The organism is Rhodoferax sp. GW821-FHT02C08, from assembly GCF_059421805.1.
The window spans coordinates 55,793-233,635 of sequence record NZ_JBWKVR010000007.1 but is presented as its reverse complement, the minus strand read 5'-3'; the positions used below and the strand labels follow the sequence as shown (position 1 = coordinate 233,635).

Annotated in this window: 166 protein-coding genes, 7 tRNA genes and 2 pseudogenes (1 of these 175 running past the window's edge); 93 read left to right on the top strand and 82 right to left on the bottom strand. The window is 61.9% G+C overall.

The window, feature by feature from the left end; all coding sequences use genetic code 11:
- Positions 1-373: 373 nt before the first annotated feature.
- The 4 genes from AC07VY_RS11635 (at position 374) to AC07VY_RS11620 (ending at position 5,423) form a co-directional block, all read left to right on the top strand.
- Positions 374-883 carry a cytochrome b gene (locus AC07VY_RS11635; protein ID WP_495097382.1) on the top strand — a complete coding sequence of 170 codons (510 nt, stop codon included), beginning with the start codon at positions 374-376 and terminating at the stop codon, positions 881-883.
- A 122-nt stretch (positions 884-1,005) separates the two neighbouring features.
- A complete protein-coding gene (locus AC07VY_RS11630; protein ID WP_495097383.1) occupies positions 1,006-2,355 on the top strand; it encodes a hypothetical protein in 1,350 nt (449 codons plus the stop codon).
- A 17-nt stretch (positions 2,356-2,372) separates the two neighbouring features.
- The gene (locus AC07VY_RS11625) at positions 2,373-2,774 is read left to right on the top strand and encodes a c-type cytochrome (protein WP_495075238.1); all 402 of its coding nucleotides are present in this window, start codon (positions 2,373-2,375) and stop codon (positions 2,772-2,774) included.
- A gap of 903 nt (positions 2,775-3,677) precedes the next feature.
- The gene (locus AC07VY_RS11620) at positions 3,678-5,423 is read left to right on the top strand and encodes a methyl-accepting chemotaxis protein (RefSeq protein ID WP_495075239.1); all 1,746 of its coding nucleotides are present in this window, start codon (positions 3,678-3,680) and stop codon (positions 5,421-5,423) included.
- A 191-nt stretch (positions 5,424-5,614) separates the two neighbouring features.
- Here AC07VY_RS11620 and AC07VY_RS11615 read toward each other — a convergent pair whose 3' ends face one another.
- Positions 5,615-6,619 (bottom strand): TorF family putative porin, encoded by a 1,005-nt coding sequence (locus tag AC07VY_RS11615; RefSeq protein WP_495075240.1) that lies wholly within the window; start codon positions 6,617-6,619, stop codon positions 5,615-5,617.
- Positions 6,620-6,801: 182 nt separating this feature from the next.
- Here AC07VY_RS11615 and AC07VY_RS11610 point away from each other — a divergent pair, with 182 nt between their 5' ends.
- From AC07VY_RS11610 to AC07VY_RS11590, 5 genes are all read left to right on the top strand, one after another.
- On the top strand, positions 6,802-7,488 hold the full coding sequence (locus AC07VY_RS11610; RefSeq protein WP_495097384.1) for an SOS response-associated peptidase: 687 nt from the start codon (positions 6,802-6,804) through the stop codon (positions 7,486-7,488).
- A gap of 1 nt (position 7,489) precedes the next feature.
- On the top strand, positions 7,490-7,915 hold the full coding sequence (locus AC07VY_RS11605; RefSeq protein WP_495075242.1) for a TIGR02594 family protein: 426 nt from the start codon (positions 7,490-7,492) through the stop codon (positions 7,913-7,915).
- An 18-nt stretch (positions 7,916-7,933) separates the two neighbouring features.
- A complete protein-coding gene (locus AC07VY_RS11600; RefSeq protein WP_495097385.1) occupies positions 7,934-8,854 on the top strand; it encodes a lactate/malate family dehydrogenase in 921 nt (306 codons plus the stop codon).
- 94 nt (positions 8,855-8,948) lie between these two features.
- Positions 8,949-9,476, top strand: a complete 528-nt coding sequence (locus tag AC07VY_RS11595) for an Mpo1 family 2-hydroxy fatty acid dioxygenase (protein WP_495097386.1) — start codon at positions 8,949-8,951, stop codon at positions 9,474-9,476.
- Entirely contained in the window at positions 9,473-10,459 is a 987-nt protein-coding gene (locus AC07VY_RS11590; RefSeq protein ID WP_495097387.1) for an ABC transporter substrate-binding protein, read from the top strand. The genes AC07VY_RS11595 and AC07VY_RS11590 overlap by 4 nt, the downstream gene beginning before the upstream one ends.
- An 80-nt stretch (positions 10,460-10,539) precedes the next feature.
- On the opposite strand, the gene AC07VY_RS11585 is transcribed toward AC07VY_RS11590, so the two are convergent.
- Both AC07VY_RS11585 and AC07VY_RS11580 read right to left on the bottom strand, forming a co-directional pair.
- Complete coding sequence (locus AC07VY_RS11585; RefSeq protein WP_495097388.1) at positions 10,540-11,442, bottom strand: NADP-dependent oxidoreductase; 903 nt, start codon at positions 11,440-11,442, stop codon at positions 10,540-10,542.
- A 51-nt stretch (positions 11,443-11,493) separates the two neighbouring features.
- Entirely contained in the window at positions 11,494-12,342 is an 849-nt protein-coding gene (locus AC07VY_RS11580) for a DODA-type extradiol aromatic ring-opening family dioxygenase (protein ID WP_495075247.1), read from the bottom strand.
- Positions 12,343-12,467: 125 nt separating this feature from the next.
- Between AC07VY_RS11580 and AC07VY_RS11575 the strand changes: the two genes are divergently transcribed.
- Entirely contained in the window at positions 12,468-13,382 is a 915-nt protein-coding gene (locus AC07VY_RS11575) for a LysR family transcriptional regulator (protein ID WP_495097389.1), read from the top strand.
- A 19-nt stretch (positions 13,383-13,401) separates the two neighbouring features.
- Here the strand turns inward: AC07VY_RS11575 and AC07VY_RS11570 are convergent, their stop codons facing one another.
- The 3 genes from AC07VY_RS11570 to AC07VY_RS11560 are packed head-to-tail and all read right to left on the bottom strand — an operon-like array spanning position 13,402 to position 15,254.
- Positions 13,402-13,659: a hypothetical protein gene (locus AC07VY_RS11570; protein WP_495075249.1), complete on the bottom strand. Its 258-nt coding sequence runs from the start codon at positions 13,657-13,659 to the stop codon at positions 13,402-13,404.
- A 54-nt stretch (positions 13,660-13,713) separates the two neighbouring features.
- Positions 13,714-14,331 (bottom strand): 2-dehydro-3-deoxy-6-phosphogalactonate aldolase, encoded by a 618-nt coding sequence (locus tag AC07VY_RS11565; RefSeq protein ID WP_495097390.1) that lies wholly within the window; start codon positions 14,329-14,331, stop codon positions 13,714-13,716.
- Positions 14,332-14,333: 2 nt separating this feature from the next.
- Positions 14,334-15,254 (bottom strand): 2-dehydro-3-deoxygalactonokinase, encoded by a 921-nt coding sequence (locus tag AC07VY_RS11560; RefSeq protein WP_495097391.1) that lies wholly within the window; start codon positions 15,252-15,254, stop codon positions 14,334-14,336.
- Positions 15,255-15,411: 157 nt separating this feature from the next.
- Here AC07VY_RS11560 and AC07VY_RS11555 point away from each other — a divergent pair, with 157 nt between their 5' ends.
- The 5 genes from AC07VY_RS11555 to AC07VY_RS11535 all read left to right on the top strand — a co-directional run bounded on the left by AC07VY_RS11555 (position 15,412) and on the right by AC07VY_RS11535 (position 21,775).
- Positions 15,412-16,095: a FadR/GntR family transcriptional regulator gene (locus tag AC07VY_RS11555; protein WP_495097392.1), complete on the top strand. Its 684-nt coding sequence runs from the start codon at positions 15,412-15,414 to the stop codon at positions 16,093-16,095.
- Between the two features lie 79 nt (positions 16,096-16,174).
- Positions 16,175-17,905, top strand: a complete 1,731-nt coding sequence (locus AC07VY_RS11550; protein WP_495097393.1) for an IlvD/Edd family dehydratase — start codon at positions 16,175-16,177, stop codon at positions 17,903-17,905.
- Between the two features lie 12 nt (positions 17,906-17,917).
- Positions 17,918-20,074: an alpha-galactosidase gene (locus AC07VY_RS11545; RefSeq protein WP_495097394.1), complete on the top strand. Its 2,157-nt coding sequence runs from the start codon at positions 17,918-17,920 to the stop codon at positions 20,072-20,074.
- Positions 20,075-20,114: 40 nt separating this feature from the next.
- A complete protein-coding gene (locus AC07VY_RS11540) occupies positions 20,115-20,876 on the top strand; it encodes an SDR family NAD(P)-dependent oxidoreductase (RefSeq protein WP_495097395.1) in 762 nt (253 codons plus the stop codon).
- Complete coding sequence (locus AC07VY_RS11535) at positions 20,873-21,775, top strand: SMP-30/gluconolactonase/LRE family protein (RefSeq protein WP_495097396.1); 903 nt, start codon at positions 20,873-20,875, stop codon at positions 21,773-21,775. The genes AC07VY_RS11540 and AC07VY_RS11535 overlap by 4 nt, the downstream gene beginning before the upstream one ends.
- Positions 21,776-21,846: 71 nt before the next feature.
- Here AC07VY_RS11535 and AC07VY_RS11530 read toward each other — a convergent pair whose 3' ends face one another.
- The 6 genes from AC07VY_RS11530 to AC07VY_RS11505 all read right to left on the bottom strand — a co-directional run bounded on the left by AC07VY_RS11530 (position 21,847) and on the right by AC07VY_RS11505 (position 29,298).
- Positions 21,847-24,417, bottom strand: coding sequence for a PAS domain-containing protein (locus AC07VY_RS11530; RefSeq protein ID WP_495097397.1), 2,571 nt, complete (start codon positions 24,415-24,417; stop codon positions 21,847-21,849).
- 495 nt (positions 24,418-24,912) lie between these two features.
- Positions 24,913-25,413 carry a TPM domain-containing protein gene (locus tag AC07VY_RS11525; RefSeq protein ID WP_495097398.1) on the bottom strand — a complete coding sequence of 167 codons (501 nt, stop codon included), beginning with the start codon at positions 25,411-25,413 and terminating at the stop codon, positions 24,913-24,915.
- 2 nt (positions 25,414-25,415) lie between these two features.
- Positions 25,416-26,279, bottom strand: a complete 864-nt coding sequence (locus tag AC07VY_RS11520; protein WP_495097399.1) for a TPM domain-containing protein — start codon at positions 26,277-26,279, stop codon at positions 25,416-25,418.
- Complete coding sequence (locus AC07VY_RS11515) at positions 26,276-26,908, bottom strand: LemA family protein (protein ID WP_495097400.1); 633 nt, start codon at positions 26,906-26,908, stop codon at positions 26,276-26,278. The genes AC07VY_RS11520 and AC07VY_RS11515 overlap by 4 nt, the downstream gene beginning before the upstream one ends.
- A gap of 489 nt (positions 26,909-27,397) precedes the next feature.
- Positions 27,398-28,489 carry a branched-chain amino acid ABC transporter permease gene (locus AC07VY_RS11510; RefSeq protein ID WP_495097541.1) on the bottom strand — a complete coding sequence of 364 codons (1,092 nt, stop codon included), beginning with the start codon at positions 28,487-28,489 and terminating at the stop codon, positions 27,398-27,400.
- Positions 28,490-28,608: 119 nt separating this feature from the next.
- Entirely contained in the window at positions 28,609-29,298 is a 690-nt protein-coding gene (locus AC07VY_RS11505) for a GNAT family N-acetyltransferase (RefSeq protein WP_495097401.1), read from the bottom strand.
- On the opposite strand from AC07VY_RS11505, the gene AC07VY_RS11500 reads away from it, so the two are divergent.
- Complete coding sequence (locus AC07VY_RS11500) at positions 29,291-30,184, top strand: LysR family transcriptional regulator (protein ID WP_495075263.1); 894 nt, start codon at positions 29,291-29,293, stop codon at positions 30,182-30,184. The genes AC07VY_RS11505 and AC07VY_RS11500 overlap by 8 nt on opposite strands.
- 11 nt (positions 30,185-30,195) lie before the next feature.
- Here AC07VY_RS11500 and AC07VY_RS11495 read toward each other — a convergent pair whose 3' ends face one another.
- Both AC07VY_RS11495 and AC07VY_RS11490 read right to left on the bottom strand, forming a co-directional pair.
- Positions 30,196-30,948, bottom strand: a complete 753-nt coding sequence (locus tag AC07VY_RS11495; RefSeq protein WP_495097402.1) for a nitroreductase family protein — start codon at positions 30,946-30,948, stop codon at positions 30,196-30,198.
- A complete protein-coding gene (locus tag AC07VY_RS11490; RefSeq protein WP_495097403.1) occupies positions 30,941-32,455 on the bottom strand; it encodes an FAD-dependent oxidoreductase in 1,515 nt (504 codons plus the stop codon). Before AC07VY_RS11490 ends, AC07VY_RS11495 begins: the two co-directional genes overlap by 8 nt.
- Positions 32,456-32,518: 63 nt before the next feature.
- On the opposite strand from AC07VY_RS11490, the gene AC07VY_RS11485 reads away from it, so the two are divergent.
- Entirely contained in the window at positions 32,519-32,989 is a 471-nt protein-coding gene (locus AC07VY_RS11485; RefSeq protein WP_495097404.1) for a MarR family winged helix-turn-helix transcriptional regulator, read from the top strand.
- A gap of 36 nt (positions 32,990-33,025) precedes the next feature.
- On the opposite strand, the gene AC07VY_RS11480 is transcribed toward AC07VY_RS11485, so the two are convergent.
- Positions 33,026-34,537 carry an aminotransferase-like domain-containing protein gene (locus AC07VY_RS11480; RefSeq protein WP_495097405.1) on the bottom strand — a complete coding sequence of 504 codons (1,512 nt, stop codon included), beginning with the start codon at positions 34,535-34,537 and terminating at the stop codon, positions 33,026-33,028.
- 173 nt (positions 34,538-34,710) lie between these two features.
- Here AC07VY_RS11480 and AC07VY_RS11475 point away from each other — a divergent pair, with 173 nt between their 5' ends.
- Positions 34,711-35,031, top strand: a complete 321-nt coding sequence (locus AC07VY_RS11475; protein ID WP_495097406.1) for a hypothetical protein — start codon at positions 34,711-34,713, stop codon at positions 35,029-35,031.
- A gap of 72 nt (positions 35,032-35,103) precedes the next feature.
- Here AC07VY_RS11475 and AC07VY_RS11470 read toward each other — a convergent pair whose 3' ends face one another.
- Entirely contained in the window at positions 35,104-36,117 is a 1,014-nt protein-coding gene (locus AC07VY_RS11470) for a hypothetical protein (RefSeq protein WP_495097407.1), read from the bottom strand.
- Between the two features lie 206 nt (positions 36,118-36,323).
- Between AC07VY_RS11470 and AC07VY_RS11465 the strand changes: the two genes are divergently transcribed.
- The gene (locus AC07VY_RS11465) at positions 36,324-38,381 is read left to right on the top strand and encodes a beta strand repeat-containing protein (RefSeq protein WP_495097408.1); all 2,058 of its coding nucleotides are present in this window, start codon (positions 36,324-36,326) and stop codon (positions 38,379-38,381) included.
- A 5-nt stretch (positions 38,382-38,386) separates the two neighbouring features.
- On the opposite strand, the gene AC07VY_RS11460 is transcribed toward AC07VY_RS11465, so the two are convergent.
- The 6 genes from AC07VY_RS11460 to AC07VY_RS11435 all read right to left on the bottom strand — a co-directional run bounded on the left by AC07VY_RS11460 (position 38,387) and on the right by AC07VY_RS11435 (position 44,945).
- A complete protein-coding gene (locus AC07VY_RS11460) occupies positions 38,387-39,649 on the bottom strand; it encodes a sugar ABC transporter permease (protein WP_495097409.1) in 1,263 nt (420 codons plus the stop codon).
- Positions 39,646-40,470 (bottom strand): ATP-binding cassette domain-containing protein, encoded by an 825-nt coding sequence (locus tag AC07VY_RS11455; RefSeq protein ID WP_495097410.1) that lies wholly within the window; start codon positions 40,468-40,470, stop codon positions 39,646-39,648. The genes AC07VY_RS11460 and AC07VY_RS11455 overlap by 4 nt, the downstream gene beginning before the upstream one ends.
- A gap of 6 nt (positions 40,471-40,476) precedes the next feature.
- On the bottom strand, positions 40,477-41,541 hold the full coding sequence (locus tag AC07VY_RS11450) for an ABC transporter substrate-binding protein (protein WP_495097411.1): 1,065 nt from the start codon (positions 41,539-41,541) through the stop codon (positions 40,477-40,479).
- A gap of 97 nt (positions 41,542-41,638) precedes the next feature.
- A complete protein-coding gene (locus AC07VY_RS11445) occupies positions 41,639-43,183 on the bottom strand; it encodes an FGGY-family carbohydrate kinase (RefSeq protein ID WP_495097412.1) in 1,545 nt (514 codons plus the stop codon).
- Between the two features lie 2 nt (positions 43,184-43,185).
- The gene (locus AC07VY_RS11440; RefSeq protein WP_495097413.1) at positions 43,186-43,914 is read right to left on the bottom strand and encodes an SDR family oxidoreductase; all 729 of its coding nucleotides are present in this window, start codon (positions 43,912-43,914) and stop codon (positions 43,186-43,188) included.
- Positions 43,915-44,063: 149 nt separating this feature from the next.
- A complete protein-coding gene (locus AC07VY_RS11435) occupies positions 44,064-44,945 on the bottom strand; it encodes a helix-turn-helix domain-containing protein (RefSeq protein ID WP_495097414.1) in 882 nt (293 codons plus the stop codon).
- Between the two features lie 574 nt (positions 44,946-45,519).
- Between AC07VY_RS11435 and AC07VY_RS11430 the strand changes: the two genes are divergently transcribed.
- The 15 genes from AC07VY_RS11430 to AC07VY_RS11360 all read left to right on the top strand — a co-directional run bounded on the left by AC07VY_RS11430 (position 45,520) and on the right by AC07VY_RS11360 (position 64,655).
- Entirely contained in the window at positions 45,520-46,776 is a 1,257-nt protein-coding gene (locus AC07VY_RS11430) for a lipoprotein-releasing ABC transporter permease subunit (RefSeq protein WP_495075271.1), read from the top strand.
- Complete coding sequence (gene lolD, locus AC07VY_RS11425; protein WP_495097415.1) at positions 46,769-47,476, top strand: lipoprotein-releasing ABC transporter ATP-binding protein LolD; 708 nt, start codon at positions 46,769-46,771, stop codon at positions 47,474-47,476. Before AC07VY_RS11430 ends, lolD begins: the two co-directional genes overlap by 8 nt.
- A 144-nt stretch (positions 47,477-47,620) precedes the next feature.
- A complete protein-coding gene (locus AC07VY_RS11420; RefSeq protein WP_495097416.1) occupies positions 47,621-49,402 on the top strand; it encodes a patatin-like phospholipase family protein in 1,782 nt (593 codons plus the stop codon).
- Entirely contained in the window at positions 49,390-53,238 is a 3,849-nt protein-coding gene (locus tag AC07VY_RS11415) for a non-ribosomal peptide synthetase (protein ID WP_495097417.1), read from the top strand. The genes AC07VY_RS11420 and AC07VY_RS11415 overlap by 13 nt, the downstream gene beginning before the upstream one ends.
- Positions 53,235-53,945, top strand: coding sequence for a TVP38/TMEM64 family protein (locus AC07VY_RS11410; RefSeq protein ID WP_495097418.1), 711 nt, complete (start codon positions 53,235-53,237; stop codon positions 53,943-53,945). Before AC07VY_RS11415 ends, AC07VY_RS11410 begins: the two co-directional genes overlap by 4 nt.
- A gap of 17 nt (positions 53,946-53,962) precedes the next feature.
- Positions 53,963-55,360, top strand: a complete 1,398-nt coding sequence (locus AC07VY_RS11405) for a GNAT family N-acetyltransferase (protein WP_495097419.1) — start codon at positions 53,963-53,965, stop codon at positions 55,358-55,360.
- 29 nt (positions 55,361-55,389) lie between these two features.
- On the top strand, positions 55,390-56,247 hold the full coding sequence (locus AC07VY_RS11400) for a TatD family hydrolase (protein ID WP_495097420.1): 858 nt from the start codon (positions 55,390-55,392) through the stop codon (positions 56,245-56,247).
- Positions 56,244-56,750: a DNA-deoxyinosine glycosylase gene (locus tag AC07VY_RS11395; RefSeq protein WP_495097421.1), complete on the top strand. Its 507-nt coding sequence runs from the start codon at positions 56,244-56,246 to the stop codon at positions 56,748-56,750. The genes AC07VY_RS11400 and AC07VY_RS11395 overlap by 4 nt, the downstream gene beginning before the upstream one ends.
- Complete coding sequence (locus tag AC07VY_RS11390) at positions 56,750-57,520, top strand: class I SAM-dependent methyltransferase (protein ID WP_495075279.1); 771 nt, start codon at positions 56,750-56,752, stop codon at positions 57,518-57,520. The genes AC07VY_RS11395 and AC07VY_RS11390 overlap by 1 nt, the downstream gene beginning before the upstream one ends.
- 13 nt (positions 57,521-57,533) lie before the next feature.
- Positions 57,534-59,318, top strand: a complete 1,785-nt coding sequence (gene tfpB / locus AC07VY_RS11385) for a type IV pilus assembly ATPase TfpB (RefSeq protein ID WP_495075280.1) — start codon at positions 57,534-57,536, stop codon at positions 59,316-59,318.
- A gap of 103 nt (positions 59,319-59,421) precedes the next feature.
- Positions 59,422-59,910: a tripartite tricarboxylate transporter TctB family protein gene (locus tag AC07VY_RS11380; protein ID WP_495097422.1), complete on the top strand. Its 489-nt coding sequence runs from the start codon at positions 59,422-59,424 to the stop codon at positions 59,908-59,910.
- 27 nt (positions 59,911-59,937) lie between these two features.
- Positions 59,938-61,467, top strand: coding sequence for a tripartite tricarboxylate transporter permease (locus tag AC07VY_RS11375; RefSeq protein ID WP_495097423.1), 1,530 nt, complete (start codon positions 59,938-59,940; stop codon positions 61,465-61,467).
- Positions 61,468-61,524: 57 nt separating this feature from the next.
- Entirely contained in the window at positions 61,525-62,874 is a 1,350-nt protein-coding gene (locus tag AC07VY_RS11370; protein ID WP_495097424.1) for a DUF3422 family protein, read from the top strand.
- 54 nt (positions 62,875-62,928) lie between these two features.
- Entirely contained in the window at positions 62,929-63,831 is a 903-nt protein-coding gene (locus AC07VY_RS11365; protein ID WP_495097542.1) for a DMT family transporter, read from the top strand.
- Positions 63,832-63,860: 29 nt separating this feature from the next.
- Complete coding sequence (locus tag AC07VY_RS11360) at positions 63,861-64,655, top strand: SDR family oxidoreductase (RefSeq protein ID WP_495097425.1); 795 nt, start codon at positions 63,861-63,863, stop codon at positions 64,653-64,655.
- Between the two features lies 1 nt (position 64,656).
- On the opposite strand, the gene AC07VY_RS11355 is transcribed toward AC07VY_RS11360, so the two are convergent.
- The 15 genes from AC07VY_RS11355 to AC07VY_RS11285 form a co-directional block, all read right to left on the bottom strand.
- A complete protein-coding gene (locus AC07VY_RS11355; RefSeq protein ID WP_495097426.1) occupies positions 64,657-65,940 on the bottom strand; it encodes a tryptophan--tRNA ligase in 1,284 nt (427 codons plus the stop codon).
- 15 nt (positions 65,941-65,955) lie between these two features.
- Positions 65,956-66,618: a site-2 protease family protein gene (locus AC07VY_RS11350; RefSeq protein WP_495097427.1), complete on the bottom strand. Its 663-nt coding sequence runs from the start codon at positions 66,616-66,618 to the stop codon at positions 65,956-65,958.
- 26 nt (positions 66,619-66,644) lie between these two features.
- Complete coding sequence (locus tag AC07VY_RS11345; RefSeq protein WP_495075287.1) at positions 66,645-67,280, bottom strand: L-threonylcarbamoyladenylate synthase; 636 nt, start codon at positions 67,278-67,280, stop codon at positions 66,645-66,647.
- A gap of 10 nt (positions 67,281-67,290) precedes the next feature.
- Positions 67,291-68,181, bottom strand: coding sequence for a DMT family transporter (locus AC07VY_RS11340; protein ID WP_495097428.1), 891 nt, complete (start codon positions 68,179-68,181; stop codon positions 67,291-67,293).
- On the bottom strand, positions 68,178-69,032 hold the full coding sequence (locus AC07VY_RS11335; RefSeq protein WP_495097429.1) for a 3',5'-nucleoside bisphosphate phosphatase: 855 nt from the start codon (positions 69,030-69,032) through the stop codon (positions 68,178-68,180). The genes AC07VY_RS11340 and AC07VY_RS11335 overlap by 4 nt, the downstream gene beginning before the upstream one ends.
- 122 nt (positions 69,033-69,154) lie before the next feature.
- Positions 69,155-69,325, bottom strand: coding sequence for a 50S ribosomal protein L33 (gene rpmG, locus AC07VY_RS11330; RefSeq protein ID WP_495075290.1), 171 nt, complete (start codon positions 69,323-69,325; stop codon positions 69,155-69,157).
- A gap of 11 nt (positions 69,326-69,336) precedes the next feature.
- A complete protein-coding gene (rpmB, locus tag AC07VY_RS11325; RefSeq protein ID WP_272548698.1) occupies positions 69,337-69,570 on the bottom strand; it encodes a 50S ribosomal protein L28 in 234 nt (77 codons plus the stop codon).
- A 269-nt stretch (positions 69,571-69,839) separates the two neighbouring features.
- Positions 69,840-69,977 carry a hypothetical protein gene (locus AC07VY_RS11320; RefSeq protein WP_495097430.1) on the bottom strand — a complete coding sequence of 46 codons (138 nt, stop codon included), beginning with the start codon at positions 69,975-69,977 and terminating at the stop codon, positions 69,840-69,842.
- A gap of 87 nt (positions 69,978-70,064) precedes the next feature.
- Positions 70,065-70,140 (bottom strand) — tRNA-Thr (locus tag AC07VY_RS11315).
- A 14-nt stretch (positions 70,141-70,154) separates the two neighbouring features.
- On the bottom strand, positions 70,155-71,162 hold the full coding sequence (locus AC07VY_RS11310; RefSeq protein ID WP_495075292.1) for a class 1 fructose-bisphosphatase: 1,008 nt from the start codon (positions 71,160-71,162) through the stop codon (positions 70,155-70,157).
- A gap of 12 nt (positions 71,163-71,174) precedes the next feature.
- Entirely contained in the window at positions 71,175-73,868 is a 2,694-nt protein-coding gene (pepN, locus tag AC07VY_RS11305) for an aminopeptidase N (RefSeq protein ID WP_495097431.1), read from the bottom strand.
- On the bottom strand, positions 73,858-74,547 hold the full coding sequence (locus AC07VY_RS11300) for an HAD family hydrolase (RefSeq protein ID WP_495097432.1): 690 nt from the start codon (positions 74,545-74,547) through the stop codon (positions 73,858-73,860). The genes pepN and AC07VY_RS11300 overlap by 11 nt, the downstream gene beginning before the upstream one ends.
- Positions 74,547-75,651, bottom strand: a protein-coding gene (gene prfB, locus AC07VY_RS11295; protein ID WP_495097433.1) for a peptide chain release factor 2 whose coding sequence is annotated in 2 segments (ribosomal slippage) — positions 74,547-75,569 and positions 75,571-75,651 — 1,104 coding nt in all. Because the reading frame shifts where the segments join, the coding sequence is not laid out codon by codon here. The genes AC07VY_RS11300 and prfB overlap by 1 nt, the downstream gene beginning before the upstream one ends.
- A gap of 125 nt (positions 75,652-75,776) precedes the next feature.
- Complete coding sequence (locus AC07VY_RS11290) at positions 75,777-77,339, bottom strand: methyl-accepting chemotaxis protein (RefSeq protein WP_495097434.1); 1,563 nt, start codon at positions 77,337-77,339, stop codon at positions 75,777-75,779.
- Between the two features lie 148 nt (positions 77,340-77,487).
- The gene (locus AC07VY_RS11285; protein WP_495097435.1) at positions 77,488-78,402 is read right to left on the bottom strand and encodes an alpha/beta fold hydrolase; all 915 of its coding nucleotides are present in this window, start codon (positions 78,400-78,402) and stop codon (positions 77,488-77,490) included.
- Between the two features lie 121 nt (positions 78,403-78,523).
- Here AC07VY_RS11285 and AC07VY_RS11280 point away from each other — a divergent pair, with 121 nt between their 5' ends.
- The 3 genes from AC07VY_RS11280 (at position 78,524) to plsY (ending at position 81,131) form a co-directional block, all read left to right on the top strand.
- Positions 78,524-79,585, top strand: a complete 1,062-nt coding sequence (locus AC07VY_RS11280; protein WP_495097436.1) for an aldo/keto reductase — start codon at positions 78,524-78,526, stop codon at positions 79,583-79,585.
- 213 nt (positions 79,586-79,798) lie between these two features.
- Positions 79,799-80,290 (top strand): aminoacyl-tRNA deacylase, encoded by a 492-nt coding sequence (locus AC07VY_RS11275; RefSeq protein WP_495097437.1) that lies wholly within the window; start codon positions 79,799-79,801, stop codon positions 80,288-80,290.
- A 193-nt stretch (positions 80,291-80,483) separates the two neighbouring features.
- Complete coding sequence (gene plsY / locus AC07VY_RS11270) at positions 80,484-81,131, top strand: glycerol-3-phosphate 1-O-acyltransferase PlsY (protein ID WP_495097438.1); 648 nt, start codon at positions 80,484-80,486, stop codon at positions 81,129-81,131.
- On the opposite strand, the gene AC07VY_RS11265 is transcribed toward plsY, so the two are convergent.
- The 3 genes from AC07VY_RS11265 to AC07VY_RS11255 are packed head-to-tail and all read right to left on the bottom strand — an operon-like array spanning position 81,128 to position 83,300.
- A complete protein-coding gene (locus tag AC07VY_RS11265) occupies positions 81,128-82,120 on the bottom strand; it encodes an HD-GYP domain-containing protein (protein WP_495097439.1) in 993 nt (330 codons plus the stop codon). The genes plsY and AC07VY_RS11265 overlap by 4 nt on opposite strands.
- Before the next feature lie 44 nt (positions 82,121-82,164).
- On the bottom strand, positions 82,165-82,815 hold the full coding sequence (locus AC07VY_RS11260) for a retropepsin-like aspartic protease family protein (protein ID WP_495097440.1): 651 nt from the start codon (positions 82,813-82,815) through the stop codon (positions 82,165-82,167).
- A complete protein-coding gene (locus tag AC07VY_RS11255; protein WP_495075301.1) occupies positions 82,815-83,300 on the bottom strand; it encodes a YajQ family cyclic di-GMP-binding protein in 486 nt (161 codons plus the stop codon). The genes AC07VY_RS11260 and AC07VY_RS11255 overlap by 1 nt, the downstream gene beginning before the upstream one ends.
- A 63-nt stretch (positions 83,301-83,363) precedes the next feature.
- On the opposite strand from AC07VY_RS11255, the gene murB reads away from it, so the two are divergent.
- Positions 83,364-84,404 (top strand): UDP-N-acetylmuramate dehydrogenase, encoded by a 1,041-nt coding sequence (murB, locus tag AC07VY_RS11250; RefSeq protein ID WP_495097441.1) that lies wholly within the window; start codon positions 83,364-83,366, stop codon positions 84,402-84,404.
- 127 nt (positions 84,405-84,531) lie between these two features.
- Here murB and ppnP read toward each other — a convergent pair whose 3' ends face one another.
- Positions 84,532-84,849 (bottom strand): pyrimidine/purine nucleoside phosphorylase, encoded by a 318-nt coding sequence (gene ppnP / locus AC07VY_RS11245; protein ID WP_490592364.1) that lies wholly within the window; start codon positions 84,847-84,849, stop codon positions 84,532-84,534.
- Between the two features lie 126 nt (positions 84,850-84,975).
- On the bottom strand, positions 84,976-85,323 hold the full coding sequence (locus tag AC07VY_RS11240) for an arsenate reductase (protein ID WP_495097442.1): 348 nt from the start codon (positions 85,321-85,323) through the stop codon (positions 84,976-84,978).
- 222 nt (positions 85,324-85,545) lie between these two features.
- On the opposite strand from AC07VY_RS11240, the gene folC reads away from it, so the two are divergent.
- The 9 genes from folC to rlmD all read left to right on the top strand — a co-directional run bounded on the left by folC (position 85,546) and on the right by rlmD (position 93,015).
- On the top strand, positions 85,546-86,835 hold the full coding sequence (gene folC, locus AC07VY_RS11235; RefSeq protein ID WP_495097443.1) for a bifunctional tetrahydrofolate synthase/dihydrofolate synthase: 1,290 nt from the start codon (positions 85,546-85,548) through the stop codon (positions 86,833-86,835).
- Between the two features lie 11 nt (positions 86,836-86,846).
- Positions 86,847-87,650, top strand: coding sequence for an SPOR domain-containing protein (locus AC07VY_RS11230; RefSeq protein ID WP_495097543.1), 804 nt, complete (start codon positions 86,847-86,849; stop codon positions 87,648-87,650).
- A 12-nt stretch (positions 87,651-87,662) separates the two neighbouring features.
- A complete protein-coding gene (locus tag AC07VY_RS11225; protein WP_495097444.1) occupies positions 87,663-88,148 on the top strand; it encodes a CvpA family protein in 486 nt (161 codons plus the stop codon).
- A gap of 28 nt (positions 88,149-88,176) precedes the next feature.
- Positions 88,177-89,703: an amidophosphoribosyltransferase gene (gene purF, locus AC07VY_RS11220; RefSeq protein ID WP_495097445.1), complete on the top strand. Its 1,527-nt coding sequence runs from the start codon at positions 88,177-88,179 to the stop codon at positions 89,701-89,703.
- A gap of 12 nt (positions 89,704-89,715) precedes the next feature.
- Complete coding sequence (gltX, locus tag AC07VY_RS11215) at positions 89,716-91,104, top strand: glutamate--tRNA ligase (protein ID WP_495097446.1); 1,389 nt, start codon at positions 89,716-89,718, stop codon at positions 91,102-91,104.
- Positions 91,105-91,181: 77 nt separating this feature from the next.
- Positions 91,182-91,257: transfer RNA gene (locus tag AC07VY_RS11210), tRNA-Ala, on the top strand.
- A 62-nt stretch (positions 91,258-91,319) separates the two neighbouring features.
- A tRNA-Glu gene (locus AC07VY_RS11205) sits at positions 91,320-91,395 on the top strand.
- Between the two features lie 57 nt (positions 91,396-91,452).
- Positions 91,453-91,529, top strand: a tRNA-Asp gene (locus AC07VY_RS11200).
- An 82-nt stretch (positions 91,530-91,611) separates the two neighbouring features.
- Positions 91,612-93,015, top strand: coding sequence for a 23S rRNA (uracil(1939)-C(5))-methyltransferase RlmD (gene rlmD, locus AC07VY_RS11195; RefSeq protein ID WP_495097447.1), 1,404 nt, complete (start codon positions 91,612-91,614; stop codon positions 93,013-93,015).
- 13 nt (positions 93,016-93,028) lie between these two features.
- Here rlmD and AC07VY_RS11190 read toward each other — a convergent pair whose 3' ends face one another.
- Both AC07VY_RS11190 and AC07VY_RS11185 read right to left on the bottom strand, forming a co-directional pair.
- Entirely contained in the window at positions 93,029-93,406 is a 378-nt protein-coding gene (locus tag AC07VY_RS11190) for a hypothetical protein (RefSeq protein WP_495075310.1), read from the bottom strand.
- A 125-nt stretch (positions 93,407-93,531) separates the two neighbouring features.
- Positions 93,532-94,236, bottom strand: a complete 705-nt coding sequence (locus AC07VY_RS11185) for a Bax inhibitor-1/YccA family protein (protein ID WP_495075311.1) — start codon at positions 94,234-94,236, stop codon at positions 93,532-93,534.
- A 182-nt stretch (positions 94,237-94,418) separates the two neighbouring features.
- Here AC07VY_RS11185 and AC07VY_RS11180 point away from each other — a divergent pair, with 182 nt between their 5' ends.
- Positions 94,419-94,826, top strand: coding sequence for a GlcG/HbpS family heme-binding protein (locus AC07VY_RS11180; protein WP_495075312.1), 408 nt, complete (start codon positions 94,419-94,421; stop codon positions 94,824-94,826).
- A 56-nt stretch (positions 94,827-94,882) separates the two neighbouring features.
- Here AC07VY_RS11180 and AC07VY_RS11175 read toward each other — a convergent pair whose 3' ends face one another.
- Positions 94,883-95,815 (bottom strand): choline sulfate utilization transcriptional regulator, encoded by a 933-nt coding sequence (locus AC07VY_RS11175; protein WP_495097448.1) that lies wholly within the window; start codon positions 95,813-95,815, stop codon positions 94,883-94,885.
- A 104-nt stretch (positions 95,816-95,919) separates the two neighbouring features.
- Between AC07VY_RS11175 and betC the strand changes: the two genes are divergently transcribed.
- Positions 95,920-97,506 (top strand): choline-sulfatase, encoded by a 1,587-nt coding sequence (betC, locus tag AC07VY_RS11170; protein ID WP_495097449.1) that lies wholly within the window; start codon positions 95,920-95,922, stop codon positions 97,504-97,506.
- 48 nt (positions 97,507-97,554) lie between these two features.
- The gene (gene choX / locus AC07VY_RS11165) at positions 97,555-98,472 is read left to right on the top strand and encodes a choline ABC transporter substrate-binding protein (protein WP_495097544.1); all 918 of its coding nucleotides are present in this window, start codon (positions 97,555-97,557) and stop codon (positions 98,470-98,472) included.
- Positions 98,473-98,657: 185 nt separating this feature from the next.
- On the opposite strand, the gene hemP is transcribed toward choX, so the two are convergent.
- The 5 genes from hemP to AC07VY_RS11140 form a co-directional block, all read right to left on the bottom strand.
- Positions 98,658-98,882, bottom strand: a complete 225-nt coding sequence (hemP, locus tag AC07VY_RS11160; RefSeq protein WP_495097450.1) for a hemin uptake protein HemP — start codon at positions 98,880-98,882, stop codon at positions 98,658-98,660.
- A 91-nt stretch (positions 98,883-98,973) separates the two neighbouring features.
- Positions 98,974-99,387, bottom strand: coding sequence for an ExbD/TolR family protein (locus AC07VY_RS11155; protein ID WP_495097451.1), 414 nt, complete (start codon positions 99,385-99,387; stop codon positions 98,974-98,976).
- A 2-nt stretch (positions 99,388-99,389) separates the two neighbouring features.
- A complete protein-coding gene (locus AC07VY_RS11150; RefSeq protein WP_495075317.1) occupies positions 99,390-100,106 on the bottom strand; it encodes a MotA/TolQ/ExbB proton channel family protein in 717 nt (238 codons plus the stop codon).
- A 24-nt stretch (positions 100,107-100,130) separates the two neighbouring features.
- Positions 100,131-100,823, bottom strand: coding sequence for an energy transducer TonB (locus AC07VY_RS11145; RefSeq protein WP_495097452.1), 693 nt, complete (start codon positions 100,821-100,823; stop codon positions 100,131-100,133).
- A gap of 116 nt (positions 100,824-100,939) precedes the next feature.
- On the bottom strand, positions 100,940-101,185 hold the full coding sequence (locus AC07VY_RS11140) for a (2Fe-2S)-binding protein (RefSeq protein WP_495075319.1): 246 nt from the start codon (positions 101,183-101,185) through the stop codon (positions 100,940-100,942).
- Between the two features lie 296 nt (positions 101,186-101,481).
- Between AC07VY_RS11140 and AC07VY_RS11135 the strand changes: the two genes are divergently transcribed.
- The 5 genes from AC07VY_RS11135 to AC07VY_RS11115 all read left to right on the top strand — a co-directional run bounded on the left by AC07VY_RS11135 (position 101,482) and on the right by AC07VY_RS11115 (position 105,434).
- Positions 101,482-101,907, top strand: a complete 426-nt coding sequence (locus AC07VY_RS11135; protein WP_495097453.1) for a nuclear transport factor 2-like protein — start codon at positions 101,482-101,484, stop codon at positions 101,905-101,907.
- A gap of 16 nt (positions 101,908-101,923) precedes the next feature.
- Positions 101,924-102,826 carry a polysaccharide deacetylase family protein gene (locus AC07VY_RS11130; RefSeq protein ID WP_495097454.1) on the top strand — a complete coding sequence of 301 codons (903 nt, stop codon included), beginning with the start codon at positions 101,924-101,926 and terminating at the stop codon, positions 102,824-102,826.
- Complete coding sequence (gene ggt, locus AC07VY_RS11125) at positions 102,823-104,418, top strand: gamma-glutamyltransferase (RefSeq protein ID WP_495097455.1); 1,596 nt, start codon at positions 102,823-102,825, stop codon at positions 104,416-104,418. The genes AC07VY_RS11130 and ggt overlap by 4 nt, the downstream gene beginning before the upstream one ends.
- 132 nt (positions 104,419-104,550) lie before the next feature.
- Positions 104,551-104,832 carry an antibiotic biosynthesis monooxygenase gene (locus AC07VY_RS11120; RefSeq protein ID WP_490592385.1) on the top strand — a complete coding sequence of 94 codons (282 nt, stop codon included), beginning with the start codon at positions 104,551-104,553 and terminating at the stop codon, positions 104,830-104,832.
- Between the two features lie 131 nt (positions 104,833-104,963).
- Positions 104,964-105,434, top strand: coding sequence for a hypothetical protein (locus AC07VY_RS11115; protein WP_495097456.1), 471 nt, complete (start codon positions 104,964-104,966; stop codon positions 105,432-105,434).
- Positions 105,435-105,451: 17 nt separating this feature from the next.
- On the opposite strand, the gene AC07VY_RS11110 is transcribed toward AC07VY_RS11115, so the two are convergent.
- Both AC07VY_RS11110 and AC07VY_RS11105 read right to left on the bottom strand, forming a co-directional pair.
- Positions 105,452-106,699 (bottom strand): M20/M25/M40 family metallo-hydrolase, encoded by a 1,248-nt coding sequence (locus AC07VY_RS11110; RefSeq protein ID WP_495097457.1) that lies wholly within the window; start codon positions 106,697-106,699, stop codon positions 105,452-105,454.
- Between the two features lie 13 nt (positions 106,700-106,712).
- Positions 106,713-109,658: an FAD-dependent oxidoreductase gene (locus tag AC07VY_RS11105; RefSeq protein WP_495097458.1), complete on the bottom strand. Its 2,946-nt coding sequence runs from the start codon at positions 109,656-109,658 to the stop codon at positions 106,713-106,715.
- Between the two features lie 100 nt (positions 109,659-109,758).
- Between AC07VY_RS11105 and AC07VY_RS11100 the strand changes: the two genes are divergently transcribed.
- The 7 genes from AC07VY_RS11100 to AC07VY_RS11070 all read left to right on the top strand — a co-directional run bounded on the left by AC07VY_RS11100 (position 109,759) and on the right by AC07VY_RS11070 (position 116,120).
- A complete protein-coding gene (locus tag AC07VY_RS11100; protein WP_495075327.1) occupies positions 109,759-110,655 on the top strand; it encodes a dihydrodipicolinate synthase family protein in 897 nt (298 codons plus the stop codon).
- A 63-nt stretch (positions 110,656-110,718) separates the two neighbouring features.
- Positions 110,719-111,552: an ABC transporter substrate-binding protein gene (locus AC07VY_RS11095; protein WP_495097459.1), complete on the top strand. Its 834-nt coding sequence runs from the start codon at positions 110,719-110,721 to the stop codon at positions 111,550-111,552.
- A 27-nt stretch (positions 111,553-111,579) separates the two neighbouring features.
- Positions 111,580-112,299 carry an amino acid ABC transporter permease gene (locus AC07VY_RS11090; protein WP_495097460.1) on the top strand — a complete coding sequence of 240 codons (720 nt, stop codon included), beginning with the start codon at positions 111,580-111,582 and terminating at the stop codon, positions 112,297-112,299.
- A gap of 12 nt (positions 112,300-112,311) precedes the next feature.
- Positions 112,312-113,769: a dihydropyrimidinase gene (gene hydA, locus AC07VY_RS11085; RefSeq protein ID WP_495097461.1), complete on the top strand. Its 1,458-nt coding sequence runs from the start codon at positions 112,312-112,314 to the stop codon at positions 113,767-113,769.
- Between the two features lie 70 nt (positions 113,770-113,839).
- The gene (locus AC07VY_RS11080; RefSeq protein WP_495097462.1) at positions 113,840-114,526 is read left to right on the top strand and encodes a GntR family transcriptional regulator; all 687 of its coding nucleotides are present in this window, start codon (positions 113,840-113,842) and stop codon (positions 114,524-114,526) included.
- Positions 114,527-114,749: 223 nt separating this feature from the next.
- A complete protein-coding gene (locus AC07VY_RS11075; RefSeq protein ID WP_495097463.1) occupies positions 114,750-115,328 on the top strand; it encodes a GNAT family N-acetyltransferase in 579 nt (192 codons plus the stop codon).
- A gap of 201 nt (positions 115,329-115,529) precedes the next feature.
- Positions 115,530-116,120 (top strand): hypothetical protein, encoded by a 591-nt coding sequence (locus AC07VY_RS11070; RefSeq protein WP_495097464.1) that lies wholly within the window; start codon positions 115,530-115,532, stop codon positions 116,118-116,120.
- Positions 116,121-116,343: 223 nt separating this feature from the next.
- On the opposite strand, the gene AC07VY_RS11065 is transcribed toward AC07VY_RS11070, so the two are convergent.
- Both AC07VY_RS11065 and AC07VY_RS11060 read right to left on the bottom strand, forming a co-directional pair.
- A complete protein-coding gene (locus tag AC07VY_RS11065) occupies positions 116,344-116,769 on the bottom strand; it encodes a hypothetical protein (protein ID WP_495097465.1) in 426 nt (141 codons plus the stop codon).
- 243 nt (positions 116,770-117,012) lie between these two features.
- Positions 117,013-117,138: pseudogene (locus AC07VY_RS11060) on the bottom strand (TonB-dependent receptor plug domain-containing protein); the annotation flags it as partial.
- A gap of 800 nt (positions 117,139-117,938) precedes the next feature.
- Here AC07VY_RS11060 and AC07VY_RS11055 point away from each other — a divergent pair.
- Together AC07VY_RS11055 and AC07VY_RS11050 are read left to right on the top strand one after the other, a co-directional pair.
- On the top strand, positions 117,939-118,553 hold the full coding sequence (locus AC07VY_RS11055; RefSeq protein ID WP_495097466.1) for a hypothetical protein: 615 nt from the start codon (positions 117,939-117,941) through the stop codon (positions 118,551-118,553).
- A 49-nt stretch (positions 118,554-118,602) separates the two neighbouring features.
- The gene (locus AC07VY_RS11050; RefSeq protein ID WP_495097467.1) at positions 118,603-121,536 is read left to right on the top strand and encodes an MGH1-like glycoside hydrolase domain-containing protein; all 2,934 of its coding nucleotides are present in this window, start codon (positions 118,603-118,605) and stop codon (positions 121,534-121,536) included.
- Between the two features lie 372 nt (positions 121,537-121,908).
- Here the strand turns inward: AC07VY_RS11050 and AC07VY_RS11045 are convergent, their stop codons facing one another.
- The 9 genes and pseudogenes from AC07VY_RS11045 to AC07VY_RS11005 all read right to left on the bottom strand — a co-directional run bounded on the left by AC07VY_RS11045 (position 121,909) and on the right by AC07VY_RS11005 (position 133,516).
- Entirely contained in the window at positions 121,909-123,000 is a 1,092-nt protein-coding gene (locus AC07VY_RS11045; protein ID WP_495097468.1) for an alpha-hydroxy acid oxidase, read from the bottom strand.
- Positions 122,997-123,680, bottom strand: a complete 684-nt coding sequence (locus AC07VY_RS11040) for a Fe2+-dependent dioxygenase (RefSeq protein ID WP_495097469.1) — start codon at positions 123,678-123,680, stop codon at positions 122,997-122,999. Before AC07VY_RS11040 ends, AC07VY_RS11045 begins: the two co-directional genes overlap by 4 nt.
- Before the next feature lie 75 nt (positions 123,681-123,755).
- The gene (locus AC07VY_RS11035; protein ID WP_495097470.1) at positions 123,756-126,056 is read right to left on the bottom strand and encodes a TonB-dependent receptor; all 2,301 of its coding nucleotides are present in this window, start codon (positions 126,054-126,056) and stop codon (positions 123,756-123,758) included.
- A 339-nt stretch (positions 126,057-126,395) separates the two neighbouring features.
- Positions 126,396-127,538 (bottom strand): DUF1513 domain-containing protein, encoded by a 1,143-nt coding sequence (locus AC07VY_RS11030; protein WP_495097471.1) that lies wholly within the window; start codon positions 127,536-127,538, stop codon positions 126,396-126,398.
- A 124-nt stretch (positions 127,539-127,662) separates the two neighbouring features.
- Positions 127,663-128,385, bottom strand: a pseudogene (locus tag AC07VY_RS11025) (imelysin family protein); the annotation flags it as partial.
- A 188-nt stretch (positions 128,386-128,573) separates the two neighbouring features.
- Positions 128,574-130,001: a di-heme oxidoreductase family protein gene (locus tag AC07VY_RS11020; RefSeq protein WP_495097472.1), complete on the bottom strand. Its 1,428-nt coding sequence runs from the start codon at positions 129,999-130,001 to the stop codon at positions 128,574-128,576.
- A gap of 4 nt (positions 130,002-130,005) precedes the next feature.
- Complete coding sequence (locus tag AC07VY_RS11015) at positions 130,006-131,181, bottom strand: imelysin family protein (RefSeq protein WP_495097473.1); 1,176 nt, start codon at positions 131,179-131,181, stop codon at positions 130,006-130,008.
- A gap of 172 nt (positions 131,182-131,353) precedes the next feature.
- A complete protein-coding gene (locus tag AC07VY_RS11010; protein ID WP_495075345.1) occupies positions 131,354-132,286 on the bottom strand; it encodes an exopolyphosphatase in 933 nt (310 codons plus the stop codon).
- Positions 132,287-132,367: 81 nt separating this feature from the next.
- Entirely contained in the window at positions 132,368-133,516 is a 1,149-nt protein-coding gene (locus tag AC07VY_RS11005; RefSeq protein ID WP_495097474.1) for an alpha-hydroxy acid oxidase, read from the bottom strand.
- A 131-nt stretch (positions 133,517-133,647) separates the two neighbouring features.
- Here AC07VY_RS11005 and AC07VY_RS11000 point away from each other — a divergent pair.
- The 3 genes from AC07VY_RS11000 to greB all read left to right on the top strand — a co-directional run bounded on the left by AC07VY_RS11000 (position 133,648) and on the right by greB (position 134,539).
- Positions 133,648-133,724, top strand: a tRNA-Arg gene (locus AC07VY_RS11000).
- A 101-nt stretch (positions 133,725-133,825) separates the two neighbouring features.
- A tRNA-Arg gene (locus AC07VY_RS10995) sits at positions 133,826-133,902 on the top strand.
- Between the two features lie 67 nt (positions 133,903-133,969).
- On the top strand, positions 133,970-134,539 hold the full coding sequence (gene greB / locus AC07VY_RS10990) for a transcription elongation factor GreB (RefSeq protein ID WP_495097475.1): 570 nt from the start codon (positions 133,970-133,972) through the stop codon (positions 134,537-134,539).
- A gap of 13 nt (positions 134,540-134,552) precedes the next feature.
- Here greB and AC07VY_RS10985 read toward each other — a convergent pair whose 3' ends face one another.
- The 3 genes from AC07VY_RS10985 to gmk form a co-directional block, all read right to left on the bottom strand.
- Complete coding sequence (locus AC07VY_RS10985; RefSeq protein WP_495097476.1) at positions 134,553-136,826, bottom strand: RelA/SpoT family protein; 2,274 nt, start codon at positions 136,824-136,826, stop codon at positions 134,553-134,555.
- A 94-nt stretch (positions 136,827-136,920) separates the two neighbouring features.
- Positions 136,921-137,124 carry a DNA-directed RNA polymerase subunit omega gene (rpoZ, locus tag AC07VY_RS10980; protein WP_495075349.1) on the bottom strand — a complete coding sequence of 68 codons (204 nt, stop codon included), beginning with the start codon at positions 137,122-137,124 and terminating at the stop codon, positions 136,921-136,923.
- Between the two features lie 16 nt (positions 137,125-137,140).
- Positions 137,141-137,761, bottom strand: a complete 621-nt coding sequence (gene gmk, locus AC07VY_RS10975) for a guanylate kinase (protein ID WP_495075350.1) — start codon at positions 137,759-137,761, stop codon at positions 137,141-137,143.
- Positions 137,762-137,876: 115 nt separating this feature from the next.
- Between gmk and hisI the strand changes: the two genes are divergently transcribed.
- From hisI to tatC, 7 genes are all read left to right on the top strand, one after another.
- Positions 137,877-138,290 (top strand): phosphoribosyl-AMP cyclohydrolase, encoded by a 414-nt coding sequence (gene hisI / locus AC07VY_RS10970; protein WP_495097545.1) that lies wholly within the window; start codon positions 137,877-137,879, stop codon positions 138,288-138,290.
- A 5-nt stretch (positions 138,291-138,295) separates the two neighbouring features.
- Positions 138,296-138,691 (top strand): phosphoribosyl-ATP diphosphatase, encoded by a 396-nt coding sequence (locus AC07VY_RS10965; RefSeq protein WP_495097477.1) that lies wholly within the window; start codon positions 138,296-138,298, stop codon positions 138,689-138,691.
- Positions 138,684-139,079: a DUF4870 family protein gene (locus tag AC07VY_RS10960; protein WP_490592414.1), complete on the top strand. Its 396-nt coding sequence runs from the start codon at positions 138,684-138,686 to the stop codon at positions 139,077-139,079. The genes AC07VY_RS10965 and AC07VY_RS10960 overlap by 8 nt, the downstream gene beginning before the upstream one ends.
- The gene (locus tag AC07VY_RS10955) at positions 139,076-139,444 is read left to right on the top strand and encodes a histidine triad nucleotide-binding protein (RefSeq protein ID WP_495075353.1); all 369 of its coding nucleotides are present in this window, start codon (positions 139,076-139,078) and stop codon (positions 139,442-139,444) included. Before AC07VY_RS10960 ends, AC07VY_RS10955 begins: the two co-directional genes overlap by 4 nt.
- 74 nt (positions 139,445-139,518) lie before the next feature.
- On the top strand, positions 139,519-139,752 hold the full coding sequence (tatA, locus tag AC07VY_RS10950) for a Sec-independent protein translocase subunit TatA (RefSeq protein ID WP_495075354.1): 234 nt from the start codon (positions 139,519-139,521) through the stop codon (positions 139,750-139,752).
- Between the two features lie 22 nt (positions 139,753-139,774).
- Complete coding sequence (gene tatB, locus AC07VY_RS10945) at positions 139,775-140,236, top strand: Sec-independent protein translocase protein TatB (RefSeq protein ID WP_495097478.1); 462 nt, start codon at positions 139,775-139,777, stop codon at positions 140,234-140,236.
- Positions 140,237-140,290: 54 nt separating this feature from the next.
- Positions 140,291-141,085 (top strand): twin-arginine translocase subunit TatC, encoded by a 795-nt coding sequence (gene tatC / locus AC07VY_RS10940; RefSeq protein ID WP_495097479.1) that lies wholly within the window; start codon positions 140,291-140,293, stop codon positions 141,083-141,085.
- A gap of 59 nt (positions 141,086-141,144) precedes the next feature.
- On the opposite strand, the gene AC07VY_RS10935 is transcribed toward tatC, so the two are convergent.
- Positions 141,145-142,287: a S1C family serine protease gene (locus AC07VY_RS10935; RefSeq protein ID WP_495075357.1), complete on the bottom strand. Its 1,143-nt coding sequence runs from the start codon at positions 142,285-142,287 to the stop codon at positions 141,145-141,147.
- Between the two features lie 175 nt (positions 142,288-142,462).
- Here AC07VY_RS10935 and AC07VY_RS10930 point away from each other — a divergent pair, with 175 nt between their 5' ends.
- Positions 142,463-143,224: a Nif3-like dinuclear metal center hexameric protein gene (locus AC07VY_RS10930; protein ID WP_495097480.1), complete on the top strand. Its 762-nt coding sequence runs from the start codon at positions 142,463-142,465 to the stop codon at positions 143,222-143,224.
- Positions 143,224-144,270: a 4-hydroxythreonine-4-phosphate dehydrogenase PdxA gene (gene pdxA / locus AC07VY_RS10925; RefSeq protein ID WP_495097481.1), complete on the top strand. Its 1,047-nt coding sequence runs from the start codon at positions 143,224-143,226 to the stop codon at positions 144,268-144,270. The genes AC07VY_RS10930 and pdxA overlap by 1 nt, the downstream gene beginning before the upstream one ends.
- A gap of 84 nt (positions 144,271-144,354) precedes the next feature.
- Here pdxA and mscL read toward each other — a convergent pair whose 3' ends face one another.
- Positions 144,355-144,783 (bottom strand): large conductance mechanosensitive channel protein MscL, encoded by a 429-nt coding sequence (gene mscL / locus AC07VY_RS10920; RefSeq protein WP_495097546.1) that lies wholly within the window; start codon positions 144,781-144,783, stop codon positions 144,355-144,357.
- Positions 144,784-144,933: 150 nt separating this feature from the next.
- On the opposite strand from mscL, the gene petA reads away from it, so the two are divergent.
- The 6 genes from petA (at position 144,934) to AC07VY_RS10890 (ending at position 149,080) form a co-directional block, all read left to right on the top strand.
- Positions 144,934-145,533 carry a ubiquinol-cytochrome c reductase iron-sulfur subunit gene (gene petA, locus AC07VY_RS10915; RefSeq protein ID WP_495097482.1) on the top strand — a complete coding sequence of 200 codons (600 nt, stop codon included), beginning with the start codon at positions 144,934-144,936 and terminating at the stop codon, positions 145,531-145,533.
- A gap of 11 nt (positions 145,534-145,544) precedes the next feature.
- A complete protein-coding gene (locus tag AC07VY_RS10910; protein WP_495097483.1) occupies positions 145,545-146,954 on the top strand; it encodes a cytochrome b in 1,410 nt (469 codons plus the stop codon).
- 16 nt (positions 146,955-146,970) lie between these two features.
- Positions 146,971-147,729, top strand: coding sequence for a cytochrome c1 (locus AC07VY_RS10905; RefSeq protein ID WP_495097484.1), 759 nt, complete (start codon positions 146,971-146,973; stop codon positions 147,727-147,729).
- Between the two features lie 101 nt (positions 147,730-147,830).
- A complete protein-coding gene (locus AC07VY_RS10900) occupies positions 147,831-148,442 on the top strand; it encodes a glutathione S-transferase N-terminal domain-containing protein (RefSeq protein WP_490592425.1) in 612 nt (203 codons plus the stop codon).
- Positions 148,443-148,464: 22 nt separating this feature from the next.
- Positions 148,465-148,953, top strand: a complete 489-nt coding sequence (locus AC07VY_RS10895; RefSeq protein WP_495097547.1) for a ClpXP protease specificity-enhancing factor — start codon at positions 148,465-148,467, stop codon at positions 148,951-148,953.
- 51 nt (positions 148,954-149,004) lie between these two features.
- A tRNA-Thr gene (locus AC07VY_RS10890) sits at positions 149,005-149,080 on the top strand.
- A 4-nt stretch (positions 149,081-149,084) separates the two neighbouring features.
- Here AC07VY_RS10890 and AC07VY_RS10885 read toward each other — a convergent pair.
- The gene (locus AC07VY_RS10885) at positions 149,085-149,396 is read right to left on the bottom strand and encodes a hypothetical protein (RefSeq protein WP_495075363.1); all 312 of its coding nucleotides are present in this window, start codon (positions 149,394-149,396) and stop codon (positions 149,085-149,087) included.
- A gap of 215 nt (positions 149,397-149,611) precedes the next feature.
- Between AC07VY_RS10885 and secA the strand changes: the two genes are divergently transcribed.
- The 4 genes from secA (at position 149,612) to AC07VY_RS10865 (ending at position 155,018) form a co-directional block, all read left to right on the top strand.
- The gene (gene secA / locus AC07VY_RS10880) at positions 149,612-152,359 is read left to right on the top strand and encodes a preprotein translocase subunit SecA (protein WP_495097485.1); all 2,748 of its coding nucleotides are present in this window, start codon (positions 149,612-149,614) and stop codon (positions 152,357-152,359) included.
- An 81-nt stretch (positions 152,360-152,440) separates the two neighbouring features.
- The gene (gene argJ, locus AC07VY_RS10875; RefSeq protein ID WP_495097486.1) at positions 152,441-153,670 is read left to right on the top strand and encodes a bifunctional glutamate N-acetyltransferase/amino-acid acetyltransferase ArgJ; all 1,230 of its coding nucleotides are present in this window, start codon (positions 152,441-152,443) and stop codon (positions 153,668-153,670) included.
- Complete coding sequence (locus AC07VY_RS10870) at positions 153,667-154,545, top strand: ATP-binding protein (RefSeq protein ID WP_495097487.1); 879 nt, start codon at positions 153,667-153,669, stop codon at positions 154,543-154,545. The genes argJ and AC07VY_RS10870 overlap by 4 nt, the downstream gene beginning before the upstream one ends.
- Positions 154,542-155,018, top strand: coding sequence for an NUDIX domain-containing protein (locus AC07VY_RS10865; RefSeq protein WP_495097488.1), 477 nt, complete (start codon positions 154,542-154,544; stop codon positions 155,016-155,018). Before AC07VY_RS10870 ends, AC07VY_RS10865 begins: the two co-directional genes overlap by 4 nt.
- A gap of 41 nt (positions 155,019-155,059) precedes the next feature.
- Here the strand turns inward: AC07VY_RS10865 and AC07VY_RS10860 are convergent, their stop codons facing one another.
- From AC07VY_RS10860 to AC07VY_RS10830, 7 genes are all read right to left on the bottom strand, one after another.
- Positions 155,060-155,272: a DNA gyrase inhibitor YacG gene (locus tag AC07VY_RS10860; RefSeq protein ID WP_495097489.1), complete on the bottom strand. Its 213-nt coding sequence runs from the start codon at positions 155,270-155,272 to the stop codon at positions 155,060-155,062.
- Positions 155,273-155,274: 2 nt separating this feature from the next.
- Positions 155,275-156,030 carry a cell division protein ZapD gene (gene zapD / locus AC07VY_RS10855; RefSeq protein WP_495075369.1) on the bottom strand — a complete coding sequence of 252 codons (756 nt, stop codon included), beginning with the start codon at positions 156,028-156,030 and terminating at the stop codon, positions 155,275-155,277.
- A gap of 21 nt (positions 156,031-156,051) precedes the next feature.
- Positions 156,052-156,660: a dephospho-CoA kinase gene (gene coaE / locus AC07VY_RS10850; protein WP_495097490.1), complete on the bottom strand. Its 609-nt coding sequence runs from the start codon at positions 156,658-156,660 to the stop codon at positions 156,052-156,054.
- 4 nt (positions 156,661-156,664) lie between these two features.
- On the bottom strand, positions 156,665-157,489 hold the full coding sequence (locus tag AC07VY_RS10845) for a prepilin peptidase (RefSeq protein WP_495097491.1): 825 nt from the start codon (positions 157,487-157,489) through the stop codon (positions 156,665-156,667).
- Positions 157,490-157,506: 17 nt separating this feature from the next.
- On the bottom strand, positions 157,507-158,724 hold the full coding sequence (locus AC07VY_RS10840; protein ID WP_495097492.1) for a type II secretion system F family protein: 1,218 nt from the start codon (positions 158,722-158,724) through the stop codon (positions 157,507-157,509).
- 35 nt (positions 158,725-158,759) lie between these two features.
- Positions 158,760-160,493, bottom strand: coding sequence for a type IV-A pilus assembly ATPase PilB (pilB, locus tag AC07VY_RS10835; protein WP_495097493.1), 1,734 nt, complete (start codon positions 160,491-160,493; stop codon positions 158,760-158,762).
- Positions 160,494-160,575: 82 nt separating this feature from the next.
- The gene (locus tag AC07VY_RS10830) at positions 160,576-161,571 is read right to left on the bottom strand and encodes an RluA family pseudouridine synthase (protein WP_495097548.1); all 996 of its coding nucleotides are present in this window, start codon (positions 161,569-161,571) and stop codon (positions 160,576-160,578) included.
- Between the two features lie 557 nt (positions 161,572-162,128).
- Between AC07VY_RS10830 and AC07VY_RS10825 the strand changes: the two genes are divergently transcribed.
- The gene (locus AC07VY_RS10825; protein WP_495097494.1) at positions 162,129-165,173 is read left to right on the top strand and encodes an Rne/Rng family ribonuclease; all 3,045 of its coding nucleotides are present in this window, start codon (positions 162,129-162,131) and stop codon (positions 165,171-165,173) included.
- 184 nt (positions 165,174-165,357) lie between these two features.
- Here AC07VY_RS10825 and AC07VY_RS10820 read toward each other — a convergent pair whose 3' ends face one another.
- Genes AC07VY_RS10820 through hemC form a run of 4 tightly spaced genes read right to left on the bottom strand, consistent with a single transcriptional unit; the run spans position 165,358 to position 169,401 of the window.
- Positions 165,358-166,632 (bottom strand): heme biosynthesis HemY N-terminal domain-containing protein, encoded by a 1,275-nt coding sequence (locus AC07VY_RS10820; RefSeq protein WP_495097495.1) that lies wholly within the window; start codon positions 166,630-166,632, stop codon positions 165,358-165,360.
- A 2-nt stretch (positions 166,633-166,634) separates the two neighbouring features.
- Positions 166,635-167,678, bottom strand: a complete 1,044-nt coding sequence (locus AC07VY_RS10815; RefSeq protein WP_495097496.1) for a uroporphyrinogen-III C-methyltransferase — start codon at positions 167,676-167,678, stop codon at positions 166,635-166,637.
- Entirely contained in the window at positions 167,675-168,481 is an 807-nt protein-coding gene (locus tag AC07VY_RS10810) for a uroporphyrinogen-III synthase (protein WP_495097497.1), read from the bottom strand. Before AC07VY_RS10810 ends, AC07VY_RS10815 begins: the two co-directional genes overlap by 4 nt.
- Positions 168,478-169,401 carry a hydroxymethylbilane synthase gene (gene hemC, locus AC07VY_RS10805; protein WP_495097498.1) on the bottom strand — a complete coding sequence of 308 codons (924 nt, stop codon included), beginning with the start codon at positions 169,399-169,401 and terminating at the stop codon, positions 168,478-168,480. Before hemC ends, AC07VY_RS10810 begins: the two co-directional genes overlap by 4 nt.
- Before the next feature lie 123 nt (positions 169,402-169,524).
- On the opposite strand from hemC, the gene ppc reads away from it, so the two are divergent.
- The 5 genes from ppc to AC07VY_RS10780 all read left to right on the top strand — a co-directional run bounded on the left by ppc (position 169,525) and on the right by AC07VY_RS10780 (position 175,942).
- Positions 169,525-172,389, top strand: a complete 2,865-nt coding sequence (gene ppc / locus AC07VY_RS10800; protein ID WP_495097499.1) for a phosphoenolpyruvate carboxylase — start codon at positions 169,525-169,527, stop codon at positions 172,387-172,389.
- A 90-nt stretch (positions 172,390-172,479) separates the two neighbouring features.
- Positions 172,480-173,916 carry a mannose-1-phosphate guanylyltransferase/mannose-6-phosphate isomerase gene (locus tag AC07VY_RS10795; RefSeq protein WP_495097500.1) on the top strand — a complete coding sequence of 479 codons (1,437 nt, stop codon included), beginning with the start codon at positions 172,480-172,482 and terminating at the stop codon, positions 173,914-173,916.
- The gene (locus AC07VY_RS10790) at positions 173,906-174,565 is read left to right on the top strand and encodes an HAD family hydrolase (protein WP_495075381.1); all 660 of its coding nucleotides are present in this window, start codon (positions 173,906-173,908) and stop codon (positions 174,563-174,565) included. The genes AC07VY_RS10795 and AC07VY_RS10790 overlap by 11 nt, the downstream gene beginning before the upstream one ends.
- 19 nt (positions 174,566-174,584) lie before the next feature.
- Entirely contained in the window at positions 174,585-174,947 is a 363-nt protein-coding gene (locus tag AC07VY_RS10785; RefSeq protein WP_495097501.1) for a Rieske (2Fe-2S) protein, read from the top strand.
- Positions 174,948-174,949: 2 nt separating this feature from the next.
- The gene (locus AC07VY_RS10780; RefSeq protein ID WP_495097502.1) at positions 174,950-175,942 is read left to right on the top strand and encodes a S49 family peptidase; all 993 of its coding nucleotides are present in this window, start codon (positions 174,950-174,952) and stop codon (positions 175,940-175,942) included.
- 6 nt (positions 175,943-175,948) lie between these two features.
- Here the strand turns inward: AC07VY_RS10780 and AC07VY_RS10775 are convergent, their stop codons facing one another.
- Both AC07VY_RS10775 and AC07VY_RS10770 read right to left on the bottom strand, forming a co-directional pair.
- Positions 175,949-176,710, bottom strand: coding sequence for an SAM-dependent methyltransferase (locus AC07VY_RS10775; RefSeq protein ID WP_495075384.1), 762 nt, complete (start codon positions 176,708-176,710; stop codon positions 175,949-175,951).
- Positions 176,707-177,312, bottom strand: coding sequence for a Maf family nucleotide pyrophosphatase (locus tag AC07VY_RS10770; RefSeq protein ID WP_495075385.1), 606 nt, complete (start codon positions 177,310-177,312; stop codon positions 176,707-176,709). Before AC07VY_RS10770 ends, AC07VY_RS10775 begins: the two co-directional genes overlap by 4 nt.
- A 26-nt stretch (positions 177,313-177,338) precedes the next feature.
- Between AC07VY_RS10770 and AC07VY_RS10765 the strand changes: the two genes are divergently transcribed.
- Positions 177,339-177,843 carry the 5' portion of a YceD family protein gene (locus tag AC07VY_RS10765; RefSeq protein WP_495097503.1) on the top strand. The gene runs 44 nt beyond the window's last position, so the window shows 505 of its 549 coding nt (coding positions 1-505); the start codon lies at positions 177,339-177,341; its stop codon lies beyond the right edge, outside the window.

Below are 177,843 nucleotides of genomic sequence, written 5' to 3'. Positions count from 1 at the left end.
TCCCTACCTCCTCAAGAATGAGGAACGCAAACATGCAAATCACGCGCCAGCTCGGGACTTATTCAGCGTTGCCTTAAGCATGTGTAAATTTTCTTTGCGTCTGCTGTAACTTTTTTGTGCCATGTCTGCACTCACGCGAAAGCGTGCCTGGTCAGGCCTTCAATCCCAGAGTGGATAGCTGCACTTCAGAGCATGGTTCTATTTCGGTCATTGGCAGTTCATTGAGATGGGGTGTGAATGAAGATGATGTGCAAGGGATTTTGGGATGTCACCGTTGCATGACCTGCAGCACTGTAGGTACAGCAAGCAACGTTCATTTGTTTTTAGTATGAAAAACCACACTCCGACATCCGTCACAACACGGCCATGGCCCATGGTGATGCTGCACTGGGCCACTCTATTGGCTTTATGCGCAGGTGTCTCAATTATCTGGATACGTGACGTGGCCGATGGGCGCGCGGCGCGTTTCTGGCTCATGGAAGCACATACCCATATTGGGTTGCTCGTACTGGGCTTGTGGGTGGCTCGCATAGTAGTGCGCATCAGGTTTCCGCGGCTACCCGTTATTGGTTCCCAGTCCCTTGTTGTTCGCGTTGCAGCGGGGTTCACCCATGTCTGTTTGTATGCATGGTTGTTGGCATTGCCTATCTTGGGATGGGCCTCGATCAATGCGCACGGCAAAACGGTTGACCTGTTTGGTTTGCCTTTGCCGTTACTCGTGGGTTCTGACGATGACCTGGGCGATGACTTGCTGACTTGGCACGTAAATACAGCGTGGATGCTGCTTGCCTTTGGCATCGTGCATGCGTCGGCCGCCCTGTGGCACCACTTTGTGATGCGCGATGCCTTGCTGCGGGCGATGTTGCCACGGCGACGGCGATAGAGGTCCTGCGTTCGGGGCTGTAGCTGACCCCGGCATAAAGGTCTGCGCAGAACGCCACGCATTACCAATTACTACTGACCCCTGATCTTTTAACGTAATTTCCCAAGAACAAGGATTTGCCCATGCTGATATTTCTGCGTCGACACCTGAAGCGTCTGTTCATGACCTTTACTATTTCCAGTGGAGTTGGTGTCGTGCTGCTGCTTGTCAGCAATACGGCACATGCCTTACCCAGCTTTAGCCAACAAACGGGTTCAGAATGCGCTGCCTGCCACATGGGTTCATATGGCCTGAACCTTACGCCTTTTGGTGCCCGTTTCAAGGCTGGTGGGTTTGTTGATTCCGATGGGAATGGGACCAAAGTCCCATTGTCCGTGCAGCTCCTGGCAGAGCAAGTGAACCCCGCAAGAGGGCCCACACAAACCCGCTTGTCAGAAGCGGATCTCTATTTTGCGGGCCGGTTGTCTGACCATGTTGGAGGTATTGCCCGCCTGAGCCGGCGTGATGACGGAACCACCGTCAAGACGACACTTGAGAATGTGGACCTACGGTATTCGCATGACGTCAAATGGGGCGAAAAAGAAGCTGTTGTGGGGCTGAGCCTGAACAATAGTCCCACTGTGCAGGACCCCGTTTCCGTATTGCCTGGCCGTGGATTTTCTGCTCCCAGTACCGATGGAACTTTGCTCAATCCGGCTAGCACCCACCATCTGGCTAACCGGGTGCTGGGCTTAACCGCTTATGGACTCTATGACCAGACCTGGTATGGCGAACTTGGCAGTTATCGCTCCATGTCGGTGTCTACCCAGGATCGTCTTGGTTTTGATCCGGCCGGCGACCCAGGCAAACTCAGCGGTACCAGTTATTGGCGACTGGCTTACATGAAAGATCTGAAGACGCAATTCTTTTCGATGGGCTTGGTGGGGTTTAACGCCACGCGCCAACTCGATCGCAGCGGACCATCGGACGGCATCAAGGACATAGGCATCGACCTGAACTACCAGTACCTGGGAACCCGTGACCACATGGTGCAGGTACGCTATGCCAACATTCTGGAGAAGCGCAACTACGGCAGCACACCGGCCAGCCCATTCATACCTGGTTTGCTTGCCAGTTCCACCGGGCGCAGCCGGGATCAAACACTGGTCCTTACCTATGTGTACAAGCAAACCTATGGGCTCACGGTGGCTCGCCTCATGGGCACGGCCCAGGAAGACGCCGTTCGTTTCTTGCCCTATGGCAAGCCAGACACGCACAGCACGTTGGTGGAGGCCTCCTGGATTCCATTCGGAAAAGAGGATTCCTGGGGCGCGCCTTGGGCGAACTTGCGACTGTCTGCCGGGTGGTTCAGATTCAGTAAGTTCAATGGCAGCAGCACCGATATTTTTGGTACTAATTTCGGGTCCGGGGCACCGTTGACGAATGCCAAGGATTTGAATCAGTTTTCGCTGACTGCACGAGTCGCGTTTTAGACCAGGAGACTTCAGCAATGAACTATGCATTGACCGTCTTGGCCCTTGGCGTGAGAGGCATTGTTTTCGGATCGGTGCTGGTTGCGTCGACACAGCCTGTGCTTGCTGCAGGCGACGCCGTACTCGGCGCCAAAGTCTTTTCGGCTGAATGCGCTGAATGCCACAGCGTGAAAGAAGGTAAAAATAAGAAGGGGCCAACTTTATTCGCCACGCTGGGGCGCAAAGCAGCGACCCAGCCTGGTTTCGAGTATTCGGACGAGTTGCGCCGCACGGGATGGACCTGGAGTCAAGAAGCGCTGCGTAGTTATCTATCGCAACCAACGAAAAAAGCGAACCCCGGAAGCAAGATGAAGTATGAAGGCTTGTCCGACTCGAAAGAACTTGAGGATGTCATTTCCTATCTCGGTACATGCAAGTGACGAACGCGGGCTGTTCTTGCTGCGTCACAAGACATCGTAGGCGGTGTTCATCTTTACCTTTGAGGAAATGAGATGGGCATCGCCAAAGAGTTCGATGACTGCATGATTAAAAAGGTAGGAGCTTTGGCCAAAAAACTGATAGCCGAAGTTGTCGAGCGGTGAGCGATGAAGCAGAGGGGCGGTTTAATCAAGTTGCGGCTTGAGCGAGTCCAGCCTCGTAGTGGGCTTGTCTCTTGGGGGCTTCACAGCCAGGCGGCTGTTCACTGCGGAGGCACAGACCGTCAGTCACATTTCACAATTTTTTCCCATTCAAAACTAATGGAACATGAACCCGTTCGAGGTACGTCTAGTGCCGATCTATTGGGGCTGTCTCGGGAGTTGGCCAACGTCAGGGACTTGCTTGTAGAGCTTTCTCTCTCCCTGCAAGATGCGCGATTTAAGTTGGGCTGCGAATTGCGCGACAAAACAAATCGGCAATCGTTGGATTTAATTGATCAAATTCGTAGGCTTCAGTCCAGACCTTCAAATGGCTGAGAAAACGATGATTCGGTATTTCCGGCGACCCTGGGCGGTCGCGATCCTAGATGGTTTTGTCGTTCTGTTGCTGACGGTGGCACCAGAGCCCGTCATGGCCCTCGATGTCTTCGCAGTCAAATTGATCTTGGATATCTAACGCACTGTGCCGGAAGCCAACCGAGGTCTCTTGTTTTTGGGAAAAGGGGTGCTTCTGGCGGCGACGGCTTGAGCTATCCCTAAAGCATGGTGCTGGTTTTTCTAATCTCGCTTTGGCTCGCCAAACGAAGCAGGGGTGATTGGCTACGACGGTGGCTGTTCGTGGTCTGCATTATTGCTGCTGATGGTTGAAGCTCGACATCTCTCCTATACCCACACGAAATGTAAAAAATGAATCTATCCAACTTTAAGATCAGCACCAAGATTGGAATGGGCTTTGGCATCATCGTGGCCTTGGTTTTTGCGCTGGGCACGATGGCGTTGATCCAACTCGCAAACGTGGCACAAACTGCAGAGCAGCTTGCAACCAATGACTTGCCCAGTGTCCAGGTGTCGGGGCAAATAGGAAATTTGGTCGGCCAGCTCCGCCGCCTTGAAGCACGCCATGTCCTCTCTCTCGATACCAAAGCAAAAGACGAAAGAGAAGCGGATATAACTGGCATTCGCAAAAAGCTGGTGGAGTTGGAGCCCCTAGCGGTGACACTATTCAATTCCGACTTCGAAACCAAGGCATGGGCTAGCTACAAAGAGCACCGTGATGCATGGTATGCGCAGTGGGACAAGTTGCGCCCTATTTCCCGCAAAGGCCCTGAAGCAGCAGAGGACGCCATAAAGATATTCGAGGGCGATTCGCTAAATGCCGTAAATGCCACGCTCAAAGATATCCAAGACTTGAGTGACTACAACAAAAAAGAAAGCGACTCCTCGTGGGAAGAGGCGAAGGCCACCTACGGTAACGCCCGCCTGATGGTGCTTGCCAGTATCGCTGTCGCTGTGGTCATGGCTGTTGTCTTGGCCATTTTGATTGCACGCGCGATTGCGCGTCCGATTGGAGATGCCGTCCAGGCTGCCAACAATATTGCCCAAGGTGATATGACGATGGCATTGCATGCCCATGGGACGGATGAAACCGCTCAGTTGCTGCAAGCGCTGGAAGCGATGCGCTCTAGTTTGATGCTTGTGGTGGCCAATGTGCGCCAAGGGTCAGATAGCGTGGCGACAGCCAGCGCTGAAATCGCACAGGGGAACCACGACCTATCGGCCCGTACCGAGCAGCAGGCCAGTGCCCTGGAAGAAACCGCGGCCTCGATGGAGCAACTCAGTTCCACCGTCAAACACAACGCGGACAATGCACGGCAGGCCAATCAACTGGCGCTGAAGGCCAGCACGGTGGCTGTCAAAGGTGGTGATGCTGTCGCCCAGGTGGTGCACACCATGAAAGAGATCAACGACTCTTCGCGCAAGATCTCTGACATCATCAGTGTGATCGACGGTATTGCCTTCCAGACCAATATCCTGGCGCTGAATGCTGCGGTGGAAGCGGCCCGTGCGGGCGAGCAGGGACGGGGCTTCGCGGTGGTGGCATCGGAAGTGCGCAGCTTGGCAGGTCGCTCCGCCCAAGCGGCCAAAGAAATCAAGGAACTCATAGGCGCCAGTGTGGCGCGTGTTGAGCAGGGCACGGTGCTGGTGGACCAGGCGGGTGTCACCATGGCCGAGGTGGTGGGATCTATCAAACAAGTCACGGACCTCATGGGTGAAATCAGCGCAGCCAGTTCTGAGCAGAGTACCGGTGTGTCACAGGTTGGCGAAGCGGTGGTTCAGATGGACCAGGCCACGCAGCAGAATGCGGCGCTGGTGGAGCAAATGGCGGCGGCGGCTGGCAGCCTGAAGACCCAGGCCGAGGAGTTGGTCAGCACGGTAGCGGTGTTCAAGCTACCCGCTGGCACCAACGGTGGTGTACCCCGTCCTCGCTCGGTTGAACCTGTTGCCGGGACAGCCCATATGGCATCTCTTAACCGAGGTCTGAATGGCTCTGCGCAACACACCGTCGCCAGCAGCCGCCAGCTAACAGTGAAGTCCAAGGTATTACCAAGAACTGCATCATTACAAAGTGAAGGTGAGTGGGATAGCTTCTGATGTGCTAGCCCCATTTCGATGTCTTGCAGTGCACATCGGGTACCCTCGTTTTAATTGCATCACATTCAGTGTCAGATGATTTCCACTTTGCTGCGTGCGGGCGGGTTGATATTGGCCAGTGGTAAGAAAATCGTGGTTTGACACTGGCGGTATTTATTGCCGGTGTTTGGTGGTATCCCGGCGGAGCTTGGTTAAAAGTGCCAGGTGATCTGGCTTACCCAGCGGCTGTTCAGCGCGCCTTTCAGGCGTTCCTTGGCGGGGCTGGTGGCAACCATATACATAACGTCGAACTGCACCTCACCAAGCTGGTATGACAGCCCAACATTTCCGTAAGTGCGAGAGTCGTCTGCGAATGCTTGCAGATCGTAGTAGCCAATGCCTGCGCTGGCAGTGAATCCATGTGCTAGTGGCAGTCGGCCAACAAGGTCGTACGCCAGTGTGCGCGTGGATTGAAGCGTCCCCAGGGTTGCGTGCGGCGACATGGCAATCGAAGCGTATAGGCTATCCCGCCAACCCGCCGTCAATGCAAACTCCTGGTAGTCCATACGCTGGGTGATTGGGCTACCCAAAGACTGGTAGTGCGACACCATAACCCGCGCACTCCAGTTTGGCTCGATGCGCCAGCCGTATCCCGCATCGGCAACGAACTGTGCGCCTGCCGGACTACCTTCTCCAAACCCAGCAAACCTGGACAGCGCCACATCGGCAAATGCGCCTGAACCCGCATTCCAACTGGCTGCGGCTTCTGTGTATGGATGCCCATCGCTCAACTCCAGGCCACGCAGTACCTTGTCACTTGCTGCACTGAGCTTAAAGTGCCAATTTTCGGCACCGGCACAGGCGTAGCTGGGGAGTAGCAAGGCCAAGATCGGGAGCAATCCCCGGCATATAGCGCTGTTCTTATGGCTTCGCAAAGCAGAAAACCAAGAATGTATCCACGGCCTGCTGCATAGCGAGATTGTTCCCCGGCCGGTGAACTGCGCAATGGAGCCGCCGACGCGGAACCAATCCAGTGGTCCGTTGGTCAGGCCGAGAAATTTCCATGTTGCAAGCTTGGGATTTTTCGCATTGAACAGTTTGTATTTGACGAAGGCCGCCAGGTGGTTCGCCCGGGCGTTCATTGCTGGCATCTCGTCATTCTCGACGAGGTTTTGCCACTTGCAGCTGCCATTTCTTTGACCTTGCCCTTGTTTCATGTCGTGCTCAGGCGTTCGATTACGCGGCCTTCTTATTTTGTGCCTCGTGCTAGAGCAACGCGAATTGCATCGCGCTGAGACATCCCGCATTGGATGCAATGCTTCGCAGATTGTAGAAAGTTAGCCAGTAAAGAGCCGTGGCTTCGATGCTGTGGCCAGGGCGCCCTTGCTACCATCCCGGCATGAGCACCCATTACGAGTCCCTGCAGCAAGCTTCCGCCTACGGCGATGCCTTCAATGTCGAAGCACCCACCAACCTGGGGGAGCGCCATATGTGGCCGCGCAAGCCGGGTTTTTGCATCCGTGCCGTGCCTACCGAGGCCGGTGCACCGCCCCAGCGCGAGCTGTTGCCCGCCCAATGGGGCATGGTGCCGCACTGGGTAAAGTCGGCGTCGGACGGCAAGCTGCGTGCGCCCAAGCTGGTGGTGGCGCGGTCTGAGACGGCGTCCACCTCGCAAAACTTCCGCGATGCCTGGTTGAACGGGCAGCGCTGCATCGTGCCCATGCAGGCCTTTTTTGAGGACGACTGGCGCAGCGGCAAGGCCGTGGCGACGCGCGTCGCGCGGGTCGATGGGCTGCCCATGGGTGTGGCAGGCTTATGGGCCCAATGGACTGGCCCGGACGGCACCGTCCTGCTCAGCTATGCCCTGTTGACGGTGAATGCCAACAGCCACGCGCTGCTGCGCCGCTACCAGCAACCGGGTGCCGACAAGCATATGCCGGTGATCCTGAACGAGGGCGCGTATGACGCCTGGCTGGGTGCGCGCGTGGACAAGTCCAAGGAGTTCATGCGCCAATACGCGGCGAATTGGCTGGCGGCCAACCCGGTGGAAACCAAGGCCGACAAAGTACCCAAGGGCCTGTTCTGATATGCAGCCCGAAGCTATCTGGATGCCGGTGGCCTGGGCCGAGATGGGGGTGCAGACCTACCCGCCGGGCCAGAGCAACCCGCGTGTCACCGAATACCACGGCCACACCAATATTGCAGGCTATGACGACAAGGCCTCGTGGTGCTCGTCGTTTGTGAACTGGAGCCTGGCCCAGGTAGGTATTGCCGGCACAGGTTCGGCGCTGGCGCGTTCCTGGCTGGACTGGGGTGTGCCGCTGCAGGTACCGGTGCCGGGTTGCATTGCCGTGCTGTCGCGCGAGGACCCGGCGGGCTGGAAGGGCCATGTGGGTTTCTTCCTGCGCGCCGATGCCGAGCATGTGTACTTGCTGGGCGGCAATCAGCTGGACGCGGTGCGTGAACATTTTTACCCCGTGGACACGGTGCTGGGTTACCGTTGGCCTGCGTAATCACTCTGGGGGCAAACCATGGCTGAGCGTTCTTCCATCGGCATCATCGGCACTGGCTGGGTGGGCACCAGCGTGGCCATGTCGGTGTTGCACAGCGGTGCGGCCCAGGAGTTGCTGCTGCATGACGCACGGCCCGGCCTGGCCGAGGGCGAGGCCATGGATCTGGCCCAGGGCTCGGCCTTTTACCCTTCTGCCGCTGTGCGGGCGGCGGCGATCGAGGACATGCACGGCACCCGCGCCATCGTCATCGCGGCTGGCAAGAGCGGCAGCCCCACCCAGACCCGGCTGGACCTGTTGAAGGAGAACCTGGCCATTCTGCGGGGCATCGCCGTGCAACTGCGCGGCTACCAGGGCGTGGTGGTGGTCGTCACCAATCCGGTAGATGTGCTGGTGTGCGACTTTGCCGAGGTGTCGGGGCTGCCACCCGAGCGCGTCATCAGTACCGGCACCATGCTGGATACGACCCGGCTGCGCCAGATGCTGGGGCAGCAGCTGGCGCTGGATGCGCATTCCATCCACGCCCAGGTGGTGGGCGAACACGGCGACTCGGAGGTGGTGCTGTGGTCTGGCGCGGACATCGGCGGTGTGCCGCTGCGCCAATGGAGCGGCTGGCAGACCGAGCACGAGTCTCGCATGGCCCACGCCGTGCGCACGGCTGCCTACGAAGTGATTCGGCGCAAGGGTTCGACCAACCATGCCATTGGCCTGGTGACAGCCTCTCTGCTGGCGGGCATGCTGCGCGACGAGCGGCGCGTGCTCACCGTGTCGCGGGTGCAGAACGGGGCCTTTGGCGTGCACGGCGTGGCCTTGTCCTTGCCGTGCATCGTGGGCGCAGGCGGCGCGCTGCAGGTGCTGGAGCCGGCCCTGGATGCGGTGGAGCGTGCGGCGCTGGCGCATTCGGCCGAGGTGCTGCGGGCTGCCCGGGCCTCCGTGGCGTAGCCCGTGCCGCAGTGTTCATCTATCATCTTTTGCACCTGCAGCGCAGATTCTGCAAGCGCAGGGTGCTATTGATTTTGAAGTGCAGGAGCGAGCGATGCGAAATCTGGTAGAGCAGCTGTCCACCTATGCCGCATACCACCGGCATCCGCGCAATGTCCTGATCCATTGCGTGGGCATTCCGCTGATTGTTGTGGCGACTGCGGTACTGTTGTCACGCCCTTCGATCTTCGCCATGGGCTGGGCGTTCACACCCGCGCTGGCTGTGGCAGTGTGTGCAGCGGCCTACTACCTCTGGCTGGACCTGGGTTTGGGCTTGCTGATGGCGCTGCTGCTGGGATTGGCCGTGTGGTTCGGGGCTTGGAGCGCGGCCCTGCCCACGCCGACCTGGCTGGCCATAGGCCTGGGTGGATTCGTTGTGGGCTGGGTGCTGCAAGGGGTGGGCCACCTGATTGAGGGCCGTAAGCCCGCGTTTGTGGACGATTTGATGGGGCTGGCCATAGGGCCGCTCTTTGTGGTGGCCGAGGTACTGTTTTGGCTGGGATTTCGCCCCGGTCTGCGCAGCGCGCTGGCGGCTGCGGCGGGCGCGGATGCATTGCTTATCGAGGACAAGGACGCAAGTTGACCAAGATCAAATTCTGGATGCGGACATGGGTGCTGGCGCTGGCGCTGGCCGCCTGCTGCTGCCTGGTGGCTGGCGCAGCTGCGCAGACTCTGAGCCTGGGGGTATCCGACGGCCCGGTGTCCCTGCCGATTTATGTGGCGCAGGCGAATGGCTACTTTGAACGCGAAGGCCTGGGCCTGTCCACCCGCAGCTGCAGCAGCGGCCGCGATTGCTACAAGCTGATGGCCGAGGGGACTGTGCAGCTGGCTACCGCCGCCGAGTTGATCGCCACGTTGAACAGCTTCACCCGCCAGGACCTGGCATTCATCGCCTCCATCAGTGCGTCGTCGTCGCAGATCAAGATCGTGGCCCGGCGTAGCGCGGGTATTACGGCGCCGTCACAGGTCGCCGGCAAGCGCGTGGGCACGGTGCAGGGAAGCTCGGCCGCGTATTTTCTGGGCCGCTGGCTGGCTCTCGATAACCCCCGCGGGCGAGACAGCACCATCGTTTCCATGGAGCCGGGCCGTATCGCCGCCGCATTGCAGCGCGGCGAGATTGATGCGGCTGCGATCTGGGAGCCGGTGGCCAGCAATGCGGCCGCCGCCTTGGGCTCGGATGGTGTGCTGTTTGAAAACCCGGGGCTGTACAGCCAGCAGTTTGGCTTGATCACCAGCCGCGCGCTTATCAAGACCCGGGAGGCGGATCTGCTGAAACTATTGCGCGCCTTGCAGCAGGCCGAGCGCTTCATTGCCGAGCAGCCCCTGAAGGCGCAGCAGGTGCTGGTAGCCCGCCTGGGCGTGACCTCGGCCCAGGCTGCAGCTCAGATGCGTGAGCATGACTTCCGCCTCGGGCTGGATTTCTCGCTGATAGACACCATGGACAGCCAGGCCCGCTGGGCCATCCGCGAGATGCGGGTGCAGCCCCGGCCGGACACCCTGCTCAACGTGGTCGATCCGGCCCTGCTGCGCAAGGTGGCGCCTGACGCCGTGCAGCTGGGGCGCTAGGTGGGGCAATGCTGATCTGGGCTGCCCATGGCAGAGATCGAACGCGATAGATGCGGTCTTCTAGGACTTTGAACACGTTCTTAGTGCTTCAGCACGATTTTCCCCTGTACCCCGCTGGCGATGGCGTTTTGGGCTGCGCCAATGTCACTCAGTGACAAGGTCTTGGCAATTGGGATGCTCAACCTGCCCTCGGACGCGGCTTTGAGCACGGCATCCAGCGTATGTGCATCGCTGCGGTGATAGATCTCGTGGATAGTGACGCGATTGTGGGAATTGGCACCTTCGGGGATGGGAACAATGCTGGCAACCTGGCCGCCATTTCGTACATGGCCAATCAGATTTCCGGCAGCTGCAGGTGCGGTGCTGATGGCAAATTCGAACATTGCCGCGGTGGGTGTTTGGGTGATATCGATAGCCTCGCCGGTCAGCGCACGTGCATCGGAAAGCCTTTCGGGCCGCACCCCTGCCACTGGTTTTGCGCCGATCTCCTGTAGATACTGGATTGCTGCGCGGCCAACCATGCCGAGTGCACCAGAAACCAGGACGCGGTCACCCGGTTTGACGCCCAGAGCATCCACTGTTTGCCGGCCGGTGAGTCCCGCTTTGACCAAGGATGCGCCCTGCTCGAAAGTCAGGTTGGCCGGGAGCTTCGCAACGGACGAGACCGGCAGTACACCGTATTCCGCATGGGCGCCCTCGCCATTGGCCGGAAAATCGGCTACCACCCTGTCACCCACGGCCAGTCCGGTCACGCCTGAACCCAGTGCTGCAATGGTTCCTGCAGCGTCTCCGCCCAAGACAGCGGGAAATTGCAGGGGAATGAGGTGGGCCATGTAACCCTGGCGGAGGATGAGATCAAATGGGTTTATCGCAGAGGCTTCGATCTTGATGAGGACTTCGCCGGCTTGCGGTTTGGGCGTCGGTATTTCATCGATCACGAACTGGTCGATATCGCCATAGGCATTGAGAAGGGCAGCTTTCATGTGTTAATTCCTTGAGGTTGTGCCGATTGGGTCGGTGTTGGACGGAGGGGATTACTGCATTTCGCCAGTAGACGGACTGGCTCCTGGTGCAAGACCGAAGCGAAAACTTGACGCGGTTATTGCGCCAAAAAGGTCGTCCTGGTGGTATGTCACGGCCCCTGGTTCGCTCTCGGCGGCTCCCACGACCACCATCAGTGGAATGAGATGGTCCTCACGTGGATGTGCCGCCTGTGCAGAAGGGGCCTTTTGCCACTCCTGCAGTTGTTCTACGCGTGCTTCCGGGGATGCGTGAACCAGTGTTTGCTGTAGCCAGCTGTCGAATTTCCGCGATGCTTCGCGTCCGCTGGTGCCGCGAATTTCTTGCAGGTTGTGATAGCTGAGTCCGCTGCCGATGATCAGCACTCCTTCATCCCGCAATGGTGCAAGAGCCCGGCCGACTGCGATGTGTAGCATGGGGTCGAGCCCTGCATCCAGTGACAGTTGAACCACTGGAATGTCTTCACCCGGATAGAGTGGCTTCATGATGCTGAAGGTGCCGTGGTCGAGGCCGCGTGTGGGGTCCAGTTGTGACCGGATGTCATTTGAACGCAAGAGTTCATGTATCCGTTTGGCCAGCGCTGGCGAGCCGGGTGCGCCATATTGGATGTGGTACAGGTATTCGGGAAAGCCGTAATAGTCGTAGACCATGCCCGGTTTCGCGCCAGACGAAATAGAGATGCCTTCGCTCTCCCAGTGGCCCGATATAACCAGGATGGCCTTGGGCAACTCCTGAAGCTCGCTTCTCATTTCCTTCAGCGAATTTTCAAGTTTGTCGAAGTTGCGACGGAATTCACCCGTCAGATACGGCCAGGGGCCTCCGCCGTGGCTGATGAAATAGGTTGGGAGACGAGGGGTGCTCATGGGTATTTCTGTGTCGATGGGAGGGGAGATATCGGATGCATTTCTTGATCGTTTAGCTTAGCGTTTCGTAATAATTGATCTATAGGCTTTATATTGAAGAACTATTTCCTGTGGGTTGATGATCAATGGACACGTTAACGAGCTTGCGGGTTTTTTGCGCGGTGGCGGAGCTCAAAAGCTTTACGGGTGCAGCAGAGCGCCTGGGCCTTTCGCCAGCGATGGCTAGCAAACATGTCATGCACCTGGAGAGCCGGCTGGGCACCCGGCTGCTCAATCGAACCAGCCGCCACGTCAGCGTGACGGAAAGTGGCGTGCTTTATTTCGACCAGGCCCGGCAAATGCTGGATGGACTGGATGAGGTGGAAGCCGCCGTCAGCAACGTCACGGTGACGCCGCGGGGGACGCTCAAGTTGAGTGCGCCGGTGTGGCTTGCGAACACCTTGGTTGCGCGCTTGGTTGCCCAATACCACCAACGCTGTCCCGAGGTGTGTCTCGACATGGATTTCAGTGGCCGGATCGTAAACCTCGTGGACGAGGGTTTCGACCTCGCCCTGCGCGTAACGGCACCGGAGAGGCTGGATCCTGGTCTTATCGCTCGTCCACTAACAAAGGTTGTTTTTCATATCGTTGGCGCGCCGGCTTATTTGGCACGCACTGGTCGGCCGGAGAAACTGGCCGATCTCAATGGCCATTCGCTGTTGCAGTACAGCGGCATCAACCCCAATGGTATCTGGACCGTCGGCGGCCCGGATGGCGCGGAAATACTGAAGTTTCGCCCCGTGATGAGAAGCGAGAATGAGGCCATGCTGCATATGGCTGCGCTGGAAGGCATGGGCCTGGTCTTTCTGCCTGCCGTGATGATCCAGGCCGATATCGCCGCAGGAAGGCTGGAGCTGGTGCTACCGGACAAAGTGAGTTTCAGTGCAACGCTTTACGCCGTCTACCCCAGCCGAAAATACCTTTCTGCCAAGGTGCGTACTTTCATCGATTTTCTTTCTGCTCAGCCTGATCTTTGCCCGGAAGTGCAAAGCGCGCCTTGACCCGCTCTGCGAGCTGCGCTCAGCTGTCCTGCAGCGTCTCGATGAGGCGTGCTGCATTGCCCATCATGGCGTGGTAGCTGTCCAGGCTGCCTTCTTCCAGGTTTTCAGCGCCCCAGTGCGTGATGGTGCCCAGGCCTTCGCTCAGTGCGTCCAGCAGCTCGGGCGATGCCCGGCCCAGGGTGGTGATCAGCACGTCGTTGATGACCTGCATGGCCCGGATTTGCCCGGCCTGGGCTTGGATGAGTGCGTGCAGGGCACGCGCGATGTCGTCGTTCATATGCGTCTTGCGGATGTCTAGGAGCGCCGATCGTAAACCCAGCGTCTCATGGGCTCATCCAGGCTGGCAGGCCTTCCATGCCGCCACAAAGCCGGCGGCCCGTGTACGCACCTGCTCGGCCGGCGTGCCTGGCGCATACAGCTGGCCGCCAATGCCGAAGCCCGTGGCACCGACCTTGACCCAGGCCGCCATGCTCTCGGGCGTGATGCCGCCCACGGGCCAGATCGGTGTGCCGCTGGGCAGCACTGACAACAGGGCCTTCAGGCCGGCCGTGCCGACCTGCTCGGCGGGAAATATCTTCAGTGCATGCGCACCGGCTTCCAGCGCGGCAAAGGCTTCGCTGGGGGTGGCGATGCCCGGGGCACTGTACAGGCCAGAAGCCACGCTGTGGCTGATCACCGTGGGGTTGCAGTTGGGCGAGACGATGAGCTTGCCGCCGGCAGCCCTGACCGCATCCACGTCGGCGGTGCGCAGCACTGTGCCGGCGCCGACCAGCGCGTCGCTGGGTGCGATGGCCGACAGGAGGCGTATGCATTCCAGCGCGCCCGGGCGGTTCAGCGGCACTTCCAGAATGCGGAAGCCTGCATCGAACAAGGCCTGGCCAATGTCTTCGGCCGAGGCGGTATCCAGGCCGCGCAGGATGGCGACCAGGGGTGGGTGGGGTGCGTGCATGGTCAAGCTCCGTGGGTTTGGATGTGGTGGAAGCCGCTTAGGATCACCTCGCGCGGCGACAGCACCCGCAGGCTGCAGCCCAGCTGGGTGGCAGCGACCTGGTAGGCCTGGGCCAGGGCGAACGAACCTATCAAGTGGAATTCTGAGCTGCTATGGCTGCCCAGGTCGCGCAGCACGTCTTGCAGTTCGCTGCCTATCAGCAGGCCGCTCAAATAGGCCTGGGCCTGGCTGGCCGGCATGGTGCCGGTAACCACGCGGGCGCGGCAGGCAAACAGCTGGTGCGCCAGCGCGCCCGGCCCGCCTGCGGCCACGCCATCGGCAAAGGCGGCCTGGCTCCAAAGAGGTTCGGTGCCTGCAGGCTGGGCGGCTGCGGCCAGCGTACCGTGCTGCGACAGCAGGGCGAACAGCTCGCCCGTCATATAGGTGCGCAGTTGCTCAATGCGGCCATCCCGCAGCAGCACCCACTTGCTGTGTGTGCCGGGCAGCACAAACCAGCCGTCGCGCAGGCCCATGGCCACAGCGCCCAGCAGCTGGGTTTCTTCGCCGCGCATCACATCGGGCTGGCCCTGGGCGTTACGCATGCAGTAGCCGGGCACGATGTAACGCTCTGTTTGGCCGGCCACCGCAACCAGGTGCCGGGGCAGTTCTTCGAGTGCGACTTCCGGGCCCAGATAGGGGGCTTCCTGCCAGCCAAATGCGCTGCCCACCATGCCGGACATGACGACGCGGGCGTCGGCATCGGGTTGCGCAAGCAAAGGGGGCAGCAGGGCAGCCAGTGCTTCGGGATAGCGGCCACGCGCGGCCAGCGCGCCCTGGTCGTCGTCGGCTTCGGCGACGCACCTGCCTTCGGGGTTGATTGCGTAGCCGCGGCGATGGGTAGTGCCCCAGTCCACGCCTATCCAAGTGAGGTTGGTAATTGCCATAAGATGTGTCTCTGTTTTAGATTGTATGATTTATTATGCTGCGGATCGGGTTGGTAGGGAACAGGTGCAGCACCATTTAGCGGGGGTTTATGCGATGACGGCAACTGCCACACACACTTTTGCGGCCACGTATGCGGGGCGCCATCGGCATGGGCAGGTGGTTAAAACTTTGGGTCATGCGGTCGTGGGCGGCACCTATGCGGTGGGCGCTTTGCTGCCCAATGAGGAGCTGCTGTGCCGTAGCCTCGATGTGAGCCGCACAGCGCTGCGCGAGGCCATCAAGGTGCTGGCCGCCAAGGGCTTGCTGGAGTCGCGGCCCCGTGTGGGTACCTGGGTGCGGCCCCGTGTGGGCTGGAATATGTTGGACCCGGACGTGCTGGCCTGGCGTTGCGCCACCGGGCCGGACGCGCAGTTCTACCGCCACCTGCTGGAGCTGCGCGAAATCATCGAGCCGGCTGCGGCGGCCTTGGCGGCGCGTAGCCGTAGCCCCGAACAGCTGGCCGACATGGAGCAGGCCTTCAAGGCCATGGAAGACGCGCGCAACGTGGGCGAATGGGTGACGGCCGACCTGTCTTTCCATAACGCGGTGTTGCAGGCCACCAACAACCCTCTGCTGGTGCCGCTGGTAGCCATTACCAGTAGCGCGCTGGAGTCGCTGCTCAGCATCACTGCGCGCCAGGCCGGCGGTTTCAACGATGCTTTGCCCGACCACCGCAAGGTGCTGGACGCCATCCGCGACAGTGACCCGCAGCGCGCCTTGCACCGCATGGCGGTGATGCTGTCCGACACCCGCGAGCTGATGCAGCAGGCCAATATGCTGGACGACGTGGCCCCGGTTTAAGGGTATCCACTAGGTTTTAGTTTCGGCTTTATTTGTATGATTTATTTGAACAACCCGATTTGCTCCGTTTAAGGCCGCCATGACCACCGAATCCCCCAAAAAACGCCGTTCCCAGCATTGGTTTGGCGGCACCAGCAAGGACAACTTCATCCACCGCAGCTGGATGAAAAGCGAAGGCCTGCCGGACGACAGCTTTGATGGCCGTCCGGTCATCGGCATCTGCAATACCTGGAGCGAGCTCACCCCCTGCAACCAGCATTTCCGCCAGATCGCCGAGCGCGTGAAGCATGGCGTGCTGCAGGCCGGCGGTATTGCCGTCGAATTCCCCGTGTCCTCGCTGGGCGAGACTCTGATGCGGCCCACCGCCATGCTGTACCGGAATCTGGCCAGCATGGACGTGGAAGAAGCCATCCGCGCCCATCCGCTGGACGGCGTGGTGCTGCTGGCCGGCTGCGACAAGACCACGCCCGCCACCCTGATGGGCGCGGCCAGTGTCGACTTGCCAACCCTGGTGGTGTCCGGCGGCGCCATGTTGAACGGCAACTACCGCGGCGAAGCGATTGGTTCTGGCACCCATGTGTGGAAGTTCTCCGAGGCGGTGAACGCCGGCAAGATGACCTTGCCGCAGTTCATGCAGGCCGAAAGCTGCATGTCGCGCTCCGCCGGCGTCTGCATGACCATGGGCACGGCATCGACCATGGCCAGCATGGTCGAGGCGCTGGGTGTGTCGCTGCCGACCAATGCCGCGATCCCCGCCGTCGATTCGCGCCGCCTGGAGCTGGCGCAGCGCTCCGGCCGGATGATCGTCGACATGGTCGAGCGCGATATGCGCTTGTCGCAGGTGCTGACCCGCGAAGCCTTTGAGAACGCTATCCGCGTCTGTGGCGCCATCGGCGGCTCGACCAATGCGGTGATCCACCTGATCGCCATCGCCGGCCGCATGGGTGTGCCGCTGTCGCTGGACGACTGGGACCGTCTGGGCAAGGACATCCCGACCATCGTGAATCTGATGCCGTCGGGCGAATACCTGATGGAAGACTTCTACTACGCCGGCGGCCTGCCGGTGGTGATGAAGCGCCTGCTGGAAGCCGGCCTGCTGCACGGCGATGCGATCACCGTCAACAACCGCACCCAGGCGCAGAACGTCGAGCACGCCGAGTGCTTCAACGACAAGGTGATCCGTCCGCTGGCTCAGCCCCTGGTGGAGCAGGGCGGCCTGGCGATCCTGCGCGGCAACCTGGCGCCGCAGGGCGCGGTGATCAAGCCCTCGGCCGCGACCGCCAAGCTGCTGCAGCACCGGGGCCGGGCCGTGGTGTTCGAGAACATCGAGCACTACAAGGAACGCATCATGGAGCCGGACCTGGATATCGACGAGAACTGCGTGATGGTGCTGAAGAACTGCGGCCCCAAGGGCTACCCCGGCATGGCCGAGGTCGGCAATATGGGCCTGCCGCCCAAGCTGCTACAAAAAGGCATTACCGACATGGTCCGCATCTCCGATGCCCGCATGAGCGGCACGGCCTACGGCACGGTGGTGCTGCATGTGGCGCCTGAAGCCGCCGCCGGCGGCACGCTGGCCCTGGTGCAGGACGGTGACGAGATCGAGTTGGACGTGGCCGGTCGTGGCCTGCACCTGCATGTGAGCGACGAAGAATTGGCGCGCCGCCGTGCCGCCTGGGTGCCGCCACCCGAGCCTGCGTCGGGTTATGTGCGCCTGTACCACCGCCATGTGCTGCAGGCCGACCAAGGTGCCGACATGGATTTCCTGGTGGGTACCCGTGGCTCCGCCGTGCCGCGCGATTCACATTAGGTCCTGCTTGCGATGAGCCCGTTATTGCGCATGCAGGCCGCCGGCGTGGCGGTGGTGCTGGAGTTCGCCGTGGGCCAGATGCCCGTATGGCGCTACTGGGGTGCGGCCCTGGGCCAGACGCCATTGCTGGATGCCTGGCCCGCCACCGCTTTGCTGCGCATGGCCCCCGGTACGCTGGACCGCCTGGCCGGTGTGCCGCTGCTGCCCTGCTGGGGTAATGGCGAGCCCGGCGCCCCCGTGCTGCGCGCGCACCGCGCCGGCCTGGACGCCGTGCAGGACCTGCGCGCCACCGGCTTTCAACAACCCGATGCCCACACGCTGGTGTTGCAGCTGGCAGACGACGTGGCCGCCTTGGTGGTGGACGTGACCCTGCAGCTGTGCACACACAGTGGCGTGCTCAGTATCCACAGCCTCTTGCGCAATACCGGCACCGCCGATCTCACGGTGGACCACCTAGCCTGCGCCAGCGTGGCCTTGCCGCCCGTGCTGCAAGAGGTGGGCAGCTTCCACGGCCAGTGGTCGCATGAATTCCAATGGACCCGCCAGGCCGTGCCCATGGCCGGCTGGCAGCGCGACAACCGAACCGGCCGCAGTGGGCACGAGGCCCCGCCAGCGGTGTTCGTGCTGGCGCACGACGCCGGTGACCACCAGGGCGAGGCCGTGGCCGCACAGTTGGCCTGGAGCGGCAACCACCGCTTTGCACTGGACCGCGCCGAAGACGGCCGCCTGTGCCTGCAGGCCGGCGAATGGCTGGCGCCGGGCGAGGTGGTCCTGGCCCCGGGCGCCACATTGCAAACGCCCACCCTGCACCTGGGCTGGTCCGATGCTGGCATGAACGGCGCCAGCGCCCGCCTACAGAAATTCACCCGCAGCCACGTGCTGCAATGGGCCGGCGGCAGCATGCGCCCGCGCCCGGTGCACCTGAATACCTGGGAGGCCGTGTACTTCAACCACCAGGCCGATGTGCTGTTCGACCTGGCCCGCGCCGCTGCGGCGGTAGGCGTAGAGCGCTTTGTGCTGGACGACGGCTGGTCCCCCGCCCGCAAGGACGACCGCGCCGGCCTGGGTGACTGGTGGCCCGATCCGGCGAAATACCCCGAAGGCCTGGGCCCGCTCATCGCCCACGTGCACAGCCTGGGCATGGAGTTCGGCCTGTGGGTCGAGCCCGAAATGGTCAACCCTGACAGCGAGCTCTTCCGCGCCCACCCCGACTGGGCACTGCAGGTGGCCGGCCGCGCCCTGGTGCTGGGCCGCAACCAGCTGGTGCTGGATGTCGCCCGGCCCGAGGTGGGCCAGTACCTGTTTGACAAGCTGGATGCCTTGCTGCGCATGTACCCTATTGCCTACCTGAAGTGGGACATGAACCGCACCTTCGCCCAGGCCGTGGGCCTGGACGGCCGGGTCGCCATGCGCAGCCAGATCAGCGCCTGGTACGCGCTGCTGCAGCGCCTGCGCAGTGCCCACCCGCAGCTGGAGATTGAAACCTGCGCCTCGGGTGGCGGCCGTGCCGACCTGGGTGCGCTGCGTTATACCCAGCGCCTGTGGACCAGTGACAACAACGATGCCGTGGCCCGCATCACCATCCAGAGCGGCGCGGCACGCCTGTTCCCGTTGGAGCTGATGGGCAGCCATGTGGGCCCGGCCCCGGCACATGCCACCGGCCGCAGCCAGAGCATGGACTTCCGATGCGCAGTGGCCTGTTTCGGCCACATGGGTGTAGAGGCCGATGTGCGCCAGCTGCCGGATGCCGACCGCGCCGCGCTGGGCCGCTGGATAGACCTCTACAAATCGCTGCGCGGGGTCTTGCACACCGGCCAGTTTCACCAGGGCCGCACCGAGGACGGCCTGGTCTGGTGGCTGGTGCAAGCCGCCGACCGTGCTGTGCTGGGCGTGTTTACTTTGCAGCCGCCCAACTACACCTGCCAGCCGCCGCTGCGCCTGCCGTCCCTGGTGGGCACTGGTGTGTGGCAGCTGCAGTTGCTGGCCAGCGCCGGCCAGGCGCGTGCACGCGGCGACGCGCTGGACCCCTGGGGCGATGCGTTGCGCCAGGCGGATGGTGTGTGCGTGGCCGGCAGCGAGTTGGCCTGCATGGGCCTGCCGGTGCCGGTGATGCAGTCCGAATCGGCATTGCTTTATTCTTTCTCCCACGTGCCAGGATCAGAGGGCTGACGGGCCGTTTTTTACATTCTTCCTTACCTGGAGACATCGATTGAAATACGCAAACTACCCTAGCCTGGAGGGCCGCAGTGTGTTCGTCACCGGCGGTAGCTCAGGCATTGGCGGCGACATCGTGGAGGCCTTTGCGCGCCAGGGTGCCAAAGTGGCTTTTACCGGGCGCAACGCCGAGTCGGCAGCCAAAGTGGTGGCGGCTGCCAGTGCGGTCGGCCCCACGCCGCTGTTCTTGCAAAGTGAGGCCAGCGATGTGGCAGCCTTGCAGGCGGCACTGGCCCAGGCCGTGGCAGCGCATGGCGACATCCATGTGCTGATCAACAACGTGGCCAACGACCAGCGCCACGACCTGATGGACGTGACGGTGGAAGACTTCGACTGGCGCGTGGCCGTCAACCTGCGTCCGCACGTATTTGCGGCCCAGGCCGTGGTGCCCGGCATGCGGCGCATCGGCGGCGGGGCCATTGTGAATCTGGGCTCCATCAGCTGGATGATGAAGGGCAAGGGCTACCCGCTGTACGCCACCTGCAAGGCCGCCACCGTGGGCCTGACGCGCAGCCTGGCGCGCGACCTGGGGCCGGACAATATCCGCGTCAACACCCTGACCCCTGGCTGGATCATGACCGAGAAGCAACTCACCCAGTGGGTCGATGAGGAAGGCGAACGCGCGCTGGATGCCAACCAGTGTCTGCCCGGCCGCATCAAAGGTGCCGACGTGGCGAACATGGCCCTGTTCCTGTCGGCCGACGACAGCAGCATGGTCACGGCCCAGGACTTCGTGGTGGACGCGGGGTGGACATGAGCACGACAGACGCCCCTCCAACGATCACACCCGTCTGGACGCCCACCCTGCAGCTGGGCGAGGGCACGCTGTGGCACGCGGCCAGCGGGCGCTTCTTCTTCGTGGACATCATGGGCCGGGCGGTGCATGCCTGGTCTCCCAGCACCGACCAGCGCTACAGCTGGCCCATGCCCGAGCATGTGGGCTGGATCATTCCCTGCGCCGATGGCCAGGGTTTCGTGGCCGGCTTCCGCTCCGGCTTTGTGCGCCTGACGCTGGAGCCCGAGCTGCGTATCGAGCGCCTGGGCACGCCGCACCCCGACCAGCCCGGCGTGCGCCTGAACGACGCCAAGGCCGACGCGGCCGGCCGCATCTGGGCCGGCTCGATGTTCTCGGACGATCCGCAAGAAGCGCGCGGCCAGCTGGCCTGTCTGCACCAGGACGGCCGCATTGAGGTGGTAGAGCGCAACATCCACATTGCCAACGGCCCAGCCATCTCGGCCGATGGCACGGTGATGCTGCACACGGACAGCCTGCTGCGCAGCATCTACCGCTACACCCTGGGTGCCGATGGTCAGCTGCAGAACAAGACGCTGTGGAAGCGCTTTGCGATGGAAGAGGGCGAGCCCGACGGCATGACCTTCGACGCCGAAGGCCATGTGTGGGTGGCCATGTGGGGCGGCGGCTGCCTGCGCCGTTTCAATCTGGCCGGTGAGGAGCTGCTGCGCATCGACCTGCCCGCCAGCCAGATCACCAATGTGGCGTTTGGTGGTGCGGAGTTGGATCTGATGCTGGTCACCAGTGCCCGCGTGGACCTGACGCCGGAGCAACTGGCGCAGCAGCCCCTGGCCGGCTCGGCCTTTGCGCTGCGCACCGGTGTGCGGGGGCTGCAGGCCCACGCTTGGGGTGCGGTGGTTTGATAAGAAAATAGCCGCTAGCGCAGGTTTTATCTGCGCTGGTAGCTATTTATTTGATAGTGATGTGGGCGTGTCTACGGTGTGCCGACATCCACTGCAAAGGTGTTCCGGCCGGCGGCTTTTGCGCGGTACAGTGCTCGGTCCGCACGCGCCAGCAACTCGCTGGCACCCAGTGCATCCGCCGGGCCTTCCGGCTGGAAAAAAGCAATGCCTATGCTGGTGGTGACCAGAATTTCCCTGCCTTCGGTCTGCATCGGAAGCCGTACGGCTTCAATCAATTTGGCCACCACGGCCTCCGTCTCGGGTAGCGTTTTTACATCTTCCAGGATGACCACGAATTCGTCACCGGCCAGCCGGGCAGCCGCGTCGGTGATGCGGATGCCCGCGCGTATGCGCTTGGCGAATTCGCACAGCACCACGTCGCCCGCAGCATGTCCCAGCGAGTCGTTGATGGATTTGAAGTGGTCCACGTCCAGGAACATCAGCGCCATGGGGCTGCCGGTGCGGCGGCTACGCGACAGGGCCTGTTCCAGATTCTCACCAAACTGGCGCCGGTTGGGCAGGCCGGTGAGGGTGTCGGTGCGCGAGAGGTCGCGCAGCTCCTGCTCCACGCGCTTGAGCTCCGTGACGTCGGAGGCCAGTACGAAGGCACCCAGTATTTCTCCGTCCGCCAACACGTCCGGTACATAGATGGTCTGCAGATCACGCGCGGAGCCATCCAACACGGAAAAGACTTCGAACGCCGCACGTTCGCCCTGTAGTGCGCGTCGCAGCGGTTCCCGGCGCTGCGCGTAGAGCTCGGGGCCAAGCACCTCCTGAACCGGCCGGCCCAGGATGGCGTCCTGCTCTAAACCCAGCCACTCGCGGTAGGTCTTGTTGATGAAGCGGTAGCGCTCCTGCGTGTCCACATAGGCGACGAAGGCCGGCAGGTTGTCTGTCACGGCCCTCAACTGGCGTTCGCTGGCTTCTATGCGTGTCTGTGCCTGGTGCTGTTCCGAGCGGTCGAGCACCAAGCCAAAAACGCCTATGACTTTGCCGTTTTCATCCCGGTCAGGCACGTAGTGCGCAAACATGTGGGAGGGCGCGTGAGGGAGTGTGTTCCTGAGCTCAAACGAAACATCCTTGCCCGCCAGAGCCTCGGCGATACGGGGCTGTATGTATTTGAAAACCTCGTCGCCAAATACCTCGGCTATGGTTTTGCCCGCCGTTTCCCCGGGCAGCGAAAACCACTTTTGGTAGTTGTCGTTGGTAAAGGTATAGCGGTAGTCGGTGTCTATGTGCGAGATCAGCACCGGCAGATTGTTCGCAATCAGCCGCAGGCGCTGCTCGTTGGCTCGCAAGGCCCGGGAGATGGCGTTTTTTTCCGTCACGTCCTGGATCACGGCCAGTGAATGCGCAGGCTGGCCCTGCGCGTCGCGCTGCAGCACGGCCGACAGCAGCACGTCGATGGTGCGACCGTCTTTGCACACCATCTGGTAGGGGATGTCGTGACACCGGCCGTATTGCATGAACTCTGGAAGTACTACCGTACGCGCATAGTCCCGCGATGCGGCAGAGAGGAACTCCACCGACGCGCGGCCCACCACTTCCTGGCGTGTATAGCCCAGTTTGGTCAGCCAGGTGTCGCTGACGAACAGGATGCGCCCCTGTGCATCTATCGAGTGCAGCATGGCCGGCGTTGCCTCGTACAGGGTGCGAAAGCTGTCCTGGCTGGCCTTCAGCGCGAGCTCTGCGCGCTTTCTTTCGGTGATGTCGCGGCCCACCGAATGCAGTGCGATCACCTGGCCTTGGTCGTTGCCGATGGCGCGGTTGGACCAGGCGAACCAGCATTCCTTGCCCGAGGCCGAACGCATCTGATTCTCGCCCTGCGCAGTGCCTGGTTTGCTGCACACGGCACGCAAGTGGGCTGTGACCGATTCCTTGTCTTTTTCGGCAACGTACTCCAGCAGGTTGTGTCCCGTCATGGATGCGGGTGTCTCACCAAAATGCTTGGCATATGCCGAGTTGACGAAAGTCAGCTCGCCCGAGGGCAGCGCCAGCGAGATCAGATCCGTCTGGTCTTCCACGATAGCGTGGTACAGCGCGCCTTTGGCGCTGATCTCTTGTGCCTGTTGTATGGTGAGTGCGTTCAGCTGGTCCAGGTCCAGGGCATTTTTGCGCATCAGCAGAGAATGGGCGGCCACCTGTGCCAGATCGGTCAGCGCAGCACGTTGTGCGTTGGTCAGTATGCGTGCCTGCCGGTCTATCACGCACAGAGTGCCAATGTTTTCTCCATCGGGCATGACGATGGGAGCGCCAGCGTAAAAACGGATATGCGGCTGTCCAGTAACCAGAGGGTTGGCCATGAATCGCGGGTCCCGCATTGCGTCGGAGATCTCCATCAACTCGGCGTGCAGGATGGCGTGGGCGCAGAAGGCCGAGTCACGCGGTGTTTGCGTAACCCCTTCCATGCCGATATTGGATTTGAACCACTGCCGGTCCGAGTCCACCAGGCTCATCAGTGCAATGGGTACACCGCACACCGAGGAGGCTACGCGCGCCAGGGCATCAAAGATCGGCTCAGGTCCGGTGTCCAGGACCTGGAGTGAACGCAATCGGCTCAGCCTTTTGTCTTCATCCCGTGGCAGGGGTGCGGCGGAAGTCATGTGTTTTTTCTACCTAGCTCTGAAAGCTTTACCGGATGGACTGAATCTTAGGGCACTCGGCGCCGGGAGGTGGCAATACCCCACTCGGGGTAAACGTGAAAGCCGCAAGCGAAGCGTACGCTCTTGCGAAAGTTGCCGCGCAGATGGCAGTGTTTTGGTGGGCGTTTATGCAAAAAATGGCTATGACGCAGATTTTATAAGCGCTGGGCGCTACTTTTTTTGTAGTGATGCAAGTGTGGTGGCCAGCGTTGTCAGCCCGTGCAACAGGCGCAGTCGAACGGTTGGGCGACCGGGTCGCTATCTTTGAGGCCGCCAGTCAGGGTGAGTGGAAGCGGATGCAACCGCCTGCGTTCAGCTCCACCGTCGCCCTGTAGACCGCCAGGAACGGTGCCTTGGTGGTCTTCTTGTCGGCTGTATTGGGTACTTGAACCGTGTACAGCACCAACGATACAGAATGATCAGAGTCGGCTAGGCATGGCTCGCGTGCAATAGCTGTCAGCCCAGTATCACGGGGGCATTGGGAAGCTCGTTGATACGTGTACCACCGGATGGAAAGTGGGTACCAATAACGCCTGCGACGGCGGCGATTCCATGCAATGCGCCTTCTTGGAACGCAGATTTTGAGAAGTTCATTTCCATGCCATGGCAGATAGCGTTCCAGCTTGCATTGCCGGCTTTGGCATGGATGCCCCTGTCGGCCACGATTTCAACCGCGTGGTCTGCGAGTAATACATAAATCAGAACGCCGTTGTTGCGCTCGGTGTCCCACACCCGTAGTTGGGAAAACACTTCAAGGGCACGTTCGCGGGAAGATTGGCCTTTTAGCAGACGCATGCCGTCCAGCCCGCCCTCCACGGCAAACCGAATCTCCCCGCCATGCAGTTGTTCGCTGCGCTGGATCGCTTGCTCTATAGCGCGTAGGTCTTCGGACGTGAAGGCTTGGTGCAGCTGCCAATCGGTAAACAGCAGGTGGCGCATGAAACGTTGTATCTGCATGGCTACCACCTCCCCGATGCGCCGCCACCACCGAATCCGCCACCGCCGCCCCGAAATCCACCGCCACCGAATCCGCCCTGACCGCCGCCAGAGTAGCCGCCAACGCCACGCAGCGCTGCCCCTGCACCAATCAATGTGACAAACATGGACGCAAGCCCGGCGAGGATGGCGTATAGCAAAGTTCCAATGACCAGCCAGGCAAGCCCGGTCACCAGCACCCCAGTGACCACGGAACCACCGACCTTCCCGAGGACCTTGCGCAGCACGCCGCCGACACCCAATGCCACAATGAACAGAAACGGTACGAACTGCCTAAGGCTTTGGTCGGCCCCTCTGGGGCTGCTGCCCTGGACTGCGGGTAAGGACTCACCGTCCACCACCTGCATGATCCGCGTTGTGCCGGCCTGCACGCCACCGTAGAAATCTCCTTGCTTGAAACGCGGCAGTATGGTCTCGCTGATGATGCGCTTGCTCACGATGTCCGACAGTGCGCCTTCCAGGCCATAACCTACTTCAATGCGTACCGTGCGGTCGTCTTTTGCCACCAACAGAATGACACCGTCATCCACCTTCTGGCGTCCCAGCTTCCATTGTTCGGCAACGCGTAAGGCGTATTGCTCAACGGCTTCGGGCAGTGTCGTGGGAACCAGTAGAACGGCAAGCTGGGTGCCTTTTCGTGCTTCAAAGGCAGCCAAAGATTGTTCGAGTGCGGACTTTTGTTCCTGCGTGAGTGTCCCGGTTAGATCGGTGACATGCCCTGCCAACGGTGGTACCGCGATCTGTGCATGTCCGATGCATGGAGCGAGCGACGCAAGTGTTAAGCAGACGGCTATGCACCAGCGGTGTATCGCTCCATGGAAAGTCATTTGGCAACTCCGGATGCCGCGCCCAGTGGCGCAGGCGGTGTCTTGTCAAAACTGACGGCCGGAGGTTTGGCGATTTCCTTTTCGTTCTCCACTGTGAAGTTGGCTTTTTCCTTGTAACCAAACACCATGGCCGTGATGTTCGACGGGAAGGAGCGCACCGTTACGTTGTAGTCCTGCACCGCTTTGATATACCGGTTGCGTGCGACTGTGATGCGGTTTTCGGTTCCTTCCAACTGCGCCTGCAAATCTCTGAAGGCCTGATTGGCTTTGAGATTGGGGTAGTTTTCCGACACCACCAGCAAGCGCGACAAGGCGCCTGTCAATTCGCCTTGTGCCTGCTGGAATTTCTGGAATGCAGCGGGGTCGTTGACCAGCTCAGGAGACGCCTGGATGGAGGTGGCTTTCGCGCGTGCGTCAACCACTTTGACCAGTGTGTCTTGTTCAAACGTGGCTTCGCCCTTGACGGTGCTGACCAAATTGGGGATCAGATCTGCCCGACGCTGGTATTGGTTCAGTACCTCAGCCCAACTGGCCTTGATTTGCTCGTCCGTGCTCTGGAAGGTGTTGTAGCCACAGCCCGATAGCCCAAGGGCCACGACGGACAGTATGAAGATGAGAAGTTTGCGCATTATCTGCCTTTGAAATGAATGAGAAATGCCAGGGTTATCCGCAGCGCCTTTGGTCATCACCAGCAATCCCACGGTGTATTGGGTAATGCAAAGAATGGGCGGTCGGTATCGTGTTTCATGGGCCGTGGCCCGGCCTCTTGTTGCATGGATTCTTCGGAAGAGCAATCCATCATCGTTTGCGTCCGCTTTCCCCTCGTCTGGCGTTGCTTCAGTCTGATGCCAAGGGAGTACGCACCGTCTCGTTAGCGGTTCAGCGTGTTGCATGCCTGCGGAAGAATGACTTCACGATGACTGCCTTGTCGAATTTTTCTCCAAGGCGATTCGAGTCTAGAACTGTATGGCGCTCGCACACTGATCTATGTCAATGCAAGTAAGTTGCGCCTCACACCGTTACAAGTAAGCCAGTTTCGCGTCACGCTTTGTGCCCGGGCTGGTCGTTCAGCTGGCTAGAACGCTCCTTCGTTGGATGCATAGAACGCGGCCATGCGCTCACTGCAGCGATTTGCCATGTTCGGGCGAGGGCCATAGGCCGCGCGGACGCAACAGCATTGTGATGATCATGGTCAGCGCGATGAACAAGGGGCGAAGAATGCCCGCGTCGAGCCGCCCACCGGTCATGGTTTGAAGGGGGCCGGTGACGTAGCGAAGCACTTCTGGCAAAGCAGTCAGGAGCACGGCCCCCAAGATCACACCGGGGATGTGGCCGATGCCGCCGAACACCACCATGGCAACGATCATGACCGACTCCTGCAGACTGAAGGCTTCGGGTGATATGAAGCCCAGGAATGTGCCAAACATGGCCCCAGCGACGCCGCCAAAACCAGCCCCAATGCCGAAAGCAAGCAGTTTCATGTTGCGGGTGTTGATGCCCATAGCCTCGGCGGCAACTTCGTCGTCGCGAATGGCCTTCCAGGCTCGGCCAATACGTGAATCCTGCACGCGATAGCATAGGGCCGCAGTCAGCACTGCCAGCGCCAGGAAGAGATAGTAGTGCAGGGTTACCGAGGCGATTTGGTAGCTGAAGACGAACAAGGGCTTGCCCATATCCAGGCTAAAGATGTGGATCGAATCAATAGGGCCTACACCTTTGGCGCCGTTGGTGATGTTGGTTGGATGGACCATGTTGACAATCAAGAGTCGCACGATCTCCCCGAAACCCAGCGTAACGATCGCCAGGTAGTCACCACGCAGCTTCAGTGTGGGTGCACCTAGCAAGACACCTAAGCAAGCGGTCAGTACCACACTCAACGGGACGGTCACCCACCAGGGCATATGCAGACCGGCGGGGAACATGGTGGCGATCCAGGCAAAGTTTTCGGTCAGATGCGGTGAAGCCAGAAGGGCGAATGTGTAGGCTCCCAGGGCATAAAAGGCCACGTAGCCGAGATCTAGCAGGCCGGCAAAACCCACCACGATGTTCATGCCCAGAGCCAGCATCATGTACAAAAGACAGGTGTCGGCAATGCGAACCCAGTGGTTGCCAAAGGATTGCAATACCAGGGGGAGCAGCAAGAGTGTCGTGGTGTATAGCCATTTCACATGTTTGCCATACCGAGATCCTTGCGCCCGCCGTGTTTGCATTTCGCTGGGCCGTGCGCTCCTTGGTACTCTGGCTTCGCCGTCTGGAACCCGTGCTTTTTCGCCCGCGTCGAAACCGATATGGATGGCCGTGGGGCTCATCTGGAGTGGCTGGTAAGGTTTCATGGCCGGCAGCCTGCATGCGTGTTCGCGATGGGGCGGTACATGAAGCGCCAACCGGCGCGAAACTCCAGCGGGACCTCGGTACCTTCGTATGCAGGGCAGTCGGCAAAGCCATGGGCTTCGTATAGGCGGTGCGCTGTTTTCATGAACGGAGCGGTGTCGAGACAGATTCCGCCATACCCCAGCCTGCTTGCGTCAGCAAGGATGCGTCGCAGCGCCTGTTGCCCCAAGTGCATGCCCCGGTATTGCGGGCGTACGTACATACGCTTGACCTCAGCTACGCCACTGCGCGCGAAACGCAAGCCACACATCCCGGCAACTCTGTCGTCCACCATGATCAGATAGAACACGCCTTTCTGGGCTTGCTCTGCGCAAATCTGGTGAATCACGTAGGCGCCATGGTCGGGGGCCGTCGTGCCAGCATTGTCATGCGCAGCGACTCCGAACCATCGCTCCATTTCGCTGTGGACCCAGGACATGTATTCACTATTGAGGCCCATGAAGGCGTCGTAGTGCGCGACAGGATCTACAAGAATGAATAGTGGCTCTGGCATGCGCTTGCGGTGGTTCTGAAAGTCGAAAAATGGCCTGCAAATGTTAAAGTGGATCGAATCAATCAAAAAGAAGCATTTCTTCCGTTCATAACGGAAGAAATGGCTGTAATAAACCCAAGCTACGATGATGGACAAACTCAATGGTCTGCTGGTCTTTGTGAAGACGGCTGATCTCGGCAGCTTCGTCGCTGCGGGGCGCGCGCTTGAAATATCGGCGTCAGCAGTCGGCAAAGGTGTTGCCCGACTCGAGAAGCAGTTAGGCGTGCGACTGATGCAGCGCAGCACGCGGCGGATCCAGCTAACCGACGAGGGGCGACTGTTTCACGAGCGCTGCCGCCGCATCCTCGACGATCTCGACGATGCGCAAGCGATGCTCTCGCATGTGAGGGAAGCTCCACGCGGCAGGCTGCGCGTGAGCGCACCAATCGTCGGGTACCACTTCCTGTTGCCAGTGATACCGGACTTTCTGGCCCGCTACCCGGAGGTGGAACTCGATATCAATTTCAGCGACCGTACCGTAGACCTGATCGATGAGGGCGTCGATGTGGCTATCCGCAGCGGCGATCTGCCCGACTCCCGCCTGGTGTCTCGGCCACTCAGTGCATTTCGGCTGCTGTTGTGTGCGTCGCGTGCCTATCTGGAGCGCCATGGCACGCCGCTGGTTGCACGTGACCTGGAGCGGCATGCCGCGATTCGCTTCCGCCACCCGGATTCGGGGAAGTTGCTGGAGTGGCCTATGTTGCAGGCCACGGCCTTCTCCGAGACCCGCTTGCGTACAGTGCTGGCCTGCAACAACATGGAGGCGATTTTTGGCGCCACCGTGCGCGGCCTGGGTATCGCGTGCATGCCGGATTTTCTTGTCCGCGAGGCTCTCGCCGATGGCCGGCTTCAGAGCGTGCTCGACGAACAGATCAGTGGCGGCGGCCAGTTCAAGGCGCTGTGGCCGTCGAGCCGGCATTTGTCTCCCAAGGTGCGCGTATTCGTCGATCACTTGGACGAGCAGCTATCGGCGCCAAGATAAAGGGCCGGCCTTCAGTGTGAAACCACCGTGTCGCTGATCGGCCGGCGCCAGCGCTCTTCCACTCTGGCGTCGTCGGCGCGGTGACCGAGGGCGATGACGATGGGGATCACGGCGCCTCGGGGTAAGCCCAGGATTTTGGCGATCTTCGGTGCGGAAAAACCTTCCATCGGGCACGAGTCGATCCCTTTGGCCGCGGCGCCCAGAATCAGGGTCTGCACGGCGTAAATGGCATTGCGCGCGGCCCAATGGCGGCTGCCTATGTGGCCTATGGGCAGCAAGGACAGGCTGGGGCGTAGCAGTGCCACCAGCTGCATCAGTGGCGACCACAGGGCGAGGGAGCCGATGCCGAGAATCTTCTGGAACTTGCCGATTTGCTTGCGTTGGTAGGTTTTTGAGTTGGGTTCCAGCGTTGCCGTGGTTTCAATGTAGGCGAGCTGGGCCAGGGCGGTGCGCTGCCCTAGCGCGGGGCTGGCGACCACGACGATCAGCTCGGCCGCCGTGGCAGCTGCTTTTTGTCCATTGCAGGCCGAGGCGACGCTGGCTTTCAGGGCTGGATCGCGTACCCAGTGCAATTCGTAGGGTTGCAGGTTCCCGCTGGAAGGCGCGAAGGCGGCCTCTGCCAGCACAGCCTGAACGTCTGCCTCCGGGATGGGTGTTGCGTCAAATTTGCGGATCGCGCGGCGAAAGCGGTTCGCCTTCTGAAAGGCGAGCCAGGCTGGCGCTGCTGCACTGGTGGTCGGGTGCGGGGTGTTCTGCTCAGCCATGGGATGCCTCCTCCAGGCCCAGGCCTGCTTGCACAAGATAGGCTTCCAGCGCGTCCAGATGCTGTGTCGCAACGATCGCGCCAATGTAGCCATCCGGGCGCACCAGCACCCAATCGCCGTCCGAGGGGGTGTAGCTGTCACGAAAGTGGCCTGCGTGGTCAACGACGTCACCGCCGAGGCCAAAGGTATGGACATGCAAGCCCGGGCGTGGTGGAACCGCTGTGCGCTCGACTCCATAGCCCAGCAGCGTCCAGTGCGCGCCGCGGAACAGGTCGAACAGCCGCAACGCCTGGCCCGCGGCGCCGCGCAGGGGCGCATCCGGGGCGCGGTCGCCGGCGCAGGGGCCGTCCACGCGGCTGGCTTGTTCCAGCGCGAGCGAGGATGCGGGGTAGCCTATGTCGAGCTGGTGCACCTCGCGGCCACGGCGCATCTCGCCACGCTTTTGTGCGTCCAGCAGCCTGGTTGCCAGACCGAGCATCGCCGCCGCGACGGGCCTGCGCTCCTCCTCGTAGCTGTCGAGCAGGGTGGTGGTCGGCTTACGGGTGGCCGCGGCCAGCTTCCAGCCCAGGTTGTAGGCGTCTTGCACGCTGGTGTTGAGGCCCTGGCCGCCGGTGGGCGGATGGGTGTGGGCCGCGTCCCCGATGAGGAACACCCGGCCCACGCGGTAGCGGTCGGCCAGCCGCGCATTCATGTTGTACGCCGAAGACCAGGACACCGACTGGATGTGGATATCTGTGCGGCCGGTGCGCTCGGCCGCCAGGGTCTGCAGGCCTGTGGCGGACAAGTCGATGTCGCCGTCTAGCGGTATGGGGCCCTGTATCTGGAACATATCGGTCCCCGCCAGCGGGCAAAACGCGATCTGCCGCGCCATGTCACCTTCGTTGAAGACATGCCAGGCATCACGTGTGAGGCCTGTGAGCAGCACATCCGCGACGATGGCGCGTATGCCTAGCGTCTTGCCTGGGAATCCGATATCCAGCGCTTGGCGCACAAAACTGCGGCCGCCATCCGCGCCCACCAGCCAGCGCACGCGTAGCGTCTCGTTGCCCGTCTGGCTGGCCAGCTGCGCGGTCACGCCGTTGGAGTCCTGCGCAAAACCGGTCAGCTCGCAGCCGAAATGGGGTGCATGGCCCAGCTCCGCCAGACGCTCGCGCATCACGGCCTCGGTTCGGAATTGCGCAACCATCAGCGGCAGCTGGTAGGGCTCGGCGGGCGTGGGCTCATGCAGTTCGATGACCTGGGCGTCGGTGTGGCTGCCATCGCTGCGGTATTTCCGCTCGGGCGGATAGGCCCCGCCGGCTGCGACGATGCGGTCCAGGATGCCCAGATCTTCAAAGATTTCCTGGGTACGGGGCTGGATGCCCTTGCCGCGCGAGCCGTGGAACGGGCCCTCCATTTTCTCGATCAGACGGAAGGAAATCCCCCGCCGTGCCAGGTCGATCGCCAATGTTAGACCCGCGGCACCGGCGCCGCAAATCAGGACATCGGCTGTACATTGCTGATTCATCAAAACCTCACTATGTGTAATATGCACCTATTACACGACAAGGGCACGTGCGTGTCAAGAAATATGCAAAATACACACATTAACGCGAAACTGCGGGAACTCCACGGGGCTTTGCTGGAGATCGTCAGCGTCATGAACCGACCCCAGCGCGACGAGGCCATGGTGCGTGCGGCCGGAATATCTCTGGACCGCGCGTTGTTTCCGCTGCTGGTTTTGGTGGAGCGGCTGGGGCCGATTGGCGTGGTCGAATTGGCCGACCGCGTGGGGCGCGACTACACCACGGTCAGTCGGCAGGTGGCCAAGCTGGAAACATTGGGCTTGGTGGATAGGCAGGCGAGCGAGGCGGACCGCCGGGTGCGCGAGGCGGTGGTCACCGAGAAGGGCAAGGCGCTCACCGACCGCATAGACGAGGCCCGCGCCAAGATGGGTATGGCCATATTTGCCTCATGGGACAAGCAGGATGTCGAGGACCTGGTACGGCTCATGGTCAAGTTTTCCGACGCCATCAAATGCGATGCGGCGGCGATGGAATAAAACCGGCTGCAGCGCAGGTAATATCTGCACCAGCAGCTATTTTTTCAATAGCAATTTGCTTGCAACCAGCGGCGCAGCCAAGGTGTTCACCAGTTGCCCCAGGCGGGCAAACGCATGCTCTAGTTCGGACGTGAAAGGCCAGCCGCAGTTGATGCGCAGATTGCTCTCAAACCGCTGCGAGTTGGTAAAGATGGTGCCGGGTGCGATGACCATGTTTTCGGCCAGCGCGGCGTGGAACAGGGCGGTGGCCGACAGCCCGTCGGGCAGCTCCACCCACAGCGACAGGCCGCCGCGCGGCACGGTCAGCTTGGTACCGGGCGGGAAGTAGCGGGCCACGGCCTGCGCAGTTTGTGTGCGCTGCGTGGCCAGGGTGCTGCGCAGGCGGCGCAGGTAGCGGTCATAAGCGGCAGAGCCTATGAAGCTGGCTGCGGCCATCTGGGCCAGGCGCTCGTTGCTGCGCGAGGCGGCGAACTTCAGCATCTCCACCCGCGCCTGCCAGCGCCCGGCGCTGACCCAACCCAGGCGCAGGCCGGGTGCCAGGCATTTGTGCAGCGACGCGCAGTACACCACGTGGCCGCTGTCGTCCCAGGACTTGATGGCGCGCAGCGGTTCTTCGCGCAACACGTCTTCAATCACCAGCGCGCTGTAGGTGTCGTCTTCCACCAGAGCCACATCGTGCTGCTGGCACAGGCGCAGCAGCGCCTGTTTGTGGCTGCTGGGCATGATGCTGCCGGTGGGGTTTTGCAGGTAGGGAATCACCACCACGGCCTTGATGTTGGCAGTGTTGCGTAGCGCCAGCTCCACCGCATCGACCGAGATGCCGGTGCGCGGGCTGGTGGGTATTTCCAGTGCCTTCAGGCCCAGGCTTTCCAGGGTTTGCAGCAGGCCGTAGAAGGTGGGCGACTCCACCGCAATCGTGTCGCCGGGGTTGGCCACGGCGCGCAGGGCCAGGTTCAGTGCCTCGGTGCAACCATTGGTGATCTGGATGTCGTTGGCCGACAGGCGCATGCCAGCGGCCAGCCCGCGCTGGGCCAGCACCTCGCGGAACTCCAGGCAGCCCTGCGGCGGTGCTGCGCGCACCAGTTGGTCCGGGTGCTGGCGCAGGCTGCGCAGGGCAGCTTGTTGTAGGGCCTGGGCCGGGTACAGCTCGGGCGCGCAGCGGGCGGTGGACAGATTGGTCTTGAAGCGCTGCATGCGGCCCAGCGCCAGAAACTCCGACACCTTGGTATGGATGCCCACGTACTGCGCCGGGTCGGGTGCGCGCTGCATCGGCGGGTCGTTCACCGGCGCCAGGTGGGCCGATGCACGTGGCCGCACGAAGTAGCCCGAGCGTGGCCGCGCCTCCAGCCAGCCTTCGCTCTCCAGCAGGCGGCAGATCTGCATGGTGGTGGACAGGCTGACCGCGTGCTGGCGCATCAGCTCGCGCAGCGAGGGCATGCGCTGGCCGGGCAGCAGGCTGCCGGCCTGGATGGCGCTGCGGTAGTGCTCGGCCAGGCTTTGGTATTTGGGCGTGGCGGCTGTGGACGGTGCGGTAGTGGGCATGCTCATGGCCCCTGCATGATGCGGGGCCTGGGGCGGGCTGAACAGGTACAGACAGGCATGCCGAAGACCATAACAGATGCGCAATTTCTGCGCTGCTGCGTAACAGATTGGCCAGGTCTGTGGCTGTTGCGCGGGGGCCAGGTTTTTTACGCTACAGGCATCCCAACAAGGAGTGCCGCATGTCCTCTGCCACCGTATCCTCTGTGCAATTGCAAGCCCACCAGCGGGCCTGGGAGCGCGTACCGTCGGGCGCTGAAATCCGGGTGGAGCAGGGCAGCATATGCCTGCACCAGCGCCTGTACCTGGCGCACGACTGGGCGTATATGCCGATATACCTGGGCGCTGGCGAGTGCTACCGGGTGTCGGCCGGTGGCTGGCTGGAGATCGAGGCCTTGTCTTCAGCCTGCCTGTCTATGCGGCCACGGCGCGGCTTGCTGAGCTTGCTGGCAGCCTACTGGATACGCACACCCGCAGCGCCAGCCGTTGCGAGCAGGATATAAGCTATTTGTACCTCTAGCGCAGATAAAACCTGCGCAAGTAGCTATATTTTTAATAGCAATTGCCAGAGGCCATCAAGGCTGGCGCACGATCACCGGGTGGATGGTGAAGACGTTGTCCGAGGCCGTGTCCACCGTCACGCGTACCCAGTGCAGCGAGGGGCTGCCGAAAGTTTGCAGGCGGGTCAGGTTGGGCAGCAGCTTGGTCGGGCTGTACAAAGGTTTGTCCACCTTGAAGAAGTGGGTGTCGCCGTGCACGAACAGCACCTGGCCGGAGAACTGCTCGGTCTGCTTCACCACGGCCGCCATGAAGTTGCGGTAGCCCGCATAGCCGGGGGCGGTGCTTTCGTCCACGTCTTCGGTTTCGGGCAGGTCAAAGCCGGGGTCGGCCTGCAGCACCAGCACAATGCCTTTCGCCTTCTGTGCCTTGGCCTGGGCGAAGGAGGTTTGCAGCCAGGCGATGTTGGCCGTGTCGCGCTCCAGGTATTCGGCGTTGGACGCGTCGCACTGCTCGGCCTTGCGCGCACTCTTGGTCGTGCATTCCTTGGCATTCAGGACCAGGTTGTTGTTGCTGCCAGGCACGTTCAAGCCCACAAACACCACGCCACCGTGGCTGAAGCGGGTGTTCTCCACATACTTCTCACCCAGCTTGCCCTGGTGCTCCAGCGGCATCTGGGTCTGGCCCAGGCTGGCGGTGGTGGGGAACATCACGCGGCGCAGGTAGGCCAGGCGCTCCAGCCCGTCGTAGCCGCCGTTGTTCAGGCGGTGGCAGTCGGTCCATTCGTTGTCGCCGGGCACGTACACCACGGGTTTGAGCAGGGTGTTGAACATCTTCAGCGCATCCGCATAGATGTCGTCCGTGCATTTGGAGCTGCCGTCCTTGATGTCGCCGTCGTACAGCGAGAACGCGATGTCAGACTGGTTGATGCTCTGCAGCACGGCCGGCAGCTTGGGGTCGTCGCCCGCCTTCTTGTAGGGCATGTCACCCCACAGCCCAAAGGAGAAACCCGCAGGTGCAGATGCCCCGGTGGTGGCACAGGCAACCAGACTCAGCGCAGCGATGGCGGTGGCCAGACTTTTGACAAACATGGAGAGGCATCCAGCAGGGTAAAGCCTCGGAATGTAGGCAGGCTGTATGGCAGTTTGATGAAAAAATGCTGTGCTTGGAGCGGACGGGGGTTGCCCGGAATTTGCTTTGCTCTGAGCAGCTTGCCAAATGTGACATATATGCTTGTCGCACGCGGCCCGCGTCAGGTCCGCCCCGCTGTGGGAATACAAGCCAAAGGAAATTCATTTTGACTGCATCACATTCATTCGCCAGCCGCCGTTATTTTCTGGTGGCGGGTTGCGCCTCACTCGTGTCTGCCTGCGGCGGTGGAGGGTCTGGTAGCACGTCCGCGACGGGTACGTCTTCCGAGGCCGGCAGTCTGGCGGGCCGCACCGACATCACATCGGCCATTTTGGCGAACCAAAATGTCACATTGGGCGGTGATGCTTTCATCACCTTGCCGGTAGGCACCACCACCTATACAGGCGCCATATCTGGCCAGGGCACGCTGGTCCTGGTGGCTGCGGGTGGCACCAGCAGCCCCAGCACCCTGGTCATTACCCAGGCCAGCACCTTCACCCTGCCCAATGCGCAGCAGGTGCAGGTGGTCACCAAGACCGTGGCCACCAGCGGCTACCGGTTGAACATTGCCGGCAGCAACCCGCCGGTGCTGACCATCGATCCCGGTGTCACTTTGCAAATTGGCACCAACACCAGTGCCGACAACAACCCCAACTTCATTGCCACGTCCGACAGCCTGAACTCGGCCAGCGTGGTCAATGGCGAGGTGAACCTGAACAACATCCTCAACAATGGGACCATCGTGCTCAGCAGCGCGCAGTTCATTCTGCTGGGCCAGGTCAGCGGCAGCGGCCCGGTGCTGCAGGCGGCGAACGTGTGGGGCGGCAACTCGTTTCGCGGTGTCAGCGCCTTCGAGGGCGTGCTGTCTTTGGCGGCAGGGCAGGACTTCGGCAGCAACCACGTGGCGGCTTCGCTGTCGAACGCCAAGGCGGTGCTGAACGAAGGCTCGTGGCTGGTCTGGAGCCCGCCGGGCAGTGTGGTGACCGTCAAGCAAAACATCTTTGAGGCGGCTTATGGCGGCGACATCAACTTCCACCCCATCGGCAGTTCGACCATTGTGATGTCCGGTGTCTACAGCCATACCGACAACAGTCCGCACAATAGCCCGAACCTGGTCAACCCCGGTTTGAGCGACCCCACGCTGAACTTCGCCAAGGTGATCTACCGGGGCGGCGCCAATAACGTCAATGGCAACGACGGCAGTTACCGGGGCATCAATATCGAAGGAGGCGGCAGCGCCGGCTCCGGCACGGTGCAGTGGGGCGACGGCACGCACAGCAACTTCTTTCTGCCCTCGGCGCCATCACCGGCCCAGGTCAGCCCCGCCTTGGGCGCCAAGAACGCCTACATCAATCTGCGCAGCGGCAGCACGCTGGCCTTCAACTACAACGGCGCGGTGACCTTGAACATCGGCATCACTGGCGGTGGTGGCGGTCCCCACCGAGACGGTGCCATCGGCGTTGGCAACGTGACCATCGTGTCCACGGCAGGCAACGACGTGACGTTCGCCCAGCCGCAAAACTACAACGGCACGACCACCATCGGCGCCAATGCCGTTCTGCGGCTGGGCGCGGGCACTTCCGTGCCTCTGTACTACGACACCGTGCGGCCCACGGGCACCACCCGGGTGTTGCAGGCGACCTATAGCGGCGATGCCAGCCTGTTGACCGCTGAGTCCACAGGGGGCTTGTCGACGAATGCCATCGTCAACGCGGGCCAGCTCATTGTGCAGAACACCACGACTGCCACCACGCTGTCGCACATCAGTGGCACCGGCAGCTTTGTCCACATGGGCGCGGCCACCACCACGCTGCTGAACAACAGCTACAGCGGCGCCACGACCCTGTCCGCCGGCACGGTGCTGGCCGGAAGTGCCGATGCATTAGGTACGGGTGCGGTGACCAATAACGCAGCCCTGGCTCTGGCGAGCGGCCAACGCCAGTTGACATTGGGCAGCAGCTACCAGCAGGGCACCAACGGCATATTGACGCTGGCCATCGACGGCACGGTGGCCGGCACCAGCCACGACCATCTGACGGTGGCCGGGGCGGTGGCGCTAGGCGGCACCCTGGTGCTGAACATCACCGGCAGCTATGCCAGCGGGCAAAAGTTCGTGCTGATCAATGCCGCTAGCGTCAGCGGCACATTCGCCACCGTGACCAGCAATGGCGCCAGCGTGGTGCAGGGCACAGACGGCACCAGCCTGTTCGTGATCGTGCAGTAGTGGCCTCAAGCCCGGCCGTGCGACACACGCGACTGGCGGGCCATCGAGTCCACGATGACCGCCACTGCCAGCACGGCGCCGGTGATCATGTAGCGCAGCGAGGACGACAGGTCCAGCAAAGTCAGGCCGCTGGAGATGGACTGGATCACGATGATGCCCAGCAGCGCCGAGTAGGCGTTGCCACGGCCGCCAAACAGGCTGGTGCCGCCGATCACCGCCGCCGCAATCGCGTTCAGGTTCACATCGCCGGTGCCAGCTTGCTGGCTGGCGGATGCCAGGCGGGCCGATGCCAGCACGCCGCCCAGGGCCGCCAGCGAGGCGCACAGGATGAACACGCTGGTGTAGATCTTGCGCACATCGATGCCGGAGCGGCGCGCCGCCTCGCGGTTGCCACCCACGGCATTCACCATGCGGCCCCACTGGGTGCGGGTAAAGGCATAGTCCAGCGCCACCACCAGGCCCACAAAGATGCCAAACAGCCAGGGGATGCCCCGGTCCTGGTTGAAGTAGAAGGCGATGGTTTCCAGCACCATGGTGAACACCCCGGCGCGCAGCAGCAAGCGGCTGTGCGATTCAGCCGACAGGCCGGCCGCCTGGCGCCGCGCGGCGGTGCGCTGGCCACTCAGGTAGATGGCGAGGCCGGAAATGGCCACCACGACATAGGACACATACACGGGAATGAACAGCGACTGGCCCAGGTTCACCAGTGGCGATTCGTAGGGCAGGTTGATTGAGCCGGTGCCGCCCAGCACATAGAGTTGCGCGCCCAGGATGGCCAGCAAGCCGGCCAGCGTGGACACAAAACTTGGCATGCCAAAGCGGTTGAACAACTGGGCGTAGACGATGCCGACCACGGCGCCGGCGGCCACTGCCGCCGCGATGGCCAGGCCCACCGGCCAGCCGTGGTTGACCCACAGCACGCCAACCATGGCCGAGGCAAAGCCGCTGACCGAGCCGACCGACAGATCGATCTCGCCGACCATCAAAATGCAGACGATGCCCAGCGAGATCACACCGATGGTCGATGCGTCGAACAGCATATTGATCAGGTTGTTGCTGGACAGAAAGATCGGGTTCATGCTCTGGAAGATGGTCCAGATTACGGCCAGGCCGACGATGACCGGTAGCGAGCCCAGATCGCCGGCGCGCACGCGGTCGATGAAGCTGCGGATGGCTCCGCTGACGCCGGTTTCGACCTTGTAGCGTTCGTCGCTGCGGTCCAGTAGTGGTGTGGCGGCTGGTGGGATGGTGTGGGTTTCGCGGGTCATGCTGTGCTTTGTTCGGTGGGGGTGCTGGCGGGGGCATGCCGGCCTGTTCGGCGCGAGACGGAGTTGTCGGATGCGCCGGTTATGGCGCTGACGAGTTCCTGGTTCGACGAGTCGGGGGTGAACACGCCGTTGTTGCGCCCCAGGCGCAGTACCACGATGCGGTCGGCCACGGCGCGCACGTCTTCCATGTTGTGGCTGATCATGACCACGCCAAGGCCTTTGTCTCGCACCCGTTCGATCAGGTTCAGCACCTCGGCCGTCTGGGCCACGCCCAGGGCGGCAGTCGGTTCGTCCAGCAGGATCAGCTTGGGCTCCAGCAGCAGCGAGCGGGCGATGGCCACCGTCTGGCGCTGGCCGCCAGACAGCGAGGCCACCGGAATGCGCACGCTGGGGATGCGCGCGCTGAGCTCGTTCAGCAGCTGCCAGGCTTTGACCTCCATGCTGACTTCGTCCAGTTGCCAGGGCTGCAGCTCGTTGCCGAGAAAAATATTGGCTACCACGTCCAGGTTCTCGCACAGGGCGAGGTCCTGGAACACGGTGGCGATGCCCAGCGCCAAGGAGGCGCTGGGGCCGTCCAGCGATACCTGCTGCCCACGGAAGTGCATCGTGCCCGAGGTGGGCTGGTGCACCCCGGCCAGAATTTTCACCAGGGTGGACTTGCCGGCACCGTTGTCCCCAACCAAGGCAACCACCTCTCCTGGATGCACGTCGAGATCGATATCGGTGAGGGCCGCCACCGCGCCGAAGCGCTTGTTGATGCCGCGAAGACGCAGTACCGGTTCGCGTGCGGAGGCAGCTTGTTGCATTGATTGTGCTGTCATGGTGGTTTACTTGATGCCGAGCTTCTTGCAACCTTCGGCGTAGCGGTCTACGCACAGCACGGCAGCGGTCTGGATGGGCTTGCCGCTGACCATCTTGTCGATGATTTCAGCCTTCAGGTTTTCGGTCGTCACCACGGCAGGTACGAACAACTGCGATGGCGTGCCGTACAGCGTGGTCTCGGCTTTCGGGGTTTCACCGGCCAGCAGTTTCACCACCACCTGCGCAGCGGCTGCGGCCACGGTTTCGCTGGGCTTGGAGATGGTGTTGTACTGGTCGCCGGCAATGATCAGCTGCAGCGCCGCGATGGTGGCGTCGTTGCCGGACACGGGCGGAACCGGGTTCACGCCGGCCGCCTTGAAGGCTGCAATCGCGCCGCCACCGGTGCCATCATTGGCGGCCACTACGCCGACAATCTTTTTACCGAAACGCGAGATCTGGCCGCTGGCCCACTGCTGGGCTTTGGCGGGCACCCATTCCGGGGTGTCGTATTCGGCCAGAATCTTGTAGCCGCTGGCGTCCAGGCTGGAGTGGATGCCCTTCTTGATCAGGCCGGCAGCGGCATCGGTGGGCGAGCCGTTGATCTGCAGCAAGCCCACATCGGCCGGTGATACGCCCTTGGCCTTCAGGTGTGCAACCAGCGAATCGGCAATCGCCTTGCCGATGCCTTCGTTGTTGAAGGACACGTAGTAGTCGGCCTTGGCATCAGGGATGGGCCGGTCATAGGCAATGACCTTGATGCCCTTGGCTTGGGCGGCTTTGACCAGGGAGGCGGCGGCGGTGGAGTCCACCGGGTCGATCACGATGGCCTTTGCACCCTGCGAGATCACCGAGTTGAATTGCTGCTGCTGGCGCGAGGCGTCGCCATCGGCATTTTGGTACAGCACTTCGCAGGCGGCGCAGAGCTTCTTCATCTCGGCGACGAAGCCCGGCTTGTCGTGTTCTTCGTAGCGGGTGGATGCCTGGTCGGGCATCAGGAAGGCGACCTTGGCTGGTGTGATGGTCTGTGCATACACGGCGGTGCTGCCCAGGACCAGGGTGGCGAGTGCGGCGATGTGGGTGAGTTTTGGCATGTCTATCTCCTATGGATGTAATTCTTAAATTGGCAATTCAACAAAAGCAAGGTGTGCAAAGCGGTGGTTAAGTCGTCGGTGTGTCTCCTTGGGGCGGTTAGCGCAAGCGGTGCATGGTGGATTTGAGTGCGGGGTACAGCGCCACGTACTGCTGGAAGAAATGGTTGTAGGCGGCGTGTGCGGCCGGCTGGGGCGTGGTGCGCGGCAGCGGTGTGATCCAGCCCTGGCGTACCGCGTCGGCACCGATCAAGCCGGCGCCAAAGGCGGCCAGCATGGCCGCGCCCAGCGAGGCCTCCACGTCGTCGGCCAAGGTGTAGACCGGGCGACCGGTGACGTCGGCAATGATCTGCATCCACATGTCCGAATGGCTGGCGCCGCCTACCACCACCAGGCGTTCGTCCAGCTGGGTGATGCCATCCAAGCCTTTCACTCCGGCTTCGATGTTGTGGCGCAGCGCGTAGGTCACGCCTTCCAGTACCGCGCGGTACAGGTGCGGCCGGCCATGGTGCAGGCCCAGGCCGACAAAGCTGCCGCTGGCCTGCGCATCCCACACCGGGCTGCGCTCGCCCATGAGGTAGGGCAGGAACAGCAGGCCGTCGCTGCCGGGAGGCAGCAGCACCGCGTCTTTTTCCAGCAGGCTGTGTGGGTCCACGCCCTGGACTTTTCCAGCGGCGATCTCGGCCTGGCAAAAGGTTTCGCGGAACCAGGTGACCGATGCGCCGGCGGTGATGGCGCCGCCGAATACATACAAGTCCTGCGCGCCATTGAACACATGCGGCATGCTGATCAGGCCGTGGCGCGCATCCACGCTGGGGCGTATCGTGCCCCAGCACATGCTGGTGCCAATCATGGCCACATGGTTGCCGGGCTGCGCGGCACCTGCGGCCAGCGTAGCTACCGCTGCGTCCACACCACCTGCGACCACCGGTATGCCGGCTGGCAGGCCCAGGCGCTCGGCCCATTCGGGCAGCAGCGGTCCCACGACGCCGCTGGATTCGACCAGGCGGTCCGGCATCATTCGGCGCGGAATACCCAGCATCTGCAGCGCTTCATCCGACCAGGCGCGGGCCTTCACGTCGTACACACCGCCGATATTGCCTGCCGAGCTGTGGTCCACCGCCAACTGGCCGGTGAGGCGCGCATTCACATAGCTGTTGGGCGGCAGGAATTGCTGGGTGCGGGCCCAGACGGCGGGTTCCTTTTCGCGCAGCCACAGCATTTTGGTGTAGCCGTAGTAGCTGTCCACGCCGTTGCCGGTGACGTCGTACAGGCGCTCCAGGTCCACGTGGTCGCGCACCCAACGCACCTCGTCTTGCGCACGCCGGTCCATCCAGATCAGGCAGGGGTAGAGCGCCTTGCCGCTCGCATCCACCGGGATGCCGCTGCCGCCATACAGGCTGCTGACACATATGGATTTGATAGCAGCTACCGCAATGCCTGCCTGCGCAAGAACGCCTTTTATGCAGTATTCCACGGCGTCCAGCCAGACGTCCGGCCACTGCTGGGCCCACAGTGGTTTCGGCGTTTCGACCTGGTAAGCCTGGGCGCACTGGGCCACGATTTCGCCCTGCGCGCTGACCATCACCGCCTTGGTGCTTTGGGTGCCGATATCGACACCGATGACATACGCTGTGTGTGGCATGGTCAGAGGTCCACGCTCAGGGGCAGGATCACCAGGTCGCGCACCACCACATTGCGCGGGCGGGTCAGCATGAACATCACGCAGTCGGCCACTTCCGTAGGTTGCATCAGGCTGCCGTTGGCCAGGGCTTCGTCCATCTTGGCCTTGGGCCAGTCGTCCAGCAGCGCGGTGACGACGGGGCCGGGGGCCACCGCACCGATGCGCAGGCCGTGCGGAGCGATCTGGCGGCGCACGGTGTGCACGAAGGCTTGCACCGCGAACTTGGAGGCGGTGTAGATCGGCTCCCACACCACGGGCACGATGCCGGCGATGGAGCTGGTGACGATGATGTCGCCGGTCTTGCGCTCTTTCATGTGCGGCAGCACCGCCTGGATGGAGCGGAAGCAGGCGTTGATGTTCAGGTTCAGCATGCGGTCCCAGTCGTCTGGGTTGCCCGTGGCCACTTCGCCGCCGATGTAGGCGCCGGCATTGGCGTGGAAGATGTCCAGCTGGCCCGCACGCTGCAGGATGGCGGGCAGCATGCCGGCCACGCTGGCGGCATCCAGCAGGTCGACCGTCAGCGGAATGGCGCGCTCACCCAGCTCGGTGTACAGGCTTGCCAGCCGGTCAGCGGCGCGGTCTACCAGAAACACCGTGGCGCCCGCAGCGAGCATGGCGCGCGCGCATTCCAGTCCTATGCCGGACGCGGCGCCCGTGACGGCTGCAACTTTTCCGTGGAGTGAGTGGTTCATGCCTGTGCTCTCCGGTTACGGGAGGGGGTGAGTGAAGCGCTGGATGTCTGCATAGTCGTTCTAGGTTGAGAAAATTTTGGATAAAGCTCTCCCCCAACCGCCATCGGCGGCCTATCCGGGAAAAAGGGGGGCGCGGGTGGGCGGTGGCGCTAGGCTGCCGCCTCGCAATCCGCATTCAGCCGGTAGTAGCGCCGGAATTGCGAGGGCGGCACGGACTTCTGTGCCAGGAACTGGCGGTTGAAGTTCGACAGGTTGTTGAAGCCGCAGGCGTAGCAGATGTCGGTCACCGGCAGCTCGGACGAGATCAGCAGTTCGCAGGCCCGGTTCACGCGCAGCCGGTTCAGGTACTGGATGAACGGCAGGCTGGTGTGGCGGCGGAAGAAGCGCGAGAAGGCGCTGGCTTCCATACCGGCGTACTGCGCCAGGTCGGATTCGTTGAGGCGTTCTTGCAGATGCTCGGCCAGATAGGCCAGCACCTGGTTGATGGTGGACGACTGGTAGCCCTGCGTGTCAGGTCGGAAGGTGGGGCTGGCCAGCAGGGCGTGGCCCTGGTCCTGCGACAGGATTTCCAGCAACGCCAGGAATTTGTAGACCCGCTGAAAGCCTTTGGCGTCCAGCAACGCGGTCAGCAGCGGCACGGCCTTGGCGGTGGTTTCGGTAGAGAAAAGAATGCCGCGCTGCGCATCGGTCAGCAGCGTCTCCAGTTGACCCAGCTCGGGAAAAGCCTCGATGCCGCCCTGGATGCTTTTGCTGGAGAACTGCAGGACAGTGCAGCGCTCGGGCACTGATACCCCGGCCGGCACTTCGCTGATCCAGTTGTGTGGCAGGTTGGGGCCGATCAGCATCAGCTGGCCGGGCTCGAAGGTGCCGGTGCGGTCGCCCACATAAAAGCGACCTGAGGTGTGGCTGATGTAGTTGAGCTCGTACTCCGGGTGGAAGTGCCAGCGCACCGTTTCATAGGGGTAGCCATGCGCCCATACCTTGAATGATTCCTGCTGCTGTATGCCTACCAGTTCGAGGTACGGTGACATCAACCATCTCCTTGTGTTGTAGGGGGTGCACTTGGCAGGGCCCATGCACCCTGCGATGGCCTTAGTTTAGAAAGCCATCTACGGCCTTACTACTGCGCAAGCTCCGCATTACTGATACTTTTTTTGCTTTTAGGGTAAGTACTTAGTTTGTATCAGTAGGCGGAGAATTGGCTTGGATGGGTGCCTAAAGACATGTATTTGCAGACAATCGTTTTATGTGTGTTTTGGGGCTTTAGCGCATATATTGCGAGCGTAAGTAGCTATATTTTTGATAGTGAATGCGCGGCTTAGATTACAAATGCAACATTGCCCGCACGATTTCGACACATAGCCAGGCGGCGCGCTTGGGAGGATTGCGTCCTCGTTGTCTTCCCTATGGGTTGGCTTCGAGGACTCTTCCTGTAGTCCCGACACCGCCGACGCCTCCGGGCACCGGCGGCCCGTATTGGGTTTCAGCCTCTGGCGCATAGGTTCTATGTGGCAGAGGCTTTTTTCATGGGGGCTTCCAGCGCGTGGCACTGGCCCCGCGTGGACGGGATGCCACAATCGCCGCTGTTTTGCTTTCAACTGCTCCATGCAAATCCCTTATGAACTCCTGGTGGGCTGGCGCTACACCCGGGCTGGCCGTGCGACGCGCCGCAACGGCTTTATTTCCTTCATCTCCGGTGTCTCCATGCTGGGCATTGCTCTGGGGGTGGCGGCGCTGATCATCGTGCTCAGTGTGATGAACGGCTTTCAGAAAGAGGTGCGTGATCGCATGCTGTCGGTGGTGGCGCACATTGAAATCTTTGCCCCGAATGGCGAGGCCTTGCCCAATGTGGCCAAGACCCTGGCCGAGGTCAAACAGAACCCCAATGTGGTGGGTGCTGCACCTTTCATAGCAAGCCAGGCACTGCTGGCGCGCGGTGAGGATATGAAGGGCACTGTAGTGCGCGGCATAGACCCGGCCGTTGAAGGCGAGGTGACTGATCTGGCCGTGGCCCTGCCCAAGGCCACGCTGGACAAGTTGGTGCCGGGCCAGTTCGGCGTGGTGCTGGGCATAGACCTGGCGCGCAGCCTGGGCGTGCGCGAGGGCGACCCGGTAACGCTGATCGCCCCCAGCGGCCAGGTGACGCCGGCTGGCGTGGTGCCGCGGCTGAAGCAGATGACGGTGGTGGGCACTTTCGAGTCCGGCCACTATGAATACGATTCGGCCCTGCTGATGATGCACATGGAGGATGCCGAGCGCGTCTTCCGCCTTGAAGGCCCGACCGGCATCCGCGTCAAGTTGCAGGATCTGCACCAGGCGCGCCAGGTAGCGCAGCAACTGGCCGGTAGCCTTAGCGGCAACCTGCTGATACGCGACTGGACGCAGCAGAACAAAACCTGGTTTGCCGCCGTGGAGGTGGAAAAACGCATGATGTTCATCATCCTGACCCTGATCGTCGCCGTGGCCGCGTTCAACCTGGTCAGCACCCTGGTGATGACGGTGACCGACAAGCGCGCCGACATCGCCATCCTGCGCACCCTGGGTGCCAGCCCCAAGAGCATCATGGGCATCTTCATGGTGCAGGGCGCCATGGTGGGGGTGATGGGCACCCTGGTCGGGTTGCTGCTGGGCCTGGGCGTGGCTTTCAATATCGACGTCATTGTGCCGGCGCTGGAGCATTTGTTCCACGCCAGCTTTTTGCCCAAAGAGGTGTATTTCATCAGCCGCATGCCCAGCGAGCCGCAGCAGGCCGACATCGTGCCGATTGCGGTGATCTCGCTGATCCTGGCTTTTGTGGCCACTATTTATCCGAGCTGGCATGCCAGCCGCGTCAATCCTGCGGAAGCACTGCGCTATGAGTAAGTTAGTACTGGAAGCCAAAGGCCTGACCAAGCGGTTTTCCGAGGGTCGCCTGGACGTGACCGTGTTGAAGGGCGTGGACCTGCAGGTGTTTGCCGGCGAAACCCTGGCCATCGTCGGAGCCTCCGGTTCCGGCAAGAGCACGCTGCTGCATTTGCTGGGTGGACTGGATGCGCCCACCAGTGGCTCGGTGCAGCTGCATGGCCAGGACCTGGCGCGGCTGGGCCCGGCAGAACAGGGCCAGCTGCGCAACCAGCACCTGGGTTTTGTCTACCAGTTCCACCACCTGCTACCCGAGTTCAGTGCGCTGGACAACGTCGCCATGCCACTGTGGATTCGGCGTATGTCGCGCGCGGACGCTGCGCAGCAGGCTACCAAAATGCTAGCAAACGTGGGTTTGAGCGAGCGCATCCACCACCGGCCGGCCGAGCTGTCCGGCGGCGAGCGCCAGCGCGTGGCCATTGCCCGCGCCCTGGTGGCCCAGCCGGCCTGCGTGTTGGCCGACGAGCCCACCGGCAACCTTGACCGCAGCACCGCCGATGGCGTGTTTGCGCTGATGCTGCAGCTGGCCCGTGACCAGGGCACGGCCTTTGTGTTGGTGACGCATGACGAGTCCCTGGCCTCCCGCTGCGGCCGTACCCTGCGTTTGAACCTGGGGCAGTTCTCTGCGGCCTCTCCGCTGCCGTCCACAAACTTGTCGTAAACACGTTCCTCGCCGCCCGCCAAACCGTCATACAGCCGACGTACACTTGTAACAATGTGCTAATTTGTATACAGAACTGGGGCGACGTGGGGTACAACGCGTCAGGGGTCAAGACGAGGATGTGAATCAATGCTAGAGCGGGAGATGTTCCACGCGCGGGTCATCCAGGTGCTACGCGACAGCCGGGTGTTCGGCTCGCTGCGCGAAGCCACGCTCAACGCGTTGGCCGCCGGGCTGCAGCAGCAGGATGTGCGCGGCGGCAATCTGGTGCTGGAAGAGGGCGCACCTGCGGACAGCATGCTCTTCGTGGTGACCGGGCGGCTGCGGGTGTCACGCCGCAATGTGGATGGCAGCGTGTTGCTCTACAACGAAATCCGTTCCGGCGAGAGCGTGGGCGAAGTCGGCTTGATCCTGGGCCAGCCACGGACGGGAGACGTGACAGCGGTGCGCGACTCCACCCTGGCGGTGCTCAGCCGGGCCCATTTTGAAGCGCTGCTGGTCCAGTATCCGCTGGAGTTGAACCGCGTCTTTACCCAGGTGATTTTTGACCATCTGCGGCACACCGCGCAGCACGCCAAGCGGCACCAGGCCCAGGCGTTCGTGGTGGTTCCGCTGTCCGGCGGCGCGGCCGCCACCGAAGTGGCTCGGGCGCTGATGGCGGCGCTGGCCCACATGGGCACGGTCCAGTACATAGGTCCGCATGCTGTGCATCCATTGCCTGGCGCCGAGACGGATGTGCACAAACACCATTTCGATGTGCTGGAGGACCAGTTCGACTTTCTGGTGTACGAGGCCGACACCAGCCCATCGGCCTGGACGCGGCAGGCTTTTCGGCAGGCCGACCAGATGATTTTTGTGGCCTCGGCGGGTAGCCCGCTGGAGCTGAACGCGCTGGAGCAAAGCCTGGCCGCGGAACCCGGCTTTGCCATGAAGCGCCAGCATTTGGTGCTGCTGCATTCGGCCCAGGCCGTGTGGCCCGAGGCCCGTCGCCCCTGGCGCGCCGGCCGGTCGCTGGAGCGCGTCTACCCGGTGCGCAGCGGCCATGCCGCTGACTATGCGCGCCTGGCTCGTTTTCTGACAGGGCGCGCGGTAGGTGTGGTGCTGGGCGGCGGCGGAGCCCGTGGCTTTGCCCATTTAGGGGTGCTGCGTGCTTTGCACGAGGCGCAGATTCCAGTGGACGTGGTGGGGGGCAACAGCATGGGCGCGCTGATTGGCGCCCAGTACGCCTGCGGTTTGCCGCTGGAGCAGATCCGCGAGCAGACCCGCAAGTTTGCCGAAGGCGGCGAGCGGCTGACCTTGCCGGTGATCTCGCTGGTGTCGGGCCAGCGCGTGGCCCGCGACCTGCGTCTGATGTTTGGCGACACCCAGATCGACGCGTTGTGGACACCGTATTTCGCTGCCGCCTGCAACCTCACCACGGCCCGCACCACGGTGCAGGAAAGCGGGCCGCTGTGGCGCGCCGTGCTGGCCAGCAACTCGCCCGCCGGCCTGTTCCCACCCGTGGTGCACCAGGGCGAGCTGTTGGTAGATGGTGCCATCCTGGAGAACGTGCCTGTGGAGGCCATGCGCATGCGCCTGGGCACGCCGCTGGAGCGCCGCAACGGTAACGGCACCATCATCGCCATCGACGTGGATGTGCGGCAGGACATGGGCGTGGACGTTGCGCTCAATCGCTTGTCCGTGCGGCAGACCGTCAAGGGTTATTTCTCGCGCGGTGCACGGGCTACGCCAGGTATTGCCGACATCCTTTATCGCGCCGGGCACATCGGGGGGCTGAACCAGCGCAGCGCCACCGTAGCCCAAGCCGACCATTACCTGGAGCCGCCGGTGGCCGATTTCCCCATGATGGCCTACCGCCGAGCCGATGAGATTGCCGAGCTGGGTTACCGCTACGCTGTGGAGCAGATCGCGCAATGGACACCGTGAGCGCTGCGGGTTTGCATGAAGACCTGGACCTCTCCCTGAGCCAGCGCGAGGTCTGGCTGGACCAGGCCACCTGGGCTGGCAGCGCGCATCTGAACATCGGCGGTTGCTGCTACCTGGTGGGGCCGCTGGACCTGCATCGTTTCCAAGCCGCGTTGGCCCTGCTGGTGCAGGAAAACGAGGCCCTGCGCCTGGCGCCCATGGCCGACGGCAGCCAGAAGCTGCTGAGCACCGTGGCCGTGAACCTGGATCTGGTGAACCTGTCCACAGAGGCCGATCCCAAGGACGCCATGCGTACCTGGTGGCAGCAGCGCATGGCCGTGCCCTTTGTGCTGGATGGCACGCCGCCCTGGCGCTTTGTGCTGCTGCGCGGCAGCGACGTGCTGCACGGCTTGTTGATCCAGTTCCACCACCTGGTAATGGACGGCTGGGGCACCACCCAGGTTGGCAAACGCTGGAGCGAGATCTACAACGCGTTGGAAGCCGGCGAAGTGCCCAGCCCGAAGCTGGTGCCGGGCTACACCCAATTTATCGAAGAATCGCATGCCTACCGCCAGTCGCCGGCCTTCGAGCGCGATGCTGCGTATTGGCAGTCGCAGATACCGGTGCTGCCCCAGCCCTTGATAGAACGGCGCTATGCCAGCAACCGCCAGCAGGAGCTGCCGCGCGCCCATATCGGCCTGCAGCGCCTGGCCCGCGCGGACTACGAGCAACTTTGCCAGGTGGCCGCAGAGCGCGGCTCCAGCGCTTTCAATTATTTCCTGGCAGCGCTGGTGTTGTACTTTGCGCGCATCGCCAACCGCCAGGAAGTGGTGGTGGGCGTGCCCAGCCTGAACCGGGGCGGACGGCGCTTCAGCGACACCCTGGGCATGTTTGTCGGCGTGATGCCGGTGGTTGTCAGTCTGACACCCGATATGACGCTGGAAGGACTGTTGGCTGCCGCGGGCAGTGCCATGCGTTCCGCGCTGCGCCATCCGCGCTATCCCCTGAGCGAGCTGGGCCGTACCCTGGAGATGGCGCGCCATCGGCGCGATGGCCTGTTCGACCTGCTGCTGTCTTTCGAGCGGCAGGACTATGCCGTGTCGTTTGGCCAGGCCAAGGTGGTGGAGTCGCGCCAGCTGTTCTCGGGCGTGGCGCGTTTCCCCCTGGGCGTGACGGTGTGCGAGTTTGACCCTGACCAGGATGTGGAGCTGGCGCTGGAAGCCAGCGACGCCTGCTTTGCCGCTGGCGAGGTGGAGCTGCTGGGGCGCCGCATCTTGAACCTGGTGCAGGCCGCTATCGACACGCCCCAGGCTTCGGTGTACAGCGTGCCTTTGCTGCCGCCGCAAGAGCGCTGGGCGCTGATTGATGGCCTGCACAAGGACGTGGCCTCCATGGCCGTGGTCGAGCCCTTTATTGCCCAGTTTGTCCAGCACGCGGGCCTGCGGCCCGACGCCAATGCCCTGGTCTGGGATGGCGGCGAGATGGACTACGCCACGCTGGACCAGGTCTCCACCCATCTGGCCTGGCGCCTGTTGGCCTGCGGTGCAGGCAAGGACCAGATCGTGGCCATGGCCATGGAGCGTTCCGCTGACATGGTGGTGGCCTTGCTGGCCGTGGCCAAGGCCGGCGCTGCCTTTTTGCCGCTGGACCCGGATGCCCCGTTGGCCCGTCTGGCTGGCATTTTGGAGGAGAGTACCGCCATCGCCTTGCTGATACAGCCCGCGCTGGCCCAACGTCTGGGCGGCCTGCATGGGTGCACGCTGCAGGTCGATTGGCAGCAGGCGCAGGCCGCATTGGCCCAGCAGCCGGTGCCGCGCCTCACGGTCAGGCCGGCTGCGGATGATCTGGCCTATGTGTTGTTCACCTCGGGCTCCACGGGGCGGCCCAAGGGCGTGATGATCGAGCACAGCACGCTGGCGCGCCGCTTGGGCTGGCTGTCGCGGGCCTACGCGGTGGAGTGGCATGACCGTTCGGCCCAGGCCACGCAGGTCACCTTCGACCCTTCGCTGATCGAGCTATTGCTGCCTCTGGTGCACGGTGCCAGCATTGCGCTGCCGCCGCCCGGGCGCCTGCTGCCAGAGACCCTGGCCGACTTTGCGGTCAAGCATGGCGTCACCATCATGGCCTTTGTGCCCAGCACGCTCAGCCGGTTTCTGGACTCTGCGGGCCACCGCAAGGGCCTGAAGCTGCGTGTTGCCTGCTGTGGTGGCGAGGTGCTGTCGCCCGAGCTGGCCCAGCGCTTCCTGAAGGAGACCGGGGGCCGGCTGTACAACGTTTACGGGCCCACCGAAACCGCGATTTTTGCCACCGCCTGGGAGTGCGAAAACCACCGCCTGGACACGGCCCTGCCCATAGGCCGGCCCATAGATGACACCCGCATCTATGTGCTGGACCACGACTTGCTGCCCGCGCCCATGGGCGTGCCCGGTGAAGTCTTCATTGGCGGCAACGCGATTGCGCGCGGCTACCTGAACCGCCCGGACCTGGACGCCCAGGTCTTTCTGCCCGACCCCTTTGTGCCCGGCCAGCGCATGTACCGCACCGGCGACCGGGGCTGGCTGGGCGGTGACGGCAATCTGCATTTCCTGGGGCGCATGGACCGGCAGATCAAGCTGCGCGGCTACCGCATCGAACTGGGCGAAATCGAATCAGCCTTGTCTGCCGTTGAAGGCGTTCTGCAGGCTGCGGCCAAGCTGGTAGAGCGCAAGGGCCGGCCGCAGATCCATGCCTGGGTGGCGATGGTGGCCGGTGGTGCCCACGCCACACCCGACAGCCTGCAGGCCGCGTTGCGCGTGCGCTTGCCCGACTACATGATCCCTAGCGGCATCACGCTGCTGCCCGGCTTGCCCGCCAGTACCGTGGGCAAGATCGACTACGACGCGCTGCCCGAACCCTGGTTCCACAACGGTGGTGGTGCAGCCCGTGCGCCCAGCCGCAAATACGAGCCCGAGTTGCTGGCCCTGTGGGAAGAGCTGCTGGATGTGCACCCCTTGGGTGTGCATGACAACTTCTTCGATCTGGGTGGCGACTCTCTGGCCGCGGTGAGCATGCTGACCGGTATCGAAAAGCTGCTGGGCCGCAAGATACCCATGTACCTCATCACCGAACATCCCACCGTGGAAAGCCTGGCCGCAGCCTTGTTGCAGCAGGCGGGCGATCCGCACGTGATGCGCAACCTGGGCGCCGACACCGGGCGCGTCCCGCTGTATCTGGCCGTCTCCGGCCACGGCGACCTAATGCGTTTCCAGAGCCTGGCGCGGGCTCTGGGCAATGCCTGCGACGTACACATGCTGCAGCCACCGCTGGACAAACCCATTGCCGAGATCCACGAGCTGGCCGAGCTGTATGCCGACTGCGTGCAGGCCCATGGCAAGCGACCCGGCTTTGTGGCCGGCTTTTCGGTGGGTGGCATCGCGGCGCTGGAAACCGCACGCCTGCTGCGCCAACGCGAAGTGCCCTTGCGCGGGCTGTTCCTGATCGACACCGCCTACCCGGCCTCGCGCCTGGGCGGCACCGCGTTCTGGCGTTTGTGCAGCTGGCTGGTGCGGCGCCTGCATGTGCAGGAGCTGAGCCTGAACGGGCGCCGCATGGGCGCCATGTTCAACGACCCCGGCCTGGTCAGCCAGGTGATGGCGCTCAAGGGCTACCGGCCCTCGGGTTTTGACGGACCCACGTTGCTGCTCAAGTCCTCCGGCCTGTCCAGCTGGGGGCGCTGGCTGTTCGCGCCCTGGCGCCGGCTCATGCCCAAGCATTTGTACGAGCAGCAGATTCCGGGCTTGCACGGTTCCATCTTTGAGCACGGCAACATCAGCGACCTGGCCCAGGCCATTACCGAACGCATGGACGTGATACCTTGAGCTCTTCCTTGCGTTGGCGTGTGTTGGGCCTGGTGTTGGCACTGCTGGCCCTGGTCGGCCTGGCCGTGGCCTGGAGCGCCTCGCCCCTGCGCGCCTGGCTGGACGCCGACCGCATCGTGGCGGCGCTGCGCCAGTTGGGCCAGTCCTTTGGCCCGGCGGCGGCGGTGGGTGGCTTTGCACTGGCCAGTACGCTGGCGGTGCCGGTCACATTCCTGATGCTGGTGACCATGGTCGCCTTCGGGCCCTGGGCCGGCATGGGCTGCACCCTGGCTGGGGCCTTGCTGGGGGCTGCTGCCAGCTACAGCCTGGGCTGGTTTCTGGGCCGCGAGGTGCTGCAGCGCCTGGGCGGTGAGCGCGTCAACGCCGTCAGCCGCAGCCTGGCCGAACGCGGCTTGCTGGCCGTGGTGCTGGTGCGCATCGTGCCGGTGGCGCCATTTGCCATCGTCAACATGGTGGCCGGTGCTTCGCATATCCGGCTGCGTGACATGCTGCTGGGCACTGGCCTGGGCATATTGCCCAGCACGGTGGTCATGGCCTTCTTCGTGGACCGCATTGTGGCCGCGCTGCGTGCGCCGGGCCCGCTGACGGTCGCGCTGGGTCTGCTGACGGTGGTGCTGATGGCGGCGGGCGCTTGGGCACTGCGCCGTTGGCTGCGCAAGGCCGCATCGACTGCCGTGGCTCCAAATAAGCCGCACACCCGTTCTTAATCACCTATTCTTGTTCCATGTCTGCCCGTAGCTTTCGTTCGTCCGGTAACCGCAAACGCGTGCGCCAGGCCTTGCGCAAGGCATTCGCTCTGTTTCCCCGGGCGATCCGGTTTTCGGTTTACCGCTCATTCGTGGATTGCGACCCAAACCCCGACGCCCGGCTGGTGTTGAAGATCGCCGAAACCCAGGACGAGCTGGAGGCCTGCTTCCGCCTGCTGCACGACGCCTATGTGGACAGTGGCTTCATGCAGCCCCAGCCCTCGGGCCTGCGCGCCACCATCTACCACGCCCTGCCCACGACCACCACGCTGTGCGCACTGTTCGATGGCGAGGTGGTGGGCACCATCTCGCTGATCCGCCAGAGCAGCTTTGGCTTTCCGATGCAGTCGGTGTTCGATCTGGCGCATATCCATGCTGAGCGCGGCCGTATCGCCGAAATCTCGGCCCTGGCGGTGCACCCGAAGTTCCGCAAGACTGGGGGCTCCATCCTGTTCCCGCTGATGAAGTTCATGTACCAGTACTGCACCAGCTACTTCGACACCACCCACGTGGTGATCGCAGTGAACCCGAACCGGATCGAGATGTACGAGTCGCTGCTGTTCTTCCAGCGGCTCAAGAGCCATGTGGTGCAGCACTACGACTTTGCCAACGGCGCACCGGCCATAGGCGCCTATCTGAACCTGCGTTCCGCGCTGCAGACCTTCAAGAAAGTCTACGCGGGCAAGCCGCGCCGCAAAGACCTGTACTCTTACTTTGTGAAGAGCCGGCTGCCCAACATCGTCTGGCCCACGCGCCGCTACTTCACCACCAACGACCCGGTCATGACGCCGGCCATGCTGGATTACTTCTTCAACCAGCGCACCCAGGTGTTCCGCGACCTCAGCGGACGTGAAAAAGCCCAGTTGGCCGCCATCTACAACCTGCCTCAGTACCAGCCCGTGCTGCCCACCGTGCCCTGGCCCGAAGCCATGGTGATCGAGGTCGGACCGCACCAGCGCTATTCCGTCAAATGCCATGGCCAGCTGGCCGTGGCGCTGGACGGCACGCCCCAAACCGTGGACCTGCAGCTGGTGGAGCTGTACGAAGAAGGCTTCCAGGCCTATGCCAAGACCCGGGTGCCGCTGCAGGTCTGGGCCGAGGTTTACATCCAGCTGGGCAGCAGCGAGACCTCGGCCCTGCGCGTCATGGCCACGCGCCGCGAGGCGCAGGGTGATCTGTTCGCCTACAGTTTTACCCTGGCCGAGCCCGACCTGGCCTGGCGCAAATTCGCCGCTGTGCTGCAAGCTGGCGCAGTGGGCAAAGACCTGGACAACGCCAGCGTTTTTCTGCTCGACCAATACAGCGCCGACCGCGTCCCCACCATCCCCCACGGCCTGAGCGCGCTGGACGACCCGGACAGTGACATCTCAGGCTAGTACGTCACGCCAGGCGTTAAAGTCCCCGCATGATGTGGATCGATACGCACTGCCATCTGGATGCCCCGGAATTTGGACCAAACCATGCGCTGGCGCTGGATTTACGTGCGCAGGCAGCTATTGAAAATGTAGCGCTATGTGTGTTGCAAGGCGTCATGGCCAGCAACTTCGACACGGTGCGGCTGCTGGCCCAGCAGACCGGTGACGCCTATGCGCTGGGCATCCACCCGCTGTTCGTGCCGCGCGCGCAGGATGGCGACCTGGACCTGCTGGAGCAGGCGCTGGCCGCGCACCGCGATGACCCGCGCCTGGTGGCGGTGGGCGAGATCGGGCTGGACCTGTTCGTGCCCGCGCTGCTGGAGCCGGCCATGCTGGCGCGCCAGCAGCACTTCTACCGTGCCCAGCTCAAGCTGGCTAGGAAGTTCGACCTGCCGGTGATCCTGCACGTGCGGCGCAGCGCCGACCTGGTGCTCAAGCATTTGCGTTCAGTGGCCGGCCTCGGTGGGCGCTGGCAGGGCATCGCCCACGCCTTCAACGGCAGTGCGCAGCAGGCGCAGGTGTTCATCGATATGGGCTTCAAGCTGGGTTTTGGCGGCGCCATGACCTTTGAGGCGGCGAACCAGCTGCGTCGCCTGGCGACGAGCTTGCCGATGGAGGCCCTGGTGCTGGAGACGGACGCGCCCGACATTCCGCCGCAGTGGCTGTACACCACCGCCGCCCAGCGCGCGGCAGGCCAGGCGCAGGGCATCAACTCTCCGCTGGAGCTGCCGCGCATCGGTGCGGTACTGGCCGATTTGCGCGGCCTGCCACTGCACGCTGTAGCAGATGCGACGACCCGCAACGCGCTGGACGCCTTGCCCCGGCTGCGCGCGCTGGTGCCCGCATGACCAGGCTGGTGGGCCTGCCGCCGCTGGTGGCGGACAACACGCGCTTGCTGATCCTGGGCAGCTTTCCCGGCGCGGCCTCGCTGGCGGCGCAGCAGTACTACGGCCATCCGCAAAATAAGTTCTGGCGCATACTTGCAGCCATTTATGGCGTTAGCGCAGAAGATATCTACGCGAGTAGCTATGAAAAGCGTAGCGCCTGGATGTTGTCCAAGGGCGTGGGCCTGTGGGATGTTTACGCCAGCTGTGAACGCGTGGGTAGCCTCGATGCAAAGATTCGCAATGCCGAGGTAAATGACTTCGCCGGCCTGCGACTGCGCTGTCCGGCGCTGCAGGCTGTCGCGCACAATGGCGCTGAGAGTTTTCGCCACGCCGCGCAGATCCAGGCCCTGGGCCTGCCGGTGCTGAAACTGCCGTCCACCAGCCCGGCGAATGCCAGCTGGAGCTTTGAGCGCAAGCTGGCGGCCTGGCGTGAAGTATTTGAACAATTTGGAATGGATATTTGATGGCCCGTAAATCTGCCGCGGCAAGTGCCGCCGCACTGCCCGAAGTCAACTTTAGCGACTACGGCGACGTGCGCACCCTGCACCTGGGCACCGAGTGGGTCCAGGGCTCGATGCTGCTGGACGCCCCCTTTGATATCGAGCTGGAATACGTGCGCCGCATGATGGCCTGGCTGCTGTTCGTGCCCGCCAGCAGCGTGGCCAAGCGCCGCGCCATGCAGCTGGGCCTGGGGGCCGGCACGCTGACCAAGTTCTGCCGCAAGAAGCTGCGCATGGACACCACCGCGGTGGAGCTGAACCCGCAGGTGCTATCGGCCTGCCGCTTCTGGTTCAAGCTGCCGCCAGACGATGAGCGCCTGCGTGTGGTGCTGGGCGACGCGGCGCTGAAGATCCAGAACAGCGACTGGGCCGGCACCATAGACGCGCTGCAGGTCGACCTGTACGACCAGGACGCCGCCGCTCCGGTGCTGGACAGCGCCGACTTCTACGCCGACTGCCGCAAGCTGCTGACCGAAGAGGGCTGCATGACGGTCAACCTGTTTGGCGAAGACTCCAGCTACCCGCAGAGCGTGGCCAAGATCACCGAAGCCTTTGGCGCCGACGCGGTGTGGGCCTTCAAGCCCACCAAGGACGGCAACACCATCGTGCTGGCCCAGCGCACGCCCAGCCGCCCCAGCCAGGCCGAGCTGCTGGAACGCGCCGAAGCCATCCAGACCCGCTGGGGTCTGGCAGCCGCCAAGTGGCTGAAGATATTCAAGCCTGTACAAGCCTGAGGTAAGCACCGCCATGAAAGCTGCCGCACCCACTCTCGCTAAAACCCCGTACGCAGGCCCGGTGCACTGGCGCTTGCTGGTGCAGTGGCTGGCCGAGGACGGGGTGATTTCGCCCACCGAGCAACAGCGCACCATTGCCCGCTGCTCGCAGGCCGAAAGCGCCCAGCCCGCCTTGGTACGCCTGGCCAGCGTGGCCATGCAGCGCGCCAGCGACGGCAAGCCGCTGGACATCGAATCCCTGACGCAGTGGTTGGCTGGCCGTGCTGGTCTGCAGTACCTGCGCATCGACCCCCTGAAGGTCGAGGTGGGCAAGGTGGCCGACACCATGAGCGCCGTGTATGCCGAGCGCCACAAAGTACTGCCGGTGCAGGTCACTACGTCTGAAGTGGTGGTGGCCACCAGCGAGCCCTTCCTGACCGACTGGGTCAGCGAGGTAGAGCGCCAGTCGCGCCGCAGTGTGCGCCGCGTGGTGGCCAGCCCGCTGGAGATACACCGCTACACGGCCGAGTTCTTCGCGCTGGCCAAGTCCGTCAAGGCGGTGCAAAAGGCCGGCGGCAATATCGGCGCCGGCAGCTTCGAGCAGCTGGTGGAGCTGGGCAAAACCAATAAGCAGCTGGACGCCAACGACCAGAGCGTGGTGCAGGTGGTGGACTGGCTGTGGCAGTACGCCTTCAACCAGCGCGCCAGCGACATCCACCTGGAGCCGCGCCGCGAGCAGGGCGTGATCCGCTTCCGCATCGATGGCGTGCTGCACCCGGTCTACCAAATGCCGATGACGGTGATGAACGCCATGGTGGCCCGCATCAAGCTGCTGGGCCGCATGGACGTGGTGGAAAAGCGGCGCCCGCTGGACGGCCGCATCAAGACCCGCAACCCGCGCGGCGACGAGGTGGAAATGCGCTTGTCTACCCTGCCCACCGCTTTCGGCGAGAAGATGGTGATGCGGATTTTTGACCCCGACACCGCGGTGAAAGACCTGGACGCCCTGGGCTTCACCCCGCACGATGCGCAGCGCTGGGAGGCGCTGGTGAAGCGCCCGCACGGCATCATCCTGGTGACCGGCCCCACCGGTTCGGGCAAGACCACCACGCTGTACTCCACCCTGAAGCGCGTGGCTACCGAGGAGGTGAACGTCAGCACGGTGGAAGACCCGATCGAAATGATCGAGCCCAGCTTCAACCAGACCCAGGTGCAGCCGCAGCTCGACTTCGGCTTCACCGAAGGCCTGCGCGCGCTGATGCGGCAGGACCCGGACATCATCATGGTCGGCGAAATCCGCGATCTGGCCACGGCCGAAATGGCGGTGCAGGCGGCGCTGACCGGCCACTTGGTGTTCTCCACCCTGCACACCAACGACGCACCCTCCGCCATCACCCGCATGATGGAACTGGGCGTGCCTGCTTATCTGCTGAACGCCACCGTGCTGGGGGTGCTGGCCCAGCGCCTGGTGCGTACCCTGTGCAAACAGTGCCGGGCCCCCGACGAGGTGCTGGCCCGCGAGACCCTGGGCGCGGCCATCAAGCCCTGGAAGATCAATACCGAATACACGCCCTACAAGCCCGTGGGTTGCGTGGACTGCCGCATGACCGGCTTCATGGGCCGCATGGGCGTGTACGAGCTGCTCACCGTGTCCGAGGCTTTCAAGGCCCAGGTCAACCAGGGCCCCAGCATCGACGCGCTGCGCCGCCAGGGCGTGGCCGACGGTATGCGCCCGCTGCGCCTGGCCGGCGCGCTGCGTGTGGCCGAGGGCCTGACCACGCTGGACGAGGTGCTGTCCGCCACACCGCCGCTGGACTGATGGCTGCGGGGTTTCGGCCTAGGGAGAACCCGCTCGATGAGGCTGGGGGCGTGCCAACATAATCGCGCCACCGTTGTTTTCGTGGCGCCTGGGAGGGCGGGGCATGCAAATAAAAAGCCAGAAAGACTTCTTCTCGGGCCTGATGTTCATGGGCCTGGGCGGCGCCTTTGCCTGGGGTGCCACCACGTACACAGTGGGCACGGCGGCGAGCATGGGGCCGGGCTACTTCCCGCTGCTGCTGGGCTTGTTGATGCTGTTGCTGGGCCTGCTGATCACCTTCAAGTCCCTGGTCACCGAGACCGAAGATGGCGGCCGGATGGGCCGCTGGGCCTGGCGCCCTCTGTTGTGCGTCCTGGTGGCCAACGCAGCGTTTGGCATGTTGCTGGCGGGCTTGCCGGCCATAGGTTTGCCACCCATGGGCTTGGTGGTGGCGGTGTTTGTGCTGGTCTTCGTGGCCTCGCTGGCGGCCAAGGGCTGTGCGTTACGCGCTGCGCTGGCACTGGCCGCTGCCCTGGCACTGGGCAGCTACCTTGTCTGTATTCCCTTGCTGAAGCTGCAGATACAGGTCTGGCCGGCATTTATGGCCGGCTAAGGCCAAAGCTAAGGTTAAAGGGCGGGCATGGATGTGTTGCATAACCTGGCGCTGGGCTTGGGCGTGGCGTTTGCGCCGGCCAATCTGTTGTATGCGCTGGCAGGCTGCACCTTGGGGATGTTGATCGGGCTTGTGCCCGGCATCGGCCCGGTGGCTGCCATCGCCATGCTGCTGCCAGCTACCTACGGCTTGCCACCCTTGTCTGCGTTGACCATGCTGGTCTGCATCTACTGCGGCACCCGGTATGGAGGCGCCACTTTCGCCATTCTGGCGCGTCTGCCGGCTGAAGCCGTGCCCGTGGTGACGGCTCTCGACGGCTACCAGATGGCCCGCCAGGGCCGCGCCGGGCCGGCACTGGTGGCCTCGGTGCTGGGGGCATTGTTCGCGGGCTCGGTGGGTGCCGTGGTACTGGCTGCATTGGCTGCGCCGTTGGCCGCGCTGGCTCTGCAGTGGGGCCCGGTGGAGTTTTTTTCGTTGATGGTGCTGGGTCTGGTCGGTGCGGTGGTGCTGGCCTCGGGTTCGCTGTTGAAGGCCATGGCTATGGCCGTCCTGGGCCTGTTGCTGGGCTTGGTGGGGAAGGATGGAGTTTCGGGCGTGCCGCGTTTCAGTTTCAATATCCCGGAACTGGCGGAAGGTATCGATTGCGTGGCTATCGCCATGGGGGTGTTTGTCTACGCGGAAGCTATCGCCCAACTGGCCCGGCCCGATGGTGACCGCCAGGTGCTGAGCCCCAAGCTCGGTGGCCTGCTGCCCACCCGGCAGGACATGAAAGACATGGCCGCCGCCATATGGCGCGGTAGCTTCCTGGGTTTGGTGGTTGGCATGCTGCCGGGGGGCGGCGCGCTGCGGGCCGCGTTCACCAGCTACGCCATGGAAAAGCGCAGGCACATGCAGACCGGCGACATCGCAATGGAAATCGCACTCGGCAAGGGCAATATCCGTGGTGTGGCCGGCCCCGAGGCGGCCTACCACGCGGGTGCGCAGACCGCGTTCCTTCCGCTGCTGGCCCTGGGTATTCCGTCCAATGCCGTGTTGGCACTGCTGGTGGGCGCCATGGCCCGCTACCACGTCCAACCCGGCCCGCAGGCGATGGTGGCTCAGCCCGAGCTGTTATGGGGCTTGGTGGCCTCGCTGTGGCTTGCCCACGGGATACTGGTGGCGCTGAACCTGCCACTGGTAGGCATAGGCATCTGGAGCCGGCTGCTGAAGCTGCCTTACCCTTGGGTGTTCCCGGGCATCGTGTTGCTGTGCGCGCTCGGGGTCTACACCACCAGCCACCAGGTGTTTGGTGTTTGGCTGGTGGCGGGCCTGGGTGCCGTCGGCTATCTGTTCCACAAGCTGGGCTGCGAGCCCGCGCCGCTGCTGCTGGGCGTGGTGCTGGGGCCGGGCATGGAGGCCCATTTGCGCAACGCGCTGCAGCAGTCGGGCGGTGACTGGAGCATCTTCGTCACCCGGGGCCTGTCGGCTGGGCTGCTGACCGTGGCGGCACTGATGGTGCTCATCGTGCTGGTGCAGGCGGTGCGCCGCAAGCGTGAAGATGCGTTTGTCGAGGACTAAGCCAAGCTGTATTTCTGCCGGAGGTGACACGTGTCTGCGTCACAATCAGTTCCAACCATGGCATCTTCTACCCACCCTTCGCAACATCCGCAACGCACGGCGCTGCACAACGAAATCCACGCCCGGCCGCCCGAGGCCATGGCGGCGCCGCTGGCCATCTCCCATGTGGTGATGGTCTGTGACGCCGTGGGGCGGGAGGCCAGCCGCGCCCATGTGGCGGCCTTGCTGCGCGACCACCACCTGGCCCAGCCCGACGTCCAGTCCACGCATATCCGTATGGACGTGGGGCCCTTCCGGCTGCGCTGGGAAATGCATACTGAGTTCGTTACCTACACCTTTATGCGCGCCCTGGAGCCCGACACGGCCGGCACACAGGTGTTTGGCCGCGACCCCGTGACCGCCGCGCAGGCTGTGCCGCAGGACTGGTTTGCCGCCTTGCCTGGCCAGTGCCTGGTGAGCCTGCATCTGTGGGCCTTGCCTGCGCCCATGGTGCAGGGCGGCGATGCGCTGGTGCGGCAGGTGTTGTTCGAGGACTCGCTGGTGGCCTCCAGTGTGGCCGGCGGGCATGCCAAGGTGTACACCGACTTCGCCATCCATGCCGACGGCTTTTCGCGCATCGTGCTGCTGGCCGGTGGTGCGGCGCAGGCCGAGGCGGCGGGCGTCGAGTCCCTGTCGCCGCGCCGCTTGGGCCGGCTGGTGCAGCGCCTGCTGGAGATCGAAACCTACCGCATGGCCGCGCTGCTGGGCCTGCCCGCTGCCCGCGAGGCCGCCGACGTGCTGGCTTTTGCCGAGCGCGAGCTGGCATCACTGGCCGAAGCCATACGCAGCGCCAACCGCGACGATGAGCCCCAGCTGCTGGACCGCCTGACCCGGCTGGCCGGCCAGGTGGAGAGCCAGTACGCCGCCACGCATTCGCGCTTTTCGGCCAGCGCGGCGTATTTCGAGCTGGTGGATAAACGCATCACCGACATCAACGAGTCGCGGCTGGCCGGCATGCAGACCATCCGCGAATTCATGGACCGCCGCCTGACGCCTGCGCGCAGCACCTGCGAATGGGCCACGCGGCGGCAGGACGCGCTGTCGCAGCGCGTGTCGCGCATGAGCAATCTGCTGCGCACGCGGGTGGAGATCGAGCAGCAGCAAAGCAGCCAGGCGCTGCTGACCACCATGAACACGCGCCAGGGCCTGCAGCTGCAGATGCAGGCCACGGTGGAGGGCCTGTCGGTGGCGGCCATCACCTACTACATCGTCGGCCTGGTCAGCTACATGGCCAAGGGTGCGCACGCCATAGGCTGGCCCTGGAGCCCCGAGAGCACGGCCGCCGTGGCGATTCCGCTGGTGGCGGGCGGTGTATGGTGGTCGCTGCGGCGGCTGCACCACCGCATGTTTGGCAAGCAGCACGCTTAATCCCGTGCCCAGTGCGGGCTATGTGCTTGCAAATAAAATAAGCCTCCAGCGCTTATATCTTCTGCACCAGTGGCTACAAAAAACATAGCAACCGGCCTGTTGCTCGCACTTGTCGGCTCGATTGCCTTCAGCGGCAAGGCCATCATCGTCAAGCTGGCCTACCGCTACGGCGTGGACGCCATCACCCTCATCATGTACCGCATGCTGTTTGCGCTGCCCATCTTCGCCGTCATGGCCTGGTGGTCCAGCCGGGGCAAGCCGCGCTTAAGCGCGCGCGACTGGTGGGGTGTGCTGGGCCTGGGTGTGACCGGCTACTACCTGGCCAGCTACCTGGACTTTGCCGGCCTGGGCTATATCAGCGCCTCACTGGAGCGGCTGATCCTGTACACCAACCCCACGTTGGTGGTGCTGCTGGGCTGGCTGCTGTACCGCAAGCCCATCACCCGGCTGCAGGTGCTGGGCATGGCCGTGTGCTACGGCGGCGTGGTGCTGGTGTTTGGCCACGAGATCAATCTGCAAGGGGCGAACGCCGGCCTGGGTGCCTTGCTGGTGTTTGGCAGCGCCATCAGCTATGCCGTCTACCTGGTCTACAGCGGCCAGATGGTGCAGCGCGTGGGCTCGCTGCGCCTGGTCGGGCTGGCGACCACGGTGGCCTGCCTGTGCTGCCTGCTGCAGTTTGTGCTGTTGCGGCCCATGTCCGCCGCGCTGGTGGCACCCGAGGTGCTGTGGCTGTCGGTGCTGAACGCCACCGCCTGCACCGCCGCCCCGGTGCTGATGGTGATGATGGCCATCGAGCGCCTGGGCGCTGGTCTCGCCGCCCAGGTGGGCATGGTGGGGCCTATGTCCACTATTCTCATGGGCGTGTTCATTCTGGGCGAGCCCTTCACCGGCTTTGTGGCAGCCGGCACGGTGCTGGTGATGGTGGGGATTTATGTGTTTACCCGCAAGGCGGCCTGACCGGGCTTGCAACGCAAAAAGGAGCGAATATGGACTTGGGAATCGCCGGCCGTTGGGCCTTGGTATGCGGGGCCAGCAAAGGCCTGGGTCTGGGCTGTGCGCAGGCCTTGGCGCGCGAGGGGGTGAACGTGCTGATGGTGGCCCGCGGTGCACCGGTGCTGCAGGCGGCTGCTGCAGATTTGATAGCTTCTTGCGCAGGTAAATCAAGCGCTAGCGTGCTTTTTTGTGCTGCAGATATCACCACACCGGAAGGCCGGGCGGCGGTGTTCGCCATGCGCCAGGACTTCGACATTGTGGTCACCAACGCGGGCGGCCCGCCTACCGGGGACTTTCGCGACTGGGACCGCGACGCCTGGATCAAGGCGGTGGACGCAAACATGCTGACCCCCATCGAACTCATCAAGACCACGGTGGACGGCATGGCGGCGCGTGGCTTTGGCCGCATCGTCAACATCACCAGCAGCGCGGTGAAGTCGCCCATCGATGTGCTGGGCCTGAGCAATGGTGCGCGCAGCGGTTTGACCGGATTTATCGCTGGCCTGGCGCGCAGCCCGCTTGCCGGGCAGGGTGTCACCATCAATAACCTGCTGCCGGGGGCATTCGATACCGACCGTCTGCGCGGCAATATGCAGGGCGCGGCCGACAAGCTGGGGCAGAGCCTTGACGTGGTGGCCGACGCCCGGCGCAAGACCATTCCCGCCCAGCGATTCGGTACGCCCGAGGAGTTTGGCGCGATCTGCGCCTTCTTGTGCAGTGCGCAGGCCGGCTACATCACCGGCCAGAACGTGCTGGCCGATGGCGGGGCCTACCCCGGCACCTTCTAGCTTAGGCCGCGTTCTGCAGGGCTTCCAGGGCCTGGGTGATGTCATCCAGGCTGGCGCCTTCGGCGGGCTGCAGCTGGCCCAGGCTGGCAATGCCTTCGGCCTGTAAGCGGGCAATGGCTTGGCCTGCGTCCTTGGGCGCGTCGAAGCCGGCGCTTTCCAGCAACAGGCGGCCGTGGGCATCAACCAGCTTGAAGTGGAATTTGCCGGTGGTTTCACGGTACTGCTTGAACACCGGCAGCGCTGCCTTAGCGGCCTTGGCCGATTTTTGCGTGGCCTGGGCGCGCAGATTGCGCAAGCCCACCGCATGGCGCAACTGGGCGATGAAGGGCGTGGCGATCTTGCGGGCCTTGATGGCACCGGCTTGCAAGATGTCTTCCACCTCGCCGGGGTTGTCCATGTAGCGCTGGTAGGCATCGCGCATGGGCGCGACTTCCTGGTCGATGCGCTCGAACAGTATTTGCTTGGCGTCGCCCCAGGCGATGCCCTCGGCATAGGCTTGGCGCAATGCGGCGGTCTCGGCCTCGCTGGCAAAAGCCTGGTAGATCTGGAACAGGGCCGAGCCCTCGGTGTCCTTGGCCTCGCCCGGCGCGCGCGAGTCGGTCAAGATGCCGGCAATCAGCTTGCGCAGCTGGGCCTTGGGGGTGAACAGCGGAATCGTGTTGTCGTAGCTCTTGCTCATCTTGCGGCCGTCCAGGCCGGGCAGGGTGGCGACGGATTCCTCGATCAGCGCCTCGGGCAGCACGAACTGCTCGCCGTAGGTGTGGTTGAAGCGTTGGGCGATGTCGCGCGCCATCTCGATGTGCTGTACCTGGTCGCGGCCCACCGGCACCTTGTGGGCGTTGAAGAGCACGATGTCGGCGGCCATCAGCACCGGGTACATGAACAGGCCTGCGCTGATGTCGGCGTCTGGGTCGGCCTGGGCGGCTAGATTCTTGTCCACCGAGGCCTTGTAGGCATGGGCGCGGTTGAGCATGCCCTTGGCACTCATACAGGTCAGTATCCAGCTGAGTTCGGGGATTTCCGGGATATCGGACTGGCGGTAGAAGGACACGCGGTTCGGGTCCAGCCCTGCGGCCAGCCAGCTGGCGGCGATCTCCAGCGTGCTGCGCTGGATACGCGCTGGGTCGTCGATCTTGATGAGCGCGTGGTAGTCGGCCAGAAAGTAAAAGCTTTCCACACCCGGCGCCAGGCTGGCGCGTACCGAGGGGCGGATCGAGCCGACGTAATTACCCAGGTGGGGCGTGCCCGAGGTGGTGATGCCGGTGAGAACGCGGGAGCTTGTCATGAGGGCGAACGATTATTAGTTGAACAGGAGGACGAATGGGGTGCGCAGAATGTCCAGCACGCCAAAGGCAATTTTGAGCAAGGGCCGCATCCACAAATTGCTGATGATGGGCGTGGTGAGTAACGCAAGCACGATAAAGAAGCCAAAGGGTTCTATGCGCGAAACCATGACAGCTTGTCTGTAAGGCAGCAAGCCAACCAAAATACGGCCACCGTCTAATGGTGGAATAGGGAATAAATTAAACGCGAACATCATCAGGTTGATCGAAACCCCCGCCACGCACATTTTGATAAAAAATGGTTCAGTAACTCCTACACCCTCCAGAACAGTACTTAGTACAAGCCACAAGAACGCTTGCACAAAGTTGGCGGCTGGTCCTGCCAGCGCAACCCAAATCATGTCGCGCTTTGGATTGCGGAGCTGTCCAAAGTTCACAGGTACAGGCTTCGCGTACCCAAACATGAATGGCGTAAAAACATACATCAGCAACGGGACCAGGATGGTGCCGATCGGGTCAATGTGCTTGAGCGGGTTCAGCGTGATGCGGCCCAGCCGGTAGGCGGTGTTGTCGCCATAGTGGTGGGCCACGTAGCCGTGGGCTGCCTCGTGCACGGTGATGGCAAACAGCACCGGCAGGGCGTAGATGAGGATGGTCTGTATCAGGTTGGCGATATCCACGGGGCGGGTCTCGGTGAAAGGTGGGTTTACAGGCCGATGGCAGACAAGTCGCCGCGGCCCTGGCGTACCAAGACTGGTTCACCTCCGTGACCCATCTCGGTCAAATCGATGACCGTGGTGGGCTCCAGGGGGCAGGCGCCGGCGTCGAGCACGGCGGCAATCTGGTGTTCGAACAAATCGCGTATGGCATGCGCGTCGTTCAGCGGATCGGTCTCACCGGGCGGTATCAGTGTGGTGGCTAGCAGTGGCGCGCCATGCAGCTCCAGCAGGCTCTGCAAGGTCTTGTGCTCTGGCACGCGCAGGCCAATCGTCTTGCGCGACGGGTGGCTCAGGCGGCGTGGCACTTCCTTGCTGGCTTCCAGGATGAAGGTGTAGGGGCCTGGGGTAGCGGCTTTCAGCAGGCGGTACTGCTTGTTGTCCACGCGGGCGTAGTTGGCCAGCTCGCTCAGGTCGCGGCACAACAGGGTCAGGTGGTGCTTGTCGTCCACGCCACGGGTGCGGCGCAGCAGATCGGCAGCGGCCTTGTCGTCCAGGTGGCAGACCAGGGCGTAACTGGAGTCGGTGGGTACGGCCACCAGCTTGCCTTGTGCCAGCAGCGCAACTGTCTGCTTGAGTAGCCGGGGCTGGGGGTTGTCGGGGTGGATTTCAAAGTACTGGGCCATGGGGTGATTATCAGGATTCGGTGGGTTGTACCTGAATGCGGCGTTCTTGCACGGTCAGCCAGGCGCCGCCAGCGCCACAAATGGCGATCAACACAATGCCCAGCGTCGCCCAGGTATCGGGCAGGTGTGAGAAGACCAGCCAGCTCGCCAGCATGGCGAAACCGATTTGGCCGTACAGAAAGGGCGTCAGCGTGGCCGCTGGGGTGCGTGCGTAGGCAAGTATCAGCAGAAAGTGGCCGGCCGTACCCATCAGTCCCATCAGCAGCATTCCGCCCCAGAGCTGCCAATCATGCACCTGTACCCAGACAAACGGCAGCGGTATGGATGCCAGCACGGTGCCAATCCAGCCGGTGTAGAAATGCATGGTGAAAGGGTCTTCTGTCTTGGCCAGTCGGCTGGTCAACACCTGGAACCAGGCGTTGGCCGCCACCAGGCCCAGTGGCAGCAGGGTGGTCCACCTGAAGGCGTCACCACCGGGACGGATGATGATCAGCGTGCCCACGAAACCACCGGCGACCAGCAGCCAGCGTGTTGGAGATACGGCTTCCCCCAGCAGTGCTGCCACAAAGGTGATCACCAGCGGAGTGATCATCACGATGGCGGTGAACTCACCAACCGGCATGTAACGCAGGCTAAAAAAAGAGAACAAGCTTGTCGTCAGCAGCAGTACACCGCGCAGGCACTGGAATTTGGGATGGGCTGTTTTCAGCAGCGCCCAGCCCCGCACGGGCAACATGGTGATGGTGGTGACCGAGGCCTGGAAGAAATAGCGAAACCACAGCGTCATCAGCAGAGGCACGCTGGCATTGGTCCATTTGGCCGTGGTATCGAGTGTGGCAAAGCACGCCACCGCAACGGTGACCAGCGCAATACCGGTCAACGCAGAGGCTGGACGGCTCACTGGATGCGGTCCGCGAGCAGGTCCCAGACGGGTGTCAAATTGCCGGACAAATAAGGCAGAGTGCCCAGGTCGGTATGGCTTTCGTCGGGGCTGTGGAAGTCGCTGCCACGCGAAGCCGCCAGACCGAACTCTCGGGCTACATCGGCGTATTCCACGTATTCGGCCACGGTGTGGCTGCCTGTGACGACTTCGACCGCCTGGCCGCCGTGGGCCTTGAATTCACTGAACAGCGCGTATTCTTCGTTGGCCGTGAATTTGTAGCGACCAGGGTGGGCGATCACGGCCACGCCGCCGGTCTGGGTGATCCATTGCACTGCGTCTTTCAGTGCCGCCCAGCGGTGGGGTACGTAGCCAGGTTTGCCTTCGGTCAGGTAGCGGCGGAACACTTCGTAGGTATCGCTGCAGACGCCGGACTCCACCAGGAAGCGGGCGAAGTGTGTGCGCGAGATCAAGGCCGGGTTGCCGACGAATTTCAGTGCCCCTTCGTAGGCACCGGGGATGCCTGCCGCCGCCAGGCTTGCTGCCATTTCCATAGCGCGTGGGCCACGGCCACCGCGCGTGGCGCCGAGTCCGTCTTGCATGATCGGGCTGTTAGCGTCAAACCCCAGTCCAACGATATGCACCGTTTCACCGGCAAAAGTGACCGAGATTTCAACCCCGGTCAGGTATTTCATGCCATGGGCCTTGGCAGCGGCGGCGGCCCGGGCCTGACCGCCGATTTCGTCGTGGTCAGTGAGCGCCCACAATTCCACGCCGTTGGCGCTGGCGCGTGCTGCCAACTGCTCCGGCGTCAGAGTACCGTCGGAAACCACGGAGTGGCAGTGGAGGTCAGCGTTGAGTATGGATGTCACGGTCTGATTTTAGGCCCTAGCGCTTCCCCTGGTCCGCACGGTGGCTATTGGGTGGGAATGCAGGCGGGCATAAAAAAACCCGCTGGGTAAGAGCGGGTTTCGGGGCAAAGAGCCAGGCTGGATTACTTCAGCTTGATTTCTTTGTATTCCACATGCTTGCGAGCCTTGGGATCAAACTTGCTGATCAACATTTTCTCGGGCATGGTTTTCTTGTTTTTGGTCGTGGTGTAGAAGTGACCAGTACCAGCTGTGGATTCCAGCTTGATTTTTTCGCGTCCGCCTTTGGTTGCCATGATTCAGCTCCTTATGCTTGGCCACGTGCGCGCAGATCGGCGAGCACAGAGTCGATACCGTTTTTGTCGATCAAACGCAGACCGGCATTGGAAATGCGCAGACGCACCCAACGGTTTTCGGTTTCGACCCAGAAGCGGCGGTATTGCAGGTTCGGCAGGAACCGACGTTTGGTTTTGTTGTTGGCGTGGGAGACGTTGTTCCCAACCATCGGGCCTTTGCCCGTTACTTCGCATACGCGTGCCATGAGGACACTCCAATTTTGTGCAGTGGTGTGCGTTCTAAGCTTGCCACTGCAATTAACGGCTAATCGCCGCACCTCGCCACCTGCTTGAAGTGGCGGTAAAAGTCATTTACCGGCGATATTGTTCCCATTAAAACTAATTAAAACGGGCGCGCCAAATCCAGTAAAGCCTATGATTATAGCGTCTTGATTTGAGTTTGTCTTCTGCGACTGTTTCAGTGCCCTTGCGCCTGTCGCGCGCGGCTCCTGGTGCTCTTCTGTGCCAGGACGATTCAGGGGCCGCAACAATCTACCAGGTAGGTGCCGGCAAACCACACCAGCACACCGCAAAACACCACGGCCAAGGCGCATACGGCCAGCAGGCGGCCAAACCTTGGCTGAATTTCTTTGCGGGGAGGGGGTTGGTTCATGGCGCGGTCTTTCTAAGGCAATGTGCAAACCGTCTGCAAAATGCAAAAGCCCGCTATCTTTTGGACAGCGGGCTTTTAAATTCAACGTGGTGCCGGAGAGATGAATCGAACACCCGACCTTCTCATTACGAATGAGCTGCTCTACCGACTGAGCTACACCGGCACGTTAGCCTTGGATTATAGCTTGGAGAAGTAGCTATTAATGTGGGCCACCTCATTTTTTGATCCGAGGATCACGCTCACGCGTTCGTGCAGCTTCTCCGGCACGATGTCCAGGATGCGCTGGGTGCCGGTGCTGGCTGCGCCGCCGGCCTGTTCGATCAGCCAGCCCATGGGGTTGGCTTCGTACATCAGGCGCAGCTTGCCGGGCTTGTTGGGCTCGCGCTTGTCCCAGGGGTAGAGGAAGACGCCGCCGCGCGTCAGGATGCGGTGTACATCGGCCACCATGCTGGCGATCCAGCGCATATTGAAGTCCTTGCCACGCGGGCCTTCGCTGCCTTGCAGGCAGTCTTCCACATAGCGCTTCACCGGCGTGTCCCAGTGGCGCATATTGCTCATATTGATGGCAAATTCCTTGGTGTCTGGCGGAATCTGCACGTTCTCCTGTGTCAGCACAAAGGAGCCCTGCTCGCGGTCCAGCGTGAACATGGCGACTCCGTCGCCTACGGTCAGCACCAGGGTGGTTTGCGGGCCGTAGACGCAGTAGCCGGCAGCAACCTGGTGGTGGCCAGCCTGCAGAAAGTCTTTTTCACCCACGGCGGCATCGCCATCGGGCTTTTTGAGCACGCTGAAGATGGTGCCGATGCTGACGTTCACGTCGATGTTGCTGGAGCCGTCCAGGGGATCGAACAGCAGCAGGTATTCGCCCTGCGGGTAGCGGTTCGGCACGGCGTAGATGCTTTCCATCTCTTCGGAGGCCATGGCCGCCAGGTGGCCGCCCCATTCATTGGCTTCGATCAGCACTTCATTGGCGATGATGTCCAGCTTTTTCTGGATTTCGCCCTGCACGTTTTCAGATTCGGCGGTGCCCAGAACGCCGCCCAGCGCGCCCTTGTTGACGGCATGGCTGATGCTCTTGCATGAGCGGGCCACCACTTCCAGCAGCAGGCGCAGCTGGGCCGGAATCAGGCCGTCCACGCGTTGCTGCTCTACCAGGTAGCGGGTGAGGGATATGTTTTTGGACATGGGTTTCCTTGTTTAGTCGGCCAGTGCGCGCGTAACTACTTCGCGCACGTCGTTGCTGAGGTCGGCTTTGGCGGCCACGCGGGCCAGGGCTTCGCGGGCGGCACTGCGGTAGGGTTCGGTCAGGTTCTTCCAGCGGTCCAGTGCGCGCGCTAGTCGGGCGGCGACCTGGGGGTTGATGCCGTCCAGTTCGATCACGCGCTCGCTCCAGAACACATAGCCGGCGGCGTCGCGGCGGTGGAAGGCGCCTGGATTGGCGCTGCAGAAGCTGAACACCAGGCTGCGCGCCCGGTTCGGGTTGCGCAGACTGAAGTCGGGGTGCTTCAGCAGTTGGCGCACGGCAGGCAGGATGTTGCCATTGCGGTCGGTGGCGCCGGCCTGCAGGGCAAACCATTTGTCCAACACCAGGGCCTCGTCCTTGAACAGGGCGTGGAAACGCTGCAACGCCGGGGCGGCCAGGGCGTTGCCACTGGACACCAGGGCGCTGAGGGCGTTGAAGCGGTCGGTCATATTGCCCGCATCCTTGAAGCGCTGGTAGGCCTTGCCCGGCCATATCGTGTCACCGTTGGTCAAGGCGGCTAGGCACAGATGGGTCAACGCCATGCCGGCCAGGGCCCGGCGTCCACTGGACAGCGGGTCGGGGCGGTAGGCGCCGGTATCGCCGTAGGTCTCGTAGGCCCAGGCCCAGTCGTCTGCCAGGGCGTGGGCCAACTGGCTACGCATGGCTTCGCGCACGGCGTGGATGCGCTGTGGGTCCACCACGTCCAGCTGTTCGGCCAGATAGGTTTCGGACGGCAGGGTCAGCACCAGTTCCTTGAAGGCCGCATCCAGCGCGGGGTGGCGCAGCACGCTGCGCATGGCTTCAATATAGGCATTGTTTAGCGGTTTGGCGCAGGATATATCTGCGTCGCTAGCTATCAATGCAATAGCAGAGCGAACCGCCAGGCGCTGGCCGGCTTCCCAGCGGTTGAAGGCGTCCGTGTCATGCGCCAGCAGGGTCAGCAGCTGCGCATCGGTGTAGTCGAAGGCAAGTGTCACCGGTGCAGAGAAGCCGCGCAGGATGCTGGGCACGGGCTCTGCGGCCAGGTTGACGAAGCTCAGGGTTTCTGTCGCCTCGTGCATCACGAAGGTGTAGGGTTCGGCCAGTGTGCTGCCGTCGGCGGTTTGCAGGGCCAGCGCGCTGCCGTCCTGTGCCAGCAGGCCCAGGCCGATGGGGATCACAAACGGCTCTTTCTGCGACTGGCCGGGCGTGGGGGCGCAGCTTTGCATGAGGGTTAGCGTATAGCTTCGCGTGGCTTCGTCGTAGCTGCCGGTGGCGTGTACGCGGGGCGTACCGGCCTGGCTGTACCAGCGTTTGAACTGGGGCAGCAGGCGCGCCAGGTCGGACTGGGGGTTCGCGTCGGCGATGGCCTGGGCGAAGTCGTCGCAGGTGACGGCCTGGCCGTCGAAGCGCTCGAAGTACAGCGTCATGCCCTTGGCAAAGCCGTCTCTACCGACCAGCGTCTGCATCATGCGAACGACCTCGGCACCTTTTTCGTAGATGGTGACGGTGTAGAAGTTGTTGATCTCGATGTAGCTGTCGGGCCGCACCGGGTGCGCCATCGGGCCAGCATCTTCGGGGAACTGGGCGGTGCGCAGCACACGCACGTCTTCGATGCGCTTGACGGCCTTGGCCGACGGGTCGCGGCACAGGTCCAGGCTGAACTCCTGGTCGCGGAAGACGGTCAGGCCTTCTTTCAGGCTCAGCTGGAACCAGTCGCGGCAGGTGACGCGGTTGCCGCTCCAGTTGTGGAAGTACTCGTGGCCCACCACGGACTCGATGTTCGCGTAGTCGGTGTCGGTGGCCGTGGCCTGGTTTGCCAACACGAACTTGGTGTTGAAAATGTTCAGGCCCTTGTTCTCCATGGCGCCCATGTTGAAGTCGCTGGTGGCGACAATCATGAAGCGCTCCAGGTCCAGCGGCAGGCCGAAGCGGGCTTCGTCCCAGGCGATCGATGCCATCAGCGAATGCATGGCGTGCTCGGTCTTGTCCAGGTCGCCGGGGCGCACAAACACCTGCAGCAGATGTTCCTTGCCATTGCGCGCGGTAATGCTTTGCTCGCGGCTGACCAGCTGGCCGGCCACTAGGGCAAACAGGTAGCTGGGCTTGCGGAACGGGTCCACCCACTTGGCGAAGTGGCGGCCATCGTCCAGTGGGCCGTGGTCTACCAGGTTGCCGTTGCTCAGCAGCACCGGGTACTTGGCCTTGTCGGCGCGCAGCGTCACGGTGTAGCTGGCCATCACGTCCGGCCGGTCCAGGAAGTAGGTGATGCGGCGAAAGCCCTCGGCCTCGCACTGGGTGAAGAAGGTGTCGTTGCTGACGAACAGTCCCATCAGCTTGGTGTTCTTGATGGGCGCGCAGGTGGTGAAGATTTCCAGATCAAAAGCGCCTTCTTCGGCACCCGGCAGGCTGCCCAGCACCAGCTGGTTGCCCTCGATCTTGAAGGATGCGCCCTGGCCGTTGACCAGCACGCGCGCCAGGTTCAGCTCTTCGCCGTCAAGGCGCAGCGCTTGCGCGGGCACATCCGGGTTGCGGCGCATGCGCATCTTGTTGAGCACGCGGGTCTTGGCTGGGTCCAGGTCGAAGCAGAGCTCGACCGTGTCGATCCAGAAAGCCGGTGCGGTGTAGTCTGCCCGGTGGATGGCTGTCGCCTGTCCTTCACGATACATGGAGGTTCCCCAGAAAATTCGATTGCAAGAGTTCGTCGTAATTGCGCACGCAGGTGATCACGTGCGGCCCGGCCAGTTCGTCGGGCGTATTGGTGCTGCAGATGCCGACGGCACGCATGCCGGCGCGGCGTGCAGCTTCTATGCCAAAAGGCGCATCTTCGAACACGATACAGTGTTCCGGCGCAATGCCTATGCGCTCAGCTGCTGCTAAAAAGATAGCGGGTGTGGGTTTGCCGGTCAGGCCCTCGTCGCCGCGCGCGATGGCGTCGGGCGGTGGGTTCATCTTCAGATGGCCGAGTGCGAATTCCACGTTGTGGATGTCGCCCGCCGTGCCCACGCCCACCTTCAGGCCGCGCGTGCGGGTCGCGGCGTAGAAGGCGCTGAAGCCAGCCACTTCCTTGAAGATGGGGCCGAAGATGTCGCGGTACAGGCGCTCCTTCTCGTGCACCAGCTCCCAGGCCACGGCGTCGTCCATGTCCGGCTGGTCCAGCAGCAGACGCACGCATTCCAGGCCGGTGCGGCCGGTGGTGCGGCGCATGATTTCGTCGATCTCCATGTCCACACCGTGCTTCTGGGCAAAGTCCAGCCAGGTGGAAGCGTGGTGCGGCATGGAGTCGATCATGGTGCCGTCCATGTCGAAGATGATGGCCTTGGTGGGCTGCGAGAGGAGGGCTTGCATTAAACGCCTTGTTTCAAAGAGGCTTCGATGAAGATGTCCAGGTCGCCGTCCAGCACCTTTTGCGTGGCCGAGACTTCAACATTCGTGCGCAGGTCCTTGATACGGCTGTTGTCCAGCACATAGCTGCGGATCTGGTGGCCCCAGCCTACATCGGTCTTGGTGTCTTCCAGCTTTTGCTGCGCCTCTTGCTGCTTGCGCAGCTCGAAGTCGTACAGGCGCGAGCGCAGGCGCTTCCAGGCCACATCACGGTTGCTGTGCTGGCTGCGGCCGTCCTGGCATTGCACCACGATACCGGTGGGGATGTGCGTCAGACGCACGGCCGAATCGGTCTTGTTGATGTGCTGGCCACCAGCACCGGACGCGCGGAAGGTGTCGGTGCGCACGTCGCTGGGGTTGATCTCGATCTCGATGGAATCGTCGATTTCAGGGTAGACAAACACGCTGGCAAAGCTGGTGTGGCGGCCACCCGAGCTGTCGAACGGGCTCTTGCGCACCAGGCGGTGCACGCCGGTTTCTGTGCGCAGCAGGCCAAAGGCGTATTCGCCTTCGATCTTGATGGTGGCGCCCTTGATGCCGGCGGTGTCGCCGTCGGTGATGTCTTCCACGGTGGCGGTAAAACCCTTGCGTTCGGCGTAGCGCAGGTACTGGCGCAGCAGCATGCTGGCCCAGTCGCAGGCTTCGGTGCCGCCGGCGCCGGCCTGGATGTCCAGGAAGCAGGGCAGCGGGTCGGCCGGCTGGTTGAACATGCGGCGGAATTCCAGCGCTTCGACTTCGGTGGCCAGGCCAGCGGTCTCGGTCTCGATGGTGATCAGGCCGTCTTCGTCGCCTTCCTCCTTCGACATCTCGAACAGCTCGGTGTTGTCGGCCAGCTCACGGGTGAGCTTTTCCAGCGCCAGCACCACGCCGTCGAGCAGTTTCTTCTCTTTGCCCAATTCCTGGGCTTTCTTCGGGTCGTTCCAGACGCTGGGGTCTTCTAGCGAGGCATTGACGGTGCGCAGGCGCTCGGCTTTGGCATCGACGTCAAAGATACCTCCGTAAATCTTCCGTCCGTACGCTCAGGCTGCTGAGTTGGTTGCCGATGGTGTTGATGCGTTCTGCTTCCATGAGAGTCTTCCTTGAGTGCACTGGCCAGATCCGGGGGCTGGCCAGCTGGGTGAGCCGGGGGCTTAACCCATTATTTTCTCATGCCTCACATGGCGTTCCGGGTGGCGGGCCGGGCTTTCGCTGCTTCAGGCCCACAGCGCTTTGCCCGGCCCGGGCAAAGCGCTGCTGAGCCGGAACACCGACACCGTGCGCACTAGCTCGGCCGCCTGGTGCTGCAGGCTGTCGGCGGCGGCCGCGCTTTCTTCCACTAGGGCGGCGTTTTGCTGGGTGGTCTGGTCGATCTGGGTCACGGCTTCGCTGATCTGCTGCACGCCGCGGCTTTGCTCCTGGCTGGCGGCGCTGATCTCGCCCATGATGTCGGTGACGCGGCGGATAGACGTCACCACCTCCTGCATCGCCGCACCGCTTTCGTCCACCAGGGCCGAGCCCTGGGCCATGCGCTGCACGCTGGTCTGGATCAGGGCCTTGATCTCGCGGGCCGCGTCGGCGCTGCGCTTGGCCAGCAGGCGCACCTCGCTTGCCACCACCGCAAAGCCGCGGCCCTGTTCGCCAGCGCGCGCTGCCTCGACCGCGGCGTTCAGCGCCAGGATGTTCGTCTGGAAGGCGATGCCGTCGATTACGCCGATGATGTCGGATATCTTCCGCGAGGCTTCAGTGATGCCTGTCATGGTGTCGGCGGCGCGGGTGAAGACCTCCGAGCCGTGCAGCGCCACCGACGAGGCTTTCACGGCCAGCTGGTTCGCATGTTCGGCGCCGTCGGTGTTCTGCCGGATGGTGGCACCCAGCTCTTCCATGGAGGCGGCGGTTTGCTCCAGTGCCGAGGCTTGCTCCTCAGTGCGCGAGCTCAGGTCGTGGTTGCCGGCGGCGATCTCCTGGCTGGCGCTGGACACGCTTTCGGCGCTGGAGCGCACGTTGGCGACCACAGTGGACAGGCTGGTTTGCATGCTGTGCAGCGCGTTCAGCAGATCGGCCAGCTCGTCTTTGCCCGCCACGGCCTGGGCGGCGGTCAGGTCGCCGCGGGCCACTGACTGCGACACCCCCAGCGCATGGCCGAGCCGGGTGGTAATGGTGCGGCTGAAGCGCCAGCTGGCCAGCATCACGGCAATGCAGGCCAGCAGCATGATGGCCAGGCTGATTGTGGTGGCGCGCTGGCCCTTGCTGGCGGCCTGGTCGGCGATGGCGCGGCTGTCGGTGCCTATGGCTTTTTCGGCCTCGTCCAGCAGCTTGCTGGGCTCGCGGTCCATGCCTTGCACGGCTTTATCGCCCACCGCCGGATCGAAATCGGCGCCCTTGAAGGCCTCAAAGCCCTTGCGGTAGGCCGCACCCATGGTCTGGTGGGCTTGTGCAAAGCGTTCGACGTGGCTGCGCGCTTCGCCGGCAGGCAAAGCCTGCTGCAGGGCGTTGGTGGCTTGGGCGATTTCGCTCTCTTTGGTCTGGAATGCCTTCCAGTAGCGGTCCAGCTGCTCCGGGTTTTTGCCGCGCAGCAAGACGTTCTTCCATTCCTGCACCTGGACCTTGAAGTCGTTGAGCAGCTTGGCAATGGCGCGCTCGTTGCCGTAGCTGGTCTGTACCGTGGTCTGGTAGGTGTTCAGGGACTGGTTCAGCTGGTAGATGCCGAACAGCGCGGCAAACAGGACCAAGACCAACGCAGCGGCAAACGCCAGCGGAAGTTTCAGGCTTAGTTTCATGGGGTATCGCTGGGGGCAGCGCCTGTATAGCCAATGACGCTTACATATTGGCACAGAACCCCGGGGCACGCCATCGCCTGGTTTGCTATGAAATTAAGAGCTTCTTGCGTTGTATCCATAAGCGCTAGAGCCCTGAAAGTCCTGGGTTTCAGGCGAAAAAATCTTCCACCAACCGTGCCAGCTGCTGGGGCTGGTCGTGGTGCAGCATGTGGCCGGCGTCCTGCACCACGGCCACGCGGACATTGGGCACCGACTGCAGGCGCTGGTGGAATTCTTCCCGCGTGTAGCGGCCCTGGCTCCACTGCGCCAGGCTGTCGTCGGAGGCCTCGATGGACAGCGTGGGCGCGGTGATGCGCTGGTACAGGGCCAGCGTTTCGTCCACCCGGTACAGCTGGGCGCTGCGCAGCTTGTGCGCCGCCTCGCCCAGGATCTGCCAGGCGCTGCTGCCATCGGGCTGGGTGGTGGGCCGGGCCCAGTGCTGGGCCAGCCAGTCGGCCTGGCTCTGCCGCAGGCGGCGGTTGGTCTTCATCAGGCGCTGGGCCACGCCGCCCAGGTCGGCATAGGTTTTCAGCTGCACATCCCCGCGGTGCAGACCCTTCAGGTCGTCGATCCAGCGGGCGAACTGGCCCGGGGCCTGGGCCGCGCGGGTGGCCGGCATGCCAAAGCCCTCCAGATTCACCAGGCGGCGGATACGTTCGGGCCGCACGCCGGCGTACATCGTGGCGATGTTGCCGCCCATGCTGTGGCCCACTAGGTCCACCGCCTGGCCGGGGGCGTAGTGGTCCAGCAGCAGCTCCAGGTCGGCCAGGTAGTCGGGGAACCAGAAGCTGTCGGCGCCGCCGCTGTCAGTCTGGCCAAAGCCGCGCCAGTCGGGGGCGATGGTGTGACGGTCCTGGTCCATGGCGTCCAGCATGAACTGGAAGCTGGCGGCCACGTCCATCCAGCCGTGCAGCAGCACCAGCGGCGGCTGGCCGGGCACGGGCTGGCCCCATTCGCGCACGTGGTAGCGCAGGGTGCGGATAGGTAGCCAGTGGCTGCGGGAAATGCGTTGCGGGACGTACATGGTCTCATGGTAGCGGCAGCACGCGTTCTAGCGCCTTGCGGTAGGATGCCAAAACAAGCGGTGCCTCCTGCATTTGAGGGGCGTGCCGCCATTTTTTTGGGGATTTTGGGAACCCGCAACCATGAAAAAAGTACAACTGGGTCAAAGCGACCTGCAAGTCAGCCCGATCTGCCTGGGCACCATGACCTTTGGCGAGCAGGTGGCCGAGGCCGATGCCCATGCCATCCTGGACCGTGCGCTGGAGCACGGCATCAATTTCATTGACACGGCCGAGATGTATTCGGTGCCGGCCCGCGCCGAAACCTATGGCGCGACCGAGACCATCATCGGCCACTGGTTTGCCCAGCACCCCGGCCTGCGCCAGAAGGTGGTGCTGGCCACCAAGGTAGCCGGCCCGTCGCGCGGCATGCCCTGGGTGCGTAACGGCAGTGCCGACCTGACGCGCGGCGAGATCATCGACGCCTGCCACGGCAGCCTGCACCGCCTGCGCACCGATGTGATCGACCTATACCAGATTCACTGGCCGGCGCGCCATGTGCCGGCCTTTGGCGGCGTGTACTTTGACCCCGAAAAAGACCTGCCGGTGGCTTCCATCCAAGAGCAGTTGGAGGCCTTGGCCACCCTGGTCAAGCAGGGCAAGGTGCGCGCAGTGGGCCTGTCCAATGAAACCCCGTACGGCGTGCACGAGTTTGCCCGCCTGGCCGACCTGCACGGTCTGCCGCGCGTGGCCACGGTGCAGAACCCGTATTGCCTGATCAACCGTACGGTGGAAAACGGCCTGGACGAGACCATGTACCGCCTGGGCGTGTCCCTGCTGGCCTATTCGCCGCTGGGCTTTGGCCTGCTGACCGGCAAGTACGACGCGTCCGGTACCACCGGGCCGGGTGCGCCCGAGGGCCGCATGGCCAAGTTCGAATCCATGCGCAAGCAGCGTTGGGGCCGCGCCGAGTCGCTGGCCGCCGCGCGCCGCTACAACGCCCTGGCCCGAGCCCATGGCCTGACGCCCACCCAGCTGGCCCTGGCCTTCTGCTACACCAAGTGGCAGGTGGCTAGCACCATCATCGGCGTGACCTCGCTGGCGCAGCTGGACGAATGCGTGGCTGCCTGGGGTACCAAGCTGTCGCCCGAAGTGCTGGCCGAGGTGGACAAGATCCGCTGGGAGTTGCGCGACCCGGCGCAATAGGCTACCCCCCAGGCTCCACACACTTCGTGTTTCCGCCAACCCCCCTGCTGGGGGCGAACCCTATGGCCCGGCGGAGCCGGTTCCATGGGTTCTCTGGAATGGGGCAGGGGTGCCAATGCGTTGGTGGGGTGGTTTGAGATTTGCTATGTTTTAAATAGCTGCTTGCGCAGGTATCTTCTGCGCTAGGGGCTTATTTCTTATAAATTTCTGGCCATGGCCAAACACGAGCATATTTCCGAAACACCGGCAACGCAGCTGCTGCGGGCGCACAAGGTGGCGTTTACCGAGCATCCATACGAATACCTGGAGCATGGCGGAGCGCAGCACAGTGCCGAGGTGCTGGGGCTGGACCCGTTCAGCGTGGTCAAGACCCTGGTGATGGAGGATGAGCGGGCCAAGCCGCTGATCGTGCTGATGCACGGCAACCGTGCGGTGTCCACCAAGAACCTGGCGCGGCAGATTGGCTGCAAGTCGGTGGCGCCGTGCAAGCCCGAGGTGGCGAACCGGCATAGCGGCTACTTGGTGGGCGGCACCTCGCCGTTCGCCACGCGCAAAACCATGCCCGTGTATATCGAGGCGGCGATTCTGGAGCTGCCGCGCATCGCCATCAACGGCGGGCGGCGCGGCTACCTGATCGGGCTGGACCCGCTGGTCTGCGTGCAGCTCTTGGCCGCGAAACCGGTGAACTGCGCAATCCCGCTCTGAACACCCCCAGGCTTGCCCACTGCCCCGGAATCGGTTTGTAAAACCGAGAACGCATGTGGCCTCCAACCCCCTTGCAGGGGGCAAAACCAGCAGCCCGGCCAAGCCGGTTCTGCGGTGTTTCTGGAGTGGTGCCCCGGATTTACATTGGGGGCCGCTTGGAAAACTAGAATGCGTCCAAGTTTGGAGACCCCTCTTGGAAAAGTTTTACCCCCTTCTCGCCACCCTGGTCGCCTATCTGCTGGGCTCCCTGTCGTTTGCAGTTATCGTCAGCCGCGCCATGGGTTTGAGCGACCCGCGCACCTTTGGCAGCAAAAACCCCGGTGCCACCAATGTGCTGCGTTCGGGCAGTAAAAAGGCCGCCATCGCCACCCTATTGCTGGACGGCGTGAAGGGCTGGTTGCCGGTCGCCCTGGTCACCTGGTACGGCCCGCGCTGGGGGCTGGAGGACGGCAGCATCGCGCTGGTGGGGCTGGCGGCGTTTCTGGGCCACTTGTTCCCGGTGTTCTTCCGCTTTGTGGGCGGCAAGGGCGTTGCGACGGCGCTGGGTGTGTTGCTGGGCGTGCACTGGGCGCTGGGGCTGGCGGCCATGCTGACCTGGGTGTTTATGGCCTATGCGTTCCGCTTCTCGTCCCTGGCCTCGTTGACGGCGGCCTTGTTGGCACCGGTGTTCTACGTGCTGGGCAGTGGTGGCTTCTGGTACACCGAGACCAGCATTCTGGTGTCGCTATGCGTGATGGCGGCGTTACTGGTGCTGCGCCACCGCGAGAACATAGTTCGCTTGCTGCAGGGCAAGGAATCGCGCCTGGGTCAGGGCAAGAAGAAGCCGGCTAAGTTGGGCTAATCCAGCTGGGGGCCGCCACGGTCCGCCTGAATGCCCTGGCGCAGCAGGCGCTGGTGGTTGATGCGAGTCTTCACGGTATTGGCCGGCAGTGCGGATTGCACCTTGGGCGCACTGGTGGAGGTGCGGTGCAGGCGCGGTGGTATGAAGGGCTGGTTTTTGGCGTTGAGCAGCGTGGCCACCAGGGGCTGGTTGGCTGTGGCGCTGCGGCGCAGGACCAGGGCTGTATCGCCGTTGTCCATGGCCACAAAGGTGCCGGGCGGGCACTGGCCTATGGCCCGGATCAGGGCTGCACCCACCGGGTCGTTGCGGACCTGCACATTGGCCAGCATGGAGCGCACGGTTTCCGCCATGCTGCGGCCTGTCCGTGATTTGCGCGGACTGACCATGGCCGCATAGCGGTCCACCACGCCCAGGATATGGGTCAGCCGGTAGACGGGTTCCAGCTGCTGGAATTCGGCCTTGCTGGTGGCCGGGCCGTGGTGGTTGATCACAATGTCCAACCACAGGTAGTCGCTCACGCCCATGGCGCGCAGCAGGGTGGCGCTGGCGCTGGCGTGGCCGCGTATCAGTGCTTGCTGGGCGTCGCTTGGCTTGTTGGTCTGCAGGGCCAGGGTGTCTTGCAGCGTGGTCATGCCGATGTTCATGGTCATGGCTGCGCGCACCAGGCTGTCGCGTTCAACGGGCTTCAGCTTGAGCTCTTCGGCTGTGACATGGCACAGCACAGCGCACACCAGGGCGTGCAGGGCGCTGTAGCCGACGGCCGAATTGGTGGCCAGCTGGAACAGCAGGTACAGGCCGGTGTCGGTGTCCTGCCGCAGCAGGTTCTGCATCCACAGGTCGTACTGGCGGATCTTGCGTGCCAGGTCGGCGGTATGGCGCGGCTGGGCCAGCACCATGGACAGGCCGGCCTGCAGGTCGGCCCACAGACTCAGCAGGTCTTCGTAGTCCGCCTCCTGGGGGTGGGGCACGTCGGTAGAGGGCGGTGGCATGGAGGTCACAAACAAGAGGCCAGGAGAAGACCGGTAGCGTGGGTTCAGTAGCGTCTTTCCAGCACCAGCTGGTCGTTGGTACGGGTCATCTGGAAGCGGGTCAGAAAGCTGTTGCCTAGCAATATATAGGGCATGGAGGCGGATGTCACTACGGCTTCTACCTCGGTCAGCTCTACATCGCCCACACGCACGGAGGCCAGGCGGATGCTCCAGCCCGGTACCTGGCCGTTGGCGGTGTTCATGCGGATCTGCTGGCCGTTCTTGTAATTGACGCCCATGCGCTCGGCGTCAGATACGCCCATGCTGACTACAGTGGCACCGGTGTCCACCAGGTATTGCATGGCCTGGCCGTTGATCTTGCCCGCGCCTATGAAGTGGCCCTGGCTGTCGGCGGTCAGCATGATCTTCTTGCCGCCGCGCTCGCCCACGCTTACCGGCGACTCGCCCATGCGCAGATGGGCGCGCTTGCCAGCGATGTCCACCACGGCCTCTTCGGAAGAAACGGTCACCACTTTCACGCCCATGTAGGTGTCGCCAGGGGCCACGCTTTTGGGGGGCTTGCCGTCCACCATCAGCAGCGCCTTACCGCCCAGCATGCCGCCCAGGGCCACGCTTTGGGCCTGCGCTGCGCTGCTGGCGCCCAAGGCCAGGCCGGCGGATACCGCGACCAGGTACAGGCGCGAGCGGGTAGACATCAGTCGCGCTGGTTGTTGAAGCTCAGCGGCAGGTCGGTGATCTCTTTGCGGATCAGCGCCATGGCGGCCTGCAGGTCGTCGCGCTTGGCGCCGGTGATGCGCACCGCGTCGCCCTGGATGGCGGCGGTGACCTTGAGCTTGCTGTCCTTGATGGCGCGGGTGATCTTCTTGGCGACTTCGGTCTCGATGCCGTTGCGCACCTTGATGACCTGCTTGACCTTGTCGCCGCCCATCTTCTGCACGTCGCCCTTGTCCAGGAACTTCACGTCCACGCCTTGCTTGGTCATCTTGTTGGTCAGCACGTCCATGATCTGGTCGAGCTGGAATTCGGCGTCACCGATGATGGTGATTTCCTTGTCTTTCAGCTCGATGCTGGCCGAGGTGCCCTTGAAGTCGAAGCGGGTGGTGATTTCCTTGGCGGAGTTGTCTACCGAGTTGCGCACTTTGGGCAAGTCGGGTTCACAAACGGTGTCGAATGAAGGCATGGTTTTTTCTCTAAATCGGGTGTGCGGCCACGGCAAAGCAGGTCGCGGTGGGACAATCCAGCCATGTTAATCGAGAAAAATGTTCCCCTGCGCAGCTATAACAGCTTTGGCATTGTGGCCCGCGCCCACACCCTGGTGCGCGTGGCCAGCGAAGCCGATCTGCAGGCGCTGCGTGCCGATGCCACCCTGGCCGCGCAGCCTAAATTCGTGCTGGGCGGCGGCAGCAATATCGTGCTGACCGGCGATGTCAAGCCGGTGGTGTTGAAGGTGGAGGTACGCGGCAAGCGCCTGCTGGCCGAGACCGACAAGGCCTGGGTGGTCGAGGCAGGTGCCGGCGAGCCCTGGCACGACTTCGTGGCCTGGACGCTGGACCAGGGCTACCCGGGCCTGGAAAACCTGGCGCTCATCCCCGGCACCGTGGGTGCATCCCCGGTGCAGAACATCGGCGCCTACGGCGTGGAGCTGCAAGACCGTTTTGATTCGCTGGATGCGGTGGACCTGGCCACCGGCGCCAGTTTTACCCTGGACGCCGCGCAGTGCGCGTTCGGCTACCGTGACTCCGTTTTCAAACACCAGGGTGGCCTGGGGTTGGAAGGCCGGGCGCTGATCACCCGCGTGCGCTTTCATCTACCCAAGAACTGGAAGCCGGTGCTGGGCTACCTGGATCTAGAAAAGAAAATGGCCGCCACCGGCGTCCAGCAGCCCACGGCGCGCCAGATATTCGACTGGATCTGCGAGATCCGCCGCGCCAAGCTGCCCGACCCACAGGTCATAGGCAACGCCGGCAGCTTCTTCAAGAACCCTACCGTCAGCGCCGAGCAGTGCGCCGACATCATCGCTCGCGAACCGCGCGTGGTGTACTACCAGCTGGCCAACGGCACCATGAAGCTGGCTGCCGGCTGGCTGATAGACGCCTGCGGCTGGAAGGGCAAGACCGTGGGCAACGCCGGTGTGTTTGAAAAACAGGCCCTGGTGCTGGTGAACCGCGGCGGCACCGACAACCCTGTCACCGGCGGCGAGGTGATGACCCTGGCCAAGGCCATACAAACCAGCGTCTACGAACGCTTCGGCATCCGACTGGAGCCCGAGCCGGTTGTGGTCTAGCTATGCCCTAGGCAAGCATAGCGAAGCCCCTTCTAGAAACACCGCAGAACTGGCTTAGCCAGGCTGCAGGTGTTGCCCCCTGCAAGGGGGGGGGCGCAAGACGCGCAGCGCTGTAGCCTGGGGGTGTTCAACCAAAATGGCAGATGTAGTGGTAGGGGGCGGTTACGCGGATCTGGAACGAGCTGTTGCCTGGCACGCTGAACTTTTCGCCCGCACCCGACTTCAGCCATTCCGTGGCGCCGGTCAGCAGGTATTCGCATTCGCCGCCCACGCCTTCCATGATTTCGGGTGCGCCGGTGTTGAAGGTCAGCGTGGCGGGCAGGATGACGCCCACGCTTTTCTTCGTGCCATCGGCGAACGTGATGCCGTGGCTGATGCACTTGCCGTCGAAGTAGACGCTGGCTTGGGTGGTAACGCTGACGTTGTCGATCTTTGCGGTGGTCATGCTTGGTTTCCTGGATTAACTATCAATTTCATAGCTGCTCGCGCAGGTAATATCTGCGCGCGAGGCATATTTGGCTTAAATCTTGGCTGGCACGCCCGTCGATTCTAGGGCGGCCGGGCGCTGCTTTTAGGGGGCTTTGCCGGCCCAGGCGTCGGCGCTGAAGCCCACCGTGGTGCTGTCGCCCCATTCCACCACCGGCCGTTTGATGGTGCTGGCGTGTTCGCGCATCACCGCCTCGGCACTGGCCGCATCTACCACGCTGGCCTGCAGCGCCGGGTCCAGCTTGCGCCAGGTCGTGCCCTGGCGGTTCAAGACCTTTTCCCAGCCCACGGCCTGGGTCCAGGCGGCCAGTCGGTCGGCCGGCACACCGGCTTTCTTGAAGTCATGGAAGGTGTAGGGCAGGGCGTGGCTGTCGAGCCAGACGCGGGCCTTTTTGACCGTGTCGCAGTTGGGGATGCCGTAGAGGGTAATCATGGCCGGATTATTCCAGAGGGTAGAAGCATTGCCGAAAGCTATGTATTTCGTAGCATCTTTTGCATGCCGCATAAGCGCAAGAGGCTTAAAACACCTATAAGTTGTGCAGAAATACCCCTTCCAGAAACACCGCGGAACTGGCTTTGCCAGGCTGCTGGTGTTGCCCCCCTGCAAGGGGATGGGCGAGAGCGAAGCGCAGCCTGGGGGTGAGACAATCTTGTGATGCAAACCTTGAACGACTGGCTGGCGCACTGCGAACGGCTACACCCCATCACCATTGAGCTCGGCCTGGACCGGGTCCGTACCGTTGCCGAGCGCATGGGCCTGCGTTTTGATTGCCCGGTCATCACCGTGGCGGGTACCAATGGCAAGGGCTCGACCTGCGCCATGCTGGAGGCGATCCTGCTGCAGTCTGGCTACCGCACCGGGGTCTATACCTCGCCACACTTGGTGCACTTTGAAGAACGCTGCCGTATCGGTGGTGAAATTGCAAAAGCTCCTGATTTTGTAGCGCACTTCGCAAGTGTGGAGGGCGCCAGAGGCGATATTTCTCTGACATATTTTGAGTTCACCACCTTGGCCATTTTGGCGTTGATGGCGAGTGCCAAGTTGGACGCGGTGATTCTGGAAGTCGGCCTGGGCGGCCGCCTGGACGCGGTCAACATCATCGACACCGATTGCGCCGTGATAACCAGCGTGGATCTGGACCACATGGAATTCCTGGGCAATGACCGCGAAACCATAGGCCGTGAGAAGGCCGGCATCATGCGCGCCGGCAAGCCGGTGGTGGTCAGCGACCCGGTGCCGCCGCAAAGCGTGGTGGACCACGCCAAAGCCATTGGCGCAGACCTGTGGCGTTTTGGCGAGGATTTCAATTTCTCCGGCGACAAGCAGCAGTGGGGCTGGGCCGGCCGCGGGCGGCGCTACAGCGGCCTGGGCTACCCGGGCCTGCGCGGTGCCAACCAGCTGATGAATGCCTCGGGCGTGCTGGCCGCGCTGACGGCGCTGCGCGAGCGCCTGCCTGTCACGGCCCAGGCGGTGCGCACCGGCTTGTCCATGGTGGAGCTGCCGGGGCGCTTCCAGATCGTGCCGGGCCAGCCCACGCTGGTGCTGGACGTGGCGCATAACCCCCATGCTGTGGCGGCGCTAACCGCCAACCTGGACGCCATGGGCTTCTACCCCACTACCCACGCGGTGTTTGGTGCCATGGCCGACAAGGATTTGCTGCCCATGCTGGCGCGCATTGGCCCGCTGATCGACCGCTGGTATTTCACCGATCTGCCCACCGCCCGAGCCGACTCGGCGCAGCACTTGCAAAGCCAGTGGCAGGCCCAAAATACCCGCCAGGATGCCAGCAGTTCTGTGCATGCTGGCCCGGTGGAGGCGCTGCAGGCTGCCATCGCCGCCGCCGACCCCGCTGATAGAATCGTGGTCTTTGGCTCGTTTTACACGGTCGGTGGCGTCCTTGAGGGCGGTATTCCCCGGCTGCACGCCAAACACATGGGCTCTTGACTCTCCTCCGCATGGCTTTCTTCAAGTTCCGTTCAGGCGGCTCCAAAAACGACGAACCGTCGCCCGGCCCCGCTGAAACCATCGACGGCATGCGCCGCCGCGCCCGCCACCGTTTGATCGGTGCGGCCCTGCTGGTCGGTGTGGGTGTGGTGGGTTTCCCACTGCTGTTCGACACCCAACCGCGCCCGATTTCGGTAGACATCCCCATCGACATCCCCGACAAGGCCAAGCTCAAACCGCTGGCTATAGACGGGGCCGAGGCCGTGGTCAAGGTTGACAAGCCGGTCGCCACCGAAGAGCCGGTGGTCAAGGAGGCCGTGAAGGAGTCCAAAGAAACCAAGGTCGTGAAAGAGCCCAAGGTCTCTACCGAGTCCAGCCTGGACCCCAAGGAAGAGGTGGTGGCCGCACGGCCCGCGCCCAAGCCGGAAAAGCCGGCTGTGGCCAAACCCGAACCCAAGCCAGAAGCTAAGCCCGAGCCCAAAGTGGTGGAAGTCAAGCCCGAGGCCAAGCCGGCGCACAAGTCGGAAGACGACAGCGCCAAGGCCCGGGCGCTGCTGGAAGGCAAATCCTTGCAGGACGCTGGTGATGGCCGTTTCATTGTGCAGGTGGGCGCGTTCGCCGACGCTGACAAGGCCCGCGAAGCCCGCGTCAAACTGGAACACGCCGGCCTGAAGACCTATACCCAGGTGGTGGACACCAAGGACGGCCCGCGCACCCGGGTGCGCGTCGGCCCCTTCACCAAAAAGACCGAGGCCGACAAAGCCGCAAGCAAGATCAAGGCGCTGGCCCTGCCAGCCTCGATCCTGGCTTTGTAAATGCCGGGCGGTATGGCGACGCTGGACTGGATCGTACTGGCGATTCTGTGCGCATCCCTGTTGCTGGGAGCGGTCCGTGGTCTGGTGTATGAAGTGTTGTCGGTGCTGGGTTGGATTGTGGCCTTTGTGGTGGCGCAGTGGTTTGCTGCCGATGTGGCGCAGCATTTGCCCATGGGCCAGGCGTCTGCCTCGCTGCGCTTTGCCGCCGGGTTTGTGCTGGTGTTCGTGGCTGCGGCGTTCGCGGCCGGGTTATTGGCAAGTTTGTTGAAAAGTCTGGTGCAGGCCGTGGGCCTGCGGCCAGTGGACCGTGTACTGGGCGCCATTTTTGGCCTGGTGCGCGGCGTATTGTGGATATTGGTCGCTGCAGTGGTGGTCCATCTGACCGGTTTGCACCGGGGCCTGTGGTGGCAGGAATCACGCAGCGCTGCAATCGCGACCGAGGTGCTGCATACCGCCCGGCCGCTGTTGCCAGAAGCTTTCGCTAAATTTTTACCGTGACGCAAGTCATTCGCTAGGGAATAAAACCATGTGTGGAATCGTTGGAGTTGTCAGCAACGCCCCCGTCAACCAGTTGATTTACGACGCTCTGTTGCTGCTGCAGCACCGGGGCCAGGATGCGGCGGGCATCGTGACGCAATTGGATCGCAAGTTCTACATGCACAAGGCCAAGGGCATGGTGCGGGATGTGTTCCGCACCCGCAATATGCGCGCTTTGCCCGGCAATTGCGGTTTGGGCCAAGTGCGTTACCCCACGGCCGGCAATGCCTATAGCGAGGAAGAGGCTCAGCCCTTCTACGTGAATGCGCCTTTCGGCATCGTGCTGGTGCACAACGGCAACCTGACCAATGCCCATGCGCTGAAGGCCGAGCTGTTCAATACCGACCATCGCCATATCAACACCGAGAGCGACTCAGAAGTCCTGCTCAACGTGCTGGCGCATGAAATTGAAAAGTCCACCCGTGGCCTGCCTCTGTCGCCCATGGACGTGTTCGCCGCCGTGCGCAATGTGCACCGCCGCCTGCGCGGCTCCTACGCGGTGATCGCGTCGATTGCCGGCCATGGCGTGCTGGCTTTCCGCGACCCGTTTGGCATCCGCCCCATGTGCGTTGGCCGTGCGCCAGGCTCGGTGATGCTGGCCAGCGAATCGGTGGCCCTGGAAGGCACACTGCACACACTGGACCGCAATCTGGCACCCGGTGAAGCCGTGTTTGTCGATCTGGAAGGCAATGTGCAGTACCAGCAGTGCGCCGATGCGCCTACGCTGAATCCTTGCATCTTTGAATATGTGTACCTGGCGCGGCCGGATTCGGTGATGGACGGCATCTCGGTCTACCAGGCGCGTTTGAACCTGGGCGAAACCCTGGCCAAGCGTGTCATCTCCACCGTGCCGCCGCAAGACATCGACGTAGTGATCCCGATCCCGGAGTCCAGCCGCCCCAGCGCTATGCAACTGGCGCAGCTGCTGGGCCTGCCGTACCGCGAAGGTTTTGTGAAGAACCGCTATGTGGGCCGCACCTTCATCATGCCCGGTCATGAAGTGCGCAAGAAGTCTGTGCGTCAGAAGCTCAATGCCATCGCCAGCGAGTTCAAGGGCCGCAATGTGCTGCTGGTGGATGACTCCATCGTGCGCGGCACCACGTCCAAGGAAATCGTGCAGATGGCCCGTGATGCGGGCGCCCGCAAGGTCTATATGGCCAGCGCCGCACCGCCGGTGCGCTTCCCCAACGTTTACGGCATCGACATGCCCACCAAGAGTGAGCTGGTGGCCCATGGCCGCACTGTGGAAGAGGTTCGCGAGCTGATTGGCTGTGACGCCCTGATTTACCAGGACGTGGAAGGCATGAAGAGGGCGATCTGGGCGGCCGCCTCGACCAACACCGATACGCTGGACACCAAGATAAGCGGCTTTGACGCCTCCTGCTTTGACGGCGTTTACGTCACAGGCGATATCACCTCGGACGATATCCAGCGCCTGAATGAGGGTCGCCCGGGCGGACAGGACCCGGATGGCGATAACTCCCGCCTGGCTTTACCCAACGCCGAACACGCGTAACCATTGATATCCATGACACAGAAGACCCGTACCCGTTTCGCGCCGTCGCCCACCGGCTTTATCCACCTGGGCAATATCCGTTCGGCCCTGTATCCCTGGGCATTTGCCCGCGCCACCGGCGGCGACTTCGTCCTGCGCATTGAAGATACCGATGTGGAGCGTTCCACCCAGATGGCTGTCGATGTGATCATCGAAGGCATGAACTGGCTGGGCCTGGACTATGACGAAGGTCCGTTCTACCAAATGCAGCGCATGGACCGCTACAAGGCGGTGCTGGCGGATCTGGTGGCGGCCGGCCATGTCTATCCCTGCTATATGTCTGTCGCCGAACTGGATGCCTTGCGCGAGGCGCAAATGGCAGCCAAGGAAAAGCCCCGTTATGACGGCACCTGGCGGCCCGAGCCGGGCAAGACCTTGCCCGCAATCCCCGCCGGTGTGCAGCCCGTGCTGCGTTTCAAGAACCCGCAGGGCGGGGCGGTGGTCTGGGAAGACAAGGTCAAGGGCCGTATTGAAATCAGCAACGATGAGTTGGACGATCTGGTGATTGCCCGCCCCGATGGCACTCCCACCTACAACTTCTGTGTGGTGGTGGACGATCTGGACATGGACATCACCCATGTCATCCGCGGTGACGACCATGTGAACAACACGCCGCGTCAAATCAATATCTTCCGTGCGCTCGGCAAGGAACCACCGGTGTATGCCCACCTGCCTACCGTGCTAAACGAGCAGGGCGAGAAGATGAGCAAGCGCAACGGCGCCAAGCCGGTAACGCAATATGCGGCCGAAGGTTATTTGCCGGACGCGATGGTGAACTACCTGGCCCGCCTGGGCTGGAGCCATGGTGACGACGAAATCTTTAGCCGTGAACAATTCCTGCAGTGGTTCAACCTGGACCATCTGGGCAAGAGCGCCGCGCAGTTCGACGAAGCCAAATTGCGTTGGGTGAACGCCCAGCATCTGAAGGCCATGGCCGATGATGCACTGGCACCGCTGGTGGCCGCCCATTTGCTGGCACGTGGTATCACGACCGACGAGCGTCTACCGGCAATTTGTGGCTTGTTCAAAGACCGTTGCGACACCACCGTGGCGTTGGCCGACTGGGCGGCCAAGTTCTATACCGAGGTAGCGCCCCAGGCCGAAGAGCTGGCGCAACATGTGACGCCTGCCATCCAGCCCGCACTGGCGTTGCTACGTGACAAGCTGGCAAGCTGCACCTGGGACAAGCCTTCTATAGCCGCAGCCATCAAAGAAGTGCTGGTTGCGCAGGGCATTAAAATGCCGCAGTTGGCAATGCCAGTGCGCGTATTGGTCATGGGGACGGCGCAGACGCCGTCCTTGGACGCAGTGCTTTTTTTAAGTTCTCGCGAAAATATTTTGCGGTGCTTGCAAAAGTCCTAAATTGCACGCTATAATTTGAGGCTTGGAAGGTTAACAACAAAGCAGAGCTTACAAGGCAAAGCAGTGTTGATGGTTACGGGGGTATAGCTCAGCTGGGAGAGCGCTTGCATGGCATGCAAGAGGTCAGCAGTTCGATCCTGCTTACCTCCACCACCAAATCTTTTGAAAAATTTTGAGTGTGGAAGTTATTTTTGATAACGTTGTTCCAAGGTTTTGACCCTATCGTCTAGAGGCCTAGGACACTACCCTTTCACGGTAGGTACCGGGGTTCGAATCCCCGTAGGGTCGCCAAGTTGTAGCGCTTGGGTGTGTTGCTCGTAAGAGCGGTGTACCGAAAGCTATCTACCAGGAGTGGTAGTTCAGTTGGTTAGAATACCGGCCTGTCACGCCGGGGGTCGCGGGTTCGAGTCCCGTCCACTCCGCCAAAATGGAAAAAGCCTTCTAGTTCGTCAGAATTAGAAGGCTTTTTGCTTTGTGATTTTTATTTTCGCGCCATAGGGACGCAGCATGACCGATCAGACGCAATCCTCACCCCAATATCCTGAAGACAGCCTGCTGGTGGAGTCGCTGGATATCGAGGCCCAGGGCATTGCCCACAAGCCGGACGGCAAAGTGGTATTCATCAAGGGGGCGCTGCCGTTTGAGGTGGTCACTGCGAATATCAACCGCAAGAAAGCGACTTTCGAGCAGGCTACCGTCGGAGCCATCCACCGCGCGTCTTCGCAGCGGGTGCAGCCCGGTTGCCCGCATTTTGGTTTGCACGAAGGGGCTTGTGGTGGTTGCAAGATGCAGCATTTGCACGTTGGAGCCCAGGTCGCCATCAAGCAGCGGGTGCTGGAAGACAATCTTTGGCACCTGGGAAAGGTCAAACCCGAGAATATTTTGCGCCCCATTGAGGGGCCGTCCTGGGGTTACCGCTACCGCGCGCGCCTGTCGGTGCGTTTCGTGCGCAAAAAAGGCGAGGTACTGGTCGGTTTCCATGAGCGCAAGAGCGGCTATGTGGCCAATATGCGTGAGTGCAAAGTGCTGCCGCCGCATGTGAGCGACTTGTTGCTGCCCTTGCGTGCCTTGATTGGCTCCATGGAAGCGCGGGAAACCCTGCCGCAGATCGAGCTGGCCTGCGGCGACGCCGTGACGGCCCTGGTATTGCGTCATATGGAGGCCTTGAGCCAGGCCGATCTGGCCAAACTGCGAACTTTTGGCGCGGCGCACCAGGTGCAATGGTGGTTGCAACCCAAGGGACCGGACAGCATCCATTTGCTGGAAGAGGGCGGCGAGCAGTTGTCGTATGCCTTGCCCGAGTTCGGCATCACGATGCCGTTCAAGCCCACCGATTTCACCCAGGTGAATCCGCACATCAACCGCGTTCTGGTGGTGCGGGCGCTGCGCTTGCTGGATGTGCAAAAGAACGAACGGGTGATCGACTGGTTCTGCGGCTTGGGTAACTTCACCCTGCCGCTTGCGACCCAGGCGGGCGAGGTACTGGGCATCGAGGGTAGCGAGGCCCTGGTCGCACGCTCGCGTGAAAACTATAAGAAAAACAAGGCCTCAGCGCAGGCTGCTTCTGCACTGGCAGCTACCAAGTTTGTAGCGCGCAACTTGTTTGAAATGACACCTGATGTGTTGACCGCCGACGGCAGTGCCGACAAATGGCTGGTCGACCCGCCGCGCGAGGGCGCGTTTGCACTGGTGCAAGCTCTGGCGGAACTGCACCAGACGCCGGCATTGCGCCGGGGCTGGACGCCGCCGCGCCGTATCGTCTATGTGAGCTGCAACCCAGCTACCCTTGCGCGCGATGCCGATGTGCTGGTGCACCAGGCGGGTTACCGCTGCGTCTCGGCGGGGATGGTGAATATGTTCCCGCATACCGCCCACGTCGAAAGCATGGCGGTCTTCGAGCTGGAAGGCTGAGGCTAAAGCGGGGCTAGGAGGCCTTGGCTTTGGTGCCGCGCGCTTCCTTGGCGTCCGAGGTGGGCTTTTCCTTGGTGGTTGCGACGGCCTGGTCCGCTACGGGCTGCTCGCCTTCAGCGGGAATCTTGACCACCGAGGGCGTGCCCTCGATCTTGTTCTCGCGCATATAGGCGTCCATCTCTTTCCAACCTGCGAAAACCAGAGACCGCTGGGCTTTGGGATTGAGTGTGTAGCAATCTTCGATGCCACGCAGAGCGTGGCGGCAGGCGCCGCCCGTGGCCTTAGCATCGGCCTCGCGTTGGACCACCTTGGGGTCTGGATAGATCCCTGGGATCTCGCAGCCCGCTAACAGCAGGACTACGCAAGAGGCGAGAAGATGGCGGCTTGGCATGGGGCCTAAATTTCAGAAAAGATACTGTGGTTATCGGCTTTTTGGGTCTGGTATTGAGCGGAAGTTTCCTGAGAGACCAAAGAAAAAGGCCCCGGAGGGCCTTTTGAGGGGGGCTGGCCCGGCGCTTAGTCGCGCTCGCCGCCCATGATGCCCAGCAAAGCCAGCAGGCTTTGGAAGATGTTGAACAGGTCGAGGTACAGGGCCAGTGTGGCGCTGATGTAGTTGGTTTCACCGCCGTCGATGATCTGCTTCAGGTCATACAGCATGTAGGCGCTGAAGATGCCGATGGACGCGACCGACAAGGCCATCATGCCGGCCGTGGAGCCCACAAAGATGTTGATGATGCCGCCCACCAGCAGTACCAGCATGCCGACAAACAGCCATTTGCCCATGCCCGACAGGTCGCGCTTGATGACGGTGGCCACGCTGGCCATCACCAGAAACACACCAGCCGTGCCGCCAAAGGCGGTCATGATCAGGTCAGGCCCATTCTTGAAGCCCAGCACCATGGCGATCATGCGCGACAGCATCAGACCCATGAAGAAGGTAAAGCCCAACAACACGGGTACGCCGGTGGCCGAGTTCTTGGTCTTCTCGATGGCATACATGAAGCCGAAGGCGCCGCCCATGAAGACGATCAGGCCCAGGCCGCCGGTCAGCGCTTGGGTGATGCCGGTGGCCACACCTAGCCAGGCGCCCAGCACGGTGGGTACCAGGCTCAGGGCCAGCAACCAGTAGGTGTTGCGCATGACGCGGTTGCGTTCCTGTTGCGACACGCCATAGCTGTTGATGGTCTGGCCCACGCCAAAACTCGTAAAACGGTCATTCATAGTGGAAGCTCCTTGAAGGCTGCAATAGCAGATGGGGAAATTCTAGGCCGATTCAAGACTGGGACCGAATTTTGCATGCCCTATTTTGCGTGGGGGTACCCCGTATGCACTGCGTGGCCCCCTTGGAGGCTGGGGCGCAGCCGTTATGCTTCTACCTTTTATCCACTTTCAGGGACGTAGCCATGAAAACAAAATCCGTACTCGAATTCGCCGATGTCAAAGCCATTGCTGCCGCTGCCGAAGCCGAAGCACTGAAAAACCAATGGGCCGTGACCATCGCCATCGTGGACGAAGGCGGCCACCTGCTGCATCTGCAACGCCTGGACGGTGCCCCCGCCTTGAGCGCCCACATCGCACCGGCCAAGGCCCACACGGCTGCCTTGTCGCGCAAGGAATCCAAGGTGTACGAAGACATCATCAACAATGGCCGCACCTCGTTCCTGAGCGCGCCGGATGTCAAGGGCCTGCTGGAAGGCGGCGTACCTATCCTGAAGGACGGCTTCTGCCTGGGCGCGGTGGGTGTCAGCGGCGTGAAATCGTCCGAAGACGCGCAGATCGCCAAGGCCGGCATCGCCGCCATCGGCCTCTAATCTGCTCTCGTTTTAAGAGCTGGTAGCGCAGGTAATACATGCGCTACCAGCTCTTTTTATTTGTAAAACGGGCTGGCCGCCAAGGCTTGTTCGCATTCGCCCACGATCCATTGTCGGAAGCGCTGCAAGGTTTGCGCGGAGCGGGGCGCCTGGGGTTCCACCAGAAAATACCCGTTGCCGGTACGGCTGGGCGGCTGGCAGGCTGGCACCAGCTGGCCGCTGCGCACAAGGTCGTCCACCAGCGGCACCCAGCCCAGCGCCACGCCTTGGCCGGCGGTGGCGGCCTGGATGACCAGCGGGTAGTTGTTCAGCGTCAGGTCACGGTTTTCACCTGTGCTGGCCAGGCTATGCAGGGCCAGCCAGCTGTCCCAGCCTAGCCAGCGCTGGGGTTCGGTGCTTTCCAGGTGCAGCAAGGGCAGGTGGACCAGTTCCGCCGCGCTGCCTTGCAGCCCATATTGCGCCAGAAAGCGCGGGCTGCAGACGGGCAACACAATCTCTGGAAACAGACGCTGTGCCGTGCAGCCCGGCCACTGGCCGGCACCGAAGGCGATGGCAATGTCCACCGGCTCGCCCCGGATGTCGAAGGCGTTTTGGGTGGTGACGATGCGCACGTCCAGATTCGGCACCAGGGCCTGCAGCGCAGCCAGCCGGGGCATCAGCCAGTAGGTGGCAAATCCAAAATCCGTAGCTACCGTCAATACCTGGCGGCTGCGCCGTGCGCGGATCTTGGCCGCTGCGTCGCCTATGCCGGCCAGGCTTTCGCGCACCGCGCTGAATAGCTGGGCACCGTCGGCTGTCAGTGACACGCCACGGTGCTCGCGTTTGAACAACGGCACGCCCAAGTCCTCCTCCAGCAGGCCGATGCGCTGGCTAACTGCGGGCTGGCTGGTACCCAGCTCTTGGGCTGCGGCGGTAAAGCTCAGGTGGCGCACCGCGGCCTCAAAGTAGACCAGGCTGTGCAGCGGCGGCAGGCGTTTCGGGTTTGACATAGCTGTGGCTTATGTGTGCATAAGAAATCTCAGTCTTCACGCGCAGATTCTGCCTGCATAAACTGGACTTGTTACATAAATCCACATTATGTTGGGATGAGCCAATGGATGCACCCGCGCACAGCCGCAAGCCGAATATTCTGATACTGATGGCCGACCAACTTACGCCGTCGGCCCTGGCCGCCTATGGCAACCAGGTCAGCAAGACCCCGCATATCGACGCGCTGGCCAAGGCCGGTGTGGTGTTCGACGCGGCCTATACCAATAGCCCGCTGTGCGCGCCGTCGCGCTATGTGTTCATGGCCGGCAAGCTGCCCTCGGCCATCGGCGCCTACGACAACTCGGCCGAGCTGCCGTCCGAGGTGCTGACCTTTGGCCACCACCTGCGGCATGCGGGCTACCGCACCATTCTGTCGGGCAAGATGCATTTCTGCGGAGCCGACCAGCTGCACGGCTTTGAGGAGCGCCTGACCACCGACATCTACCCGGCCGACTTCGGCTGGACCCCCGACTGGGACCAGCCCGAGGTCCGACCCACCTGGTACCACAACATGGGCTCGGTGCTGGATGCCGGCACCTGCATCCGCAGCAACCAGCTGGACTTCGACGAAGAGGTGGTGTTTCTGGCGCAGCAGAAGCTGTTCGACATCGTGCGCGACGACGATGCCCGGCCGTTTTGCATGCTGGTGTCGATGACGCACCCGCACGACCCCTACGCCATTCCTAAAGCCTATTGGGACCTGTACCGCGACGAAGATATTGACATGCCGCGCGTGGGGCCTGACGAGGTGCCGCTGGACCCGCACAGCGAGCGCCTGCGCCATGTAAGCGACATGGATAGCACGCCCATCTCTGACCAGCAGACGCGCAATGCGCGCCACGCCTATTACGGCGCGGTGTCGTACGTGGACGAGCAGGTCGGCAAGATTTTGCGCACGCTGGAGCAGACCGGCCAGGCCGACAACACCATCATCCTGCTGTTGTCCGACCATGGCGATATGCTGGGCGAGCGCGGGCTTTGGTACAAGATGAACTTCTTTGAAAACGCCTGCCGCGTGCCGCTGATCGTGCACGCGCCCGCGCGCTTTGCGCCGCACCGGGTGGCGGCGTCGGTGTCGCTGGTGGACATACTGCCGACTCTGGTGGATCTGGCCTGTGCTGGCGAGACCCCAGCCTACCCGGAGGCCATCGACGGGCGCAGCCTGTGGCCGCATCTGCTGGGCCAGGAGGGGCATGACGAGGTGGTGGGCGAATACCTGGGCGAGGGGGCGGTGGCGCCCCTGGTGATGCTGCGCCGGGGCCGTTACAAGTTTGTGTATTCACCCGCTGACCCGGACCAGCTGTACGACCTGGTGGCCGACCCGGACGAGCGGCGCAACCTGGCGACCGACCCCACGCAGGCGGCCCGCCTACAGGCCTTGCGCAGCGAGGTGGTCGCACGCTGGGACATGCCAGGCCTGCGTGCCGCCGTGGTGGCCAGCCAACGCCGGCGCCGCTTCCACTTCGCGGCCCAGAGCCAGGGCGCGCGCCAGGCCTGGGACCACCAGCCCTACCAGGCTGCCAGCCAACGCTATATGCGCAACCACATTGACCTGGACACGCTGGAAGCACGGGCCCGCTATCCAGTTGTGAAGCCGGTGGTGAAACCCATTGTTAAACCCGATGCCGCTGGCATCCAACTTGTAAGCTAGGAGTGCACCATGGGACGTGAACGTGTTTTGCTGGCGGCAGCCAGTGTGATGGCCGGGGCTTTGCTGGTGGGCCACAGTGCCAGAGCAGCCGAGCCCGAGGCTTGCAAGCAGGTACGCATGGCCGACCCTGGCTGGACGGACATCACCGCCACCAACGCCGTGGCGGGCATCTTGCTCAACGCCCTGGGCTATGAGCAGAGGGTGGCATCGCTATCGGTGCCCATCACCTATGTGGGTGTGAAGAAGGAGCAGATCGACGTCTTCCTCGGCAACTGGATGCCGGCGCAAAAAGGGCTGGTCGAGCCCATCTTGAAAGAGGGTGCGATGGAGGTGCTGCATGCCAACTTGCCCGGCGCCAAGTTCACGCTGGCCGTGCCCGGCTATGTGGCGGATGGCGGTGTGAAAAGCTTTGCCGATCTGGCGAAATACGCCGACAAGTTCGACCGCAAGATTTACGGCATAGAGTCGGGCTCTCCGGCCAACCAGAACATCAAGAAGATGATCGAGGCCAAGAGCTATGGCCTGGACGGCTGGACCCTGGTGGAATCGAGTGAGCAAAGCATGCTCAGTCAGGTGGCGCGCAAGGAAAAGGGCAAGGACTGGATCGTCTTCCTGGCCTGGGAGCCGCACCAGATGAACACCAAGTTCCAGATCAGCTACCTGGACGGCGACAAGGACTACTTTGGCCCCAACTACGGCAGCGCCACGGTCAACACCGTGTCGCGCAAAGGCTATGCAAGCCAGTGCCCGAATGTGGCGCGCTTGTTCAGCCAGCTGGAGTTCACGGTGGACCTGGAGAACAAAGCCATCACCGATGTGCTGGACCAAAAGATCGATGCCAAGGCGGCCGGTATGCGCCAACTCAAAGCCAACCCCAAGATGCTGGAGGCCTGGCTCTCCGGGGTGAAGACCTATGGCGGCGATGATGGCCTGGCGGCGGTCAAGAAGGTGCTGGCTCAGAACTGAGTGTTGGGCTAAGTGCTGTGGCCGTGTGGGAAAAAAAGCATGGCTAGTCGAAAAGTGGCCGGGGCCGCTCTCCGTTGGCTAGCAAAAACGACCCTTGCAGACTTCGTGCTGAAGCCCTGGGAGTCGCCCCACGATGAAACAAATGCTGCCTCTGCGGGCGCAGGGGCAACGGTGAAATGGCGGGCTTACTTGGTCAGTATCAGCTTGCCTTGCTTGGTGTTGTGCAGGCGGTAGACCGCGCCGTTGTGCATGATCTCCACCGCCTTGTGGCCGCGCAGCAGGTCACGGCTTTCCAGGGCCAGGGTCTTGGTGGCAGCAACCCCGTCCACCAACATGCCTTGGAACGCGCCATTGGCGTTCTCTCCCGATGCGGGATTGAACTGGGGGCGGGCGGCTAGGTTGGCGTACATAGGATGCTCCTGAAAGAAGGGTGCTGAACTTGCGATTGGTTAATGATAACCATTCTCAATTAATCCGCAAGTCCCTGTAAAGACTTATTTATCAAGGGGCCTTGGGTTCGGTGATGAAGCCGATCTTCTTGATGCCGCTCTGCTGGGCCGCCGCCATGGCCTGGGCCACGCGTTCGTAGCGCACGTTCTTGTCGCCACGTATATGCAGCTCGGGCTGCGGGTCCTTGGCGGCCTCGGCCTGCAGCATGGGCACCAGATCGGTCTCGGCGACCTTGTTTTCATTCCAGTAGTAGTCGCCCTGCGCATCCACGCTCAGGCGGATGGTGGCTGGCTTGGCGTCTTCTACCTGGTTGGTCGCGCGTGGCAGATCCACATTGACCGAATGCTTCATTACCGGAATGGTGATGATGAAGATGATCAACAGCACCAACATCACGTCCACCAGGGGCGTCATGTTGATCTCGTTCATCACCTCATCGGGTTCGTCCTGGGTACCGAAGGCCATGCTCAGTTCCCTTTCTTCATGGGCACGACATTGGCTGCGTTGCCGCTGGCCACACGGGCGCCGGTGACGAAGAAGGCGTGCAGGTCGTGGGCAAAGCTGTTCAGCTTGATCAGGATGGACTTGTTGCCGCGCACCAGGGCGTTGTAGCCCAGCACCGCCGGGATGGCCACGGCCAGACCCAGCGCAGTCATGATCAGCGCTTCACCAATGGGGCCGGCCACCTTGTCGATGGTCGATTGGCCGGACATGCCGATGCTCAGCAGTGCGTGGTAAATGCCCCAGACTGTGCCGAACAGACCAATGAATGGCGCGGTGGAGCCGACGGATGCCAGGATGGCCAGGCCGGCTTGCAGCTTGGCGGTGAACTCATCGATGTTGTTGCGCAGGCAGCGCGTGACCCAGTCGCTCACATCCAGGCTGTCATGCAGATGGGCCTTGGTGTTGCGGTGGTGGGCGGTGGCTTCACGGCCTTCCAGGGCGATTTGTAGAAAGGGGTTGCTCTGGTCATCGCCCAGCTTCTTCAGGCCGGTGGCGAAGTCTTCGCTGTGCCAGAAGTCAGCGGCGCCGCCAGCCAGCTTCTTGAACTTGAAAATGTCCAGGGCCTTGACCAGGATGACGATCCACGAGGTCAGCGACATGGCCAACAAGATGATGGCCACGGTCTTGGTGACAAAGTCGCCCTGGGTCCAGACGTTGGCGATGCCGAATTGCGATTCCATTCAATACTCCAGATAAGAAAAAAACTATTCGAGAACCCAGTTCACGGGCGCGTTGTAGGCCATGGCTGTGGGCACACCGTTGCGCTTGCCCGGCACGTAGCGCCAGGACATCACGGCGGTGTAGGCCGCCTGGTCCAGACGGTCGTACCCGCTGGACTTCAACAAGGTCGCGCTGGTCGGCAAGCCGTCTGCACCGATCATCACGGTGTAGATGGACGTGCCTTGTTCCCCCAGCCGCTTGCTGATGACGGGATAGCGCGGCTTGGGGTTGTTCAGATAGTTGGCATCGCTGGACGGCAGCTCCACCTTGGGCGGGGCCGGTGGCGCAGCAGGCGGGGCGGGCGGGGCCACGGCAACCGGCGCTGCGATCGGCGGCGCAGGCGGCTGGGGCGTGGTCACGCCAGTGGGGGCATTCGGCGCAGGTGTGGGGTCGGCAATCGCCAGGGGCTGCGGCGCGGGCGGCAGCACCGGGGCCTTGGTTTTGACTACAGGTTGCTTGACCGGCGTGGGCGGTACCGGTGGTGCGGGCTTGGGCTGGGGCGGCTCGATGAATTCGCTGAGCATTTCCACCGGCACGATGACGTCAACGGCCTTGCGGACCAGGCCGCTTTGCAAGGCCCACAGGGCCACCACGTGGAAAGCCACCACGCTGCTCACGATGACGGCATTGCGGCTAAGGCGCGGGGCGGCGGAAGGCAGGGAGGCAGTGCTTTGCATACGGGGGATAGCGCCTGAGAGAGCCTAGGGGGCCAAAGAACGGAAGCGGCGCTGCACGCCGGGGCGGCCCACCAGTTATTTATGAAAGATCCACCAGGCCGAGCCCAGTACCAGGATCAGGCTGCCGCCAAGCGTGCCGAGGAGTTCCATGCCTTGCTCTCCAAAATGGATGTGGCGAGCTGGATGGCTGCGACGGGTTGCGAGGCGCTGCACTGCGCCACGATGTCCCGGGCACAACCTTCGCATTGGCCGCACTGGGTGGCGACACCCAGTTCCAGCTGGATATCGCTAAAGCACATGCCTGCACGCACATGGCGGGCAATATCGCGGTCAGATACTCGTTGGCATACACAGACGATCATGGCGGCAAGCAAATTGGCTGGCGGTGAAAGATGTGTAAGTATAAACACGAATTACTATCATTTGCAACCCATTGATTTTGGCAATCGTTTGGCGAGGGGTGTTTGTGTTCGGTTTATAGGCGGGCCAGGGGGCGGACGGGCGATCCGGCTTCGTATTCTGGTTGCTATTATTTTAATAGCTTCAGGTGTACGTAAATACTGCGATGGGGCCTGAAAGACTTGTAGGTTGTGTGCTTGGTTTTAAGTGGCACCAGGGTGGATGCGGCACACTGGCATACCCATTGCTTTTTTGAACCATGCCTATCGACATCCCCCCGGCTGCACTGCAGGCCAAAGAACTGGTGGAAAGCTTTCTGCGGACCATCATGGTGCCCGACCCCGAGGGCGCGCGCGCCTTCATTGCGCCCGAGCTGCGCATCCGCTTCACCGGCGGCCGTGCCATGCGCGACCCGGCCGAATGCAGCGCCTTCAACGCCAGCCGTTATGCCTGGGTGAAAAAGAAGTTCGAGCAGACCGACGTGGTGGCCGGCGCCACCGAGGCCGAGGCCATCGTCTACAACATCGGCACCCTGTACGGCGCCTGGCCCGACGGCACGGCTTTCGAGGGCAACCGCTATGTAGACCGCTACGTGGTGCGCCACGGCCTGATCGTGCAGATGGACGTGTGGAACGACAGCGCCGAATGGCTGCTGGTGCGCGCCGGCCTGTGCGAGCCGTTATGAGTGTTGGAATGTTGGTATGAGCACATTCGCCCCTCCCATCCCCGGCAACGGCCGCTTTGCCTACAGCCCCATCATCCGCCGTGCCCGCTACAGCTGGCCGAATGGCGCCAAGCTGGCGGTGTACCTGGGTTTCAACATCGAACACTTTGCGTTTGGCGAAGGCCTGGGCGCCTGCATAGGCCCCAAAACCGCGCAGCCCGATGTGCTGAACTACAGCTGGCGCGAGTATGGGAACCGCGTCGGCGCCTGGCGCTGCCTGGAGCTGTTCGACCAGCTGCAGCTGCCCACCGGCGCACTCATTAACACCGCGCTGTACGAGCATTGCCCCGAGCTGGTCCAGGCCTTTGCGACGCGTGGCGACGAGCTGATCGGCCACGGCTACAGCAATGCCTTCAACCAGGCCAATCTCAGCGAAGAAGACGAGCGCGCACTGCTGGCCGACTGCCGCACGCGCATCGCCCAGCACAGCGGCACGGCGCCCAGCGGCTGGCTGTCGCCGTGGATCGCCGAAAGCCGCAGCACGCCCGACCTGCTGGCCGAGACCGGCTACACCTACACGCTGAATTGGTGCCATGACGACCAGCCCACCGCTCTGGCCACGCGTAGCGGCCGGCGCCTGTGGTCCATACCCTACCCGCAGGAGCTGAACGACATCCCCATGGTCATAGGCCGGCTGATGGACGGCAAGGCCTTTGCCGACATGGTGGTGGACAACTTCGACGAGATGCTGCAGCAGGCGGCCCAGCAGCCGCTGGTGATGGGCATCGCGCTGCACCCCTACATCGTGGGCCAGCCCTACCGCCTGCGGCATCTGCGCCGTGCGCTGGAGCACATCGCCCGCGCGCGGGATGCGGGCCAGGTCTGGGTCACCACGCCCGGCCAGATTTGCCAGCACGCCGAGCAGGTGCACGCAGCATGAGCGCCACCCTCAACGCCACATCCACCCAGGGCATGGTCACCAGCCCGCACGCCCTGGCCTCGCAAGCTGGGCTGGACGTGCTGGCCGCCGACGGCAACGCCATCGAGGCCGCCATCACCATCGCCACCAGCCTGGGCGTGGTCTACCCACATTTTTGCGGCTTGGGCGGCGACGCCTTCATGCTGATCGCCGACAAGGCGGGCCAGGTGCAAACCCTGTCCGGCATAGGCCAGGCGCCGCAGCTGCTACCCAGTTACAGCGGCGCAATTCCTGTGCGCGGCCCGCAGTCCATGCTGACCACCGCCGCTACGGTGGACCTGCTGGGCCAGGCCTTTGAGATCAGCCGCCAAGCCTGGGGCGGGTCGCTGGGCTGGCAGCGCCTGCTGGCGCCGGCCATAGCCCAGGCGCGCGATGGATTCCCCATCTCCGAGTCCGAGCGCTTCTGGTTGCAGATGCGCCTGCCCGAGATGGCGGTGCTGCCCGGCGTGGCCGCCCAGTTCTTGTACCAGGGGGCCGTGCCCGCCGCAGGCTTTCTGCGCCAGCAGCCGGCGCTGGCGGCCACGCTGGAAACCCTGGCGGCCCGCGGCCCGCGCGACTTTTATGAAGGCCAACTGGCCGCGCGTATCGCCCAGGGCCTGGCCCAGGCTGGCAGCCCGCTGACGGCTGCCGACCTGGCCCGCACCCGGGCGAGGGTGGAGGCACCGCTGTCTGTGCCGTATCGGGGCGGCACGCTGCTGGCCCACCGGCCGCCCACCCAGGGCATCACCACGCTGGAGACCATGGGCATCCTGGATAGGTTTGACCTGGCCCAGATTCCCGAGGGCAGCGCCGACTACTACCACCTGCTGGTCGAGGCCATCAAGCAGGCCTTCATCGACCGCAACCGCCATGTGGCCGACCCCGAGCATGCCGATGTGCCCATCGAGCGCCTGCTGTCCCCGGCCCACCTGGACCAGCGCGCCAGCGCCATCCGCATGGACCAGGCGCTGCCCTGGCCGCAGCCTTTCCAGGCTGGCGACACCGTTTACATCGGCGCCGTAGACCGCTGGGGCCAGGCCGTGTCCATGCTGGCCACCACCTACTTCGACTGGGGCAGCGGTGTGCTGGTGGGCGATACCGGCATGCTTTGGCACAACCGTGGCGCGGCCTTTTCGCTGGACCCGCAGCACCCGAATGTGCTGGCGCCGGGCAAGCGCCCGTTCCACACCCTCAACCCCGGCATGTACCTACAAAACGGCAAGCCCCACATCCTGTATGGCACGCAGGGCGCCGACGGCCAGCCGCAAACCCTGGCTGCCGTGCTCACCCGCATGATCGATTACGGCATGGACCCGCTCAGCGCCCTGGCCCGGCCGCGCTTTCTGCTGGGCAAAACCTTCTCCGACGCGCGTGACTCGTTGAAGCTGGAAGAGGACGTGCCGCCCGCGGTGTTCGCCGAATTGGCCCGGCGTGGCCACGCCCTGAGCCCGGTGGCGCGCCAAAGCCCGCTGATGGGACACCCTGGCGCCATCCGCATCGACCCCGCCAGCGGCCAGATGCGCGGTGCGCACGACCCACGCAGCGACGGGCTGGCTTTGGGTTTGCCAGGTTGATGCTATTTAATTTGTAGCTTCCAGCGCAGGTGCTATCTGCGCTGGCAGCCAAAAAAGCTTGAAAGTCGGTATGACCGGGGGCGGCAAGGCGCACAATCCCGCCAAGCTTTGCCACACCCACCGCAGGACCGCATGCAACACGTACTCATCATCCACGAGGTCCAGGACTACGCCGCCTGGAAGAAGGTTTTCGACGCCGCCGCCGGCATCCGCTTTGAGGCCGGTGAGCGCAGCTACCAGGTGCTGCGCTATGACACCGACGCGAACAAGATCGTGCACTTCTCCGCCTGGACCTCGCTGGCCCAGGCCCGCGCCTTTTTTGAGTCGCCCCGGCTGGTGCAGATACGCATGGATGCCGGAGTAAAGGCGCCAGAATTCATCTACCTGGAACAGCTGGAAGCGGGTACGCTTTAGCCCCCTGGTGTGTTGGCCGGTGCCAAATCCGTCACTCGGTAGCGTATTTAAGGCCCCCTACGCTGGTTGGTGTAAGCCTCGTCGGGGCTTAGGCGTTAGCCTGTCAGGTACAACAAGAAACAAGGAGCGATATGGACACCAGCCTCTGCCCCGCCAAGACTGACAAGGGCAACCTGGTCATTAAGGACCGGTCCACCAAGATGAAGATTGCGCAGCGCTCGGCGCTGATCCTGTGCGACGGTAAGAAAAGCATCGCCAAGATACTGGCGCAGATCGGCGGCATGGGCCTGTCGGCCGATGACTTCCAGCAGCTGCACGATCTGGAGCTGATCGAATTCGTGGCCGCAGCGCCCACGGAAAAGCGCCCAGCCTCGGGCGCCGGCGCCAAGCTACAGGACCTGGGCTCGGCCGAGCGCTACATGCTGGCCTACCAGACGGCGGTGCAGCTCACCAGCGGCCTGGGCCTGAAGGGCTTCATGCTGAACCTGGCGGTGGAGCGGGCCGGGGATCTGGACGCCTTGAAAAGCCTTGCGCCCAAAATCCAGAAGGCCGTGGGCGACGAGGCCTTTCAACCCCTGCGCTATATTTTTGATAACAGCTGACGCAGGCAGTATCTGCGCTAGGCCGTTAAAAGCCTGAGCAAGGTATTGGCTACCACCACGGTGGCTTTGCGCAGCTCGTCCAGCGGCACGCGTTCGTCTGCGCGGTGGCCGTTGGCCTCCAGCAAGGTCTGCGGGCCGGCCCCGTACATCACGGTGGGAATGCCGGCTTCGCTGTACAGGCGCGCATCGGTATAGAGCGGCACGCCAATTGGCGTTACCGGTTTGCCCATGACCAGGCTGGCCTCCTCGCACAACAGCTCGGCCAGCGCCTGGGCGCCGGGTGCTGGTGCGAACGGCCGGGCCAGCAGGATTTGCCGTATCTCTACCGAAATGCCGGGCAGGGCGCGGCAGGCGTCTTCGATCACGCTGCGCAGCTCGGCCTCTACCGCCTCGGGCACTTCTTCGGGCACGATGCGCCGGTCTATGCGCAGGCTCAGCGTGTCGGCCACCACATTGGTGTTGATGCCACCGTGGATCAGCCCCACCACCAGGGTCGGGTGGGTAATGCCGGGTGTTTGCGACGGGCGCAGTGCCAGCGCATCGCGGTGGCGGTACAGGGCGGGCAACAGGGTGGCCGCGGCTTCGATGGCATCAACGCCGGTGTCGGGGCGCGCAGCGTGGGCCGACTTGCCGCGCAGTGTCACCTCCAGGTGCAGGCAGCCGTTGTGGGCCACGATCACATGGTGCGAAAAGGCGGCTGACAGCACGTAGTCGGGTTTGCTCAGGCCCTGGGACAAGATCCAGCCTGGCCCGGTCATACCGCCGGTTTCTTCGTCATAGGTCAGGTGCAGCTCCACTGTGCCGGCCAGTGGCGTGCCCTGGGCCTGCAGCTGCTTGAGTGCACGCAGTGCGAAGGCATATGTGGTGAAGTCGGACTTGGAAACGGCTGCGCCGCGCCCGTACAGCCAGCCGTCGCGCACCTCACCGCCGTACGGGTCGGTGCTCCAGCCGCCGCCGGGCGGCACCACGTCGCCGTGCGCGTTCAGCGCCACCGTGGGGCCATCGCCAAAGCGGTGCCGCACGATCACATTGCTCACGCTTTGCATGCCTTGTGCGGCGGCAAAGTCGGGCGGTACCGGGTGTATTTCAACCTCGAAGTCCATGGCCGCGAGCAGGCGGGCGGTCAGCTCGGCGTGCGGTGCGCAGTTGCCTGGCGGGTTGTCGGACGGGCATTGCACCAGCTGCGTGAGCGTGCGCACCTGCTCGTCGAAATGGGCGTCGATGTATTGGCGCAGCGTGTCGCGTGCGGAAGATGTCTGGGGCATAGGTTCAAAAGGTTCAAAGGAAGCGGTTGATGTGGAAGGGAGACATGTCGATAGAGGTACGTCCATGCACCACCAGGTCGGTGGTGAGCTTGGCGACGATGGGAGCCAGGGTGTAGCCGTTCGAGCTGACGGCGTTGTAGAAGCCAGGCACACCGGGCACGTCGCCAATGATGGGTGCGCCGTCGATGTTGACGTTCATGCCGGCCCAACAGCGCAGCATGTGCAAACCGCTGACGGCCGGCAGCACCTTGCGTGCGACCCACAGGCTGCCCTCGATGCTGGCGCGTTCTGCGCGGTTCAGCCGCATGCCTTCGTGGAAGGCCGCCGTCCAGCCACCGCCGATGATGAGGCCGCCGCTGGCAGCCTGCTTCAAGCTGAGGTGCCGGTCGGCGTGGGCGATCAAATGGTCTACCAGCGGGGGCGCGGGTTCGGTGACGATCATCTGCAGGGGCGCGCCTTTGACGGGAATTTTCACGCCCAGCATGTCGCCTATGGTGCTGGACCAGGCGCCGCTGGCGTTGATGATGCGCCCGGCGTGGATGCTGCCGCGCGAGGTCTGCACCACAAAGCCGGCCCCATCGCCGGGTTTGCGCTCAATCGCTTGCACATCGCAGCCGCGCAGCATGCGTGCGCCAAGCTGTTGTGCCCGGCTGGATACCGCGTAGGTGGCGCGCAGCGGGTTGATCTTCCCCTCCATGGGACACAGCTCGGCGCCCAGCAGGTCCTCCGAGAGTGCGGGGGACAGGCGGCGCAGCTCGGTGCCATCAATCACCTGGGCGTCTATGCCGTAGCTGCGCTCCAGCGCGGCCTTGGCCTCGATGAAGCGCATGCCGGCGGCACTGTCGGCCACCATCAGGCCGCCGGTGATCTTGATCTCCAGGTCTTCGGCGCAGTCGGCTTCAATCTCTTGCCACAGGCGTACCGACATCGGCCCCAGCGGCAGCGTTGCCGCGGCCGGGCCGCCACCTTCCTGGGCCTTGGCGCCGAAGTCAAAGGACAGCAGTTGCACGTGCAGGCTGCCCGCATTGGCGCCCGAGGCTTGCAGATTGGTGTCGTCGCGGTCCACCACGGTGACGTTCTGCCCGGCTTGGGCCAGGTAGTAAGCCAGGCAGGAGCCCAACACGCCGGCACCGATGACCAGCACATCCGTGCGCACAGGCGCGAATGGCGTGTGCTCCACTGGGCGGGCCAGATTCGGCGTGATGGCGTGCTTGTGGCCACCCCATTCGGGCTTCTCGAAGCCCAGTGCGCCCGCGGGCACCGGTTTGGCCGGGGGGCGAGGTGCAAAGTACTGTTCGACCTCTGGCGGGCGCCCTGTCATTTCGCCCACCAGCTTGGCGGCGGTGACTGCGCAATAACGCCCCTGGCAGCGGCCCATGCCCAGGCGGGTGTTGCGCTTCAGCGCCGCCAGCGTGTCGCGCCCGGCGCGGATTTGCGCGCGCACCGATCCAAAGCTGATCTCCTCACAGCGGCACAGCAAGGTGCTGTCCGGCAGGTCTTGCAAGCGTATGGGCGGTGCCTGGTAGAGCGACCACAGCGCCTGCTGGAAGCATTCCGCCTGCTGCAGTTGGCGCTGCGTACCGGCGGGCTCGGTGGCGTGTAAACCCAGCTTGCGTGCCGCGGCCAGCCCGGCCAGCGTGCCGCGTGCCTGGGCCACGCGCGCGCCGCCCATGTCGGCGCCGTCACCCACCACGTATACGCCGGGCAGGCTGGTGGCGCCGTCCGCCTCGGTCACGGTGGCCAGATAGCCCAGATGGCGGTCGGCCACGCGGTGCGTACAGCCCAGCATGCGGGCCAGTTCCGTGGAGGGAATGAAGCCGTAACCCAGGCACAAGGTGTCCACCTCGTAGCGCAGTGCTTTTGAAATCGTGGCCTGGCCTTGTGCATCCAGCGCAGCAGCCTGCACGGCCTGCAACTGGCCCATACCCTCTGCGGCGACGACGGAGTGGCCCCATAGCAGCGGTACCTTGTGGGCACGCAATTGACGCAAATAGCGCCAGCCGTCGCGCAGCAGGTCGGGTGCGGTGCATGCTGCCGCCAGCATCTGCCGCCACTGGCGCGGCGTGGGGCGTGGCGCCGATTCCAGCACCGAGACGACATGGGCACCACCGGCCAGCAGCTCGGCGGCCAGCTGCAAATTCAGCGGGCCGTTGCCGGCAACAAGCACGCGCTGGCCCGGCGCCACGCGGTAGGCGCGCGCCAAGGTCTGGGCGGCGCCCGTGGTCATTACGCCCGGTAGCGTCCAGCCGGGGAAGGGCATGGGGCGTTCGTAGGCGCCGGGTGCAATCACCAACTGTTTGCAATGGATCACCGTGGCCTGCCCATGGATCAGGGCGCCCACTTCCTGGGGTGAAAAAGCCGCCCAGACCTGGGCGCTCTGCAGCACGGTGACGCCGGCATCCCGCACCGCCTGTTCCAGCGCCAGGCCTTTGGCAAATTGGCCATCCAACGGCGTGCTGGTTTGCTGCGACGGGGCCAGTGGCTTGTAGAACTGGCCGCCGGACTGCAGGCGCTCGTCCAGCACCAGTACTTCGGCGCCGGCCTGGCGTGCGGCCAGCGCGGCCGACAGGCCGGCCGGCCCGGCACCCACCACCAGCAGGTCTACGTGCCGGGTCGCGGGCTCGCTGCCGGCTTCTGGAGTGAGCGGGCGCAGCGGGTCTTCCGGGGTGCCGGCGGGCATGGACGAGCGAATTTTCTGGCCATCGGCCACTTTGACCAGACAGGCGCGCTGGCTGGCCTGGCCATCTACCGTGACTAGGCAGTCGAAGCAGGCGCCCATGCCGCAGTACATGCCCCGGCGTTCGCCCTCACGGGTGTGGCGCATCTGCCGAATGTTGTTGGCGGCCAGGGCGGCGGCAATGGTTTCGCCCTCCAGGCCCTGGAGGCTCTGGCCGTCGTACCAGAAATGGATGGGGCGCCCGCTGGTGGTGACGGCGGGATGGGTCAGTCGGGTGCTCATGGAATGTGCGGTGCAAAAAATTGCGTTGACGTGTTTGAATGTATACGTATACTACACGTATACAAATACATCGTCATCCCATTTTTCACCAGGACCGGCAATGACAGCATTCCGTGGCACCTATACGGTGCTTATTACCCCCTTGACTGCGGACGGCAAGCACGTCGATGTGCCCGCGTTGAAGAAGTTGGTCAATTGGCAGATTGAGCAGGGCATTCACGGCCTGATCCCTCTGGGCAGCACCGGCGAATTCCTGTCCTTGAACCCCGATGAACGCCAGTTGGTCATCGAGACCTGCGTCAGTACCGCAGCAAAACGCGTGCCCGTGTTGATCGGCACTGGTGCGGAGTGGACCGACGAGTGCGTGCGCTTGAGCCGCGAGGCCGAGAGCATGGGCGCCGACGGCGTGATGATCATTCCGCCGTTCTACAGCAGCCCCACCGATGACGAGCTGTTCGCGCACTACCGCAAGGTGGGCGAGTCGATCGGCATTCCCATCATGCTGTACAACAACCCCGCCACCGCCAATGTGGACCTCAAGCCCGAGCTGGTTGCGCGGCTGTCCCGCATAGACAACTGCCGGTACATCAAGGAGTCCACGCTGGAGGTCACCCGCGTGCGCGACATCATTGAGTTGTGCGGCGACCGCATGACGGTGTTTGCCGGCATCCTGGGTTACGAGTCTTTCTGGCTCGGTGCCCAGGGCTGGGTGGCCGTGTGCTCCAACCTGATCCCCAAGATGTCGGCCCGCCTGTTCGAGCTGGTGGCTGATGAGCGCGACATGCCCGCCGCACTGGCGCTCTACAAACAAATGCTGCCTATCGTGCGCTGGGTGGGCGGCCACCGCTATGTGGCTGCGTCCAAGGATGGCCTTTCGATGATGGGTCTGCCGGTTGGCAAGCCGCGCGCCCCCCGCCTGCCGCTGCCCGAGGCCGATGCCGTGGACTTGCGCCAGGCGCTGGACCGCCTGGGCCTGATCGATTCGATACGCGCCTGAGTACCGCTACTACTTTCCCCGCTTTCTGTTTGCTGCCTCCACCTACCTTTGAAGGAAATCACCATGAAACTGCTTCCCGCTCTTGGCGCCGCGACGGCTCTTTTCATCTTCGGCTTGGGCACTGCGAGCGCGCAGGCTTGCAAATCCCCGGTGCCGGATTCGGCCCTGGTCAAAAAGGGCACGCTGACCATGTCGGTCAACCCAACCCTGCCGCCCATGCAGTTTGTCGACCAAACGGGTGCACTCAAAGGCATGCGCGTTGAGCTGGGCGAAGCTATCGCCAAGCGCCTGTGCCTCACGCCTGAATACGTGCGCATTGAGTTTTCGGCCATGATCCCGGGCCTGCAGGCCGGCCGCTGGGATGTGATCAACACCGGCATCTTCTACACGGAAGAGCGGGCCAAGATGATGCAGATGCTGCAGTATGAAAACCAGGCCATCAGCATCAGCACCCCCAAGGGCAACCCGCTCAAAATCGCCAAACCGGACGACCTGGCGGGCAAAAGCATAGGCGTAGAAATCGGCGGCTTTGAAGAACGCAAGGCGCGTGAGCTGGACAAGCAGCTGACCGACAAAGGCATGAAGGGCATGACCATCCGCACCTTCGAGAACTTCGCCATGGCCTTCCAGGCCTTGCGTGCGGGCCAGGTCGAAGTGGCGCTGTCCATCGACTCCACTGCCACCGAATACCAAAAGCGTGGCGACTTCGACCGTGTACTGAGTGGCCTGTTCCCCACCCCGGTGGCGATCGCATCGCGCAACAAGGAATTGGCCGACGCCATGGCCAAAGTGCTGAACGACATGAAGGCCGATGGCAGCTTCCAGAAGCTGTTTGACCAATACGGCGTGAAGCCGATTGACGGCGCCGTGACCGTCAAGGGCCCGGCCGCCGGCTGAGCACACTGAACGTACAAAGGACAGTCCATGGGTCAAGGCTGGAACTGGTCGGGGTTTGCCGACTATCTGTTCAACCCCTACATATTGAGCGGTGCGCTTACCACGCTGTGGCTCACACTGGCGGCCATTGCCGGGGGCATGGTTGTGGGGGGCGCGCTGGCTTTGGCCCGGCTGTCCGGCAGGGCGTGGCTTGCCATTCCGGCCCACTTCTATATCTGGGTGTTCCGGGGCACGCCCTTGCTGGTGCAGCTGATCATCATCTTTACCGGCCTGCCGCAACTGGGGCTGAAGCTGTCGGTAATCGAATCGGCGCTGCTGGGCCTGATCCTGAACGAGGCCGCCTATCTGGCCGAGATCGTGCGCGGCGGCATCCAGTCGGTGCCGGCCGGGCAGACCGCTGCTGCCAAGGCCATGGGCTTCAGCAATGCGCAGACCATGCGCTATATCGTGGTGCCGCAGGCCATGCGGCTCATTATCCCCACGCTGGGCAACAGCATCAACGGTTTGCTGAAGACCACCTCGGTCACGTCCGTGATCTCGATGGAAGAACTGCTGCGCCGCACCCAGGTGCTGATCCAGGAAAAATTCATGGTGCTCGAGCTGTTTGCCGTGGCCGCTATTTACTACCTGCTAATGACCACTGTGTGGGACTTGATACAGCGCCGCATCGAGCAGCACTATGGCCGCGCCTACGGCCATGGCAGTGCACCGACCAAAGTTGCAGACCCCGCCCTCGAACAACGCTAACGAAAGCACACCATGGCTAGTACCTACGACCTGATTCTTCGCAACGCCGACATCGCCACGGTGGGTGACCGCTATGTTGCTGACATCGGCGTGCGCGGCGGGCGCATCTGCGCCATCGCCCAGGGCCTGGAAGGCACGGCCGACCGTGAGATTGATGCGGCCGGCCGCCTGGTCACCCCCGGCGGTGTGGACGGCCACTGCCATTTCGACCAGCCTACCAGCGATGGCTCGCGCTTTGCAGACGACTTTTTCACCGGCACCCGCTCGGCGGCCTGCGGCGGCACCACCACCGTGCTGCCCTTTGCCGCCCAGCAAAAAGGCCACAGCATCCAGGACGCGGTGGACGACTACCACCGCCGCGCGGACAGCAAGGCGGTGATCGACTATGCCTTCCACCTTATCGTGGCCGACGCCACCAAGGACGTGACCCAGCGCGAGCTGCCCGCGTTGATCGAGAAGGGCTACACCTCGTTCAAGATCTACATGACCTACGATGACCTCAAGCTGAACGACAGGCAGATCATCGAGGTGCTGGCCGTGGCCCGCCGCCATGGCGCCATGACCATGATCCACGCCGAGAACAGTGACTGCATCGCCTGGCTGACCGAGCAGCTGCTGGAGGCCGGCCTCACCGCCCCGCGCTACCACAGCAGCTCGCGCCCCATGGCGGTGGAGCGCGAGGCCACGCACCGGGCCATCGCGCTGGCCGAGCTGATCGACACGCCCATCCTGATCGTCCACGTGTCGGGCCGCGAAGCGGTAGAGCAGATCCACTGGGCGCGCGGCCGTGGCCTGCCCATCCATGCCGAAACCTGCCCACAGTATTTGTTCCTGAGTGCGGACGATCTGGGCATCAACCCGGACGACCCCATGCACGGCGCACGCTGCATCTGCAGCCCACCACCGCGCGACAAGGCCAACCAGCAGTTCATCTGGAACGGCCTGGCCAGCGGCATCTTCACCATCTTTTCCTCCGACCACGCGCCTTTCAATATGCAAGGGCCGGACGGCAAGCGCGTGGCCGGTGAAGACGCCTCGTTCGACCGCATCCCCAACGGCATTCCCGGTGTAGAAACCCGCTTGCCCCTGCTGATGAGCGAGGGCGTGCTGGCCGGCCGCATCGACATCCATCGCTTCGTTGAACTCACTTCCACCAACCCCGCACGCCTGTATGGCCTGTACCCCAAGAAGGGCACGATTGCGGTCGGCAGTGACGCAGACTTCGTGGTCTGGGACGTCTTCGCCCCAGGGCAAGAGAAGACCATCAGCAACGACATGCTGCACCACGCCGCCGACTACACGCCGTATGAGGGCATGCGCCTGCGCGCCTGGCCCGGCATCACCGTGTCGCGTGGCCGCGTGGTCTGGAAAGACGGCGTGTTCAGCGCCGAGGCCGGCTCAGGCCAGTTCCAGCCCTGCTTGCGGCCGCGTGCGCCCAATGACAGCAATCCATTGACCAAGTGGTTGTAATCTCGCCGGGGGGGCGGCTTGCAGGTCTGATACGCTTGCTGCTGTCTCCACGCAAACACCTTCGCCCCGCATGCCAAGCCTTCCTAGCCCGGCGCAACCCGCCACCATCACGATTGCACCGCTTGAAGTGCGCTCGGCCAGCTTGGCTGAACAGGCCTACGACCGCCTGCGTACCATGATCCTCGACCGCCAGATCCCCGCCGGCAGTCCGCTGCAAGAAGCCCATCTGGCCGAGGTGCTGGGCATCTCCCGCACCCCCATGCGCGAGGCCCTGGTGCGGCTGGCGGGCGAGGGCCTGCTGGTGCGGCGCGATGCCCGCTCGTACGCCGTGCGGGCACTGGGCACCAAGGAATACTTCGACTGCATGCGCGCCCGCGAAGTCATAGAGTGCGAGGCCATCAGCATGGCCGTCAGCAAGATCACCGATGCGCAGATCGATGCTCTGCAGGCCGATATCGAGACCCTCAACGCCGGTGAGCACAGCGAAGTCGAGCACTGGCATTTCGATGACCGCTTCCATGTGCTGATCGCCACGGCCAGCGGCAACGTGGTGTTCCCCCGGCTGGTGGAAGAGTTGCGCGTGAACGCCCGCCTGTTCCGCCTGCACAGCCCGCTGCACCGCCAGCGCGAAAACCACGACGAGCACGGCGAAATCGTCAAGGCCCTGCGCGACCGCGACGCCCAGCGCGCCAGCGCCTTGATGCGCGAGCATTTGCGCAACCTGCAGGAAGACGTGAAGCGGGCGCTTACCGATTGAGGTGTGGGCTATCGGGCTGCAGTCGGTGCTATTTAATATGTAGCTGTTTGCGCACGTGGATATTGCGCTGGAGGCCTGAAGCGCATGAGGTATTCGATGCCGTAGGTGTTGTGATATTTTTAGTGGATACGCGAATGTGGTTCGTCGATGGCGGGCATCGACTACAACCAAGCATGCCCGACTGCTTTCCAGTCGATGCACAAATACCCAATCTACTGAAGATATGCCACTTGCGACACCCAGTTCAAACGTAAGGCTTGTTTGGCCAGAACCTACCTATCTTCCCGGCTATGTCGCGGCATTGGAGAAGGGGTGGTCGCCCAACAATCTCCGGCCAGAGTTTGCGCAAGAAGAACTCTTGTTGATACAAGCTGACTCCGCTCGTTTTCTCGACAGTCTCGTCGACCGGGAAGCTAGAGGTGATCCTGTAAAGCTTCCAGATGGAACGACGGTACCTCGTCTGCCCGGGTATAGACGTTGGTTGTGGGATGGCGAGTTTTGCGGCAGCATAGGCCTGCGGTGGTCTTCAGGAAGCAATACATTGCCCGACTATTGCCTTGGCCATATTGGATACAGCGTTGTGCCGTGGAAAAGTGGACGGGGCTACGCAAAAGAGGCGCTCCGCTTACTGTTGCTCGATACGCTCGCCGAGGGGCTGAGTTATGTCGAAATCACCACTAGCCCTGAAAACTTGGCGTCACAGCGGGTGATTCGGGCCAATGGCGGTGTTCTGGTAGAAGCGTTTGTCAAATCACCATGCCTTGGCGGCACACCGGAACTCCGATTCCGCATCGATGTTTGAGACCTGCTGTCGCAAATGTTGTGCGAAGAACCGAGCAAGCGACAAACATTGAACCGATGCGTACGCAAGGTGGTGACAAAGGCAGAATGCTGCCAGGAGCGGCCTTTAGCCGCCATGGGTTTATTTCATTCCTTTTGCTGTGTAACTCAGTGTAGCTGGAGGTGTCGGTCATACTGACACTCCTGCAAAACAAGGGATGCCATGTGGAAGAAATGGGTAGGATGGGCTGCATTGCTGGGTGTATCGCTTGGGGTCTTCGTCGGGCTGGGATTTCACTTTTGCTGGAACAAGTCCGAATGGGCATCGTGGGTTCAAGCCGTTGGCTCGATTGCTGCAATTCTGGCTGCTGCGCGAATTGCCAGTTGGCAGGCCTCTGCAGCTAAACGCGAGTTTGACGCTCGCAGGCAAGATGAGAAGTTGACTAAAGCGTTAACCATCAAATACGTTCTGAGGAGAGCGCGCCTCATTGTCGATAACGCTGAGCGGGTCGCTTTGGGCACCCACCACGCAAAAAACATTGCCGTGGAGCAAGTAGCTTCTATGCAATTGTCCCTTCGAGCAATTCCTGTTTTTGAGATTCCCTCGCCTGAACTGGTCTTTCAGCTTCAAAGAGTTGATCGCGATTTGATGTACGTCACTGCGATCATCGAGCGAACCGCAACCCGCGTGGAGTTTGGCAAACGTCCGCCGACAGCGTTTGTTAAACGTATTAAAGACAGGATCGCCGATGCTGTCGAGGAATGTGATTTGATCATCAAGAGAAATTCCACCCCAGGCCGTGCTTTGCACTAACCCATCCACTGCCGCTAAAGGTTGGATGTATGGCCGCTTTCGGGCGAAACAACCGGCGGCTTCGGGTCCCGAGGCCGAGATACCCGCTGCACCAACTCAGCCCGTCAGCCGTCCCATCGAGAGAGACAACCTGCGGTTGTGAAATAGCAGAGAGTCAAGTTGTCTTGCGTCAAACGCAATCATGCTATTTTTTCAATAGCTGTCTGTGCACATTCCATCGGCGCTAGCGCGGTATTTCAACCTTCATGCCTTCTATGGTGCAGCTCTTCCCCGTGCGCCGGCACTGGTCGTCTTCGCGCCAGTAGCCACCGTGGCTGACGCAGCCAGTTTGGCAGATCACCCAGTCCGCTGCTGCGTGGTGGGCTTCTATATCTTCGGCGGTCGGGGGCTCCAGCTGCACCAGGGTTTCGCGCAGCCAGGCCAGCATGGTGTCGCGCAGGATGACGCGGGCGCGCAGGCGTATGACCTGGGCTTGCAGGGCGTGGATCTGCTGCTGGTAGTCCACCACCAGGCTGCTCACACGGGCCTGGGCGCCGGCCAGCATGCGCACCAGGGCGGCGTGCTCGCAGGCCACGTCGGACGGCGGCGCGGCCACCAGCATCAGCGGCTGGCGTTGCAGTACATGGACGCGGGCTTCCTGGGTCACCATGGTGGTCTCCGTTGTGGGGCGTTGTGGGTCTATGCCATCAAGAGGTGCGGGCAGCCGTCAGTCTGGATGCGGACGCTTCGCAGCAGCACGGCCTGGTTGGCGTAGTGCAGGTTCAGGTCATGCAGTACGGCGACTATGCCCACGCCGCGGCTGTGCGCCCAGTGCGGGCAAGTTGGGCTCGGGCGCACTCGCTGCCGACCACGGCCTGGGCTTCCAGGTACATGCTATGGGTACTCATACTCTGCGCGGTATGCGGATGCCGTCGCTCAGTAGCAGCACGCGGCTGCCGTCCATGCCGCGGATGTTGAAGTCCGCATTGCTGTCGAGCCCGGTGTTGCCCGAGGCCAGAGTGAAGCGGGCCAGCGCGCGCTTGACGGCCGTTGTAACGATGGATTGGGCATGTGCAGACAGCATGGAGCCAAAGCAAAGGCTGATCAGCCAAGCGATCTCGCGCAAGGCGAAAGGAGAGGAGTGCAGACGACGCGCCACAGTAAAACCTGACAACAGTTGAAAAGGGTCAAGGGCTGGCTGGTGGGCGGTGCAAACAGCGTGGAGTGCGCGCTGGACCGGCGGGGGTGGCTAGCTGGGATGTGAAAGCATTATATGAGAATAATTCTCATTTGATGTAATTGTTTTGTGTTGTCTTGCGCTTGTAAACGAACAGTTTGCTATTATTTTTATAGCTTTAGGCGTGGGTACTGCTTGCGTCAGAAGATGATTTAGCTTGGGAATTCGGGGCGACTGCGTCGCCGACTTGTTTGACCCGACCCCGCACGCGCTTGGTGAGCAGGTGGGGAGTACATGTACACGGGGTGCTCGCCTTGCATTGACTTCGGGGTAAATGCTGATGGGGTATACGTGGATATCTGTTTGTGTATCAAATGCCGCTCAATCATTATTAGGTTGATATGGAAAGTTTCCATACCATCCGTTGCCTGCGCCACATTCGCTTACGAAGCGACGAGCAATAAAAATTCTAGGAGACAGGCACAGTGCGAACCTCTGCGGCATATCCGCTCGCTTTCCCTTTGCCTGCGGGCGCCGTGTTTGAACGCGTTGGCGTTTTCCGGGATTCAATCCTGATAAACCGCTGTGCATATGCTTTTTCATGGGCTTGGCAGCCCAGTAGTTCAAAACAACCCATTTAATCCATAAAACAAGTGTAAATAATGAGAATAATAAAAAAATGGGGGGTTGGTCATTTTATTTTCTGTGTGCTTCTCATATTGGGGTTGGGTATATATTTTTTCCTTGAAGAAACTCAGCCCTTGCCCGAAGAAAATTTGGGTGCCCTTGATGCTGGAAGTGTGACTCTGCCTTTAGCAAAACAGGTACCGCAAAATTCCCCATGCATTACGGGAGCAGATGTGACTGCCGGTACTGGATGCCAGCCTGCAGTGGCAGTGCGTGAGCCGTTTCAGAATGAAAAGCCCCCTTCAAATACCGTGGGAATACCCGCGCAATTACGGCTGGCCAGCAAATGCAGAGGGGCAAATGCCGCCGAGATTGAAAAATCTGGTATCGATTGCCGACAAGAAATTCAAGAGGCAGCGAATACCGTCAAGCAGCTTGAGGAGCGTTTTGCCAAGGGAGATGGGCGTTCCGCTAGCGAGCTTGGAAATGAATTGCGGCGAAATATTGCACAAAATGAAGACACGGTAGCGGGTAAAGAATATAAAAATACATTAATTCATGTGGAGGAGGTTCTATATCAGGCAGCAGCTTCGGGCGATAAGGCTGCTGCCATGGCTTATTACTCAAAGGAGCGTGCACCGGTTGAATGATCAATTTTTACAGCACAATTTTAAAGAATTAAAATAACTGGAGACATTTATGAAATTGAAGATAAAAAAATCAAAGATCTATGCTGGCATTGCATTCTTTGTCATTGGGGGCGCGTATTCATCGGTCTTGCTGGCGGCGCCCACTAATTTTCTTAATAAAGACCAGTTGCTAACAGCGTATGCCCCTGATGGGGATTGGTATAAATCTAATATTCCATTTCTAGATATATCCAATCCTAAAATCCAGGAAATTTACTACTACCGCTGGAATGTACTGAAGTCGCATATGCGCAATGTGGGCAACAAGGAGGTTTTCACGGAATTCCTCAACGCCATGGGTTGGGACCAGGCTCCCAGCAACACGATTCCCGATGCGGCGGGCTTTCATATCACCGAAGGGCGTTGGCTAAAGGATCGCCGTCCGGTGAATGACTACATCAGCCACTGGTATTCGAATGCGGACCCACGCCAATTCAGCGAGTGGATCAGCGATGCCGCCTACCAGAAATACCTGGTGGATAGCGACAAGAGTTTTGTGGTGAATAACCTGGCCAATATGAAACGGGTTTACAACGCATGGAACGACCACTATGACGCGTCCCGTGGGCTCTATTGGCAGGTGCCGCTGAACGATGCCACCGAATACACCATTGCATCCATTGACGCTAGTGGCGGTAATGACGGTTTTACCGGGGGCGACGCCTTCAGGCCATCCATTAACAGTTATATGTATGCCAATGCGAAGGCGATCAGTAATATCGCTGCACTGGCTTCGGATACTGCTACTGCCAATGATTTTGCCGGTCGTGCATCCGCGATTAAAACGAATTTGCAAAATAGCCTTTGGAATTCGTCCTTCAACCATTTTGTGGACAGATATAAAGTATCCAACCAATACGTTCAAAATTGGAACTTTATCCGTGGTCGGGAATTGGTAGGGTATGCGCCGTGGTATTACGGCCTGCCAGACAACAATGCCACCTTTAATACGGCATGGACGCATTTGATGGATACGTCCAAGTTCTATGGCCAATTTGGCATCAGAACCAACGAACCCAGCTACCAATATTACATGCGGCAATACCGGTACGACGCCGCAACCAAATTGCGCGAGTGCCAGTGGAATGGCCCAAGCTGGCCATTCCAGACAACCCAGTTACTGGGCGGCATGGCCAATCTGCTCAACAATTACACGCAGACCAACGTGTCTCGCAGCGACTACATCAAGGTTTTGAACCAATACACGGTGCAGCATTACAAGAATGGCAAGCCGTATTTGGTGGAAGACTATGACCCGGATGTGGGTGGCCCGATCGTCGATTTGCCGGAGCGCAGCCAACACTATTTCCACTCCGGGTACATCGATCTGGTTATTTCCGGGTTGGTGGGTCTGCGGCCACGCGGCGACGATGTGTTGGAGGTGAACCCCCTGATTCCCACCAGCAGCAGCGATCCGAACTATGTGAGCTACTTTGCTCTTGAAGACGTTGCCTACCATGGCCACTCCCTGACCATTCTGTGGGATGCAGCGGGTACCCGCTACGGTCAAGGTGCCGGCCTGTCCATTTATGTCGATGGCACGCGGGTAGTCGGCCCGGCGGCGCTGGGCAAGAAAACCATCAATATCGCTGCGCCCATCGTGGCCGGCGCGACTGTTGGCGCCCAAAACTATGCGGTGAATGTGTCCGGCAGCGGCTATCCCGCTGCGTCAGCGTCTTTCAGCTATTCCACCGATCCGGCTGGAAAAGCCAATGACGGCCGGATTTGGTACTACCAGGATACGAAGAACCGCTGGTCGTCCTTTTCCTCGGGCAATGCCGTTGACTGGTATGCGGTGGACTTTGGCGCTACCAAGACGGTCTCGTCCGCGAAGCTGTATTTCTTCAGTGATGAGACCGGCCTGAAAGCCCCCACCAGCTACAACCTTCAGTACTGGAATGGCAGCGCGTGGGTCAATATTCCGAACCAGGTCAAGTCGCCTGCAGCGCCGCTGGGGAATACGGTCAACACCGTCAATTTCTCTGCGGTCAATGCGTCTCGCATTCGTGCGGTGTTCAACAATGCGTCGGGCTTCTACACCGGGATGAGCGAGTTTGAAGTCTATGGCAACGGCATTGCCAGTGGCTCCAGGTACCGCATGGTCAACTTCAATAGTGGAAAAGTGTTGGGCATTGCTGACGCGGCAACAACCGACGGTGCGTCAGCGCTGCAGTGGGCCGATAACGGAACGTCTGACCACAACTGGATCATCGAGCTGCAAAGCAGCGGGTTCTACAAGATCCGCAATGTGTTGAGCGGCAAGGTGCTTGGCGTCACCGGCATGTCCACTGGCAACGGCGCCCAGGTCATCCAATGGGCAGACACCGGGACAGCGGACCACGAATGGAAGATTGAATCGACAGACAACGGCACCTACAAAATCACCAACCGCAACAGCGGCAAGGTGCTGGCCATAACCAATGCCGCGACAAACGATGGCGCCCTGGCGCTTCAATGGAGTGACGTGGGCTCTCTGGACCAGCGCTGGGCATTGACGATAGACAGCGGGTTGACCTCCAATGCCATTTACAAGGTTGTCAACCGTAACAGTGGCAAGGTTCTGGGTGTCACAGGCATGTCGACAAGCGATGGCGCGCAGGTGGTTCAATGGGCTGACTCAGGTACAGCCGACCACAAATGGCGTGCTCGGCTGCTCAATGACGGTACGTACGCGTTTGTCAACGTCAATAGTTCCAAGGTACTGGGCATAGACCAAATGATGTCTTCCAACGGCACCAAGTCGGTCCAGACCCCTGACTCCGGTATAGCCGGAAATCTTTGGAAAGTAGTGGATGGTGGCAATGGCTACTACAAGCTGGTGAACAAGTTCAGCGGCAAGGTGCTCGGTATTGATAGCATGTTGACGACGGACGGCGCCAATGCTTTGCAATGGTCCGACAACGCAACCAATGACCAACTCTGGACATTTACAGCAACCCAGTAAATGAAGGCTAGAGGCCGCTGTTGCGGCTGTCTACGGGCGTCTGGATCAAGCAGTGCCATGGATTGTTTGTCCACGAGCGCTGTCCGCTTTGGGGTACTTTTTGTAGCCTGAGGTTGCTGCAGTATTGATAGCTACTAGCGTAGGTTCCTCCTGCGCTAGTAGGCTATTTGGCTTGAGATTTTGGGGTGGGTGTGGCGCCGTCAACGTCCCCAGTGGGGGATGCCAATGGCGTCCACAACCCCCAAATGATTTACAAGCCGAATCGGTCTCTGGCGCAAGAAGAACCTGCGGTACTAGCTATCAATTTGAGAGTAAACGTTCGTCCGGCCGCATGGCCTCGCGCCGTGCAGAGCGTAAACGCCCCTATGCCCGCTACACCAGCAGACTGGGCGACGCCTGCGCCAAGGTCGCGCAGCCGCACAGCGCCATTGCAATCTCCAGCTCATCCCGCAGCAGCCGCAGCACATGGGCTACGCCCACCGCACCCGCATTCGCCAGGCCATACACATAGGGCCGCCCCACCAGCACGGCGCTGGCGCCCAGGGCGATGGCTTTGAGTACATCCGTGCCACGGCGGATGCCGCCGTCTACCAGCACCGGCATGCTGCCGGCTACAGCCTCCACGATGCGCGGCAGCATCTGAACGGTGGCGGGGACGGTGTCCAGTGTGCGGCCGCCGTGGTTGGAGACGACCAGGCCGGCCACGCCCAGCCGGGCGGCCTGGGCCGCGTCGGCGGGGTGCAGCACGCCTTTGAGCAGCACGGGCAGGCGGGTGTGCGACTGTAGCCAGGTCACGTCGCCCCAGGTGGGCGCCACGTCGCCCAGGCCGCCACACAGACCGGGGCCGGTGGGCGCGGGGGCCAGGTCGGCCAGGTGCACGGCGCTGATGCCAGGCGGCAGCTGGAAGCCGGCGCGGCGCTCGCGGTCGCGGGCGCCGTGGGCCGGGGCGTCGACGGTCAGCACCAGGGCTTCAAAGCCGGCGTGTTCGGCGCGGCGCACCAGGTCGAGGGTGAAAGCGCGGTCGTGCTGGATATAGAGTTGGAACCATAAAGGGCCTCTGGCGCTTTCAGCACCTGCGGCAGAAGCTACGTTTTCCATAGCAATGCTGGACTGGGTGCTGAGTACCAGGCCCGCGCCCAGGGCTGCTGCTGCGTAGGCCGTGGCCAGCTCGCCATCTGGGTGGGCCATGCGCTGGTAGGCCACGGGCGCCAGCAGAATGGGGTGGGCCAGTTCGCGGCCCAGCAGCGTGGTGTGGGTGTGGCCACCGGTCAGGTTTTGCAGCACGCGGGGCAGCAGCTGCAAGCCGTCCCAAGCGCTGCGGTTGGCGCGCAGGGTGATTTCGTCTGCCGCGCCGCCGCTGAAGTAGGCCCAGGCATTTGCGTCCAGCACGGTCTGGGCGTGGCGGGCGTGGTCTTCCAGCGTGACCACGCCGGGCGGGATGCTGGCGACGCGCGGGGTGCTCATGTATCAGCCCACATGCGCAGGAGATTGTGATAAGTACCGGTGAGGGCCGTGGTCTCTGGCGTTTCGCCGTGCTGCTGGCGCAGGCGCAGCAGGTTCATGTCCAGGTCGAACAGCAGCTGGCGCTGCTCCTGGCTGCGCACCATGCTCTCCACCCAGAAGAAGCAGGCCAGGCGCGCACCGCGGGTGACGGGCGCCACCTGGTGCACGCTGGTACCAGCATAGACCACCAGGTGGCCGGCGGGCAGCTTGATGGACTGCGGGCCGGCGGCATCCTGCACCAGCAGCTCGCCGCCGTCGTAGTCGGCCGGGTCGCTGAGGAACAGGGTGCAGGAGATATCGGTGCGCACGCGCAGGCCGGTGTCGGGGGCGAAGCGCACGGCGTTGTCCACGTGCGGGCCATAGAAGTTGCTGCTGCCCTGGTAGCGGTTGATGCGCGGGGTGAAGACGCGTTTGGGCAGGGTGGCCGAGAAGAATGTGGGGTTGCGGTCCAGCCCGCGCAGTACCAGGGCGCGGATCTGGCTGGCGGCGTCGCAGTCGTGCGGTAGCTGCTCGTTGTTCTTGACCTCGCGGGCCTGGCTGCCGGCACTGTCGCGGCCATCGGCCCAGGGAGCGTGGTCCAGCAGTTGGCGGGCGTGCAGCACTTCTTCGGGGCTGAGGATGTCGGGTAGGTGGAGCAGCATGGGGGAATTGTCGTAGCTCGTGAAAAAGCCGCCCGAGAATACGTTCCCAGGGCGGCTTGGTTGGCGTGCCGTGGCTTAGAACTTGACGGTCAGCGTGGTTTGGAAGATGCGGCCGGCGCCGGGCACATAGTGGCCACGGTATAGCGCGTCAGCGTACAGCTTGTTGGCCACGTTGGTCAGGTTGGCCTTGAGGGTCATGCTGTCGTTGATGGCATATTCGGCCATCAGGTCGGCGGTCATGAAGCCGGGGGCTTCCCAGGCGGGGGCGGTCACGTCGGCGGGCGCTTGCTTGCTGCGGAAGTTGATACCGACACCGGCGCGCAGGGCGGGGGTGAACTGGTAGGTATTCCACACCGTACCGCTGTGCTTGGGGCTCAGGCCGGGGCGGTCACCCACGCGGTTACCCACGGTGGTGGCGGTAGAGGCCGCAATGTCCACACGGGCCACGGGCATCCACATGTAGGAGCCGTAGATTTCCCACGCGGTGGTCAGGCGGCCGGTGACGTCCAGCTCGAAGCCGGCGGTATGGCGCTTGCCCGATAGCAGCAGGCGGTCTGCCGCGGTGTCCGGGTCGGTGTTGCGCTCGTTGAACTTGGTGGAGCGGAACAAGGCCAGGCGTGTGGTGAAGCGCTTGTCGGCCGAGTCCAGCTTGGCACCGACTTCGATGTTTTCGCTGCGTTCCGGGTCGGTGTTGGCGCTTTGCGCGTTGTACGAGTAGGTGTCGCCCGAGGTGTTGAACGAGGTGCCCCAGGAGAAGTGGTACGAGTCCAGCACGTTGGGCTGGTACAGCACGCCAGCGCGCTTGCTGATGGCCGAGATGCTTTGCTTGTAGCTGGCAGTGCCTGCACCGGTGGTGACGCTGTAGGTATCGTACGTGCCATCCATGCTGTCGTAGCGCAGCCCTGCCAGCACCTTCCAGGTGGGCGTGATTTGCACCATGTCTTGGGCGTAGATGCCGTAGGTGTTGTTCACGAAGCCGCTGGATTGGCGAATGGTGCGCACCGATTCGTCGATGGCAGCGCCGTCATTGGGTGTGCCTGCCAGTGTGTTGGGCTTGGTGGGGACCACTCCGCCTTGTGCGGCGGTGAGTGCGGAGAAGGCGATCTTTTCCTCACGCGAATAGTCCACACCGGCCAGCACCGCGTGGCCCAGGCCCCAGGCGTCGAACTTGCTGCTCAGGTCGCTTTGCAGGTTCAGGGTTTCCAGGTTCTGGATTTTCAGCTGGGTGCCACGGGTGAATACGGTGCTGTCGCTGAAGTTGCCCAGGTCCACAGCCTGGCCACCAGGTTGCAGATTGGCAGCAGCAAAGCGCACCGTACCAGCGCGCTGGTTGCGGGTGAAGCGGCCTTTGCGGAACGAGGTCTTCAGCTCGGTGTCCGGGGTGAAGCGGTGGGTGTGGCTGATGGTGCCGACGTTGGCCGAGCCCGCGTTTTCATCGCTGGACATGCCGAAGTAGGCGCTGGGGTCCAGGCTGGTGATCAGGGTGTTGGCGGCGCTGGTGTCGCTGGCGTGGGCCTTGATCCATGGGATGCCGTAGTTCATGCCGTTGCGATTGTCCAGCGCATACAGGCTGACCGAGAACTCGTCCATCGAGCCGATGCCGAAGCGGTAGTTGGCGGCCAGACCATTCTTGTCGATGCTGCTACCGGCGCCGTTGTTGTCGGCCTTGGTGTACATGGCGTTGATGCGCAGCGCGGCATCGTCGGCGGTCTGGATGTTGAAGTCGCCGGTGACGCGGCGGAAGTCGTGGTTGCCCAGGGTGGTGGCCACTTCGGATTCGTTCTTCAGCAGGCCTTGCTTGCTGACCTGGTTGACCGCACCGCCGGTGGAGCCACGACCGAACAGCATGGACGCGGAGCCGCGCAGCAGCTCGATGCGGTCGTTGTTGAAGGTGTCGCGGTCGTAGAAAGCCGGGTCACGGATGCCGTCCAGGAAGATGTCGCCGGTGGACGCCAGCGAGAAGCCGCGCAGGCGGATGTCTTCCTCGCCACCTTCGGCGGCCTGGAAGGTCACGCCGGCGGTGTTGTGCAGCACTTCCTTCAGGGTATTGAGGTTGCGGTCAACGATCAGCTTTTCGGTCACCACGGTGATGGACTGCGGAATGTCGCGCAGCGCCTGCTGGCCCTTGCCGATGGTGGTGGTGGTGGCGCGAATGGCGTCCTTGCCCTCGGCCTGTTCCTTGACGACCACGGGGGCCAGGGACTTGGTGGCTTCTGCCTGCTGGGCTGCGGCGCTCAAGGAGCCGGCCAGCAGCATGGCGCCCAAGGGCAGCGCGGCATACGGAGTGGTGTGGGTTGCTGCGTTTTTAATAGCTGCTGACGCAGGTATTACCTGCGCTGGAGTGCTTTTTTTCTTGGAGGTTTTGTGTCGGGACATGGTAGTCAGCCTGAGAATAGAAAAGCTAAAACAATGGCTGGCTACCGCAGAAAAACGGCCCAAAACTGGGCCGTACGGATGGGCTGGCTACGAGGAAAGAACTGTGATGAATTGTAAATTAATGCGAATCATTCTTGTTATTTTTACTCAAAAAATAGGAATAAACAGGGTTTTGGGGCCTTGGAGCACGTTGCATGCTTGCAACATCTTTGAACACGTTCTGAGGCGTGGCTGCGTACCGTGCTGTGTTTACAAGAAATAGGCCGCTAGCGCAGGTTTTATCTGCGCCAGTAGCTATCTATTTAATAGTGGCAGCCCAGGCTGGTACGGGTCTGTTTGTTAGGCCGTTAGGGTCAGCCACTTGCCGTGGTTGTCCCAGTGCACCTTGTCCAGGTGGCGCTCCAGCGCGTGGTGGTCCTGCATGCCACGCACATCGCCTTGCGCGCCGCTGGCCAGCCAGTCAGCGCCCAGCGTGGCCAGGGCGCCGGCTTCGGGCAGGGGCTGCTGGCTGGGGGCTTCACCCTGGGCCGACCACCAGGCCAGTTGACCGGCACGGGTGGCGCTGATGACGAAGCGGTCGGTGGCCTGTGGGCCGCTGCCGGGCACAAAGGCCACGTCGCCCGCATAGCCGCCCAGGGCCAGCGCGGGCGGCAAGGGCACGCTGCGCAGGCCCGAGCCATCCAGCAGCGCCAGCAGCGGTGCACTGCGGCGGGCTTGCAGGTCGGTGTGCTCGGCTTGCATGGCCACGGCGATGGTGCCGTCGGGCGCGCGGGCCAGGTGGCGCAGACTGAGATATGGGTCGTCTACCCGCCAGGCTTGGCGCTGGGTGCCGGTCTTGGCGTCCAGCCGGGCAATCGACGAATCCATGCGGCCGATATTGAGCTTGGTGCGGCCGGTTTCCGGCAGGCTGAGCAGGCCACCATTGGCGACCAGCAGGCTGCCGTCGGGCTCTACCAGCACCATGTGCGGATCGAGCCCGCCGCTGGGGAATTCGGCCCGCTTTTCCAGGCTCAACGGGTCGCGTACGGCGATCATGCCGGCGCCAGTGTCGGTATTGGTTTCGGTGGTGTAGAGCGCGCTGCCGTCCAGCGCATAGCTGGCGTGGCCGCAGAGCACGCGGTCGTCTTCGATGTCATGCCAATGCACGGCGCGGGCGGTGCGGGTGTCGAAGCGCAACAGGTACTCGCCCGGGCGGCGGGCCACGGCCAGGGCGTGTGTGGGTTGGCCCAGGGCGCTGTGCTGCACCAGCACCTCGTGGGCGCGCTTGGGCAGGGCCACGCCGCGCGGGTTGCTGCCCAGCTGCCAGACGCCGGCCCAGGCCTGGTTGTCGCCGCCGCTGGTCCAGGCGGTCAGCAGGCCGGGGCGGGCTGCGCTGGAGGCATGCAGAGGCAGGGCCGATGTGGTTGCGGCTGTGGCGGCGGCGAAGGCCAGCCAGTCGCGGCGGCGCAGGGTGTAGGGCTGGGTCACCGTCTTAATCACCATCCGACTCCGAGAATCCGACCATGGTTTTCAGCTCGGGGGCGATCTTGTCTTCCATCAGCTGCTTGGTCTTGGCCAGGGCTTGCATGGCGGCGGTAACGCTCGCTACATGGCGGGGATCTGCCGCCTGCATGCGGGTGTTGAGCTCTGCGACAGCCGTTTCCAGCTGGGCCGACAGGGCCAACTGGTTGTCGCCGGCCAGATAGCCATTCAGGCTACCTTGTTCCTGGGCGCGGCCGGTGCCAACCAGGAAGTGCTGCAAGCTGGTCCAGGCGGCCTGCCAGGCGGCGCGGGTGTTGCCGCTGGTGGCGCGTGGCCAGTCGCTGGCGCGGCCGCTGCGTGCGGGTTTGCCCATCTTCTTCCAGCGCAGCTGCTCGAAGCCGCCCACGGCTTGGCTGAACCATTCGTGGAATACGGTGAGGGCGGTCTCTGGCGTCCAGTTCTGCTGCGCCATGGTCTGGAAGTCGGCCAGCACGGCCTGGGCTTCGGCTGCGCAGGCTTCGGCCAACTGGGCTGCGTAGTAGCACTGGGCGGCGTCCGGGGCACGCTGCCACAGTAGCCATTCCAGCGCCGGCAAGCCTTTGGCTGGCGCGCCGAGTTGCTCCAGCGCAGCAGCGTCTGCGGGCGGGGTTTGCACGGCGGCTGTCACCATGGCTGGGCGGGTAGGCCAGAAGTCCACGCTGCGGGCGCTGCGCCGCTCCAGCAGCGGACCGACGGACACGGCCGACAGCCGCTCCCAGTCGAGCATGGCGGCGCGCCAGGCATCGCGTGCGGGCTGCAGGCTGCAGCCGTCAGCGAGCCGGTCGCGCAACACGGCGGTGGAGTGGGCAAAAGCTTGCGCAGCGGGCACAAAGTGCAGCTGCAAGCCGTTGCGTACCAAGTCGGACGGGGTATAGGCCGGGCTGGCGATGCGCGCGGGCAGGGTGGCGGCACCCGCAGCATGGCATAGCGCGCCCAGGCCCAGGCTTAGGCTCAGGGTAAGCCAGCTTCGGCGGTCGATCAGAGCTGTCACAGCTTGGCTTTCTTTAGAACACGTTCTTAAAGGGAGTTCACGAACTTCACCAGCGCATCGCGGTCGGCCTTGGGCATTTTCAGCACCTGCTGGCGGGACGCTTCTGCCTCGCCACCATGCCACAGAATGGCCTCCATGGTGTTGCGGGCCCGGCCGTCATGCAGCTGGAAGCTGTGCTCGTTCACATCGGGCACCAGGCCCAGCCCCCACAGCGGCGCGGTACGCCATTGCTGGCCATTGGCCAAACCATCCGGGCGGCCATCGGCCAGGCCGGAGCCCATGTCGTGCAGCAGCAGGTCGGTATAGGGGTAGATCTTTTGCCCGCTGAGTGACGGGAAGGGCGATGTGCCGGTGGTATACGAGGGCCGGTGGCAGGCCGCGCATTGCGCCTGGGTAAACAGGGCCTGGCCCCGGCGCACGTCCAGGTCATTGAAGTTGCGCCGGGCCGGTACCGCCAGTGTGGCTTCGTACAGGATAACTTTGTCTAGCAGGGCGTTGTCTATCTCCGGACCGCCATCCTTGCCGCCACGTGGGGCAGCCAGGCAGGACTTCTGCTTGGGTGTGCAGTTCTCATGCGGGAAGTGCGCCGAGGTGATGCCGATGTCGCCATTGAAGGCGGCGGCGGTCTGGTGCGCCAGCGAGCCAGTGTTGGCCTTCCAGCCAAAGCGGCCCAGCACTTCCTTGCCGGCAACGGGGTCGAACACGCGGTTGGCCTGGCCCTTGATGGCGTCCGTGCGGCTGCTCTGCTGCTGCACATTGGCCAGCACGTCGGCCTCGGCAATTGCGTCCAGCAGGCCCACGCCCGGCATTTGCTGGGCCAGGCGGGGGCTGACCATGGTGTGGGCCTGCATGGGGCCGTAGCCGAGGTGGGTAAAGCTGTAGTGGGGCTGGCGCAGGCTGTAGCCGGTGCCGTCGGCAAACTGGCCGGGCAGCTCGGTATAGCGGATGCGGACCTTGCCCTCAGGCTTCACATCTTGCACCGCCAGGTTGGTGAACTGGTCACCGTACGTGGGTTCGGGAAAGGGTTTGCCATCCGGGCCTATCACCGATAAGCGGAACAGCAGGGCAATGGGTTGCTCGCTGGCCAGCCCGTTTTTAAAGGTATTCGGTGGCGCGCCGCGTCCGTCCTGGGTGTGGCAACCGCCGCAGGAGCGGGCCAGGAACAGCGGGCCCAGGCCGTCGCGGGCGGCGGTGGAGGAGGGGGCTTCCACCCAGTTGCGCCGGAAGAAGGAGTTGCCGATGGCAAATGCCGTGCGGCCTTCTTCGTCCAGATTGGCGGCGGGGAAGGAGAAGGCATTCAGCCCCACTTCAAATACCGTGGTGTTGCCGCCAGGTTTTTCTTCGGAGGGGTCGGGTTCGGAGGTGGACACCGCCAGGGCCAGCCAGCTGGCGCTGGCCCCGGCGAATGCCAGCGCCAGCAGGCGCAGGGTCTGCTGGCTGGCGAAAGTGGGCATATGCTTACTTGTCCTTGGGCTCGGAAATGCTCAGCTTGTTGATGCCCACGACCTTGGCTGCATCCACAAAGTCCTTGCTTTGCAGCTTCAAGGATTCGACCACGGCCTGCAGGCGTTTGCGGCCCTCTGGGTCCACGATCTCGCGGTCAAAAGGAGGGTGGATGTCTTCGGCAGCCTTGACCGTTGCGGCGACATGGCTGCTGGTGCGTTCGGCCACGCCAGCGTCCTTGGCGGCAACCAGGTCGCGCAGGGAGGCGCCTTGCAGCACGCTGCCGTCGGCACGCTTGAAGCGGCCCAGCCAGACGTTTTCAATGCCGGTGGCATTGGCTACGACGTCGCGGTGGGTGTTGTCGGAGAAGCAGGAGTGTTCGTCCTCCTGGTTCTTGGAGGCCAGAGCCACCTCGATGCGTTCACCCGCCAGTTCACCACGCGACAGCGAACCTACGCCAACCAGCATATTGCGCAGCGCGTTGGTGCCGGACTTCTCAAACTTGGCGCGGTAGTTCTTGGCGTCCGGTGCCCAGGCCTTGACCATGTCGCCCAGATCGTTGACCAGCAGCTCCGTAATCACCTTCAGGTATTCGCGGCGGCGGTTGGCGTTGGGTGTCTTGCCGTCCACAAAGTCTTCGAACGATCGGTCGCCCGGGCCGGTTTCGCTCAAGTCCTGGCCCCACAGCAGGAACTCAATGGCATGCCAGCCGGTGGCAATGTTCTCTTCGCCGCCACGTTCGTTCAGAGCGGACAGGCTCTTGGCGTTGATCTTGACTTTGGGGTTGTTGATGATGCCGGACTTGGGCTTGCCCACCACATAGTCCACATAGGCCTCGTCCATGGGCCAGGCGTTGATGCGACCTTCGGGGCCGTTCTTGTCGTCAATCGGACCGGCGTAGAAGCGGAAGGCTTCGGTCTGGCCGTAGAACTCGCGGGCGGCTAGCCAGGCTTTGCGGGCTTTGGCCAGGCCGTCTGCGCTGGGGTTGGCGATGAACTCCGCAATCGCGGTGTGCATGGCCTGGGCTGTGGTGAGGGTGTCTTCGTAGCTGGCGTGTACCAGGCGGCCATAGTGCGCAGCCACGGTTGCGGAGGTGACGGAGGCCGTCGTTTGGGCAGCAGGCTGCTCGGTCGTCTGGGCATGTGCGGCAAAGGCCGTCAGGAGCGCGGCGCTCAGCAAGAGAGATTTCACAGCAAGAGTCCTTGGAATGCAGGCCGTGAACAGCAAGACTTTTGCAATTGACACAACCTTTTTGACTGTGAATTGTAATGCGACTGATTCTTGATATTGTTTGTATATAGGATGTAAAAAAGCCTGGAACCACTAGCCGTGGTGCCAGGCTTTTGTACTAGGACGGTTGTGTTTAACCGTCCAGATTGATTTTGTCTGTCAGCTCTTGCAGCACGGTCGCGGCGCGGTCGTTTTCTACCTGGCAGGTGCCGGCCGCATGGTGGCCGCCGCCGCCGTACTGCAGCATCAGCTCACCCACATTGGTCTTGCTGCTGCGGTCCAAGATGGACTTGCCGGTGGCGAACACCGTGTTTTGCTTCTGCACGCCCCACATCACGTGGATGGAGATATTGGTTTGCGGGAACAGCGCATAGACCATGAAGCGGTTGGTGGCCCAGATGGTTTCTTCATGGCGCAGGTCCAATACCACCAGGTTTTTGTGCACGGTGGCGCAGCGCTCGATCTGGGCCTTGGCCTTGGTGGCGTGTTCCTGGTAGACCTCGACACGCTCTTTCACGTCTGGCAGCTTCAGGATGTCGTCGATGCCGTGGTTGCGGCAGTACTGGATCAGATCCATCATCAGCGCGTAGTTGCTGATGCGGAATTCGCGGAAGCGCCCCAGGCCGGTACGTGCGTCCATCAGGTAATTGAGCAGCACCCAGCCGGTGGGGTGGATGATTTCATCGCGAACATACTGGGCCGAGTCGGCCTTGTCCACGGCATCCATCATGTCGGCGGTGATGTTCGGGAAGGCCTTGGCGCCGCCGTAATAGTCATACACCACGCGGGCTGCCGACGGGGCCTTGGCGTCGATGATGTGGTTCTTTAGCCCGCTTTGGTTGCGTATGGTTTCCGACAGGTGGTGGTCGAACGCCAGGTGGGCACCGGCCACGTAGGGCAGGTTGGTGGTGATGTCACGGGAGGTGATATCCACTTTGCCGTCTTGCATGTCCTTGGGATGGACGAATTTGATTTCATCCACCATGTCCAGTTCGTTCAGCAGCACGGCGCATACCAGGCCATCAAAGTCACTGCGCGTGACCAAGCGGAATTTTTCTGTGCCCATGGAATCCATCCTTTATAAAGAAGACGCAAACGATCACGTAAAGCGTCTTGATTATGCTTCCACGGCGTTGGGCGATAGGGCCTAAAACCTGCTTGGCAAAAGAATGTTTTTGTCTACGTTGCCGATCTGGGTATGGCCACAAAAAGCCATGGTGACGTCCAGTTCCTTGTGCAGGATTTCCAGGCATTTGGTGACCCCGGCTTCGCCCATTGCACCTAGCCCGTATAGAAAGCTGCGGCCTATCATCGTGCCGCGTGCGCCGAGTGCCCAGGCCTTCAGTACGTCTTGGCCCGAGCGGATGCCGCTGTCCATCCAGACTTCGATGTTAGAACCCACCGCGTCGGCAATGGCTGGCAAGGCTTCGATCGCACTGGGGGCGCCGTCTAATTGGCGTCCGCCGTGGTTGGATACCACCAGGGCGTCGGCGCCGCTGTTCACCGCCAGCTGTGCATCTTCCAGGTCCATGATGCCTTTCAGGATGAGCTTGCCGCCCCAGCGCTGCTTGATCCATTCCACATCGTTCCAATCCAGCTGGGGGTCGAACTGTTCTTTGGTCCAGGCACTGAGGGAGGACATGTCACTCACATTCTTGGCATGGCCCACCAGGTTGCCGAAGGTGTGGCGGCGCGTGCCCGCCATGCCCAGGCACCAGCGCGGCTTGGTCATGAGGTTCAGGATGTTTCTCAGCGTCGGCTTGGGCGGTGCGGTCATGCCGTTCTTCAAGTCCTTGTGGCGTTGGCCCAGCACCTGCAGGTCCAGCGTGAGCACCAGTGCCGAGCAACCTGCGGCCTTGGCGCGGTCCATCAGGGCCTCCATAAAGGCGCGGTCGCGCATCCAGTAAAGCTGGAACCAGAAAGGCTCCTTGGTGTGGGCCGCAATATCTTCCAGCGAGCAGATACTCATGGTGGACAGCGTGAAGGGAATGCCGAACTTTTCTGCGGCTCGGGCCGCCAGGATTTCTCCATCGGCGTGCTGCATGCCGGTCAGGCCGGTGGGCGCAATCGCGATGGGCATGGCGGCGTCTTGCCCCACCATCTTCACCCGTGTGCTGCGATTGGCCATGTTGACGGCTACCCGCTGGCGCAGCTTGATCTTTTGAAAATCCTCGGAATTTGCGCGATAGGTGCTTTCGGTCCACGAGCCGGAGTCGGCGTAGTCGTAGAACATGCGGGGTACACGCTTTTGCGCCAGAACGCGCAGATCTTCGATATTGGTAATGACGTTGGGCACACGGTTCTCCTGAATGCCTTGGATGCTAGCGGGCTTGACCGTGGTGCGGGCTGAAGAAATTTTGGAGTTCACCGCATTTTTCTCACACGGCCTACTTTGATGCTGGATTCCGTTGTAGAATGCGAGGCTACGCGGCTGTAGCTCAGTTGGATAGAGTACTTGGCTACGAACCAAGGGGTCGTGGGTTCAATTCCTGCCAGCCGCACCAAAATGTAAAAACCCGCAAGTGTTGAGCTTGCGGGTTTTTTTACGCCTATTTTTCAGATTTTGATTCAGCGGGTGTCAATTCGTTGTAGAATACAAGGCTTAGCGGCTGTAGCTCAGTTGGATAGAGTACTTGGCTACGAACCAAGGGGTCGTGGGTTCAATTCCTGCCAGCCGCACCAAAAACGTATAAGCCCGCAATCGTAAGATTGCGGGCTTTTTACATTGTGCTGTGAGGTGCCAATATCCATGAGCAAAGCCTTTACACGCGAAAGCGATGCGGAAGACGAAGACGTTGACGTCTCTCCTACGGCAGCCTTGCCCTCCGGCAGCAAGAACTACATGACGCCCGAGGGTTGCGCCCGTTTGCGCGCCGAATTCAATACCTTGATGGAAGTTGAGCGCCCGAAGATCGTGGATGTGGTCTATTGGGCTGCCAGCAACGGCGACCGCTCGGAAAACGGTGACTACCTGTACGGCAAAAAGCGCCTGCGGGAAATTGACCGACGCATTCGTTTCTTGACCAAGCGCCTGGAAATTGCGGAAGTGGTGGACCCATCGGTTCATTTCGGTAGTGATCAGGTATTTTTTGGTGCCACGGTGGTGTACGAAGACGCCTCGGGCCAGCAACGCACGGTGATCATACGTGGCATAGATGAGGCCGATACCTCCCAGGGCCAAGTCAGCTGGGTGTCGCCGATCGCGCGGGCGCTGTTGAAAGCCCGGGTGGGCGATGTCGTGCGTTTGCAGTCGCCCGTAGGTATGCAGGACATCGAGGTACTGCGTGTGGACTACCCTGCGCCAGGAGCGGCGGCCTAGCAGCAGGTTAGCCTTAGGATGCCGGTGTAATGCGCTGAGCCCGGATCACCGAGGGTGTGCGCTGTACGTGGCGCAGCGCTACCTCCAGATGGGCCTGGTCGCGCACAGAGATCACGAAGCGCAGGTCGTTTGCGCCATGCGCTTCTTCCTGGCCCATGTCGACCTGGGTGATGTCCACCTCGGCAACGGCCAGCGCGGCCGCGACCTTGGCCAGCACGCCTTTTCCGCTGGTGACGGTGACAACGATGCCGGTTTCGAACTGCCGCATCGGCTCATCCGCCCAGTCCACGGCAATAAACCGTTCACTGTCTTTGTACTGCAGGCGTTTGGCAACAGCGCAATTGGCGGTATGCACCGCCAAACCTTCTCCGCGCCCCAGGTAGCCGACGATGGCGTCTCCTGGAATGGGGCGACAGCAGCGTGCAAACTGCACCGAGGTGTTCTCGCTACCGTCCAGTATGACCGCGCCTTGTGAGACAGTCTCATGCGCCATATAGCGCTCACGTGACAGCAGCAACGCGTCAGGTTTCTCCCCCTTTTCCGCCAGCAAGTGCACCAGTCGTTTGGCGACGATGCTGGCAACCCGTTTGCCCAGGCTGATGTCGGTCAGCAGTTCAATCCGGCTACGGTTGCCGGTGAAGCGCAGCAGCTTGTCCCAGATGGGTTGCTGTTCTGGCGTGGACTCGGGTAATCGTTCCAGACCTTCGGCGCGCAGGGCTTGTGTGAGCAGTTTTTCGCCCATGCTTTCAGACTCGGTCTGCGCCATGCTTTTCAGGTGGTGGCGGATCTTGGAGCGGGCCCTGCCAGTCCGCACAAAGCCCAGCCATGCCGGATTCGGGGCGGAGACCGAGGCGGTGATGATTTCGATGATGTCGCCGTTGCGCAGCTCGGTGCGCAACGGTACCTGCTCCCCATTGATTTTGGCGGCAACCGTGCGGTCACCCACATTACTGTGGATGGCGTAGGCAAAGTCCACCACGGTCGCGCCGCGCGGCATGGCCATGATCTGGCTTTTAGGCGTGAAGACATACACGGCGTCGGGGAACAGGTCCACCTTGACGTGGTCCCAGAATTCCGCCGCATCGCGGGTTTCATCCTGGATGTCGAGCAGGGACTGCAGCCATTTGGTGCCAAGGCGCTCGGCTGTGGCGCTGTCGGCATCGTTGGTTTTGTAGAGCCAGTGGGCGGCCACGCCGGATTCCGCAACCAGGTGCATGGCCTCTGTGCGCATTTGGAATTCCACGTTTACACCCGACGGCCCTACCAGCGTGGTATGCAGGGATTGATAGCCGTTGAGCTTGGCAATCGCGATATGGTCCTTGAATTTGCCTGGCACCGGCTTATACAGTTGGTGCAGCACGCCCAGTGCGGTGTAGCAGTCGGTGACGCTGGAGACGATGACCCGGAATCCGTAAATGTCCGTTACCTGGGCAAAGGTGAGGTGCTTGTCGGCCATCTTTTGGTAGATGGAATACAGGGTTTTTTCGCGTCCAGCGATGCGCACCTGCATGCCTGTTTGCGCAAAGGTGTTTTCGACCTCTTGCTGTACTTTTTGCACCAAGTCGCGTCGGCGGTTGCGTGCCTTGGTCACGGCCTTGGCCAAAATGGCATAGCGCCAGGGGCGCAGGTGGCGAAACGACAGGTCTTGCAGTTCGCGGTAGGTCTGGTTGAGCCCCAGGCGGTGGGCGATAGGGGCGTAGATTTCCAGGGTTTCGGAGGCGATGCGTCCCCATTTCGACCGGGGCATGTCGCCCATGGTGCGCATATTGTGGGTTCGATCGGCTAGCTTGATCAGTATCACCCGGACGTCGCGGGCCATGGCCAGCAGCATCTTTCGGAATGATTCGGCCTGGTTTTCTTCGCGTGTGTTGAATTGCAGTTTGTCCAGCTTGGTCAAGCCATCGACCAGCTCGGCAACCGGTGCGCCAAAACGTTCGATCAGTTCCGATTTGGTCGTGCCGCAGTCTTCCATGGCGTCATGCAGCAATGCCGCCATCAGCGCCTGCGCGTCGAGCTTCCAGGCCGCGCACTGTGCCGCAACCGCAATCGGGTGCGTGATATAGGGCTCACCACTGTTACGCAATTGGCCCAGATGGGCTTCGTCGGCAAAGCGGTAGGCTTGCCGTACCTGCTCCACACTGGCGCTATCCAGGTAGTCCAGACTGGCCGTCAGGGCTGCGAAGCTGGCCGCCGCTGCGTTGGCTGCAGCTGGGCTGGCGCCGTGTCCGCCTTTATGGGGGGGCTGGGGCGGGGCTGTGCTGCTGGCAGGTAAAGGCGTGTCACTCATGTTGCAAATATAGCGTGGCTGTCACATGTCGCAGCCGGGCAATAAAAAAGGCACCGAATTTCGGTGCCTTTTAAAGTGTGCAGGATTGCAAAGATCAGCTTGGGACCTTTTTCAGCATTTCCAGGCCGATTTTGCCGTCGGCAATCTCGCGCAATGCGGTGACCAGGGGCTTGTTCTTGCTCTCGATTTTCGGAGCATGGCCCTGGCTCAGCATGCGCGCGCGGTAGGTAGCTGCCAAAACCAGTTGAAAACGGTTAGGGATTTGCACCAGGCAATCTTCGACGGTGATACGGGCCATGAATTTCTCCAGAAAACTATGCGATGTTCAGGGATTTGAAGGTGTCGGCTCGGGCGCGGCGTTGGGCCGCAAACTTGAGCCGCTGGGCATGAACAATGGTTTTCATGTCGAAAACTGCCCGGTCAAATAGCTCGTTGATTATAACGAAGTCGAATTTATGCGCTTGCGCCATCTCTACGGCGGCATTGGCTAGGCGCAATTCGATAACGTCTGGAGCATCTTCGCCACGCCGCTCCAGGCGTGAGCGCAGCTCTTCCCAGCTGGGAGGCAGGATGAAGATCAGCACGGCATTGGCAAAAATCTGCTTGATCTGGATGGCGCCCTGGAAGTCGATTTCCAGAATCACATCTGCGCCCTGGGCCATGCGTTCTTCAATGGCTTTTTTGGACGTGCCGTAGCGGTTTCCGTGGACCTCGGCCCATTCTACAAAGGCGTCTGCCTGCACCATGGCATCGAATTCGGATTGCGAGGTGAAAAAATATTCGCGACCGTGCTTTTCCTGGCCGCGCGGGGCCCGGGTGGTGTGCGATACCGAGGGTTGCACCTTGGAGTCGAGTTCCATCAGGGCCTTGACCAGGCTGGATTTCCCTGCGCCGCTGGGAGCGGCAACCACAATTAAATTTCCAGGATAGTCCATGGTGCTGGGGCGTCGGTGACGGCTGAAAAATGGCACATTCTATATTTGCCCTTGCCGTCGATGGACCAAAGCGGCTGTGCGTGTCCGTGGCGCCACGTACCGGCAATCGCTGACAATACAGCCTATGAATTGGTTAAACGAAGTGAAATGGGACGCCCAAGGGCTGGTTCCCGTGATTGCACAAGAAGCCTCCAGTGGAGATGTGCTGATGTTCGCCTGGATGAACCGCGAGGCGCTGGAAAAGACTGCCGCCCTGGGCAGGGCCGTGTACTTCAGCCGCTCGCGCAACCGCCTGTGGTTCAAGGGCGAAGAGTCGGGCCATGTCCAGACGGTGCATGAAATTCGTCTGGACTGTGACAATGATGTGATCCTGCTCAAGGTGACGCAGCAGGGCCATACCCCCGGTATTGCCTGCCACACTGGGCGCCACAGCTGCTTTTTCAGCGTGCTGGACATTGGAGCCGAGGGTGGAGCTACCTGGACAGCCATTGACCCGGTCTTGAAAGACCCGGAATCCATCTATAAATAACTGCTATGCAACTCCAAGACCCATTGACCCGCCTGGCCGCCGTGATCGACAGCCGCAAGCCAGCCCTTGGCGGTGACCCCAGCGCTAGCTATGTGGCGCGCTTGCTGCACAAGGGGCCGGATGCCTTTTTGAAGAAGATCGGGGAGGAAGCTACCGAGGCCGTGATGGCCGCAAAAGACGCCGAGCATGGCGGCGCGACCCCCGCTCTGAAGGCCAAATTTGTCAACGAAGTGGCAGACCTGTGGTTCCATTCCATGGTGGCTTTGGCCCATTTCGACCTGAGCCCGGCCGACGTGATTGCCGAACTGGAGCGCCGTGAAGGCACCAGCGGCATTGAGGAGAAAGCCCTGCGCAAGGTGTTGGCACGCGAGGCCCAGGCTCCAGGAGCGACCCATGAGTGACGTGATCGATGTACGTGCCGTGGACAGCGAGAAAGCGCAGGAGCTGAAAACCGTGGGCTGGGTCAGCTACATACTGCACCTGATCGTGGCTATTGGTGCCGTCATTCCTGGCGCACAGCCCGGTGCTGCTTTGCTGATCGTGGCCCTGGTGATTGATCTTGTGAAGAAGGGCGAGGCCGAAGGAACCTGGCAGGCCAGCCATTTTTCCTGGCGTATCCGCACCGTGTTGTGGGCCGGTGTGCTGTATGTGGTGACGGCACCGCTGTGGTTTCTCTTCATCTTGCCTGGCTGGATCGCCTGGGGCTTGATTTCATTGTGGTTTTTGTACCGTATCGTGCGCGGCATGGTGGCTATGAATGCCAGCCAAGCGGTAGGAGATAGCCTGTGACAACCCACCAGCACGATGCAAATTGCCTGTTTTGCAAGATTATTGCGGGGCAGATTCCGTCCAAGAAAGTCTATGAAGACGAAGAACTTTTCGTGTTCCATGACATCCATCCTTGGGCGCCAGTACATTTTCTGATGGTGCCGAAGCCGCATATTCCGTCCATGGCGCAGTTGCAGCCGGAGCATGCGGCGCTGGTTGGGCGCATGATGGTATTGGCCCCGCAACTGGCTGCACAGGAGGGCTGCAGGCCCTACCCGCAAGGCGGGTTTAGGGTGATTGCAAATACCGGCGATGATGGCGGGCAGGAGGTGCACCATTTGCATTTGCACGTGATCGGCGGTCCGCGACCCTGGCTGAAGGGCTAGGCTTTTACCTGGCGGTCGGCCTCTGCTGTCATGCCTGCCGACTAGAATCAAACATACATTGTTAGGAGCATTCCATGGGTTCTTTTTCTATCTGGCATTGGTTGATCGTCCTGTTGATCGTGGTCATGGTGTTCGGCACCAAGAAGCTGAAGAACATGGGCAGCGACCTGGGTGGCGCGGTGAAGGGCTTCAAGGACGGCATGCGCGACGGCGCGGCGACCGAAGAAGACAAGCCTGCAGCCCAAGTGGGCAGCACCACGGGCGCACAAAAAACCACGATCGACGTGGAAGCCAAGACCAAGTCTTGAGCACTGAGCAGATTTCACAGCTGTGATCGATCTCGGTATTTCGAAAATGGCGCTGATCGGCGCGGTGGCGTTGATCGTCATCGGGCCGGAAAAGCTGCCGCGCGTCGCGCGCACCGTGGGGACCTTGTTGGGCAAGGCGCAGCGCTATGTGGCCGACGTTAAGGCCGAAGTCAACCGGTCCATGGACCTGGATGAGCTGAAGAAGATGAAGGAAACGATGGAAGGTGCAGCGCGCGATGTGCACCAGTCCATCCAGACCAACGTCAGCGACTTTGAAAAGCAGGTGTCGAACGACGGCTCCAGTGCCCTGGCTGCGCCTGACTACGACTATGCGCAGTACCCTGAATACAAGCGCCCTCAAAAGCGCTGGCGGCTCAAGCAGGGCGCAACGCCGCAGTGGTTCAAGGCGCGTACCGGCGTGCGTACCAAGGCGCTCTCGGGTGCGGCCCGCGTGGCGCGCTACCGTCCCCAGAAAATCAATTAACAGAGGCCAGCCGGCCTCTGTGTCTGTTTGGGCATGCCCCAATGAATGTCCACGATGTCTGATCCACACAACAAGCAAGACGACGAACTAGCCGGAACCGAGCAGCCCTTTGTGCAGCACCTGATGGAGCTGCGTGACCGCCTGGTGAAGGCTTTGCTGGCCGTGCTGGTGGCTGCCGGTGGGTTGGCGCTGTACCCCGGCCCGGCGCGTCTGTACGACATGCTGGCCTCGCCCTTGGTGGCGGCCATGCCAGAAGGCAGTTCGCTGATCGCCACTTCGGTGATCTCGCCGTTCATGGTGCCCATCCAGGTGATGTTCATGGCGGCGTTGATGATTGCGCTGCCGGTGGTGCTGTGGCAGGTCTGGGCATTTGTAGCGCCAGGCCTGTATTCGCACGAGAAAAAACTGGTGCTACCACTGGTGGTGTCGAGCACGCTGCTGTTCTTCGTGGGCGTGGCGTTCTGTTACTTCTTCGTGTTTGGGCAGGTGTTCAAGTTCATCCAGAACTTCGCGCCGCACAGCATCAAGGCGACGCCGGATGTTGAAGCCTATCTGAGCTTTGTGCTCACCATGTTCCTGGCCTTCGGCCTGGCCTTTGAGGTGCCTATCGTGGTGGTGGTGTTGGCCCGCATGGGTCTGGTCAGCATCGACAAGCTGAAGAGCTTTCGCGGCTACTTCGTGGTGCTGGCTTTCATCGTGGCTGCTGTGGTGACCCCGCCCGATGTGGTGTCGCAGCTGGCGCTGGCCATTCCCATGTGCCTGCTGTACGAGATGGGCATCTGGGCCGCGCAGGTTTTCATCAAGCACACCCAGTCACCGGACGACGACGCCAAGCCCGCAGAATCTTGATTAAATATGCCTCTGGCGCATGATTTATCTACGCCAGTAGCTATTGAAACTGTAGCGGATTAGCGCTCTTGCCGCGCGGGCTTGGGGCGCAGGCCCGGGGTCACGTCCAAGCTCAGTTCCTTGTCCTGGCGTAGCACGCTGAATTTGCTGGCGGTGCCAGGCTTGAGCATGGCCACGCTGGTCAGTAGCTCCGACACGGTGCTCACCGGCTTATCCCCCACCATCTTGATCACATCGCCCGGCCGGATGCCAGCATGGGCTGCCGGGCCGTTTTGCAGCACTCCGGTGATGATCACGCCCTGCAGCGTTTTCACTCCGAAGGTCTCGGCCAGTTCGGGGGACAGGTCGTTGGGCTCCACGCCGATCCAGCCGCGGCGCACCTGGCCTTCGGTGACGATGCCTTCCAGCACCAGCTTGGCGGTCGATACGGGTATGGCAAAGCCAATGCCCATGCTGCCGCCGGAGCGCGAGTAGATGGCCGTGTTGATACCCATCAGATTGCCGTTCACGTCCACCAGCGCACCGCCGGAGTTGCCGGGGTTGATGGCTGCGTCGGTCTGGATGAAGTTCTCAAAGGTGTTGATGCCCAACTGGTTGCGGCCCAGCGCGCTGACGATGCCGCTGGTGACTGTCTGGCCCACGCCAAACGGGTTGCCGATCGCCAGCACCTGGTCGCCCACCTGCAGTGCGTCCGAGCTGCCCAGCACCATCACCGGCAGCTTGTCCAGCGTGATCTTCAGGATGGCCAGGTCGGTGTCCGGGTCGGTGCCTATCACCTGGGCCTGCACGTGGCGGCTGTCGGTGAGAGTGACTTCGATGGAGTCCGCGCCTTCCACCACGTGGTTATTGGTCAGGATATAGCCGCTGTCGCTGACGATTACGCCGCTGCCCAGGCCGACCTGGGCCTGGCTGCCGCGATCGCCAAAGAAGAATTTGAACCAGGGGTCATCGCTGCGCGGGTCGCGCTCAGCCATTTTGCTGGTGTTGATGCTGACCACCGCCGGCGAGGCTTTTTTTGCGGCGGCACTGAAGCTACCCGAAGCCGGGGCGCTGGACGCGCTGGCGGGGGCTTCGATCAAGGAGATGGTGCTGCCGGAAAACGGCCGCTTGCCCAGCCACTCGGGCTTGAGCGTGGTGACGACGAAATAGGCGGCCAGCAGAATGGTGGCGGTTTGGGCAAACAGGAGCCAGAGGCGCTTCATGGTGGGAAATATGGTGGAGTGGCGTGGCGGGTAGAGCGGCCGCAAACACAGACAAATAAGCCATTGTCTCCCAAGCCGCAGGGACGCCACAACCCAAGCGGGTTTGCGCCGTTCCGTCGTGACCAGAGCCAGCCCGATGCAACGCGGGGTGTGCCGTAGCTGCGAAAATGCTGCCATGAGTACCTCTCGCACCGCACTGCTGCAGGCTTTTGATGCCTTGCTACAACCCGCGCGCTTCAAGGACTATGGGCCGAACGGTCTGCAGGTTGAAGGCAAGCCCCAGATCACACGCATCGTCTCGGGCGTCACCGCCAGTCTGGCCTTGATTGAAGCAGCCGTGGCCCAACAGGCCGACGCCATCTTTGTGCACCACGGCCTGTTCTGGCGGGGGCAGAGCGGCACGGTGACCGGTTGGATGAAGCAGCGCCTGGCCTTGCTGCTGGCCCATGACATCAACCTCTATGCCTACCATCTGCCACTGGATGCCCACCCCACACTGGGCAACAACGCCCAGCTGGGTGCGCGCTTGGGGCTGCAGGGGGCAGGGCAGTTCGGTGACAACGAGCTGGGCTTTCTGGGCGAGCGCGCCGATGGCGGTGTTTTCGACTCCGTGCAGGCCTTGGCCCAGCATGTGGAAAAAGTATTAGATCGGCCGGTAGTGCAGATTCCTGGTGCGCCGGGAGCTATTAAAAAGATAGCATGGTGTACGGGCGGTGCGCAAGGCTATTTCGAGGCCGCCATCGCCGCCGGAGCCGATGCTTTCATCACCGGCGAGATTTCCGAACCCCAGGCCCACTACGCGCGTGAATGCGGCGTGGCTTTCATCGCCTGCGGCCACCATGCCAGCGAACGCTATGGCGCGCCTGCGGTCGCAGCCCATGTTGCGGAGCAGCTGGGCGTGGCCCACACCTTCATCGACATACCCAATCCCGCATGATGCCCGCCCTGCAAGCTCCTATTGCCATTACCTTGGGCGACCCGGCCGGCATCGGTCCGGAAACCATTGCCAAGGCCTTCCGTGACGCGCCCGATGCCACCCAGGGCTGTTTTGTGGCCGGTGATCTGGCCACTGTGCGCCGCGCCTCTCAACTGGTCAGCGGTCCCGGCCAGCCCGGTCTGCCAGTGGCGCTGATTGCAGCACCGCAGGAGGTCTGGTCCGTACCGCCTCGTTGCATCCCGGTGCTACAAATAACGGAGCATTTCCCGCAGACACCATATGCGCAAGTGAGCGCTTTGGCGGGTAGGGTTGCGGCCGATTGCGTGGTTTGGGCCAGCCGTGCGGCTCTGCGCGGTGAGCTGGCGGCGGTGGTGACCGCACCCTTGCACAAAGAGGCGCTGGCGGCTGCCGGCGTGCCGTTTCCAGGCCACACCGAGCTGCTGCAGGCCGAGGCTGCGGCCTTTCTCGGCAAGCCGGTGCAGGACGTGCCGGTGCGCATGATGCTGGCCAACGACGAACTGCGCACGGTGCTGGTCAGCATCCATATGTCATTGCGCCAAGCGATTGACGCGGTGACCTTGGACGGCGTGCTGCAAACCCTGCGCATCACCCACCAGTCTGTGGGTACGGCATTGGGCCGAGCGCCGCGCATCGGCGTGGCTGGGTTGAACCCGCATGCGGGTGAAGGGGGCTTGTTTGGCCGGGAAGAGATGGACACCATCATTCCCGCTATCCAGGCCGCGCGAGCGGAGGGCCTGGATGTCCACGGGCCCTATGCGCCCGACACCGTCTTCATGCGTGCCCGCGCCAAGAATGGCCGGCCGGGCGAGTTCGATGTAGTGGTCGCCATGTACCACGACCAGGGCCTGATCCCCGTGAAATACCTGGGTGTGGAGCAGGGCGTGAACGTGACGCTGGGCTTGCCGCTGGTGCGCACCAGCCCGGACCACGGTACGGCGTTTGATATTGCAGGCACGGGCGTTGCCGATGCGTCCAGCCTGGTGGCCGCCATCCGCATGGCGCGCCGGCTGTGCCGCTTTCCGTGACATTGGGCTGATAAAAAAACCCGCCAGCGCAAGCTTGACGGGTGTTTTTAGCTATAAAAAATAGAGTGCTGTTATGGGGCGGGTCTATTTGTTCAGGCTATCGCGGATTTGGCGCAGCAGCAAGATGTCTTCGGGTGTTGCCGGTTCTGCGGCAACGGGCGCCGGTGCATCTTTCTTGAAGCGGTTGATCTGCTTCACCATCATGAAAATGATGAAAGCCAGAATTGCGAAGTTCACCGCTACGGTGATGAAGTTGCCATAGGCAAACACCGGCACGCCAGCTTTCTTGAGCTCAGCCACAGTCATCGCCGTGCCTGCTGGTGGCGTGCCGAGTACGACGAACATGCTGGAAAAATCGAGCTTGCCGAAAATCGTGCCCACCACCGGCATGATCAGGTCGCCCACTACAGAATCCACAATCTTGCCAAAAGCGCCACCGATGATGACACCGACGGCGAGGTCGATCACGTTGCCTTTTACGGCGAATTCCTTGAATTCCTGCAGCATGCCCATGTCTTTTCCTGGTAGTTTGACGAGGGTCATTATTCTCCACAATATCGGCCACATGGACCAGTTGTAGCGGGTTTGCCGGGATGGGGTGAACGATATCGCTCGGATACAATCAGTAGTTGATCCCAAACGGCAATGAATTTGAGGACCCCCATGAGTGATGCTTCAGTGGACAACAGTAAGCGAACGTGGTTGATTGCATCCGGTTGTGCCGGTGCTGTGGGTGGCGTAGCAACCGCCATCCCTTTCGTAAGTACCTTTCAGCCTTCAGAGCGCGCCAAAGCCGCCGGTGCTGCGGTAGAAGCCGATATCTCGGGCCTCAAGCCGGGTGAAAAAATGACGGTGGAATGGCGCGGCAAGCCCGTATGGATTTTGCGCCGTACGCCGGAGCAGGTCGCCGAGCTGCCCAAGCTGGATGCTGAGTTGGCTGACCCCAAATCGTTGCGCAATCCTTCCGAATTCACACCGGAATACGCCCGCAACGAAGGGCGTTCCATCAAGCCGGAATTTCTGGTGGTTGTAGGCATATGTACCCACTTAGGGTGCTCACCTTCGGATAAGTTCACACCGGGTCCCCAACCATCTTTGCCCAGTGACTGGGCAGGTGGCTTTCTCTGCCCATGCCATGGCTCGACTTTCGACATGGCAGGTCGCGTCTACAAGAACAAACCCGCCCCAGACAACTTGCCAGTTCCGCCGCACATGTATCTCACGGATACGCGGCTGCTGATTGGTGAAGATAAGAAGGCTTGAGGGAACCCCACATGGCTGTATATAAAGAAATCTCCCCCAATGCCAGCGGCCCAGAAAAGCTGTTGAATTGGGTAGACAACCGCTTCCCGGCAAGCAAGCTCTTCAAAGAGCATATGTCGGAGTACTACGCACCCAAGAACTTCAACTTCTGGTACATCTTTGGTTCCTTGTCCCTGTTGGTGCTGGTGCTGCAAATCGTCACCGGCATCTTTCTGGTGATGCACTACAAGCCAGATTCCAACCTGGCGTTTGCCTCGGTGGAATACATCATGCGCGATGTGCCCTGGGGCTGGTTGATACGCTATATGCATTCCACTGGCGCTTCCGCGTTCTTCGTGGTCGTGTACCTACATATGTTCCGAGGCTTGTTGTACGGTTCGTATCGCAAGCCACGTGAATTGGTGTGGATCTTTGGTTGCGCGATCTTTCTGTGTCTGATGGCCGAAGCTTTCATGGGCTATTTGCTGCCCTGGGGGCAAATGAGCTATTGGGGTGCGCAGGTGATCGTGAATCTGTTCTCTGCCATTCCTTTTGTGGGTCCAGACCTGGCGCTGCTGATCCGTGGCGATTACGTGGTGGGTGATGCGACTCTGAACCGCTTCTTCAGCTTTCATGTGATTGCTGTGCCCTTGGTCTTGCTGGGCCTGGTGGCGGCACACATCATTGCGCTGCATGAAGTCGGCTCCAACAACCCTGACGGTGTAGAAATCAAGGGTCCGAATGCTCCCAAGGATGCGAATGGCCATCCTCTGGACGGAATTCCGTTTCACCCCTATTACTCGGTGCACGACATCTTCGGTGTCAGCGTGTTCTTGATGGTATTTACGGCCATCATCTTTTTTGCGCCAGAGTTTGGTGGCTACTTTCTGGAATACAACAACTTCATTCCGGCTGATTCACTAAAGACGCCTTTGCACATTGCTCCGGTGTGGTACTTCACTCCGTTCTATTCCATGCTGCGAGCGATTACCAGCGAGATGATGTACGCACTGATCGCTTGTGTGGTGGGTGGTGCGGCCCTGGGCGTGTTTAAGTTCAAATTGCCGAGCTTTGTCAAGGCGGCCATCGTTGTGGTGGCTGCGGGCGTGGTGGCCATGATGATGTCGATTGACGCTAAGTTCTGGGGTGTGGTTGCCATGGGAGGCGCAGTCATCATCTTGTTCTTCCTGCCTTGGCTGGATCACAGCCCCGTGAAGTCCATCCGTTATCGTCCCAGCTGGCACAAATATGTGTATGCGGTGTTTGTCGTGAATTTCCTGGTTCTTGGCTATTTGGGTGTGCAGCCGCCATCGGATATTGGTGGCCGCGTCTCCCAGATTGGTACGTTGTTCTATTTCGGTTTCTTCCTGCTGATGCCGTGGTGGAGTCGCTTGGGAACGCCCAAGCCAGTGCCCAGTCGCGTAACCTTCACTGCGCACTAAGCCGGAGATTCTGAATATGAAAAAACTGATTCTCTGCATGCTCGCGGCGCTGACACTGTCTTTCGGTGCACAGGCTTCTGAAGGCAATGAGGTTCATTGGGACAAGGCGCCTAATAAAACCAATGACCTGGCGGCCTTGCAAAACGGCGCCAAGTTATTCGTCAATTACTGCCTGAGCTGCCACTCCGCGGCGTTCATGCGTTTCAACCGTTTACGGGATATCGGGCTGACCGATCAGCAGATCAAGGATAATCTGCTGTTCACCACCGAAAAGGTTGGCGAAACCATGAAGGCGGCCATCGATCCTCGACAGGCCAAAGACTGGTTTGGTGCCAACCCGCCCGATCTGACGTTGATTACCCGTTCGCGCTCCGGTCACGGTGGTACTGGTGCAGACTACTTGTATACCTATTTGCGTAGTTACTATCCAGACGATACCAAGCCAACGGGCTGGAATAATCTGGTGTTCCCGAATGTGGGCATGCCCCATGTTTTGTGGGAACTGCAAGGAAGCCGCAAGCCCGTTTATGCGGAAGTCGAAGAGCATGGACATGAGGTGAAGGTGTTTAAGGGATGGGAGCAAGTGACTCCCGGTACCATGACTCCTTTGCAGTACGAACAGGCTGTGGGTGATTTGGTGAGCTATCTCCAGTGGATGGGCGAGCCGGCGCAGAACAGCCGCGTGCGCGTGGGTGTCTGGGTGCTATTGTTTTTGGGAGTGTTAACTCTCTTCACGTGGCGGCTCAATGCGGCGTTCTGGAAAGACGTCAAGTAGACCTGTTGCAGTATTTGGTGTCCCGGGCCTTATGCCCGGGATTTGTAGAGTGGGCATGCATTGCGCACCCCACTCTTTTTGATTTTTAGGAGCCCTTTGCCATGATGGTCTTGTATTCAGGAACGACCTGCCCGTTTTCCCACCGCTGCCGTTTCGTATTGTTTGAAAAGGGCATGGACTTCGAAATCCGTGATGTGGACCTCTACAACAAACCCGAAGACATCAGTGTCATGAATCCTTACGGGCAAGTGCCGATTCTGGTGGAGCGGGATCTGATCTTGTATGAGTCGAACATCATCAATGAATACATTGATGAGCGTTTCCCCCATCCCCAGCTGATGCCCGGTGATCCGGTGGATCGTGCACGCGTACGTCTGTTCTTGCTCAATTTCGAAAAGGAATTGTTCGTACACGTTGCGCTGCTGGAGTCGCGCGCTTCCAAAGGTAATGAAAAAGCACTGGAAAAGGCCCGTGCCCACATCCGTGATCGCCTGACCCAATTAGCCCCCGTGTTCTTGAAGAACAAGTACATGTTGGGTGACAACTTCTCCATGCTGGATGTGGCGATCGCTCCTTTGCTGTGGCGCCTGGATTTCTATGGCATCGACCTGAGCAAGAATGCGGCTCCGTTGCTGAAGTATGCTGAACGAATTTTCTCTCGTCCTGCCTATATCGAGGCATTGACGCCGTCTGAAAAAGTGATGCGCAAGTAAGCAGGAGTATCGGTTGTCCATCATGCAAGCCTTGGATTCGACTTCCACGCGCCCCTACTTGATCAGGGCCCTGTACGAGTGGTGTACCGACAATGGATTTACGCCTTACGTAGCAGTGCTGGTCGACGATTCGGTGCAGGTTCCACGGGAGTATGTGAAGGATGGTGAGATTGTTCTCAACATCAGCTTTGATGCGACCAGCTCGCTCAAGCTGGGGAATGATTTCATCGAGTTCAAAGCCCGCTTCGCGGGGACTCCACGTGAGATCTTGGTGCCGATTGGCCGGGTGATTGCTATTTATGCGCGTGAAAACGGCCAGGGTATGGCATTCCCTTCACCGGTGGCGGGGTCAGCGCCTACTGCCGATGCTGTGGTGAAGAACTCTCCAAGTGCTGTGGTGACGGATGCTTCTCTCAAGGGAGTGGCGTTGGATGCTGACGAGGGTGGTGAGCTTCCTGAGCCGCCGCGGCCATCGGGTGGAGCGCGACCGGCATTGAAACGCGTGAAGTAAAAAGATGGGTGACTGAAAAAGCCCCCATCGATTGGTTAAAATAGAAAAGTTGCCGATTTAGCTCAGTTGGTAGAGCAACCGCCTTGTAAGCGGTAGGTCGTCAGTTCGATTCCGACAATCGGCACCATATCTCAAACATCCGTCTTCATTTTTACCTTGAGGCGGATGGTAGTCACATCCCACCCCTTGGTTCGTAAATGCGCCAGTAGAGCGGGGGACAGCTGCCTCAGCTTTGCCGAAACGGCATTGTTGTTCACTAGTAGGCACCAACTGCTGCCATCGATTGGCCCAGCTTGAATGGTTGACCACAGTGCTTCGGGCATGAGCCCCTTGATGGCTTTTAAACGCTCGTTCGAATCTTTTGCCAGCGCGGTCAAACGGGCCAGTGTGGGAGAAGCTGAGGCCGCCTGCTGCAGCGTGACGTAGTGGTTACTTTTACGCATGGAAGCTCCGATTATCTGCGGCGATGCAAATGCCGGGCTGCAATAGCCGGCTTTTATCTGGCTACCGGCAGATGGTTAAAATCCGTCGGTTGTGGATCGCAAGTTCTGCAAACCATGGGTTGACTTCTTTCTCCAAAGCCTCAACTGACTCCAAGATACTTTAGGGATTTCGATCGCCACACCGCGGCTACCGTGGTTGTGTCGGTCTCGCATTCATGACCACCAATTTCCTGACAAAAATTTTCGGCAGCCGTAATCAACGCCTGCTGAAACAGTACCGCAAGACGCTTGAGGGTATCAATGCGTTGGAGTCACAGTTTGAAAAACTGTCAGATGATGCATTGCGGGAGAAAACGCTAGCGTTCAAGCAGCGGGTCGCGGGCGGTGAGTCGCTGGATGCCATTCTGCCGGAGGCGTTTGCGGTGGTCCGGGAAGGCTCCAAGCGGGTCATGAAGATGCGCCATTTTGATGTGCAGATGCTGGGCGGAATGTCGTTGCACAACGGCAAGATCTCAGAAATGCGTACCGGTGAAGGCAAGACCTTGACCGCCACGTTGCCGGTGTATCTGAATGCACTTTCGGGTAAGGGTGTGCACGTGGTCACGGTCAATGACTACCTGGCGAACCGTGATGCGCGCTGGATGGAGCGCCTGTACAACTTTCTGGGCCTTACAGTCGGCGTCAATCTGCCGAACATGCCGCGCGAGGAAAAGCAGGCTGCCTACGCAGCAGATATTACCTACGGTACCAATAACGAGTACGGCTTCGATTACCTGCGTGACAACATGGTGTACGAAGTCCGTGACCGTGTGCAGCGCGGCTTGAACTACGCCATAGTCGATGAGGTGGACTCGATCCTGATCGATGAAGCACGTACCCCGCTGATCATTAGTGGCCAAGCAGAAGACCACACGGCAACCTACATTGCCATCAACAAGGTGATTCCCTTCCTTACGCGCCAAGAGGGTGAGGCGGATCCGCGTACCGGTGAAGGTGTTACCAAGCCGGGCGATTTCACGATCGACGAAAAATCCCACCAGGTATTTCTGACCGAAGACGGTCATGAAAATGCCGAACGCATCCTGGCGGAGCAAGGTCTATTGGCGCCGGGGGCCTCCTTGTATGACCCAGCCAATATCACCCTGATGCACCATGTCTATGCGGCGTTGCGGGCCAACCACCTGTATCACCGCGATCAGCACTATGTGGTACAGGACGGCGAAATCGTCATCGTGGACGAGTTCACCGGGCGTTTGATGTCGGGTCGCCGCTGGAGTGAAGGCCTGCACCAGGCTGTGGAAGCCAAAGAGGGCGTATCCATCCAGGCAGAAAACCAAACGCTGGCATCCATCACTTTCCAAAACTACTTCCGCCTGTACGGCAAGCTGTCGGGCATGACTGGCACGGCGGATACTGAGGCGTACGAGTTCCAGGAAATTTACGGTCTGGAAACCGTGGTGATTCCTCCTAACCGTGTGAGCCGCCGTGAAGACCAATTGGACCGCGTCTACAAGACGACGCGCGAAAAATACGAAGCTGCCATCAAGGATATCCGTGAGTGCCATGAGCGTGGCCAGCCCGTACTGGTCGGTACGACCTCGATCGAAAACTCGGAGATCATCGACCGCTTGTTGAACGAGGCCGGTTTGCCGCACCAGGTGCTAAACGCCAAGCAGCATGCGCGCGAGGCCGATATCGTGGCCCAGGCTGGACGTGCCAAGATGATCACCATCGCCACCAATATGGCGGGGCGCGGCACAGACATTGTGCTGGGCGGCAACCTAGAGAAGGCGTTGGAACCTATCCATGCCAACCCGGACCTGGACGAAGCTACCAGGCAGGCGGAAAGTGAACGCGTGCGTGCCCAATGGGTGCAGGACCACGAAGCCGTCAAGGCTCTCGGTGGTCTGCGCATCATTGCTACAGAACGCCATGAATCGCGCCGAATCGACAACCAGTTGCGTGGCCGCTCGGGTCGCCAGGGTGACCCAGGTTCGTCGCGTTTTTACCTGAGCCTGGACGATCCGCTGATGCGGATCTTCGCGGGCGACCGAGTCAAGTCCATCATGGACCGTCTCAAGATGCCTGATGGCGAAGCCATTGAAGCCGGCATTGTGACCCGCAGCATTGAAAGCGCCCAGCGCAAGGTGGAAGCACGCAACTTTGATGTGCGCAAGCAACTGCTGGAGTACGACGACGTTTCCAACGACCAACGCAAGGTCATCTACCAACAGCGCAACGAGATTCTGGACGCTGCGGATTTGACGGCGCAGATCGAATCTTTGCGCGAGGGCAGCGTAATGGATCTGGTGCGCCAATTCGTTCCGGCCGAATCGGTGGAAGAGCAATGGGATATCCCTGGCCTGGAAAAAGCCTTGCTGGATGAATGGCAGCTGGACTTGCCTTTGGCCGCTTATGTGCAGGCTGCCAGTGCCATCACAGACGAAGATATTGTGCAGAAGGTGCTGGACGTAGCGAACGCCTCCTTCCAGGTCAAGGTGGAGCAGGTGGGCGGTGATAACTTTACCCAGTTCGAGCGCATGGTGCTGCTGCAAAGCATAGATACCCATTGGCGTGAGCACCTGAGCTCGCTGGATTATCTGCGCCAGGGCATCCATTTGCGCGGCTACGCGCAAAAGCAGCCCAAGCAGGAATACAAGCGCGAAGCCTTCGAGTTGTTTGGCCAGTTGCTGGACACCGTGAAAAACGATGTGACCAAGGTTCTGATGACGGTCAAGGTCCAGTCCAGCGAGCAACTTGGCGAAGCGGCCGAGGCCATGGAAAACCGGGCCGAAAGCATTGCCAACGTGACCTACACCGCACCGACCGAGACCGGCGAGGTGGAAACCCGCGTGGATGCCAATACCCAAGCTGCTGCCGAGGTGCCTCGTGTGGGGCGCAACGACCCCTGCCCCTGCGGTAGCGGCAAGCGCTACAAGCTGTGCCACGGCAAGTTGGTATAACTGCCAACCAGCTGGATGACGGGCTGCGGCCCGTTTTTTCATGACCTGTCCCCGCGTGCAACTCTATTTTGAAAGACTGTTATGCCCGTGAATCTGTCTGCTCCCAATCCCGCTGATCTACATCCTGTGCCGGGCGTGTTGCTGGGAATTGCCGAGGCTGGTGTGCGTAAACCCAACCGGAAAGACGTTCTGGTGGTGCAGTTGGATGAAGGCGCTTCAGTGTCTGGTGTGTTCACGCAAAACCGCTTCTGTGCCGCACCGGTTCAGATTTGCCGCGAGCATCTGGCTGCTGGCCTGGGTATCCGTGCGATTCTGGTGAATACCGGCAATGCCAATGCCGGCACTGGCGAGGATGGTTTGATGCGTGCCAAGTCCACCTGCATTGCGCTGGCCCAGTACCTGGACCTGGCGCCTGAGCAGATCCTGCCGTTCTCCACCGGCGTGATCATGGAGTCGCTGCCACATGACCGTATCAAGGCCGGTTTGCCAGCTGCTTTGGCCGATGTCCGTGCGGACAACTGGGGCCGCGCTGCAGAGGCCATCATGACCACCGACACGCTACCCAAGGCCTTCAGCACCCAGGTACAGCTGGGTGGCGCCACCGTGACGGTGACGGGTATCAGCAAGGGGGCGGGCATGATCCGTCCAAACATGGCCACCATGCTCGGCTTCATGGCCACGGATGCGAATGTGCACCCGTCGTTACTAGCGCAACTGGGCAAAGACTTGGCGGATGCCTCGTTCAACCGCATCACCATCGATGGCGACACCTCGACCAACGACTCGTTTGTCGTCATCGCCACCCACAAGGCGGCCCATGCGCAAATCACTGCGCTGGACAGTGCCGACGGCCAGGCTTTGAAAGCCGCGATGCTGTCGGTGGCCCAGAAGCTGGCCCAGGCCATTGTTCGCGATGGCGAGGGTGCGACCAAGTTCATCACGGTGCGTGTTGAAGGCGGCAAGACGTCCGAAGAATGCCGCCTGGCAGCGTATGCGATCGCCCATTCGCCCTTGGTCAAGACCGCATTTTTTGCCAGCGACCCCAACCTGGGCCGTATCTTGGCAGCGGTGGGCTACGCAGGTATCACCGATCTGGACCAGACCGGTATTGACCTGTTTCTGGATGACGTACACGTAGTGGTCAATGGTGGGCGCAACCCCACATACCGCGAAGAAGACGGCCAGCGCGTAATGAAGCAGAGCGAAATTACTGTGCGCGTAGGGCTGGGCCGCGGTACGGCCGCCGACACCGTGTGGACCTGCGATTTCAGCCACGAATATGTGTCCATCAACGCCGACTACCGTTCATGAACGAGAAATTTGAGCGCCTGATCGAGCGTGCCGAGCAGCTGCTGCAGCGCGTAGAGTCCATCCTGCCCCAGCCGGTGCAGGCACCGGATTGGAATGCGGCTATTGCCTTCCGCTACCGCCGCCGGGGCTCGGGCCACGGCGTGCTGGAGCCGGTGCGCCATATTGGCAGCATGGCGCTGGCCGACCTGAAGGAAATCGACGTCCAGAAGGAAAAAATCCAGCGCAACACCCTGCAGTTTGTAGACGGCAAGCCCGCCAACAATGTGCTGTTGACGGGTGCGCGCGGCACAGGCAAGTCTTCGTTGATCAAGGCCTGCCTGACTACTTACGCGCCACGCGGTCTGCGCTTGATTGAGGTCGACAAGGCTGATCTGGTGGATTTGCCGGACATCGTCGATGTGGTGGCCGACAGGCCTGAGAAATTCATTGTGTTCTGCGACGACTTGAGCTTTGAAGAGGGTGAAGCCGGTTACAAGGCCTTGAAGTCGATTCTGGATGGCTCGGTGGCCGCGGCCAGTCCCAATGTGCTGATCTATGCCACCAGCAACCGTCGCCATCTGCTGCCGGAGTACATGAAGGAAAACCTCAGCTACACGCATACCGAAGATGGCGAGGTGCATCCGGGTGAAGTGGTGGAGGAAAAGATTTCCTTGTCCGAGCGCTTTGGACTGTGGGTTAGCTTTTATCCGTTCTCGCAAGACGAGTATCTGGCCATTGTGGCCCAGTGGCTGCAGTCTTTCGGCGTGGATGCCGAGGCGATTGCCGCAGCACGCCCAGCCTCCCTGGTGTGGGCGTTGGAGCGTGGCTCCCGCAGCGGGCGTGTGGCCTACCAGTTCGCGCGTGACTACGCGGGCCAGCATATGCGTGCGGCATGAGCGGGCAGCCGCTGGTAGCCGATGCAGACCGTCCGCGTGAAGGCGGTCCTGAACGCGCCATCGTAGAGGTGGCCGTGGGTGTACTGGTGCAGCCGGACGGCCACTTTCTGGTGACATCCCGGCCGGCGGGCAAGGTGTACGCCGGTTACTGGGAGTTTCCGGGTGGCAAGCTGGAGCAGGGCGAGACGGTGGAGCAGGCATTGCGTCGGGAGCTGCAGGAAGAGCTGGGCATCACCATAGGCGCTGCGCAGCCCTGGAAGGTGGAGCTGGTGGACTACCCGCACGCCTTGGTGCGTTTGCACTTTTGCAAGGTGTTTGACTGGACGGGGGGGCTGGAAATGCGCGAAGGCCAAAGTCATGCCTGGCAGCTGCTGCCTTTGCAGGTGATGCCGGTACTACCAGGTACCGTGCCGGTGCTGGCTTGGTTGGCACAGGAGCGGGATTTCCTTGGTGCTACACATTCTGTAGCTTAGTGCGCAGGCAAAATCTGCGCTAGAGCCGTATTTTTATAAATTTATTGCAGGCGGGCGTCACCAAAGACGAGGTCGTCCGGTGGTGCTTCGGCAGGCAGGCTGAAGCTGGCACTGGCCCAGGCACCAAAGTCAACGTTTTTGCAGCGCTCGCTACAAAACGGACGGTAGGCATTGCTGGCGGCGTACAGGCTTTTACCCTTGCAGGTAGGGCAGACAACCCATTTTTTCGGCAGTGGGGGAGCGGTATCAGTCATGCTCAGGCGCAGAGGGTGAGTTCAAACGAGGCATCATCGCTGCAGGGGTGCAGATGGTCGTCAGCCTCGTGGCGCATCAAGCGTACCGAAACCATCAGTCGGTTGCCGCTGATTTCGGGAATCAAGCCCAGCGCGGGGTCTATGCGCAGACGTAGCAGCTGGTAGGTGCGGCCCTGGGGCAGGTTTTGCTGAAATTGTCCGCCGATTGCGATGACTTTTTGCGGCGCACCGGAGTCACGCAGCATTTTTAGCAAATGGTGGATGGACTCGGCTAGCGGTGCCAGGGTTTGTGCCCATTTCTCAATCGCTTGACGGCGCACGTCGGCAGGCTGGTGCTGCCACGCGTAATACGCCGGCAGATCGAAGCCACAGGTACCGCCTGGGATGCTGACCCGGCTGCGCAAGCCCATCAGCCAGTCGTTTTCCGTTAGGCTGTGGCCGGCTTTACCGGGTTGCTCATGCAGTGCGGTGTAGCAGGTGTCGAGCTGGCCTATGACTTCGTCCAATACGTCTTCTGCGATGGATGGGTTGCCACGGTAGCCATTCAGTATGTTTTTTTGCTTTTCCAGATCCCGCATCACATCCGATTTGAGGTCGGCGCGTGCGGCTACGTCCATGATCTCGAAAATCGTGGTCAGCGCGTAATGGTGGTCTAGCGCGTGGGCGCGGGGCACCAGTTCCCCCAGCCGCCGGAAGAGATGTTCCAGCCGCAGATAGGTGCGTATACGTTCGTTAAAGGGATATTCGTAAAGAATCACGCAGATTTTCCTGTGGCGGCATCATAGCCCGAAGTATGGGGCGATTTGTTCAACCTGCTGGCGTAACTGGTCTAGCGATAGACCTTCGTTGTAGATCACCGTGTCGGCCAGCGCCAGGCGCTGTTCACGGCTGGCCTGGGTTCGGATGATCTGCCGCACGGCTTCTTCGGACAATTGACTGCGGGCTACGGTGCGGGCGATTTGGGTGCTGACCAGGCAGTCGATGACGAGAATGTGGTCCAGCTTGCCTCGCCAGTGGCCAGATTCCGCCAGCAAGGGGATATCGAATACCACGCAGCTTATACCAGCAGCCTGTGCGGCTTGAAATTGAATTTCAATTTCCTTGGCTACGAGGGGGTGGATGATGGCTTCCAGCGCGTGTTTGGCGCTCGCATCGGAGAAGGCCAGGGTGCGCATCTTGTTGCGGTCCAGTGCGCCGGTGGAGGTCAGAAATTCCGCGCCAAAACGCGTGCGTATGGCTGGAATGGCTGCGCCTTCAGGTGCCGTGCTGGCGCGGGCGATGGCATCGGCATCGATCAGCGCGGCTCCACGTGCTTGCAGCATGTGTGCCACCGTACTTTTACCGCTGCCTATGCCTCCTGTGAGGCCTAGTCGAAGGCCACTTCGCACAGTTCTACAAGCCGACAAAATGCAAAATGGCTTCGGGCCCGAAGACCATGGCGGTCAAGCCGGCGCCGGCCAGAAATGGTCCGAAAGGTATGTAGCCACCTTCGCGCAGACCGGTACTGAATTTCATGGCAATGCCAATCACTGCACCGATTGCCGAGGCCATCAGAACCATGGGCACCAGTGCCTCCCAGCCAAACCAGGCGCCTAGCGCAGCGAACAGCTTGAAGTCCCCATAGCCCATGCCTTCCTTGCCTGTCAGTAGCTTGAAGATCCAGTAGATGCTCCAGAGGGACAAGTAGCCGGCTACGGCTCCCCATAGCGAAGCGAACATGGGCACGGACGTCCAATGCAGAGACGACGCAATCAAGCCGGCCCAGACCAGGGGCAGGGTGATGCTGTCGGGCAAAAGCGTGGTGTCCCAGTCGATCAGTGCCAGCGTCAACAAAGCTGCGGCAAAACCGCTCCATGCTAGCCCCGTGACGGAGGCCCCCCAATGCCAGAAGCAGAAAAAGAAAAGACCGCTGCTAGCCATTTCCACCAGGGGGTAGCGAGGGCTGATCGGCGCTTTGCAGGCGGAGCAGCGGCCGCGCAGGCATGCATAGCTGAGTACCGGCACATTTTCAAACCAGCGTATCTTGTGCGCGCAGTGCGGGCAGCGCGAACGGGGAACCAGTAAGTTCAGAGGTTCTGCCGCGGGCGGCTCCTGGCCCTGCATGTCGGCGTATTCTTGCGCCCAGCTCTGCTCCATCATCTTGGGCAGGCGGTGCACCACCACATTCAGAAAACTACCCAGTAACAAGCCCAGAATGCCACCGATCAAGGCGACCATGGTTTGAAATTCCGGCATTAAACGACTTGGCCCAGCTTGAAGATAGGCAGGTACATGGACACCACAATGCCGCCAATCAAGGTACCCAGGAACACGATGATGATGGGCTCCATCAGGCTGGAAAGACCGGCGACCATGTCGTCCACCTCGGCTTCATAAAAGTCTGCAGCCTTACCCAGCATATGGTCGATGGAGCCGGACTCTTCGCCAATTGAGCACATTTGCAGCACCATGGACGGGAAGATGTGTGCATTCGTCATGGCCACCGTCAGACTGGTGCCGGTAGAGACTTCCTGCTGGATTTTGCCGGTGGCGATTTCAAATACCGAGTTGCCAGATGCGCCACCCACAGAGTCCAGCGCCTCCACCAAAGGTACGCCTGCTGCGAACATGGTGGATAGGGTGCGTGTCCAGCGCGCAATGCAGGACTTCTCAATCAGAGCGCCGAACACTGGAACCCGTAACAAAACGCGGTCCATGAAATGTTGCATTTTTTCGTTGCGACGCCACGCCTGCATGAAAAAGTAACCGCCGCCGCCAATGCCACCGAATATCAGCCACCAATACTTGACGAAAAATTCGCTCATGGCGATCACGAACAAGGTCGGCGCAGGCAGATTGGCGCCAAAGCTGCTGAAGACCTCCTTGAATGCGGGGATCACAAATATCATGATCACCGCCACCACCACAAATGCCACCACCACCACCGATGCGGGGTACATCAGAGCGGATTTGATTTTGGACTTGATGGCCTCGGTCTTTTCCATGTAGACCGCCAGCCGGTCCAGCAAGGATTCCAAAATACCAGCGGCTTCACCTGCTTCCACCAGGTTGCAGTACAGGCTGTCAAAGTACATGGGAAACTTGCGAAACGCGGCACTCAGAGAGCTACCGGTTTCCACGTCCATGCGCACATCGTTCAGTAGTTTGGTGACGCTGGCGTTCGCGTTGCCACGACCTACGATGTCAAAGGCCTGTAGCAGCGGCACGCCGGCCTTCATCATGGTCGCTAGCTGTCGCGTGAAGATCGCAATATCTTTGGGCTTGATGGACTTGCCCGACCGCATCTTGCGCTTTTTGATCTTGGTCGGGAAAACACCTTGGCGCCGCAAGGATGCCTGCACCTGGTTTTCACCCGCGGCGCGTGTTTCGCCACGGACTTGTTTTCCGTTGCGGTCTTTGCCTTCCCATTCGAAGACAAACTCCTTTACGTCTCTGGGCGATGCAGTTGCCATGGAATGTCTTGGGCCTCTAGGTGGGTCTTATGGGTCTACTCATTGCTCACGGCGAGCACTTCTTCCAAGGAAGTCAGTCCGAGCTTAACTTTATACAGTCCTGCCTGACGCAGCGAGCGGACGCCTTCTGCCTTGGCTTGCTCTGCTATATCCATGGCACTGCCGTCACGAAGAATAATGCGCTGAATTTCGTCTGAAATCGGCATGACCTGGTAGATGCCAACGCGGCCCTTGTAGCCGTTGTTGCAGGCATTGCAGCCTACAGGTCCGTAAGGTTTCCAGGAGCCATCTAGTTCGTGCTCCTCAAAACCCGATTCCAGCATTGTTTTACGTGGAATGTCGATCACTGCCTTGCAGTTTACGCACAGGCGGCGGGCCAGGCGCTGCGCAGTGATCAGAATCACGCTGGACGCAATATTGAACGGCGCAATGCCCATGTTGCGCATACGCGTCAGGGTGGTGGGGGCGTCGTTGGTGTGCAAGGTGGACAGCACCAAGTGGCCGGTTTGTGCGGCCTTGATGGAGATGTCGGCCGTTTCCAAGTCCCGGATTTCGCCGACCATGATGATGTCTGGATCCTGGCGCAGAAAGGACTTCAGTGCCACGGCGAAGGTGAGGCCTGCCTTGTCATTTACGTTGACCTGGTTCACTCCGGGCAGGTTGATTTCCGAGGGGTCTTCCGCGGTGGCGATATTTACGCCCGGCTTGTTGAGCAGATTCAAAAATGTATAGAGCGACACGGTCTTGCCCGAGCCTGTAGGCCCGGTCACCAGCACCATGCCATAAGGGCGGCCGATTGCAGTCAGCACACGCTCTTTTTCTTCCGGCTCATAGCCCAAGGCATCAATGCCTAGTTTGGCGCTGCTTGGGTCCAGAATCCGGATCACGATCTTTTCGCCGAACAGCGTAGGCAGTGTGCTGACACGGAAGTCAATCACGCGGTCGGGGCCGACCTTGAGTTTCATCTTGCCATCTTGCGGCACCCGTTTTTCAGAGATGTCCAGCCGGGAGATCACCTTGATGCGGGAGGCCAGCTTGTCCTTGATGGCGACTGGCGGCGACGCAATTTCACGCAGTTCACCGTCGATGCGGAAGCGGACGCGGTAGTTGTGTTCATAGGGCTCGAAGTGCAGGTCGGATGCGCGCATGCCAAAGGCATCCAGCAGCATCTTGTGCAAAAACTTCACCACCGGCGCATCTTCCACATCCGATGTGTTGATTTCGGCTGCTTCAACTGCCGGTCCCATGGCGGTATCGTCAAAGTCAAAATCGTTGCCGATGATGGAGTCCATCGCCTCGCTGGCTGTCATGGAGTTGGCTTCCACCAGGCGCGACAGCTTGTCGTACTCGGCAATGATCCAGTCCACCCCGAGCTGGGTGGAGAATTTGATTTTTTCTGCGGCTTCCTGGTCGGATGGGTCGGCCGTTGCCACGATCAGGCGGTTGTTGCGCTTGCTCAGTACCACCACACGGTAGGCTTGACAGATCTTGGCGTCTAGCAGGTCCTTGGGCAGCCTGTCGCGGTCTACTGCATCCATGTCCAGCAAGGGCGCAGCAAATGCGGTAGACATGGTGTGTGCCAAGTCCGAGGGTGATACTGCGCCTGCCGCCATTAACTCGGCGATAAAGCTGTTGCGGTTGGCTTGGGCCTTGCGGAATATGTCTTCTGCCGCCTTTTGTGCCAACTTTCCGGCGGAGATCAAAACCCTCCCCAAGCCAGGGAGTGCTACGGTAGATGCTTCTTTATTGAACGGTTCGACAGCGGCCATAAGACCAAAATGTAGCAGGTAGCGGAAGATGGACGCATCATCGGTGAATTGCCGACCGATGTAAACGCCGTAGCCGACTGGTTCAGCTACCGCTGTGCGCGGCTGGTGAGGGCAAGAATTGCTGCAATTCTTCAGGCAGTGCCGCTGTCAGGGCCAGGTTTTCCGTCTTGGCAGGATGCTTTAGCTGCAGACGCCATGCATGCAGGAACATGCGCTTGAGGCCCTTCTTGGCCAAATTCTTATTGACGCCGAAATCACCGTATTTGTCGTCTCCAGCAATCGGGAACCCCTCGCTGGCCAGGTGTACACGGATCTGGTGGGTGCGGCCGGTTTTGATGGTGACCTCCAGCAGGCTGAATCCGTCGAAGTGCTGGGCCACTCTGACCAAGGTCAGTGAGCGCATGCCGTCCGGGTCATCTTTGGCCACCACCTTGACTCGCCGTTCACCGTTGGGCAGTAGATATTTGTGTAAAGATTTGTCCAGTATCTTTTTGTTGCTCGGCCAGTGTCCGATCACCAGGGCCAAATAGGTTTTGCCGGTTTCTCGCTCCCGGAACTGGTCCTGCACGTTTTTCAGGGCGCTGCGCTTTTTTGCCAGCAGCAGAATGCCGGACGTTTCCCGGTCTAGCCTGTGCACCAGTTCCAGAAAGACGGCTTGGGGTCGGGCTTTGCGTAGTTGTTCGATGACTCCGAAACTGACGCCGCTGCCACCGTGCACGGCCACGCCGGCAGGTTTATCTATAGCTAGCAGATGTTCGTCTTCCCACAGGATGGGAAATTCGCGAGCTGGAGCATGGGTTTCCATGGCCAGGGCTTTTTCGGCGGCACGTTCGGATACGCGGGTTGGGGGCAATCGCACAACGTCGCCGTCGGCAATCCGCGTATCTGCTGCGGCCCGGCCCTTGTTGACCCGCACTTCACCGCTGCGGATGATGCGATAAATATGGGTTTTAGGTACGCCTTTGAGATGGCGCACCAGGAAATTGTCGAGTCTTTGGCCCGCGTCTTCTGCGTCCACTGTAATGAATTTGACTTCGAGCATGGGGGGGGCTGTGTTAGCACCTATAATATTTTTCACCAGCGTTGTGTCGTAAGTGCTTGATTCACCACAGTTTAGAGCACAACACCGACAGCGCTGCGAGGTCGATGCCACCCGAGGCGATCTGCCGCCAGCCCGTGCGAGTCTTGCGCCGGTGGCGGCAAGCGGTCTTGGGAGGGGCTGACGCAATGGAAATACGGATACGGAATACCCCAACTTGTCGACCTGTGCCCGTGCTTTATGCCTGGGGCGCAGGTTGCTCAACGGATCGAAACGAGAATTCTTGTGTTGATGGTGATGGTTCAAACCCTCTGGCGGTGGCTCATAGCCCCGGCCTTTGGCGTGGAATCGCCTGTAGCGCACGCACAATATGCGCAACCAGCTATAAATTTAATAGCTTCTCAGCCCATCTTCCCCCTCGCTTTCGTCCACCAGCCCCCTCTGTCACCCTGTAAGTCAACGCTTACCTAGTGCAGTCATGTCGGTAATTCCGCTTGTTTCCATGCGTCTGTTCAGGCATCAAAGGCTCGGTTTGAGCCATATTGAATTGAACAACAGTTCTGGACCCTCTGTGGTCCAGTCAAAGGAAACGCACCATGAAACGGATGCTGATTAATGCAACGCAGTCGGAAGAACGTCGGCTAGCGATTGTGGACGGGCAGAAACTGCTCGACTACGAAATTGAAATCGAAGGGCGCGAGCAGCGCAAGGGCAATATATACAAGGCCGTCGTCACCCGCGTCGAGCCTTCGCTGGAAGCCTGCTTTGTGGACTACGGTGAAGATCGCCACGGTTTTCTGCCTTTCAAGGAAATCTCCAAGCAATATTTCACACAAGGCGTTCCGGTCAATCAGGCGCGCATCAGTGATGTGATCCGCGAAGGCCAGGAGCTGCTGGTTCAGGTCGAAAAAGAAGAGCGCGGCAACAAGGGCGCGGCCCTGACCACTTTTGTGTCGTTGGCCGGCCGCTACGTGGTGCTGATGCCCAACAACCCGCGTGGCGGTGGCGTTAGCCGCCGTATCGAGGGCGAAGACCGCGCAGAGCTCAAAGAAAACATGGACCAGTTGGAATACCCCAACGGCATGTCCATCATCGCGCGTACCGCCGGTATCGGCCGCAGCGCCCCAGAGTTGCAATGGGACTTGAACTACCTGCTCAAGCTGTGGACCGCGATTGACGGCGCAGGCAAGGGCGGCAAGGGCGCTTTCCTGATTTACCAGGAATCCAGCCTGGTGATTCGCGCCATTCGCGACTACTTCAACCACGACATCGGCGACATTCTGATCGATACCGACGACGTGTACGAGCAGGCCCAGCAGTTCATGGCCCACGTGATGCCCGAGCATGCTGCCCGCGTAAAGCGCTACCGTGACGATGCACCGCTGTTCAGCCGCTTCCAGATCGAACACCAGATCGAATCGGCCTACGCCCGCACCGTGCAACTGCCAAGCGGTGGCGCCATCGTGATCGACCACACCGAAGCCCTGGTGTCGGTGGACGTGAACTCGGCCCGCTCCATCCGTGGCGGCGACATCGAAGAAACCGCCACCCGCACCAACCTGGAAGCCGCCGAAGAAGTGGCGCGCCAGATGCGTTTGCGCGATTTGGGCGGCCTGATCGTGATCGACTTTATCGACATGGAAGAAAGCCGCAACCGCCGCGACGTGGAAAATCGCCTGCGTGATGCGCTGCGCCAGGACCGCGCGCGTGTGCAGTTCGGCACCATCAGCAAGTTCGGCCTGATGGAAATGAGCCGCCAGCGCCTGCGCCCGGCGCTGAGCGAAGGCGCTTCGATTCCTTGCCCGCGCTGTGGCGGTTCCGGCCATATCCGCGACACCGAAAGCTCGGCATTGCAGATTCTGCGCATCATCCAGGAAGAGTCGCTGAAGGACAACACCGCCTCGGTGATGTGCCAGGTGCCCGTCGATGTAGCTTCGTTCCTATTGAACGAGAAGCGCACCGAAATCGCCAAGATCGAACTGAAACAGCGCATCAACGTGCTGATGGTGCCCAACAAGACGTTGGAAACACCGAACTACAGGCTGGAACGCTTGAAGCATGATGACCCACGTCTGGACCACATCGAAGCCAGTTACAAGATGGCCGATGAGATCGATGACGCCACCTCGGTGACGCGCCGCTCGCAGGAACCCACCAACAAGCAAACGCCGGTGATCAAGGGCGTGTTGCCAGACGCACCCGCGCCAGTGGCCGTGCCCAAGGCGGTTGTGCCCCAGCCTGCCCCTGTGGCTCCAGTAGCTGCACCCGTGGCAGCGCCTGTGGAAAAGGGTTTCTTTGGTTGGCTGAAGGGCTTGTTTGGTGCCGCTCCCGCGCCGGTGGTAGCACCTGTGGTCGTCGCTCCAGCCCCTGCACCAGTGACAGCAAAGACCGAAGAGCGCCGTGAAGGTCGTGGCCCACGTGGCGAAGGCGCAAATCGCGGTGGCCGTGGCGGCCGCCGTGATGAGTCTCCTGAAGGTCGTAGCGAAGGCCAGGGCCGTAATGGCCGCGGCCCGCGCAATAGCGAAGGCCGTGATGGCCAGGAAGCCCGCACTGAGCGCGCTCCGCGCAACGGCGCCGAGCGTGCTGAACGCAGCGATGCAGCCCCGCGTACCGAAGGTGCTGCGGACGGCGCAGCCCGCGGTGGTCGTGGCGGCCGTGGTCGTGGTGAGCGCCAAGGCCCGCGTGAGCGTGTCGATGCCGATGTGCAGGCGCTCCAGGCGCCAGCAGCAGAAGGCGTGAGCCTGGACGCAGCCGTAGTTACCGAGCAGCCCGGCCAGGAGCCCCGTGCTCCCCGCCAGGCAGGTGAGCGCGGTGAGCGTGGCCCACGTGGCCGTGGCGGTCGCGGTAACCGGGAAGAGACTGGCCGTGAACGCCAGGAACCGCGTGCTGAAGCGGGTGAAGCACCTGTGGCAGAAGCTGCAGTCGATGCAGGCCGTCCTGGCCGTGCGCCGCGTGAGTCGTCGCGTATGGACCGCGAGCCGGTCGAGCGCCCAGAGCGTCCGTCCTACTTCGCTGCCGCCAAGCCGGCGGCAGAAGAAGGCGATGCCACGATTGCACCCGTATCTGCATCCGCGCAGACGGAAGAGCCCCGTCCAGAGGGCGAGGAGCCGCAGCGCCGCGAGAAGCGTTCCCGCGACCGTTACGGCCGTGACCGCAAGGACCGTGTACCGCGTGACCTATCCGCAGAGCCCACTGCTTTTGTGCCCAACCCGGTAGAGCCACAGGCCCAATCGCTGGTCGAGCGTGCAGTGGCCCCGGCTGCCAGCCTAGTGGCTGCCCCTGCCGTAGCAGAAGCTGCTTCCGTTGAAGTTGCGGTGGCGGTACCTGTGGCTGTGGAGCTGCAGCAAGCGGTTGTTGTGCCAGTGGCTGCGGCACCGGCTGCGGTGGGCAAAAAGGCCTTGCCCGCAATGCCAGCGTTCTCCTTGCCGACCGCTGATTTGGTGGCGCTGGCGCAGAACTCCGGCCTGGAATGGGTTGGCAGCAACCCGGACCGTGTGGCTGCCGTGCAGGCTGCGATTGCCGCTGAGCCTGTACAGGTTCATGTGCCACGTGAACGTCCGCCTGTGGTCGAGCTCTCTAACGAGCCCTTGGTGTTGGTGGAGACCAAGCGCGATCTGCGCAATATGGATCTGCCCTTCTAAGCCTAGGCTTTATACCCTCTAAAAATGGACCTTCGGGTCCATTTTTTTTGCCTCTGCTTCGGCGGCGCATGGGGCCATGGCTGGAAGGGTTGGCGCGCGGCTGTGCCAGTACCAGGTGGCCAGTTGTCGGTCGGATATGTGTGAAAGGGGTGAGGGGCCGGGTCTGCCCCTCATCAGGCGGCTGTTACAGCGTAGCCGCCTGCCGGTAGGCGTCTTGTGCGGCGCTGCTGTCGCCGCGTTGTTCGGCGAGTACGGCCATGGCGCGCCAGGCACTGCGGCGCAGGCCGGCATCGTCCAGCTTGTGGATGGACTGGTTCAACAGTTGCTGGGCCTTGCCCCAAAGCTGGTGGCGCAGGCAGGCCATGCCTGCCAGGTACTGTAGATTCGGGTCGCGTGGGTTGTGCTGCTGCGCGGCTTCCACGCGATTCAGCCAGCCTAGATCCAGCGCGCTGTCCACTTGCGAGAATCCGCTTTCGATGGCGCGTATTAGTTTGATGGCGTGGCTGTGCGTTTGCTCGGGCTGGGCGATGAACTGCTCCCAGATGGGCAGCAACCACTGCCGGGCCAGGCCTACGTCGCCTTGCAGTTGCACCAGGCGCTGGGCGGCATGCACGGCAACGTCGGGTATCAGCTGCTCTGTGGTTTCCAGCTGGGCCCAGGCGCGCTGCAACTGGGCTGGGTCGTGGGCGGCATTCACCAGCTCCAGTGCCAGGCCACGCAGAATGCTTTGTGCCGCTGATGCTGAGAAGGCGCGGTGCTTGGCCAGCAAGCGGGCGGTTTCCAGTGCCGGCAGGGTTTGGCGGGCCAGGCGCGCGGCCTTGAGCCGGATGCGCAGGGCCAGGGTGCGGCGCGCGGCGCCCAGTGACAGGGCATCCAGCCATTGCAGCGCGGCATCGGCGTCACGGTCTTCCAGTGCCCAGCGGGCTGCGCGCAGTTGCACGCCTTCGCGGGTTTCTTGGGCGTCGCGGTGGGCTGTGTTCTCCAGTGCCAGTTGCAGATGCTTGTCGCGGGTGGAAGCGTCTTGCAGCGCCTGGGCACTTTCGGCGGTGACCAGGTGGGACAGGGCGCGCAGTTTTTCGGCATGGGCCAGGGCGTGGCCACTGTCCAGCAGGGCTTTTTCCTGGCGCAGCGCGGCTTCGGCGGCCTTGCGGGCGCGCAGAAAGCGGCCGGCGAGCATGTGCGAGAAAGCGTCCAGCAGGGCGGTATGGGTGGCACGTTCGCGTTGTTGCAAACGCCAGCGTTGGGCCTGTTGGGGCATGGCGAACAGCGCGGACAGTGCCTTCAGGGCCAGATGCAGCACGGTAAAGCTGGCCGCGATCAATAGCAGCAGTAGGTTCAGTGATATGTCTACCCGGTACGGCGGCCAGTACACGGTCACCGTGCCCTGGTTATTACCTGCCAGCAGGGCGATGGCCACGGCCACCGCAAACAGGGTCAGCAGCCAGATGATTGCGCGCATGCTCAGTGCCCTGCCGCTGCGGTGGCCAGGGCCGCCAAGGTTTCATTGACCTGGGGCAGTTCGGCGGTTTTCATCTGGCCTTGCACCTGTTGCAACAGGCCGGCCATGGACTGGGTTTTGCGCGATGCCGGGTCGAAATATTTGTTCAGTGCCATATTGGCGGCGGCCAGATCGGCGCGGGCCGACTCCATCTGCCGGGCCAGCAGGCCCAAGCGGGCATTCAGCAGCTTGAGCTTGAGGTTCTCGCGCAGGAAAAAGGTTTGCTCGGGCGATAGCAGGGCGGCTTCTGGCTGCTCGATTCGGCTGACGCGCACCAGCTTGCGGGCTTCCTGGTAGACCACATTCAGCCAGCGCTGCCACCACTGCGTAGCGGCAGGATCTGCGGCTTGGGCGGTACTGCTGACCGGACTGCTGGTGGCGACGGCGTTGATGGCGGGCAGCTCATCTACCTGGCGTACCAGTTCGTCCAGCTTCACCAGCAGGCCGGGTGTGTCGGTGGTGTTGGCGGATTTGATGCGTTCCGTGTCATGGGCGATGGCGCGCTGCAAGGGGGCCAGGCGTGGATGGGCGGCGCGCGAGACGCGGTCGTCGGCGGTTTTCAGGGCGGCTAGCAGGGGTTCGGTGCTGCCGGTCAGTTGGGCCTGCTGCTGGGCCAGGCGCACGGCGGATTCAATGTCCACCACCAGGTTCTCGTCGCGTGAACGCGACAGGCTCTGCATCAAGTCTTCCAGCTGGCTGCGCTGCAGACTGGTTTCGCTGACGCGGGCGTCGGTGACAGCCTGGTGGGCGGCGGTTTCACGGGCCAGATCCTGGGCCTGGCGGGCAATGGTACGGGCCTCTAGGGACTGGGTGCCAGCGTCCGCGCTTTGGCGGGCCAGGTGTTCCTGGATGTTGACCAGCTTCTGCCATAGCAGGCCGCTGCTCAGCAAGGCCCCGAGGGCTACGCCACCCACGATCAGCACGAGGGCGCGCGAACCTTTGGCGGGGGCCGGCGCAGTGGGAGCGGCGGTTACAGGGATGGGTTCTGAGGGCAGCTCGGCATTCATGCCTGCGATTCTATCGAGGCCACTATGGCATTCAATGTCGGACTGGTTTCCTCTACCGTGGCAAAGCCCGCCTGGCGCGCTGCCTGGGCGATACGGGGGTGGGTGGCCAGTGCGCGCGCCGTACCAAAACAGGCGGGCGGCAGCAGGGCTTGCAGATGGGTTACGGCCTCGGAGCTGCTGAACAGCCATACCGAGCCATCGCCGCAGGCCTGCTGTGCCAGTGCGATCTGTGCGGGGCTGAAGTCTGGTGCCCGCCGCTCATAGGCCACCACGGTATCGACCTGCGCGCCAGCGGCTGCCAATTGCTCGCTGAGCCAGCTGCGGCCTGCACTTTCCCCGGTATGGTCGCTGCCGCGCACGACCAGCACCCGGCTGCCCGCATGCACACTGGGCGCCACGACCTGCCACAGGGCTTCGGAGTCGAACTGGCTGGCCGACGCATCCGGTGCATCGATCTGGTGGAGGGCCAGGCCCGCCTGGCGCAAGGCGTTGACGGTTCCCGGGCCCGTGGCCCATGCTCTTGTTTTAATAGCTGGCGGCACTGGTTCTATCTGCGCTAGAGCCTTGTTGGATGCATAAAAATGGCGCACTGCATTGGCGCTCACAAACATGGCGGCTTGGTAGCTGGCCAACTCTTTCCAGGCCGTGTGTACCGGCTGCAGCTGGGTGGCGGCGGCGATCTCGATCAGTGGCAGTGCGTCGGCCTGCAGGCCGTGGGCTTGTAGATCGCGCACCCAGCGCTGCGCGTCCTGCGCGGGCCGGGTAACGATGACGCGGGGCAGCGGTTCCGTAGGCCGCCTCAATGTGCGCCGCCGGCGCGTAGCTGGGCCGCGACCTGTTCACCCAGGGCGGTGGCACTGGCCAGATCGTTCACAGGGGCTTGTAACTCGCTGGTAACCAGCGGTGCAGGCCGTTCGGCGTCGCCCCAGGCGGCGGCAATGTGCAGCTCAGTGCCCTGCCAGGTGGCAAATGCTGCCAGCGGCATGGAGCAGCTGCCACCCAGGCTGCGGCTGACGGCGCGCTCTGCCGCTACGGCCTGCCAGGTGGGCATATGGGCCAGCGGCGCCAAGGCGGCCAGTAGGTCGTTGCGGTCGGCCCGAATCTCGATGCCCAGGGCGCCTTGGCCGGCGGCGGGAAGCATGGTGCCGGGCGCAAAGCGTTGGCGTATGCGTTCGGCCAGGCCCAGGCGTACCAGGCCGGCACTGGCCAGCACGATGGCGTCGAACTGGCCTTCGTCGAGCTTGCGCAGTCGGGTGTCCAGGTTGCCACGCAGGGGCTCGATCCGCAGATCGGGGCGCAGCGCGCGCAGCAGTACGGTGCGGCGCAGGCTGGAAGTGCCCACCACGCCGCCCTGCGGTACTTCGTCCAGGCTGGTGTAGCGGGGGGATACCAGGGCGTCGCTGGGGTCTTCGCGTTCCAGCACGCAAGCCAGGCAGAAGCCGGTGGGCAGCTCCATGGGCACGTCTTTGAGTGAATGCACGGCGATGTCGGCGCGGCCTTCTTCCAGGGCGATCTCCAGCTCCTTGACGAACAGGCCTTTGCCGCCGACCTTGCTCAGCGAACGGTCCAGGATCTGGTCGCCCCGGGTGGTCATACCCAGCAGGCTGACCTGGTGGCCGCGTTGTTCCAGCAGGGCTTTGACGTGTTCCGCCTGCCACAAAGCCAGGCGGCTTTCACGTGTAGCGATGACGATGTGCAGGGGGGAAGTAGGGGAGTGGCTCAAACCGGTAACCTGTTGGTAATTTTTGGAGGCGATTGGCGTCGTTTCCAGGGGAGGTCGATGCTAGCATGGGGCCTGCCCGCGTATCCCCCTCGTTCTTTTACTGCACCACTCGAAAGTCCACGCATGACCTCGGCAGATTCCTCCCCCGCCAGCGCCGCCAAGCGCACCCCACCCAGCCCCACGCCAGTGACGCGTTCGGCCAGCCGGGACAAAGACAATGAACGCCCCTTGGTGGAGGATATTCGGCTGTTGGGCCGCATTCTGGGCGATGTGATCCGCGAGCAGGAAGGCGTTGCCGCCTACGAATTGATCGAGCAGGTGCGTAAGCTGTCGGTGGCTTTTCGTCGCGATGCCGATACCGAGGCCGACAAGGCCCTGAAGAAGCTGCTCAAAGGCCTGACTGGCGACCAGACGGTCAGCGTGATCCGCGCCTTCACCTATTTCAGCCACCTGGCGAATCTGGCCGAAGACCGCCACCATATCCGCCGCCGTGCCGTGCACGAGCGTGCGGGCGACACCCAGGAAGGCAGCATAGAAGTGGCTTTGGCGCGCTTGCGTTGGGCGGGGATAGCTCCTAAAACAATAGCGCAGACCTTGGCCAATAGCTATGTGGCCCCGGTGCTGACCGCCCACCCCACCGAAGTCCAGCGCAAAAGCATTCTGGATGCCGAGCGCGACATCGCCAAGTTGCTGACGGTGCGCGATGAAACCCGCGAACGCATGGTCGCCAATGCCAAGGATGCCCTGGCGCCGCGCGAGCTGGCCCTGAATGAAGTCCAGCTGCGTGCCCGTGTCACGCAGCTGTGGCAGACCCGCTTGCTGCGCATGTCCAAGCTGACCGTGGCCGACGAGGTGGAAAACGCCCTCAGCTACTACGAGTCCACTTTTCTGCGCGAAATTCCCAAGCTGTATGCCGAGCTGGAAGCGGCCCTGGGTAGCCACCCGGTGCATAGCTTTCTGCGCATGGGCCAATGGATTGGTGGCGACCGCGATGGCAACCCCAATGTCAGCGCACAAACGCTGGACTACGCGCTGCGCCGCCAGTCCGAGGTCGCACTGCGCCATTACCTGACCGAGGTGCATTACCTGGGCGGCGAGCTGTCCCAGTCCGGCAGCCTTGTCACCATGTCGCCCGAGCTGCGGGCCCTGGCCAAAAGTTCGCCCGACACCAATGTGCACCGCCAGGACGAGCCCTACCGCCTGGCCCTGACCGGCATGTATGCCCGTTTAGCGGCCACCTTGAAGGACTTGACCGGCGGCGAGGCGGCCCGCCACGCCGTGGCACCGCAAAACGCTTATCTGTTGGCCGAAGACTTTTTGGCCGACCTGCGCACCATCGAAGCCTCTTTGCTGGCCAACCATGGCGCACCCCTGGCTGCGCAGCGTCTGCACCCGCTGATCCGTGCGGTGGAGGTGTTTGGCTTCCATCTGGCCACCGTGGACTTGCGCCAGAGTTCGGATAAGCACGAGGAAGTGGTGGCCGAGCTGCTGGCGGTGGCGCGTATCGAGTCGGGTTATTCGGCCCTGGACGAGGCGGCAAAGCGCACGTTGCTGCTGGGTCTGCTGAACGACGCGCGGCCGCTGCGGGTGGTTGGCGCCCAGTATTCCGAGCATGCCTGCAAGGAAATCGCGATTTTCGAAATGGCCCGCGCCAGCCGCGCCCGCTTTGGCGTGCAGGCCATACGCCACTACATCATCAGCCACACCGAAACGGTCAGCGACCTGCTGGAAGTGCTGTTGCTGCAAAAGGAAGTTGGCTTGATGCACGGCACGCTGGATGCCAAGGCCACGGTGGACCTGATCGTCGTGCCGCTGTTCGAGACCATTGAAGACCTGCGCAATGCCGCGCCCATCATGCGCGAGTTCTATGCCTTGCCCGGCGTGGCCGAGTTGGTGCAGCGCAGCGGTGCCGAGCAGGACATCATGCTTGGCTACTCGGACAGCAACAAGGACGGAGGCATCTTCACCAGCAACTGGGAGCTGTATCGCGCCGAGATCGCTCTGGTGGAGCTGTTCGACCAATTGGCCAATAGCCACAACATCACCCTGCGCATGTTCCACGGCCGTGGTGGCACGGTGGGGCGTGGCGGCGGTCCGAGCTACCAGGCCATCCTGGCCCAGCCACCCGGTACGGTACGCGGCCAGATCCGCCTGACCGAGCAGGGCGAGGTAATTGGCTCCAAATACGCGAACCCCGAAATCGGTCGGCGTAATCTGGAAACCCTGGTGGCCGCCACTTTGGAAGCGACCCTGCTGCAGCCTACCAAGTCGGCCACTCCGGCCTTTCTGAAGGCAGCCGCCAAGTTGTCCGAAACCAGCATGGCGGCCTACCGCAATCTGGTCTATGAAACCCCTGGTTTCACCTCTTACTTCTTTGATTCAACTCCGATCCGCGAGATCGCCGAGCTCAATATTGGCTCTCGCCCGGCCTCGCGCAAGGCCAGCCAGAAGATCGAGGATTTGCGGGCGATTCCCTGGGGCTTCAGCTGGGGCCAATGCCGCCTGACGCTGCCGGGCTGGTACGGTTTTGGTTCTGCCGTGGAAGCGTTTTTGAATGAAAACGGCGCGGCAGGCAAGAAGGATGCGCTGGGCGTGCTACAAAAAATGTACCGCCAATGGCCTTTCTTCCGTACGCTGCTGAGCAATATGGACATGGTTCTGGCCAAGAGCGACCTGGCCCTGGCCTCGCGCTATGCGGAGATGGTCAGCGATGCGCGCATGCGCAAGCGTATCTTCGCCAGCATCGAGTCCGAATGGCACCGCACGGCCGGTGCCCTGGCACAGATCACCGGTGAAAAGCAGCGCCTGTCGGGCAATGCAGCCCTGCAGCGTTCGATCCGCCACCGCTTCCCCTACATCGATCCGCTGCACCATTTGCAGGTCGAGCTGGTGCGCCGTTATCGCGCGGGCCAGGGTGACGAGCGGGTGCAAACCGGTATCCATATTTCCATCAACGGGATTGCCGCCGCCTTACGCAATACGGGCTAAACGGCCTCGGTGGCATGCAGGTTGCTCTGCAATAATCAAATCAAGGCGCCATTGCGGCGCCATGGTTTGTTTATTTCCAGGGAGTTTTAAATGTTGATCCAACCCGTCGTGCTGTCCGGCGGCTCAGGCACGCGCCTGTGGCCGCTGTCCCGCGAAAAATATCCCAAGCAGTTGCTGTCCCTGGTGGGGGAGGATTCGCTGCTGCAGGCCACGGTCCGCCGTGTTGAAGGCCTGGGTACCGGCACGCTTGCTGCGCCCATGGTGGTGTGCAACGAGGAATACCGTTTCGTGATCGCCGAGCAGCTGCGCCTGATGGGCCAGCCCGGCAGCATCGTGCTCGAACCCACCGGGCGCAATACTGCACCCGCGCTGACACTGGCGGCCCTGGCTGCCCAGCGCGACGGTGCCGATCCAGTGCTGTTGGTCATGCCGGCCGACCATGTGATCGTGAACAAGCCCGCTTTCCAGGCTGTGGTGCGCCAAGGTGCGGCGCTGGCGGCCGATGGTGCCATCGTCACCTTCGGCATCACGCCGGACAGCCCTGAAACCGGCTATGGCTATATCCAGGCCGGTGCGCCCTTTGGTGCTGGCGGCGCTGCGGTGATTTCGCGCTTCGTAGAGAAGCCCGATCTGGCCACTGCGCAGAGCTATCTGGATGCCGGTACCTATTCCTGGAACAGCGGCCTGTTCATGGTCAAGGCATCCGTCTGGCTGGCGGCCATGGCGGTTTGCCGCGCCGACATTCTGGCCGCCTGCCAGAGTGCCTGGGACGCGGGCAAGACCGACGGCGAATTTGTGCGCGTGGGCAAGGACTTGTTCAGCGCCTGCCCCAGCGACTCCATCGACTACGCGGTGATGGAGCGCATTGCTTCGGGTCAGGCCGGCTTGCCCCCAGGTGTGGTGATCCCGCTGGCTGCCGGCTGGTCGGATGTGGGTGCATGGGATGCCTTGTGGCAGGTTCTGCCCAAGGACGACCAGGGCAATGTGGCCCAGGGCGATGTGCTGCTGCAGGATTGCCGCAATACCCTGGCCCTGTCCGAAGGCCGGCTGATTGCCTGCGTGGGCATTGAGAACGTGGTGGTGGTGGAAACCGCCGACGCCATTTTGGTGGCCCACAAGGACAAGACCCAGGACGTGAAGAAGATTGTTGAGAGCCTGAAGAAAACAGGCCGCTCCGAAGGCCAGCTGCACCGCAAGGTCTACCGCCCCTGGGGTTGGTACGACAGCGTGGACATGGGCAAGCGTTTCCAGGTCAAGCGCATCGTGGTCAAGCCGGGCGGCATCTTGTCGTTGCAGATGCACCACCACCGCGCCGAGCATTGGATCGTGGTGTCCGGGACCGCCAAGGTCACGCGCGGCGAAGACAGCTTCCTGGTGACCGAAAACGAATCCACCTACATCCCGCTGGGCACCACCCACCGCCTGGAAAACCCGGGCCGGGTCGAGCTGGAAATGATCGAAGTGCAGTCCGGCAGCTATCTGGGCGAGGACGACATCGTGCGCTTCGAAGACATGTATGGCCGTTAGACGCTTTGATTTGATAGCGTTTGACTGGGATGGAACACTGTTCGATTCCACCGCCATCATCACGCGCAGCATCCAGGAAGCGGTGAGGGATGTGGGCGGCACCGTGCCCAGTGATACCGCTGCCGCCTATGTGATCGGCATGGCCTTGATGCCCGCCCTGGCCCATGCTGCGCCCGATGTACCGGCTTCCAAGCACGCCGAGCTGGGTGCGCGCTACCGCCACCACTACCTGCAGCACCAGCACGACATCACGCTGTTTGCCGGCGTGCTGCCTATGCTGACCGAGCTGAAGGCGCGCCAGCACACTCTGGCCGTGGCCACCGGCAAATCGCGCCGGGGGCTGGACGAGGCTTTGCAATCGGTGGAGCTGGTGGGTATGTTCGATGGTTCACGTACCGCCGATGAAACCCAGGGCAAGCCGCATCCCCGCATGCTGCATGAGCTGATGCGCGAGTTTGGTGTGGCGCCGGAGCGCACGCTGATGATCGGTGACACCACGCACGATTTGCAGCTGGCGCTGAATGCTGGCTGCGCCAGTGTGGCCGTCAGCTATGGCGCCCATGCGGTGGACGGGTTTTCAGCCCTCAGCCCCTTGGTCATTGCACATTCCGTGGCCGAGCTGCACGACTGGTTGCGCGCCAACGGCTGATTTCCACGGGCGGATTTCCATGCAAGCCATTCTCTTGTGCGATAGCACCGACTTGGTCGAGGGCGGCGATGCCGTACCTTTTGATGTTGTTTACCTGGGGCAAGCTTGCCGTGCTTTTGCCGTGCGTTTTGAGGGCGAAGTCCATGCCTATCTGAACCGCTGTACCCACGTGCCCATGGAGCTGGATTACCAGCCCAACCGGATCTTCGACGACTCCGGCCGGTGGTTGCTGTGTGCCACCCATGGCGCGGCTTACCAGCCTGCCACAGGTGATTGCATGGGCGGTCCGTGTCGAGGTGGTCTGGTGAAGATTGCCCTTTCAGAAGCCGATGGCAAGGTGCACTGGCATACTGCCCCCCAATTACAAACTGTTGAATTTTGAATATGACCGACCCGAATCTCCCCGGTGGACCCGATACACCGCCCGCGCCGCGTGAACGCTCTGCGGACGCGTCTGGATGGGAGCGCGCCACCCTGGAGAAGCTGGCATTTGCTTCCCTGGCCGAGCAAAAAACCGCCCGCCGTTGGCGCAATTTCGTGCGTCTGGCCTGGCTGGTGTTTCTGATTGCGATGGTCTGGATTGGCCTGGACCGTGCTGCGCCTACCCCGGATAAGACCACCGCTCACACCGCGGTAGTAGAGATCAAGGGTGAGATTGCCGCCGGGGCCGATGCCAGTGCCGAGTTCGTGGTGGCCGCCATGCGCAGCGCCTTTGAAGACGAAGGCGCGCAGGCCGTGGTGCTATTGATCAATTCGCCCGGCGGTAGCCCGGTGCAGGCAGGCATCATCAACGATGAAATCCGCCGCCTGAAAGAAAAGTACAAGAAGCCGGTGTACGCCGTGGTGGAGGAAACCTGTGCCTCGGCCGCTTATTACATCGCCGTGGCTGCCGATGATATTTACGTGGACAAGGCCAGCATCGTCGGCAGCATTGGCGTGCTGATGGATGGTTTCGGTTTCACCGGCCTGATGGACAAACTGGGCGTAGAGCGCCGCCTGATGACCGCCGGTGAAAACAAGGGCTTCATGGACCCGTTCAGCCCGCAAACCGAAAAGCAGCGCGCATTTGCCCAGAGCATGCTGGACCAGATCCACGCCCAGTTCATTGGCGCGGTGAAAGCCGGCCGTGGTAACCGCCTGAAAGAAACTCCCGAAACCTTCAGTGGCCTGTTCTGGACCGGCCAGCAGGCGGTGGAAATGGGTCTGGCCGACCACCTCGGCAACCTGGACTATGTGGCGCGCGAAGTGGTCAAGGCCGAAGAGCTGGTGGACTACACCCGCCGCGACAACGTGGCCGAGCGCTTGGCCAAGCGCTTTGGTGCCGCCTTGGGCGAGGGCTCGGTGAGAGCCTTGAAGGGCCTGCCAACTCTGCGCTGAACGGCTTCAGCGTCCGATGGCAAATACGGCGGGCTGGTCTGGTACCAGGCCCGCCGTGTTTTTTTGGCGCCAGCCTTTGACCGTATCGCTCAGCGTGCGGCCCTGTTCCAGGGTCAGGCCGCTGCTGACCGCCAGCCGCGTGTTGTGCTGCAAAGTTTGTAGCAGCCCCTGCAGCAATTGCGTGTTGCGATAAGGGGTTTCTATGAAAATCTGGGTTTGCCCGGTTTTCAGCGCCAAGGCCTCCAACTCACGTATCCGCTGGCTACGCTCCGGCTCTGCCTGGGGCACATAGCCGACAAATGCAAAGTTCTGTCCGTTCAAGCCGCTGGCAGCCAGGGCCAGCAGCAGCGATACCGGCCCTACCAGTGGTACTACCTCCATGCCGAGCTCGTGGGCGGCGCGGACCACAGACGAACCCGGGTCGGCCACCGCGGGCATGCCTGCTTCGCTGACCAGTCCGATGTCAAATCCTTGCGATGCCGCAGCCAGCAAGGGCTTGGCATCAAAACCGGCCTGGTGGTCGCCTTTCTTATGGACTTCGCGCGGCAATTCTTGGATCTGCAGGGCCTGGATGGGCTGGGCCAGAGGGTAGATTGCATCCACTCGTTTCAAATAGGCACGGGTGGTCTTGGCGTTTTCGCAGACCCAGTGCTGCAGGCCTGCGGCCACACGCAACGTGCCGGCGGGCATGACCTCGTCCAGCGGCGTTTGCGTTTTGCAGCCAAAGTCCAGCGGCGCTGGCACCAGATAGAGCTTGCCTGGCGTCATAGCAGGCGAACTCCGGCTGCGCGCAGCAAGCGGCAGGTGCGGATCAGCGGCAAGCCAATCAGCGCGGTCGGATCGTCGCTGTCGATGGCGTCCAGCAAACTGATGCCCAGGCCCTCGCTTTTGGCGCTGCCGGCGCAGTCGTAGGGCTGTTCGGCCAGAAGGTAGGCTTCGATTTCTGCATCGTCCAGCAGGCGGAACTGCACTCGCACCGGAGCGAGGGCGGTTTGCTCAAAGCCGGTTTCCAGGCAAACCACCGACACGGCGGTCTGGAACACCACGGTCTGGCCGCGCATTTGTCGCAATTGCGCCACGGCCCGCATATGGTTGCCCGGTTTGCCCAGGGGCTGGCCGTCAAGGTCGGCGACCTGGTCGGAGCCTATGACCACTGCCTGCGGAAAGCGCGCGGCCACGGCCCGCGCCTTGTCCAGTGACAGGCGCAGCGCCAAGTCGCGCGGGGCTTCGCCCGGGCGGGGGGTTTCATCGACATCGGGTGCCGATACCTCAAAGGGAATGCGCAGGCGCTGCAGCAGCTCCTGCCGGTAGCGCGAGGTCGAGCCCAGCACCAAGCTGCGCGAGGAGGAGGAGGGTGAAGAAGAATGCATGGCGGGATTCTCTTACACTGCACACCATGAAAACCGAGAACTCCGCCACTCCCTTTGATGTACGCGCGTTTGCGCAAGCTGCGGGATCGCGCACAGCCCAGGATTCGCTACAAAAATACGAGCGTCTTGCGCAGGAAGTATCTGCGCTAGAGTCTGATTTAATGGTGAACTGGAGCATACAGGGCGAAGCCCGCCCGGTACCCGGTGAGGCGCCTGAAATCTGGCTGCATGTGCAAGCCGACACCTGTCTGCCCCTGACCTGCCAGCGCTGCCTGACGCCGGTGGAAGTGCCATTGGCGGTGGACCGCTCGTTTCGTTTCGTGGCCGACGAGGAAACCGCCGCAGCTCTGGATGACGAGTCCGAAGAAGACGTGCTGGCGCTGGACCAGGAGTTCGATCTGGCCAATCTGATCGAGGACGAGCTGCTGATGGAGATCCCCCTGGTGCCGCGCCACGAGGTGTGTCCGGTGGCGGTGAAGCTGGAGGTGGTGGACCCAGAATTTGAGGCCGCGCTGGCTGAAAAGCCCAAGC

What these genes read in the sequence shown, in the direction of transcription:
- AC07VY_RS11415 (WP_495097417.1), top strand. Translation starts at nt 49,390, where the DNA reads ATGGACACCGTGAGCGCTGCGGGTTTGCATGAAGACCTGGACCTCTCC.
- AC07VY_RS10985 (WP_495097476.1), bottom strand. Translation starts at nt 136,826, where the DNA reads ATGAGTGACACGCCTTTACCTGCCAGCAGCACAGCCCCGCCCCAGCCC.
- AC07VY_RS11520 (WP_495097399.1), bottom strand. Translation starts at nt 26,279, where the DNA reads ATGACTTTCCATGGAGCGATACACCGCTGGTGCATAGCCGTCTGCTTA.
- AC07VY_RS11430 (WP_495075271.1), top strand. Translation starts at nt 45,520, where the DNA reads ATGCAAATCCCTTATGAACTCCTGGTGGGCTGGCGCTACACCCGGGCT.
- AC07VY_RS11370 (WP_495097424.1), top strand. Translation starts at nt 61,525, where the DNA reads ATGGCATCTTCTACCCACCCTTCGCAACATCCGCAACGCACGGCGCTG.
- AC07VY_RS10965 (WP_495097477.1), top strand. Translation starts at nt 138,296, where the DNA reads ATGCAACTCCAAGACCCATTGACCCGCCTGGCCGCCGTGATCGACAGC.
- AC07VY_RS11380 (WP_495097422.1), top strand. Translation starts at nt 59,422, where the DNA reads ATGCAAATAAAAAGCCAGAAAGACTTCTTCTCGGGCCTGATGTTCATG.
- AC07VY_RS11500 (WP_495075263.1), top strand. Translation starts at nt 29,291, where the DNA reads ATGGACAAACTCAATGGTCTGCTGGTCTTTGTGAAGACGGCTGATCTC.
- AC07VY_RS10785 (WP_495097501.1), top strand. Translation starts at nt 174,585, where the DNA reads ATGCAAGCCATTCTCTTGTGCGATAGCACCGACTTGGTCGAGGGCGGC.
- AC07VY_RS11605 (WP_495075242.1), top strand. Translation starts at nt 7,490, where the DNA reads ATGCAGCCCGAAGCTATCTGGATGCCGGTGGCCTGGGCCGAGATGGGG.
- AC07VY_RS11260 (WP_495097440.1), bottom strand. Translation starts at nt 82,815, where the DNA reads ATGTCTACCCGCTCGCGCCTGTACCTGGTCGCGGTATCCGCCGGCCTG.
- AC07VY_RS11440 (WP_495097413.1), bottom strand. Translation starts at nt 43,914, where the DNA reads ATGAACCACTCACTCCACGGAAAAGTTGCAGCCGTCACGGGCGCCGCG.
- AC07VY_RS11020 (WP_495097472.1), bottom strand. Translation starts at nt 130,001, where the DNA reads ATGCCCACTTTCGCCAGCCAGCAGACCCTGCGCCTGCTGGCGCTGGCA.
- AC07VY_RS11115 (WP_495097456.1), top strand. Translation starts at nt 104,964, where the DNA reads ATGGACACCAGCCTCTGCCCCGCCAAGACTGACAAGGGCAACCTGGTC.
- folC (WP_495097443.1), top strand. Translation starts at nt 85,546, where the DNA reads ATGCAAACCTTGAACGACTGGCTGGCGCACTGCGAACGGCTACACCCC.
- AC07VY_RS11635 (WP_495097382.1), top strand. Translation starts at nt 374, where the DNA reads ATGGTGATGCTGCACTGGGCCACTCTATTGGCTTTATGCGCAGGTGTC.
- AC07VY_RS11530 (WP_495097397.1), bottom strand. Translation starts at nt 24,417, where the DNA reads ATGACTTCCGCCGCACCCCTGCCACGGGATGAAGACAAAAGGCTGAGC.
- AC07VY_RS11470 (WP_495097407.1), bottom strand. Translation starts at nt 36,117, where the DNA reads ATGTTTGTCAAAAGTCTGGCCACCGCCATCGCTGCGCTGAGTCTGGTT.
- AC07VY_RS11525 (WP_495097398.1), bottom strand. Translation starts at nt 25,413, where the DNA reads ATGCAGATACAACGTTTCATGCGCCACCTGCTGTTTACCGATTGGCAG.
- AC07VY_RS11095 (WP_495097459.1), top strand. Translation starts at nt 110,719, where the DNA reads ATGAAACTGCTTCCCGCTCTTGGCGCCGCGACGGCTCTTTTCATCTTC.
- pdxA (WP_495097481.1), top strand. Translation starts at nt 143,224, where the DNA reads ATGCCCGCCCTGCAAGCTCCTATTGCCATTACCTTGGGCGACCCGGCC.
- AC07VY_RS11475 (WP_495097406.1), top strand. Translation starts at nt 34,711, where the DNA reads ATGTCCTCTGCCACCGTATCCTCTGTGCAATTGCAAGCCCACCAGCGG.
- AC07VY_RS11630 (WP_495097383.1), top strand. Translation starts at nt 1,006, where the DNA reads ATGCTGATATTTCTGCGTCGACACCTGAAGCGTCTGTTCATGACCTTT.
- pepN (WP_495097431.1), bottom strand. Translation starts at nt 73,868, where the DNA reads ATGTATCGTGAAGGACAGGCGACAGCCATCCACCGGGCAGACTACACC.
- AC07VY_RS11180 (WP_495075312.1), top strand. Translation starts at nt 94,419, where the DNA reads ATGAAAACAAAATCCGTACTCGAATTCGCCGATGTCAAAGCCATTGCT.
- AC07VY_RS11405 (WP_495097419.1), top strand. Translation starts at nt 53,963, where the DNA reads ATGTCTGCCCGTAGCTTTCGTTCGTCCGGTAACCGCAAACGCGTGCGC.
- AC07VY_RS11150 (WP_495075317.1), bottom strand. Translation starts at nt 100,106, where the DNA reads ATGGAATCGCAATTCGGCATCGCCAACGTCTGGACCCAGGGCGACTTT.
- AC07VY_RS10860 (WP_495097489.1), bottom strand. Translation starts at nt 155,272, where the DNA reads ATGACTGATACCGCTCCCCCACTGCCGAAAAAATGGGTTGTCTGCCCT.
- AC07VY_RS11040 (WP_495097469.1), bottom strand. Translation starts at nt 123,680, where the DNA reads ATGCTGCTCCACCTACCCGACATCCTCAGCCCCGAAGAAGTGCTGCAC.
- AC07VY_RS11070 (WP_495097464.1), top strand. Translation starts at nt 115,530, where the DNA reads ATGTGGAAGAAATGGGTAGGATGGGCTGCATTGCTGGGTGTATCGCTT.
- AC07VY_RS11400 (WP_495097420.1), top strand. Translation starts at nt 55,390, where the DNA reads ATGATGTGGATCGATACGCACTGCCATCTGGATGCCCCGGAATTTGGA.
- AC07VY_RS11420 (WP_495097416.1), top strand. Translation starts at nt 47,621, where the DNA reads ATGTTCCACGCGCGGGTCATCCAGGTGCTACGCGACAGCCGGGTGTTC.
- AC07VY_RS11255 (WP_495075301.1), bottom strand. Translation starts at nt 83,300, where the DNA reads ATGCCTTCATTCGACACCGTTTGTGAACCCGACTTGCCCAAAGTGCGC.
- AC07VY_RS10870 (WP_495097487.1), top strand. Translation starts at nt 153,667, where the DNA reads ATGAACGAGAAATTTGAGCGCCTGATCGAGCGTGCCGAGCAGCTGCTG.
- tfpB (WP_495075280.1), top strand. Translation starts at nt 57,534, where the DNA reads ATGAAAGCTGCCGCACCCACTCTCGCTAAAACCCCGTACGCAGGCCCG.
- AC07VY_RS11120 (WP_490592385.1), top strand. Translation starts at nt 104,551, where the DNA reads ATGCAACACGTACTCATCATCCACGAGGTCCAGGACTACGCCGCCTGG.
- AC07VY_RS11480 (WP_495097405.1), bottom strand. Translation starts at nt 34,537, where the DNA reads ATGAGCATGCCCACTACCGCACCGTCCACAGCCGCCACGCCCAAATAC.
- AC07VY_RS11580 (WP_495075247.1), bottom strand. Translation starts at nt 12,342, where the DNA reads ATGAGCACCCCTCGTCTCCCAACCTATTTCATCAGCCACGGCGGAGGC.
- AC07VY_RS10865 (WP_495097488.1), top strand. Translation starts at nt 154,542, where the DNA reads ATGAGCGGGCAGCCGCTGGTAGCCGATGCAGACCGTCCGCGTGAAGGC.
- AC07VY_RS11535 (WP_495097396.1), top strand. Translation starts at nt 20,873, where the DNA reads ATGAGCACGACAGACGCCCCTCCAACGATCACACCCGTCTGGACGCCC.
- AC07VY_RS11560 (WP_495097391.1), bottom strand. Translation starts at nt 15,254, where the DNA reads ATGGCAATTACCAACCTCACTTGGATAGGCGTGGACTGGGGCACTACC.
- AC07VY_RS10790 (WP_495075381.1), top strand. Translation starts at nt 173,906, where the DNA reads ATGGCCGTTAGACGCTTTGATTTGATAGCGTTTGACTGGGATGGAACA.
- AC07VY_RS11320 (WP_495097430.1), bottom strand. Translation starts at nt 69,977, where the DNA reads ATGAACCAACCCCCTCCCCGCAAAGAAATTCAGCCAAGGTTTGGCCGC.
- AC07VY_RS10775 (WP_495075384.1), bottom strand. Translation starts at nt 176,710, where the DNA reads ATGACGCCAGGCAAGCTCTATCTGGTGCCAGCGCCGCTGGACTTTGGC.
- AC07VY_RS10840 (WP_495097492.1), bottom strand. Translation starts at nt 158,724, where the DNA reads ATGGCAACTGCATCGCCCAGAGACGTAAAGGAGTTTGTCTTCGAATGG.
- AC07VY_RS11360 (WP_495097425.1), top strand. Translation starts at nt 63,861, where the DNA reads ATGGACTTGGGAATCGCCGGCCGTTGGGCCTTGGTATGCGGGGCCAGC.
- AC07VY_RS10905 (WP_495097484.1), top strand. Translation starts at nt 146,971, where the DNA reads ATGAAAAAACTGATTCTCTGCATGCTCGCGGCGCTGACACTGTCTTTC.
- petA (WP_495097482.1), top strand. Translation starts at nt 144,934, where the DNA reads ATGAGTGATGCTTCAGTGGACAACAGTAAGCGAACGTGGTTGATTGCA.
- AC07VY_RS11565 (WP_495097390.1), bottom strand. Translation starts at nt 14,331, where the DNA reads ATGCACGCACCCCACCCACCCCTGGTCGCCATCCTGCGCGGCCTGGAT.
- AC07VY_RS11090 (WP_495097460.1), top strand. Translation starts at nt 111,580, where the DNA reads ATGGGTCAAGGCTGGAACTGGTCGGGGTTTGCCGACTATCTGTTCAAC.
- AC07VY_RS11075 (WP_495097463.1), top strand. Translation starts at nt 114,750, where the DNA reads ATGCCACTTGCGACACCCAGTTCAAACGTAAGGCTTGTTTGGCCAGAA.
- AC07VY_RS10795 (WP_495097500.1), top strand. Translation starts at nt 172,480, where the DNA reads ATGTTGATCCAACCCGTCGTGCTGTCCGGCGGCTCAGGCACGCGCCTG.
- AC07VY_RS11395 (WP_495097421.1), top strand. Translation starts at nt 56,244, where the DNA reads ATGACCAGGCTGGTGGGCCTGCCGCCGCTGGTGGCGGACAACACGCGC.
- AC07VY_RS11110 (WP_495097457.1), bottom strand. Translation starts at nt 106,699, where the DNA reads ATGCCCCAGACATCTTCCGCACGCGACACGCTGCGCCAATACATCGAC.
- AC07VY_RS10780 (WP_495097502.1), top strand. Translation starts at nt 174,950, where the DNA reads ATGACCGACCCGAATCTCCCCGGTGGACCCGATACACCGCCCGCGCCG.
- AC07VY_RS11495 (WP_495097402.1), bottom strand. Translation starts at nt 30,948, where the DNA reads ATGGCTGAGCAGAACACCCCGCACCCGACCACCAGTGCAGCAGCGCCA.
- AC07VY_RS11050 (WP_495097467.1), top strand. Translation starts at nt 118,603, where the DNA reads ATGAAATTGAAGATAAAAAAATCAAAGATCTATGCTGGCATTGCATTC.
- AC07VY_RS10935 (WP_495075357.1), bottom strand. Translation starts at nt 142,287, where the DNA reads ATGAAGCGCCTCTGGCTCCTGTTTGCCCAAACCGCCACCATTCTGCTG.
- AC07VY_RS11030 (WP_495097471.1), bottom strand. Translation starts at nt 127,538, where the DNA reads ATGGTGATTAAGACGGTGACCCAGCCCTACACCCTGCGCCGCCGCGAC.
- AC07VY_RS11445 (WP_495097412.1), bottom strand. Translation starts at nt 43,183, where the DNA reads ATGCCACACACAGCGTATGTCATCGGTGTCGATATCGGCACCCAAAGC.
- AC07VY_RS11575 (WP_495097389.1), top strand. Translation starts at nt 12,468, where the DNA reads ATGGACACGTTAACGAGCTTGCGGGTTTTTTGCGCGGTGGCGGAGCTC.
- AC07VY_RS11345 (WP_495075287.1), bottom strand. Translation starts at nt 67,280, where the DNA reads ATGGCCCAGTACTTTGAAATCCACCCCGACAACCCCCAGCCCCGGCTA.
- AC07VY_RS11600 (WP_495097385.1), top strand. Translation starts at nt 7,934, where the DNA reads ATGGCTGAGCGTTCTTCCATCGGCATCATCGGCACTGGCTGGGTGGGC.
- argJ (WP_495097486.1), top strand. Translation starts at nt 152,441, where the DNA reads ATGCCCGTGAATCTGTCTGCTCCCAATCCCGCTGATCTACATCCTGTG.
- AC07VY_RS11390 (WP_495075279.1), top strand. Translation starts at nt 56,750, where the DNA reads ATGGCCCGTAAATCTGCCGCGGCAAGTGCCGCCGCACTGCCCGAAGTC.
- AC07VY_RS11265 (WP_495097439.1), bottom strand. Translation starts at nt 82,120, where the DNA reads ATGCCACCGCCCTCTACCGACGTGCCCCACCCCCAGGAGGCGGACTAC.
- AC07VY_RS10770 (WP_495075385.1), bottom strand. Translation starts at nt 177,312, where the DNA reads ATGCATTCTTCTTCACCCTCCTCCTCCTCGCGCAGCTTGGTGCTGGGC.
- hydA (WP_495097461.1), top strand. Translation starts at nt 112,312, where the DNA reads ATGGCTAGTACCTACGACCTGATTCTTCGCAACGCCGACATCGCCACG.
- lolD (WP_495097415.1), top strand. Translation starts at nt 46,769, where the DNA reads ATGAGTAAGTTAGTACTGGAAGCCAAAGGCCTGACCAAGCGGTTTTCC.
- gltX (WP_495097446.1), top strand. Translation starts at nt 89,716, where the DNA reads ATGACACAGAAGACCCGTACCCGTTTCGCGCCGTCGCCCACCGGCTTT.
- AC07VY_RS11460 (WP_495097409.1), bottom strand. Translation starts at nt 39,649, where the DNA reads ATGACCCGCGAAACCCACACCATCCCACCAGCCGCCACACCACTACTG.
- AC07VY_RS11550 (WP_495097393.1), top strand. Translation starts at nt 16,175, where the DNA reads ATGACCACCGAATCCCCCAAAAAACGCCGTTCCCAGCATTGGTTTGGC.
- tatA (WP_495075354.1), top strand. Translation starts at nt 139,519, where the DNA reads ATGGGTTCTTTTTCTATCTGGCATTGGTTGATCGTCCTGTTGATCGTG.
- AC07VY_RS11595 (WP_495097386.1), top strand. Translation starts at nt 8,949, where the DNA reads ATGCGAAATCTGGTAGAGCAGCTGTCCACCTATGCCGCATACCACCGG.
- AC07VY_RS11435 (WP_495097414.1), bottom strand. Translation starts at nt 44,945, where the DNA reads ATGTCACCGTACCTCGAACTGGTAGGCATACAGCAGCAGGAATCATTC.
- AC07VY_RS10930 (WP_495097480.1), top strand. Translation starts at nt 142,463, where the DNA reads ATGAGTACCTCTCGCACCGCACTGCTGCAGGCTTTTGATGCCTTGCTA.
- choX (WP_495097544.1), top strand. Translation starts at nt 97,555, where the DNA reads ATGGCCGGGGCTTTGCTGGTGGGCCACAGTGCCAGAGCAGCCGAGCCC.
- AC07VY_RS11135 (WP_495097453.1), top strand. Translation starts at nt 101,482, where the DNA reads ATGCCTATCGACATCCCCCCGGCTGCACTGCAGGCCAAAGAACTGGTG.
- AC07VY_RS11240 (WP_495097442.1), bottom strand. Translation starts at nt 85,323, where the DNA reads ATGATTACCCTCTACGGCATCCCCAACTGCGACACGGTCAAAAAGGCC.
- AC07VY_RS10885 (WP_495075363.1), bottom strand. Translation starts at nt 149,396, where the DNA reads ATGCGTAAAAGTAACCACTACGTCACGCTGCAGCAGGCGGCCTCAGCT.
- tatC (WP_495097479.1), top strand. Translation starts at nt 140,291, where the DNA reads ATGTCTGATCCACACAACAAGCAAGACGACGAACTAGCCGGAACCGAG.
- AC07VY_RS11225 (WP_495097444.1), top strand. Translation starts at nt 87,663, where the DNA reads ATGGCGACGCTGGACTGGATCGTACTGGCGATTCTGTGCGCATCCCTG.
- AC07VY_RS11585 (WP_495097388.1), bottom strand. Translation starts at nt 11,442, where the DNA reads ATGAAAGCTGCCCTTCTCAATGCCTATGGCGATATCGACCAGTTCGTG.
- AC07VY_RS11310 (WP_495075292.1), bottom strand. Translation starts at nt 71,162, where the DNA reads ATGTCCAAAAACATATCCCTCACCCGCTACCTGGTAGAGCAGCAACGC.
- AC07VY_RS10960 (WP_490592414.1), top strand. Translation starts at nt 138,684, where the DNA reads ATGAGTGACGTGATCGATGTACGTGCCGTGGACAGCGAGAAAGCGCAG.
- AC07VY_RS11290 (WP_495097434.1), bottom strand. Translation starts at nt 77,339, where the DNA reads ATGAAACTAAGCCTGAAACTTCCGCTGGCGTTTGCCGCTGCGTTGGTC.
- AC07VY_RS11610 (WP_495097384.1), top strand. Translation starts at nt 6,802, where the DNA reads ATGAGCACCCATTACGAGTCCCTGCAGCAAGCTTCCGCCTACGGCGAT.
- AC07VY_RS11485 (WP_495097404.1), top strand. Translation starts at nt 32,519, where the DNA reads ATGCAAAATACACACATTAACGCGAAACTGCGGGAACTCCACGGGGCT.
- AC07VY_RS11490 (WP_495097403.1), bottom strand. Translation starts at nt 32,455, where the DNA reads ATGAATCAGCAATGTACAGCCGATGTCCTGATTTGCGGCGCCGGTGCC.
- AC07VY_RS11545 (WP_495097394.1), top strand. Translation starts at nt 17,918, where the DNA reads ATGAGCCCGTTATTGCGCATGCAGGCCGCCGGCGTGGCGGTGGTGCTG.
- hemP (WP_495097450.1), bottom strand. Translation starts at nt 98,882, where the DNA reads ATGTACGCCAACCTAGCCGCCCGCCCCCAGTTCAATCCCGCATCGGGA.
- AC07VY_RS11620 (WP_495075239.1), top strand. Translation starts at nt 3,678, where the DNA reads ATGAATCTATCCAACTTTAAGATCAGCACCAAGATTGGAATGGGCTTT.
- AC07VY_RS11280 (WP_495097436.1), top strand. Translation starts at nt 78,524, where the DNA reads ATGAAAAAAGTACAACTGGGTCAAAGCGACCTGCAAGTCAGCCCGATC.
- rlmD (WP_495097447.1), top strand. Translation starts at nt 91,612, where the DNA reads ATGACCGATCAGACGCAATCCTCACCCCAATATCCTGAAGACAGCCTG.
- ppc (WP_495097499.1), top strand. Translation starts at nt 169,525, where the DNA reads ATGACCTCGGCAGATTCCTCCCCCGCCAGCGCCGCCAAGCGCACCCCA.
- AC07VY_RS11355 (WP_495097426.1), bottom strand. Translation starts at nt 65,940, where the DNA reads ATGACAAGCTCCCGCGTTCTCACCGGCATCACCACCTCGGGCACGCCC.
- purF (WP_495097445.1), top strand. Translation starts at nt 88,177, where the DNA reads ATGTGTGGAATCGTTGGAGTTGTCAGCAACGCCCCCGTCAACCAGTTG.
- greB (WP_495097475.1), top strand. Translation starts at nt 133,970, where the DNA reads ATGAGCAAAGCCTTTACACGCGAAAGCGATGCGGAAGACGAAGACGTT.
- AC07VY_RS10895 (WP_495097547.1), top strand. Translation starts at nt 148,465, where the DNA reads ATGCAAGCCTTGGATTCGACTTCCACGCGCCCCTACTTGATCAGGGCC.
- AC07VY_RS11625 (WP_495075238.1), top strand. Translation starts at nt 2,373, where the DNA reads ATGAACTATGCATTGACCGTCTTGGCCCTTGGCGTGAGAGGCATTGTT.
- AC07VY_RS10910 (WP_495097483.1), top strand. Translation starts at nt 145,545, where the DNA reads ATGGCTGTATATAAAGAAATCTCCCCCAATGCCAGCGGCCCAGAAAAG.
- AC07VY_RS11515 (WP_495097400.1), bottom strand. Translation starts at nt 26,908, where the DNA reads ATGCGCAAACTTCTCATCTTCATACTGTCCGTCGTGGCCCTTGGGCTA.
- AC07VY_RS11045 (WP_495097468.1), bottom strand. Translation starts at nt 123,000, where the DNA reads ATGAGCACCCCGCGCGTCGCCAGCATCCCGCCCGGCGTGGTCACGCTG.
- AC07VY_RS11080 (WP_495097462.1), top strand. Translation starts at nt 113,840, where the DNA reads ATGCCAAGCCTTCCTAGCCCGGCGCAACCCGCCACCATCACGATTGCA.
- AC07VY_RS11455 (WP_495097410.1), bottom strand. Translation starts at nt 40,470, where the DNA reads ATGACAGCACAATCAATGCAACAAGCTGCCTCCGCACGCGAACCGGTA.
- AC07VY_RS10815 (WP_495097496.1), bottom strand. Translation starts at nt 167,678, where the DNA reads ATGAATGCCGAGCTGCCCTCAGAACCCATCCCTGTAACCGCCGCTCCC.
- rpmG (WP_495075290.1), bottom strand. Translation starts at nt 69,325, where the DNA reads ATGGCAACCAAAGGCGGACGCGAAAAAATCAAGCTGGAATCCACAGCT.
- AC07VY_RS11010 (WP_495075345.1), bottom strand. Translation starts at nt 132,286, where the DNA reads ATGGGCACAGAAAAATTCCGCTTGGTCACGCGCAGTGACTTTGATGGC.
- secA (WP_495097485.1), top strand. Translation starts at nt 149,612, where the DNA reads ATGACCACCAATTTCCTGACAAAAATTTTCGGCAGCCGTAATCAACGC.
- ppnP (WP_490592364.1), bottom strand. Translation starts at nt 84,849, where the DNA reads ATGACCACCGCAAAGATCGACAACGTCAGCGTTACCACCCAAGCCAGC.
- AC07VY_RS11510 (WP_495097541.1), bottom strand. Translation starts at nt 28,489, where the DNA reads ATGCAAACACGGCGGGCGCAAGGATCTCGGTATGGCAAACATGTGAAA.
- murB (WP_495097441.1), top strand. Translation starts at nt 83,364, where the DNA reads ATGTTAATCGAGAAAAATGTTCCCCTGCGCAGCTATAACAGCTTTGGC.
- mscL (WP_495097546.1), bottom strand. Translation starts at nt 144,783, where the DNA reads ATGGGCATGCTGCAGGAATTCAAGGAATTCGCCGTAAAAGGCAACGTG.
- AC07VY_RS10900 (WP_490592425.1), top strand. Translation starts at nt 147,831, where the DNA reads ATGATGGTCTTGTATTCAGGAACGACCTGCCCGTTTTCCCACCGCTGC.
- AC07VY_RS11105 (WP_495097458.1), bottom strand. Translation starts at nt 109,658, where the DNA reads ATGAGCACCCGACTGACCCATCCCGCCGTCACCACCAGCGGGCGCCCC.
- AC07VY_RS11145 (WP_495097452.1), bottom strand. Translation starts at nt 100,823, where the DNA reads ATGCAAAGCACTGCCTCCCTGCCTTCCGCCGCCCCGCGCCTTAGCCGC.
- ggt (WP_495097455.1), top strand. Translation starts at nt 102,823, where the DNA reads ATGAGCGCCACCCTCAACGCCACATCCACCCAGGGCATGGTCACCAGC.
- AC07VY_RS11185 (WP_495075311.1), bottom strand. Translation starts at nt 94,236, where the DNA reads ATGAATGACCGTTTTACGAGTTTTGGCGTGGGCCAGACCATCAACAGC.
- AC07VY_RS11055 (WP_495097466.1), top strand. Translation starts at nt 117,939, where the DNA reads ATGAGAATAATAAAAAAATGGGGGGTTGGTCATTTTATTTTCTGTGTG.
- rpoZ (WP_495075349.1), bottom strand. Translation starts at nt 137,124, where the DNA reads ATGGCCCGTATCACCGTCGAAGATTGCCTGGTGCAAATCCCTAACCGT.
- AC07VY_RS11300 (WP_495097432.1), bottom strand. Translation starts at nt 74,547, where the DNA reads ATGCAAGCCCTCCTCTCGCAGCCCACCAAGGCCATCATCTTCGACATG.
- AC07VY_RS11450 (WP_495097411.1), bottom strand. Translation starts at nt 41,541, where the DNA reads ATGCCAAAACTCACCCACATCGCCGCACTCGCCACCCTGGTCCTGGGC.
- AC07VY_RS11615 (WP_495075240.1), bottom strand. Translation starts at nt 6,619, where the DNA reads ATGAAACAAGGGCAAGGTCAAAGAAATGGCAGCTGCAAGTGGCAAAAC.
- AC07VY_RS11035 (WP_495097470.1), bottom strand. Translation starts at nt 126,056, where the DNA reads ATGTCCCGACACAAAACCTCCAAGAAAAAAAGCACTCCAGCGCAGGTA.
- AC07VY_RS10820 (WP_495097495.1), bottom strand. Translation starts at nt 166,632, where the DNA reads ATGCGCGCAATCATCTGGCTGCTGACCCTGTTTGCGGTGGCCGTGGCC.
- AC07VY_RS11230 (WP_495097543.1), top strand. Translation starts at nt 86,847, where the DNA reads ATGGCTTTCTTCAAGTTCCGTTCAGGCGGCTCCAAAAACGACGAACCG.
- AC07VY_RS11155 (WP_495097451.1), bottom strand. Translation starts at nt 99,387, where the DNA reads ATGGCCTTCGGTACCCAGGACGAACCCGATGAGGTGATGAACGAGATC.
- AC07VY_RS11375 (WP_495097423.1), top strand. Translation starts at nt 59,938, where the DNA reads ATGGATGTGTTGCATAACCTGGCGCTGGGCTTGGGCGTGGCGTTTGCG.
- gmk (WP_495075350.1), bottom strand. Translation starts at nt 137,761, where the DNA reads ATGGACTATCCTGGAAATTTAATTGTGGTTGCCGCTCCCAGCGGCGCA.
- AC07VY_RS11100 (WP_495075327.1), top strand. Translation starts at nt 109,759, where the DNA reads ATGACAGCATTCCGTGGCACCTATACGGTGCTTATTACCCCCTTGACT.
- AC07VY_RS11130 (WP_495097454.1), top strand. Translation starts at nt 101,924, where the DNA reads ATGAGCACATTCGCCCCTCCCATCCCCGGCAACGGCCGCTTTGCCTAC.
- pilB (WP_495097493.1), bottom strand. Translation starts at nt 160,493, where the DNA reads ATGGCCGCTGTCGAACCGTTCAATAAAGAAGCATCTACCGTAGCACTC.
- AC07VY_RS11285 (WP_495097435.1), bottom strand. Translation starts at nt 78,402, where the DNA reads ATGTACGTCCCGCAACGCATTTCCCGCAGCCACTGGCTACCTATCCGC.
- AC07VY_RS11190 (WP_495075310.1), bottom strand. Translation starts at nt 93,406, where the DNA reads ATGCCAAGCCGCCATCTTCTCGCCTCTTGCGTAGTCCTGCTGTTAGCG.
- AC07VY_RS11140 (WP_495075319.1), bottom strand. Translation starts at nt 101,185, where the DNA reads ATGATCGTCTGTGTATGCCAACGAGTATCTGACCGCGATATTGCCCGC.
- AC07VY_RS10825 (WP_495097494.1), top strand. Translation starts at nt 162,129, where the DNA reads ATGAAACGGATGCTGATTAATGCAACGCAGTCGGAAGAACGTCGGCTA.
- AC07VY_RS10845 (WP_495097491.1), bottom strand. Translation starts at nt 157,489, where the DNA reads ATGGTCGCCTTGATCGGTGGCATTCTGGGCTTGTTACTGGGTAGTTTT.
- AC07VY_RS11175 (WP_495097448.1), bottom strand. Translation starts at nt 95,815, where the DNA reads ATGTCAAACCCGAAACGCCTGCCGCCGCTGCACAGCCTGGTCTACTTT.
- AC07VY_RS11275 (WP_495097437.1), top strand. Translation starts at nt 79,799, where the DNA reads ATGGCCAAACACGAGCATATTTCCGAAACACCGGCAACGCAGCTGCTG.
- rpmB (WP_272548698.1), bottom strand. Translation starts at nt 69,570, where the DNA reads ATGGCACGCGTATGCGAAGTAACGGGCAAAGGCCCGATGGTTGGGAAC.
- betC (WP_495097449.1), top strand. Translation starts at nt 95,920, where the DNA reads ATGGATGCACCCGCGCACAGCCGCAAGCCGAATATTCTGATACTGATG.
- AC07VY_RS11065 (WP_495097465.1), bottom strand. Translation starts at nt 116,769, where the DNA reads ATGGTGACCCAGGAAGCCCGCGTCCATGTACTGCAACGCCAGCCGCTG.
- AC07VY_RS11570 (WP_495075249.1), bottom strand. Translation starts at nt 13,659, where the DNA reads ATGAACGACGACATCGCGCGTGCCCTGCACGCACTCATCCAAGCCCAG.